This is a genomic window from Streptomyces cyaneofuscatus (assembly GCF_033109485.1).
Classification (GTDB): Bacteria; Actinomycetota; Actinomycetes; order Streptomycetales; family Streptomycetaceae; genus Streptomyces; species Streptomyces cyaneofuscatus.
Window position 1 is genome coordinate 4727465 of record NZ_CP137002.1, and the last position, 230686, is coordinate 4958150.

The 230686-nt window shown below is 70.6% G+C and carries 195 protein-coding genes, 2 tRNA genes and 5 pseudogenes; 117 read left to right on the forward strand and 85 right to left on the reverse strand.

Going from position 1 to position 230686, the window contains the following annotated elements:
• The first annotated feature begins 65 nt into the window (after positions 1-65).
• Positions 66-242: a hypothetical protein gene (locus R2B67_RS20920; protein WP_317820171.1), complete on the forward strand. Its 177-nt coding sequence runs from the start codon at positions 66-68 to the stop codon at positions 240-242.
• Between the two features lie 38 nt (positions 243-280).
• On the opposite strand, the gene R2B67_RS20925 is transcribed toward R2B67_RS20920, so the two are convergent.
• From R2B67_RS20925 to R2B67_RS20935, 3 genes are all read right to left on the reverse strand, one after another.
• Entirely contained in the window at positions 281-1381 is a 1101-nt protein-coding gene (locus tag R2B67_RS20925) for a glycoside hydrolase family 43 protein (RefSeq protein ID WP_317820173.1), read from the reverse strand.
• A 197-nt stretch (positions 1382-1578) separates the two neighbouring features.
• The gene (locus tag R2B67_RS20930) at positions 1579-2388 is read right to left on the reverse strand and encodes an NAD-dependent epimerase/dehydratase family protein (RefSeq protein WP_317820175.1); all 810 of its coding nucleotides are present in this window, start codon (positions 2386-2388) and stop codon (positions 1579-1581) included.
• A gap of 244 nt (positions 2389-2632) precedes the next feature.
• The gene (locus tag R2B67_RS20935) at positions 2633-3949 is read right to left on the reverse strand and encodes a COG1361 family protein (RefSeq protein WP_317820176.1); all 1317 of its coding nucleotides are present in this window, start codon (positions 3947-3949) and stop codon (positions 2633-2635) included.
• A gap of 403 nt (positions 3950-4352) precedes the next feature.
• Between R2B67_RS20935 and R2B67_RS20940 the strand changes: the two genes are divergently transcribed.
• The 7 genes from R2B67_RS20940 (at position 4353) to R2B67_RS20970 (ending at position 15036) form a co-directional block, all read left to right on the forward strand.
• Positions 4353-6617 (forward strand): hypothetical protein, encoded by a 2265-nt coding sequence (locus tag R2B67_RS20940; protein WP_317820177.1) that lies wholly within the window; start codon positions 4353-4355, stop codon positions 6615-6617.
• Between the two features lie 254 nt (positions 6618-6871).
• Positions 6872-7780: a TIGR03619 family F420-dependent LLM class oxidoreductase gene (locus tag R2B67_RS20945; RefSeq protein WP_317824925.1), complete on the forward strand. Its 909-nt coding sequence runs from the start codon at positions 6872-6874 to the stop codon at positions 7778-7780.
• Positions 7781-7790: 10 nt separating this feature from the next.
• Positions 7791-8576, forward strand: coding sequence for an SDR family NAD(P)-dependent oxidoreductase (locus tag R2B67_RS20950; RefSeq protein ID WP_317820178.1), 786 nt, complete (start codon positions 7791-7793; stop codon positions 8574-8576).
• A 111-nt stretch (positions 8577-8687) separates the two neighbouring features.
• Entirely contained in the window at positions 8688-9812 is a 1125-nt protein-coding gene (locus R2B67_RS20955) for an LLM class flavin-dependent oxidoreductase (RefSeq protein WP_317820179.1), read from the forward strand.
• 213 nt (positions 9813-10025) lie between these two features.
• Complete coding sequence (locus R2B67_RS20960) at positions 10026-11765, forward strand: N-acyl-D-amino-acid deacylase family protein (protein ID WP_317820180.1); 1740 nt, start codon at positions 10026-10028, stop codon at positions 11763-11765.
• Positions 11762-13228 carry an aldehyde dehydrogenase family protein gene (locus R2B67_RS20965; RefSeq protein ID WP_317820181.1) on the forward strand — a complete coding sequence of 489 codons (1467 nt, stop codon included), beginning with the start codon at positions 11762-11764 and terminating at the stop codon, positions 13226-13228. Before R2B67_RS20960 ends, R2B67_RS20965 begins: the two co-directional genes overlap by 4 nt.
• Positions 13229-13455: 227 nt before the next feature.
• A complete protein-coding gene (locus tag R2B67_RS20970) occupies positions 13456-15036 on the forward strand; it encodes an APC family permease (protein WP_317820182.1) in 1581 nt (526 codons plus the stop codon).
• A gap of 26 nt (positions 15037-15062) precedes the next feature.
• Here R2B67_RS20970 and R2B67_RS20975 read toward each other — a convergent pair whose 3' ends face one another.
• Positions 15063-15791 carry a siderophore-interacting protein gene (locus R2B67_RS20975; protein ID WP_317824926.1) on the reverse strand — a complete coding sequence of 243 codons (729 nt, stop codon included), beginning with the start codon at positions 15789-15791 and terminating at the stop codon, positions 15063-15065.
• A gap of 126 nt (positions 15792-15917) precedes the next feature.
• Between R2B67_RS20975 and R2B67_RS20980 the strand changes: the two genes are divergently transcribed.
• The gene (locus tag R2B67_RS20980) at positions 15918-18761 is read left to right on the forward strand and encodes a GNAT family N-acetyltransferase (protein ID WP_317820183.1); all 2844 of its coding nucleotides are present in this window, start codon (positions 15918-15920) and stop codon (positions 18759-18761) included.
• A 161-nt stretch (positions 18762-18922) separates the two neighbouring features.
• Here the strand turns inward: R2B67_RS20980 and R2B67_RS20985 are convergent, their stop codons facing one another.
• Complete coding sequence (locus tag R2B67_RS20985) at positions 18923-19378, reverse strand: SEL1-like repeat protein (protein WP_109978229.1); 456 nt, start codon at positions 19376-19378, stop codon at positions 18923-18925.
• A gap of 137 nt (positions 19379-19515) precedes the next feature.
• On the opposite strand from R2B67_RS20985, the gene R2B67_RS20990 reads away from it, so the two are divergent.
• The 4 genes from R2B67_RS20990 to R2B67_RS21005 all read left to right on the forward strand — a co-directional run bounded on the left by R2B67_RS20990 (position 19516) and on the right by R2B67_RS21005 (position 26890).
• A complete protein-coding gene (locus tag R2B67_RS20990; RefSeq protein ID WP_317820184.1) occupies positions 19516-20361 on the forward strand; it encodes an LLM class F420-dependent oxidoreductase in 846 nt (281 codons plus the stop codon).
• Positions 20362-20520: 159 nt separating this feature from the next.
• Positions 20521-22005, forward strand: a complete 1485-nt coding sequence (locus R2B67_RS20995) for a peptidoglycan D,D-transpeptidase FtsI family protein (protein ID WP_317820185.1) — start codon at positions 20521-20523, stop codon at positions 22003-22005.
• 186 nt (positions 22006-22191) lie between these two features.
• Positions 22192-23343, forward strand: coding sequence for a PQQ-dependent sugar dehydrogenase (locus tag R2B67_RS21000; RefSeq protein WP_317820186.1), 1152 nt, complete (start codon positions 22192-22194; stop codon positions 23341-23343).
• A gap of 343 nt (positions 23344-23686) precedes the next feature.
• On the forward strand, positions 23687-26890 hold the full coding sequence (locus R2B67_RS21005) for a hypothetical protein (protein ID WP_317820188.1): 3204 nt from the start codon (positions 23687-23689) through the stop codon (positions 26888-26890).
• Positions 26891-26969: 79 nt separating this feature from the next.
• On the opposite strand, the gene R2B67_RS21010 is transcribed toward R2B67_RS21005, so the two are convergent.
• On the reverse strand, positions 26970-27692 hold the full coding sequence (locus tag R2B67_RS21010) for an HAD family hydrolase (protein WP_317824927.1): 723 nt from the start codon (positions 27690-27692) through the stop codon (positions 26970-26972).
• A 149-nt stretch (positions 27693-27841) separates the two neighbouring features.
• Between R2B67_RS21010 and R2B67_RS21015 the strand changes: the two genes are divergently transcribed.
• Positions 27842-30430, forward strand: coding sequence for a bifunctional FO biosynthesis protein CofGH (locus R2B67_RS21015; protein WP_317820189.1), 2589 nt, complete (start codon positions 27842-27844; stop codon positions 30428-30430).
• A 480-nt stretch (positions 30431-30910) separates the two neighbouring features.
• On the opposite strand, the gene R2B67_RS21020 is transcribed toward R2B67_RS21015, so the two are convergent.
• Positions 30911-31177: a hypothetical protein gene (locus tag R2B67_RS21020; protein WP_381074724.1), complete on the reverse strand. Its 267-nt coding sequence runs from the start codon at positions 31175-31177 to the stop codon at positions 30911-30913.
• 270 nt (positions 31178-31447) lie between these two features.
• On the opposite strand from R2B67_RS21020, the gene R2B67_RS21025 reads away from it, so the two are divergent.
• The 3 genes from R2B67_RS21025 to R2B67_RS21035 are packed head-to-tail and all read left to right on the forward strand — an operon-like array spanning position 31448 to position 33071.
• Positions 31448-32305 (forward strand): NPP1 family protein, encoded by an 858-nt coding sequence (locus tag R2B67_RS21025; protein WP_317820190.1) that lies wholly within the window; start codon positions 31448-31450, stop codon positions 32303-32305.
• A gap of 59 nt (positions 32306-32364) precedes the next feature.
• A complete protein-coding gene (locus tag R2B67_RS21030; protein ID WP_317820191.1) occupies positions 32365-32862 on the forward strand; it encodes a DUF2975 domain-containing protein in 498 nt (165 codons plus the stop codon).
• Positions 32862-33071: a helix-turn-helix domain-containing protein gene (locus R2B67_RS21035; protein WP_109978219.1), complete on the forward strand. Its 210-nt coding sequence runs from the start codon at positions 32862-32864 to the stop codon at positions 33069-33071. Before R2B67_RS21030 ends, R2B67_RS21035 begins: the two co-directional genes overlap by 1 nt.
• Positions 33072-33092: 21 nt before the next feature.
• Here R2B67_RS21035 and R2B67_RS21040 read toward each other — a convergent pair whose 3' ends face one another.
• From R2B67_RS21040 to R2B67_RS21050, 3 genes are all read right to left on the reverse strand, one after another.
• Positions 33093-33686 carry a hypothetical protein gene (locus R2B67_RS21040; RefSeq protein WP_317820193.1) on the reverse strand — a complete coding sequence of 198 codons (594 nt, stop codon included), beginning with the start codon at positions 33684-33686 and terminating at the stop codon, positions 33093-33095.
• 107 nt (positions 33687-33793) lie between these two features.
• On the reverse strand, positions 33794-34384 hold the full coding sequence (locus R2B67_RS21045) for a hypothetical protein (RefSeq protein WP_317820194.1): 591 nt from the start codon (positions 34382-34384) through the stop codon (positions 33794-33796).
• A gap of 128 nt (positions 34385-34512) precedes the next feature.
• Positions 34513-34710: a DUF397 domain-containing protein gene (locus R2B67_RS21050; protein WP_317820196.1), complete on the reverse strand. Its 198-nt coding sequence runs from the start codon at positions 34708-34710 to the stop codon at positions 34513-34515.
• A gap of 2 nt (positions 34711-34712) precedes the next feature.
• Between R2B67_RS21050 and R2B67_RS21055 the strand changes: the two genes are divergently transcribed.
• Positions 34713-34964: a sulfatase gene (locus tag R2B67_RS21055; protein WP_317820198.1), complete on the forward strand. Its 252-nt coding sequence runs from the start codon at positions 34713-34715 to the stop codon at positions 34962-34964.
• Between the two features lie 13 nt (positions 34965-34977).
• Positions 34978-37362 (forward strand): tetratricopeptide repeat protein, encoded by a 2385-nt coding sequence (locus R2B67_RS21060; RefSeq protein ID WP_317820199.1) that lies wholly within the window; start codon positions 34978-34980, stop codon positions 37360-37362.
• Positions 37363-37833: 471 nt separating this feature from the next.
• Here R2B67_RS21060 and R2B67_RS21065 read toward each other — a convergent pair whose 3' ends face one another.
• Positions 37834-38964, reverse strand: a complete 1131-nt coding sequence (locus R2B67_RS21065; RefSeq protein ID WP_164238389.1) for a helix-turn-helix domain-containing protein — start codon at positions 38962-38964, stop codon at positions 37834-37836.
• Between the two features lie 141 nt (positions 38965-39105).
• On the opposite strand from R2B67_RS21065, the gene R2B67_RS21070 reads away from it, so the two are divergent.
• The 9 genes from R2B67_RS21070 (at position 39106) to R2B67_RS21110 (ending at position 49185) form a co-directional block, all read left to right on the forward strand.
• Positions 39106-39729, forward strand: coding sequence for an NADPH-dependent F420 reductase (locus R2B67_RS21070; protein ID WP_030568345.1), 624 nt, complete (start codon positions 39106-39108; stop codon positions 39727-39729).
• Positions 39730-39771: 42 nt separating this feature from the next.
• On the forward strand, positions 39772-40680 hold the full coding sequence (locus R2B67_RS21075) for a BTAD domain-containing putative transcriptional regulator (protein WP_317820200.1): 909 nt from the start codon (positions 39772-39774) through the stop codon (positions 40678-40680).
• Positions 40681-40819: 139 nt separating this feature from the next.
• A complete protein-coding gene (locus R2B67_RS21080; RefSeq protein ID WP_317820201.1) occupies positions 40820-42193 on the forward strand; it encodes an FAD-binding oxidoreductase in 1374 nt (457 codons plus the stop codon).
• Positions 42194-42268: 75 nt separating this feature from the next.
• Entirely contained in the window at positions 42269-43621 is a 1353-nt protein-coding gene (locus R2B67_RS21085; RefSeq protein WP_317820203.1) for an MFS transporter, read from the forward strand.
• A gap of 197 nt (positions 43622-43818) precedes the next feature.
• Positions 43819-44877: an AMP-binding protein gene (locus R2B67_RS21090; RefSeq protein WP_317820205.1), complete on the forward strand. Its 1059-nt coding sequence runs from the start codon at positions 43819-43821 to the stop codon at positions 44875-44877.
• Positions 44877-46247, forward strand: a complete 1371-nt coding sequence (locus tag R2B67_RS21095) for an aldehyde dehydrogenase family protein (RefSeq protein ID WP_317820207.1) — start codon at positions 44877-44879, stop codon at positions 46245-46247. Before R2B67_RS21090 ends, R2B67_RS21095 begins: the two co-directional genes overlap by 1 nt.
• 67 nt (positions 46248-46314) lie before the next feature.
• Positions 46315-46695: a tyrosinase family oxidase copper chaperone gene (locus R2B67_RS21100; protein ID WP_234017893.1), complete on the forward strand. Its 381-nt coding sequence runs from the start codon at positions 46315-46317 to the stop codon at positions 46693-46695.
• A gap of 65 nt (positions 46696-46760) precedes the next feature.
• Positions 46761-47681 (forward strand): grixazone synthase, encoded by a 921-nt coding sequence (gene griF, locus R2B67_RS21105; RefSeq protein WP_018515805.1) that lies wholly within the window; start codon positions 46761-46763, stop codon positions 47679-47681.
• A 91-nt stretch (positions 47682-47772) separates the two neighbouring features.
• Positions 47773-49185 (forward strand): MFS transporter, encoded by a 1413-nt coding sequence (locus tag R2B67_RS21110; protein WP_317820208.1) that lies wholly within the window; start codon positions 47773-47775, stop codon positions 49183-49185.
• Here R2B67_RS21110 and griH read toward each other — a convergent pair.
• From griH to R2B67_RS21125, 3 genes are all read right to left on the reverse strand, one after another.
• Complete coding sequence (gene griH, locus R2B67_RS21115) at positions 49160-50284, reverse strand: 3-amino-4-hydroxybenzoic acid synthase (RefSeq protein ID WP_317820209.1); 1125 nt, start codon at positions 50282-50284, stop codon at positions 49160-49162. The genes R2B67_RS21110 and griH overlap by 26 nt on opposite strands.
• Before the next feature lie 71 nt (positions 50285-50355).
• Positions 50356-51198: a 2-amino-4,5-dihydroxy-6-oxo-7-(phosphonooxy)heptanoate synthase gene (gene griI / locus R2B67_RS21120; RefSeq protein ID WP_018515802.1), complete on the reverse strand. Its 843-nt coding sequence runs from the start codon at positions 51196-51198 to the stop codon at positions 50356-50358.
• 63 nt (positions 51199-51261) lie between these two features.
• Entirely contained in the window at positions 51262-52554 is a 1293-nt protein-coding gene (locus tag R2B67_RS21125; RefSeq protein WP_317820211.1) for an aspartate kinase, read from the reverse strand.
• 316 nt (positions 52555-52870) lie between these two features.
• On the opposite strand from R2B67_RS21125, the gene R2B67_RS21130 reads away from it, so the two are divergent.
• From R2B67_RS21130 to R2B67_RS21155, 6 genes are all read left to right on the forward strand, one after another.
• Positions 52871-54133, forward strand: a complete 1263-nt coding sequence (locus tag R2B67_RS21130) for a hypothetical protein (protein WP_317820213.1) — start codon at positions 52871-52873, stop codon at positions 54131-54133.
• Between the two features lie 70 nt (positions 54134-54203).
• Positions 54204-55469 carry a DUF4145 domain-containing protein gene (locus tag R2B67_RS21135; protein ID WP_317820215.1) on the forward strand — a complete coding sequence of 422 codons (1266 nt, stop codon included), beginning with the start codon at positions 54204-54206 and terminating at the stop codon, positions 55467-55469.
• Complete coding sequence (locus tag R2B67_RS21140) at positions 55466-56323, forward strand: carbohydrate kinase family protein (protein WP_317820217.1); 858 nt, start codon at positions 55466-55468, stop codon at positions 56321-56323. Before R2B67_RS21135 ends, R2B67_RS21140 begins: the two co-directional genes overlap by 4 nt.
• Entirely contained in the window at positions 56320-56946 is a 627-nt protein-coding gene (locus R2B67_RS21145; RefSeq protein WP_317820218.1) for a 2'-5' RNA ligase family protein, read from the forward strand. Before R2B67_RS21140 ends, R2B67_RS21145 begins: the two co-directional genes overlap by 4 nt.
• Positions 56943-57740 carry an inositol monophosphatase family protein gene (locus R2B67_RS21150; protein ID WP_317820219.1) on the forward strand — a complete coding sequence of 266 codons (798 nt, stop codon included), beginning with the start codon at positions 56943-56945 and terminating at the stop codon, positions 57738-57740. Before R2B67_RS21145 ends, R2B67_RS21150 begins: the two co-directional genes overlap by 4 nt.
• Before the next feature lie 208 nt (positions 57741-57948).
• Positions 57949-59064 carry an ADP-ribosylglycohydrolase family protein gene (locus tag R2B67_RS21155; protein ID WP_317820221.1) on the forward strand — a complete coding sequence of 372 codons (1116 nt, stop codon included), beginning with the start codon at positions 57949-57951 and terminating at the stop codon, positions 59062-59064.
• A 25-nt stretch (positions 59065-59089) separates the two neighbouring features.
• On the opposite strand, the gene R2B67_RS21160 is transcribed toward R2B67_RS21155, so the two are convergent.
• Entirely contained in the window at positions 59090-59872 is a 783-nt protein-coding gene (locus R2B67_RS21160) for an SDR family oxidoreductase (RefSeq protein WP_317820222.1), read from the reverse strand.
• A gap of 89 nt (positions 59873-59961) precedes the next feature.
• Here R2B67_RS21160 and R2B67_RS21165 point away from each other — a divergent pair, with 89 nt between their 5' ends.
• The gene (locus R2B67_RS21165; RefSeq protein ID WP_317820223.1) at positions 59962-60816 is read left to right on the forward strand and encodes a hypothetical protein; all 855 of its coding nucleotides are present in this window, start codon (positions 59962-59964) and stop codon (positions 60814-60816) included.
• A 165-nt stretch (positions 60817-60981) separates the two neighbouring features.
• On the opposite strand, the gene R2B67_RS21170 is transcribed toward R2B67_RS21165, so the two are convergent.
• The 3 genes from R2B67_RS21170 to R2B67_RS21180 form a co-directional block, all read right to left on the reverse strand.
• Positions 60982-61188 (reverse strand): DUF397 domain-containing protein, encoded by a 207-nt coding sequence (locus R2B67_RS21170; protein ID WP_026242170.1) that lies wholly within the window; start codon positions 61186-61188, stop codon positions 60982-60984.
• A gap of 210 nt (positions 61189-61398) precedes the next feature.
• Positions 61399-62256: a type II toxin-antitoxin system RelB family anti-toxin gene (locus R2B67_RS21175; protein ID WP_026242169.1), complete on the reverse strand. Its 858-nt coding sequence runs from the start codon at positions 62254-62256 to the stop codon at positions 61399-61401.
• Between the two features lie 306 nt (positions 62257-62562).
• Complete coding sequence (locus R2B67_RS21180; RefSeq protein WP_018515795.1) at positions 62563-63282, reverse strand: GOLPH3/VPS74 family protein; 720 nt, start codon at positions 63280-63282, stop codon at positions 62563-62565.
• Positions 63283-63475: 193 nt separating this feature from the next.
• Between R2B67_RS21180 and R2B67_RS21185 the strand changes: the two genes are divergently transcribed.
• The 3 genes from R2B67_RS21185 to R2B67_RS21195 all read left to right on the forward strand — a co-directional run bounded on the left by R2B67_RS21185 (position 63476) and on the right by R2B67_RS21195 (position 69066).
• Positions 63476-65914: a serine hydrolase gene (locus tag R2B67_RS21185; protein ID WP_317820226.1), complete on the forward strand. Its 2439-nt coding sequence runs from the start codon at positions 63476-63478 to the stop codon at positions 65912-65914.
• A gap of 194 nt (positions 65915-66108) precedes the next feature.
• The gene (locus R2B67_RS21190; protein WP_317820228.1) at positions 66109-67983 is read left to right on the forward strand and encodes a DUF8823 domain-containing protein; all 1875 of its coding nucleotides are present in this window, start codon (positions 66109-66111) and stop codon (positions 67981-67983) included.
• A gap of 141 nt (positions 67984-68124) precedes the next feature.
• Positions 68125-69066, forward strand: a complete 942-nt coding sequence (locus tag R2B67_RS21195) for an adhesin (RefSeq protein WP_455679976.1) — start codon at positions 68125-68127, stop codon at positions 69064-69066.
• 70 nt (positions 69067-69136) lie between these two features.
• Here the strand turns inward: R2B67_RS21195 and R2B67_RS21200 are convergent, their stop codons facing one another.
• Positions 69137-69787: a hypothetical protein gene (locus R2B67_RS21200; protein ID WP_317820230.1), complete on the reverse strand. Its 651-nt coding sequence runs from the start codon at positions 69785-69787 to the stop codon at positions 69137-69139.
• Positions 69788-69929: 142 nt separating this feature from the next.
• On the opposite strand from R2B67_RS21200, the gene R2B67_RS21205 reads away from it, so the two are divergent.
• The 4 genes from R2B67_RS21205 (at position 69930) to R2B67_RS21220 (ending at position 75381) form a co-directional block, all read left to right on the forward strand.
• Entirely contained in the window at positions 69930-70808 is an 879-nt protein-coding gene (locus R2B67_RS21205) for an aminoglycoside phosphotransferase family protein (protein ID WP_317820231.1), read from the forward strand.
• A gap of 96 nt (positions 70809-70904) precedes the next feature.
• Positions 70905-72512: an alpha/beta hydrolase gene (locus tag R2B67_RS21210; protein ID WP_317820232.1), complete on the forward strand. Its 1608-nt coding sequence runs from the start codon at positions 70905-70907 to the stop codon at positions 72510-72512.
• Between the two features lie 149 nt (positions 72513-72661).
• Positions 72662-73561, forward strand: a complete 900-nt coding sequence (locus tag R2B67_RS21215; protein WP_317820233.1) for a hypothetical protein — start codon at positions 72662-72664, stop codon at positions 73559-73561.
• Positions 73558-75381 (forward strand): sacsin N-terminal ATP-binding-like domain-containing protein, encoded by a 1824-nt coding sequence (locus R2B67_RS21220; protein ID WP_317820234.1) that lies wholly within the window; start codon positions 73558-73560, stop codon positions 75379-75381. Before R2B67_RS21215 ends, R2B67_RS21220 begins: the two co-directional genes overlap by 4 nt.
• 845 nt (positions 75382-76226) lie before the next feature.
• On the opposite strand, the gene R2B67_RS21225 is transcribed toward R2B67_RS21220, so the two are convergent.
• Positions 76227-76628: a hypothetical protein gene (locus R2B67_RS21225; RefSeq protein WP_317820236.1), complete on the reverse strand. Its 402-nt coding sequence runs from the start codon at positions 76626-76628 to the stop codon at positions 76227-76229.
• Between the two features lie 576 nt (positions 76629-77204).
• On the opposite strand from R2B67_RS21225, the gene R2B67_RS21230 reads away from it, so the two are divergent.
• Together R2B67_RS21230 and R2B67_RS21235 are read left to right on the forward strand one after the other, a co-directional pair.
• Entirely contained in the window at positions 77205-77576 is a 372-nt protein-coding gene (locus R2B67_RS21230; RefSeq protein WP_317820238.1) for a hypothetical protein, read from the forward strand.
• Positions 77577-78068: 492 nt separating this feature from the next.
• Positions 78069-78682, forward strand: a pseudogene (locus R2B67_RS21235) (tyrosine-type recombinase/integrase); the annotation flags it as partial.
• A gap of 71 nt (positions 78683-78753) precedes the next feature.
• On the opposite strand, the gene R2B67_RS21240 reads toward R2B67_RS21235, so the two are convergent.
• Positions 78754-78826 (reverse strand) — tRNA-Arg (locus tag R2B67_RS21240).
• 433 nt (positions 78827-79259) lie between these two features.
• Here R2B67_RS21240 and R2B67_RS21245 point away from each other — a divergent pair.
• Together R2B67_RS21245 and R2B67_RS21250 are read left to right on the forward strand one after the other, a co-directional pair.
• On the forward strand, positions 79260-79925 hold the full coding sequence (locus tag R2B67_RS21245; RefSeq protein ID WP_317820239.1) for a hypothetical protein: 666 nt from the start codon (positions 79260-79262) through the stop codon (positions 79923-79925).
• A gap of 71 nt (positions 79926-79996) precedes the next feature.
• Positions 79997-81085: a helix-turn-helix domain-containing protein gene (locus R2B67_RS21250; RefSeq protein ID WP_317820241.1), complete on the forward strand. Its 1089-nt coding sequence runs from the start codon at positions 79997-79999 to the stop codon at positions 81083-81085.
• Positions 81086-81106: 21 nt separating this feature from the next.
• Here the strand turns inward: R2B67_RS21250 and R2B67_RS21255 are convergent, their stop codons facing one another.
• The 4 genes from R2B67_RS21255 to R2B67_RS21270 all read right to left on the reverse strand — a co-directional run bounded on the left by R2B67_RS21255 (position 81107) and on the right by R2B67_RS21270 (position 85227).
• Positions 81107-81790 (reverse strand): hypothetical protein, encoded by a 684-nt coding sequence (locus R2B67_RS21255; protein ID WP_317820243.1) that lies wholly within the window; start codon positions 81788-81790, stop codon positions 81107-81109.
• A gap of 779 nt (positions 81791-82569) precedes the next feature.
• Complete coding sequence (locus R2B67_RS21260; protein ID WP_317820245.1) at positions 82570-83508, reverse strand: site-specific integrase; 939 nt, start codon at positions 83506-83508, stop codon at positions 82570-82572.
• Between the two features lie 206 nt (positions 83509-83714).
• A complete protein-coding gene (locus R2B67_RS21265) occupies positions 83715-84257 on the reverse strand; it encodes a hypothetical protein (protein ID WP_317820247.1) in 543 nt (180 codons plus the stop codon).
• 403 nt (positions 84258-84660) lie between these two features.
• The gene (locus R2B67_RS21270) at positions 84661-85227 is read right to left on the reverse strand and encodes a hypothetical protein (protein ID WP_317820249.1); all 567 of its coding nucleotides are present in this window, start codon (positions 85225-85227) and stop codon (positions 84661-84663) included.
• 476 nt (positions 85228-85703) lie between these two features.
• On the opposite strand from R2B67_RS21270, the gene R2B67_RS36055 reads away from it, so the two are divergent.
• Together R2B67_RS36055 and R2B67_RS21275 are read left to right on the forward strand one after the other, a co-directional pair.
• The gene (locus R2B67_RS36055) at positions 85704-86027 is read left to right on the forward strand and encodes a helix-turn-helix domain-containing protein (RefSeq protein ID WP_398869633.1); all 324 of its coding nucleotides are present in this window, start codon (positions 85704-85706) and stop codon (positions 86025-86027) included.
• Positions 86028-86096: 69 nt separating this feature from the next.
• Positions 86097-86600: a hypothetical protein gene (locus tag R2B67_RS21275; protein ID WP_317820251.1), complete on the forward strand. Its 504-nt coding sequence runs from the start codon at positions 86097-86099 to the stop codon at positions 86598-86600.
• Between the two features lie 407 nt (positions 86601-87007).
• Here the strand turns inward: R2B67_RS21275 and R2B67_RS21280 are convergent, their stop codons facing one another.
• A complete protein-coding gene (locus tag R2B67_RS21280) occupies positions 87008-88234 on the reverse strand; it encodes a DNA sulfur modification protein DndB (RefSeq protein ID WP_317820253.1) in 1227 nt (408 codons plus the stop codon).
• Positions 88235-88502: 268 nt separating this feature from the next.
• On the opposite strand from R2B67_RS21280, the gene R2B67_RS21285 reads away from it, so the two are divergent.
• Genes R2B67_RS21285 through R2B67_RS21300 form a run of 4 tightly spaced genes read left to right on the forward strand, consistent with a single transcriptional unit; the run spans position 88503 to position 96760 of the window.
• Positions 88503-90656, forward strand: a complete 2154-nt coding sequence (locus R2B67_RS21285) for a DNA methyltransferase family protein (RefSeq protein ID WP_317820255.1) — start codon at positions 88503-88505, stop codon at positions 90654-90656.
• 53 nt (positions 90657-90709) lie between these two features.
• Entirely contained in the window at positions 90710-92344 is a 1635-nt protein-coding gene (locus R2B67_RS21290) for a class I SAM-dependent DNA methyltransferase (RefSeq protein ID WP_317820257.1), read from the forward strand.
• Positions 92337-93542 (forward strand): restriction endonuclease subunit S domain-containing protein, encoded by a 1206-nt coding sequence (locus tag R2B67_RS21295; protein ID WP_317820259.1) that lies wholly within the window; start codon positions 92337-92339, stop codon positions 93540-93542. Before R2B67_RS21290 ends, R2B67_RS21295 begins: the two co-directional genes overlap by 8 nt.
• Positions 93539-96760: a type I restriction endonuclease subunit R gene (locus R2B67_RS21300; RefSeq protein ID WP_317820260.1), complete on the forward strand. Its 3222-nt coding sequence runs from the start codon at positions 93539-93541 to the stop codon at positions 96758-96760. Before R2B67_RS21295 ends, R2B67_RS21300 begins: the two co-directional genes overlap by 4 nt.
• A gap of 71 nt (positions 96761-96831) precedes the next feature.
• Here R2B67_RS21300 and R2B67_RS21305 read toward each other — a convergent pair whose 3' ends face one another.
• Entirely contained in the window at positions 96832-98232 is a 1401-nt protein-coding gene (locus R2B67_RS21305) for a hypothetical protein (RefSeq protein WP_317820261.1), read from the reverse strand.
• An 850-nt stretch (positions 98233-99082) separates the two neighbouring features.
• On the opposite strand from R2B67_RS21305, the gene R2B67_RS21310 reads away from it, so the two are divergent.
• A complete protein-coding gene (locus tag R2B67_RS21310; RefSeq protein ID WP_317820262.1) occupies positions 99083-100870 on the forward strand; it encodes a class I adenylate-forming enzyme family protein in 1788 nt (595 codons plus the stop codon).
• Between the two features lie 32 nt (positions 100871-100902).
• Here R2B67_RS21310 and R2B67_RS21315 read toward each other — a convergent pair whose 3' ends face one another.
• Positions 100903-102180: a M6 family metalloprotease domain-containing protein gene (locus R2B67_RS21315; protein ID WP_317820264.1), complete on the reverse strand. Its 1278-nt coding sequence runs from the start codon at positions 102178-102180 to the stop codon at positions 100903-100905.
• Positions 102181-102471: 291 nt separating this feature from the next.
• Between R2B67_RS21315 and R2B67_RS21320 the strand changes: the two genes are divergently transcribed.
• Entirely contained in the window at positions 102472-103140 is a 669-nt protein-coding gene (locus tag R2B67_RS21320) for a TetR/AcrR family transcriptional regulator (protein WP_237326399.1), read from the forward strand.
• Positions 103141-103290: 150 nt separating this feature from the next.
• Positions 103291-104850, forward strand: coding sequence for an MFS transporter (locus R2B67_RS21325; protein ID WP_018515783.1), 1560 nt, complete (start codon positions 103291-103293; stop codon positions 104848-104850).
• 62 nt (positions 104851-104912) lie between these two features.
• On the opposite strand, the gene R2B67_RS21330 is transcribed toward R2B67_RS21325, so the two are convergent.
• Complete coding sequence (locus R2B67_RS21330) at positions 104913-105425, reverse strand: MarR family winged helix-turn-helix transcriptional regulator (RefSeq protein WP_381074709.1); 513 nt, start codon at positions 105423-105425, stop codon at positions 104913-104915.
• Between the two features lie 251 nt (positions 105426-105676).
• Here R2B67_RS21330 and R2B67_RS21335 point away from each other — a divergent pair, with 251 nt between their 5' ends.
• On the forward strand, positions 105677-106459 hold the full coding sequence (locus R2B67_RS21335; RefSeq protein ID WP_317820269.1) for a dioxygenase family protein: 783 nt from the start codon (positions 105677-105679) through the stop codon (positions 106457-106459).
• A 20-nt stretch (positions 106460-106479) separates the two neighbouring features.
• Here the strand turns inward: R2B67_RS21335 and R2B67_RS21340 are convergent, their stop codons facing one another.
• On the reverse strand, positions 106480-107604 hold the full coding sequence (locus R2B67_RS21340; protein ID WP_317820271.1) for a questin oxidase family protein: 1125 nt from the start codon (positions 107602-107604) through the stop codon (positions 106480-106482).
• Positions 107605-108126: 522 nt separating this feature from the next.
• Between R2B67_RS21340 and R2B67_RS21345 the strand changes: the two genes are divergently transcribed.
• Positions 108127-109128, forward strand: a complete 1002-nt coding sequence (locus R2B67_RS21345) for a sigma-70 family RNA polymerase sigma factor (RefSeq protein ID WP_109978191.1) — start codon at positions 108127-108129, stop codon at positions 109126-109128.
• Between the two features lie 235 nt (positions 109129-109363).
• Here R2B67_RS21345 and R2B67_RS21350 read toward each other — a convergent pair whose 3' ends face one another.
• The gene (locus R2B67_RS21350) at positions 109364-110368 is read right to left on the reverse strand and encodes a helix-turn-helix transcriptional regulator (RefSeq protein ID WP_317820272.1); all 1005 of its coding nucleotides are present in this window, start codon (positions 110366-110368) and stop codon (positions 109364-109366) included.
• 62 nt (positions 110369-110430) lie between these two features.
• Between R2B67_RS21350 and R2B67_RS21355 the strand changes: the two genes are divergently transcribed.
• Complete coding sequence (locus R2B67_RS21355; protein WP_317820273.1) at positions 110431-111990, forward strand: MFS transporter; 1560 nt, start codon at positions 110431-110433, stop codon at positions 111988-111990.
• Between the two features lie 85 nt (positions 111991-112075).
• On the opposite strand, the gene R2B67_RS21360 is transcribed toward R2B67_RS21355, so the two are convergent.
• Together R2B67_RS21360 and R2B67_RS21365 are read right to left on the reverse strand one after the other, a co-directional pair.
• Positions 112076-112822, reverse strand: a complete 747-nt coding sequence (locus R2B67_RS21360) for a DUF6227 family protein (RefSeq protein ID WP_317820274.1) — start codon at positions 112820-112822, stop codon at positions 112076-112078.
• A gap of 220 nt (positions 112823-113042) precedes the next feature.
• Entirely contained in the window at positions 113043-114203 is a 1161-nt protein-coding gene (locus tag R2B67_RS21365; RefSeq protein ID WP_317820276.1) for a P1 family peptidase, read from the reverse strand.
• Between the two features lie 188 nt (positions 114204-114391).
• Here R2B67_RS21365 and R2B67_RS21370 point away from each other — a divergent pair, with 188 nt between their 5' ends.
• The 6 genes from R2B67_RS21370 (at position 114392) to R2B67_RS21395 (ending at position 119933) form a co-directional block, all read left to right on the forward strand.
• On the forward strand, positions 114392-115588 hold the full coding sequence (locus R2B67_RS21370) for an MFS transporter (RefSeq protein WP_317820278.1): 1197 nt from the start codon (positions 114392-114394) through the stop codon (positions 115586-115588).
• Positions 115585-117912: a molybdopterin oxidoreductase family protein gene (locus R2B67_RS21375; protein ID WP_317820280.1), complete on the forward strand. Its 2328-nt coding sequence runs from the start codon at positions 115585-115587 to the stop codon at positions 117910-117912. Before R2B67_RS21370 ends, R2B67_RS21375 begins: the two co-directional genes overlap by 4 nt.
• Positions 117913-117918: 6 nt before the next feature.
• Positions 117919-118521 carry a 4Fe-4S dicluster domain-containing protein gene (locus tag R2B67_RS21380; protein WP_015609150.1) on the forward strand — a complete coding sequence of 201 codons (603 nt, stop codon included), beginning with the start codon at positions 117919-117921 and terminating at the stop codon, positions 118519-118521.
• On the forward strand, positions 118518-119213 hold the full coding sequence (locus tag R2B67_RS21385; RefSeq protein WP_317820287.1) for a QcrA and Rieske domain-containing protein: 696 nt from the start codon (positions 118518-118520) through the stop codon (positions 119211-119213). The genes R2B67_RS21380 and R2B67_RS21385 overlap by 4 nt, the downstream gene beginning before the upstream one ends.
• The gene (locus R2B67_RS21390; RefSeq protein WP_317820289.1) at positions 119210-119605 is read left to right on the forward strand and encodes a hypothetical protein; all 396 of its coding nucleotides are present in this window, start codon (positions 119210-119212) and stop codon (positions 119603-119605) included. Before R2B67_RS21385 ends, R2B67_RS21390 begins: the two co-directional genes overlap by 4 nt.
• A 97-nt stretch (positions 119606-119702) precedes the next feature.
• Positions 119703-119933, forward strand: a complete 231-nt coding sequence (locus R2B67_RS21395; protein WP_317820291.1) for a hypothetical protein — start codon at positions 119703-119705, stop codon at positions 119931-119933.
• A 22-nt stretch (positions 119934-119955) separates the two neighbouring features.
• On the opposite strand, the gene R2B67_RS21400 is transcribed toward R2B67_RS21395, so the two are convergent.
• The 6 genes from R2B67_RS21400 to R2B67_RS21425 all read right to left on the reverse strand — a co-directional run bounded on the left by R2B67_RS21400 (position 119956) and on the right by R2B67_RS21425 (position 126061).
• Positions 119956-120495, reverse strand: coding sequence for an MscL family protein (locus R2B67_RS21400; RefSeq protein WP_317820292.1), 540 nt, complete (start codon positions 120493-120495; stop codon positions 119956-119958).
• A 113-nt stretch (positions 120496-120608) separates the two neighbouring features.
• Positions 120609-121244 carry a hypothetical protein gene (locus R2B67_RS21405; RefSeq protein WP_317820293.1) on the reverse strand — a complete coding sequence of 212 codons (636 nt, stop codon included), beginning with the start codon at positions 121242-121244 and terminating at the stop codon, positions 120609-120611.
• Positions 121245-121471: 227 nt separating this feature from the next.
• A complete protein-coding gene (locus R2B67_RS21410) occupies positions 121472-122356 on the reverse strand; it encodes an S-methyl-5'-thioadenosine phosphorylase (RefSeq protein ID WP_317820294.1) in 885 nt (294 codons plus the stop codon).
• A 106-nt stretch (positions 122357-122462) separates the two neighbouring features.
• Positions 122463-122825, reverse strand: a complete 363-nt coding sequence (locus R2B67_RS21415; protein ID WP_030568431.1) for an FmdB family zinc ribbon protein — start codon at positions 122823-122825, stop codon at positions 122463-122465.
• Between the two features lie 66 nt (positions 122826-122891).
• Positions 122892-124172: an MFS transporter gene (locus R2B67_RS21420; protein WP_317820297.1), complete on the reverse strand. Its 1281-nt coding sequence runs from the start codon at positions 124170-124172 to the stop codon at positions 122892-122894.
• A gap of 293 nt (positions 124173-124465) precedes the next feature.
• Positions 124466-126061 carry a potassium/proton antiporter gene (locus tag R2B67_RS21425; protein WP_317820298.1) on the reverse strand — a complete coding sequence of 532 codons (1596 nt, stop codon included), beginning with the start codon at positions 126059-126061 and terminating at the stop codon, positions 124466-124468.
• 297 nt (positions 126062-126358) lie between these two features.
• Between R2B67_RS21425 and R2B67_RS21430 the strand changes: the two genes are divergently transcribed.
• Positions 126359-129106 carry a penicillin acylase family protein gene (locus R2B67_RS21430; protein ID WP_317820299.1) on the forward strand — a complete coding sequence of 916 codons (2748 nt, stop codon included), beginning with the start codon at positions 126359-126361 and terminating at the stop codon, positions 129104-129106.
• A gap of 83 nt (positions 129107-129189) precedes the next feature.
• Here R2B67_RS21430 and R2B67_RS21435 read toward each other — a convergent pair whose 3' ends face one another.
• On the reverse strand, positions 129190-129807 hold the full coding sequence (locus R2B67_RS21435; protein WP_317820300.1) for a 5-formyltetrahydrofolate cyclo-ligase: 618 nt from the start codon (positions 129805-129807) through the stop codon (positions 129190-129192).
• A gap of 94 nt (positions 129808-129901) precedes the next feature.
• On the opposite strand from R2B67_RS21435, the gene galU reads away from it, so the two are divergent.
• From galU to R2B67_RS21470, 7 genes are all read left to right on the forward strand, one after another.
• Positions 129902-130807 (forward strand): UTP--glucose-1-phosphate uridylyltransferase GalU, encoded by a 906-nt coding sequence (galU, locus tag R2B67_RS21440; protein ID WP_026242161.1) that lies wholly within the window; start codon positions 129902-129904, stop codon positions 130805-130807.
• A gap of 4 nt (positions 130808-130811) precedes the next feature.
• Complete coding sequence (glp, locus tag R2B67_RS21445; RefSeq protein ID WP_317820302.1) at positions 130812-132125, forward strand: molybdotransferase-like divisome protein Glp; 1314 nt, start codon at positions 130812-130814, stop codon at positions 132123-132125.
• A 258-nt stretch (positions 132126-132383) separates the two neighbouring features.
• Positions 132384-132893 (forward strand): cyclic pyranopterin monophosphate synthase MoaC, encoded by a 510-nt coding sequence (gene moaC / locus R2B67_RS21450; RefSeq protein WP_317820303.1) that lies wholly within the window; start codon positions 132384-132386, stop codon positions 132891-132893.
• The gene (locus R2B67_RS21455) at positions 132890-133408 is read left to right on the forward strand and encodes a MogA/MoaB family molybdenum cofactor biosynthesis protein (protein ID WP_317820305.1); all 519 of its coding nucleotides are present in this window, start codon (positions 132890-132892) and stop codon (positions 133406-133408) included. Before moaC ends, R2B67_RS21455 begins: the two co-directional genes overlap by 4 nt.
• A gap of 17 nt (positions 133409-133425) precedes the next feature.
• A complete protein-coding gene (locus tag R2B67_RS21460; RefSeq protein ID WP_317820306.1) occupies positions 133426-134070 on the forward strand; it encodes a GNAT family N-acetyltransferase in 645 nt (214 codons plus the stop codon).
• Positions 134071-134232: 162 nt separating this feature from the next.
• Entirely contained in the window at positions 134233-135489 is a 1257-nt protein-coding gene (gene sepX, locus R2B67_RS21465) for a divisome protein SepX/GlpR (RefSeq protein WP_455679977.1), read from the forward strand.
• 87 nt (positions 135490-135576) lie between these two features.
• A tRNA-Ala gene (locus R2B67_RS21470) sits at positions 135577-135650 on the forward strand.
• A 235-nt stretch (positions 135651-135885) separates the two neighbouring features.
• On the opposite strand, the gene R2B67_RS21475 is transcribed toward R2B67_RS21470, so the two are convergent.
• The 3 genes from R2B67_RS21475 to R2B67_RS21485 form a co-directional block, all read right to left on the reverse strand.
• Positions 135886-136401 carry a hypothetical protein gene (locus tag R2B67_RS21475; protein ID WP_317820309.1) on the reverse strand — a complete coding sequence of 172 codons (516 nt, stop codon included), beginning with the start codon at positions 136399-136401 and terminating at the stop codon, positions 135886-135888.
• A 48-nt stretch (positions 136402-136449) separates the two neighbouring features.
• Positions 136450-137526, reverse strand: coding sequence for a hypothetical protein (locus R2B67_RS21480; protein ID WP_317820310.1), 1077 nt, complete (start codon positions 137524-137526; stop codon positions 136450-136452).
• A gap of 176 nt (positions 137527-137702) precedes the next feature.
• A complete protein-coding gene (locus R2B67_RS21485) occupies positions 137703-138686 on the reverse strand; it encodes a site-specific integrase (protein WP_317820311.1) in 984 nt (327 codons plus the stop codon).
• Positions 138687-138716: 30 nt separating this feature from the next.
• On the opposite strand from R2B67_RS21485, the gene R2B67_RS21490 reads away from it, so the two are divergent.
• Complete coding sequence (locus R2B67_RS21490; protein ID WP_317820312.1) at positions 138717-139064, forward strand: helix-turn-helix transcriptional regulator; 348 nt, start codon at positions 138717-138719, stop codon at positions 139062-139064.
• Positions 139065-139227: 163 nt separating this feature from the next.
• Here the strand turns inward: R2B67_RS21490 and R2B67_RS21495 are convergent, their stop codons facing one another.
• Together R2B67_RS21495 and R2B67_RS21500 are read right to left on the reverse strand one after the other, a co-directional pair.
• Positions 139228-139860, reverse strand: coding sequence for a hypothetical protein (locus tag R2B67_RS21495; RefSeq protein WP_317820313.1), 633 nt, complete (start codon positions 139858-139860; stop codon positions 139228-139230).
• A gap of 376 nt (positions 139861-140236) precedes the next feature.
• Positions 140237-140590, reverse strand: coding sequence for an NUDIX hydrolase (locus tag R2B67_RS21500; RefSeq protein ID WP_136975291.1), 354 nt, complete (start codon positions 140588-140590; stop codon positions 140237-140239).
• Positions 140591-140638: 48 nt separating this feature from the next.
• Here R2B67_RS21500 and R2B67_RS21505 point away from each other — a divergent pair, with 48 nt between their 5' ends.
• The gene (locus tag R2B67_RS21505; RefSeq protein WP_317820316.1) at positions 140639-141661 is read left to right on the forward strand and encodes a nucleotide kinase domain-containing protein; all 1023 of its coding nucleotides are present in this window, start codon (positions 140639-140641) and stop codon (positions 141659-141661) included.
• A 32-nt stretch (positions 141662-141693) separates the two neighbouring features.
• Here the strand turns inward: R2B67_RS21505 and R2B67_RS21510 are convergent, their stop codons facing one another.
• The 4 genes from R2B67_RS21510 to R2B67_RS21525 form a co-directional block, all read right to left on the reverse strand.
• The gene (locus tag R2B67_RS21510; RefSeq protein ID WP_317820317.1) at positions 141694-142527 is read right to left on the reverse strand and encodes a thymidylate synthase family protein; all 834 of its coding nucleotides are present in this window, start codon (positions 142525-142527) and stop codon (positions 141694-141696) included.
• A gap of 75 nt (positions 142528-142602) precedes the next feature.
• Positions 142603-143499, reverse strand: a complete 897-nt coding sequence (locus R2B67_RS21515) for an ImmA/IrrE family metallo-endopeptidase (RefSeq protein WP_317820318.1) — start codon at positions 143497-143499, stop codon at positions 142603-142605.
• Positions 143500-143507: 8 nt separating this feature from the next.
• Positions 143508-143897: a helix-turn-helix domain-containing protein gene (locus R2B67_RS21520; protein ID WP_030343922.1), complete on the reverse strand. Its 390-nt coding sequence runs from the start codon at positions 143895-143897 to the stop codon at positions 143508-143510.
• A complete protein-coding gene (locus R2B67_RS21525; RefSeq protein ID WP_234330759.1) occupies positions 143894-144136 on the reverse strand; it encodes an acyl carrier protein in 243 nt (80 codons plus the stop codon). Before R2B67_RS21525 ends, R2B67_RS21520 begins: the two co-directional genes overlap by 4 nt.
• A gap of 216 nt (positions 144137-144352) precedes the next feature.
• Between R2B67_RS21525 and R2B67_RS21530 the strand changes: the two genes are divergently transcribed.
• Positions 144353-145153, forward strand: a complete 801-nt coding sequence (locus R2B67_RS21530; protein WP_317820322.1) for a nucleoside triphosphate pyrophosphohydrolase family protein — start codon at positions 144353-144355, stop codon at positions 145151-145153.
• A 115-nt stretch (positions 145154-145268) separates the two neighbouring features.
• Here the strand turns inward: R2B67_RS21530 and R2B67_RS21535 are convergent, their stop codons facing one another.
• The 5 genes and pseudogenes from R2B67_RS21535 to R2B67_RS21555 all read right to left on the reverse strand — a co-directional run bounded on the left by R2B67_RS21535 (position 145269) and on the right by R2B67_RS21555 (position 152751).
• Positions 145269-145598 carry a hypothetical protein gene (locus R2B67_RS21535; RefSeq protein ID WP_317820323.1) on the reverse strand — a complete coding sequence of 110 codons (330 nt, stop codon included), beginning with the start codon at positions 145596-145598 and terminating at the stop codon, positions 145269-145271.
• A 37-nt stretch (positions 145599-145635) separates the two neighbouring features.
• Complete coding sequence (locus R2B67_RS21540) at positions 145636-149241, reverse strand: NACHT domain-containing protein (RefSeq protein ID WP_317820325.1); 3606 nt, start codon at positions 149239-149241, stop codon at positions 145636-145638.
• A 603-nt stretch (positions 149242-149844) separates the two neighbouring features.
• A pseudogene (locus tag R2B67_RS21545) lies at positions 149845-150293 on the reverse strand (IS5 family transposase); the annotation flags it as partial.
• 356 nt (positions 150294-150649) lie between these two features.
• On the reverse strand, positions 150650-151885 hold the full coding sequence (locus R2B67_RS21550) for a hypothetical protein (RefSeq protein ID WP_317820327.1): 1236 nt from the start codon (positions 151883-151885) through the stop codon (positions 150650-150652).
• Complete coding sequence (locus R2B67_RS21555; RefSeq protein WP_317820329.1) at positions 151885-152751, reverse strand: YwqG family protein; 867 nt, start codon at positions 152749-152751, stop codon at positions 151885-151887. Before R2B67_RS21555 ends, R2B67_RS21550 begins: the two co-directional genes overlap by 1 nt.
• A 344-nt stretch (positions 152752-153095) precedes the next feature.
• Here R2B67_RS21555 and R2B67_RS21560 point away from each other — a divergent pair, with 344 nt between their 5' ends.
• On the forward strand, positions 153096-154304 hold the full coding sequence (locus R2B67_RS21560) for a S1 family peptidase (RefSeq protein ID WP_237326368.1): 1209 nt from the start codon (positions 153096-153098) through the stop codon (positions 154302-154304).
• Positions 154305-154387: 83 nt separating this feature from the next.
• On the opposite strand, the gene R2B67_RS21565 is transcribed toward R2B67_RS21560, so the two are convergent.
• A complete protein-coding gene (locus R2B67_RS21565) occupies positions 154388-155434 on the reverse strand; it encodes a helix-turn-helix domain-containing protein (protein ID WP_452778831.1) in 1047 nt (348 codons plus the stop codon).
• A 178-nt stretch (positions 155435-155612) separates the two neighbouring features.
• Between R2B67_RS21565 and R2B67_RS21570 the strand changes: the two genes are divergently transcribed.
• Complete coding sequence (locus R2B67_RS21570) at positions 155613-157100, forward strand: sigma-70 family RNA polymerase sigma factor (RefSeq protein ID WP_317820331.1); 1488 nt, start codon at positions 155613-155615, stop codon at positions 157098-157100.
• A gap of 4 nt (positions 157101-157104) precedes the next feature.
• On the opposite strand, the gene R2B67_RS21575 is transcribed toward R2B67_RS21570, so the two are convergent.
• Positions 157105-157593: a GNAT family N-acetyltransferase gene (locus R2B67_RS21575; RefSeq protein ID WP_317820332.1), complete on the reverse strand. Its 489-nt coding sequence runs from the start codon at positions 157591-157593 to the stop codon at positions 157105-157107.
• A 50-nt stretch (positions 157594-157643) separates the two neighbouring features.
• On the opposite strand from R2B67_RS21575, the gene R2B67_RS21580 reads away from it, so the two are divergent.
• A complete protein-coding gene (locus R2B67_RS21580) occupies positions 157644-158459 on the forward strand; it encodes an exodeoxyribonuclease III (RefSeq protein WP_317820333.1) in 816 nt (271 codons plus the stop codon).
• A gap of 79 nt (positions 158460-158538) precedes the next feature.
• On the opposite strand, the gene R2B67_RS21585 is transcribed toward R2B67_RS21580, so the two are convergent.
• On the reverse strand, positions 158539-159180 hold the full coding sequence (locus R2B67_RS21585; RefSeq protein ID WP_317824929.1) for a MerR family transcriptional regulator: 642 nt from the start codon (positions 159178-159180) through the stop codon (positions 158539-158541).
• Positions 159181-159349: 169 nt separating this feature from the next.
• Here R2B67_RS21585 and R2B67_RS21590 point away from each other — a divergent pair, with 169 nt between their 5' ends.
• The 5 genes from R2B67_RS21590 (at position 159350) to R2B67_RS21610 (ending at position 164838) form a co-directional block, all read left to right on the forward strand.
• Positions 159350-160942, forward strand: coding sequence for a flavin-containing monooxygenase (locus R2B67_RS21590; RefSeq protein WP_317820335.1), 1593 nt, complete (start codon positions 159350-159352; stop codon positions 160940-160942).
• On the forward strand, positions 160939-161886 hold the full coding sequence (locus R2B67_RS21595; RefSeq protein ID WP_317820337.1) for an alpha/beta fold hydrolase: 948 nt from the start codon (positions 160939-160941) through the stop codon (positions 161884-161886). The genes R2B67_RS21590 and R2B67_RS21595 overlap by 4 nt, the downstream gene beginning before the upstream one ends.
• Positions 161883-162776 carry an SDR family oxidoreductase gene (locus tag R2B67_RS21600; protein ID WP_018515745.1) on the forward strand — a complete coding sequence of 298 codons (894 nt, stop codon included), beginning with the start codon at positions 161883-161885 and terminating at the stop codon, positions 162774-162776. The genes R2B67_RS21595 and R2B67_RS21600 overlap by 4 nt, the downstream gene beginning before the upstream one ends.
• 133 nt (positions 162777-162909) lie before the next feature.
• The gene (locus R2B67_RS21605; protein WP_018515744.1) at positions 162910-163125 is read left to right on the forward strand and encodes a hypothetical protein; all 216 of its coding nucleotides are present in this window, start codon (positions 162910-162912) and stop codon (positions 163123-163125) included.
• Between the two features lie 252 nt (positions 163126-163377).
• Positions 163378-164838 carry a glycosyltransferase family 39 protein gene (locus tag R2B67_RS21610; protein ID WP_317820338.1) on the forward strand — a complete coding sequence of 487 codons (1461 nt, stop codon included), beginning with the start codon at positions 163378-163380 and terminating at the stop codon, positions 164836-164838.
• 28 nt (positions 164839-164866) lie between these two features.
• On the opposite strand, the gene R2B67_RS21615 is transcribed toward R2B67_RS21610, so the two are convergent.
• Positions 164867-168256 carry a S41 family peptidase gene (locus R2B67_RS21615; RefSeq protein ID WP_317820339.1) on the reverse strand — a complete coding sequence of 1130 codons (3390 nt, stop codon included), beginning with the start codon at positions 168254-168256 and terminating at the stop codon, positions 164867-164869.
• Positions 168257-168427: 171 nt separating this feature from the next.
• Here R2B67_RS21615 and R2B67_RS21620 point away from each other — a divergent pair, with 171 nt between their 5' ends.
• Both R2B67_RS21620 and R2B67_RS21625 read left to right on the forward strand, forming a co-directional pair.
• Positions 168428-169000, forward strand: coding sequence for a TetR/AcrR family transcriptional regulator (locus tag R2B67_RS21620; RefSeq protein ID WP_109165220.1), 573 nt, complete (start codon positions 168428-168430; stop codon positions 168998-169000).
• Positions 169001-169120: 120 nt separating this feature from the next.
• Entirely contained in the window at positions 169121-171346 is a 2226-nt protein-coding gene (locus R2B67_RS21625) for an MMPL family transporter (protein ID WP_317820342.1), read from the forward strand.
• Between the two features lie 225 nt (positions 171347-171571).
• On the opposite strand, the gene R2B67_RS21630 is transcribed toward R2B67_RS21625, so the two are convergent.
• Genes R2B67_RS21630 through R2B67_RS21640 form a run of 3 tightly spaced genes read right to left on the reverse strand, consistent with a single transcriptional unit; the run spans position 171572 to position 174011 of the window.
• Positions 171572-172363, reverse strand: a complete 792-nt coding sequence (locus tag R2B67_RS21630) for an ABC transporter permease (RefSeq protein WP_317820344.1) — start codon at positions 172361-172363, stop codon at positions 171572-171574.
• Positions 172360-173319: an ATP-binding cassette domain-containing protein gene (locus tag R2B67_RS21635; RefSeq protein ID WP_317820345.1), complete on the reverse strand. Its 960-nt coding sequence runs from the start codon at positions 173317-173319 to the stop codon at positions 172360-172362. Before R2B67_RS21635 ends, R2B67_RS21630 begins: the two co-directional genes overlap by 4 nt.
• Before the next feature lie 26 nt (positions 173320-173345).
• Positions 173346-174011 carry a DUF4097 family beta strand repeat-containing protein gene (locus R2B67_RS21640; RefSeq protein ID WP_164240386.1) on the reverse strand — a complete coding sequence of 222 codons (666 nt, stop codon included), beginning with the start codon at positions 174009-174011 and terminating at the stop codon, positions 173346-173348.
• 238 nt (positions 174012-174249) lie between these two features.
• Here R2B67_RS21640 and R2B67_RS21645 point away from each other — a divergent pair, with 238 nt between their 5' ends.
• A complete protein-coding gene (locus tag R2B67_RS21645; protein WP_109978160.1) occupies positions 174250-175035 on the forward strand; it encodes a GbsR/MarR family transcriptional regulator in 786 nt (261 codons plus the stop codon).
• 43 nt (positions 175036-175078) lie between these two features.
• On the opposite strand, the gene R2B67_RS21650 is transcribed toward R2B67_RS21645, so the two are convergent.
• Positions 175079-175525 (reverse strand): SsgA family sporulation/cell division regulator, encoded by a 447-nt coding sequence (locus R2B67_RS21650; protein WP_109978159.1) that lies wholly within the window; start codon positions 175523-175525, stop codon positions 175079-175081.
• Positions 175526-175787: 262 nt separating this feature from the next.
• On the opposite strand from R2B67_RS21650, the gene R2B67_RS21655 reads away from it, so the two are divergent.
• From R2B67_RS21655 to hemC, 7 genes are all read left to right on the forward strand, one after another.
• On the forward strand, positions 175788-176849 hold the full coding sequence (locus tag R2B67_RS21655; protein ID WP_317820347.1) for an energy-coupling factor ABC transporter permease: 1062 nt from the start codon (positions 175788-175790) through the stop codon (positions 176847-176849).
• Between the two features lie 87 nt (positions 176850-176936).
• Positions 176937-177698, forward strand: coding sequence for a cobalt ECF transporter T component CbiQ (gene cbiQ, locus R2B67_RS21660; protein WP_317820349.1), 762 nt, complete (start codon positions 176937-176939; stop codon positions 177696-177698).
• Complete coding sequence (locus R2B67_RS21665) at positions 177686-178477, forward strand: energy-coupling factor ABC transporter ATP-binding protein (protein WP_317820351.1); 792 nt, start codon at positions 177686-177688, stop codon at positions 178475-178477. Before cbiQ ends, R2B67_RS21665 begins: the two co-directional genes overlap by 13 nt.
• 190 nt (positions 178478-178667) lie before the next feature.
• Positions 178668-179834, forward strand: coding sequence for a serine hydrolase domain-containing protein (locus tag R2B67_RS21670; RefSeq protein ID WP_317824930.1), 1167 nt, complete (start codon positions 178668-178670; stop codon positions 179832-179834).
• On the forward strand, positions 179831-180616 hold the full coding sequence (locus tag R2B67_RS21675; RefSeq protein WP_317820353.1) for an SDR family NAD(P)-dependent oxidoreductase: 786 nt from the start codon (positions 179831-179833) through the stop codon (positions 180614-180616). The genes R2B67_RS21670 and R2B67_RS21675 overlap by 4 nt, the downstream gene beginning before the upstream one ends.
• A gap of 67 nt (positions 180617-180683) precedes the next feature.
• The gene (locus tag R2B67_RS21680; protein WP_317820355.1) at positions 180684-181172 is read left to right on the forward strand and encodes a GNAT family N-acetyltransferase; all 489 of its coding nucleotides are present in this window, start codon (positions 180684-180686) and stop codon (positions 181170-181172) included.
• Between the two features lie 81 nt (positions 181173-181253).
• On the forward strand, positions 181254-182186 hold the full coding sequence (gene hemC / locus R2B67_RS21685) for a hydroxymethylbilane synthase (RefSeq protein WP_317820357.1): 933 nt from the start codon (positions 181254-181256) through the stop codon (positions 182184-182186).
• 15 nt (positions 182187-182201) lie between these two features.
• On the opposite strand, the gene R2B67_RS21690 is transcribed toward hemC, so the two are convergent.
• The 3 genes from R2B67_RS21690 to R2B67_RS21700 form a co-directional block, all read right to left on the reverse strand.
• Complete coding sequence (locus tag R2B67_RS21690; protein WP_317820358.1) at positions 182202-182684, reverse strand: GNAT family N-acetyltransferase; 483 nt, start codon at positions 182682-182684, stop codon at positions 182202-182204.
• Positions 182685-182940: 256 nt separating this feature from the next.
• Positions 182941-183987, reverse strand: a complete 1047-nt coding sequence (locus tag R2B67_RS21695) for a hypothetical protein (protein ID WP_317820359.1) — start codon at positions 183985-183987, stop codon at positions 182941-182943.
• A gap of 337 nt (positions 183988-184324) precedes the next feature.
• Positions 184325-184762: an ATP-binding protein gene (locus R2B67_RS21700; RefSeq protein WP_317820363.1), complete on the reverse strand. Its 438-nt coding sequence runs from the start codon at positions 184760-184762 to the stop codon at positions 184325-184327.
• Positions 184763-184926: 164 nt separating this feature from the next.
• On the opposite strand from R2B67_RS21700, the gene R2B67_RS21705 reads away from it, so the two are divergent.
• From R2B67_RS21705 to R2B67_RS21715, 3 genes are read left to right on the forward strand one after another with little or no spacing between them, the layout of a single operon-like run.
• Positions 184927-185805 (forward strand): helix-turn-helix domain-containing protein, encoded by an 879-nt coding sequence (locus R2B67_RS21705; RefSeq protein ID WP_317820365.1) that lies wholly within the window; start codon positions 184927-184929, stop codon positions 185803-185805.
• Entirely contained in the window at positions 185802-186011 is a 210-nt protein-coding gene (locus R2B67_RS21710) for a DUF397 domain-containing protein (protein WP_317820367.1), read from the forward strand. Before R2B67_RS21705 ends, R2B67_RS21710 begins: the two co-directional genes overlap by 4 nt.
• Before the next feature lie 16 nt (positions 186012-186027).
• Entirely contained in the window at positions 186028-186234 is a 207-nt protein-coding gene (locus R2B67_RS21715; RefSeq protein ID WP_317820368.1) for a DUF397 domain-containing protein, read from the forward strand.
• Between the two features lie 45 nt (positions 186235-186279).
• Here the strand turns inward: R2B67_RS21715 and R2B67_RS21720 are convergent, their stop codons facing one another.
• The 4 genes from R2B67_RS21720 to R2B67_RS21735 all read right to left on the reverse strand — a co-directional run bounded on the left by R2B67_RS21720 (position 186280) and on the right by R2B67_RS21735 (position 189635).
• A complete protein-coding gene (locus R2B67_RS21720) occupies positions 186280-187044 on the reverse strand; it encodes a hypothetical protein (protein ID WP_317820369.1) in 765 nt (254 codons plus the stop codon).
• A gap of 160 nt (positions 187045-187204) precedes the next feature.
• Positions 187205-188056, reverse strand: coding sequence for an EamA family transporter (locus R2B67_RS21725; protein WP_317820370.1), 852 nt, complete (start codon positions 188054-188056; stop codon positions 187205-187207).
• Positions 188053-188586, reverse strand: coding sequence for a YbaK/EbsC family protein (locus R2B67_RS21730; RefSeq protein WP_317820372.1), 534 nt, complete (start codon positions 188584-188586; stop codon positions 188053-188055). Before R2B67_RS21730 ends, R2B67_RS21725 begins: the two co-directional genes overlap by 4 nt.
• A gap of 203 nt (positions 188587-188789) precedes the next feature.
• Positions 188790-189635: an esterase/lipase family protein gene (locus tag R2B67_RS21735; RefSeq protein ID WP_317820374.1), complete on the reverse strand. Its 846-nt coding sequence runs from the start codon at positions 189633-189635 to the stop codon at positions 188790-188792.
• A gap of 1071 nt (positions 189636-190706) precedes the next feature.
• Here R2B67_RS21735 and R2B67_RS36060 point away from each other — a divergent pair.
• From R2B67_RS36060 to R2B67_RS21745, 3 genes and pseudogenes are all read left to right on the forward strand, one after another.
• Positions 190707-190931, forward strand: a pseudogene (locus R2B67_RS36060) (histidine kinase); the annotation flags it as partial.
• A 1197-nt stretch (positions 190932-192128) separates the two neighbouring features.
• The gene (locus R2B67_RS21740) at positions 192129-192785 is read left to right on the forward strand and encodes a response regulator (protein WP_204164136.1); all 657 of its coding nucleotides are present in this window, start codon (positions 192129-192131) and stop codon (positions 192783-192785) included.
• Between the two features lie 54 nt (positions 192786-192839).
• Positions 192840-193433, forward strand: coding sequence for a 3'-5' exonuclease (locus tag R2B67_RS21745; RefSeq protein WP_317820376.1), 594 nt, complete (start codon positions 192840-192842; stop codon positions 193431-193433).
• Positions 193434-193478: 45 nt separating this feature from the next.
• On the opposite strand, the gene R2B67_RS21750 is transcribed toward R2B67_RS21745, so the two are convergent.
• Together R2B67_RS21750 and R2B67_RS21755 are read right to left on the reverse strand one after the other, a co-directional pair.
• Positions 193479-193910 carry a VOC family protein gene (locus R2B67_RS21750; protein WP_317820377.1) on the reverse strand — a complete coding sequence of 144 codons (432 nt, stop codon included), beginning with the start codon at positions 193908-193910 and terminating at the stop codon, positions 193479-193481.
• 134 nt (positions 193911-194044) lie between these two features.
• Positions 194045-195691 carry a penicillin-binding transpeptidase domain-containing protein gene (locus R2B67_RS21755; protein ID WP_317820378.1) on the reverse strand — a complete coding sequence of 549 codons (1647 nt, stop codon included), beginning with the start codon at positions 195689-195691 and terminating at the stop codon, positions 194045-194047.
• A 390-nt stretch (positions 195692-196081) separates the two neighbouring features.
• Between R2B67_RS21755 and R2B67_RS21760 the strand changes: the two genes are divergently transcribed.
• From R2B67_RS21760 to R2B67_RS21770, 3 genes are all read left to right on the forward strand, one after another.
• Positions 196082-196510 carry a hypothetical protein gene (locus R2B67_RS21760; RefSeq protein WP_317820379.1) on the forward strand — a complete coding sequence of 143 codons (429 nt, stop codon included), beginning with the start codon at positions 196082-196084 and terminating at the stop codon, positions 196508-196510.
• Between the two features lie 196 nt (positions 196511-196706).
• On the forward strand, positions 196707-196862 hold the full coding sequence (locus R2B67_RS21765; RefSeq protein WP_018515713.1) for a hypothetical protein: 156 nt from the start codon (positions 196707-196709) through the stop codon (positions 196860-196862).
• Between the two features lie 192 nt (positions 196863-197054).
• Positions 197055-197651, forward strand: a complete 597-nt coding sequence (locus R2B67_RS21770) for a hypothetical protein (RefSeq protein WP_317820382.1) — start codon at positions 197055-197057, stop codon at positions 197649-197651.
• A 285-nt stretch (positions 197652-197936) separates the two neighbouring features.
• Here R2B67_RS21770 and R2B67_RS21775 read toward each other — a convergent pair.
• Positions 197937-198849: pseudogene (locus tag R2B67_RS21775) on the reverse strand (IS5 family transposase).
• A gap of 36 nt (positions 198850-198885) precedes the next feature.
• Here R2B67_RS21775 and R2B67_RS21780 point away from each other — a divergent pair.
• Positions 198886-199515 carry a class I SAM-dependent methyltransferase gene (locus tag R2B67_RS21780; RefSeq protein ID WP_317820384.1) on the forward strand — a complete coding sequence of 210 codons (630 nt, stop codon included), beginning with the start codon at positions 198886-198888 and terminating at the stop codon, positions 199513-199515.
• Positions 199516-200374: 859 nt separating this feature from the next.
• Here the strand turns inward: R2B67_RS21780 and R2B67_RS21785 are convergent.
• Positions 200375-201757, reverse strand: a complete 1383-nt coding sequence (locus R2B67_RS21785; RefSeq protein WP_317820386.1) for a TIR domain-containing protein — start codon at positions 201755-201757, stop codon at positions 200375-200377.
• A 369-nt stretch (positions 201758-202126) separates the two neighbouring features.
• Entirely contained in the window at positions 202127-203893 is a 1767-nt protein-coding gene (locus tag R2B67_RS21790; RefSeq protein ID WP_317820390.1) for a dolichyl-phosphate-mannose--protein mannosyltransferase, read from the reverse strand.
• Positions 203894-203946: 53 nt separating this feature from the next.
• Here R2B67_RS21790 and rsmI point away from each other — a divergent pair, with 53 nt between their 5' ends.
• Positions 203947-204840 carry a 16S rRNA (cytidine(1402)-2'-O)-methyltransferase gene (gene rsmI / locus R2B67_RS21795; protein WP_317820392.1) on the forward strand — a complete coding sequence of 298 codons (894 nt, stop codon included), beginning with the start codon at positions 203947-203949 and terminating at the stop codon, positions 204838-204840.
• Positions 204841-204855: 15 nt separating this feature from the next.
• On the opposite strand, the gene R2B67_RS21800 is transcribed toward rsmI, so the two are convergent.
• The 5 genes from R2B67_RS21800 to R2B67_RS21820 are packed head-to-tail and all read right to left on the reverse strand — an operon-like array spanning position 204856 to position 208792.
• The gene (locus R2B67_RS21800) at positions 204856-205911 is read right to left on the reverse strand and encodes a serine hydrolase domain-containing protein (RefSeq protein WP_317820394.1); all 1056 of its coding nucleotides are present in this window, start codon (positions 205909-205911) and stop codon (positions 204856-204858) included.
• Entirely contained in the window at positions 205908-206846 is a 939-nt protein-coding gene (locus R2B67_RS21805) for a DUF6895 family protein (protein ID WP_317820396.1), read from the reverse strand. The genes R2B67_RS21800 and R2B67_RS21805 overlap by 4 nt, the downstream gene beginning before the upstream one ends.
• A complete protein-coding gene (locus tag R2B67_RS21810) occupies positions 206843-207892 on the reverse strand; it encodes a DUF6895 family protein (RefSeq protein ID WP_317820398.1) in 1050 nt (349 codons plus the stop codon). Before R2B67_RS21810 ends, R2B67_RS21805 begins: the two co-directional genes overlap by 4 nt.
• Positions 207889-208605 (reverse strand): hypothetical protein, encoded by a 717-nt coding sequence (locus R2B67_RS21815; RefSeq protein ID WP_237326328.1) that lies wholly within the window; start codon positions 208603-208605, stop codon positions 207889-207891. The genes R2B67_RS21810 and R2B67_RS21815 overlap by 4 nt, the downstream gene beginning before the upstream one ends.
• A 10-nt stretch (positions 208606-208615) precedes the next feature.
• Positions 208616-208792 (reverse strand): hypothetical protein, encoded by a 177-nt coding sequence (locus tag R2B67_RS21820; RefSeq protein WP_015609087.1) that lies wholly within the window; start codon positions 208790-208792, stop codon positions 208616-208618.
• Positions 208793-209282: 490 nt separating this feature from the next.
• Here R2B67_RS21820 and R2B67_RS21825 point away from each other — a divergent pair, with 490 nt between their 5' ends.
• From R2B67_RS21825 to R2B67_RS21845, 5 genes are all read left to right on the forward strand, one after another.
• Positions 209283-209639, forward strand: a complete 357-nt coding sequence (locus R2B67_RS21825) for a hypothetical protein (protein WP_317820401.1) — start codon at positions 209283-209285, stop codon at positions 209637-209639.
• Between the two features lie 97 nt (positions 209640-209736).
• Positions 209737-210603, forward strand: coding sequence for a TatD family hydrolase (locus R2B67_RS21830; RefSeq protein WP_018515702.1), 867 nt, complete (start codon positions 209737-209739; stop codon positions 210601-210603).
• A 141-nt stretch (positions 210604-210744) separates the two neighbouring features.
• The gene (locus R2B67_RS21835) at positions 210745-212079 is read left to right on the forward strand and encodes a resuscitation-promoting factor (protein WP_317820403.1); all 1335 of its coding nucleotides are present in this window, start codon (positions 210745-210747) and stop codon (positions 212077-212079) included.
• Positions 212076-212948 (forward strand): 16S rRNA (adenine(1518)-N(6)/adenine(1519)-N(6))-dimethyltransferase RsmA, encoded by an 873-nt coding sequence (gene rsmA / locus R2B67_RS21840; RefSeq protein WP_317820405.1) that lies wholly within the window; start codon positions 212076-212078, stop codon positions 212946-212948. Before R2B67_RS21835 ends, rsmA begins: the two co-directional genes overlap by 4 nt.
• Positions 212945-213856: a 4-(cytidine 5'-diphospho)-2-C-methyl-D-erythritol kinase gene (locus tag R2B67_RS21845; protein WP_317820407.1), complete on the forward strand. Its 912-nt coding sequence runs from the start codon at positions 212945-212947 to the stop codon at positions 213854-213856. Before rsmA ends, R2B67_RS21845 begins: the two co-directional genes overlap by 4 nt.
• A gap of 23 nt (positions 213857-213879) precedes the next feature.
• On the opposite strand, the gene R2B67_RS21850 is transcribed toward R2B67_RS21845, so the two are convergent.
• The 3 genes and pseudogenes from R2B67_RS21850 to R2B67_RS21860 form a co-directional block, all read right to left on the reverse strand.
• On the reverse strand, positions 213880-214395 hold the full coding sequence (locus R2B67_RS21850) for a DinB family protein (protein WP_317820409.1): 516 nt from the start codon (positions 214393-214395) through the stop codon (positions 213880-213882).
• A 25-nt stretch (positions 214396-214420) separates the two neighbouring features.
• Positions 214421-214985, reverse strand: a pseudogene (locus tag R2B67_RS21855) (class I SAM-dependent methyltransferase).
• A 113-nt stretch (positions 214986-215098) separates the two neighbouring features.
• Positions 215099-215608 (reverse strand): hypothetical protein, encoded by a 510-nt coding sequence (locus R2B67_RS21860; protein WP_317820412.1) that lies wholly within the window; start codon positions 215606-215608, stop codon positions 215099-215101.
• Positions 215609-215810: 202 nt separating this feature from the next.
• On the opposite strand from R2B67_RS21860, the gene R2B67_RS21865 reads away from it, so the two are divergent.
• The 5 genes from R2B67_RS21865 to R2B67_RS21885 all read left to right on the forward strand — a co-directional run bounded on the left by R2B67_RS21865 (position 215811) and on the right by R2B67_RS21885 (position 224480).
• A complete protein-coding gene (locus tag R2B67_RS21865) occupies positions 215811-217157 on the forward strand; it encodes an acyltransferase family protein (RefSeq protein ID WP_317820415.1) in 1347 nt (448 codons plus the stop codon).
• Between the two features lie 149 nt (positions 217158-217306).
• Positions 217307-219127 carry an ABC-F family ATP-binding cassette domain-containing protein gene (locus R2B67_RS21870; RefSeq protein ID WP_109978120.1) on the forward strand — a complete coding sequence of 607 codons (1821 nt, stop codon included), beginning with the start codon at positions 217307-217309 and terminating at the stop codon, positions 219125-219127.
• Between the two features lie 287 nt (positions 219128-219414).
• Positions 219415-221436, forward strand: coding sequence for a BamB-related PQQ repeat family beta-propellar protein (locus R2B67_RS21875; protein WP_317820418.1), 2022 nt, complete (start codon positions 219415-219417; stop codon positions 221434-221436).
• Between the two features lie 85 nt (positions 221437-221521).
• On the forward strand, positions 221522-223540 hold the full coding sequence (locus R2B67_RS21880) for a BamB-related PQQ repeat family beta-propellar protein (RefSeq protein WP_317820421.1): 2019 nt from the start codon (positions 221522-221524) through the stop codon (positions 223538-223540).
• Positions 223541-223769: 229 nt separating this feature from the next.
• The gene (locus R2B67_RS21885) at positions 223770-224480 is read left to right on the forward strand and encodes a helix-turn-helix transcriptional regulator (protein ID WP_109978117.1); all 711 of its coding nucleotides are present in this window, start codon (positions 223770-223772) and stop codon (positions 224478-224480) included.
• A gap of 36 nt (positions 224481-224516) precedes the next feature.
• Here R2B67_RS21885 and R2B67_RS21890 read toward each other — a convergent pair whose 3' ends face one another.
• Positions 224517-224807, reverse strand: a complete 291-nt coding sequence (locus R2B67_RS21890; RefSeq protein WP_317820424.1) for a hypothetical protein — start codon at positions 224805-224807, stop codon at positions 224517-224519.
• 15 nt (positions 224808-224822) lie between these two features.
• Positions 224823-226493 (reverse strand): sodium:solute symporter family protein, encoded by a 1671-nt coding sequence (locus R2B67_RS21895; RefSeq protein ID WP_317820426.1) that lies wholly within the window; start codon positions 226491-226493, stop codon positions 224823-224825.
• 251 nt (positions 226494-226744) lie between these two features.
• Here R2B67_RS21895 and galT point away from each other — a divergent pair, with 251 nt between their 5' ends.
• The 3 genes from galT to galK are packed head-to-tail and all read left to right on the forward strand — an operon-like array spanning position 226745 to position 229976.
• The gene (gene galT / locus R2B67_RS21900; RefSeq protein WP_317820428.1) at positions 226745-227788 is read left to right on the forward strand and encodes a galactose-1-phosphate uridylyltransferase; all 1044 of its coding nucleotides are present in this window, start codon (positions 226745-226747) and stop codon (positions 227786-227788) included.
• Positions 227785-228762: a UDP-glucose 4-epimerase GalE gene (gene galE, locus R2B67_RS21905; protein ID WP_317820429.1), complete on the forward strand. Its 978-nt coding sequence runs from the start codon at positions 227785-227787 to the stop codon at positions 228760-228762. Before galT ends, galE begins: the two co-directional genes overlap by 4 nt.
• Positions 228759-229976, forward strand: coding sequence for a galactokinase (galK, locus tag R2B67_RS21910; RefSeq protein ID WP_317820430.1), 1218 nt, complete (start codon positions 228759-228761; stop codon positions 229974-229976). The genes galE and galK overlap by 4 nt, the downstream gene beginning before the upstream one ends.
• A gap of 23 nt (positions 229977-229999) precedes the next feature.
• On the opposite strand, the gene R2B67_RS21915 is transcribed toward galK, so the two are convergent.
• Positions 230000-230440, reverse strand: a complete 441-nt coding sequence (locus R2B67_RS21915; protein WP_026242147.1) for a GNAT family N-acetyltransferase — start codon at positions 230438-230440, stop codon at positions 230000-230002.
• Positions 230441-230686 lie beyond the last annotated feature (246 nt).

Here is a 230686-nt window from a genome sequence, read left to right on the forward strand (position 1 = left end):
TGCGCATGTCCCGACGGCTGGCTGACCGACCGCAGCTGGTCGGTGCTTTGTCGTCGGTCGTTGACATGGTGGAGAACGATGAGACCGAGTTGGCCATGGACGACATCGGGTTGCTGATCCAGTTCTTCCAGTTCCCCGTCCTGCGGTCGGAGTACCAGGATCTCGTCCGCGCCGCGCAGCAGCTCGACTCCCTCGACTCGCTCACCGACACAGGGGTGGAGCGGTTGGTCGTCGACGGGTAGGCGAGCGATGAGAGAGGGCAACTCCGGTTCGGATTACCTCACTCGAAGAACTTCAGGCTCCACCCCGTGTCCGTGTTCGGGCCCGGCACGTTGGCCCGCGAATACATCGTGTTGCCCCACCACGCGAACGTGCCGGTGTACCAGTGGCGGTTCGCCCACTCGTACGGGGTGCCCTTCGGCACCGCGTGGAACATCGACGGGAACCTCGGGCCCGCCGGCGGGCTCGTGTTGATGTCTCCGTGCAGCAGTACGAAGGTGTGGTGGCCGGGGCCGTTCACGTACAGCGTCGGGTCCCAACCCGCCATCATCGTCGCCCGGTTGGAGCCGAACAGGCAGCCGTTCGACTTGTACCAGTCCCATACGTTGGTGGGATCGCCGCCCGACCTCAGGCGCAGGTCCGCCAGGCAGTACTGCTCGCTCCAGCTGCCGTTGGCGGAGTACACGATGTGCAGCTGGCCGTTCGGGTCCTTGATGGCTTCCGGGCTCTCGTTGATGAACGGGTTGCCCACCACCCGCTCCCAGCTCTCGCGCGGCTGGGAGATGATGTGGCGCGCGCCTGTGGGCTGCGTCGGGCTGCTCATGCGGGCGATGTAGAGGTTCTGCTCCACGTTCGTGTCGCCCGCCCAGCCCGACCAGACAAACCAACGCTGGCCGTTGAAGGTGAACAGCGTTCCGTCGATCGCCCATTTGTCGTCCGGCAGGGCGAGTTGCGTCTCGGTGCCGTAGCCGCTGTCGGAGGTGGCGGAGCTGATCACGAACATCCGGTGTGCCGCGCCGACGCCGGCCGTGAAGTAGATGTAGTACCGGCCGCCGTCCATCACGATCTCCGGCGCCCAGACCTCGCCCCGGCCACGGGTGTCCGACCAGACCTGGCGGGCGGGGGCCGTGGCGAGGCCGTCCGTCGATGAGGCCTGGCGTACGGCGATGCCTCCGCCGGTCGACTGGACGGCGACGTACGTGCTGCCCACCCGCAGCACGCTGGGGTCGGCCGCCCGCAGGCTCGTCTGGCCCGCCGGTGCCGCCTCCGGAGCGGGAGGCGCGCCTCGCGCGGTGTCGGGGGAGGACAGGAACAGCGTGGCGGTGAGGGCGCCGGCCAGTGCCAGGGCACCGAGGCCGGACGAGCGGCGGAACAGTCTCATGGGCGGCTCGCTCCCGGGTGTGCCTCCGGTGGGTGATGCCCGGGTCGGGTGAGCGGGGAGGCTGTGGGGGTGGGTGACCCTGCCCGGTGCGCCCGTCCCGGTGGGGATTTATATCGATGGAAGAGCGCTCTCGCAGCATTCCGTCGTGGTGCGGGAGTGTCAACGGGCCGCGCAGGAGGGAGTTGTGCGCCGCTGCCTCAGTGCGGCCAGATGGGCGGGTCCGTGAGGAAGTGGCCGCCCACGCCCGCGTGCGCCGGGTTCGCCGGGTCCAGTTCGCCCTGCTCGGCCACCAGCTTCGCCGCGTACGGCTCCGAGTCGTCCTGCGGGTCGTAACCGAGCGCGCGTGCCGTCGTCAGGTCCCACCACAGGCGGGTGTTGGCGGAGGAGCCGTAGACCACCGTGTGGCCGACCGCCTCGGCGGTCAGGGCCGCGTGGAAGAGGCGTGCCCCGTCGGCCGGGCTCATCCACACCGACAGCATCCGTACGGAGGTCGGCTCGGGGAAGCAGGAGCCGATGCGGACCGAGACCGTTTCGAGGCCGTGCTTGTCCCAGTAGAGCTGCGCCAGGTCCTCGCCGAAGGACTTCGACAGGCCGTAGAAGGTGTCCGGGCGGCGCGGGGTGTCGACCGGGATCAGCGGGTCGCCGGGGTGCGGGCGCGGGGTGTAGCCGATCGCGTGGTTCGAGGATGCGGACACGATCCGGGCGACGCCTTCCTCGCGTGCGGCCTCGTAGAGGTGGTACGTGCCCTCGATGTTCGCGCGCAGGATCCTGTCGAAGGTCGATTCCAGGGAGATGCCCGCCAGGTGGATCACCGCGTCCACCCCGCGCACCGCCTCGCGCAGGGCCTTTCGGTCTGCCAAGTCGGCCGTGATCGCGTCCGGTTCGCCCTCGATCGGTACGAGATCGAGGAAGCGGAGCTCGTAACCGTACGCGGGCAGCAGGCCCCGCATCAGGGTGCCCACGCCGCCGGCGGCTCCGGTCAGCAGGATGGTGCGGGGAGCGGGCAACAGGGGATCTCCTCGGTGAGGCTCCGGCCGTCTCTGCTTCGTCGACATGCGTCATTGACATGGATGGAGTTCACATCCATGGACAAGATGGAGAGCCTCTGTGTCCGCGTCAACTCTCGCGGTGGGCGACCGCTGTGGTCGGCTCGTGGGGGCATCCGGCCCGCAGTCATGGGCCGGACCACACACGCTGAAGGGCCCCACCGCAGCGCGCGGTGGGGCCCCTCCGGTGTCACGTCCGTACGTCTCAGGCGTCGGCGCCCGTCTTGCGGCGGCGTACCAGGAACATCGCGCCGGCGCCGAGCGCCACGGCCGCGCCGCTCGCGAGGGCGAGCTGCGTGGTGGCGTCGGACGAGCCGGTCGCGGCGAGGGTGCTGCTGCTCGTGGTGGTCGCCGGGACGCTCGTGCCCGAGCCCTGCGGGGTGACGCCGTTGCCCGCGGCCGGGGCGGTGGTGCTGGTGCTGGGCTTGGGGGTCGGCTTGGCGACGGGCTTGCCGGGCGCCGCCTTGATGTCGAACGTGTCGACGGCGGGGTCAGGTGTCAGGCCGCAGGTGCCGTCCTCGTTCAGGTAGTCACCCGCGACGAAGGTGAGGCCCTGCCCGGCCGGCGTCTTGGCGTCGACGTCCAGGCGCAGCCTGACGTCCGCCTTCTCGCCGGGCTTCAGCGCGCCGACGGCGTCGTCGATGTAGTGGTCGTCGTCGACGGCTTGCCACTTCGGGGACGCGGCCGTCGACCACGTCAGCTTCAGGTACTTGGCGATGTCCTTGGCGCCGCTCTTGTCGGTCGCGTGGACGCCCGCGTACGTGATGACCTGGTCCAGGTGCTTGTCGGTGCCGTTGGTCACCCGGACCGAGAAGGTGGTGGCGGTACCGGCGGTGACCGAGGACGGGAGCCCCTTCACGACCGTGGTCAGGCCGGGCTCGTCGACGCAACCGTCGCCGCCCGGGTTCTCCTCTTCCTCCTGCTTGGCGCGCTCCAGGGCCGCGTCGGCGGCTGTCTTGGCGGTGAGCGCCTCTTCCAGGGCGGTCTTCACGGTCTGGTAGGTACGGGCGGCCTCGACCCGTGCGTCATCGGCGAGTTCGCCCGCGGTCCTGGCGTCGGCGTCCGCGGTGGTCTTCGCCGTCGCCGCCGCCGTGGCGGCCGTCTCGGCCTTGGTGACGGTCTCCTGCGCGGCGGCCCGCTGCTCCGCAGTGGCATCTGCGGGCAGGGTCGCGAGCGCGGTCTTGGCGTCCGTGACCGCCTTGTCGGCGGTGGCCTTCGCCGTCGCGGCGTCGTCCGCGGTCTTCTGGGCGGCCTTGGCGGCCACCGTGAGAGGCGCGTCGTCGGAGAGTGCGACCTGCAGCACCTGGTACGCGGTCTCCTTGGCCGCGAGGGCGGCGTCGTACGCCTTCTGCGCCTCGGCCGCCGCCTTCTCCAGCTCCTTGACGGTCGGCTTGGCCGGCTTCTGTGCGGCGCTCTTGCTGTCGGGCTTGGTGTCGGCGAACGCGGGGGTGACGGAGAGCATGACGGCAGGCGTCGTCACGGCGACGGCGACGGCCGTGGCGAGAATGCGGCGAATCTTCACTTGAACCCTTTGTGGTCCGGCGACGCGGAATGGGGAGCGGCCGCCCGACGGCAGGGATCACGCGGGTGGCCTCGGGTGATGGTAGGGCGGACGCACGAATGTACGAGGGGAATTTCCCGGCCGTGGAGAGCCGGAAGGCCCTCTCGCCGACGGACAGAGAGCGCGAAAAGGGGCAGTTGCTCTCCAGTGCTGTGCTTTTCCTGTGATCAACGCCATGGGCTGACTGTGCCGGTGCCCAAGGCGGCGCCCCGGCCGGTGACGTGGCCGCAACTACGCGCCCCGTGGAAGTGGTTGGCGTGCTTCCGCCCGAACTCCCTATCGCGAGCGATATCCCGAATGGCACGATCTGCTCGGCGTACCTGCCGTACGCCCACCTCCCGATCGAAAGAGTGACGTTCAGCAGATGCGAAGATCCCTCGGTGCGGTGCGCCGAACCGCCGGTGCGGCCGTGCTCTCCCTGGCCACCGCCCTCACCGGATTCGCCTTTCCCACCACCGCGCAGGCGGCCGTGAAGTGCTCGGCCGGCGTATGGAAGGCCCAGTTCTACGCCAACACCACCTTGACCGGCACCCCGAAGGCCACCGTCTGCGACACCGCCATCGCCGAGAACTACGGCACGGGCGACCCCGCGGGCGTCAAGCTGCCGCGCGACAACTTCGGCGTCCGCTGGAGCATGACCCGCGACTTCGGCTCCGGCGGCCCCTTCGACCTCACCGTCGCCGCCCAGGACGGCGTCCGCGTCCACCTGGACGGCTCGCGCAAGATCAATCTGTGGCGCAACGTCTCCAAGGACCAGAAGAAGACCGTCCGGGTCACCGTCCCGCGCGGTATCCACACCCTGCGCGTGGACTTCGCCGCCTTCACCGGCCGCGCCAACATCGCCTTCTCCCACAAGCCCGTCACCGGCAAGGCCGACAAGACGGCCCCGCTGGCCCCGGCCGGACTGAAGGCCGGCTACGCGGAGGCCACCCTGAAGACCACCCTGGCCTGGTCCCGCAACCAGGAGCTGGACCTGGCCGGCTACCACGTCTACCGCCGCACCGGCAGCGGCGGCGACTGGAGCCGGCGCACCCCCAAGCCGGTCACCGGCGCCTCCTTCACCGAGGCGCCTCCGGCCACCGGTGACACGTACGAGTACGCCCTGCGGGCCCTCGACCGCTCCGGAAACCTCTCCTCGCTGACCGGCGTGAAGCGCGTCGTCAGCGCCGACCGGACTGCCCCCGCCGCCGTGACCGGCCTCACCGCCACGCGCGACGGCTCCGTCGCCCGGATCTCCTGGTCGCCGGTGAACGGGGCGACCGACTACGAGGTGCAGCGGTCCTCCGCGCCCGGAGGGCCCTTCTCCCTCCTCTCGTTCACTCCGGGCACCGTTCTGTCGGACTACGGCGCCGCCGCGGACGCGACCTACTCCTACCGGGTGCGGGCCCTGGACAGCGCGGGCAACGCCTCCGCGTACTCCGCGCCCGTCCAGCTCGTCGCGGTCGAGGGCGAGCCCGAGGCGCCGGCGAACGTCTCCGCCTACGGCTGGACCGACCGGAACACCGTCGGCTGGAAGTACCACGGGGACGCGGCCAACCGCTTCCACGTCTACGCCGCCGATTCGGCCACCGGCCCGTGGACCCGGCTGACCGGGACCCCCGTCACCGGCCTCGCCTACGAGGACTTCGCGGCGCCCGTCGGGCAGGTGCGCCACTACCAGGTCAGGGCGGTCGCGCCGCAGGGCACCGAGTCGGGCCCGTCGGCGACGGCCTCGGCCACCCGCACCGGCGACGTCACTCCGCCGCGTATGCCGTACGGCCTGGACGCGTGGAACGGCACCGACGGGGTGCACATCTCCTGGCACGCCAACACCGACGACACGGACCATTACCTCGTCCTGCGCAAGGCGATGTTCGGCGCGTGGGAGCAGATCGCCGTGGTGCACGACGTCACGTACCTGGACACCAGCACCCCGGCGGACGTGCAGTTCGGTTACACCGTCCGCGCCGTCGACGCGGCCGGCAACGTCTCCTCGATGCCCGAACCCGGCTACGGCACCGTCTACGGCAAGCGCCTCCCGGTCAACGAGAAGCCTGCCGCGCCCGCCTCGCTGACCGCGACCGCGGGGAGCGGCAATGTCACGGTGGAGTGGACCGCGAGCGCGTCGACCGATGTGGCCGGCTACTACGTCTACCGCACCGCCTCCGCGAACCCCGAGTCGGCCACCGCGATCTCCTCGTTCATCACCGGGACCACGTTCACGGACGTGGACGTGCCCGCCGGCACCACGTGGCGCTACGCGGTGCGCGCTGTCAGCAAGCGCAGCATGTGGTCCGACTTCTCGCCGATCGCCGAGGCCACCATCGCCTGCCCCGTCATGACCACTCCGGCCACGCCCCGGATCACCGGGGCCGGCAGGGACGGTGCGAGCTCCGCCCGCCTCACCTGGGCGGCGGCGGGACCGTGCGACCGGGGCGCCACCGTCTCGTACAACGTCTACCGGTCCACGTCCGAGTCGGACGTTTTCCATCCTGAGCACCGCATCGCTTCGGACGTGACGGCGCCGACCTACACGGACACCGGTCTGGCGCGGGCCACTTACTACTACCTGGTCACCGCCGTGGCCGCCGACGGCACCGAATCGGCGCCGCAGGCCGCGCCGGTCAGGATCTCGCTCCAGGCACCCTGACGCCTGACGCCCCCTTCGGTCCCTCGGGCCCCCGTGGCCCGGACGCCTCCACGCGTCCGGGCCACGGGGGCCTTCGCCGTCGCCCGGCGGCCCGCACCCCTTGTCTGATGGACCGTCAGGTACGACGATGGCGGCCGTCACCCGGAGCGGGCAACGCCCCGGGCCGGAAGGGGAAGGAGGCCGCCGTGCCGATACCGCCGTCATCGCCGTCACCGCCGTCGCTGCCGTCAGCCGACGGGCCGCTGACGTACGGGATGCAGCTCCCGGTCCAGTCGCAGAGCGCCATCTACGCCGAGCCCTGGGAGGCGGCGGCGACCCCCGCCGACCTCGTCCGCATCGCCCGGGCCGCCGACCGCGGCGGCTTCGCCTACATCGCGAGCTGCGACCACATCGCCATCCCGCGCCGGCTCGCGGAGGGGATGAGCACGGTCTGGTACGACCCCGTCGCCACGCTCGCGTTCCTCGCCGGGGTCACCGAGCGCGTGCTCCTGATGAGCCATGTCGCCGTCGTCGGGCTGCGCCACCCGCTCATCACCGCCAAGCAGTACGCCACCCTCGACCACCTCAGCGGCGGCCGGCTGATCCTCGGCGTCGGCGCCGGGCACGTACGGGAGGAGTTCGAGGCGGTCGGGGCGGACTTCGACGGGCGTGGCGGTGTCCTCGGCGAGAGCATCGACGCGCTGCGGGCCGCGCTCGGGCCCGATGAGTACCCGGAGTTCGCGGGGGAGCGGTACTCCTTCGGCGGCCTCGGCCAACTGCCGCGCCCCGCACGGGAGAAGGTGCCGATCTGGGTGGGCGGCTCCTCGCCCGCCGCCGTGCGCCGGGCGGCCGTACGCGGGGACGGCTGGCTCCCGCAGGGCGATGCCCGCGACCGGCTGCCCGCGCAGATCGCCCGGGTGCACGCCCTGCGGGAGGAGGCGGGGGTGGGGGAGCCGATCGTGATCGGCGCGATCACCGAACCGCTGTACGTGGGTGAGCCCGGGTGGTCCGTCGGGCGGCGGACGCTCACAGGGAAGCCCGAAGCGCTCGCGGAGTCGCTGCGGGAGTACGCGGCGATCGGCGTGCACCAGATCCAGGTGCGGTTCCGGAGCCGGAGCGTGGACGAACTGACCGATCAGATGGCGGCGTTCGGTGCGGACGTGGCCCCGTACCTCAACCAGTAGGGAGCGCGGAATGGGCAGGCTGGACGGGCGGGTCGTCCTCGTCACCGGGGCGGCGCGCGGGCAGGGCGAGCAGGAGGCGCGGCTCTTCGCGGCGGAGGGGGCGCGCGTCGTCATCGCCGATGTGCTGGTCGAGCAAGGGGAGGCGCTGGCGAAGGAGTTGGGGGAGGGGGCCGCCCGGTTCGTGCGGCTGGACGTGGGGAGCGAGGAGGGGTGGGCCGAGGCGGTGGCCGTGGCCCGGGACGCCTTCGGGAAGATCGACGGGCTCGTCAACAACGCGGGCATCCTGCGCTTCAACGAGCTGGTCAACACCCCGCTGGCCGAGTTCGAGCAGGTGGTGCGGGTCAATATGACGGGTGCGTTCCTCGGCATCCGGGCCGTGGCGCCGGAGATCGAGGCGGCGGGCGGCGGGACGATCGTCAACACGTCCTCGTACACCGGTCTGACGGGCATGGCGCTGGTGGGCGCGTACGCCGCGACCAAGCACGCCGTCCTCGGGCTGACCAAGGTCGCCGCCGTGGAGCTGGCGGGCAAGGGGATTCGGGTCAACGCCATCTGCCCGGGGGCGATCGATACGGCGATGAGCAATCCGGCGCTGCTCGATCCGGATGCCGATCTGAGCAGGTCCGACGCGGCGCTGGACGCGTACTACCGCAAGCTCGTGCCGATGGGGCGGATCGGCCGGCCGGAGGAGGTGGCCGCGCTGGCCCTCTTCCTGACCGCCGAGGACTCCTCGTACATCACCGGGCAGCCGTTCGTCGTCGACGGGGGGTGGCTGGCGGGGGTGAGTCTGTTCTGATCGCGTTGCCTGACGGGTCGTCAGCTATTGACGGGTCGCGGTGGCGGTGGAACAGTCGGTCGCATCACAATCTGACGGTGCGTCAGAAAAACTCGAGGACGGTGAACCTCCGTGGAATTCGGGCTCTTTGTTCAGGGGTACGTGCCCGCCGCGCGCGCCAAGGTGGACCCCGAGGCAGAGCACAAGGCACTGATCGAGGAGACCGAGTACGTCATCCAGGCGGACAAGTCCGGCTTCAAGTACGCCTGGGCCTCCGAGCACCACTTCCTGGAGGAGTACTCGCACATCTCCGCCAACGACGTGTACCTCGGCTATCTCGCGCACGCCACCGACCGCATCCACCTCGGCTCGGGCATCTTCAACCCGCTGGCCCCCGTCAACCACCCGGTGAAGGTCGCCGAGAAGGTCGCCATGCTCGACCATCTCTCCGAGGGACGCTTCGAGTTCGGCACCGGGCGGGGGGCGGGCAGCCACGAGATCCTCGGGTTCATGCCGGGCATCACCGACATGAACCACACGAAGGAGCTCTGGGAGGAGACGATCGCCGAGTTCCCCAAGATGTGGCTCCAGGACGAGTACGTGGGCTTCCAGGGCAAGCACTGGTCGCTCCCGCCGCGCAAGATCCTGCCGAAGCCTTACGGGGGTGCGCACCCGGCCATGTGGTACGCGGCCGGGTCGCCGTCCTCGTACGCCATGGCGGGGAAGAAGGGGCTCGGGGTGCTGGGCTTCAGCGTGCAGAAGGTCTCCGACATGGAGTGGGTCGTCGAGTCCTACAAGAACGCGGTCAAGGACGCGGAGCCGGTGGGGGCGTTCGTCAACGACAACGTGATGGTCACCTCGACCGCCATCTGCGCCGAGACGCATGCGGAGGCGGTGCGGATCGCGGTGGGGGGCGGGTTGAACTACCTCCAGTCGCTGCTGTTCCGCTACCACGACACGTTTCCCCGGCCGGAGGGGATTCCGGAGTGGCCGGAGCTGCTGCCGGAGTACACGGAGGAGATCGTGGAGCTGCTCATCGCGGAGGAGCTGATGATCTGCGGGGATCCCGATGAGGTGCTGAAGCAGTGCCGGCGCTGGGATCAGGCGGGGGCGGATCAGCTGAGCTTCGGGCTGCCGATCGGGATCAGTCCGCAGGACACGATGACGACGATCCGGCTGATCGGGGAACACGTGATTCCGAAGATCGATACGGATCCGGTGCATCGGACCTCGCGGTTCCGGGCCGCCGCCGACTGATTCGGGGCGCTGCCCCGGACCCCGCTCCTCAATCGTCGGAGGGGCTGAGAAGACTCGCCTGAGGAGCGGGGGTGTGGGGGCGGAGCCCCCACCCGGAGCTGGGCGGCGTCTTCCCGGACCGTCGCCCTGTGAGCCGGGGTGCGTACCGCGGCCAAGGCGTACGTACCCCGGCTGTCCCACCCGGAGAAGAAGCCCACGAGAAGGGACTCCGTCATGCTCGACCACCTCATCCGCCGCGCGACCGTCGTGGACGGCACCGGCGGTCCCGCCTACACCGCCGACGTCGGCCTCCGCGGCGGCCGGATCGCCGTCATCGCCGAGCCGGGGGCCGTCACCGAGGAGGCTGTCACCAGCGAGGACGCCGACGGGCTCGTCCTCGCCCCCGGCTTCGTCGACCCGCACACGCACTACGACGCCCAGCTCTTCTGGGACCCCTACGCCACCCCCTCCATGAACCACGGCGTCACCACCGTCGCGGGCGGCAACTGCGGGTTCACCCTCGCGCCCCTGAACCCCGACCGGCCCGAGGACGCCGACTACACCCGCCGGATGATGTCCCGGGTGGAGGGGATGGCCCTCGCCGCCCTGGAGGAAGGCGTCGACTGGACCTGGTCCACCTTCCGCGAGTACCTCGACGCCCTCGAAGGCCGCATCGCCGTCAACGCCGGGTTCATGGTCGGGCACTGCGCCCTGCGGCGGCATGTCATGGGTGCCGATGCCGTGGGCGGGCAGCCCACCCCGGCCCAGATGGACGCCATGCTCGCCCTCTTCCACGACGCCATGGACGCCGGGGCCTGGGGGCTCTCCACCACCCAGTCCTCCACCCACGCCGACGGTGACGGCGAACCCGTCGCCTCCCGGCACGCGCGACCCGAAGAGCTCCTCGCGCTCTCCCGCGCGGTCGGTGAGCACGAGGGGACCCAGCTCGAAGCCATCGTCGCCGGGTGCCTGGACCAGTTCTCCGACGAGGAGATCGACCTCTTCGTCGACATGACCGCCGCCGCCGGGCGCCCGCTCAACTGGAACGTCCTCACCATCGACGCCGCCGTCCCCGAACGCGTACCGCGCCAGTTGATACCGAGTGAGCGAGCCCGCCGCGCCGGCGGCCGGATCGTCGCGCTCACCATGCCGATCCTCACGCCCATGAACATGTCCCTCGGCACCTTCTGCGCCCTCAACCTCATCCCCGGCTGGGGCGAGATCCTCGCGCTCCCCGTCCCCGAGCGCATCGAACGCCTCCGGGACGCCGACACCCGCGCCGAGATGCTCCGCCGCGCCGACAGCAAGGAGGCCGGGGTCTTCCGCCGCCTCGCCGACTTCGGCCGGTACGTCATCGGGGACACGTACAGCGCCGCCAACGAAGGGCTCAGCGGGCGCGTCGTCAACGACATCGCGGCCGAACGCGGCCAGGACCCCTTCACTTGCCTGGTCGAGATCTGCGCCGCCGACGACCTGCGTACGGTCCTGTGGCCGATGCCCACCGACAACGACCCGGACTCCTGGGCGCTGCGCCGGCGCACCTGGGAGCACGAGGACGTCATGCTCGGCGGCTCCGACGCGGGCGCGCACCTCGACCGGATGTGCGGGGCCCCGTACACCACCCGCTTCCTCGGCGACTGTCTGCGCGGTCGCAAGCTCCTCCCGCTCACCACCGCCGTCCGCATGCTCACCGACGACCCCGCCCGCCTCTTCGGGCTGCGCGAACGCGGCCGGATCGAGGAGGGCTTCCACGCCGACCTCGTCCTCTTCGACCCCGAGCGGATCGACGCCGGGCCCGCCACCCTCGTCCACGACCTGCCCGGGGACAGCCCGCGCCTGGACTCCAAGGCCATCGGCATCGTCTCCGTACGCGTCAACGGGGTCGAGACCCTGCGCGACGACAAGGTGACGGGGGCGGTGCCGGGGACGGTGCTGCGCTCGGGCCGCGACACCCGGACGGTGAGTACGGCGTGAGCGCTGACAGCACCGGGAAGCTCTTCATCGGCGGGGAGTGGGTCGAACCCGATCACGGACACTACGAAGTCATCGACCCGGCCACCGAGGAGGTCGTCGGCCTCGCCCCCGAGGCCAGCCGTGGCCAGGTGTACGAGGCGGCCGCAGCGGCTCGCGACGCCTTCGGCCCGTGGTCGCGCACCCGGCCCGAGGAACGCGCCGCCATCCTCGACCGGGCCGCCGACCTCATCCAGCGCGACTTCCGCGCCCACGCCGACCTCGCCCGCGCCGAGAGCGGAGCCACCGCCTCCACCGCCCGGGGGATGCAGGTCGCCGTCGGTGCCGCCCGCTTCCGGCGGTACGCGCGCGGCGCCCTGGAGCCCGTCGAGGAGGCCATCGCGCCGCAGGTCAACGAGGCCGGGCCGATGGGGCGGGCCGGGGTCTTCGGGGCGCTGGCCGTCCGCCAGCCGGTCGGCGTGGTCACCTGCATCACCTCGTACAACAACCCCTGGGCCAACCCGGCGGGCAAGGTCGCGCCCGCCCTCGCGATGGGCAACACGGTCCTCGTGAAGCCCGCCCCGCAGGACCCGCTCTCCGTCTACCGGATGGCCGCCGCCCTCGCGGAGGCGGGCGTTCCGCCGGGGGTCGTCAACGTCGTCACCGGGTCGGGCGCGGCGGCGGGCGAGGCCGCCGTGGACTCCCCGGACGTCGACATGGTCAGCTTCACCGGCTCCACCGCCGTCGGGCAGCGCATCGCGGAGGTGTGCGGGCGCGGGATGAAGCGGCAGCTGATGGAGCTGGGCGGGAAAGGCGCCGCGCTGGTCCTGGAGGACGCGGACCTCAGCTCCGCCGTCGCCGGGATCGGGACCACCTTCTCCTTCTACAGCGGACAGATCTGTACGGCTCCGACCCGCGTCCTGGTCCACCGGTCCCGGCACGACGAGCTGGTCGCCGCGCTCGCCGCGTACGCGAACGCGCTCACCGTCGGCGACCCCGCCGACCGGACCACCGTCGTCGGCCCGGTCATCTCCGCCGCCCACCGCGACCGCGTCGAGGCGTACGTGGAGCTGGGCCGGAAGGAGGGCGCGCGGGTCGTCACCGGCGGCACCCGCCCCGCCCACCTGGACCGGGGCTTCTACGTCGCCCCCACCCTCCTCGCCGACTGCACCCCCGACCTGCGGGTCGTCCGCGAGGAGATCTTCGGGCCGGTCGTCGTGGTCGTCCCCTTCGACGACGAGGAGGAGGGCGTCGCGCTCGCCAACGACAGCGACTACGGCCTCATCGACTACGTCTGGTCCGGCGATGTGGCCCGCGCCTTCCGCATCGCCCGGCGGCTGCGGGCGGGCGGGGTCGGCGTCAACACGGTCGGGCGGAACATGGAGGCCCCGTTCGGCGGGTTCAAGAAGAGCGGCGTGGGACGGGACGTGGGCTCGTACGCGCTGCACGCCTACAGCGAGACGCAGGCGATCGTCTGGCCCGGCTGAGGGCCTTCCCCGGCGGCGCGGGAAAATTTTGAAACGGTATAAAACGGACAGTGCTGCGATTACCGTACGTGGCCACCGTCATGCGACCGGCATGCATTGCAAGGCGCTGTGTGCAAGTGACCTTGAATTCATCAAGTATTCATCGAGGATCGGCCGGTGTAACCAAGGGTGAGACATGGGAGTCTCACCCTCCGGATGTGGATATCGCAGCGCATAACGTCCCTCTCATGACTCAGCTGGACGCGCGGCCACAGGCCGGAGACACGGTACGGGGAAGCGCCCCGGCCGACGGCCGTGACGGGGGCGTACGCGGCAAGGGGCTCGGCGGGAACTCCGTCGGACTGATGGGCAGCGCCGTCATCGGTGTCTCCACCGTCGCCCCCGTCTACTGCCTCACCTCGACCCTCGGCTCCACCGCCGGTGAGGTCGGCGTGCAGATGCCCGCCGTCTTCCTGGCCGGGTTCCTGCCGATGCTGCTCGTCGCCTTCGCCTACCGCGAGCTCAACCGGGTCATGCCGGACTGCGGCACCTCCTTCACCTGGACGGTGAAGGCATTCGGCCCGCGCGTCGGCTGGATGTGCGGCTGGGGCCTGGTCATCGCGACGATCATCGTCCTGTCCAACCTGGCGGGCGTCGCCACCTCGTACTTCTGGCTGCTGGCCGGCGAGGTCACCAACAGCGCGTCGGTCGCCGCGCTGGACGACAACAAACTCGTCCACATCGGCACCTGCCTCGCGCTCATCGCCGCCGCCACCGCGATCAGCTACCGGGGGATGACGGCCACCAAGGGCGTCCAGTACGCGTTGGTCGGACTCCAGCTCGCCGTGCTCGCGCTCTTCGTGACGATGGCCCTGTCCAAGGCGGGCAGCGGCGGCGCGGACTTCGCCGGTTCGCTCGACTTCTCCTGGTCGTGGATGAACCCGTTCGCCGTCCAGTCCTTCGCGGCCTTCACCGCCGGTCTCTCCCTCTCGATCTTCATGTTCTGGGGCTGGGACGCCTGTCTGACCGCCAACGAGGAGACCACCGGCAGCGAGAAGACCCCCGGCCGCGCCGCGCTCATCGCGATGGTCGTCCTGGTCGGCTCCTACCTGGCCACCGGCATCGCCGCCCAGATGGCCGTCGGCTCCGGCACCTCCGGGCTCGGCCTCGCCAACCCGGAGACCTCCGACAACGTCTTCGCCGCCCTCGCCGGACCGGTGATGGGCCCCGGCCTCGGCGTCCTGCTCTTCGTCGCCGTCCTCGCCTCGGCCGCCGCCAGCCTCCAGACCACGTTCATCCCGGTCGCCCGGACGGTCCTGGCGATGTCGGCGTACGAGGCGATGCCGGCCTCGTACGCCAAGGTCCACCCCCGCTTCAAGACGCCCGGCCGGGCGACGGTCACGGCGGGCATCGGGACCGGCGTCTTCTACACCGTGATGACGCTGATCAGCGAGCACGTCCTGATCGACACCATCTACGCGCTCGGCCTGATGATCTGCTTCTACTACGCGCTGACGGCCTTCGCCTGCGTCTGGTACTTCCGCGCCGAACTCACCCGCTCCGGACGGGACCTGGTTTTCAAGGGCCTCTTCCCGGCCGTCGGCGGTCTGCTGCTCGCCGCCGTCTTCGCCAAGACCCTCTACGACATGTGGGACCCTGCGTACGGCTCCGGCTCCTCGGTCTTCGGCGTCGGCTCGGTCTTCGTGATCGGGGTGGGGCTGCTGCTCCTCGGTGTGGTGCTGATGGTCGCGATGGAGCGCCGCAGCCCGGCGTTCTTCCGGGGTGAGGTACTGACGAAGGAGACCCCGGCCCTCGTGGTCGAGGACTGAGGTCTCCGGTACCGGCTTCTTCAGGGTTACGGGCGCCAGTAACCCAGCGCGTTCACCCGGTCCTTGGGCAGGCCCAGCTCCTTGCGGAGGTAGGCCGCCAGGGTCCGGGTGGTCGACGTGTCGCAGGCGACCCAGACGTACGCGTCCGAGCGGTCGTCGCCCAGCAGCGCGGGAAGGGCCGCCTTCACCTCGGCGACCAGGTGCGCACCGCCCTCGCGACGCTCGACGTGGTGCAGGGTGTGGTGGGCCTCGTCGAGGCGGAACGGCAGTTTCCGGTCGTCCTCGTCGGAGGACTCGAACCAGATCGTCGCCGGGGTCTGCGGGATAGCGTCCAGCAGCGAGTTGATCGCCGGGAGCGCGGCCGGGTCACCGATCACGAAGAGCCGCTTCGGCGCCGGGTCGGGCAGCGTGAAGCCCGTGCCCTGGAGCGTCGCGTCGATCGTGTCGCCGGCTTTGGTCTCTTTCGCCCAGTCGCAGGCGGGGCCCTCGTGGAGGGCGAATTCCAGACTGAAGGTGCCGGCCTCGGGGTCCGGGTCGACCAGCGTGTAGGCGCGCTGGTGCGGTTTGCCGTCCTTCTCGAACCAGAGCCGCACCCACATCGTGGGGTGCGCCCCGCCGGTCGCGGCGAGCAGCCCTCCATCGGTCACGTGCACCCGGCGGAACCGGTCGGTGACTTGCTCGGCGCCGGTCACGGTGAACGTGAAATCCCGCCCCCGGAACAGTTTGAGAACGACGCCTTCCCAGCCATGACCCACGGTGTCTCCCACCCTCCCTTGGTGCCCCGGCCCACTGCCCAAAGGGCCACTTTGGTTAGGCTAACCTAAATTCCGGGGGCTGGGGAGTGGCTGAAAACCACCGGGAGCATGGGGAAGGGCAGAGCGATGACGACCGCTGACGTCGACAGTGAGAGACCGGACACGGGGGCCGCCGGTGGCTTCGAGGTCTTCCGGGACGACTGGGGGATACCCCATCTGAAGGCCGGCGGCGCGCTCGCGCTCGCCCGCGCCCAGGGCCACAACGCCGCCCTGGACCGCGCCTGGCAGCTGGAGACCGAGCGCCACCGGGTGCTCGGCACGACCGCCGCGTACCTCGGTGCCGAGGCGCTCGACTGGGACCGGTTCGCCCGGCGCGCCCGGCTCGCCGACACCGCCCGCCGCTGCTACGACCGGCTCGCGCCCGAGACCGCCGCCTGGGTGGGCGCGTACGTCGACGGGGTCAACGCGGGCCTGGCCGAAGGGGCCGCCCGCGCACCGGAGTTCGCCGCCGCCGGGCTCGCCCCGGGCCGCTGGGAGCCCTGGACCCCGCTCGGCGTCTGGCTCTCCACCCACATCCTCTTCGCCGGGTTCCCCACCAAACTCTGGCGTGAAGAGGTCGCCCGCAGGCTCGGCGACGGCCGCGCGACCCTCTTCGCCACCGACGGCCCCGGCACCTCCGGCTCCAACGGCTGGCTGCTCACCGGCGCCCGCACCACCACCGGCGCCCCGGTCATCGCGGGCGACCCGCACCGCTTCATCGAGGACCCGGGCGTCTACCAGCAGATCCGGCTCGCCTGCCCCGAGTTCGACGTGGTGGGCCTCGCCGTCCCCGGTGTCCCGGGCATCGCCCACTTCGGGCACGCGGGCGGCGTCGCCTGGGCGATCACCAACGCGATGGCCGACTACCAGGACCTCTACCGGGAGCAGCTGCGCCGCACGGCGGACGGCGGGGTGGAGGCGCTCGGCCCGGACGGCTGGTACGCGGTCCACGCCCACACGGAGACCGTCGAGGTCGCCGGGGGAGAGCCGGAGACGGTCGAGATCGTGGAGACGGACCGGGGGCCGGTGATCATCGGGGACGTACGCGACGATGCGCCCGGCGCCGAGGTGCCCGACGCTGCGAGCCCGGACCTGCACGACGATCCGAGCCCCGACGCGCCCGTCATCAGCCTCCGCTACCCGCCCCGCGTCACCGGCGACCTCGGCTTCGACGTCCTGCCGACCCTCCTCCGGGCCCGTACGGTCGCCGACCTCGACACCGCCCTCGACGGCTGGGTCGAACCCGTCAACGTGGTCCTGGCCGCCGACACCACCGGGGCCACCCTGCACCGGGTCGCCGGACACGTCCCCGTGCGCCCGCACGAGAACCGGCTCCGGGTCGTCCCCGCGCACGACCCCGCGTACGCCTGGCGCGAAGGCGCCGAGCCCACCCCCCGTACCGAGGTCGACCCGGCCACCGGCACCGCCGTGATGGCCAACGAGCGCGGGCTCGCCGCCCCCCTCGGCATCGAGTTCGCGCCCCCGCACCGGGCCCGCCGCATACGGGAGCTGCTCGGCACGCCCCCCGGCTCGGGCGCGCGGGGGCTCACCGGCCCGCCCTGGTCGTCCGCCGACATGGCCGCCGTCCACACCGACACCCGCCTCGCCTCCTCCCGGCAGCTCCTCTCCCTGCTCGCCTGGGCCCCGGAGCTCGGCCCCGACGCCGAACGCCTCCGGGACCGGCTGCTGCTCTGGGACCGCCACATGGACGCGGACAGCGCCGACGCCACCCTCTACTCCCGGCTCCGCGCGGACGTCGTCCACCGGCTGGCCGCCCACCTCGCCCTGCGGCCCGTCACGGGCGACGCCGACCCCTGGCGCTCCGCCGCGTACCCCCCGCTCTTCCGCCCCTGGCTCGCCGCCGTCCCCCGGATCGGCTACGCCCTGGAGACCCTGCTCACCGTCGGACTCCTCCCGTACGAGGACCGGCTGGCGATCGTCGCCGCCTCGGCCGAAGCGGTGGCCGCCACGGAGGCGGAGAGCCCCTGGGGCCAGGTCCACCGGGTCTCGCCGTGGCAGGCGCTGCCGGGCGCGACCCCCGAGGAGGTGTGGCCGGGGCTCGCGGGCGACCACGACTGCGTGCTCTCCACCTCCAGCGTCCCCGGCATCACCGACCTGTTCGCGCGCGGCCCCGCCGCCCGGTACGTCTGGGACCTGGCCCGCCGCGAGGACAGCCTGTGGGTGGTGCCGTTCGGCGCGTCCGGCGTACCGGGCTCCGCCCACCACCGCGACCAGAGCGAACTGTGGGCGAGCGGCCGGCTGGCCCCCGTCACCACGGACTGGAACCTGCTGCACCGCACCGAGGAGAGCACCACCACCATGACCACCACCCCCGAGCCCGCCGCGTCCGCCGCGTCCACCGTCCCGGCCCTGCGCCCCGCCGTCCACGAGCAGAAGGTCGAGGGCTTCGGCGTCGTCCGGCTCGTCCCGGTCGACCCGGCGGCCGACGCCGAGCTGCTGCACCGCTGGGTCACCGAGGAGCGCGCCCGGTTCTGGGGCATGGCCGACCACACCCGCGAACAGGTCCGGGAGATCTACGAGTTCGTCCACTCGCTCCCCACCCACCACGCCTACCTGGCGCTGCGCGACGGCGTCCCGGCCGCGCTCTTCCAGACGTACCAGCCGGACGCCGACCCGGTGGGCGAGTGCTACGACGTCCAGCCCGGGGACTTCGGCATCCACCTGCTGATCGCGCCCGCCGAGGGCGAGGGCGCGGTGAAGGGGTACACCGACGCCCTGCTCACCGCGTTCATCGGCTACGTCTTCAGCGACCCGGCCCACCTGCGGGTCGTCGTCGAGCCGGACGCCCGCAACGAGAAGGCGCTCGCGCGGATGGTCCGGGTCGGCTTCGAGCTGGGCCCGGAGATCCGGAAGCCGGAGAAGACGGCGAGGCTGGCGTTCCTGACCCGGGCGGCGCTGGGCCTGGTCTGAGGGTCGTGGTCCTGCCGCGCGGCGCTCAGGGGCCGTTCCGGACGGGCCGTCGGCGAATGCCACATCGGCCTCGCCGCCGGTGCCGTCGGTGTGCTCCTCCCGCTCTTCTTCCTCTTCGCCTACACCGGCGGCCTCTGAGCCCTCTGTGGTCGCACACGCGGCTACAGAGGGCTCGTCCCGTCCCGGTTCAGCTCGCCGCCCTCCCGGAACAGCCGCCGGGCGACGACGTGACCGCGCCCGGCGGCCATCCGGAACCACGGCTCCGCCGCCGCCAGACCCTCGCGCTCCTGGACCAGCCGGCCCAGCTCCCACATCGACTCCACGTCCCCGGCCTTCACCGCCTGCCGCAGCATCCGCTCGGCGGCGTCCGGCCGCCCCTGGCTCCGCGCGTCCAGGGCGAGCGTGCGCAGCCCCCGTACGGCACGGGCGTCCCCGGCGGCAGCGGCGACGGCCAGCTGCCGGGGGTCCGGCGGACGGCGGTAGCGCTGGGCGATCAGCAGCAGGATCCCGGCCGCCCACATGATCCAGCTCAGGCTGATCAGCGTGTCGCTGCCCAGCCACACACCGGTCAGGCTCAGCACTCCGCCTGCGGGCAGCAGGAAGAACCCCAGTCCCATTCCCATCGCACGTCCTCTCCGGCGGTCCTCTCCCGCGATCCTGCCTGCTCCCAGGCTATGGCCAGGGCTGACATGGTCTCGGAATTCTCGGGTGTACGGCATACCTTGGCCCCCCGTACAGACGACGGAGGTGTTCGATGCGGATCGCCACAACCATCTTCCTCACCGACGAGACGGTGACACCCGTGCGGCTGGCGCGCGAGCTGGAGCAGCGCGGGTTCGCCGGTCTCTATCTGCCCGAGCACACCCACATCCCGGTGAGCCGCCGCACCCCGTACCCGGCGGGCGGTGACCTGCCCCGCGAGTACGGCCGCACCCTGGACCCCTTCGTGGCGCTCGGCCAGGCGGCGGCCGTCACCGAACGGATCACGCTCGGCACCGGGATCACGCTGGTCGCCCAGCACGACCCGGTCGACCTGGCCAAGCAGGTCGCGACCCTGGACCACCTCTCCGGCGGCCGGTTCACCCTCGGTGTCGGCTACGGCTGGAACGTGGAGGAGGCCGCCGACCACGGGGTCGAGTGGTCCACGCGCCGGGAGCTGGCGCGCGACCGGATGGCGCTGATGCGGGCGCTGTGGTCGGCCGAACCGACGGCGTACGAAGGGGAGTTCGAGTCGGTCCAGGCGAGCTTCGCGTTCCCGAAGCCGGCTCAGGCGCCGCGCGGTCCGGTGGTCGGCCCGCGCACGCTGATCGGCGGCGGGGCGGGCCCGAAGCTGTTCGCGGCGATCGCGGAGCACGCGGACGGCTGGCTGCCCATCGGCGGCCGGGGCCTGACGGAGTCCGTCCCGAAGCTGCGGGCGGCCTGGGAGGAGGCGGGGCGCGACCCGAAGGAGCTCCAGGTGGTGCCGTACGCCGTCCTCCCCGACGCCGGGAAGCTCGCGCACTACGCGGAGCTGGGCATCGAGGAGGTCGTACTCCAGCTGCCCCCGGCCGGTGAGCGGGAGGTGCTGCGGGTCCTGGACGGGTACGCGGCGTTCCTCTGAGGCACCGGGCGGGGAACCCTCTGAGGTGTCCCTGGCACCGCCCCGTGCAACCGGGGGCGCCGACAGGGCATCCTTACCCTCGGGGGATCGCAAACGTGGGCACCGCCCGTACGCGCTTTCGGGCGTGCGGGCGGGCGGCCCGGCTGGGTGGGGAGTGGAATGAACAGGCCGTTGCGGCACATAGCCATCTTCTGCGGGCTCCTGATGCTGGGGCTGCTGCTGCGGGCGAACTGGCTGCAGCAGGTCGACCGCGTGGAGCTGTCCCAGCACGAGAAGAACCACCGGGTCCGGTTCGAGCGGTTCGCCACCCCGCGCGGCGACATCATCGTCGGCGGCAAGGCGATCACCGGCTCGAAGGAGACGGAGAGCAGGGACTACACCTTCCGGCGCACCTGGAAGGAAGGCCCGATGTACGCGCCCGTCACCGGGTACGCCTCCCAGGCCCAGGGCACCTCGCTGCTGGAGCGGACGTACGACAGCGTCCTCAGCGGCCAGGACGACCGCTTCGCCTTCCGGCACGCCAAGGACGTCCTCACCGGGCAGCCGAGGCGCGGCGGCAGCGTGATCACCACGATCGACCCGAAGGCGCAGAAGGCGGGCTACAAGGGGCTGACCGACCTGGGCGCCCGGGGCGCGGTCGTCGCCCTGGAGCCGGGCACCGGCAAGGTGCTCGCGCTCGTCTCGACGCCTTCGTACGACCCCGGGGTCTTCGCCGGGATCTCGTTCAAGGAGAGCGACCGCTTCAAGAAGCTCCTCGACGACAAGGCCAAGCCGCTGGCCAACCGCCCGCTGCGCGAGACCTTCCCGCCCGGCTCGACCTTCAAGATCCTCACGGCCGCGGCGGCGCTGGAGCACGGCGTCGTCTCGGACGTGGACGCCCCGACGAAGGCGGTCTCGCCGTATCCGCTGCCGCTCTCCCGCAACAAGATCGGCAGCGAGGCGGGGGACGGCATCTGCAACAAGGCGTCCATGAAGACGGCCATGCAGTACTCCTGCAACAACGTCTTCCTCGACGCGGCCGCCGAGCTGGGCGAGGACCGGATGCGGGAGACGGCGGAGAAGTTCGGCTTCAACGAGGACGTGTACGCGGAGGAGTTCGGCGACATGCTCGCCACGAAGAGCCTCTACCCGGCCGAGCTCGACAAGCCCGGCACGGCCCTCACCGGCATGGGCCAGGGCAGCCTGACGAGCACCCCGATGCAGATGGCGATGGTGACCGCGGCCCTCGCCAACGACGGCAAGCTGATGCAGCCGTACATCGTGGAGGAGCTGAAGGGCCCGGACCTGTCCACGCTGGAGACGAACAACCCGGCGGAGATGAGCCAGGCCGTCTCACCGGAGACGGCGAAGAAGGTCCAGGAGATGATGGAGCACACCGCGAAGGAGGGCAGCGCGCAGCGCGCCCTGATCGACGGGGTGACGGTCGGCGGCAAGACGGGCACCGCCCAGCGCGGGGTGAACGTGCGCGACGAGGTCCCGTACGGCTGGTTCGTCAGCTACGCCAAGACGGACGACGGCCGGTCGGTCGCCGTCGCCGTCTTCATCGACCCGACGGACATGGACATCTCCCGCTCCGACATCTCCGGTGGCCGCCTCGGCGCCCCGATCGCGAAGAAGGTGATGGAGGCGGCGCTGGGCAAGTAGCCTGCCGGGCGCCGGAATTGGCCGGTGCATTGGCCTAGGCCAATGCACATCCGTCCCCGTACCCTCATCCGTAGCCAGTGGCACACGCCCCCCACCCCGGTTGCATGCTGGCGCGGGCACCCCCACCGAACTCTGCCCCGAGCAGCCAGGGTGAACTCCCCCACTCGCCGCCTCCAGGAGGCCACGGTGAAAGTTCGCACCAGAAGCTCGGCGATCATCGGCGCACTTCTCCTCGCAGTGACCCTGCCCCTGACGCTGACCACGGCATCGGCATCGGCATCGGCATCGGCATCGGCCGACGGTTCTTCGGCGCAGGTCGTGCTGACGGAAGTTGCCCGCGCACAGGGCCCGTCGGCCGGTGCCGCCGGACCGGACGGCAAGGTTTGGATAGCCGAACGGGCCGGAACGGTAAGGATCTTGGGCGACTACGGCCTGGGTGACCCGGTCCTCGACATCTCCGACGAGACCACGACCGACGGTGAACGCGGCCTGCTGGGCGTGGCGTTCGACCCGGAGTTCGCGCACTTCTACATCTCGTACACGGACCTCGAAGGCACCAGCACCATCGACGAGTTCGCGGTGGCGGACGGCCAACTCCAGCCGGACACGCGGCGCACGGTCCTCACCCAGGAGCAGCCGTACCCGAACCACAACGGCGGCGACATCAAGTTCGGCCCCGACGGCTACCTCTACATCGCGTTCGGCGACGGCGGCTCGGGCGGCGACCCGCACGGCAACGGCCAGAACCTGGACACGCTGCTCGGCAAGATCCTCCGCATCGACCCGACCGGCGGGGAGCCGTACGCCATCCCGTCCGACAACCCGTTCGTGGCGCAGGACGGCGCGAAGGACGAGATCTGGGCGTACGGGCTCCGCAACCCGTGGCGGTTCTCCTTCGACGCGGGCACGGGCGACCTGCTCATCGGCGACGTCGGCCAGAGCGAGTGGGAGGAGATCGACTGGGCCCCCGCGAGCAGCAAGGGCGGCGAGAACTACGGCTGGTCCTCGATGGAGGGCAACCACCCGTTCCGCGGCGGCACGGAGCCGGCGAACCATGTGCCGCCGGTCCACGAGTACGACCGCAGCGGCCTGGGCTGCTCGGTCACGGGCGGCTTCGTCTACCGGGGCGAGGCGATCGCGGACCTGGCGGGCAGCTACGTCTACAGCGACTACTGCGACGGCACGCTCCGCACGCTGCGCATCGAGGACGGCGCGGTGACGGAGGAGGGCGACCTCGGGGTCCAGGGCGGCGAGGTGATCTCGTTCGTGGAAGCGGGTGACGGGGAGCTCTACGTGCTGGCGATAGGCGGCACGGTCTCGCGCCTGGACCCGGCGTAGGGAGCGGCCCCCCCCTTCCGGCACCCCCTTCAAGTCCGTCCGGCCCACCCCAGCCCGTCCGGCGTTTGAGGACGGAACCTTTGCTGGGGTGGGCCCGGCGCTGTTCTCAGGCTCCTCGTGCGCGAGTCCCTCGCAGGTGCCAGGCCCCCCCACGGCCACGGTTCCGTCCTCAAACGCCGGACGGGCTGGGTGGCGGCCCGCTTCCGTCCTCAAACGCCGGACGGGCTGGGAGGGTCGGTCCCGGCCCAAAATTGACATGCCCCCGGCCGCACACCTTGTGCGATCATCATGTGCGCTCCTTCACGCGGCGCTCACAACTCACCGCTCCGGGGGGAACGGACCCATGCCACGCCACCTCTGTACGACCGCGAGATCCGCGGCGTACACCGCGCTCCTGCTCGCCCTCACCGTCCTGCTCTCCCTCCTGGCCCCCATGGGAACGGCCCAGGCGAACCCGTCGGCCCCGACGGCCCCGCCGGCCGCCACCGAGGACTGCCCGGCCTTCCCGCTCTCCGCGTTCGGCGAGGCCGCCCCGGAGGGGAACACGCTCACCCTCCCCGCCGAGGGCACGGCCTGCTACACCTTCACGGTCGAGAAGCCGGGCCTGCACCGGCTCGTGAAGTCCGGAGGGAACGAGGTGGCGATCACCGTCCACGACGGTGAGGAGCAGGTCGACTGCTACGACACGGACTGGGGCGCTGGCTGGTGCCGCATGGAGCGCACCGGCGCGTTCACACTGCGACTGGCGAACCGCTGGGACCCCAGCACCGTCACCTTCGCCCTCACCCCGCTCGCCACGGACGAGGGATGCACGGCACAGGTCCCCACCGACGGGAACAGCGCACCCTTCGTCGCCCGGGCCACCGCCCCCACGGCCGTGCAGTGCGCGCGGCTGGACGCGAAGCCGGGCGAGCGGCTCACCAACACCGTCACGACCACCGCGTACGGCCAGGGCACCTCCTGGATCACCGACGGGACCGGCGCCCGGATCTGCCCGAGCCGCGGCGAGGACGACAACGACGGCTGTGTGCTCCCCGGCAACGGCCCCTACCGTGTCCTGACCCAGGTCACCAGCGCGGAGAGCGGCTTCCCCGCCGAGTACACGCTGGAGGTCCGCCGGATCTCCGACCCGGTCGGCTGCACCCACGTTCCCCTCAACACCTACAACTCCGCACCCACCAAAGCGACTCCGACGTCCGGCTGCAAGACCTTCACCGCCCCCCGCGCGGGCCGGTACGACGTGTACGGCGTCGACACCTCCCGTACGAAGCTCAAGGTGTACGACAGGGCGGGCAAGACCGTCTGCGTCACCTGGAACGGCTGCGAACTCCCCGCCGCCGGCGACTACACCGTCCACACCGACGACGCCACGCTGATCCTCGACCGCGCCTCGGCCGCCGGCTGCGAGAGCGCCGAACTGGGTCTGCACCGGTCCACCTTCGCCTCGGCCGGCGAGATCGACTGCGTCCTGCTGCCGCTCCCCGCCGGAGCCCGGCTGGCCGCGCTGACACCGCTCTCCGGGCCCGCGCCGCGCCCCGACCTGACGCTGTTCGACGCCACCGGCGCGTACGGGTGCGCCAAGGGCGACCTGTCGGCCGGTTCGTGCGAGCTGACCGGCACGTCCCCGTTCCGGCTCGAGATCTCCACCGACGACGTGGACCCGGCCACCGGCCCCTACGCCGTCGCGCTGCACCGCACCGACGCCGCGAGCGGCTGCCCGGTGCTCCCGGCCGGTGACTTCACCGCGCAGAGCGCATCGGCCCGGGCGACCATGGGCGGCGGTGCCTTCTCGCAGTGCTTCAGCATCCCCGCCGACGCGCACAGCGCGCAGGAGAACATCCAGATCCAGGCGGCGCCCGGGACGCGGTACGGCGCCGACTTCACCGTGCTGGACCAGGACGGGCAGCAGGTCTGCTCGACCTACTCCGCGCTCTCCACCTGGACGACCTGCGCCATGGCTCCGGGCGCCGAGCACACCGTGCTCGTCAACGGCCGCGACGCCGACGCCTCGTACACCCTGACCCGCCGCGACGTCACCGCGACGGCGAAGGGCTGCGCACCGAATCCGGTGGTCAAGGTCGGCGGCGCCTCCTCGGCCGGCGCGATGGGCGCGCCGGGCGAGCTGCGCTGCCGCCAGGTGACCACGGCCGACGCCGAGGACGTCCTCCACCTCGATGTCCGTGACGCCCTGGGCACGGCCAACGTCGTGGCCTACGGCGCGGACGGCACCGCGCTGTGCAACAGGAACCAGGCGTGCGCGGTCACCGGCTCCACCAGCTACCAGGTCCTGGTCACCGTACGCAGCGGCCTGAAGGCGGCCCCCGACTACCGCTTCGACGCCGTACGCATCGCCACCGCCACCGGCCCCGCCGAGGGCTGCGTACGGGTCCCGAACGTGAGTTACGGATACGGCCCCGTCACCGGCGTGCTCGACGAGACGCGCAGCACGTTCTGCGCGGTGCTGCCCACCGCCTACCGCGACCGCTTCGACATGGAGATCAGCGACACGACGGGCGCCGAGGAGACCGCCGTGCCCTCGCTGTACGACGCGAGCCTCGGCAACGGCTGCATGAGGTTCATCCCCAGCGGCTACCAGTGCTACGTGGACGAGCCCTCCACGAAGGAAGTCACGCCGAGCACCCTGGTCCTCTCGCTGCCGGAGACCGCGCCGAAGACCTCGTACCAGGCCAAGGCCGTCTGCACCTTCTTCCGCTGCGGCACCGAGCAGGTCACCGTCGGCACGGTGAGCCCGGCGACGGGCGCGGCCGGCAGCAAGGTCACGATGACCGTGACGGGCACGGCGCTGCACGAGGAGGACGTCGTGCAGCTCTACGTCAACGGCAAGGAGATCGAGGCGAAGACCACCGCCGTCTCCGCCGACCGCAGGACGCTCACGGCGGTCCTCGACCTGACCGGCGTCCCGACGGGCACCTGGTCCCTCAGCGTCGTCACCCACAACGGAGTGCAGTACCCGCGGAATTCGTTCACGGTCACCGCCGCCCGGCTGGCGAGCACCAAGCCCCCGGTGATCAGCGGTTCGGCGAAGGTCGGCGCGAAGCTGACGGCGGGCACCGGTTCCTGGTCGGCGGCGCCGTCCTCGTACGCGTACCAGTGGAAGGCGGACGGTACGGCGATCGCGGCCGCGACCGGCGCCACGTACACCGTCCCGGCGAAGCTGCTCGCCAAGAAGATCACGGTCACCGTCACCGCCCGCCGCAGCGGCCACCCGGACGGCCAGAGCACGTCGGCGGCGGTCACGGTCGCCAAGGGTGACGCACCGAAGGCGACCGCGAAGCCGGTGATCTCGGGCAAGGTGAAGGTGGGCGCCAAGCTGACGGCCGGCAAGGGCAAGTGGACGCCGGCGCCCACGTCTTACAGCTACCAGTGGTACGCGAACGGCAAGGCGATCGCGAAGGCGACGGGGTCGAAGCTGACGCTGAAGGCGGCGCACCGGGGGAAGAAGATCACGGTGAAGGTCACGGCGCACCGCACGGGCCACGCGAGCGGCGCGTCGACGAGCACGGCGACCAAGGCGGTCGCCCGCTGACAGGAAGCGCCCCCGGGCCCACCCCTTCCAGCCCGTCCGGCGTTTGAGGACGGAACCCTTGCTGGGGTGGGCCCGGCGCTCAGAGGCCCCTCAGGTACGAGACCCTCGCAGGTCGGCCGCTCCCCACAGCCCCGCTTCCGTCCTCAAACGCCGGAGGGGCTGAGTGGGCGCCCACCAGCCCCACCAGCTCCGTCAACGCGTTGACCCGGAAGTCCGCCGCCCCCACCACATCCGGATGCTCCGCCCACCAGTGCCCGTACGCCCCCCGCCGCAGATGCGCCGTCCGCAGCCCCGCCGCGGCGGCGGGGAACAGGTCGTCCGCCGGGTGATCGCCCACGTACAGCGTCGCCGACCGCTCCGCCTCCGCCACCTCCACCACCCGCGCGAAGAACGCCGGATCCGGCTTCCGTACGCCCCACTCGTCCGAGGTCACCACCAGATCCGCCGGCAGGTCCAGCGCCCGCAGCAACTCCCCAGCCCGCACCGTCCCGTTCCCCGCCACGACCACCCGCACCCCCGCCGCCCGCAGCTCCGCCAGCGCCGGCCGCACGTCCGGGTAGAGGTCCGACTCGTCGAGGTGCTCCCCGCGCCCGGCGGCGGCCCGGGCGAGGTACGCCTCGTCGACGTCCATGTCCGGCCGCAGCACCCGCAGCGCGTCCGTCGCGTCGCGGCCCTGGGCGACGGCCGCGCCCACCAGCGCGCTGAGCGTGTGCGCGGGCACGCCGAGCCAGTTGGCCCAGGAGGCCCAGTGGCGGTCGTCGCGTACGAGGGTTTCGCCGATACCGAGCACGATCGTTTCCATCATCGTGCCGACACTAGGCGTGAGGACGCCGTGGCAGAGCGCTCATTCGGTGAGTCGGCCCGCACGAGTGACCAGGAGCACCCCGTGGCCTGCGCAGGGAGGCCCCGGGCCCTGGTCACGTGCGGGCGCCTCGCTCGTATGCTCGGTTCATGACCGATCCTGATCCTCAGAGCGGACGTCCCACCTCCAACGCCATGCGGCGCGCGCTCAAACGCGCCCGTGACGGTGTCGCCCTCGACGTCACCGAGGCCGCCGTCCTGCTCCAGGCGCGCGGCGACGATCTGACGGACCTCGCGGCGTCCGCCGCCCGGGTCCGGGACGCGGGCCTGGCGGCGGCGGGCCGGCCGGGCGTGATCACGTACTCGCGCAAGGTCTTCATCCCGCTCACCCGCCTCTGCCGTGACAAGTGCCACTACTGCACCTTCGTCACCGTCCCCGGCAAGCTCCGCCGCGCGGGCCACGGGATGTTCCTCTCGCCCGACGAGGTGCTGAAGATCGCCCGGGACGGCGCGGCGATGGGCTGCAAGGAAGCACTGTTCACCCTCGGCGACCGCCCGGAGGACCGCTGGCCCGAGGCGCGGGAGTGGCTGGAGGCGGAGGGGTACGACGACACCCTCGCGTACGTACGGGCGATGGCGATCCGGGTCCTGGAGGAGACGGGCCTGCTGCCCCACCTCAACCCGGGCGTGATGACCTGGACCGATCTCCAGCGCCTCAAGCCCGTGGCGCCCTCCATGGGGATGATGCTGGAGACGACGGCGACCCGCCTGTGGTCCGAGCCGGGCGGCCCGCACCACGGCTCCCCGGACAAGGAACCGGCGGTGCGGCTGCGCGTCCTGGAGGACGCGGGCCGCTCCAACGTCCCCTTCACCACCGGCATCCTGATCGGCATCGGCGAGTCGTACGAGGAGCGCGCCGACTCCCTCTTCGAGCTGCGCAAGACGGCCCGCGCCTACCACGGCATCCAGGAAGTCATCGTGCAGAACTTCCGCGCCAAGCCGGACACGGCGATGCGCGGGATGCCCGACGCGGAGCTGGAGGAGCTGGCCGCCGCCATCGCGGTGGCCCGGCACATCCTCGGCCCGTCGGCCCGCATCCAGGCCCCGCCGAACCTGGTGGACGCGGAGTACGCGCTGCTCATCGGCGCGGGCATCGACGACTGGGGCGGGGTCTCGCCGCTGACCCCCGACCACGTGAACCCGGAACGCCCCTGGCCGCACATCGACGAACTGGCTTCGCGCACCGCCGAGTCGGGCTTCCAGCTCCGCGAACGCCTCACCATCTACCCGGAGTTCATCCAGCGCGGGGAGCCCTGGCTCGACCCCCGCCTCCTCCCGCACGTCCGCGCCCTGGCCGACCTGGAGACGGGCCTGGCCCGCGAGGACGCCCTCCCCGTCGGCCTGCCCTGGCAGGAACCGGACGAGGGCTTCACCTCCTCCGGCCGCACCGACCTCCACACCACCATCGACACCGAGGGCCGGACGGGCGACCGGCGTAACGACTTCGACGAGGTGTACGGGGACTGGGAGGCGCTCCGGGAGGCGGCGGCGCCCGGCATGGTCCCGTCCCGGATCGACGCCGACGTACGCCAGGCGCTCAGCCAGGCGGCCGACGACCCGACGAAGCTCACCGACGACCAGGCCCTCGCCCTGCTCCACGCGGACGGCCCGGCGCTGGACGAGCTGTGCCGGATCGCGGACGCGCTGCGCCGGGACGTGGTCGGTGACGAGGTCACGTACATCGTCACGCGGAACATCAACTTCACCAACGTCTGCTACACCGGCTGCCGTTTCTGCGCGTTCGCCCAGCGCCGCACGGACGCCGACGCGTACACGCTCTCCCTGGACCAGGTCGCGGACCGGGCGGCGCAGGCGTGGGACGTGGGCGCGGTCGAGGTCTGCATGCAGGGCGGCATCCACCCGGACCTGCCCGGCACGGCGTACTTCGACATCGCGAGGGCGGTGAAGGAGCGAGTGCCCGGCATGCACGTCCACGCCTTCTCCCCGATGGAGGTCGTCAACGGCGCGACCCGCACCGGGATGTCGATCCGCGACTGGCTGACGGCGGCCAAGGAGGCGGGGCTCGACTCGATCCCCGGTACGGCGGCGGAGATCCTGGACGACGAGGTCCGCTGGGTCCTCACGAAGGGCAAGCTGCCCACGGCCACCTGGCTGGAGGTCATCAGAACGGCGCACGAGGTGGGCCTGCGCTCGTCCTCGACGATGATGTACGGGCACGTGGACCAGCCCCGCCACTGGCTGGGCCACTTCCGTACGCTGGCTCAACTCCAGCAGGAGACCGGCGGCTTGACGGAGTTCGTGACCCTCCCCTTCATCCACACCAACGCCCCGGTCTACCTGGCCGGCATCGCCCGCCCGGGCCCGACGGACCGCGACAACCGGGCGGTCACGGCGATGGCGCGCCTCCTGCTCCACCCCCACATCACCAACATCCAGACCAGCTGGGTGAAGCTGGGCACGGAGGGTGCGGCCGAGATGCTCCGCTCGGGCGCGAACGACCTGGGCGGCACGCTGATGGAGGAGACCATCTCCCGTATGGCGGGGTCGAGTTACGGCTCGTACCGCTCCATCCAGGGCTTGCAGGAAATCGCCGACCTGGCCGGCCGCCCGTCCCGCCCCCGCACGACGCTGTACGGCGAGGTCCCGGCCGAACGCATCGCAGCGGCCACGGCCTCGGACGGCCACCTGCCGGAGTTGCTGCCGGTGGTGCCGGGCTGAGGGGGTGGCCGGGGGAGCGGGGGCAGGGACGGCGCCCCTGCCCCTGTTCCCCCGGCGCGGGGGCTAGGGGCGGCAGCCCTCGGCTTCCATGGCGACGGGCAGTTGGGAGCGCAGGAACTTCTCCAGCAGGCGACTGCGTTCCGCGGTGCCCTCGGGGTCCTTCACGCCGTCCATGGCCAGTTCGCCGCCGCCGATGTCGGCCGGTGCCGGATTCCGCGGGCGGAGCCAGGGGCTTGACGAACGGTTCGACGACGTCGCCTCTCAGCCCTACCTGCTTTCCATCCACCTCGAACTCGCAGCGGGGCTGGTTGGGTTCGGAGAACCTGTCCTTGGTCTTCAGCTCTTCGCCCCTGGGCAGCAGCGCGCCGATGAGGTCGGGGTCGACCTTGGTGCCGCAGGCCTCGGAGATCCTGAAGGCGTCGGGGCCCCCGCAGCCCGCGGCCCCGACGAGCATCGCGGCCGCTGGCGCGGTCGTTGCCGTCAAAGGCAGCAGCGCCGATCTCCCTCGTGAGCGTGTAGCGGGAGTTGGAATTCGGTCAGGGCGGAGCCCATGCCCAGTCCGTCGTTGAAGAGCTGGATGTACGCGTCGAAGGTGTTCTGCCGGGCGTGGTCGGACGCGGTCGAGAACTGCTGCCGCAGACCGTACGCCAGGTTTCCCAGCGCCCCCAGGCCGTCGTTGTGGACGATCAGGTCCCCGTTGTCGCCGCTACCGCCGCCGCGTTCGGGTGCGACCTGGTTCAGCTGCATGGACGCGCCCTGCTGCGCCCTGGTCTTCGCCTGCTCCCACTCGTCCCACGCTATAGGTCCTCCGTGAAGCCGTAAGCCAATTGTTCTTCCGCCATGAGGCTGCCTCTCCCCCCACGTTAGCTTTGCTCCTTGATCGTTTGCTGAACGGGTTCCAGGCCCGTGCGCGGGCGGTGGCCTGAGGGGCGGTCCTCCGTTTCTTTCTGTCATGACCCGGGCAACTCTTGCGGGAGTCGCCCCCGCCGTTACGTGCTGCTGAGTCAGGAGCGAGAAATGCGAACCCCGCTGATACCAGCATTCGCCCGCAAAGTCCGCCGTGAGGCGCCCTCGAACGCGAACGCCTCTCTTCCTCTACGCAACCGCCATGCTCCCCGCATCGCCACCGTCCTCGCCGCCGCCGGCCTCCTTGTGCTCGGCACCGCGACGGCCGCGCACGCCGATCCGCCGCAGCACCTTCCCCAGAACGCCGGGGGCTACGAGCAGACCTTCTCGCCCGCCTACGACTACGACGGTGACGGCTGCTACGCCACCCCCGCCATCGGCCCGGACGGCACCCTCGCCCCCGGCCTCAAGACGTCCGGCGCGATCAACGGGAGCTGCCGGGACAAGTGGGACCTGGACAACTCCCAGACGTACGCCCGCTCCAAGTGCAACAACGGGTGGTGCGGCATCGTCTACGCGAGCTACTTCGAGAAGGACCAGGCCGTCCACGGCAGCGGGCTCGGCGGGCACCGCCACGACTTCGAGCACGTCATCTCCTGGGTCAACCAGGCCTCGAACCAAGTGGATTACGTCTCCACCACCCAGCACAGCACCGTCAAGACCTACCCCCGCTCCCAGGTGCGGTTCGACGGCTCCCACCCCAAGGCCGTCTACCACAAGGACGGCCCGAGCACCCACTTCTTCCGCCTCGCCAACAACAACGACGAGCCGCCCGAGAACCACTACGGGAACTGGCGCTACCCCCCGATCGTCGACTGGAACGGCTTCCCCAGCACCGCCCTGCGCGACAAGCTCATGAACGCCGACTTCGGGTCCGCGACCATCAAGGTCACCGACAAGGACGACCGCTTCCGCAACCTCCTCAACAACTCCAAGCCCGCCGGCATCCCCTTCGACCCCTGGGCGTGACAGTGCAGTGCCGCCGGGCAACTATTGACTTTCGATAGCTATCGATCGAAACTCGATAGATGCACAGTCTTCTGGTGGGCATCCTCCGTATCGGCATCGCGGCAGCGGTCCTGTTCGGCCTCTTCGCCCAGGCCGTCATCATCCCGACGGCAGCGGCCGACGAGGTGGACCTCTTCCCGCCGTACGAGCCCTACGCCCTGCCGTACGTCACCGCGTCGATCCTCGGGATGGCGTGCGTGCAGGTCGCCCTCGGTGCGATCTGGATGCTGCTCGCGAAGGTCGAGCGCGACGCCATCTTCACGCGCGCCGCCTTCCGTTGGGTCGACCTGATCATCGGCGCGGCCGTCGTGGCGACCCTGATCGCGCTGGGGGCGGCGGTGCACCTGACCCTCGGCACCATCCCGTCCCCCGACGACGGCATGGCCGTCGAGGGCGCGCTGCTCGCCGCGCTGGCGTGTGTGGCGGCGGGGGCGGCGTTCTCCATGCTCATGGTGATCATGCGGACGCTGCTCGGCAAGGCGATGGACATGCGGACCGAACTCGCCGAGGTCATCTGATGCCGATCGCGGTCGAGATCGACGTCCTGCTCGCCGAACGGAACCTTTCCGTAGGGGAGTTCGCGGCCGCCGTCGGCATCACGCCCGCCAACATCGCCGTCCTGAAGAACGGCCGGGCGAAGGCGGTGCGGTTCGCGACGCTGGAGGCGATCTGCCGCGTACTGGAATGCCAGCCGGGCGATGTGCTGCGGTACGTCCCCGACGAGTGACGGCCGCACCGGCCCCGGCGGTCAGCCCAGGGTGAGCTGGAAGTGGGCCGTGTCCCGGGAGCCGGGGGTCGGAGTGCTGACCTCCACCGTGACCGGAATGCCCTTGCGGGACGGCTTGAGGCGGAGGGGGACGGTGCGTTCGCCGTCCTCGGGGAGGGGCTGTGCGAGGGCGGCGGCGGACTTGGCGCCGTCCAGTTGCCGGACGGTGTAGCCGGTGGCGTACTCGTCGTGGGCCTCACCGGCTCGGACGGCGAGGGACGCGGAGTACGAGTCCCCGTCGAGGGCCAGGTCCTCGTCGGTGCCGTTCTTGTAGGTCACGGTGAGGCTGTAGGTGCCGTCGTCGTGGGCCTCGGGGGCGCTGACGGTGACCCGTAGCCCGTCCTCGTACCGGGCCGTCGCGCCGGGCCCGAGCGGTTGGTACGCGCTGCCCGACCGGCCGGGCTGCTCCATCTGCCCGTCGCCGTCGAGGCTCTTCTCGAACTCCGTCACCGCGTGCGCCGCGAGGGCGAACAGCGCGAGGAGGGCGATCGCCGCGATCCAGCAGCCGTGGAACCACCGCGAGCCGTCGGCGGCGGGTGGCGTCTCTGCTGCGGTGGTCGCCTCTTCCGTGTCCATGACGCCCACGGTAGGAAGCGGACGCCGCGCGATCATGAGCGTCGGTACTCAGGGGCGGTTGAGTAGCGGTGAGCGGGCCGGCGGGATGACGAGATGGGGCCGCCGCCTCACCAGCCGCGCTGCGCCGCTCCCAGCACCGTACTGCCGATGGACGCGGCGAGGCGTTCGGCGCGGGAAAGGTCGCCGTACTTGTCCACATGCACGAACACCGTGTGGTGGTCCGCCCATCCGCCCCACGCGGCCGTGTCCCCGTTGAACGCGATGTTCACACCGTCGTACGTCGCCATGCCGTACGAGTCGAACTCCGGCTCGTCCGGCCACCGGCCCTGCCAGTCGATGCCCGCCACGCCTCGGCCGAGCGCCCGCACGAAGCGTTCCTCCACCGTCCCGAGCGGCGCTTCAGCCATCAGCGACAACGGCAGCTCTGCCTCCAGCGCGGCATCGCCCGCCGTGCTCACGTCGAGGTCGAAATCCGCGAAGTCCCCCGTAGCCGGGTCGCGGCGGCTCTCCAGATAGTCGAACGGCCCCTCCGGCAGCACGGCGGCCATCCTGCGCAGGTCCGCGACGGTGAACAGCTCGGCATGGAGCAGGACTTCGTCGTCGCGCTCCTCCAGCAGCCCGCAGAGGCGCACAGCCTGCGCGTACGCCTCGGCCGCGTCGGTGGTACGGAGGACGGGGTACGCCACGGAGTTGCCCATGCCCGCACTCTCACACCGCCTCATACCCGCCCGCCACCCGAAATCCGCGCAGCTGTGCGCGCGTGAGGGCCCGCGTCCCCGCCCGGTGAGGACGGGTACGCGGGCCCTGGGGGCGTACGCCGGCGGGTTCAGGCCCCTGCCGCGAACTCCACGAAGGCCGCCCAGGCGGGCGCGGTGATGAGGAGGGCGGGGCCTGCGGGGGCCTTGCTGTCGCGTACGGGGTCGAGGCCGGGGTAGCCGTCCGCGACCTCGATGCAGTTGTTGTCGCCCCCGTCGCTGTAGCTGGACTTACGCCAAGTCGCGGTGGAGAGGTCGGGTGCGGTCACAGGTGCTACCCCTTCCGTACGTCGTCGATGAAGGCGGTCCAGGCGGGCGCGGCGATCTCGCCGACAAGGTGGAGGAGGAGCAGATCGAGTGCGGCAACGTCGTGCTGGAGGGGGCGCAGGAGGTGCTGGCGGACGAGGCGGCCGGGGAGGTCGCCGTACGGTTCGCGCTGACGCAGGCCGTGCTGTCCCTGCGGGACGTGCTGCTCATCGCGCACAGCCGGGGGGAGCGGCTGCCGGATTCCGGGGTCCGCTGACAGACTGGCCCCCATGCCCGCGATTCCGCCCCGCCGCCTCTCCCTCCAGCAGATCGTCGAAGGGCAGCGGCGTGCCGCGTTCGTCGGGCGGGAGAGTGAACTCGACCTGTTCCGGACGAACTTCGCCACCCCGCCCGAGGACCCGTGTCACCGGTTCGTCTTTCATGTCCGGGGCAACGCCGGGGTCGGCAAGACCTCGCTCGTGCACGAATGGCAGCAGGTGGCAGGGGAGTTCGGGGCGCTCTCCGCGTCCGTCGACGAGGCCGCCGACTCCGTGCCGGAGCTTCTGGCTTCCGTGGCCGGGCAGTTCGCCGAGCAGGGGCATCCGCTGCGGGCGCTGGACCGGATGCTGGTCACGTACCGGCGTGCCCTCCACGACGTGGCCGGGCGGCTCGCGGCCGACGGGGACGAGCCCTCGCCCGCCGCCCTCGCCGCCGCGCAGGCCGGGCTGATCGCGGCCGGGGCGATACCGGTGGTCGGGGCGCTCGCCGGGGGCATCGATCCGGCGGTCGTGGCGCGGGGCGCGGGCGGGCTGCGGGCGGTGTTCGGCGGGCGGGCCCGGCAGCAGGAGGAGGCGCGGCTGCTGGCGGAGCCGGTACGGGCGTTGACGCCGGTGTTCGTCGCCGAGCTCGGGCGGGTCGCGGACGCCGTGCCGTGGGTCGTGCTGTTCCTGGACACGTACGAGCGCACCGCGCCCCTGCTGGACCGGTGGCTGGCGGACCTGTTGCTGCGCGGCCGGTACGGGGAGCTGCCCGCCAACCTTGTCCTGACCCTGGCCGGGCAGCGCCGCCTGGATCCCGCGCACTGGGGCGATCGGGGCCGCCTGGTGGCCGACGTACCGCTGGGGCCGTTCACGGAGGCCGAGTCGCGCCAACTCCTGCACGGGCGCGGGGTGGTGGAGGAGCCGGTGGTACGGGAGGTGCTGCGGCTCTCCGGCGGGCTGCCGGTCCTGGTGTCGACGCTCGCCGCCAACCCGGGCGCCGCCGGCGAGGCGAACGCGACCGCCGTCGAGCGCTTCCTGGCCGGAGAGAGCGACCCGGCCCGCCGGGCGGCCGCGCTCGCCTGCGCGCTGCCCCGCCGGTTCGACGAGGACCTGGTCGCCGTGGCCGTCGGCGTACCGGAGGGCGGGTCGTACGCCGTGCCCGGGCTCTACGACTGGCTGCACGAGTTGCCGTTCGTCGCCGAGCGGCACTCCGGCCACTCCCGCTACCACGCCGTCGTCCGGGCCCCGATGCTCCGCCTCCAGCGCACCGGGTCGCCGCGCCGCTGGAAGGCGGCGCACGACCGGCTGGCCGAGGCCTTCGCCGCCCGCCGGGACGCGGCGGCCGAGGGGCTCGACCCGGAACGGCTCTGGGCCGAGCAGCCCTGGCGCCGGGCGGCCCTGGAAGTGCTCTACCACCGGCTGTGCGCCCGCCCCCGCACCGCGCTGCCCGAGGCTCTGCGCGCCGGGATCGCGCTCTGCTCCCAGCGGCCGTCCCGCGCCCGCTACTGGGCACGGACCCTCGCGGAGGCGGGCGAGGACGCCGACAACGCCGTACTGCGGGAGTGGGGCCGGGACCTGCTCGCCGCCATAACGGACCACGGCCCGCGCCCCACCGCCGCCCTCGGGCTCCTGCTGACCCGGGCCGAGCTGACCGACACCGACAGGGCGGCCGCGCTCGTGGCGCGGGCCTGGGACCGGTTCCGGGCCGGGGAGCTGGACGCCGCCCTGTCCGACCACGGGCGGGCGATCGCCGTGGACCCGCGCAGCGAACGCGCCCACCAGGGGCGGGCGGTGATCCTGCGCGCGCTCGGGCGGTACGAGGAGTCGCTCGCCGACCTGGACCGGGCCGAGGAGATCGCGCCCGCCTGGGCCTGGGCGGTGCGCGAGCGGGGCGAGACGTACCGGCGGATGGGCCGCCTGGAGGAGGCCCTGACCGTGCTGGACCGGGCGCACGCCCTGGACCCGTCCGACGCGGTGCCGCTGGGCAGCCGGGGCCTGGTCCGCCATGGGCTGGGCCGGCACGAGGAGGCGCTCGACGACTTCGACCGGGCGGTCGCGCTGTGGCCGGAGTACGCCTGGGCGCTGGTCCGGCGGGCCCGGGTCCGCACCGTCCTGGGCGACCGGGTGGGGGCCCTCGCCGATCTGGACCGGGCCGAGGAGCTGACCCCCGGGCTCGCGGGGACGGAGGGGGAGCGGGGCGAGGTGTACCGGGCGACGGGGCGGTACGAGGAGGCCGTGGCCTGCTACGACCGGGCCATCGCGATGGACCCCGGGTACGCCTGGGCGCACGGCAGCAGGGCGCTGGCGCTGGAGGCCCTGGGGCGGCTCGCGGAGGCGCGCGCGGACCTGGACCGGGCGCTGGAGCTGGACCCGGAGTACGGCTGGGCGCGGGAGCAGCGGGAGCGGCTGGGGTGACCGGAGCGTAGGGGGGGAGCGCAGGGGGGCAGGGCGGGGCGTCGCGCGGGCGGTCGGCGCTTCTCGTACCTCACCGACATTCGGACGAGTTGCTTGAAAGGCCGTCGCGGGCATTCGGCCGAAAAATGCTTCGCCGGGGTGCGGGCGTCGGCCGGGACGGCAATGGCGGGGGCCTTTTACGGTCATTCCGGCGAGTTGTGGTGCGTGGAATTGTCCTGACGGCTTGTTCGGTGCGGTCGAACCGGGGAGATGCGTCGACTACTCGCCTATTCGCGTTGGTCCGATTCCCGGCCGTCACGGCCGAAGAGCAGGCCGAAAGCGTGCACCGTTCTCAGGAGTGCCCCGCACGCGCGACCGGGGGCGAATGGGGGAGTGGGAGTCGTGTCGCTGCTTCGGTGTGTTGTCCGCCGGCCGGCCCGTGGGTCGGCCGACGGGTCAGCTGGTGGGTCAGCGGGTGAGCCGGTCGACCGGTCAGCCGGTGTGGACCCGCGTCATGTTCTTCTCCGCGAGCGGCGCGTAGTACTCGGTGAACAGCTTGCCGACCAGCTCGCCCCGGCTGGAGACGCCGACCTTCTCGAAGACCGCCTTGATGTGGTCGCGGACCGTGTGCGGCGACAGGTGCAGCTGCGCGGCGATCTCGCCGGTCGGCAGGCCACGCGCGATGTACTGGGTGACCTCGGTCTCGCGGTCGGTGAGCTCGTACGCGTCCACGATCAGCGGCACGATCTCGGAGGTCTTCGCCGGCTCGATCACCACCGCCGCCGCGCCGAGTCCGCCGTTCGCCTCGCGCAGGCAGGAGGCGTGGCAGACCAGCCAGCGGCCCGCACGGTTCCGTACGCGGGCGCGCGCCTGCCCGCGGTCCCGCTCCTGCGCGACGGCGCGCGCCTTCATCGCCGTCGCCTGGACCCAGGCCGGTACGCGGATGCCCTGCGGCGACGGCACGGCGGGGCCTTCGGGGAGAGTGTCGAGGTAGGCCAGGGCGTCGTCGTTGACCGACATCAGCGCACCGCTCGCGTCGAACAGGAGGAGCCCGGGGCCGTACGGAGCGTCCGGCAGCGGTTGCGGCGAGGGCTCGGCGAACGAGCGCAGCTGCTTGGCGAGCGGGGTGAGGACGGAGGCGATCAGCTGGGTCTCCGCGTCGTCGAAGGCCGGGCGGCCCTCCGCCCGGAACAGGCTGATGTGGCCCTGGGGGTGGCCTCCGACGCGCAGGACCGCGCGCAGCTCGTCCTGGAGTCCGCGCGGCCGCATGAAGGTCTGGTACAGCGTGCTGCGCGCGGGCAGGTCGTTGGTGGTCTGGCGGAGTCCGGCGACCGGCACCGAGGCCTGTGCCAGATCGCGGAAGAGATTGACGTTCTCGGTGAACAGCTCGGATTCCCAGTAGACGGCGCAGCCGCCCTCGTCCAGGTTCTCCGCACGGATCGGCGCGGTCATCATGCCGGTCACGGGGTCGGTGACGCGCCATACCGCCGCGTCGTACGGCATGAGCCGGCGCAGCTGCGTCGAGGCCTCGGCGAACATGCTGAGGGCGTCGGTGGCCTTCGCGGACCGGGAGAGCAGTTCCGCCCGGCCGACCGAGATACGCGAGATCGTCGAACTCGTCATCCCTCGAATGTGCCAGTTCCTACGGTTCCGTCCAACCCCTCACCTGAGGGAGGCGGTCCTTTCACGCCGTTTCTCCGCCGCACCCCGCCCCCCTTGATTGCGGGATGGGAACCGCGCCCGTATCCCGCAAGTGTGCTGTTCATGCGGATTGGGATTATCGGAGCGGGAATGTTGGGGCGCGCGGTCGCCAGACGGGCCGCGCTGGCCGGTGCGGCGGTCCTGCTGGCGGACCGGAGCATCGGCCAGGCCCGGGTGGCGGCGGCCGAGGCGACGACCGCTGAGTCGGCCGGCACGGTGGTGGCCACGACGCTGGCCGCGGCGCTCCGGCCGGAGATCGTGATCTTCGCGATCCGGTGGCCCCAGGCTCTGGAGCTGACCCGGCTGCACGCCGGTCTGCTGACCGGCAAGGCCGTGGTGGACCTGAGCGTTCCGTCGCGGACCGATCCGGAGTCGAGCGCGGTCCGCCAGCTCGTCTGCCTCGCCCCGCAGGTGCGCTGGGTCAAGGCTCTGACCACCGCCGACGCCGGTGCGCTGCACAGCGGATACAGCGAGGGCCTTCCGGTGGACGTGTTCGTCGCCGCCGACGACGAAGGCGCCAAGGTGGCCGTCGTGGAGCTGTTCGACCGGTCCGGTCTGCGGGCCTTCGACGCCGGAGGCCTGGACAACGCCTGGGTGCTGGAAGGCATGGGGCGGCTGGGGCAGGAGGTGGGAGAGCGGCTTCAGCTCAGCGAGAGCTGGAGCTTCAAGTTCATGCCCAGTTGGTGATCTCCCGGACACTGCGGTTGAGTTTCAGGAAGGCGTTCACACATGTCTACGCACCATCAATTCTCCGTCCTCGGTCCACTCGTCGTCCAGGGGGCGCACGGGCCCGTGCGCCTCGGCGGTAATCGGCAGAGAATCCTGCTGACCTTGCTGTTGTTGGAGGCCAACCGGGTGGTCGGCGTGGGCCGGCTGATCGAGGCGATCTGGCGGGAGGCGCCGCCGGCGACGGTCCGCAGCCAGTTACGGATATGCGTGTCCGGTCTGCGAAGACTTCTCTCGGCCGCCGGCGTCGCGGCCCAGATAGAGACGCACCCTTCCGGATATCTGATCCGTGTGCCGCGCGCGCATCTCGATCTGTCCCACTTCGAGGACCTGCTCAGCCGGGCCCGGGCCGAGGCGCGGTCGGCGTCGCCGGAACACGCGGTCGTCCTGTTCCAGCAGGCGCTCCAGCTCTGGCAGGGGCCGGTCGGTGCCGGGCTCGACAGCGAGCTCCTGGAGACCGTGGCCCTGAAGGTGAACGAGGACCGGCTGTCCGCGATCGAGGACCACATCGAGCTCGAACTGGCCCTGGGCCGGCACCGCCAGGTACTCGGCGAGCTCACCCGCCATGTGACGGAGAACCCCTTCCAGGAGTCGCTCTGCCTTCAGCTGATGCTGGCGCTCTACCGGTCGGGCCGGACGGCGGAGGCGCTGTCCGTCTACCGGGACACGCGCCGGAGGCTGGCGCGTGAGCTGGGGCTGGAGCCGAGCGAGAAGCTGCGCGTGATGGAGCGGATGATCCTGGACGGCCGCTCGGCGGGGGAGCTGTCACCGGCATTCGTAGCCACGACATCGATGTCCGGCCTGGCCGGGGCGGCCGCCGGGCCGCAGGACCGGATCGGGCCGCAGGACCGGATCGCTCTGCTGGAGCGCGAGATCGCGGATCTGCGCGACGCGAGCGTACGTCCCGGCTGACCGGCCGCTATGCGGCACCAGCTCCTCCCCATACCCCCTAAGCAGGGGATGGGAGAGGGCCTGGCGGACGAGAACACTGCTCCTCATCGCCGCCGCGCCTGGTGAGACCGCCGCGTGGCCCGGGAGGAAGGACGTGATCGTGGCAGGACGACCTGGACACGCGGACATCGCCGAGAGCGCCATGGACGGGCTCGTCGCGCGGCTCAAGGGTGAGGTCTTCACCCCGGAGGACGCGGGGTACGCGAGGGAGCTGCCGGGCTTCAACCGGATCGGGCAGCACCGGCCGGACGTGATCGTCGCGGCGCAGTCGGCCGAGGACGTGTCCGCCGCGGTCTCCTTCGCCGCCCGCCAGGGGCTCCCCATCGCCGTCCAGGCGACCGGCCACGGCATCGCCGCTCCGGCGGACGGCGGCGTCCTCGTCTCCACGCGCCGGATGAACGCGGTCGCCGTCGACCCGATGACGCGCACGGCGCACGTCGAGGCAGGGGCGCAGTGGCACCAGGTGATCGCCGCGGCGGCGCCGCACGGCCTCGCCCCGCTCAACGGCTCGTCGCCGCTGGTGGGCGTCGTCGGCTACACGCTGGGCGGCGGGCTCGGGCCGCTCGGCCGGCAGTACGGCTTCGCGGCGGACCATGTGACCTGCATCGAGCTGGTCACCGCCGACGGCGGCGTCCGGCAGGTCACGCGCGACCGGCACCCGGACCTGTTCTGGGCGCTGCGCGGCGGCAAGGGCAACTTCGGCATCGTCACCGGTCTCTGGTTCGGCCTGATGCCGGTGCGCCGGCTCTACGGCGGCGGCCTCTACTTCCCGGGTGAGCAGGCGGCGCAGGTGCTCCACACCTGGCGGCAGTGGTCCGCGACCGTGCCGGAGGAGATGACCTCCTCCGTCTCGCTGCTGCGGCTGCCGGACGTGCCGGACGTGCCGGAGTTCCTGCGCGGAACGTTCGCCGCGCATGTGCGGATCTCCTTCACCGGCCGCGCCGAGGAGGGCGAGCGGCTCGTCCGCCCGCTGCGCGAGTGCGGGACACCGCTGGCGGACTCCGTCGCGGAGATGCCGTACACCGAGGTGGGCGAGATCCACCAGGACCCGGCGCACCCGCTCCCGTACCACGAACGCAACATCGTGCTGCGGGAGTTGGGCTCGCAGGCCATGGAGGCGCTGCTGCGGGTGGCCGGGGCCGGTTCGTCCTGCGGTGACCTGATGGTCGAGGTGCGCCAGCTCGGCGGCGCGCTCGCCCGGCCCGCCGAGGTGCCGAACGCGGTCGGCGTCCGCGAAGGCGCGTACACGCTCTCCACGCTCTCGGCGCCCGGTTCGCCGGACGTGGTCCTCGGGGCGATGGAGGAGTGGGGCACGGGCCGCCGCTATCTGAACTTCCTCGCGGGCGCGGATACGGCCGGATCGGCGGCGGAGTGCTTCGCCCCGGAGACCTTGAGCCGGCTGGCGCGGGTGAAGGCCGCGGTCGATCCGGACAACCTCTTCCGGCTCAACCACAACATCGCGCCGCTTCCTTAAGGCGGCCGCCACCGCTCGTCCGGCCGCGCGAGCCGCTCGTTCTTGGCAGGTTCTCGTCACTATTTGGAGTGCATCATGACCACGCACGAGGCCGCGTCCACCGCGGCCGTCAGCACCGCTTCCTCCCCCGGAGCCCGCTCGGACGGGCTGCGCTACGGCGCCCTGTTCGGCCCGGTCGTCTTCGGCGTCACCGCCGCCGGGGTCGCCCTCCCGGACGTGGCGTCCTCGCTCGACGCCTCGGCCACCGCCACGGCCTGGGTCCTGACCGCGCACGCGCTGGCGCTCGGCGTCGGCACGGCGCTCTTCGGCCGCCTCGCCGACACCCGGGGCGTCCGCGCCGCGCTGCTGCTGGGCTCGCTGGCGCTCGCCGTCGGCGCGGTGATCTGCCTCGTCGCGCCCAACCTCGGCGTCCTGGTGGCCGGACGCTTCGTGCAGGCCGCCGGTTCCGGCGCCATGGCCGCCTGCGCGATGGCGCTCACCGCCTCCGTACCGCCGGAGAGGCGGGCGCAGGTCTTCGCCGGATTCGGTGCCACGATGGCGATCTTCTCCGCCAGCGCCACCCTGGCCGGCGGCGTCTTCACCGAGTGGGTGACCTGGCGCATCGCCCTGGTCCTGCCGGCGCTCTCCCTCCTCGTCGTGCCGCTGTGCCTGGCCGGAGCGCCGGCGCGGAAGAACTCCGGCCGGTCCATGGACCTGCCGGGAGCGGCCCTGCTGACGCTCACCGCCATGTCGTTCCTCGTACTGATCCAGTCCTCCGCGCTCGCGCTGTCCACCCCGCTGGTGACCGCGACCGCCGTCGTGCTGCTCCTGTCGGGCGCCGGACTGATCTGGCGTACGCGCAGCAGCGAGACCTCCTTCGTGCCGCGCGCGCTCGTCACCGACGGCGTCTTCCTGAAGGCCGCCGTCATCGGCATCGGTGTGTACGGCGGTCTGTTCGCCGCGATGTACGCCGTACCGCAGCTCCTCGTCCGCGACCACGGCTGGAGCGTCCTCGCCGTCGGCGTCTGGCTCCTGCCCGGAGCGGTCGTCGGCGCGATCCTCTCCCGGCTGGCCGGCCGGCTCACCGCGGGCGACCACGGCAACCTGCTGCTCGGCGCGGTCTCCCTCGCCTTCGCGGCGGCGCTCGCCGGCGCGCTGGCCGGCTCCGGCGTCGTGCTGCTGATCCTCGGTGCCTCGCTCGGCTTCTCCGCCTTCTCCGTCACCCAGGTGTTCACCACCGCCCTGATGTCCGGACACATCGAACCGGCCCGGCGCGGCGGTGCGATGGGGCTGCTCAACCTCACGTTCTTCGTGGGCGGCGGTGTCGGCAGCGCCACCGCCGGGGCGCTGGCGAAGTCGATGTCGCTCTCCACGGCGCTCGGCGTCGTCGCGCTCTTCCCGCTGATCGCGGCAGTGGTCGCCTTCACGCTGTCCCGGCGCACGGCATAGCGCCGCCCGCCGCGAAGCCCGTACAGAACCGCACGCGCACAACCGCCCGTACAGCACCGCCCGTACAGCCCGCCCGAACGGTGCTGTGCGGGCGGCCGCGTTCCACGACACGCAGGTGATACGTCACCGATAGGCCTCGCCAGCACGATGGACCCCGTACCGCCCTTGCCCCGTGATCAGGAGAGCGGAAGACCGTCATGAGCCACATCATTGATCCTGAATTCGACAGTCACATACGTAAGTTGATGGCCTGGCACTTCGGTGCCGAGACCGGCTCGCCGTTCTGGCTCGGAAAGCTGGACGGGCTCGGCTTCGACCCGGTCGCCGAGGTGCAGGGCCTGGCCGACCTGACGCGCTTCCCGGACGTCAGCGCCGAACTCCGCTCCGTACCGGCGCAGGACCTGATCCCGCGCGGCCTCGCCGACCGCCCGTTCCGCGTCTACGACTCCGGCGGCACCACCGGATCGCCCAAGCGCATCGTGGACAGCGCCTACCGGTCGCAGGTGACCGAGTGGGCGCGGGAACGCCTCATCGCGAACGGCGTTCCCGCGGAAGGGAATTGGCTGCACCTGGGACCGAGCGGCCCGCACGTCATCGGCTTCGACACCGGCCGTTACGCCGCGCTCGGCGGCGGCATCTTCTACACCGTCGACCTCGATCCGCGCTGGGTGAAGAAGCTCCTGTCGGACGGCCGCGGCGAGGAGGCCGACGCCTACATCCAGCACCTTCTGGACCAGGCGGAGACCATCCTGGAGAGCCAGGACGTCGCGGTGCTCAACACCACGCCGCCGCTCCTGGAGGCGATCTGCGCCCGGCCGCGCCTGTACGAACTGGTGCGCACCAAGGTCCGCGCGATCATCTGGGCCGGAACGTCGATCAGCCGGGAGAGCCTCAAGCAGCTGGATGAGGTCTTCTTCCCGGCGGCGAGCGTGGTCGGCGTCTACGGCAACAGCCTGATGGGCGTGGCGCCGCAGCGGCCCGCCCGGCCCGGCGACGCCTACCCGAGCGTCTTCGAGCCGTTCCCGGAGACCACGCGCCTCCACCTCGTCGACGAGGCCGGTGAGCCGGTGGCGTACGGCGAACGCGGCCGGGTCCTGCTCCACCTGGTCTCGGAGGAGATGTTCCTGCCGAACGTCCTGGAGCGGGACACCGCGATCCGGATCGAGCCGCGGGACGGGTCCACCGTGGACGGCCTCGCCGATGTGCAGACCTACCGCACCCTCGACGACGTGGCCATCATCGAAGGGGTCTACTGATGAGCACCGCCGCACCGGCCACCGTCGTCCTCGACCCGAGCGTCTGCGGCCGCCGCGTCGCCAGCTCCGACCGCTCCCGGCTGCCGAGCGTGCTCGGCGGGGACCTCGCCGACATCGGGACCGCGCCCCGGCTCCTCGCGGTCGCCGCGCTCAACGAGATCCGCGCGCACGCGGACGGCAGACCGCCCGCCTTCGAGGTGTTCACCGGGGCGGCCGAGCTCTTCGCCACCGCGACGCTGGACGGCGAGAGCCCGCAGGAGTACGCCCGGCGCGTCTGCCACGCCACCGGCCTCACCGCCACCGCCGTCGAACAGGCCGTCGCCGACCTGACCGCCGAACTGCGCGCGCTCCCGGCGACCACCGCCGCCGAACTGCCCGCCACCGGCTTCGGCGACGGCTTCGACACCCGCTGGGTACCGCGCGGCCGGGTCTTCGCCGCCGTGATGGCGAGCAACCACCCGGTGCCGAACATCTCCTGGGCCCAAGCGCTGTTCCACGGCTACAGCGTGCTCGTCAAGCCGGGCAGCCGCGACCCGTTCACCCCGGCCAGGCTGCTGGCCGCGCTGACGGCGGCGGGCCTGGAGCCGAGCAGGGCCGCGTTCCTGCCGTGCTCGCGCGAGGTCGGCGAGTATCTGCTGCGGGAGGCCGACCGCGGCATCATCTACGGCGGTGAGAGCGCCGTCTCCACCTGGCACCAGCGCGAATCGGTGGCCGTACGCGGCCCCGGCCGTACCAAGGCGCTCCTGGACACGGCCCCGGACGACGCCGTCATCGAGCACCTGGCGCTCTCCGCCTCCTTCGACGGCGGCACCCGGTGCACCAACCTCTCGGCGGTCCTGACCACCGGGGAGGTCGAGGACGTCGCCGACCGGCTCGCGGAGCGGCTCGCGAAGCTGCCGTCCCTCCCGGCGACCGACGGAGCGGCGACGCTCCTGGTGGTGAACCGGGCCCGCGCCGAGGCGCTGCGCGAACAGGTCGCCGCGCTCCGCTCCTCGCTCACCGACCACAGCGCACGCGCGGGTGAGTACGAGACCGTCGTGGAGCTGGTCGACGGCTCGTTCCTGCTGCGGCCGGTCGTGCTCTCCGCCGACCGGGCCGGCCATCCGGCGGTCGGTACGGAACTCCCGTTCCCGTTCGTCGTGGTGGCCCCGTGGACGGAGGCCGACGGCGTGGAGCCGCTCCGCGACTCGCTCGTCCTCAACCTGCTCACCGACCGCGAGGAGCTGGTGGAGGCCGCGGTACGGGAGCCGAGCGTACGGAAGGTGACGCGCGGCCGGGTCCTGCCGTGGACCGCGACACCGGGCATCCCGCACGACGACAACTACACGCAGTTCCTCCTGGAGCCGAAGGGCCTCGTGGCCCAGCGCTGACGTCCCCGAGCCCCCGGCCCATCCACCGAAGACACACCAGACCGCGAGAGAGGGATTTCGCATGCCCATGAACAGGCGAGAAATGGTCATGGCCACCACCGGAGCGGCGCTCGTCGCCGCCGCGGCCGCCGTACCGCTGCTGAACGGCGGCGACGACACCGGAGCCGCCGCCGAGGCCGCCGCACCCGCGAAGGCCGCGGGCCAGGAACACACCGAGCGCTACCTCGGCCGCACCATACGCGTCGCCACCGCGGCGGACGGCGGCGGCGTCTACATCGACGGCCGCCCGCTCCACCTCATGAAGTTCGCCGACGACGCCTACCTCAGCTCCATGTGCCACTACGAGATGGCCCCCACCCCGCTGGACGCCGCCCGCCGCGCCGTCGAGGAGTTGCGCGGCGCCGCCCTCCAGCCCTCCACGCACGGCACCCACGTCACGCACCTCTGACGCCTCCGGCACCTCTGTCCCCTGCGGCACCTCTGAAGCGGCCCCGGAACGAAGGAATCCCAGCGATGGTCCACGTACGCAAGAACCACCTGAACATGACGGCCGAGGAGAAGCGGCGCTTCATCAACGCGGTCCTGGAGATCAAGAGACGCGGCATCTACGACCGTTTCGTCAAGCTCCATATACAGGTCAACTCCACCGACTACCTCGACAAGGAGACCGGCAAGCGCCTCGGCCATGTCAACCCGGGCTTCCTGCCGTGGCACCGGCAGTACCTCCTGAAGTTCGAACAGGCCCTCCAGAAGGTCGACCCGCGCGTCACGCTGCCGTACTGGGACTGGACCACCGACCACGGCGAGAACTCGCCGCTGTGGTCCAAGGACTTCATGGGCGGCAACGGCCGGCCCGGCGACCGCCGCGTCATGACCGGACCGTTCGCCCGCCGCAACGGCTGGAAGCTGAACATCAGCGTCATCCCGGAAGGCCCGGAGGATCCTGCGCTGAACGGCAACTACACGCATGACGACCGCGACTACCTCGTACGGGACTTCGGCACGCTCACCCCGGACCTGCCGACGCCGCAGGAGCTGGAGCAGACGCTCGACCTCACGGTCTACGACTGCCCGCCGTGGAACCACACCTCCGGCGGCACACCCCCGTACGAGAGCTTCCGCAACCACCTGGAGGGCTACACCAAGTTCGCCTGGGAGCCCCGGCTCGGCAAGCTGCACGGCGCCGCGCACGTGTGGACCGGCGGCCACATGATGTACATCGGCTCGCCGAACGACCCGGTGTTCTTCCTCAACCACTGCATGATCGACCGCTGCTGGGCCCTGTGGCAGGCGCGCCACCCGAACGTGCCGCACTACCTGCCGACCGTGCCGACCCAGGACGTGCCGGACATCAACACCCCGCTCGGGCCGTGGCACACCAAGACCCCGGCGGACCTGCTCGACCACACGCAGTTCTACACCTACGACCAGTAGACCGACGCGGCGGCGCCGGACAGCGGATCCCCGTTGTCCGGCGCCGCCGCGTTGTGCGGACCCCAATGCCCCTCGAACCAGGAGAGACACCGTGTACGTGGTACTCGCTCTGTGCTGGCTCGTCGTCTTCTTCGACGGCCTGGACGTCACGATCTACGGCGCCGTCATGCCGTACATGCTCGACGACACCGCTTTCGGCCTCGACGCCTCCGCAGCCGGGAGGATCGGCAGCTGGACCACCTTCGGCATGCTCATCGGCGCGCTGACGGCGGGCAACATCACCGACTGGATCGGCAGACGCGCCGTGCTGGTCTGGTGCGTGCTGCTGTTCTCCGCCGGATCCGGGGTCTGCGCGCTGGCCGGAGACCCGCTCCAGTTCGGCGCCGGCCGCTTCCTGGCCGGTCTCGGCCTCGGCGGCCTGATGCCGATCTGCCTGACCGTCGTGGCGGAGTTCTCGCCGCCGCGCCGGATGGCGCTGGCCACCGGCATCCTCATGACCGCCTACCACGCGGGCGGCATCGCGGCGACGGGCCTCGGCCTGGCGCTCGCCCCGGACCACGGCTGGCGGTGGCCGTTCGCCGCGGGCGTGCTGCCGGCGCTCATCGCCGTACCGCTGCTCCTGCGCTTCATGCCGGAGTCGCCCGGCGTGCTGTACGCGCGCGGCCGGTTCGACCAGGCGCGGACGACCGCCGAACGGTACGGACTTCCTGCGCCGACCGCCGCCGACGCACCGGCCGCCGGAGCTGCCGGACGACTCCGTGCCGTACGCGAACTCGTGGCGCCCGGCAGGGCGTTGGCGACACTGCTGCTGTGGGCGGCCTCCTTCTGCGGACTGCTGCTCGTGTACGGCATCTCCACCTGGCTGCCGCAGCTGATGCGCTCCGCCGGGTACGGCCTGTCCACCTCGGTCAGCCTGCTCATGGTCATCAACGGCGGCGGCATCGTCGGCATGCTGGTCGCCGGCCGCGTCGCCGACCGGTTCGGCGCGGTCCGCGTCGCCACCTGCTGGTTCCTCCTGACGGCGGCCGGACTGGCGCTGCTCGCCACCGGGCCCTCGCTCGGCCTCACGTACGCGGTCGTCGCCTTCACCGGCATCTGGCTGTTCAGCGCCAGCACCATGGTCTACGCGGTCGCCGGCCGCTTCTACCCGGCGGCCGACCGCGCCGCGGGCCTGGGCTGGGTCACCGGCGTCGGCCGACTCGGCGCGGTCGTCAGCCCGTGGCTCGGCGGTGCGCTGGTCAGCCGGGGGCTGGAGAGCAGCGGCTTCCTGGTCTTCGCGGTCGGCGGAGTCCTCGGAGCCGTGGCCGTGGTCCTGGTTCCGGCCGTCGCGGCGGCCCGCACACGCACCGGCCCCGGACGCGCCGCCGATGAGAAGGAGCTGGGCGGCGCGGCCGGGGCCGAGGCGGAGGGGGGTTCGCAGGACTCGCAGGACTCGCGGGGTTCGCGGGACTCGCGGGACTCCCGCGACTCGGCGGAGCCTACTTCTCCAGGCAGAACTCGTTGATCGGGTAGCCGACGTGACGGTCCTCGACGGGCAGGTAGCCGAGGACCGTGTCGCCCGGCTTCAGCTCGGTGCTGTTGAGGACCGTGCCACCGGGGCCGAGGACCCGGACGTGCCAGTCGTCCTGGAGGATCAGGTTGACGCGTCGGCCGTCCGGGGCCTCGGCGTCGATGGAGATCAGCGGACGCGTCTCGATCTTCACGCGGCCCACCGTCACCAGCCGCGTGTTGCCCTTGATGTCCACGGCGGTGAGCTTGCTGCCGGTCTTCAGCTCGCTGAGGTAGTTGGTGCGCTCGTCCTTGCCGAGCGTGTACGAGTGGATGGCACCGGCGTTGACGCGGAACGGCCGGGTCGGCATGTACGGCAGCGGGTGGGTCTCGCTGACGCACAGGATCATGCCCTTGGAGTGCGAGCCGACCAGGATGCCCTCGTCCTCGCCGAAGTGCGTGGTGGTGTCCACGCAGGCCCGCTCACCCATGCCGATGTGGCTGGTCTCCACGACGCGCAGCTCGGTGAGGTTGAGGTTGGGGATGCCGGCCTGGGCGATCCGCTTGAGCTCGGCGGCGTCGCCGACGGTCCGCGGCGCCATCATCACGCCGTCCGAACCGTGCTCCAGCACGCCGAAGAGGATCTCCGCCTCCTCCAGGTCCTGCGCGATGGTCACCATCGAGCCGGTGGCGCGCGCGGCGGCGGCGATCACGATCTCCAGCGGGATCTTGGTCGGGTCGCGGAACAGCAGGACGGACCACTTCTCGGTACGCGAGGACTCGCAGGCGTCCTCCAGCGTCGGCGCGTCGATGATCTCCACGAACCGGCCGAACTCGATCTCCGGGTGCTTGATGGCCAGTTCGGCCGGGGTCACCCCGTGCTTGGCCGGGTCGACGATGACGACGGTGGCCTCGCCGAACTCCTCCGGGAGCTGCTTGCCGGACACCAGCAGGACCTTGGTCACGGTCGGCGGCAGGTCCGCGAGGTGGGCGGGATCGTCGGCGACCAGGGCCTCGACCTTGTGGTGCAGGGCCTCCTGGACGATGGCGGCGCGGGCCTCACCGACGGAACGGATGTCGAGCCAGGTCAGTTTCGAAGACGAAGACGAAGACATGCGAAGAACTCCTCAGAAGCGATGGACTGACGTGATGGAACAGGGGAGTTGAGATCGTTCGGCGGGACGGATCAGGCGGCGCCGGCCGTCGCGCCGGCGCGCGCCGGTGAAGCGGACCTGTTGCCGCTGTTGCGGCTGTGACCGCTGTTGTGGATGAGGTCGGAGAGCTTGTCCGCCATCGCCCCGGGATCGTTGGCCTGGAAGACGTTGCGGCCCATGGCGACACCGGCCGCGCCGCCGCGCAGCGCCTCGTCGACATAGGCGAGGATCCGGCCCTCGTCGCTGTCGCGCGGTCCGCCGACCACGACGACCGGAACCGGCGAGGACGCGGTGATCTCGGCCATCGCCTCGACCGATCCGACGTACAGCGTCTTGACCAGGTCGGCGCCGAGGTCGACGGCCACCTGGACGGCGTGGGCGACGAGCGCCGGATCGCGCGGATTGTCGATCTTGGGGCCGCGCGGGTACATCATCGCCAGCAGCGGTACGTTCCAGCGGTCGCAGGCCTCCGCGACCGCCGCCATGTCCGCGATCTGGTGACGTTCCTGGTCGGAGCCGAGATTGACGTGGACGCTCACCGCGTCCGCGCCCATCCGCAGGCTCTCCTCGACGCTCGACACCAGGTACTTGGCGTTGGGGTCGGGGGCGTGGACCGTGCTGGCGCTCAGGTGCACGATCAGCGAGGTCCGGGTGAACCACTCCGGGTCCACGTGCCGCAGCGATCCCTTGTGCAGGACGATGCCGTCGACGTGGTGCGAGGCCAGCTGGCCGACGAGCGCGTCCAGGTGGTGCGCGCGGGTCAGCGGGCCGTCGGTGATCGAGTGGTCGAGCGGGACGATGAACAGGCGCTCGGGGTCGTGGTGGTGGAGCCGTTGGAGTCGCAGACTCCTGGCGAAGGGGGCGTTCGGGGCCATCGGTGCTCCTTGTCTGGTGTCGGCGGGGCGGGCCTCGGGTTGGGATCAGGACCGGGGCCGGGGTCAGGGCCGAGGGGAGAGGCTTGCGGGCAGCGCGCCGGCCTCGGCGCCGAGGCCGAACTCGCTGTGCAGCAGGCCGACCGCGCGGACCGCGTCGGAGCTCGGCACGGTCACCGAGACGCGCAGCTGGGACGCGGACAGCGACCGGGCGCTGATGCCGGAGCCGACGAGCGAGGCCAGCATCCGGGAGGCGTACTCGGGCCGGCTGAGCAGGCCCTGGCCGACGATCGAGACCTTGGCGACCTGGTCCTCGACCTCCACCCCGTGCCGGCGCGGCGCCATGAGGTCGCTGAAGGACCTGCTGACGTCCGCCGCGTGCGAACGGTGGACCGTGAGTCCGAGCGAGAAGCCGCCGCCGGGCGCGGAGGCGACCGTGGTCATGTCGGCCGGGATCGACTCCTCGGCCAGGAACCGGAAGACGTCGGGTGAGGGATCCGGTGTGTCGTGGGTGCGGAGCGTGATGCGGGCGATGTCGGTGTCGTGGACGACGGCCATCACCGCGGTCCTGTCCTCGAGCATGTCGTTTCCGTCTCGTCGGTGGAGTCGATGGATACGGGTGCCGGTCCGCGTGGCCGTGGAGCGGCCCACGAGGATGTCGACGTCGTAGAGGGCGGCGAGCTCGACGGCCCGCGAGTGCATGACCCGCGCTCCGGCGAAGGCCATCTCGGTCATCACGTCGATGTCGATGTCGGGCATGAGCCGTGCGTCGGGGACGACGCGCGGGTCGGCGGTGTAGACGCCGCGCACGTCGCTGTAGATCTCGCAGTGGCCGGCGCGGAGTTCGGCCGCCACCGCGACGGCCGTGGTGTCCGAGCCGCCGCGGCCGAGCGTGATGATGTCGCCGTCGGCGGTGACGCCCTGGAACCCGGCGATCACCACGACCTGGCCCGCGTCCAGGAGCGTGCGCAACTGCTCCGTGTCGATCGCGACGATGACTCCGGCGCCGTGCGGCCCGGTGGCGAGAATGCCGCTCCGCGAGCCGGACAGCGCGGTCGCGGCCAGGCCGCTGTGCTGGAGCGCCATCGCCATCAGCGCCGCGGAGGCGGTCTCCCCGGTGGCGAGCAACTGGTCGAGTTCGTGGCCCGCCGGGTGCGGATTGACCGCGCCGGCCCGGCCGATCAGTTCGTCGGTGGTGTCGCCCTGTGCCGAGACCACGACGACCACACGCCGGCCGGAGCGTGCGAGTGCGCCGACCCGGTCGGCGACCTGACGTACCTGGGACACGGTGGCGAGCGAACTTCCGCCGTACTTCTGGACCACCACGTCGCTCGTGGGACCGCTGCCTTGCGTACTCACGCGCTGCTTCCCCCCGCCTCGTCGAGCCCGGCTTCCCGAGCACTGCGACGAGCTTCCAGGAGCGGGATATCGACGCCGTGTCTCCGTCGCACCGCCGGGCTATTGCGCGTGTATCGGGACAGTGCGGGCGGGCGGAGGCCGGGGCGGGGGCTGCTCGGCGGCCAGGCGGCGGCGAGGTGGCGGCCGTAAAACCGTTGTCACGGGGGGAGCGGAGGCGGGTAACCTTTCCCTGCTTCGTACGGCGGGCGCTGAAGACGGGGGTGTCGGTGCGCGAACACCGTGGGCACGGAAATCGTTCCGGCCGGGGAGGGCGCGGATGACCGCCGGCATCGGATCCGCCGCCGGCTTACGGCAGTCGGTCAGCCTCATCCTTCCGGTCCGGCTGCACGCCGACCCCGTCGCGTGGGCCGAGGGCCCCATCCCCTTCGAGGCCGGTGGCCACCGGACGGATGTGGTTTCGCGTCAGACGTACTTCACCCAGGCCGCGGGGCGCGCGCTGTACGGGTCGCCCCAACGGCCGCGCCGCTGGCACCTGTTCGCCGACACCGTGCACGGGACCCTCCACCTGCACGGCCTGGAGATCCTGCGCATCCCGACGGCGGTGCAGCCCCAACACGCCCTGGCCGTCTTGCACTTCAGCGTCCACTCGGCGGGGTTGCTCGGTGTGCTCCGGGCGCTGGCCGGCCGTGCGGGCGCGGGACCCGATCCGCTGGGCGGCCCGCTCGCCCCCGACGTCCTTCTCGCGGGGGTCGCCTCGCCGGTGGACCTGGGCGCCGCCACCCACCCGTACACCGTCGCCTTCCTGACCCCCGGCCCCTCCGGGACCGCCGCACTCCGCTCCGACGGTGCGCTCCCGGCGACGGCCGACCGCTGGCTCTGGGCGCTGGCCTCCCGGTCCGACGAGACGGACTTTCCCACCGCTCCGGAGCAGTTGCCCGGCCAGACCGAGCGGGCCGTGCGGATCTCCGCCGACTGGAGCGCCCTCGTCCTGCGCCACGGCGCCGCGTTCCTCGGGCATCGACCCGATGCGGGCGAGGGGGACTTCTACGATTTCGCCGCCCTGCACGTCCGTTCCGTCTACCTGGACGCCCTCCTCCTCGGCATCGCGCAGCGGGACCACATCGACGAGCTGACCGACGGGCTCTCCGGGGTCTTCGACGGCCCCGGGCTCGCCCGCCGCGTCACCGGCCTCGAACGGGACATCGCGGCGTTCCGGAGCACCTACTGGCGTCAGCACCTCACCGCCCACGGCCCGGCCAACGAGCTGCTGCTCGCCTACCACGAGCAGTACCGGCTGCCGGCCCGGTTCGAGGAGATCCTCGCGGAGGCCGCCGACTACGCCCGGCTCGTCCAGACGCAGGACGGGCAGCAGATCGCCGGCGCCCTCGGTGTGCTGACGATCCTCGGCCTGCCGCTCGGCACCGCACTGAGCATCCTCCAGGTGCTCGGCGACGACGACCCCCGCCACCTCCTGCTCGCCCTGGCCGTCGCCTTCCTTGCCACGGCGGCCGCCTTCGCCACCCGGTACGGACGCCTGGTCCTCGCTTCGCTGCGGGGCAGCCGCATCTCCGACGAGTGACCACAACCAGCCTGCTCATAGACCTCGTTGTTAGCATCAGGTTCAAACTGCCGAACAGGACACGGTCGACGTGACGGTCAACGAGGGCGAGTCCCTCCGGCTCTACAAGAAGGCCCTGCGCTATGCCGAATCGGACCCGGAGGTCTTCCTCAGTACGGCACGGCGGGCGGCGGAGGCCATCCTCTTGGACCTTGCCATGAGGGAGGCCGTCGGGTCCAAGCCGACGCTCGAATCCCTGCTCACGGTGCTCACGGCCAAAGGGCTCGTACCGCCGAAGATGGTGCTCGCCATCCGCACGATCCAGAACTACGGCAACTTCGGCAGCCACGCCCTCGACGGCTCGGGCGACGAGATCTCCGCGGAGGACGTACAGCCCTGTCTCAACGCCCTGACGCAGCTGGCCGCCTGGTACGGCCGGACCAGTTCGTCGTTCGCGGAGAGCGAGGGGCGGGAGGCGCTGGCCGCCGTGCAGCACACGGCCGGGACGACCCGCCTGGCCGATTCGACCCTGATCGTGGTGAAGGCCCTGCTGCTGGGCTGCGGCTTCGACGAGGTGCTCGCCCGGCGCAACCACCGGGTGGTGTGCGTCCAGCTTCCCTGGTCGGACCAGCTGGTCCGGGAGGTCGCGGAGGGGCGGCTGGACCTGGCGATCTACAACGAGCAACGGCTCCTGAGCATGATCGCGGAGGATGCGGAGCTCGGGGCCCGGGTGGCCTCCGTGGGCCGCCTCGGGCACTCGATGGGAGGCCGCAACTTCTACCTCCTCGCGGCGCGCGGTGGGCGCTGGGGCGGTGCGACCACCGAGGAGTTCCTGGCCGACCCGGCGGGTGCGGAGATCGCCGTGCCGAGGTACAGCGACATGTTCGCCAACGTCCTCACCGCTTTCGCCACCGACGAGGCCGGGCTGCGGGAGAGGGGGGTCCGCATTCTCGACGTGCCCCACCACCTCGGTCTTGAGCTCTTCCATCTGAACCGGGACGTCCTGGCCGTCGGCGGGCAGAACCTCCGGATGCACGCCCGGGACGAGGACGACTACTTCGAGCTGCTCAACTCCGACATGCTTCCGCCCCTGGCCCAGGCGCGGTTACGGTCGGCAGCCGCCAACGTGCTCATCGCGAACCGCACCTGGCTGTCCTCGGTCGGTGTCCGGCCCAACGACCTCTTCCGTGAACTGATGCGGCGGTTCCACGACTTGGGGGCCGACGCCGAGCGCTTCGAGGCCACCGTCGACGACCTGATCGCGCATGCCTCGTTCCCCCTCCAGAGCACCCGGAGCAGCCGGGAGCGGCTGGTGCGCCACGTCCTTTTCGAGAGCTACCGCCTGGGGGACCCGTGACCGACGGCAGACGCGTGCTGGTGCTGGGCGGGACCAACTTCGACATCATCGTGCGGGCGGAGGACTTCCCCCGGGAGCACGAGAAGGTCCGGGGCGACGCCTGCGAGGCGCGGCCCGGTGGGTCGGCGGCCAACACGGCCCTGGGCCTCGCCCGGCAGGGCTGCCAGGTCAGGCTCGTGTCGGCGGTGGGGGACGACGCGCTGGGCCGCCTGTGCCTGGACGACCTCCGGGAGGGAGGGGTGGACACGGCGCTGGTGCGCGTGGACCCCTCGCTGCGGACGAGCATGGCCATCGTGATCTCGTCCGGGACCGGGAAACGGATGATGACGTTCGCCGGAGCCGACCGCGACGAGGCGTTCCGGGCGGTGACGGAGCTGGACGTGGCGGCCGTGGACCATGTCCATGTCGTCGGGGAGCCCACCCCCGAGCTCGGCCGCGTCGTGGCCCTGGCACGCCGGGCCGGCCGTACCGTCTCGGTCGAATGGAACGGCCGGGACATGAGCCGGCTGGCCGAGGGACCGGGACTGAACCTGATGAACGCGGACGAGGCGGGCCGGCTGCCCGGCGCCCTGCCCGACGACGCGGCCGGCACCGCCCTGCGGTACGCCGGACGGCTGTCGGGTGAGGTGATCCTGACGCAGGGGGCCGAGGGCGCCCTGTGGGCCTCACCGTCCGGTGCGGTGGTGCGCGAACCGACGACGGCCGTGGAACCGGTGGACCGTACGGGAGGCGGTGACGCCTTCAACGCCGGCGTCGTCGCCGGCTGGCTGTCCGGCGAACCGCCGTCCGCGTGCATGCGCAGAGGGCTCGATGCCGCGTTGCACGTCATCACGAAGATAGGAGCTCATCCATGACCAGGTGGCTTGGCGTCGCCCTGCTCCCGCGCGCGGACCACACACGCGCCGCGATCCGGCTGCAGCAGAGTCTGGGCGGTGACCAGCCCTTGCAGCCGCCGCTGAGCGAGGAAGGAAATCTGCCCCATCTGACCGTCTTCCAGGGGCCGTTCGAGGACAGCCTGGATCCCGCACGGGAACTGGCGAGGACCAAAGCGGCGCTGAGCCTGCCCGACCAGCTGTCCCTCGCGTCCGTCGGCATCGTCCACCAGCCGACCGGCTGGCTGTTCATGTCCGTCGAACGGCCCGCGCTGCTGGAAAAGCTCCAGGAAGTCGTCCTCGACGGCCTCGCACCCCGCCTCGACCGGCAGGCGTTCGACACCTCGAAGGACACCTCCCGGTTCACGGACGCCGAACGCGCCAGCTTCGCCCGGTACGGCTACCGCTACACCGGCGAGGCCTACGCACCCCACATCACCCTGGGCCGCACCGACGAGGCCACCGCCCTCGAACTCGTACGGACCGCACCCGAGCGCACCCGCGTACCCGCCGAGTGGATCTTCGACCGGTTCAGCTTCTACGTGATGGGGGAGCACGGCGCCCACGCGGAGAAGCTGGCCGAGCTGCCGGTCGGCGCCGTATGAGTCTCCGGCACCCGCCGTACGACGGCCCGGCCCTGCACCGCTTCGCCCAGGAGGCCGTGGGCGCCGGAGTGGAGTGGCTCGCCGGGGAGGGGGCGGGCCGGGCCTGGTCGCACAGGCGGTTCAAGCCCTCGGGGGAAGAGGTCACCGCTGCCGACATCGAGGTCGAGCGGCGGGTCACCCGGATCCTCACGGAGCGCACACCGGAGATCCCCGTCGTCGGCGAGGAGTCGGCGGGCGCGGGCCCCGTACCCGGTACGTGCTGGCTGCTGGACCCCATCGACGGCACGATGAACTTCAGCCGCGGAGCCCCCGGGTACGCCGTCTCGCTCGCCTGCGTGGTGGACGGGGAGCCGGTGGTCGGCGTGGTGGACGCGCCCGCACTCGGCCGGCGCTGGAGCACGGGGGCCGAGGGCGCGGTGGCTGCGGGCGCGCCCGGCCTGCCGGGCAGCCGGACTCTGTCCGGGGCTGTGGTCGGCCTGACGGGTACGGGCTCCGGCCGCTCGCGTCCGGCCCGGCTCATCGGCCTCCTGTACGACAGGGCCCACCGGATCAGGCTGCAAGGTGCGATGAGCCTGGACCTGGTGGGGGTGGCGGAGGGCTGGCTGGACGCCTGCGTATGCCTGGGCCCCAGCCCGTGGGACGTGGCGGCGGGCGTCGCCCTGGTGCGGGAGCGCGGCGGGGCGGTGCTGGGAGCGGGCGGCGGCGCCTTCACCCTGCGGTCTCCCGTTCTGGCCGCGGGCGCCGAGCCGGTCGCCCGGGAGCTGATCGCGCTCTGGGAGTCGCTCGACAGCTGACGGCCCCTCCCCGGACCGTGGGGGGGAGAGAGACGAGGTGGTGCCGCGTGCCCGACCGGCCCAAAAGCGACCTGCGGGACGTCCGTCGACATACCCGTACGTACCCAGGTCGCCCCCTCTACCGCCCGTTCCCGTTCGATTACAGTGCTTGCGCGGTCGCCCGCAGAGGGCCGCGCCGGCGAGGACGTGGTGACGGGGAGGGGGCGGGGTGAGCACAGGGACCACGGCGGTCTGGGGACGGGCCGAGCAGCAGGACTTCCGCAGCCGGGTGCGCGGGGCGCTGCTCGGCGGGGCCGTCGGGGACGCGCTCGGGGCCGGGGTCAGCGGGCTCGCGCTGGAGGAGATCCGGGAGGCGTACGGGGCCGAGGGGGTCACCGACTACGTTGCCGCGCACGGCAGACGCGGGGCCGTCACCGCCCTCACCCAGCTCACCCTCTTCACCGTGGACGGGCTGATCCGCGCCCAGGTCCGCCGGGACACCGGAGCCTGGCACCCGCCCACCGATGTGCACCGGGCCCACCTGCGCTGGGCCGCGACCCAGCACGACTGGGGGCCCGACGAGCGGCGCAAGGACAACGGGTGGCTGGCCGCCGAGGAGTGGCTCTACGCCCGCCGCGGGCCCACCCGGGAGTGCCTGGGCGGCTTCGGCGACACCGTCATGGGGACCCTGGAGCGGCCCAAGAACCCCACCGCCCGGGACGCGGGCGCGCTGACCCGGTCCGCGCCGTTCGGGCTGCTCGTGGGGTGGGAGCCGCAGCTGGTGCTCCAGCTGGCCGTCGAGTGCGCGGCCCAGACCCACGGGCATCCCGCCGCCCAGCTGGCCGCCGGGGCCTTCGCCGTACTCGTGCACGCTCTGGCGCGCGGCGAGAGTCTGGACGGCTCCGTACAGCATGCGATGGTGCTGCTCGGCGAACGCCCTGGACACGAGCCGGTGACCGAGGCCCTTCAGCAGGCCCTCGGGTCGGTGCGGCAGGGCATCCCCGGTCCCGCCCTCATCGAGGCGCTGGGCGCGAGCGACGCCGCCGAGGAGGTGCTCGCCGTCGCCGTGTACTGCGCCCTGGTCAGTGAGGACGTACGGCACGGGCTGCGGCTGGCCGTCAACCACGGCGGGCCGTCCCGCGCCACCGGGTCCGTCTGCGGGGCGCTGCTCGGCGTGCTGCACGGCGAGACCGCGCTGCCGCCGGCCTGGCTCGCCGAGCTGGAGGGACGCCCCACGCTCCTCGAACTGGCCGACGACTTCGCGATGGAGATGACCCAGGGCCCGGCCCTGCACAGCCCGACCGCCGCCGCCCCGGGGTGGCTGGCCCGCTACCCGCGCGGCTGAGATCCGCCGCCGTCCGCTCAGCGCATCAGCGCATCAGTTCGCCCGCGTTGACCAGGAGGGACTGGCCGGTGATCGCCCGCGCCCGGTCGGAGGCCAGGAAGGCGACGGCCTCCGCCACATCCCCGTCCGTGGCCAGCTCCGGCAGCGCCATCCGCTCGGTGAGCCGGGCCAGCACCTCGGACTCCGGTACGCCTTCGGTGTGCGCGGTGAACTGGACGTACGCCTGCACCGGCGGGCCCCACATCCACCCCGGCAGCACGGTGTTGACCCGGATCCGGTGCGGCCCCAACTCCCGCGCCAGGGAGTACATCGCCGAGGTGAGCGCCCCTTTGGACGCCGCGTACGCCGCCTGCCACACCTGGGAGGGTGCGGCCACCGCGGACTGCGTACCGATCACCACCACCGAGCCGCCGCGCTCCTTGAGGGCGGGCAGGCAGGCCCGGGTCATCCGCAGCGTACCGAGCAGGTTGACGTCGAGGACCGACTGCCAGGTGGCGAAGTCCGCGTCCTGGAGGCCGCCGAAGTAGCTGTCCCAGGCGGCCACATGGACCACCGCGTCGATCCCGCCGAACCGCTCGACCGCCAGGGCGGCCAAGGCCTCGCACTGCGCCTCGTCGGTGATGTCGGTCGGCAGGTGGGCGGTGTGCCGGCCGTCCGGGTCGATCTCCGCCGCGACCTTGGCCAGCTGCGCCGCCGTACGCGCCCCGAGCACCGCGTGCCCTCCGTCGCGTACGACGGTCTCGGCGACCCGGTGGCCGAGCCCCGCGCCGACGCCCGACACGATGACGGTCTTTCCCGTGAGCAGCATCCCGGCGCCTCCCGGCCCTGGAAGTTTTTCTGACGGAGCGTCAGAGTAGGTGCCCTCGGGGGCCGATGGAAGGGGAAGGGGTGCGGGACATGGCGGACGAGGGCGAGGGCGAGGGGACGCGGGGCGCGGGCTATGCCGGGCTGGCGGCGGTGGGACCGTACGGGGTGCGCCCGGGGCACGCCCTGATCACGATGGTCGAACCGCATCCGGGCCATGAGTACGCGTACAACCGCTGGTACGAGGACGACCACTACTACGCCGGGGCGACGGCCATGCCGTGGATGTTCGCCGGGCGCCGCTGGGTGGCGACCAAGGACCTCCAGGAGCTGCGCTATCCGGAGGAGTCGGCGGTCGCCCGGCCGGTGGGAACGGGGTGCTACCTGTCGACGTACTGGGTGACCGAGGGCCGCTACGACGAGCACATGCAGTGGACCGTCGCCATCAACAAGCGGCTCAACCGGGACGGCCGGGTCTACCAGGACCGGACCCACGTCTTCACGGCCTTCCAGGACCACGAGGCCACGGTCTACCGCGACGGTGCCGCCGGACCCCGGGACTTCCACGCGCTCGACCACCCGTACGCGGGACTCGTGCTCCAGGTCGTCGACGCCGAAGGACCCGAGCAGCGGGCCGAGTTGCTGGAGTGGCTGAGGTCGCGCCATCTGCCGAAGCGGCTGAGCGGTTCGCCGGCGGCCATGGTGACCGTCTTCCGGCCGACGCCCCTGCCGGGCGACCGGATGACGTACGTGAAGCAGGTCGAGGGGGTGGACACCCGGCTGACGCTGCTGTGGTTCCTCCAGGAGGACCCCCGTACCTGCTGGGGGGCGCACTTCACGGGGCTGGACGCGGCGGTCGCGGAAGCGGGGCTGGGGCGGGTCGAGCTGGTCGCGCCGTTCATCCCGACCGTGCCGGGGACCGATCGGTACGTCGACCGGTTGAGGTGACGGCCGTCGGGTGGGGTGGGGGCGTGGGGTGGGGGCGCGTGCCGAGCCCCCTCGGCCAGGACGGCGAACCGGTCGAGAGGGCTCCATCAGGTGATGCAAGGTGGTGCAGGTGGTGCAGGTGGTGCAGGTGATGCAGTGGTGCAGGTGGTGCGGCCTGCTCTGCGGTCAGGCGTCGACCGGGCCCGTGGCGACATCGCGCACGAACGCGTTCCACGCACCGGGGACGAAGGTGAGCGAGGGGCCCTCGGGGGCCTTCGAGTCACGCACGGCGATGGACAGAGCGACCGGGGACTTGACCTCGACGCACGCGCCGTTGCCCCCGGAGTACGACGACTTCGTCCACATGTCCGTAGCACCCTGAAGAATTGCCATGTTCACTCCGGTTCAGAGAGTTGGGTGAGTCGCACCAACCTGATTCCGGTTGGCGTGATCGACGCTACTCGCCAAGCCCCGTCCATGAGATGGCCGTTCACTCGACCGGGTGTCATTTAGCCAAGAACTCTTACGCCGTGAGTCGGCGGCGGTGTAAGGTACCGCCGCCGCTCCCCCGGCGCTCTGGAGAGTGTCCTGATTCAGCTGGTGTCAGCTGGTGTAGGACTTGGCGATCTTGCTGATGAACTCCCGCGTCTGCTCCACGTTCAGCGCCTGCGCCCGCAGGTGCTCGTACATCACGCTGTAGCGCTGGACGTCGTTCGCCTTCTCCAGGTAGAGATCGCTCGTGACGCCCTCGATGTAGACGACGCTGGAGTCCGCCGCGTCCGGGAACTCCAGGATCGCGTACTGCCCGTTGATCCCGGGGTGCGCCCCCATGTCGAACGGCAGCACCTGCACGGTCACATGGGGCAGGTGCGACTGCTCGACGAGGTGCTCCAGCTGGTCGATCATCACCTGGTTGTCACCGACCCGCCGGCGCAGCGCCGACTCGTCGATCACGGCCCACAGCCGCAGCGGGTTCTCCGGCGCGTTGACCCGGTCCTGGCGCCGGGACCGTACGTTGACGCGCTTCTCGATGTCCGACGGCGGTGCCTCGGGGAGCGCGCCGCTGATCAGCGCCTCGGCGTACGCCCGGGTCTGGAGCAGGCCCGGAACCATCTGGGGCTCGTACACCCGCAGGGACTCCGCGTCCGTCTCCAGACCGATGTAGACGCTGTACGGGATGTCGCCGAAGGCGTGCCACCAGCCCTGCTGGCGCGAGTCCTTGGCCATCTGCATGAGCGAGTCGACGATGCGGACGTCCTCGACCTCGTACACCCCGCAGAGGTCGCGCACATCGCGCTGGCTGATGGAGCGGCGGCCGTTCTCCAGGCGGCTGATCTTCGACTGCGAGACCAGCAGCCGCTCCGCCACCTCCTCTGCCGTCATGCCTTTGAGTTCGCGCAGGCGGCGCAGTTCCTGGCCCAACCTGCGTCGCCTGACTGTGGGATTGACGTTGGACGGCACGGAAAGTGCACCTCCGGCTATGTAGCTGTGCGTATCTACTGCTCAGCAGATTGCCACCCCTTGCCCCGGCCGCGCTGGGAAACGGCCACACGCAGGTGCGTGCGGTATAAGCCCCCGACCGCGCACCGGAGCACGCACCGGCGCGTGAGAGGGCGTGCGCTACGGCGCGCAAGCGCACGGGGCAGCCGGTCGAAACCGGCTGCCCCGTGCGTGGTGCGGCTCCCGAACCGGGTCCTGTGACGACGGCACGGCGGTGTGCGATTGTCCGCGCGGTCCTCTGCGCGGGTCCTGCTCAGGCGCTCCGGATCAGCTCGCGGCGGTGTGCGCCATGCTGTCCCGGCGTGCCTGTGCTTGCGGCTGCAACGGAACGCCCGCTGCCTGCTGCGTACGGCGCGGCTGGACGGCCACTCCGTTCTGGACGTCCATCACGGCATGCGCCACGAGGCCGCCCATGGGGTCGTGCCTGATCAGGTCCCGGAGCCGGGAGCGCGATGAACGCCCCTCGTTCCCGGGGTACAGGTGCTTGCCGAGTCCGACCGCGTGGGCCAGTGCGGCGAGCGCCGCGGTCCGCGGGTCCGGCGGTACGCCGGTGCGGATCGCACTGTCCAGCCGGGCCCTGATGTCCCGGCTGATCGCCGTGTCCGTCGCCTGGTAGCGAGTCGTCGGCAGCACTCCGCACATCTGGCCCGCCACGGCATGAACCATGCCGCACCGCTCCAGATGAGCGAGATAGATCTGGCGCAGCCCCAGCCGGGGTCCGCCGATCCAGTGGACCGCCCGGACCGGGCTGCCACGACGGCGCAGCAGCTCCAGTGCGGAGTCCAGTGTCGGATCTCCTGTCGGCCGTGGCATCACCACGGCGATACGATCCCCGTCAGGGGCTATCCGTCCTGCCAGAGCCAGCTCCACTAGCTGTGCCCCGGCCAGGCCGAGGTCGAGCGACTGCGGCTGCGCTGTGGTACCCGTGGTCGGGTCCAGAGCGAGCAACAGAAGCTCCTCCGGGATTGTTCTGCGGCTCCTGCCCATCCATGCCTCCCCGCGTGGATGTCTGACAGGGTGACCCCTCTCACATTCATCTGTCGAGAGCGCCTGACTGCTTTGTGTGGGAACCAGTAGGTATGTCGTTCTCGTCTAGCAGCTCGGCCAGGGGTTCACACAGGACACTGGTAGATGGTTCGGACAGCGCGGGGATTGCCCCGCGGCGCATGAGGAGGCATCGGTGGCGGGCGAGTCCCCCGACAAAACGGAGCAGCGGAAGTCGTCGGGGACGGCTGCGGAAGAACGTGATCCGCGCTTCGCGGTGTTCCGCGAACCCGGTGCGGACGTGGCTGAGGATGCGGCTGCCGACGAGGCGACGACGGACGGGGTGACGACGGACACGGCTACGGCTGTCTTCCGTCCCCGTCTCCCGGAGGACGAGGCCGGGCGCGCGCCGCAGGGGTCCGCTTCCGGCCCCGAGGAGCCCGCTTCCGGCGAGGAGGAGCCCGCGAAGGCCCCTGAGGGCGCTGTAACGCCCCAGAAGCCCGCAGAGGGCGCCGAGGCCCCCGAGGGCGCTGACGCGGCCGCGGAGGCCCCTGAGGGCGACGCGGGCGACACGTCCGATGCCGGTGTGGGTGAGCCGGAGCCCGGTGACGTACGGCTGCGCGCGGCGGTGGCCGCGTGGGTCGATGCGGAGGCCGAAGGCGAGGCCAAGGCGGACGACGAGACGGACGGCAAGGCGGACGACTCCGCAGACTCCGCGAAGGGCGGGGTGGAGGCGAAGGGCGAGCCGGCCGCGGATGCCGACGCCGAGCCTGCTGCTGACTCCGACTCCGACTCCGACTCCGCCCCCGAGGCCGAGGCGGAGACCGTGACCGCGGCTGAAGCCGAGAAGGCGGAACCTGCGGCCGACGCCGACGCCGACGCCGAGTCCAAGTCTGACGCCGAGTCCAAGTCCGACCCCACGTCCGACGACGACGGCGAGGGCCCCGCTTCCGACGCCGGCGCCGACGCTGCCACCGGCTCCGACCTGCGAGGAATCGATCAGCCCACGGCCGTCTTCAAGGCGGTCGCACCCCCGAAGCGGGTCGACCAGCCGACGACCGCGCTGAAGCTCTCGCCGCAGGAGCGCGAAGAGCTGAAGGCCGCAGGCGGCAAGGCTCGTGAGCCCGAGAGCGCCGTCGAGCGCACGAGCACCTTCGTGCCCCTGCGCTCCGACGACGTACGGCCCACCCCCGCGCCCCGCGCGCCGGAGACCGAGGCCCCGACGGGCAAGCCGGACGCCGGCCCGGCGACTCCCACCCCGGCTTCGACCCCCAGCCCCACCCCCACCCCCGCCCCGGCCGCCCCCTCATGGGCCGCGGCCGAGCGGACCCGGCAGCAGCCGCTCCCGCCCAAGCCGCCGCTCGACCTGCTCGCCGAGCTGACGAACACCCCGCCGCCGGCCGAGACCCCGGTCCGTACGGCGGTGCGGCGGGTCAAGATCTGGACCCCGCTGGTCCTCCTCCTGCTGATCGTCTTTGCGATCGTGCAGGTGATGCGCCCGCTGCCGGAGCCGGCCCTGGAGCTCACGGCGAAGCCGACGTACACCTTCGAAGGCGGTGAGACCAAGCTGTCCTGGCCCGGCCAGGGGCAGTCCGCCGTGATGGTGGACGGCGTCGGGTCGCTCGGTTCGGAGGGGGCGCAGAAGCCGGCGCCCATCGCCAGCGTCGCCAAGGCCATGACCGCGTACGTGATCCTCCAGGAGCACCCGCTCAAGGGTGACGAGGTGGGTGAGACGATCACCGTCGACCAGCAGGCGGAGGACGAGTCCAAGAACGAGGACGAGTCCGTGGCCCAGCTGACCAACGGCCAGAAGCTCAGCCAGCTCCAGCTGCTCCAGTTGCTGATGATCCCCTCGGGGAACAACGCGGCGCGGCTGCTCGCCCGCTGGGACTCCGGGAGCGAGGACAAGTTCGTCGAGAAGATGAACGAGGCGGCCAAGGACCTCGGGATGGCCGACTCGACGTACACGGACCCGAGCGGCCTGAAGAAGACCACGGTGTCCACCGCGACCGACCAGCTGAAGCTGGCCCAGGCGGTCATGCGGAGCGAGGTGTTCCGGAAGATCGTGGACATGCCCGATATCGAGATCGATGGCATGCCCGGCAAGATCTACAACAACAACACGCTGCTGCTTCAGCCCGGCGTGAGCGGTATCAAGACCGGTTCTTCCACCCCTGCGGGCGGCAACCTCCTCTGGTCCGCGAACACCGTGGTCGACGGCAAGACGCTGTGGATCTACGGGGCGGTCATGGGTCAGCAGTCCGGTACCGGGGTCCACCACAGCCTGGAGCTGTCCCTGGCCAACAGCCTGAAGCTGATCAAGGACGCGCAGAAGGCCCCCACCTCCGCCACGGTGGTGAAGAAGGGTGACGTGGTCGGATATGTGGACAACGGTTTCGGCGCACAGACCCCGGTCATAGCGACGAAGAACCTCAAGGCGGTCGGCTGGCCCGGACTGAAGGTCGAGCTGAAGGTCACCGACAACGGCAAGGGCATCGCGCACGCCGCGAAGGCCGGCAGCGAGGTCGGCATGGTCACCGTGGGCACGGGCACCGGAAAGGTCACGGCTCCGGTGGCGCTCCAGGGCGACCTCACCGAGCCCGCATTCGGCGACAAGCTCACCAGGATCGGCTGAGCACACAGCGGTACGGGGCAGGTACGGGGGCAGATACGGGGGCAGGCGCGGGACGGGGTGAGCGGCGTCGCTCACCCCGTCCCGATGTCAGGAGAATGTGTCGGAGGTACGTGTTAGCGTCCCCGGACAACTGAAGGGCGCCGGGACGCGTCCTGAAAGGCGTACGGGGCCGCCGGAGGACGGGGAGAACCGTAGTGACCACCGCGGAGCCGAGACCCGGCCGCGAGGCGGACAGCAGCACCGGAAAGATCGCGGACGGCGACAGCGCCGCCCCGCGCGTCCTGCTGCCCTCCCCCCGTACACCGGAGCCTTCCGCTCCCGAGCCCACCACCACCCCTGAGCCGCCGCCCACCACCCCCACCCGCCGGCTGCTGCGCCACCCCGTCACCATCGCCACGGCGGCCGCGGCCGTCACCCACGTCCTGTGGTTCCTCTTCTTCGCCAACAGCGGCGGCGACATCGCGGCGCAGGACGCCTGGGCCGAGTTCGTGGGCCGGCACCCGGGCACCGCGTACAACCTCGCCTGGTACGGGGGCATGCACCCCGTCTCGTACAGCGTGGTCTCGCCGTATCTGATGTCGGTGCTCGGCGTCCGCTCCACGATGATGATCGTGGGGACGGTCTCGGCGGCGCTGACCGCGCTGATCCTGGTCCGGGTCCGGGCCGTGCGCAATCCGCTGGCCTGTTCGCTCGCCGGGGTCTTCGCCTACCTGTGCAACGCGCTGTCGGGGCGGGTGACGTTCGGGCTCGGCATGATGTTCGCCGTCGGTGCCGTCGCCGCCGTCTTCTGCTGGCCCCACCGCTGGCGGTACAAGCGGTGGGCCAAGGCGGCCGTCGCCGCCCCGCTCGCCGGTCTCGCCACCGCCTCCAGCCCGGTCGCCGGGCTCTTCCTCGGGGTCGTCGCGGCCGCGCTCTTCCTCCACAAGCGGCGCCCCGGTGCGTACGCGATCGGGCTCGCCCCCGTCGCCGTGGTGGCGCTGTCCTCCCTCCTCTTCCCGTTCTCCGGTACGCAGCCGATGTCGCTGGGGACGGTGTCGCTGCCGTTCCTCTTCGCGGTCCTCGTCTTCGTCCTCGTACCGCGCGACTGGTCCACGGTCCGTACGGCCGCCGCCGTCTACGGCTTCGGCACCGTGCTCACCTACTTCGTCGACTCGCAGATCGGGTCGAACGTGACCCGTATGGCGATGCTGTTCGCCGGGATCGTGCTGCTCGCGGCCCTGCCGTACACGGTGCCGCGCAGCCGCCGCTGGTACGCGCTGGTCCTGGCGTTCGCCGGGCTCAACTTCTGGATCGGCTTCAAGGGCGTCGACGACATCGTCCGCACCACCCCCGACGCCTCCTGGGCCCGTTCGCTGGCCCCCCTGGTCAACCAGCTCCAGCAGGTCGGGGCCGAGAGGGGCCGGGTCGAGGTGGTCCCCGCGAGCAGCCACCGGGAGGCCTCGGCGCTGGCCACGTACAACCTGGCCCGCGGCTGGAACCGGCAGGCCGACATGAAGCGCAACCCGCTCTTCTACGACGACACCCTGGACGCGGTCAACTACCGGCAGTGGCTCGACCGCTGGGCGGTCCACTACGTGGTGCTGCCCACCGGCAGGCCGGACGGCGGGGCGGAGCGGGAGACGGAGCTCGTGGGGAAGGGGCTGTCCTACCTCCGCGAGATCTGGAGCGACGAGAACTGGAAGCTCTACCGGGTCCTGGAGCCGACCCCGCTCGCCGATCCGCCCGCGACGGTGGAGAAGGCGGGGGCGAACGAGCTGACGATCAGGGTCGAGTCGGCGGGCCGGGTGCTCATCCGGATCCCGCACTCGCGCTGGCTCGCGGTCGTCGACGAGCAGGGCAAGGCGGTGGAGCGGCCGCAGGAGACCGAGGAGTCCAAGCTGCGGACGCAGGAGGACGAGACGGCCCCCAAGACCTTCGACAACCTCCACGGCTGCCTGAACAAGATCGTGGACGAGGGTCCGTACGGCGACGAGTGGACCGAGCTGCTCGCGCCGAAGCCGGGGGTGTACCGGCTGGCGGCCCCGTACCAGTTGCAGCCGGGGACGCCGTGCCCGGAGGAGCTCAGCTGAGCCGAACCGGGCTCTTCTGCAAGGACGTTGCGGAAAAGACGGCTGTACGGACCCGTTGAGCCGGTTTCAAACCGATCGCTGTACGGGCCATCGTTCATGGGCCCTCCCTCTGGGGCCGCCGCCCTGGCAAGGTGTCCTGTCATGAGGTGCCAACACTGCGGTGGTCAACGCGGCGCGCTGCCGGGGATGGTCTGCCCCGGCTGCGGATCGGCCCGTTCCCGGATGGCGGCCGGCGAGAGCTCCTGGGTCGCGCAGGAGACCCTGACGGGCCGCGTCTCGACCCTGCCCCGACGACGTAAAGCCCTGCTGGCGGCGGGAGTCGTGGTGGCCGCCGGGGGGCTGGCGACGGTGGCCGCGCTGCTCCTGTCGGGCGGCGGGAGCGTGGGCGGCGGCACGAGCCGTACGGACGCGGCGGGCCGGGCGGGCGCCCTGCCGGGCCCGCCGGACCGGATCGGGGGCGGGGCTCCGACCCGTATCGGCCCGGGGGAGGACGCCCCCGCCGCGCCCGCGCCCGAGGAGCCGTCCGCGGAGGCGCCGGAGGCTCCGGACTCTCCCGGCTCCACGGACGAGGGCGGCCGCCGGTTCACCCAGTGGGCGGGCCCGGGCTGCACGGCGGGGGAGTACCGGGAGTACGGGCGCTTCGAGCGGGGCGAGGCGGGCTGGTACGCGGTCGCCTCGGGCGGCTTCACCGGCGGCGGCTGCGACGGCCGGTTCAGCGCCGTCCCGATGTCGGGCAGCCCCACCGAGGACCGCGGCTCCACCGCCACCTGGTCCTGGCACCTGGGCGAGGGCTTCCGCAGTTGCGCGCTGACGGTGTTCGTGCCGGAGGGGCGCGCCCGCGACGTGGCGGGCGACCCGACCGTCTACCGGGTGCTCTCCGACCCGGCCGACGCGCACTCCGCGTACACCGGGTTCGCGGTGCGCCAGACGCAGCACCGGGGGAGCGCGGTCGAGGTGGGCACCTACCCGGTCAAGGGCGACGCCTTCGCGGTGCTGCTCATCGACCGGGGCCGGGACTGGGGCGCGTCGGACCGGGTGGGCGCGCATCACGCGGCGGCGCAGATGCGGGTGGTCTGCCGCTGAGGGGCGCGGGCTGACCGTACCGGGCGCGGGTCGCCTGTTCCCGGGGCAGGTCGCCCGTACCGGGCGCAGGTCAGGGGGCGTCCTCGTACGGTCCGCCCCGGAAGTACAGCGCTCCGGAGGACCGTGCACGGTCACCGCGCTCGTGCGCGGCGTCGGAGCGGTCGGCGGGCGCGGACCGCCCGGCAAGCCCGCGCAGTCTCTCCAGGCCGGTCAGGACCTCCGACCGGTTGCGGGACGCCTTCATCCACCGGGGCAGCCGGGGGAGCATCGCCAAGGTGGAGCCGCTGCCTCCTCGTTCGCGCAGCGTGGCGCGGATGTAGGCCGACAGGTGGTCGACGTGCTCCTCGTTGTAGGCCCACAGAACGCGGCCGGTGCATCGGGTCTGCAACCACAGGGGCCGTTGGAAGAACGGATCCTCCGTACCGCCCAGCCTGGCGCCGACGAGCCCGGTCCCCTTCATCCCCGCCTGCCACTTCGCGACGGCGCCGCACCGTCCGCAGGCCAGCCGGCGCGGCTGGAACAACAGCTCGCTGAAGTAACGGATTTCGGGGAGCCCGGGGCGGGGAACGACCTGCGCGCTTCCCCCGCACCGGGGACAGACCACCAGCACGAGCCCGGAGAACTGGGCCAGCCAGCGCCCCGCGTCGACGTGCCGGACCGGGGAGGCGGCCGGAGCCTGGCCCGGTACGGGTGGCGGGTCTGCGGTCACGTCGGCGTTCATGCACGACACTCTCGCAGGCCGGGAGTGGTGGACCGCCGACGGGGCACAGGAGCGGAATGACCTTGTGCAGCAGCGGAACCGCCCGGTCCACTCACCCGATGCCCCAGGCCCCGCGCCCGTCGACTCCGCGCCCCTCCACTCCGTGCCTCTCGACCCCGCGACGCCTCTCGACTCCGCGACCCTCGTACGCACGTTGATCGCCGCCCAGTTCCCGCACTGGGCGGACCTGCCGGTGGAGGCGGTCGAGGCGAGCGGGACGGCGAACGCGGTCCACCGCCTGGGCGACGACAAGGTGGTACGGCTGCCGCGTACGGAGAGCAGCGCGGCGGACGTGGCGACGGAGCACCTCTGGCTGCCCCGGCTGGCCGCGCAACTGCCCGTACCGGTCCCGGCGCCGCTGGCCCAGGGAGCACCGGCCGAGGGCTTCCCCTGGGCCTGGTCGGTGTGCACCTGGCTTGAGGGGACGAACCCGCTGCCCGGTGAAGGCACTTGGGCCCCGGAGCTCTTCGCCGCGGACCTGGCGGAGTTCGTCCTCGCGCTGCGCCGCATCGACCCCACGGACGGCCCGCAGGCCTACCGCGGCGAACCTCTGGCGTCCCGGGACGAGAAGACGCGCAAGGTGATCGCCGGGCTGGACGGTGTCCTCGACGCCGGGGCGGCCACCGCCGCCTGGGAGAAGGCGCTGACCGCCCCGGCCTTCACGGGCGCGCCCGTGTGGGTGCACGGGGACCTCCAGCCGGGCAATGTCCTGGTCGCGGACGGCCGTCTCACGGGAGTGATCGACTTCGCCTGCATGGGTCTGGCCGACCCCGCCGTCGATCTGATCGCCGCCTGGTACCTGCTGCCGGCGGGGGCCAGGGAGGCGTTCCGTACTGCGGTCGGGGCCGACGACGCGGACTGGGAGCGGGGGCGGGGCTGGGCGCTGTCCATCGCGGTGATGGAGCTCGCCGCCTACCGGGAGTCGAACCCGGTGATGGCACGGAACGCGTGGTGGGTGATCGGGGAGCTCCTGGCCGGGTGACCGGCCAGGGGGTGGGCCGAGGAGGAGCTGGCCCCCCTGCGAAGTGGGGTGCCAGCCGTAGTGAGTGCGAACGCCCGTGCTTCTAGCGTCTGTTGCATGAGATACGCAGAGAAGATCAGGATCCCCCACAGCCCGGCGGCGGCCCGCAGCGCCGCGGCCGCAGGCCTCGCCCTCGCCGTAGGCCTCACCGCGACACCGGCCCTGGCGACACCGGCTCCGGCAACCCCCGCGACGAGAACGGCGGCCGGTACGGAGGCACACAGCGGCCTCGACCGCTACTACGACCAACGCCTGTCCTGGGGCACGTGCGTGCAGTCCCCCGACGACACGACGGGCAGGGACCTGGACGCGGCGGGCGTGCAGTGTGCGAACGTCTCGGTCCCGCTGGACTACACGGCCCCCCGGGGCCGCACGATCACCGTCGCGGTGTCCCGCCTCAAGGCCACCGACACCCGCCACCGCATAGGAGCGATCCTCCTCAACAACGGTGGCCCCGGCGGCACGGCGGTGGAGTCCCCGCCGACCGTCCGCAAGGCGATGAAGGAGGTCGGCGCCCGCTACGACATCGTCGGCTTCGACCCGCGCTTCGTCGGTCGCAGCACCCCGCTGGACTGCGGCTGGCCCGTCAGCTTCCCCTGGTTCTCGGCCGGGGCGGGCCGGGCGGGCTTCGACCGCCATGTGGCCCTGAGCAAGAGCCTGGCCGCCAAGTGCCGCGCCACCAACGCCTCGGTCCTCCCGCACGTCACCACACGCAACACCGCCCGCGACATGGACGTGATCCGGGGCGCGCTGGGCGAGCGGAAGATCTCCTACCTGGGCTACTCGTACGGTACGTATCTGGGCACGGTCTACACGCAGATGTTCCCCGGACGCTACGACCGGGTGGTTCTGGACGGCGGGATCGACCCGCGCGCGTACGGGCCCCGGCTGCTGCGCGACACGGCACGGGAGAACGAGCAGGCACTCTCCGCCTGGGCCGCCTGGGCGGCCGGCCGCCACACGACGTACGGCCTGGGCCGCACCCGTACCGCTGTGCTGGCCACCATCGACCGCGTGATGGCGAAGGCGGCGCGCGGCCCCCTGACGGTCGGCACCGCGCCGGACACCTTCCGGCTCGACGACACCCACATACCGACGCTCCTCTTCATGGGCGTGGCCGACGACACGGACGCATCGCGGGCGTTCCTGGCCGAACAGGTCTCCGTACTGTCCAAGGCGGCGAAGAACCAACAGTCCTCACTCTCCCCGGAGTTCACGGAGCAACTCCGCTTCGCGCTGACCGGCGAGGGCTCGGCTTCCGGCAGCGTCCAGACGGCGATCATCTGCGGCGACGTACCGGCCCCACGCAACCCCGAGCTCTACTGGCGCGACATCGAACGCGCCCGCGCCGCCCACCCCCTGTTCGGCCCGCTCACCGAGAACATAGGCCCGTGCGCGTTCTGGAACACCCCGAGGGAGGACCCCACCCGGATACGCCACGACGCCCCGGCCCTGATAGTCGCCGCCACCGGCGACCCCCGCACCACGTACCGGGGCAGCGTCGCCCTCCACGACCAGCTCCCCAGCTCCCGGCTCCTCACCCTCAAGGGTGCCAACCGGCACGCGCTGTACGGGGAGTACGGGAACGCGTGCGTGGATGGGAAGGTCAACCGGTACCTGGAGACGGGCAGGCTGCCCGGGAAGGACGAGGTCTGCGTGAAGTAGTCAACCGTCAGCAGGGGCGGCTGCAGGCCGCTTCCTCGCTGGGGCCGAAGTCGGGGCCGTGCGTCACTAGGTGAAGAAGAGCAGCTATCGTCTGCACACCACTCACATATGTGGGTGGATCTGTGAAGGCGTATGGGGGCGAGTCGTCGATGGCCAAGAGAATCGAAGAACTCGAAGTCGAGGTCGACGAGCTGGCTCTGTCTCTTGTGGGATGGCAGGTCGAGGGCGTGCGGGCGCGACTGGTCACGGACAGTTTCGACGGTGCGCACTTCCAGGAGGTCGTCGTATCGGGTACGGCGCGGTTCCTGCGGGAGGACTGGTCCGACCGCTTCTCGGGGGGCGAGGACGACGACTACCCGCCCACCCTTCTGCTGGGGCTGAGTCCGGTGGATCGGCCTGAGTTGGTCAGCTATGAGCATGCCTTGCTGGAGAGGATCAAGAAGGTCGCCAAGCGACCGGTGCGGTTCTCCAAGACCAGCCGCTCCTGGGAGTGTTCCAAACGCGTCAAGCCCGAGACGATCAGGTTGCAGGTGACCTCGTTCGACCTCAGCGAGACCGACCTCGGCCTGGTCTGGCCCGAGTCGAAGGTAAGACCGCTGCCCGTCGAGTTGATCGATGAGACTGCTCGCGAGGGCGTGCGGCTGAAGCCCACCGCCTGCGACGCCGCGATCGTCGGCAAGAAGCATGAAGGGGCGTTGCAGGTGCGCCTCGGCGGGTTCGCCGAGTTCGGATCGGCCACGGAGCTGTTGGCCGACCTCGTGGCCGTGGAGCCATGGCGGAGCGAGGGCGCCGACAGCGAGGGCGACGTCGAGGCGGAGGCCCCGTTCGAGGCCCCCGTGCCCGGGATCACGGTCGAGGTGCTGGACGGAACCGACTTCCTGCTTGATCAGCGGGAGGTGTCGTTGTACGGGAGGGTTCCGGTGGGGGAGGGGGCCACGCTGCCGTCGCGTCAGCCGCGCTGGGTGGCCCAGTGCTCGTTCGACCTTGATGACCTGGCTGGCGACCCGACCCGTGTCGTGGTACGAGTGCTGGACGCGGAGGACCTGTGACCGACCTGATCGCGTCCGTGGCCGCCCTGCAAGGCACACTCGTCCGTGAGCATGTGCAGGCGCCGGGGCTCTTCCGGGAGATCTCGCGGATGGAGGAGCTGCTCGCGGACACCTACCGAGACCGGGTGCCGTACGAACTGCTCCAGAATTCCGACGATGCGGGCTCAACCTCCGTGGTTGTCGAGAAGCTGGGGGAGGGCCGGTTCCGTTGGACCAACGACGGTCGGCCCTTGGAGGCGGCAGACGTGGAGGCGCTGTGTCGCAGTGCCAGCTCCACCAAGACGCGTGGGGGTGACTCGATCGGATACCGGGGCATCGGTTTCAAATCGATCGCAGCGATCGCCTCCCGGATCGAAGTCCGCTCGGCCGGCGTGCGCTTCGCGTTCGACAGGACGGCCGCCGCGGCGCTGCTCGGGGAGTCGACGGAGAAGGCGGTGCCGTTGATCCGTATACCGGCCGACGTGCACGCCGATACGCTCGCCGACGGCGTGTCCTTCACCGTCACGTGCCGGCCGGACGCCACCGGAGCACCCGGATCAGTCGACCCGCTCAGCGCGCTGTTCCTACGGAACGTGACGCGGATTCGTACGGCAGCCGGGCCCGCCAGTCAGGACATCGTCGTCGAACGAGCCACCTCGATGGTCGTGCTGCGCTTCGGCGAGGACGAGGCGGCCTTTTCAATTCTGCGGAACGGGGCGGCGACCGTGGCCGTGCCGCTCGACGCACGGGCTCTCGCAATGACCGGCGTACGCGGTCGCCTCGCGTGCTTCCTGCCACTCCAGGATGAAGTTGGGCTGCCCGTCATCATCTCGGGCGACTTCCTCACCGACCCTTCCCGCACTCATGCGGTGACGGCGCACGAGTCGACCCGTGAGGTTCTCGCTGACGCGGCCCGGGCGATTGCGGAGCGGCTGCGCTCGCCCGGTGATCCGGCGTTCGAGCGGTTGTGGCAGCTGGTCCTGGACGGCGAGGACCTGCGGAGCGTGATGGTCTCGGCCACTGCCTCCGCGGGCAAGCTGCTCGTGTCGTCGCTGAGGGAGGAGATGACGGCCCGACGACCGTCGTTCGCTCACTCCCCGCTTCCGCTGGAGCCGCAGGACGTGGCTGTCGTCTTCCCCGACGGTGCCCCTGCGGCTCTGTACGAGCCGCGCCACCAGACCGCCGCACGGGCGCTGAAAGCCGTATTGGGACTGCGCAGCATCGACTTGGCGACAGCCTTGGCGGACGTGAGCCCCGAGGCGCTGTCCGACGCGTTGCGCGCGCGACTTGGCGAGCATTTCATGGGCGTCGCGCGTACACAGGGTCGGAAGCTCACCAGCACGGAGAGTCGGCTCGTGCCCGAGACCGCTCCGCAGGACGAGGCACCCGCAGTCCCGGATCCGGCCGAGGGAATCCGTATGAGGAAGGCGGATCCCCGGTCCGACAGCTCTCTGGCGTCGGTCCTGAAGCGGTGGAGAGTGGCAGAGCTCGCGGCGAAGGAGTACCTCAATCAGCTCGGCTGGACGCTGCGGGATGTCAGCGGGCAGAACGTCGGGTACGACCTGGAGGGAACGGATCCCCTGGGCAAGCCCGTAAGGATCGAGGTCAAGAAGGTGGACCGGCCTGACGCGCGGTTCGCCATGACGAACAACGAGATGTCTCTCATGTTGATGGAGCCAGGCGGTTATCTGCTTGCCATCGTGGTCGGAGACGGCCGCCATGCCCAGCTGATGCTGTTGGATCCTTCGAGGGACGACCTTCCCAAAGAGCGTGTCTGCCGCCGCTGGGACTGGGAGTTTACCGACTGGTCACGGTTTGCCGACAGGGTCGCCGATGCGTGATGTCTTCGAGGGGGGAAGTGTGCCATTCCGCCTCATGCCCCCTGAACACTGAGCGGTATCGCGCAGCTGAGCCCCTATGGCGACCCTGTCGTCTTGTTCCTCCGATGAGGCAACCCGCGATAGACCACCCACAGGCTGATGAGCACCAGGAGGGCTCCGCCTATGGGCCAGGCTATGGATGTGCCGCCGCGGTAGTCCCTGATGCTGATCGAAAAGAGCAGGGAGGACGGGATCAGCCCCGCCCAGTCGAGTGCTCTGCTCAACTTCTGAGGGAACAAGGGCTCGTTCACAGCCAGATCCTGTCAGGCGCCGGCGCCTACCACCACCCACGAGCCCACCCGGCTGCGTATAGCGCGGGGAACCGGCGATCTCAGGGGTGACCGAGTCGGGGGCAGCAGCCCGGGGACATATACCAAGCAGAAGTTCGTCAGTTTCGGGCGGCCTCGGCGCAGGGGTTCTCCCGGACGAGCTGCGGCCGCTCTGCGCGCCAGTGACACCGTGATCCGGTAAAGACCCACACATTCCTCCGATCCTGGACGAAAGCAACCCCTTCGGGGCTGACGGTGCCTATCGGCGTTGGCTCACGCAAACGGCCCCGGACGAGAAGTCCGAGGCCGAGCAGGAGCCCTCCCTGGGGGACAAACCCCAGGTCGGAGGGGTGACGCGTTGCACCCCGACAGGATTCGAACCTGCGACACCCGCTTTAGGAGCTCGATCGAGCAGTCTCTGTGGATCCTCTCTGTCGGCACGGATGCGCCATGCAGGGCTGCTCAAGGGCGCTTGTGTACGCTGCCGTTGATGTCAGCTGGTGATGTCACTTGGGTGGCCCAATGGAGAGCGTTAAGCTAAGCAGTGCCGTCATCGTCCAGCGAGATGCGCGCCTTATCGATGAAGTCATCTAAGGCATCGTCCAACTTCATCCAGCGTTCGCGGCCCTCCTCGAACCTCACGGAGATGGAATCTCCGCCGATAAGTCCGTGGCTGACGGTCATGGTTGATTCCGTGACGTCGTGAGAGCAATCGCACACAGCACTTGCCGCTTCGCTCATCATTCGAGGTCCGGCCAGTTTTACCCGTGTTGAAAGTTTTAATAGCTCTATCCAGAGCCGGTGGGATTCATTCCATAGGGCTTCGGTACTTGCGTTTCCCGAGCCTCTGAGTGCAAGGTCCAACCCTTCCTCGTCCATGGGGACCGGGGCGAGGAAGAAGCGGGCTGCGTGCGCCTCCTGGGCTGATGCTGTGGTCATGAACTCCTCGTAGACCACTTGTCGTGAGTCACGACGCTGTCGACGGTGCTCACCTCGCGCCGTGATCTTCGCTTGTTCCCGCGCGGACCATCCCGTAGCGAGTGCCGCTCCCGTCGTGGCTACCGCCCCCGCCAACGCGCCCAATACTGCTGCCACCCCTGCATCCATGCGGAAGAGTCTGGCAGGTCACCCTAGGGTGTCACTGCCCCTGACGCTGCAAGTTTTCGTCTGTGCTGTGCACGGCAACCGGGGCATGGCCGGCGAACGCCTCCAGATCATGCTGACCTCGGCTTGCCGACTTGTCGGACAAGGGCCGAACTTGAGCGTGACGACCCCTTCAGGGGCGAGGCAGAGCGAGTTGGGGCTTGACCTGCGGGATGCCGACTTCGGTGTTTGCTGGCTGCAGCTTCCGCCAGCAGCCTCACTTCCCCGTGAGTCCCCGGCCGATCTGGCGCGGTTGCGGCACGAGGCTTCTCACCACCAGGCTTTCGAGAGCTAGCCGCTAAGATGACTATGTACGACAGGGGCGTTCGTGCTCGGGGGGACCGTTTGCAGGCGACACTACTCACGTTCGGCTTGGCTGCGTTGGTCGCGGCGATGCAAACGTGGATCAAATACGCATCGCGGAAGGCTCCAGCGGGACAAAGCCACGCCCTCAGGCGTGATGACGCACTCTTCTGGATCGACTGGATCGTCACCGCTGCCGTGGCCTTGGGCACCTCGCTAGTAAGCGCAAGCATGCAAGGAAAGCCAGTTGGGACGATCCATGTGGGCGTTGCTCTTGCGGTCCTGGTACTCGGGTTTGCCGTAATGCCGAAGGTTGTCCAGGAACTCTGTTACGACACTTCTGGTGATCTGAAGGGGTGGAGTCACATCATCTGTGCCAACGCTGTGGGTCTCATCATTTTGCTTTCCTCTGTGGTGGCTGGAGTGAAGATCTATGCGTAGGCGGCATGGGCCTAGGCGTACCCAGCTCTACATCTCGGTGTCCTTGGCGGTCATCGTCGTGATGGTTGCGGTGGCGTCAGTGCTGATTTCCTCTGGCCTGGAGAGCGCGGATGCCATCGCATCAATTGTCTCCCTGTTCGCTGCGGCGACTTCAGGTGCAGCGGCGTGGTATAGCGGGCGGAGAAGCAATAGTGACGACCAAGACGCACAGTGACGAGTGATCAGTTCGGCGGGATGACCGAGACAAGGGCCACAGCCTAGGCTTTGCCACCAACTCACCCCCGGCTTCCATCCGGTCGCCAGGATCTGGTCGGCACTCGCGAACGGTGCCCCGTCCATCCCGAGTCTGAGCGCCCCCGCCGGAGGCATCCTCTTGAAGCCGCGGGCTTGGTTCTCGACTCATGCCCACAGGCCTATCCTCCGCGGGCGCGCGTCGGCGACGGCAGCGCCGAGCGGACCGAAGGCAGGAGCGCGGGCGGAGTCAGAGCCGGGTCCCTTGAAGAGCCCCTGATCTTCCTTGCTGCGGCCCGCAGGACCCTTTCTACGCCGCGTTCGTCCTCGCCATCACCATGGGCCTCAGACGGGGGAGCTGGTCTGGCTGAAGTGGACCGATCTGGACCTGGACCGCAGAGTCCTCTACGCCCGCCAGCAGACTCAGAGGCGGCGAGGCATGCTCTACGACGATGATCTCAAGGGATGCCGTTGCCGGTCCGTGCCTCTTCCTGCTAGGTGCATCGCGCCCCTTCGGTGGCACCGCATGCCACAGGCTGAGGCCAGGGCACGCGCTGGAGAAGCGGGGCAGGAAGGCGGGCAATGTCTTTGTCACTCGGACCGGTCGCCCAGTGGAGCCGTGGAACGTCTACTGCTCGTTCATCCGCGTTGCCGAACCCTCCGGCCTCCGGGTGATCCGCCTGCCCGATGCCCGGCAAGACTGTGCAACGATCCTGACCGCGGCCGGGGTGGCTCCTCGCGTCGTGATGGAGTTCCTCGGTCACAGTCAGATCAGCATCACGATGGACATCTATACGCACGTCGTCCAGGACACGCAGCGCGAGGCGATCAGCCACATGGACCGGCTACTCAAGAGGCGTCCCGGCCGTGAGTGACCGCCGCCGTTGATGTCAGGAGTGGATGTCAAAGGCCACCTAGAAACGTTCCTAGGTGGCCTTTTCGCTTGTGCCCCCGGCAGGATTCGAACCTGCGACACCCGCTTTAGGAGAGCGGTGCTCTATCCCCTGAGCTACGAAGGCGGGGGCTTGCTGAAAACCCTGCAGAAAACCCCAGTTGGGGATCATCGGCCGGAACGGCAAACCTCCAGGTCAACTGACGCCCCGGCGCAGTCGGGGCGGAGTCCGAGTGGACACTTTCCCGAGCAGCGGCCTGGTAGCCGACTGACCGCAGACAGCCTAGCGGATCGAGGTCCGCGGGTGCGCCCCCATAACGCTTCCCAGCCAGGAGGTTGTCTTGCAGGCCTCCTGATCTGCGGAAACGCGGATGCCGCCTGTGTTGGCGCTGCTGACTGACGGGGCGGCGCGGTGGCCGCGATGTCCGTTCCGTCCCGAGGGCGCCTGGGCCGCGGGCGGTGGCGGGGGCTTGAGGTCGAGCCTTCGGATGTTTCTTATAATTTCTGCGCCACGTTCGCGGTATGATCCTTATAAGATTGCTGTCGGCAGCGGAGGTTCCATGGCACTGTCCCTCGTTACGCCCGCACCTGAACCGGGCGATGTCCACGCGCGGTTAGCCGAGCTCGGCACAAAGGTCGACTACCTCCAGCCCGCGCTGTACGCCGGCGAGGCGGCGAGGCGGACGGCCACCCCCAACCACCCGGCGAACACGGCCGGCACCCGCGCCTACCAGGAGCACGTACGGGCGATACGTGAGGAGCACATCCGCAACGCGAGGTGGAAGCGGCTGCTGCACGACCACCTCGAGCTGGTCTACAACCCCGAGAAGTCGCTTGCGATAGGCGTGATGATCGGTGACGCGGCCACGGGGAACGCCCGCCTGCACCCGAAGAACCTGCGCAAGCGGGGAGCCGCGACCGCGCGCGCCGCAGCAAGCAACGACATGCAACTCGCCCTCTTCTCCCCCCGGACGGACTCTGACGAGGTGCGCCTCGCGCCTGTCGAAGCGTCCGATCTCAAGACCTGGTTCCTGGTCTCCTACCGGGTTCGGGTGGGCGACGTGGTCCGGATCCACAGCGAGCTCTCGCTTCCGCGCAAGTTCAAGCGCGGGTTCGTCGCGAAGTGGGATCAGCGCATCCCGCTGCCCGTCCTCGAGATGGACGGAATCGAACGCATGGACGATGATGGACCTGGTGAGATCGACATCCCGGTCGACTTCCGCTGAGGCCCGTAGGGTGGGGTGACGGGCGACCGCCGCCCCACTACGCACCACCGATCACTGAGGCAGCTCCCACCATGGTGACCCCGTCCCGCATCACGCTGGCCCGCAAGCGCCGGGGCATGACGCTCGCCGAGCTCTCCGACCTGGCGGGGGTCTCGCTGCAGAGCCTGTCCAACTACGAGACGGGCCGCACCGCCCCCCGCCGCACCACTACCGCCCGGATCGCCGAGGCGCTGGACTTCCCGGAGTCCTTCTTCGAGGGGCCCGAGCTCGATGAGCTCCCGGCGGACGGCATCTCCTGGCGGGCACGGAGCAAGACCTCGGCTCGGACGTTGGACGCCGCACGCTCGGCCGGTACGCTCGCCGCGCTGCTGTACGACTGGATCGACGAGCGCTTCCGCCTTCCCGCCCCGGACGTCCCTTCGCTGGGCAAGCCGGACCCCGAGACCGCGGCCGGGATGGTCCGTGCACGCTGGGACCTGGGCGTGGCGCCGGCGCCGAACATGGTGCACCTGCTGGAGGCCCACGGAGTGCGGGTCTTCTCGCTTGCGCCCGAGTACGCGGACGTGGACGCCTTCGCCGTGTGGCGGAACGGTACGCCGTTCGTGTTCCTGAACACCATGAAGTCCGCGGAGCGCGGCCGCTTCGACGCGGCACACGAGCTCGGCCACCTGGTGATGCACGGCAGCGACCGGGAATGCTCGGGTCCCGGGGCGGAGCGCCAGGCCAACGACTTCGCGAGCGCGTTCTTGATGCCGGCGTCGAGCGTCTTGGGACACATGCCGTCCGGTGCCCATGTCGACCAGATCATCCAGGCGAAGAGCATCTGGAAGGTCTCCGCCATGGCCCTGACCTACCGCATGCACGACCTGGGACTCCTGACGGACTGGCAGTACCGGTCGGCCTGCATGGAGCTGAGCAAGCGCGGCTACCGTAAGGACGAGCCGCACGGCATCAAGAAGCGGGAAGCCTCGCAGGTGCTGACCAAGGTCTTCCAGGGACTCCGGGCCAAGGGAGTACGCCCCGCCGCGGTGGCCGCGGAGATCGGGGTGACCGGGGACGAGCTGAACAAGATGCTCTTCGGCCTGACCCTCACCACCGTCGAAGGTGGCGGTGAGCAGGCCGAGAGCGCACCGCGACGGGCACTGTCCCTGGTGCACTGACAGCGCCCGCCCAAGACGGGTTCAAGCGGTACGGGTCGCCGACAGGATCGCGCTCTGCCGCTCCTTGTGCAGCTGGTGACTGGTGGCGTTCTGGGCCAGCGAGAAACCGAGCACGAAGATCTTCTGGCGCTCGACGCCGTAGGCGATCATGCGTCGGTTCCACAGACTCTGGTCGAACTGTGAGTGGACGGACTCGGAGTCGGCTCGGTAGGGGTAGACGAGCTGGTGGGCCAGCGTCGACTGCGGGATCTGCTGGAGCAGCTCCGCGCGATGAAATCCGCGTTCGCTGTCGCTCCTGAGCGGCTTGCCGGTGTCTACATTGCGAAGGGACCGGTCCTCAGGGGTGGTGGTGATACCCACGGGGACGCGGTGCGTGTGGTCCCCGTGGCGGCACGGAATGCGCAGGACGTGGTACCAGCGGCTCTTGGTGGTACCGAAGCGCCGTTCCAACTTGGCGATGGGGACGGGCGCGAGAATGCGTGTGCCGTCATCCAGGGGCACGCTCTCCGTGATCCGCCCATCACTGCACCACAGTTCGTGCCCGCTCCGGCAGGCCTTGAGGTGCTCGTAGAACACCGGCTTGGTGGAACCGTGCTGCTTGTTGATCGCCAGCATGCCGCGGCGGGCGATGGCATCACGGTGCACCCCGCGAAGGGCGCCGTCGTAGACGATGCCCATGCAGTCGGGCAGGACGTCCTTGAGCATGAGGAACTGGCGTACCGCGACGGCCGCCTCGTCCTCGTACTGGCCGCCGGCGACGTGGGCGAAGGACAGGATGACGCGGGTCCAGTACCCGTCGGACCGCCCTGATGCGAAGAACCACTTGCTGCCGCGGACCTGTCGCTTCTTCGTCTCGCCGTTCTCGTAGTAGCCGCGCGGCAGGATCGACGCGGTGAATACGGCGCCTGCCGCTCTCGTCCACGGTCACCGCATTGCGCGCCTTCGAGATCGCTTTGGGGACGGTGGCGTCGCCGACCACGAGTTGCCGGCGCTCGGGACGGCTCCAGATCTTGGGAGCGTCTGAGGGAAACAGGCCCTGTTCGAGTGCCTGACGTGCTGCGTAGGTGCGAAACGCTTCTTCCAGCGCGTCACTGCTCGGGACCAGCAGCTTGTCGACGGCGTCCTGGTACTGATTGCGGGAGGGCCCGTTCAGGGGCAGTGCTGCGGCCGCCCGACGCCCCAGGTGGCGCCGCACGTGCGCACGCACGCTACGCCAGTCCTGTGGGGCGATGAGGAGGCCGACCGCTCCGCGCTTCGACCCGGCGACGGGTGTCAGAGCGGCGAGGAGCAGGTACACGATCGCCGGGTACTCGCGAGGGCATCCGACGTTCGAAGGGGCGGGAAGCAGCTCGGCCATCTCGTACAGCAACGGGTAGTCCAGGCAGTCCCGAAGACGCCGGTCGAGCTTGCGCTGGTCCGCGTCGGTGAGCTGCCGCTTACGGCTGGAGCGGCTCCCCTCGGGCAAGGGAGCGCCGAAGATGTCGTCAGGCACGGGGCGCCACCCCATCGGTGTAGGCGGGGTCGCAGCGCCAGTCGTAGCCGACGACGGCGGCTGCCCGGTCCAGTGAGCGGAGGCCGATGCTGCGAGCGGCGTCCTCGATCCTGCCGGTCGTCTCGAAGGCAGCGACTGCGGCGGTGGCGGTGATCGAGGCCGGCTTGACGTCAGGCTCGCCGCCGAGTCCGATCCGGCGCAGAAGGTCCCGGAGCGCGACGCAGGCGCGGGCCTGTAGCGCGGCATCCGAGGTCGGACGGCTCGACACGGCCAGGCGGGCGGTTGCGGGATCCGGATTCTCTGTGGTGACGTGACGGGCTCGCTCGGCCAGTACGTGTCGGCCCCAGGCATCCAGTCGGCACCAGCGAGGCTCGTACTTGATGGAACCGTGCATCCACACCCTCCTGTGGGGCAGGTCGAGGTCTGCGATGACAATGTGGCCGACCTCGCCGCTGTGTCCGCCTGCGAGAGCCAGCGCAGCGGCCGCAGCGTGCCGAGTGGGACGGCTCGTGAAGGAGGCGTGGTGGCGCAGATCCACGATCTCGTCCTCGGTCAGGGCCCGGATGCCTTCGTGGGTCCGGGCCGGCAGGACGATGTCCCTGGCCGGATCCTGATGGCTCAGTCCGAGCTCGCGCAGGACGCGGAAGGCCGAGCGTACGACGCTGCGCCTCAGGAGGCGGGTGGCAACCGCGGCGTCAGATACGTAGCCGTGTCGGCTGTGGCCCTTGGCGTTGACGAAGTCATCGACGAGACCCGGCTCGACATCGGCGATCAGGAGCGCCCCTCGAACGCCGGCGTACAGGTCGAACCGCCGCAGCAGGAGGCCGAACTTGTCATAGGTCTGATGCGACATCTCGTTTTGTGCGGTCATTTGCTGCCAGACCTGGAGAACACGGTCGATGCCGTGTGTGAGTGAGAGGTCTGTTCCCACGATGGGCGTCCTCCGATGGGCGGGGCAGGGTGGGGATGCCGCTCCACGCCACATGGGCAAGGGGCGGGCCGAAAGATTTGCAATGTTCCGTACATGCAACACCTTGGGCATGCGTGACCTCCGCGGCAACATGACGAGGGCGAAAGGGGTGAAGGCGTGGTGCATCTCGGCGCCGGGGACGTCTCCGGCGCTGGAATGTCCGGCCGCTATGCGTGCTGCTGGTCCCGAGGGGAGGTTTCGGCGGGCTGTGGCGACGGGCTCAGCGCTCGGGTGATCGTGCGGTAGGCGTCCATCACCTCGAGGAATCGCTCTCGCGGCAGCGCAGTCACGGCTTCGCTGGTGACCATGAATGAGAGAGACGGCGGCGGTGTGAGCGTCTCGCGGACCAGCGTCATCCGACCGTCGTCGCCCTTGCGGACGACCAGTGCGTACTCGAGCCAGTGCACCAGGTGCAGCCCGCGCTCGATCCGGCGGCTCACGCCACGGATCAGATGTTCGGCCAGGGCGGTGGCGTCGTGGGGGCAGGGCCGCAGCAATCCCACGGCGGCCGTGGTGAACCAGGCGGACGCCCACAGTTCCCGCAGGTAGAGACGGGCATGGGCGGAGTCCAAAGCGCGGAGCTCCGCCAGCCGTCGACCGGCGGGGGTGAGGGTGAAGGTCTGGCAGCCGGCCTCGAAGAGGCCGTTCTGCCGCAGGAACCCATGCGCGTCGGCGATCGTCCTCTCAGCAATGCCGAGGGCGTTGCTCACAGCTCCGATGGGCACCCCGTCCGCTGCGGGCCCGAGTCGCGCGCTGACGTCTACGAGCTCGAGCTGGCGTCGAGGGGCCACGGCCTCAGCGGGCAGGATGCGGGTGGCTTCGGAATGACGAGCCGCCCTGCGGCTCATCGACCGCCCCCGCCGAGGGGGTGGGGTGTACGCCAGGCGGGTACCCTCAGATGGGCGTAATGGTGCATTGATGCACGAAAACTCATGGTGGGCCCTCAGCTTGATCAAGGTGGTTCTGCTGTCATTTCCGCGGAGAGCCCGTGCGTGATGGAGCGATGCCCTAGCCTGAGGGCGACGCGTGGGCCCTCAGCTGACGTGTCATCGGCGCCGCCTCGGGTCTAGCCACCCGGGCGGCGCCTCTTCGTCTGTGCGAGGGGTGAGACCTCTACGTATGCGCCTCCGGCTGTAGGAGTTGGTACAGCCCGCGTCCCACGGCTGCGACTCCGTCGCTCGGGCCCATGTTGGCGAGGGTCGAGCGGACAGAGTTCGCCTTCGTGTCTGGCCGTGATTGGCGGACGCGGTCGATGATCAGTGCGAGCGGCGTGGCATCGCCGTCGGCCAGTGCCTGAAGGACGAGCACCTTCAAAGTGGGCGCGGCCGAGTCGGCTGGCTGCGCTGGGCGACTCCGACTGCTTGCCGGAGGCTCTTGGCGGACCGGGTCTTCGCTTTCAGGCTCGGTCGCCGCAGCATCTCCCGGCTGCGCAAGGAACTGCTCTGCGCTGGAGATCGTGTCGCGTACGGCGGAGAGTCGCTCCGTGGCCACCGTCCGGTTGTGCTCTGCGGCGACGAGCTCCTGCTCTGCGCCGGCGAGGCGCTGACGCAGCTCGCTCACGTTGTACTCAGCCTTGCTGCACGCTTCGCCGGCCGCGACCCACCGGTCCTGCTCGATGGCCTCCACCTGACGCAGGTGCTCGACAAGGGGGTTCACTGCATCGCCCGGATTCGTACGCACGCTTCGCCTCCCCCTTGAGTGATCCGTACACAAGCTAGCGATCAGAAGCTTGCACCGCAGGGGAACGGCAACACTCGAAGCACTTCGTCTTGTGCGTGCCGTGCAGGCTCAAACTTTTATGTGTCCAGTCGCAGTTGATGCGAGCGCACGAGCGCGCTCGGCGCTGCGGCTCCTGGTGTGACCGCAGCGCACGGATGGAGGTGCCTCGATGCCGAGCGTGCGACCACCCATCCGTGCGTTACGCACGTCGCGAGCTCGTCGCCGCCGGCTTCGGACGCGCCCTGGAGCGAGGCCGCGGTCCGGATGTGATCGCCTTGCGGGTTCCCCAAGGGCGCCTCGCGCGGTTGCCTGAAATCACGGTATGACGCCTCCCCTGACCCTATGATGTTCCGTACTTGCAACATCTGCTGAGTGTCCCTGACGGGATCCCGGATGAGGGAAGGGTCGGTCCCATGGGTACGTGGGATGATTTCGGCATGCCCCGGAGCAGCAACGACAAGCAGCCGCGCGACTACGTCGTGGATGGCGCTTGGCCTCACGCTGCCCTCGCTCCGGATGCTCCGGTGAGCGCCTACTATGGTCAGTCGCTCTCGCGGAACCTTCAGAGGGCTATGACCTCTACGGGATACACACTTCGCGGCCTTGCGGAAGTCACAGGTATCAACCACTCGACGGTCAGCCGCGTTCTCAACGGCAAGGTCATGCCGGACCTGGGCACCCTCGCCCGCCTAGAGGCTGCGTTCGGGTTTCAGCTCTGGCCCGGGCCGGCGGCTCTGCCGCCGCCGTCGCCGAAGTCCTGAACCGGTCGGCCGTCCACCGTTCGGCCTGTCCGGAATGCGCACTGAGGCTGGCCGGTCATTCTTTTTCTTGTGACCATGTATGCACCAACGACGCCTCGTGAGGTCTACCTGCTGTGCTTCGACGAGGGTCATCGGGTGGGGCTCGTGCGAAGGCGCTCTCCGCAGCGCGTCAGCCTGCCGACGACGCGGTGTGCGCCGGGAGAGTCTTACAAGGCGGCGATCCGTCGCCTCGGTGTTGGATCAGGCATACGGTTCGGCGGGCTCGTAGCTCGGTTGGACGCCGCATCTCACGGTGACGGCCGCCGCAGGAAGGCGCGCTTGTTCACGGCGTACGCCGAGGGGCAGGTCCGTTCGATGGCCTTGTGGGTGCCTTGGCGTCAAGCCATCGGGGATGTGGCGCACCTTGATCTGCCGGAACTCGAACAGTTCGTCGAGGGCTACCTCGCAGGCTGGATCCCGGACGGCTGGATCACACTGACCCCGGATCTGGGTGCCTGGGAGGCCAGGGCGAGGAGCGCCGCGGGTAGGGATGCTGCAGCCAGGACGCCGAACCCAGCAGCGACATTGCTCTGAACGGTGGATGCAGCAGGCAGCATGCCTCGACACTCGCGGGCTGAGGTGAGGAAACCTCGACGGTGCCGCTTGGGTACAGGCTCGGCCTCGGTCGTCGGGGTTGTCGTCTCGACCGTCTGGGGGTTTTCGGAGGCGGTGGGCGGGTTCCCCGTAGCGTCCTTGCCGTTCACCCCGATCGCGGTGCCGATCAGTAGCGCGACGATGCCTGTTGCGCTGCGGGTCAGCCACGCCTTGCGGCGGGCCGGTTTCGTGGCGGAGAGCGGCTGAGCGGGCCCAGGCCCCCCAGCTGCCGGGGGAGGGCTGCGGCGGATGCTGAGTGCTCATGGTCAGGTTCTCCGGAGGCGAAGTGCTGGGCGGGCCGGGGCCCGGTAGCCACACCGGGCCCCGTAGGAAGAGGGAGGGGCGGGCTACCAGCCGCGGATCTTGCGCCCGAAGTCGGTGTCGGGCCCGAGCAGCGCGTCGGCGACCCGGCCGCCAGAGTCCTTGGCGCCGCCGCCGAAGTTCAGGACACCGGTCGCGTTGGCGCTGGCGGCCACGCCGTCCCAGTAGCGGGCCTCACGCTCGAAGCGCACCGGCTCCAGCAGCCGCAGCAGTTCCTCGACGCTGAGCCGGCTGCCACCGTTCGCCCAGCTGGTCGCCTGGTGGGCGGCGATCCCGAGGCCGGCAAGCACAGCGGGGGCCGAGACCGCACCGCGCGCCGCGAAATGCGGGAAGAGCGCCGAGATCACCTGGGACAGCATCGGGACGAGCTCGCGCTCGGCCTGCTCGGTGCTCACGCCCTCCGGCAGGCCGCCCTCGTGGACCGTCGCCGAGGTCAGGCCGAGTCCGCTCCGCCCGTGCAGCGCCGTGATCACCAGGACCCGCAGCGCGGAGAGCGTCACGAGCTCCGGGTCGGTCTTGGTCAGCTGGCGCTTGCGGCCCTGCACCAGTTTGCTGAACGGGATGATCTTCCCGTCGTGCTCGACCTTCACCGTCTCAGAGATCCGGTGCGTGATCTGGGTACCGATGTCCCGCTGGTCCATCGACATCGCCAGGTTCTTGGCCACCGGCACGCCTTCGACGTTGCGGTCGTAGAAGATCTGCCGGGCGTCCTCGACAGTGAGCCCGAAGTACAGCTCGAACGGCACCCGGATCTGGCCGAGCTTCTCGTACGTCGTTCCGAACCGCTCCGGGTTGTCGTACAGCTCGTGCCATGCCGTGACCTGCGTCTCCCCGTCGATGGCGACGACGGGCGAGCCGGGCAGCACCGTGATCGTGCGGATGCCTGTGCCCGCGATCAGCTCCTCGCCGACCGCGGCCGGGTGGCCGTCGAGCCACAGCGTGATCGGCGGCGTGGACCAGGCGGCGCCGTGGCCGCCGCTGATGCCGGTGGCGATGTAGGAGGCGTACGAGGTGACGTTCCGCCCCTTCTGCGTCGCCTTCAGCATCCGCTGGACCAGCCCGCGCACCTCTGCGTGCCGGCGCAGAGTGCCCGAGGCGTACTTCAGGGCGCGCTTGTCCTCCTCCGCCTTCGGCGAGGGGACGAGCTGCAGCAGGGTCGGCAGCCCCATGGTCCCGATCACGGCGTCCGGACGGAACGGGGTCACGGTCAGCTGGATGCCCTCGACGGCGGCGGTCGGCATGGTGATGGTCATCGGTGGATCCCTCTCGGCATGGAGTCGATCAGCCACACGGGGTGGTGGCCGCTTGCCGCCTGTCTGACGACTGAGGCGATGTGCTCCGAGAGTGGCGGGGCGGCGAGGGAACTGAACAGCGAAGTTCTGATAACCGGGGTTATCGAAGGACGGAAGGTATCGAGTTCAGGCTGTGCTCTAGGGTGTGGGACATCCCCGAATCCACCGCACCATCTGGTGTCAGGGGTCAGGCAACACCGATGCCTGTCGACTGAGAGGAGGGAACGCCGTGACGGATGCGCTCTTTCGCGGGCCTGCCGCCGGTGCCGCGGCTAGCGCCTTGCTCTCGATGCCCGAGATCGCTGCGTTGGCACAGGTCAAACGGCCGGTCGTATCGACGTGGCGCCGACGCTACACGGACTTTCCGGCGCCCGTGGCCGAGATGGCCGGCCGCGTTCAATTCGATGGCGAGGAGATCGCGCAGTGGCTCCTCGCCACGGGGCTCGGCAATGCGGATCCGGCTCAGCTGCGCGCTGAACTCGTGCTTTACAGCCTGGCCGCACATGCGGACCGCTCTGATGCGCTGCGTACGGTCGACACCATTGGCGCACTGCTCTCTCTGCGGTACCTCGATGAGCAGCCCCTGGCCGGGGAGAACGGCGAGAAGGTGACGGCGCCCCAGCGACTGTGGGACGCGATCATGCACCGCGCTGAGCGCATCGACCCGGACGACGAATTTCTCCTGCGGGAGCTTCAGGCTGCAGGCAAGGACGCCGTTCCGCTCGTCCACCTCGCCGAGGACATGATCGAGGCCGCCTATGGCGAGCAAGGAGCCTACGAGTGGCTGCTTGCCTCGCGCTCACGGCTCGGCGCCACCACGCTTGCTGCCGATGCTCTGGCACCGGAGCTCCTGAACCTCCTGGTACAGCTCGCAGACCTGCGCCCCCGCCTCGGGCGAGGTGAGCGAGTCACGCTGGCCGACCCGTACGCCAGGGCAGGAGACGTCCTGGCGGCTCTCATCCGCGAGGCGGAGGAACCGGAGAGCATCACTGCCTTGGCAGCAGACCCCGACGAGCGTCTGGCCCGGATCGTTCGCCGTCGCCTCCTGCTGGCTGGCATCGACGAGTTCGCACTCGACGTGCAGACCGGTACGGATCTGGAGGAAAGGCTCGCCGACCCACAGATCGTCGTCACGCAACTTCCGTATCGCCCCGGCGAGGACCGATCTGTGCTGAGCGCGCTGGCAGACGTGGAGCGGATTGCAGACCTGCTCGGACCTGGGTGCACCGCCATCGTGCTCGGCCCCGCCGATGCCCTTGTTGACGCACTGATGGGCACCGAGGAGTCCAAACTGCGTTCGGCCCTGTTGCGGCGCAACCTCGTCGAGGCTGTCATCTCTCTGCCTGCCGGCACTCTGCCCTATCGGCCCGCGTATCGGCCGGCCCTCTGGATCTTCACGCGTGAGCCGGTTTCGGAAGCGGAGGGGTACGTCCTTCTCGTCGACATCAGCGCGGAGGCGCTCACTGAGCGCGTGAGTGCTCGACTTGCTGAGGACGTCCTGCTGTGGAGGGCGGAGGGCTTTCAGGGGCTCGGAGGTCATGACCCCCGCTACGGGCGAGTTGCACGCATCGCCGAATTGGACCGGGCGTTCGGAGGCCCGCTCACGCCTCCGGGCCCGCCGGCCTCCCAGATCCTGGCGCGCACGGTCATGGAGCGTCCCGCGTTGATCGCCGAGGCCGAGACCCGACTGGAGCGCGTCGCTGAGGAAGCCCGGGCCTATGGCGAACAGCACGGCCCGTTCCGGGGGCGCGTCCAGCGACGCATGGGTCGCCTGCCGGAGCGAACGACTCTGGGAGCCCTGATCAAGCAGCGGCGGGTGACGAAGCTCAAGGGCCACCGTGTCGATGAGACGGACATCAGTGGTGCAGGCCACCACTCCGTGATCGGCCCGGAGGAGATCACCGGGTTCAGTCCGATCGGTGCCCGCCGGATCGACCGGCTCGTGCTGGCCGCGAAGTACGACCGCGTGGCACTGACCGAGCCCGGCGACCTCGTCTACACCGTGGCCCCCGAACTCGGGCTCTACGTTGACCACGAGGGCTTCAAGGTCGTCACCTTCCCGGCGCGTGTACTGCGTGTCCGCGACGACGATGAACGGCCTTTGACGCCAAGCGTGCTGGCCGCGCTGCTCCGTGCCGCTCGTGCGACCAGGCGAAGCCCGAGTGCGGTGCGCCCCCGCCGTATCGAGGACTACCAGCTACCGGACCTCGAACCGGACGACATCGAGCGCTTCGACGCGCTCCTGGCAGAGATGGAACGGCGTGGACAGCTGCTGCAGGCCCAGGCCGACGCACTCGACGAGGCGAAACGGCTGACAATCGCCGGCCTGGCCGACGGCACCCTCACAATCGACGAAGCCGCACCGAATCGCTCCAAGCTGTAACCCTGTTGAACTTCTGAAAACCGACGCCACCAAGGAACCAGGAAGAAGGAACGATGCCTCCGCGCAAGCGAGCCACCGCCGGTCAGGGCGAACTGCCCGGAGTCTCCAGCACCAAGGAGATCCAGGACATCCTGTGGAAGGCCGCCGACAAGCTCCGCGGCTCCATGGACGCCGCCCAGTACAAGGAGTTCGTCCTCGGACTGGTTTTCCTGAAGTACGTCTCCGACGCCTTCGCGGAGCGGCGCGCCGAGCTGGCCGCCGACCCCGAGCTCGCGGAGATCCCGGAGCACCGCCGCGGTGCCTTCCTGGAGGAGCGCGACGAGTACACCAAGAAGGACGTCTTCTGGGTACCGCAGACCGCCCGCTGGGACTACATCGCCGAGAACGCGGCCAGCGCGGAGGGCGGCGTCGGTAAGCTCCTCGACGACGCGATGGACGAGGTGATGAAGGCTAACAAGACCCTCACTGGCGTCCTCCCGAAGATCTTCAACCGCGACAACGTCGACCAGAGCCGGCTGAAGCAGCTCGTTGATCTGATCAGCGACGCCCGCTTCACCGGGCACGGAGACCGCCCGGCACAGGACGTGCTCGGCGAGGTCTACGAGTATTTTTTGGAGAAGTTCGCGAGGGCCGAGGGCAAGCGCGCGGGCGAGTTCTACACCCCGGCGAGCGTGGTGCGCCTCATCGTGGAGGTCCTGGAGCCGTACGAGGGCCGTGTTTATGACCCGGCCTGCGGCTCGGGCGGCATGTTCGTCCAATCCGGCAAATTCGTCACCAAGCGGCGCGGCCGCGACCACAGCCACGACATCGCGGTATACGGCCAGGAGGCCAACGAGCGCACCTGGCGTCTGGCGAAGATGAACCTTGCCATCCATGGCATGGATCCCAAGGGTGTCGGTGACCGCTGGGGCGACACCTTCGATGACGACAAGCTGCCTGACCTCAAGGCCGACTTCGTCATGGCCAACCCTCCGTTCAACATGTCTGACTGGGCGAGGAAGACGGACGATCCGCGCTGGAAGTTCGGCGTGCCGCCTCAGTCCAACGCCAACTACGCCTGGTTGCAGCACATCGTGTCGAAGCTGGGTGACCGCGGCTCGGCTGGCGTAGTCCTGGCGAATGGCTCCATGTCTTCCAAGCAGTCCGGGGAGGGGGAGATCCGTGCAGCGTTGGTTGAGGCCGACCTGGTCGCCTGCATGATCGCGCTTCCGGGCAACCTGTTTCGGACGACGGCGATCCCGGCTTGCCTGTGGTTCCTGACGAAGGACAAGACTCCGCAGGGCATCAAAGCGATGGAGGATCGCCGTAGCCAGGTCCTGTTCGTCGACGCCCGCGCGATGGGCACGATGATCGACCGCACGGAGCGCATCCTCCCGGACGAGGACCTCGAGAAAATCTCCGATACCTATCACGCATGGCGCGGCACCAAGTCCGCAAAGGAGAAGGGGCTCTCGTACGCGGACGTACCCGGCTACTGCTACAGCGCCTCGCTGGAGGAGATTGCTAAGCACGATCACGTGCTCACGCCGGGGCGTTACGTCGGCGCGGCAGAGGCTGAGGAAGATCCGAATGCGGAGCCGGTGGAGGAACGTATCGGACGCCTGACCAAGGAACTCTTCGCGCACCTCAATGAGTCGGCCCGGCTGGACGCGGTGGTTCGGAAGCAATTGGAGAGGGTCGATGGCTGAGCGAATGGTGTCGCTTGCAGAGCTGGTCGATGAGAAGCAGATTGAAGTCGGTGCTGGACGGCCTCGATCGGTCGACCAGGAACTCCCCATTTTGAGGGTTGCCGATGTCTTGGATGGCAAGATTGGGTCGCCCGATTTCAGTCCGCCCCTAGAGGGTTATTCTCGGGATCATGGCCCAAAGGTTTCACGCCCTGGAGACATTGTCCTCACCGTCAAGGGAACTGTGGGTAGGGTTGCCTTGATTCCGAGAGAAGGTCCACTTTATGCCTACAGTCCGCAGCTGTGTTATTTTCGGCCGCGCGTGGATGGCCCGCTGGTGGCACGATATCTGTACTACTGGTTCAGGGGTGCCGATTTTTGGATTCAGGCGAATGCCCTAAAGGGTCAAACCGACATGGCGGACTTCATTAGTCTGGGTGACATCTTGTCACTCAAGCTGCGGGTACCCTCTCGGACGCAACAAGAGGTTGTGGCTGATGTCCTTGGAGCGCTGGACGACAAGATCGCGGTCAACGGGCGCATCGCCAGTACCTATGAGCAGCTACTCCAAGGGAAATTCGCGAAGCTCGGCCTAGCGGATGAGCCGTGCGAGGGCACCTCGATTCTGGTGACAGATCTCGTTGCGTTCAACCCGAAGACGGACAAGCCGGCGGCGGTGGAGCCGGTCTACGTAGACATGGCGGCCCTTCAGGTGGACCGAGCCGGAATCCCGTCGTGGAGCCGACGAGAGCCGAAGTCCGGCTCACGTTTCACGAACGGCGACACCCTCCTCGCTCGAATTACTCCCTGCCTCGAAAATGGCAAGACTGGCCATGTTGACTTCATGGCTGACGGTGAAATCGGGATCGGTTCAACTGAATTTATTGTCATTCGTTCCCTTCCCGGAGTTCCCAGCCAGCTCAGCTATTTCCTGGCTCGTGACCAGCGATTTCGTGAACATGCCATTCGAAATATGGTGGGTTCGTCCGGCCGGCAACGAGTGAGCGCAGCTGCAGTTGCGACTTATTTCGTGAATGAGCCGGATGCTGATGCGCTCGCATCATTCGGCGCGGACGCCGCTGCCGCCTTTGCGCACATGAAGTCGCTGGAGAGTGAATCCCGCACCCTTGCCGCCCTCCGTGACACCCTGCTCCCCCAACTCATGTCCGGAAAACTCCGCGTCCGTGACGCGGAGCGGATCGTGGAGGACGCCGTATGACGAGTGCCCGCGCGAAGCGTGACGGCAAGATGACCGAGGCCACCTGGGAGGGCCTGGCCATGGATCACCTTGCCGAATTGGCCTGGGAAGTGAAGAAGAGCGAGGACATCGCTCCCGGAACCGGGCAGCGGGCGGACTGGGACGACCTCGTTCTGCACGACGAGCTCAAGGCAGCCATCGAGCGGCTGAACCCCGACCTGCCACCCAAGGCCGTCCGTGATGCTCTTCGCATCGCGACCGACGTGCGTTCCGCGGAGGCGTACCCGGAGAACAAGCAGGCGCATTCCTACATGGTCTCCGGGATCCGACTCACGTACACCGACGACTTCGGCGCTGAGCAGACCCCGACCATCCGCCTCGTCGACTTCAACAACGCTGATGGGAACACGTACTTCGTCGTCAACCAGGTCACCTTGCGGGACAGCAACGGCGAGCAACGCCGCTTCGACGTCGTCCTCTACGTCAACGGTCTTCCGCTTGCCGTCGTCGAACTGAAGAGCGCCGCCGCCGAGGACGCGACACTCAAGGACGCGCACGCGCAGATCCAGACGTACGTCGCCGAGTTTCCGATCGCGTTCCGCTACAACGTGCTGTGCCTCATCTCGGACGGCATCACCGCGAAGTACGGCACGGTCTTCACGCCGTACGAGCACTTCGCCCCGTGGAACGTTGACGAGGATGGCAAGCGCGTCGACACCAACGCGCCCGACTACGACGGCCTGGAGGCGTTGAACCTCGCCCTCTACGGGCTGTTCACCCAGTCCCGCTTCCTCTCCCTCGCGGCCAACTTCGTCAACTTCACGCCGACCGGCAAGCGGATCGCGAAGCCGCACCAGTACTACGCCGTCACCAAGGCCGTGAACGCGATCATCGAGGCGTCCCGCAGCAATGGCCAAGCCGGCGTCGTCTGGCACACGCAGGGCGCCGGCAAGTCCGAGGAGATGGTGGAGACCTCCGCGCTGGTGTCCCGACACCCGGCGCTGAACAACCCCACCATCGTCGTGGTCACCGACCGCAACGACCTCGACGACCAGCTTTACGAGACGTTCCGGGACAGCACGACCCTCCTCCGCCAGGCACCCCTCCAGGTGACCACCCGCGAGGAACTGCGCACCGAGCTGTCGAGTCGACGCACCGGCGGGATCATCTTCACGACGCTGCAGAAGTTCGGGCTCACTCCTGAGGAGAAGGCCACCGGCGTCAGCCATCCGCGGCTCTCCGAGCGCCGCAACATCCTGGTCGTCGTCGATGAGGCGCACCGTTCCCACTACGACAGTCTTGATGGATACGCCCGCCACCTGCGCGACGCGCTCCCGTATGCCACGTTCATCGCCTTTACTGGCACCCCGATCTCCAAGGCCGAAGCCGACACCTGGGCAGTGTTCGGGACGGAGATCGACCGCTACGACCTCAAGCGGGCCGTGGACGACGACGCCACCGTGCGCGTCTACCACGAGCCGCGGGTCATCGACGTCTCCCTCCCGCCTGGCATCGACCCCGACGTGCTCGACGAGCAGGCAAACGCCTTGACCGAGGGCATGGACGACGCCGAGCGCCGCCGTGCCATGCAGAGCGCCGCCACCATGAACACGGTGTACGGTGCAGACGACCGCATAGCGACGCTCGCCGACGACCTGATCGAACACTGGGAGCAGCGCCGCGAGCTCATGAAGCCGCAGATCGGCGGCCCGGGCAAGGCGATGGTCGTATGCGCCACCCGCGAGATCTGCGTGCGGCTGTACGACGCGCTCGCGGAGCGGCGCCCCGGCTGGGCGAGCGACAAGGTCGACGAGGGCATCATGAAGATCGTCTTCCACAGCGACCCTACCGATCCGGAACTCCTCCGCAAGCACGGTCTGCGCAAGTCTCAGCAGAAGACGGTGCAGAAGCGCGCCAAGAACCCCGATGACGCACTCGAACTACTTATCGTCCACTCGATGCTGCTCACCGGGTACGACGCCCCGCCCATCCACACCCTCTACATGGACCGCCCGATGCAGGGCGCGAGCCTGATGCAGGCCCTCGCCCGCGTCAACCGTCGCTTCCGTGGCAAGCAGGACGGCCTCCTCGTCGGCTACGCCCCGCTGACCGACCATCTCACGAAGGCGCTCGGCGAATACTCGTCCGGCGATCAGCGGGACAAGACGCTCGGCGCGGACATCGAGCGAGCGATCACTCACGTCAAGAACGAACTCAAAGAGATCAAGGGGCTTCTGGCCGGCAGCCGCTGGAAGGAGTTCCTCGCTGACACCACGTACCCGGAGCCCCGCAAGCGTGCCCTGCGGCTGGTCTCCAACTACCTCCGCGACCCGAAGACCCCCGGCAACCAGGTGGAGGGCGACGCCAAGCCGTTGTCCACGAAGTTCAAGGAAAGTGCCTACCGCCTGGAGCGCTACTACCGGATCTGCTCCATGAGCCGGGAGATCGTCGAGCGCTGTGAGGACCTGGAGGACTGGCGGCGCGACATTGCCTTCTTCACCGAGGTCCGTGCCTGGATGGTCAAGCTCGACGCTGCCGACCGGGAGGCGAAGGGGGAGCCGCTCTCCGCGGAGGTCCAGCTCTACCTTAAGCAGCTCGCGGCCTCCGTCGTTGACGCCGACGACATCACCGACCTGTACGAACAGGCCGGCATAGGCAGACTCGACATCACCCACCTCAACGAGGCGCAGCTGCGTAAGCTGGAGAACTCCGAGACGCCGCACCTCGTCGCCGAGGCTCTGCGGCGCCTGATCCAGCAGAAGATGCGCGAGGTCACCAAGCACAACATCGTCCGCCACGAGAGCTTCGCTAAGCGCCTGGACGATCTGATGAGGCGCTACATGCTCCAGCAGCTGACCAGTGCCCAGGTGATCGCCGAACTTGCTGCCATGGCGGCTGAGATCTCGGCGGAGGCCCGCCGCGGCGAACGTTTTGACCCGCCGTTGAGCCATGCCGAGCTCGCCTTCTACGATGCCGTCGCGCACCGCAACATGGCTGAGCTCATCGCGGGCGGAGGTGACACCCTCGCCCGGATCGCCCGCGCGCTCGTGACGGACATTCGGGAGAACCTGTCCGTCGACTGGCTTTCCCGGGAACCCGTCCGAGCGAAGCTCCGCTCCCGTATCCGCCGCGTGCTCGCGAAGTTCGACTACCCCCCGAAGGGGGAGCACGACGCCGTCGACCTGGTCCTCAAGCAGATGGAGACCTTCGCGCAGGAGTGGGCGCCCAAGGCGAAGTAGGTATGGCCCCCGGCATGGTTGGCGGGGTGCTGAGGAGAGATCCGGTCGCATGGTACGTGCCAGCGGCCGGATCAGTCCCGAGCGTCAGGGTCAGGAGCGCCTCGCCGCCATTGCTCCAGCACCAGCCAGAAGTCACGGGGCCAGGACATGGTTCGAGGGTCGAAGGAGTAGTTCTCGAGCGTTGTCGATCTCCACAGGACCTCGGCGTGCTCTGCTTCGTCCCCAAGGAGTCGGGCGGTCGCCAGGTGGCCGCGCGCTGCGCCGTAGTTTCGGTGCTCCGCGGCGTTCACGAGAGCGGGCCAGAGCTCCCACACCAGGAACTGTTGTAGGGCTCGCAGGTGATCGCCGGCCTTCTGACAGAGCGAGTCGGCAACGTTCCGGTCCACCTCGTCTGCCTGACGGTCGAGTTCATAGAGCTTGTCGTCATCCCAACCGTGCTTTTCGACGAGCTCCTTCCAGAAGGTCCAGGAGCGCTCTGCCTTGGCACGCGCGTAATCTTCCAGCTCCTCCCGAGTGAGTCGGGGAAATTCCAGATCACCTCGCGTCTCTAGGTCGGAAGTGCTCGACGTCGGACTGGCCTCGTCGCCGTACCTGATCTGCGTGAGGACTTCCAGCAGGGGAAGCGAGGACTCGACCTCCTCGTCACGGACCAGACCGCAGATGTCGGCGATGTCCTGGGCAACCTGGTTCCAGTCGCTCTCTGCGATGTGGTTGTCGAGATCATCGGCCAGCCAGTCCGCCGAGCCGCGGCCACGGAGATCGTCCAGAAGCTTCTCCACCTTGGAATCGAGGCGCTCTTTGACCGCCGCAGGGGTCTCCCGCTCGCGCCGCGCTGCCGCCTCCTGCTCCGCGCGCGCGGCGGCGTCTCGCTGTTGGTCGCGAGACGTCCGGGCGGAGGGAAGGCGGGTCTGCAGGGCCCGCATCTCCTCAGCCTTCACCGGGTCGATCTCATCCAACAGCTCAATGGCCTGCATCCGGTGGCCGGCTTGAACGATCGAGTCGGACGCGACGCAGCACAGCAGACCCGTCGCGTCCTTGGGGGCGCGCTGCCCCACGGCGACGGCCAGGGCGAGACGATCTTTGCTTGCCGCACCCGGGTGTGCCGCAAGCCGCTCCAGAGCTGTCGGTACGTAGCCAGCAGGATGCTCGTGCTCGGCGAGGGCCAGACCGACTCGCATACGTGTGGTGAGCGGGGCCGTCTCGTCCTGGGCGAAGAGGTGAGCGGTCCACACGGCCCATCCCTCACGCACCGCGTCCGCCAACCAGCTCCAGCCATTCTTGGGCAGCAGGTGTCGGGCTTCCGCGTAGCCGACGTCGTTCGCGCGGTGCACCAGGGCGTCAGCTGCGCGGTGCCGCAGACCTGCCGGGAGGCCCTTGGTGCCTGCGACGTAGCAGAGGCCGACGGTGTAGTCGGCGCTGGAGTACGCCGGCCGATCGACATTGACCCCGGACAACCGCAGGATGCGTCGCAATCCCTCGTACCAGGGTCCTGGAGCCTGAACCATGAACGTTGCCGCAGCGAGTGCAGAACCTCCACGAACCATGCACGCTGTCAGAGCGGATGTCCGCCAGGCGTCACCGAGTGACTCGTCGGCCAGACGGACAAGGCAGGTTGTGACGAAGTCATCTGGCTGTCTGAGCTGGGGTGGTACGTCGCAGTCCGGCAGTAGCTCGGGCCTCTCCGCGCCCACCATGTCGTACCCCCTTGATCGACAGCCGTGGGCATCCTAGCTCTGTAGCGCTCGGGCCTTGTCGCGACGATGTTCGTGGGGCGCGTGACGGATACAGCGACCGAGCGATCCCTTGGTCCGGATGGTTGGGGTGGATACCAGCTTCCCGGAGCCGTGCTCGTGTCGCGCGGCAGCGCGCAGGTGAGTGAAGAGGTGCCTCCCGCTCACTTGATCGACGGGACTCCGGAGTCGAGAGGCAGTCTTTGCGGTGCACGAACGGATGCCCTCGCTGACCTGCAGCGTTTTACTGAGCGTTCTCAGGTTGGGAGGCATGCGTTCTGAGTGAGGCTGATGATTACCCGCTGACCTGCAGCGATGGGGTTTTCTCCAAGCCCCACGAAGGCACGAAGGCGTGACCGGACGTGCTGATGTCCGGCCATGGACAGCGTAGCGGATCTGTGCCGGTGCCGAGCCGGTGCAGGGGCGGGCCGCGGTCGTCCTGCCCGCGGACACGGTCCGAGCTGCGGTTTCTCGCCGGACGCGGGCAGGAGGGCAGGCCGGTGGCCTCCCTGCGGCCCCCGCCGCCTTGGCGCCCCCGGGCCGTCCGCATAACGTCACCCCTACCGAGCCAGCGCGAGAAAGGCCGCAGTCCGTGCCGCACACCGACCCGCCCCCGACCGGGCCCCAGGACTCCGAGCGCGCCGAGCGCATCCACGCCCTCCTCACCGGCCCCGGTGCCCCCTTCGCCGTGGTCCGGGGGGAGCGGGGGGTGCTGGAGTACGCCGACGGGCCGCGTACGCTTCGGGAGTTCGTCGAGACGGCCTGGGCCTATGGTGACGCGCCGTTCCTCATCGCCGGTGAACGCCGTTATTCGTACGGGGAGTTCTTCGCCGCCGCGTCCGCCCTGGCCGTCCGGCTGAGCGAGCGGTACGGGCTGCGCCCCGGTGACCGGGCCGTTGTCGCGATGCGGAATCAGCCCGAGTGGCAGATCGCCTTCTGGGCCGTCCAGCTGGCCGGGCTCGTCGCCGTACCGCTCAACTCCTGGTGGACCGAGGGTGAGTTCACCTACGCCCTCGACGACTGTGAGCCCGGGGTGCTGCTCGTCGACGGTGAGCGGCTGGAGCGGGTCGCGGGGTGGGCGCGGCGGGCCGGGGCGCGCGTGGTTGTTTTCCAGGGCCCGCACGGGGAAGGGCCGCACGGGCGGGAGCCGCTGCCGGACGGCGTACGCGTCGAGCGGTACGAGGACCTTCCCGCGCCCGACCCCCTGGCCGCGCCCCCCGACGTGGAGCCCCGGCCCGAGGACGACGCCACGATCCTCTACACCTCGGGCACCACCGGCCGGCCCAAGGGGGCGGTGGCCACCCATCTCGCCCAGGCCGGGGCCGCGCTCAACCCCCGGTACCAGGCGGCCGCCTCCGCGCTGGGGAGGGGGGCCGTCCCGGGGATGGGGGCGGCGCCGGTCTCCCTGATGACGTTCCCCTTCTTCCACGTCGCCGCGTTCACCAGCTTCTACGGGGTGATCGCGGCGGGCGGCACGCTTGTTTTGATGGACAAGTGGGATGCGGACGAGGCCCTCCGCATCATCCGCGCCCACGGCGTCACGCACTTCGCGGGGGTGCCGACGACCGCCCTCCACCTGCTGGACGCCGCCGAGCGTACGGGGGACGAACTGGCGAGCCTCGCCCTCTTCAGCACCGGTGGCGCCGCGGCCCCGCCCCGCCTGGTCGCCCGCCTCACCGCCCGGTACGGGGAGCGCGTCGAGCCCCGTAACGGTTACGGCCTCACCGAGACCAGCGGCGGCGTCCTCGCGAACATCGGCGCCGAGTACCGGGCCCACCCCGGTGCCGTCGGCCGCCCGACCCCCGTGACCGAGACACGGATCGCGGGCCCGGCGGGCGAGGAGCTGCCCGAGGGGGAGGCGGGGGAGCTGTGGCTGCGCGGGCAGTCGCTGTTCCGCGGCTACTGGCGCGACCCGGCCGCGACCGAGGCGGCGTTCCGGGACGGCTGGTTCCGTACGGGGGACCTCGCCGTGGCGCGTGAGGGGCGCATCGCGGTCGTCGACCGGCTCACGGACATGGTGGTCCGGGGCGGCGAGAACGTGTACTGCGTCGAGGTCGAGGGCGTCCTGCACGACCACCCCGACGTGCGCGACGCCGCCGTCCTCGGGGTCCCGCACCCGGTGCTGGGGGAGGAGGTCGTCGCCGTCGTCCGGCCGCGTACGGGTGCCGGGGTCACCGCCGACGTCCTGCGCGAGCACGTCGGCCGGTCCCTCGCCCGGTTCAAGGTGCCGGCCCGGGTACTGCTCACCGACGAGCCGCTCCCGCGCAACGCCACCGGGAAGGTCCTCAAGCACGAGCTCCGGGACCGGTTCCCCGCCCGTGAGTCAGAGCCCCGTGAGTCATCAGGACATCGCGAGCCATCAGAGCCCCGCCCGCGATGACGGCCCCGCCCGCGATCAGGGTCCCGCGCCGCTCACGGCCGGGTGATCCGTACCCGGTAGTTGCCGTCCCCGTCCTCGTCCAGCACGGATATCCGTACGCCGTTGGCGCGGTCCGTGTACGTCTGGCCGGGGCGGAACGGCGCGTCCGAGAGTTCCGCGTGCACGTTGGGGCGCCGGGTGCAGCCGCCGCTGTCCTGGGTGGCGTCGGCGACCGAGACCGGGCCCTGGCCGGTGTCCACGTCGGAGCTGACCTTGTAGATCAGCACCCCGGGCCGGCACACCGCCTCGTCGTTGCCCGCCGCCGTACGGACCTCCACCGCGTAGCCGGACTGGGCGCTGAGCGGGACGAAGGCGAGCTTGGTGCCGCCCGCCGTGGCCAGCGGGCCGAGCGTGTGGTCGCTGACGCCGGGCTGGGAGGCGCAGCTGATCTGCTCGTTGTCGAGCCAGCCGAGCTTCCACTTGTGCCAGCCCAGGAAGTCGTTGTTGGCGCCCCAGTCCTCGGACATGATGTCCCAGTGCCCCACCGAGCCGCCGCCCTCCATCGTGTAGAGGTCGGGCAGGCCGAAGACGTGGCCGTTCTCGTGCGGCAGGACGCGGTAGCCCGTCTGTGCGTACGACCCCGAGCCGTCGTCCTGGCGGCTGTAGACGAACGACGTGTTGGCGAGCGGTACGCCGTCGGCGGTCGGGGCGTCGTCGTTGCCGGAGAAGGTCACGGAGAGCACGGTGTCGAGGGCGGAGGGGCCCGCGTTCGGGGTGACGAGGACGTTGACCAGGTCGTACGCCGAGAAGTCCACCAGCGGGTCCGCCGCCGCGACGAGGTCCTCGACCAGCTGGCGGTAGCCCGGTTCGAACGGTGAGCCGCGCTCTATCCCGTACTCCGCGAACGGCATCGGCATCCGCAGCCACTCCTTGACGGGGGCCTCGGGGCGGTAGTCGAGGCGGCCGTAGGAGCTGGTCGTGAACCAGTCGGAGGTCTGCGGGAAGAACTCCGCGAACCGGTCCGCCGCCGGATCCGTGCCCTCCGCGTCCGGGAAGTCGATCATCAGGTTGAGCGCCCTGACCTCGCCGGTGGAGCGGGCGTAGCCGGGCGGGGTGGGCATGCCCAGCGACATCTGGACGCCCATGGTCGTGGCGATCCGGCAGGGGGCGACCGCGGAGTCCTCGGCGGTGGCCGCCGGGCCCGCCGTGGCCTTCCCGGCCCCCGGAAGCGTGGTGCTCGCCGTCGCCATGGCGGCTATGACCAGGGCGGTCGCTCCGGCCAGGGCGGCGGGGCGGCGGTGATTGCGTATCCGGTGGCGGGGCTGCTGCATAGAGGCGCCTTCGGGTCCGCGGCAGCCGGCCGACCCTGACTGCGCTCTGGCGATCAGCCTGTGCCGGGCGGTCGGGGGGCGCTCGCTGGGGTGCGCCGATCGGAGGGTTTTCGCCGTCAGAGGGTGTGACTCAGGTCACAAGGGAACGCGGAAATAAGCGGGGAGGGTCTCCCCGTTTGCATCGGTGTCCCCCTGAAACGGGGATCTGGTCCCCGGTTACGGGTGGGGGTCACTCAGCTACACATCGTCCAGCTATCCATCGCCGATCAGAGAACGGGAAGGGCCGCAGCCGTGGAGACCGTCGCCGACACCGACACCACCGCACCGGCAGCTCAGCGCCGTACGCCCCGGCCGAGGGCCGACGCGCTGCGCAACCGTGAGCGGATCGTCACGGCCGCCCGTGAGCTGTTCGTCGAGTTCGGGCCGGATGTGCCGCTCGACGACGTCGCACGGCGGGCGGGCGTCGGGAACGCCACGCTCTACCGGAACTTCCCCGACCGCGCGGCGCTGACCCATGAGGTCGTGCTCGCGGTCACCTCCCGCACCACCGCGAGGGCCGAAGAGGCCACCGCGGCGGAGGCCGACCCGTTCGCCGCGCTCAGCCGGTTCGTGCACGCGGCCGCCGACGAACGGATCGGGGCCCTGTGCCCGATGCTCTCCGGCGTCTTCGACAAGGACCACCCCGACCTGCTGGCCGAGCGCGACCGCCTCGAAGCGGCTGTCGAGGGGCTCGTGTCGCGCGCCATGTCCGCGGGGCGGCTGCGTACCGACATCGCCGTCGGTGACGTACTCGTCGCCCTCTCCCAGCTCACCCGGCCGCTGCCCGGCATCGCCTGCCTGGACATCGACCGCTTCACCCACCGCCATCTGCAGCTGTTCCTGGACGGACTGGAAGCCCCGGCCCGCTCCGTGCTGCCCGGATCGGCGGCCACCCTGGAGAACCTGAGGCGCCGCGACTGACGCCTGCGCTGTCCCGGGCTCCAGCCCCGTAAATCAACGTCCTTTTACGTTCACGCACTTACGTACTCCATCACGCGTACGCCAGCACGTACCCGCGACTGACCTCGCGACGTCCTCGGCGCCCTCACATGTCCCTAGGTGGCTACTCCCATGGCAAAAACCGCTGACACCCCGCTGTCGAGAATCGCCGGCACCGGGCTTCCCGATCCCAGCCGCTGGAAGGCCCTGGCCTTCATCGCGCTCGCCCAGCTGATGGTCGTGCTCGACGCGACCATCGTGAACATCGCCCTGCCCTCCGCCCAGACCGACCTCGGCATCTCCGAGGGCAACAAGCAGTGGGTCATCACCGCCTACGCGCTCGCCTTCGGTGGTCTGCTCCTGTTCGGCGGCCGGATCGCCGACCTCTGGGGGCGCAAGCGCACCTTCGTCGTCGGGCTGATCGGCTTCGCGCTGGCCTCCGCGCTCGGCGGAGCGGCCCAGAACGAGGCGATGATGTTCGGCTCCCGGGCCCTGCAAGGTGTCTTCGGCGCCCTGCTCGCCCCGGCGGCCCTCTCCCTGCTCGCCGTGATGTTCACCGACGCCAAGGAGCGCGCCAAGGCCTTCGGCATCTACGGGGCCATCGCCGGTGGCGGTGGTGCGGTCGGGCTGATCCTCGGCGGCTTCCTCACCGAGTACCTGAACTGGCGCTGGACGTTCTTCGTCAACATCCCGTTCGCCGTCGTCGCCGCCGTGGGCGCGTACTTCGTGATCCGTGAGCCCTCCGGCACCCGCAACCGCTCGCCGCTGGACATCCCCGGCGTCGTGCTCTCCACGCTCGGCCTGGTCGCCCTGGTCTACGGCTTCACCCGCGCCGAGTCGGCCGGCTGGTCGGACGGTCTGACGATCACCATGTTCATCGCGGCCGCCGGGCTGCTGCTGGCCTTCGTCGTGGTCGAGTCGCGGGTGAAGTCGCCGCTGCTGCCGCTGCGCGTCCTGACCGAGCGCAACCGCGGCGGGGTCTACCTCTCGCTGGGGCTCGCCATCATCGCGATGTTCGGGCTGTTCCTCTTCCTGACCTACTACCTGCAGATCGTGAAGGGGTACTCCCCGGTCAGGACCGGCTTCGCGTTCCTCCCGATGATCGCGGGCATGATCACCGGCTCCACCCAGATCGGTACCCGGCTGATGACCCGGGTCCCGCCGCGGCTGCTCATGGGCCCCGGCTTCCTGGTCGCCGCGATCGGCATGCTGCTCCTCACCCAGCTGGACCTGAACACCAGCTACGCGGCCGTCATCCTGCCCGGCATGCTGCTGCTCGGCCTCGGTATGGGTACGGCGTTCATGCCGGCCATGTCCCTGGCCACGCACGGCATCGAGCCGCGTGACGCGGGGGTCGCCTCCGCGATGGTCAACACCTCGCAGCAGGTCGGCGGCGCCATCGGCACCGCTCTGCTGAACACCATCGCGGCCGGTGCCACCACCGCCTACATCGCCGACAACGCGGCCCGCGCCACGGACCCGAAGCTCCTGGAGCTCCAGGCCATGGTCAGCGGCTTCGCCAGCGCGATCTGGTGGGCGGTCGGCATCCTGGTCCTCGCCTCCGCGATCGCGGTCGTCCTCATCAACACCGGCCGCCCGGGAACGGGTGCGGCCGGCGGTACGGGTGGCGCGTCCGGCGGGAACGCCGAGGGCGCCGAGGACGAGTTCCGGATTCCGGTCGTCGCCCACTGACGCCGTCGTCCCCGACGTACGACCCTCTGCCCTGGTTTCGCGGTCTGCCCTGGTTCCGCCGCTCAGCGGAGCCAGGGCAGATCCGCGTCCGCACCCTCCGGTTCGAGCCCGGAGGCGAGGACGCGCATGATGTCGCCGAGGCTGCGCACCTGCTCCGGCGTGAGCCGGTCGAACAGCGCCTGCCGTACGGCGTCGACATGGCCCGGCGCCGAACGCCCGAGCATCGCGTAGCCGTCGTCGGTGAGCACCGCGTTCTGGCCGCGCTTGTCGGAGGGGCACTCCTCACGCCGCACCCAGCCGTTCTTCTCCAGCCGGGCGATGGCGTGCGAGAGCCGGGAACGGGTGATCTTCACGTTCCTGGCGAGCTCGGTCATCCGCATCCGGCGACGGGGCGCCTGGGAGAGCTGGACGAGCAGCCCGTAATAGATGTGGGGCATGCCCGCGTCCCGCTGCAACTGGCGGTCGAGGTGGTCCTCCAGCAGCGTGGTGGCATGCAGATAGGCGCGCCAGACCCGCTGCTCCTCGTCGGTGAGCCAGCGCGTCGCGCCGGTGGATGCCGTGGATGCCGTGGTCATGTGCTCCACTGTACGACCTTTTCTTGAAAGTTTAACTAGATAGGGCTAAGGTCTCTGGAAGTAGGAACTTGAAGGTTCAAGAACCTGGCCGGATGGGATTCCGCAGGAGCCCTGATCAGGAGCCTGATTTCGCCCTGATGGCGCCCTGATTTCGCCCTGATATCGCAGGGCCCCTGTAGAACCATCCCCCGGGATCCGGAATCCATGATCGATGCCGAAGGCAATGTCAGGTCCAGTGGATGGGGAGTGCCATGACTGTCACCGCGGAGCGCATGCCCGCCCTCTACCTCTCGCACGGCGCCCCACCGCTCGCCGACGACCCGGTCTGGCCCGGCCAGCTCGCCGCCTGGTCGGCCACGCTGCCGCGCCCCCGCGCCATCCTGATGGTCTCCGCCCACTGGGAGGAGGCCCCGCTCGCGCTCGGTGCGGTGGAGCCGGTTCCGCTGGTCTACGACTTCTGGGGGTTCCCCGAGCACTACTACCGGGTACGGTACGGCGCCCCCGGGGCCCCGCAGCTCGCCGACAGCGTCCGCAAGCTGCTGCGCGGCGCCGGTACGCCCGTCCAGGACATCCCGGACCGGGGGCTCGACCACGGGGCTTACGTACCGCTGGTGGAGATGTTCCCGGACGCCGACATCCCCGTACTCCAGATCTCCATGCCGACGCTCGACCCGCAGAAGCTGATGGCCATCGGGCGCAAGCTCGCCCCGCTGCGCGACGAGGGCGTGCTGATCGTCGGCAGCGGCTTCTTCACGCACAACCTGGCCGCCCTGCGGCACACGGGCGGCGGGGTGCCGGGCTGGTCGGCGGAGTTCGACGACTGGGGCGACCGCGCGCTGCGGGCCCAGGACGTCGACGCCCTGCTCGACTTCGAGCACACGTCCCCCGCCGGACAGCTGGCCCACCCGCGCACCGAGCACTTCGCCCCGCTCTTCGTGACGCTGGGCGCCGCCGAGGATGAGCTGGACCGGGGGCGGAGCGTCATCGACGGCTTCTGGATGGGGCTGGCCAAGCGCTCGGTGCAGTTCGGCTGAGGCCGCTCGGCACGTGCGCCTCACCAGGCTGGCGTGTTCAGCTCGATCGCGCGGCCGGCGGCGACGAGGGCTGCCGCGTCACCTACGTCCAGTGCCGTGTCGGCGAACTTGATCGTGTGGTCGTCACCGTGCGCCGCGGCCCGCTCGAACACCTCCTGCGGGTGCTGCGCGGCCGATGCGGCCTGCGCGACCGGTGCGGCGTGTGCGGCTGGCGTGGCCTGTGCGGCCTGTGCGGCCTGTGTGGTCGGCAGGTGTTCCGTGACCGGCTGCGCCTCGCGGGGCCCGTAGGCGGAGGTCACCGCGGCGCTCGCCGCCCAGGCCGCGCGCAGGCTCGGCGTCCACAGAGTGCCGGGGAGCGCGGGCAGGGTGCGCAGGACCGCGTTGGGCGCGGTCGCCGCGTGGACCAGCATGATCGGATCGGCGTGGCCATGGGTCGCGTAACGGTGGGTGGCGGCCCGGACGAGCTCCTCGATCGCGGCGCGTGCCGCCTCCGGCCCCGCAGGGGCCCGGCCGGGCCAATCGGGGAAGCCGGTGAGCCCGGTGAGCTGCTCGAACCGGCTCCTGATGCCGCCGTCCTGGTCGGCGATGAGGGGCACCCGGTCCAGGGCGGCCGCAGCGTCGGGGGCCGGGGCGAGGCGCGCCAGGGCGGGCAGCGGCTGGTGCCGGGCGGCCCAGTAGCCGAGGGCGTGAGCCAGTTCCCGTACGCGCGGGGCGGTCTCCTCGCCTTCCAGCAGTGTGCGTACGGCGTGACCGACCCGGATCACCCCGTGCGTGGCGCCGGCCGCGATGCCGGGCAGCAGCCGGGGCCACCACTCGGCGAGGACGGTGCGCCAGGGGCGATCGGCGGTCTCCCGCTCGAAGAACGCCGTCCAGTCTGCGACGCGGCTGATGTCACCGAGGGCCTCCTGCCAGTTGAGGGCGGTCACCGGCGCGACGGACCCGGGCATGTCCTCCAGCTTGGGCCGGTAGGTGTCCAGCCAGCGGTGTGCGACCCGCGCGTGCCCGTGCCGTACGAGGGCCTCGATCGCCATCGGCGCGTGGTTGCTGAGCCAGCCGTCGCGCTCCGGCCCCGAGAGGTGGATGCGCTCCAGGGCCTCGTCGAGGGTGCCGGAGGTGTCCGTGGGGTTGCGCTGCGTGTCCGTCATGGGCCTCACGGTAGGGGCGGGGGCGGCCCGGCGGATCGGGCTGAGGTCCCGGCCGGCCACGGCCGAGGCCTCCTCCTGCGGACCTAGGGCCCGGGGCGGTGCACCGCACTCCGCACCACGTTCCGCGGAGACAGTGCGGACATCGCGAGCAACCCCGAGGCGATACGGATCGTCTTCCGGGGTAGACGCGAGGTCGGGGACGTCCGGAACGTTCGGAGGGCCCGGGGCGTACGGAGGTCCGGGCGGCCTGGTCCAGGGGTGTGGCCTCCTGTGAGCGCCGCCTCACCGAAACGGAGTCGCGAGCTCCCCGCCACGGCTCGCCGGTACCCCTCGGTTCGGTGTCTGACCTGCGCTTACGGGGGTATCCGCGCCGGGTTTCCGCCGGTCGGCGCCGGACAGGGTACTGGATGATCGCGAAAATGAATGGGCGGCATGGGAATTCTGTCCGGATTCCAGTCGTTGTTTCCATCGGATGCAGGGCACCCGAAAAGGTGTCGCGACCTACTCAGCAAGGGAGCACGCATGGCAACCCGTGCCGTCGCCCGTCGTTCGTCCACCACCTCCGGTGGGACCGACCGGGCAAGCAGTGTTCGCGCCGTGGGCGGGGAAGTCGCCGATCGCGACCTGGTCGGCATGTACCTGGACGAGATCGCTCGTACACCGCTGCTCGACGCCGCCAAGGAAGTCGACCTCTCCCAGTCCATCGAGGCGGGCGTCTACGCCCAGCAGATCCTCGACGGCGAGGTGGAGAGCGAGGCCGGTGGCGCGACGCGTGAAGAGCTGGAGGCGCTGGTCGCCGAGGGCGAGCGCGCCAAGGACATATTCATCCGTTCCAACCTCCGCCTCGTCGTTGCCGTGGCCCGCCGCTACCCGCGCGCGGGGCTGCCCCTGCTCGACCTGATCCAGGAGGGCAACGCGGGCCTGGTGCGCGCGGTCGAGAAGTTCGACTACGCGAAGGGCTTCAAGTTCTCCACGTACGCGACGTGGTGGATCCGACAGGCCATCACCCGGTCCATAGCCGACCAGTCCCGCACGATCCGGCTCCCCGTCCACCTGGTGGAGGAGCTCGGCCGGATCCGCCGGGTCCAGCGCGAGTTCAACCGGGAGAACGGGCGCGATCCCGAGCACGCGGAGATCGCCGCCGAGCTCGACTCCAACGCCGAGCGCGTGGGCAACGTCCTGGACTGGGCCCGCGACCCGGTCAGCCTCAACATGTCGGTCGACGACAACGGCGACACCCAGTTCGGTGACCTGCTGGAGGACACCTCCGCCGTCTCGCCCGAGCAGTCGGTGATGACCCTCCTGCGCAGCGAGGAGCTGGAGGACCTGATCGGCAAGCTCGACAACAGGACCGCCTCCATCATCAAGATGAGGTACGGCATCGAGGACGGGCGCGAGCGGACGCTGACCGAAGTGGGCAAGCAGCACGGCCTGACACGGGAGCGCATCCGCCAGATAGAGAAGCACGCACTACTCGAATTGAAGCGAATGGCTCACGACACGGGCTTTGACGCTGCGGCGTGAGCCAATAACCCGTAACCTCCCCATCAAGCCGGTTCGCACCGGCCGACCGACCGGATCATGCCGGTCACCGACCGGTTTTCCCGACCGGTCCCCGGAACTGAGTCCCGGCGCCCACCCCCCCCGGCGTCGGGGCTCATCCATGTCCGGCCCCATGTCCGGCCCCGCTTCCGAGTCCGCCTCCGCATCCGAGTCCGCCTCCTGGTCCGCTTCCGGGCCCGTCTCCTGGTCCGTTTCCTCATCCCTTCCCGTGTGAGGCCGCGCGGGTCAGGCGGGCGCCGAGGCTCTCCAGGTACGCCACCAGCTGCGGCGGCCCCTGCACCGCGAACTCGCAGTCCACCAGCGCCAGCCGCAGCGCCGCCCACTCCAACGAGTCCGTGGACGAGGACCGCAGCCGGCAGCCGTCCTCCCCGTCCGGCCCCGACTCGGGCTCCGGCACCCCGAGCGTCGGAGGCAGCCGGGCCGCCACGAACTCCGCCGGCGCCCGGAACCGCACATCGAGCCGCAGCTCCGGCTGCCTGCCCGCCATCGACCGGGCGAAATACCGCGCCGCGTCCCCGGCCCCGCCCTCGCCGCCCTCCATGGGAAGCGGCCGAGCCGCGAACCGGGCGCCCGTCGCGAACGGCTCGGAGACCCGGTCCACCCGGAACGTCCGCCAGTCCGCCCGCAGCAGGTCGTACGCGACCAGGTACCACCGCCGCCCCGTGCTCACCAGCCGGTACGGCTCGACCTGCCGCTTCGTCTGCGTACCGTCGCCGCTGCGGTACGAGAACCTCAGCGCCTCCTGCCCGGTGGCCGCCGAGGCCAGCGTCGTCAGGGTCTGCGGGTCGATGGTGGCCCCGTCGCCCCGGGTCAGCGGCACCGTGGCGTTCTGCAGCGCCGAGACCCGGTGCCGCAACCGTGACGGCAGCACCTGCTCCAGCTTCGCCAGCGCCCGTACGGAGGCCTCGTCGACGCCCTCGATGGCATGCCCGGCGCCGGCCCGCAGCCCCACCGCGATGGCGACCGCCTCCTCGTCGTCCAGCACGAGGGGCGGCATGGCGGCGCCCGCAACCAGGCGGTAGCCGCCCAGCGATCCGCGCGAGGCCTCCACGGGGTAGCCCAGTTCGCGCAGCCGGTCGATGTCGCGGCGGACCGTGCGCGGGCTGACGTCGAGCCGTTCGGCCAGCTCCCCGCCGGGCCATTCGCGCGGGGTCTGGAGGAGCGACAGCAGTTTCAGCAGGCGTGCCGGGGTGTCGGTCATGGAATCCAGGATGCGCGCCCATCAGGTCATGATCAGTCCTAATGAAGGCTTAGCTTCTTCTCATGTCTTCTTCCGCAGCGCTGCCGGACCCGGCACCGAACACCGCACCGAGCACCGCACCGAGCACCGCTCCGCCCCAGCCCGGCCCTGCCGACCGGCGCCGCTGGTTCGCCCTCGCCATCGTGATGACTGCGGCCTTCATGGACCTGGTCGACGTCACGATCGTCAACATCGCCATCCCGAGCATCACCGGAGACATGAAAGCCTCCGTCTCCGCGATCCAGTGGATCACCGCTGGGTACGCGCTCGCGTTCGCGGCCGGGCTGATCACGGGCGGTCGGCTCGGCGACATCTACGGGCGCAAGCGGCTCTTCCTCATCGGCATCGCCGGGTTCACCGTGGCCTCGGCCCTCTGCGGCCTCGCCCCCAACCCCGACATACTCGTCGCCGCCCGCATCCTCCAGGGTGCGACGGCGGCCCTGATGGTGCCCCAGGTGCTCTCGATCGTGCACGCCACCTTCCCGGCGCACGAACGCGGTAAGGTCTTCGGCCTCTTCGGCGCGGTCGTCGGCCTCGGTGCGGTCTCCGGCCCGCTGCTGGGCGCGCTGCTCACCGAGTGGGACCTCTTCGGCCTCGGATGGCGGCCGATCTTCCTGATCAACCTGCCCGTCGGCATTGCGGGTCTGATCCTCGGCGCCAAGTTCATCACCGAGTCCAAGGCGCCGCGGGCCATGCGGCTGGACCTGGTGGGCGTCGGCCTGGTCACCCTCGCCATGCTGATGCTCATCTACCCGCTCACCCGCGGACACGAGCTGGACTGGCCGCTCTGGGGCCACCTCTCGATGGTGGGCAGCCTGTTCGTTTTCGGGCTCCTGGTCCGGCACCAGCGGCAGAAGGCGATCATCGACGGCTCACCGCTGATCGAGCTGTCCCTGTTCCGGATCAAGAGCTTCGCCGCGGGCATCGCCGTGCAGCTCACCTTCGGCATCGGGCTGGGCATCTTCTTCCTGGTCTGGACCCTGTACATGCAGATGGGCCTGGGCTGGAGCGTCCTGCGGGCCGGTACGACGGGCATCCCGTTCTCCGTCGCCGTCTCGGTGGCCGCCGGGATCTCCGTACAGAAGCTGGTGCCCCGCTTCGGTCGCAAGGTCCTCCAGGCGGGCGCGCTCCTGATGGCCGCCGGGCTGCTGACGTACATCTGGGAGGCCGAGCACTACGGCCTCGCCATCACCTCCTGGCAGATGGCGGTGCCGCTGGTCGTCATGGGCGTCGGGATGGGCCTGATCGTGGCGCCGCTGACCGACGCGATCCTCTCCGAGGTCCCCAAGGAGCACGCGGGTTCGGCGTCCGGGCTGATCAACACCGTCCAGCAGATGGGCACCGCGCTCGGCCTGGGGCTGGTGTCGGTGGTCTTCTTCGGCGCGATCGGTGACCGGCTCCTTCCCCAGGAGCTCGGCCCGGCCTTCGTGAACGCCTTCCAGCAGTCGCTGTGGTGGGTGACCGGAGTGCTCGCGGTGATCTTCCTGCTGATGTTCGCGCTGCCGGCCCGGCCGAAGGCGCACGTGGAGGGCGAAGCGGCCGGCGACGGCCCGCTCGCCAAGGAGCCGGCGCTGAAGGGCTGAGCGGCGGGGCGGCGGGTCGGGACTCCCGGGCGGCGGGGCCCGGGAGCCCGGGCGGGCCCTCGGCCGCCGTGATCCCCGCCCGGGTTCAGCAGATCCTCGTACGGCTCTCCATCGCCGCCCGGGCGGTGTGCTCGTCCTCGTAGACCTCGCACATGTGGCGGCCGTCGGGGGTCGCCGTGTGCTCGACCTCCCACAGGCTCGTCTCGCTGCCGTCCAGCAGCAGGAAGGCGTGCTCGTAGAGCGTGAACCCGGCCTCCTGCCCGTCCACCTGGCACTGGCGCCCGAAGATCTGGGTGATGTGGTGGGCGAAGGCGGACCGGAGCAGCCGCGCCTTCTCCTCGTCCGGGCGGTCGCCGTTCTCCGCGCGGCGCAGGACCCGGCGGGCGTGGTCGGCCGAATTGTCGGGCGCGTACGTCCGGGGGACCGGGACCGGGGGAGCGGACATCAGGACCGTCAGGATCTCCAGGTCCCCCCGGCTGCCCTCGTCACCGAAGGCGGGGGTGTCCGAGAAGCTCCCGGCCAGCCGGGCCGCGGCGATATGGGCGTCGCCCTCGTCGGCGTACAGCTCGTGGCGGCGGGGGACCTGCTCGTCCCGGCCGCCGCCGTGCACCAGCTCCCAGAGGGTCACGTCGGAACCGTCGGTGAGGAGGTAGGTGTGGCGGTAGGTCTCCCGGTGGAGGACGGGGCTGTGGTGCGACGAGTGCAGTGAACTGCTGTGGGCCAGCGCCGAACCGAGCAGGTCGACCGTGCTGTCGGGAAGGTCGAAAGAGTTGAGGGCGCGTCGCAGGAGTCGGTCGAGGTGCTGCTCGGTTGTCTCGTACGGATCGCTCAAGGTGTTGTCTCCAGGCCGTCGCCGCGTGTTACTTGGTGCGTGCTTAACGTAGTCCCTGGGTCTGACATCGTGACCGGGGTTCGTAAAAACGTAAGGCGCCTGAGATAAGTTCCCCGTCTGTTCCCGGCGCATTTCGGGCGGTTGGGGGTGAACTCCCTTGCCCAGGTTGCGAGTCGGGCGCCCGCGCGCCCCTTCACCCGTGCCGCGCGCCCCCGGCGGTCTACGCTTCGGACCGGCCGTCCGACCCCTCCCCGTACAGGTCGGCGTGGGCGAGGAATGTGCCGCCAGGCCCCTGGACGCTCCGGGCCGCGCGCACGGCCTTCACGATCGCGCGGGCCAGTACGTCGGCGCCCGCCGCGAGGATCTCGTTGACCACGAACGGGTTCTCCGGCTCCACTCGCACCCGTCCCGTGGCCAGCGCGAACACCGTGTCCCCGTCGGTCAGCAGATGGACCGGGCGCACCGCGCGGGCCATGCCGTCGTGTGCGGTGCCCGCCAGCTTCTGCGCCTGGGCCCGCACGAGGGCCGCGTCCGTCGCGACGACCGCGATCGTGGTGTTGAACGGCGGGGCCCCGCCCCCGGCCGCCTCCGCCGCCTCCCGCTCCCGTGCCAGCCGTCGTACCGCCGCCGCATGCGTGGCGGGCGCCGGGTACGCGGGCGGCTCACCGGCCCCGTACTCCCCGAACAGCACCCCGGTACGGGGGTCGAGCACCGAACCCGCCGCGTTCACCGCGACCAGGGCGGCGACGGTGACCCCGGAGGCGAGCCGCACGCTCGCCGTGCCGATGCCGCCCTTGAGCTGCCCGGCCACCGCGCCCGTACCCGCGCCCACGTTCCCCTCGGCGACCGGCGTCCCCGGTTCGGAAGCGGCCGCCGCCTCCACCGCGGCCCGCCCGGTCGACGCGTCGGGGCGGGCCCGCCAGTCGCCGCCCCGGCCCAGGTCGAAGAGGGCCGCCGCCGGAACGACCGGCACCACCTGTCCGGGCTCCGCGCCGACCCGGACGCCCCGGCCCTGCTCCTCCAGCCAGGCCACCACCCCCGACGCGGCGTCGAGCCCGTACGCGCTGCCGCCCGTGAGGACGATCGCGTCGACCCGCTGCACCAGGTTGCGCGGGTCCAGCGCGTCCGTCTCCCGGGTCCCCGGCCCGCCACCCCGCACGTCCACGGCGGCCACCGCCCCGCCCTCCGGCGCCAGCACCACGGTCGTCCCGCTCAACGCCCCCGCCCCGCCCACCTGCGCATGCCCCACCCGCACGCCGGCCACATCGGTCAGCGCGTCCAGCAACGGGGCGCCCTCCGGCAACGGCCCACCCTCCGGTGACGGGCCATCCTCCTGTGACGGGGCGTCCGGCAGCGGCGGGTGTGGGTCCTCGGCGGTCATCGGGCACTCCTCGGCTCGGCGGTCGGCGCCCACGGCCGGGCGCAGGCTCGTCCACGTACGCTCCGAACGTACCGGCGGCTGCCGGCCCTGTCCCCTGCCCCGGTCCCCTGCGCCTGTCCGGGCGACCCGCTCACCCCCTTAACGCCCAAAACGGGTCCAATTGCCGTAAACGGTCCTACGGTGGCCGAGTGACCGAGCCGCCAGAAGACCCCGCAGCCCCCGCCGCAGCCGAGCCCCGTCCCCCCACTGGTCCCGCGCGCGCTCTCGCCGGCGGTTCCGGTTCCGCGGGCGAGGTCCCCGGCGGTTCCACGGACGCGACCTCCGGCGACTCCGCCGCCCCGACCCCCACCACCACCGGCCCCCGCTCCGTCACCGCCCGGGCGACCCTGGCCGGAGTGGTGGTCTCCGCCCTGCTGATCGTCGCGATCGTGCTCGGCAGCCGCATGCTGCGCAACTTCGACTCGGCGCTCCTCCCGTACGCCGTCGCCACGGTCTTCCTCGCCTTCGGTGTCGCCTACCGCTACACGGTCTGGATCTCCGCCCCGGGCGCCCGACGCCTCTTCAGACAGGGCTGGCGCAGCCTCTTCTCGTACGAGAACTTCCGTCAGGCCCCCACCGCCCTGCCCAAGATGATCGCCACCTACCTCGGCTTCCAGAAGTTCCTCGGCGCCCGGTCCCACGCCCGCTGGGCCGCCCACCAGCTGATCTTCTGGGGCTGCATCCTCGCCGCGCTGATCACCTTCCCGCTGACCTGGGGCTGGTTCACCTTCACCTCCGGCAGCGGCTCGGGGCCCGGCTACGAGATGCGGATCTGGGGCATCAAGATCCTCGGCTTCGACTCGCTCTCCGTCCTCGGCTGGCTGATGTTCCACGGCCTCGACATCGCCGCCGTCCTCGTCATCCCCGGCGCCTCCTACTTCCTGTGGCGCCGGATGAAGGACCGCGGCGCCTCCACCGGCCAGCGCTTCGCCTACGACCTGGTGCCGCTGATCGCGCTGATCGTCATCTCCGTGACCGGGCTGCTGCTCACCTTCTCCTCGATCTTCCTGCACGGCGGCGGCTACCAGTTCCTGGCGATCCTCCACATGGTCTCGGTGGTCTTCACCCTCATCTACATCCCGTTCGGCAAGTTCTTCCACATCGTCCAGCGCCCGGCCGCGGTCGGCATGCAGCTGTTCAAGTACACCGGCCGCCAGGACGACCAGGTCTTCGCCTGCCGCCGCTGCGAGGAACCCGTCGACACCGGCCCGTACGTCGAGAACCTGCGCGGCACCATGCGCGACCTCCGGCTCGACTTCGACGCCTGGGCCGAGTACTGCCCGCGCTGCAAGCGGGTGCTGCGCGGCAGCGCCTACCTCTCCCATGTGAAGAAGGGCTTCAAGTGACCGCGGAACCGCGAGCCACCGCCGACCGCCGCACCTTCATCCCGCTCGACCCCTCCCTCGCCCCGCCCGGCACCCGCGCCTTCCGGGACGCGGGCGGTATCCCGGCCGATCAGTGGCACGCCGACCAGAACGGCGAGACGCTCGTGCCCACCCACTGCTGCTTCTGCGGTGTCCAGTGCGGGATGTATCTCCGCGTGGACCGGGGGGGCAAGGTCTTCGGCGTCGAACCCCGCAACCATGACATCAACCGGATGCGGCTCTGCCCCAAGGGCATCAACGCCTACCAGCAGGTCAACCACCCCGACCGGCTCACGGCCCCGCTGATGCGCCGCTCCCGCGACGAGGAGTTCCGGGAGGTCTCCTGGGAGGAGGCGCTCGACTTCACCGTCGCCGAGGTCCAGCGCATCCAGCAGACCTACGGCAACGACGCCTTCGGGCTGCTCGGCGGGGCCAGCCTCTTCTCCGAGAAGACCTATCTGGTCGGCAAGTTCGCACGGGTCGCCCTCAAGTCCCGGCACGTCGACTACAACGGGCGCCTCTGCATGGTCAGCGCGGCCGGCGCCAACAAGCTCGCCTTCGGCATCGACCGGGCCGGCAACCCCTTCTCCGACATCCTCCTCACCGACTGCCTCCTCATCGCGGGATCCAACGTCGGCGAGTGCTTCCCCGTGATGACCCAGTACGTCTGGGGAGCCCGGGACCGCGGGGCGAGCCTCATCGTCATCGACCCGCGCGAGACGGCCATCGCCCGGACCGCCGACATCCACGTCGCCCTCAAACCCGGCACCGACTCGGCCTTCTTCACCTCCGTACTGAACGTCGTCATCGAGGAAGGGCTCACCGACGAGAACTTCCTCGCCGCCCACGCCACCGGCTGGGAGGAGGTCAAGGCCAAGGCGGCCGAGTACCCGCCGTCCCGCGCCGCCAAGATCTGCGGCATCCCCGCCGAACAGATCGTCCAGGTCGCCCGCACCTTCGCCCGCGCCCCCAAGGCCATGGCCTGGCACGCCCGGGGCATCGAACACCACTCCCAGGGCGTCGAGAACTGCCTCTCCGTGATCAGCCTCTGCGCCGCCACCGGCCACATCGGCAAGCCCGGCGCCGGCTACGGCACCATCACCGGCCAGGGCAACGGGCAGGGCGGTCGCGAGCACGGCCAGAAGTCCGACCTCCTGCCCGGCGGCCGCTCCATCATGAACGAGGAGCACCGCCGTCAGATCTGCGAGATCTGGGGCATCGAGGAGTCCGAACTCCCGCCCGCCGGGACCTCCATGATGGAGATGGTCTGGCAGATGCAGCGCCGCGAGATCCGCGGACTGATCGGCATCTGCAACAACCCCTTCGTCTCCCTCCCCAACTACCAAGTGGTCAAGGAGGGGTACGACGCCACCGAGTTCCACGCCCAGTTCGACTTCTTCCTCTCCGAGACTGCCGCCAACGCGCATGTCGTCTTCCCCGTCACCACCTGGGCCGAGGACGAAGGGGTGATGGCCAACGCCGAGGCCCGCGTGGTCAAGCACAACAAGGCTCAGGACCCACCCACCGGCGTCCGCACCGACACCTGGGTGATGTGCGAGCTCGCCCGCCGCCTCGGCGCCGGGGACAAGTTCGACTTCCCCGACTCCCGGTCCGTCTTCGAGGAACTGCGCACCGCCTCCGCCGGGACCGTCAACGACTACTACGGCATCACCTACGAACGGCTGGAGGAGACCGGCGGCATCGCCTGGCCCTGCCCCACCACCGACCACCCCGGGACCCCGCGCCTCTTCGAGGACGGGAAGACCTATCACTCCGACGGCAAGATCCACCTCCAGGTCGTCGAGTGGCACCCGCCGATGGACCCGTACGACGACGAGCACCCCATGTCGCTCACCACCGGCCGGACCGTGGCCCACTTCCTCTCCGGCAACCAGACCCGCAGGCTCGGCGCCCTCGTCGAACAGACCCCGCGCCCCTGGGCCGAGATCCACCCCTCCCACGGCTTCCGCAACGGCGAGCCCGTACGGATCGTGACCCGGCGCGGCAGCGAGGTCTTCCCCGCCCTGGTCACCGAGGCCATTCGGCCCGACACCGTCTTCGTCCCCTACCACTGGCCCGTCCCCACCGCGGCCAACGCCCTCACCATCGACGCGCTCGACCCGCGCTCCAAGATCCCCGAGTACAAGGTGTGCGCCTGCCGCATCGAGCACGCCGACCGGATCGACGAGGTCCCCGCACCCCCGGTCGCCCCCGGCCATGTCGCCTACCCGGAGACCCAGGTCTCCCGTACCGACCCGCTGCCTCCCACGTCCCCGCAGGGCCGTGGCACCTCGGAGAGGAGCTGAGTCCCCATGATGGGCCGCACGATCTTCATCGACCCGGGGCGCTGCATCGGCTGCCAGGCCTGTGTCTCCGCCTGCCGCGAATGCGACTCGCACCGCGGCAAATCGATGATCCATCTCGACTACACCGACGAGGGCCACTCCGTCGCCTCCCTTCCGACCGTCTGTATGCACTGCGAGGACCCGGTGGCGCCCTGCGCCGAGGTCTGTCCCGCCGACGCGATCCTGGTGACCGCCGACGGGGTGGTGCAGCAGGCCGACACCACCCGCTGTATCGGCTGCGCCAACTGCGTCAACGCCTGCCCCTTCGGCGTACCGAAGATCGACCTCGGGGCGAAGCTCCAGCTGAAGTGCAACCTCTGCTACGACCGCACCGCCTACGGCCTCGCCCCCATGTGCGCCACCGTCTGCCCGACCGGGGCGCTCTTCTACGGGACCGTCGAGGAGCTCCAGGCCGAGCGCCCCGGCGTCCAGGTCGCCGACACCTTCGTCTTCGGCGAGACCGAGGTCCGCACCGGCGTGGCCATGGTCGTCCCCGCCGAGAAGGTGCAGTGGCCGGTCCCCGGCGGTCTGCCCGTCGTCGAGATCAACGGGAAGGACGTCCGCCGATGAGCGTCACCGAACAGCAGCAGGGCGGCGACCACCCGGCCGGAGGGGACCCGCGCGAGGCGCTCCAGGACCGGATCGCCGCCGACTCCCTCACCACCCGGCGCGACTACCTCCGGATCGTCACCACCGTCTCCGGCGGCCTCGCCGTCGGCGGCATCGGCGTGGCCGCGGGCATCCTGCACCGCCACGGCGACGACGAGGACGGCAAGGCCCCCGAGGCGAAACGCATCGCCCAGCGGCTCCCGCCCGGCGAGTCCATCGCCTTCCGCTACCCGGGCGAGGAGGACCGAGCCGTCGCCGTCCGCCTCGACGACGGCACCCTCGTCGGCTACTCCGCCGTCTGCACCCACCTCGCCTGCGCCGTCCTCTGGCGCAAGGACCGGGGCCGGGAGGGCGAGCTGTACTGCCCCTGCCACGAGGGCGTCTTTGACGCCCGCTCCGGCGAGGTGACCGCCGGACCACCGCCGCGCGGACTGCCGAAGGTCGTGGTCATCGAGGAGACCGACGGCAGTATCTGGGCCGTCGGGACCACCCGGTCCGGTGAGAGCGTCGAGGCGGGGCTCTGCCGCCAGCTCGGCGGCGAACGCCCCGACCTCGCGGCCCGTATCGGCTGCCCCGACATCGGCGGCGGCGCCGAATCCCCGCCCCGGGCACCGGGCCCCGCCGTCTCCGAGACCCCCGGTGGGCGGACATGACCGACGCCCCGCACCCCGAGCAGCCGCTGCCGCCCCCGGGCAGCCACTACCCGACGTACCACCCGGGCAGCGCCGACCCCGCGCTGAACCGGCCCGTCCATGAGCGGTATCCGCAGATCCGCCCCACCAGCGGCTACGGAGACCCGCGCGTCCGCCACACCGGGCCCGGCCCCGGCGCGGGCACCGACCAGGAACCCGAGCGCTCCTCGAAGCTGACCGCCCGCCTCGCCCTGGCGATGACCGTGGTCGTGGGCCAGCTCTGGGGCCTGACCGTGCTGATCGACGAGTGGATGGAGGGCAACACCGGCACGGCCTGGTGGGGAGCCGGTTTTCTCTGTCTCTCGTTCCTCGCGGTGCTCGGCCTGTGGCTGATGGACCCGAAGGACCGCTGACGGCCGACAGGCCCGGAAGCCGGACGCGCCCCGTCGCCGAAGTCGCCCCGCCCGGCGGCGGCACGCACCCCGCCGCCGGCCGCCGTACCCTGGAGGCATGAGTGCCGCCCCCGCCCCCGGTCCGCGAGATGCGAAGCAGCAGCAGCCGCAGGCACAGCCGTCGCAGGAACCGAAGCCGAAGCCCAAGCCGGGTCTGATCTTCGACGATCCGCTGGACCAGCAGTCCGCGGACGACACGGACCGGGGCTGGGGCGAGCGGCCCTCCGGCGGCTCCGGCGCCGCCGACCTCGCGCGCTTCCTCGACGAGAAGCCGCCCCACCACATCTGAAGCGTCGGTCCCGACCGGCGGGCTACCGCTCCCCGTCCCGGCCCGGCAGCGTCCCCCCGCCCCCGCCCGGCCCACCGGCTCCGAACCCACCGGCACCCGCCGCGCCACCACCGCGCTGCGCGACCAGGGCGTCGCGGATCTCCTTGAGCACCTCCAGCTCGCTGACCTCCAGCGTCTCCTGCACGCCCTCCTTGGCGGCCTGCATCGCCGCCCGCCGGGCGAGGTACTTGGCCATCGGCAGCACCAGCAGGAAGTACACGACAGCGGCGGTGATCAGGAAGCTGAGGGCGGCGCTGAGCACCGATCCCCACAGGATCTCGATCCCGTCCATCTCGCCGGTTGCCGGGTCCGTCGTGCACGGGCCGCGCAGGCAGGAGCTGTAGCTGTCCAGATCCTGCGTGCCGAACGCGCCGACCAGCGGATTGATGATGCCCTTGACGAACGCGTTCACGATGTTCGTGAACGCGGCGCCGATGACGACGGCCACCGCCAGGTCGATCACATTGCCGCGTGTCAGGAAGGCCTTGAAGCCTTCCAGCAGACTGACCTTCTTCTCGGTCACAGGTGAGCCTTCTTTCGCATGTGCGGTGAGGGGAGCGGACTGCTCCGCCACCTAAGGCGGGAGAAGGCAACAGTGTCCAATCCGGTAATGCGCACGGGTGACTTGAGGGCGCGTCAGTTCGCATCGGACACCGCCAGCGCCAGCCGTCCCGAGGCGCCCGCGCCCAGCAGGGCCGTGGCGGTGGACCGCTCCACCGCCAGCACCACCAGGGCCCCTTCCGGCGCCCCGCCCGTGCCGATCACCCCGCCACCGCCGCCCCGGTGGCCGCCGTCATCTGCGATCCGCCCGGGAACCCGTGACACCCGCACCCCGCGGGCCACCAGTCGGGCGTCGTCCCCCGCCTCGCCGACCGCGATCACATCGACGTGGTCACCCGGGCGCAACAGCCGTACGGTCGCCGCGTCCGCGATCCGCACCGGCGCCGAGACGAGCCGCGCCGACGGACGCCCGGACCCCGTCGCCGTACCGGATACGGCCGTGCCGGATGCGGGTGTACCGGACACGGCGGCGCTGTCCGAGGCGGCGTTGCCGGACGCGGCGGTCCCGGAGGCGGCGCCGCCCAGGCCCGTCGTGGCCAGTGCCGCACCCGCCAGCGCGATCCCCGCGGCGATCGCACGCCGCTGTCTGCGCAGCATCCGCCGCAGCCGGTACGCCCCGCCGCCCCGCACCCGCAGCGGTGCGAACGGCCCCACCCCGCAGGGGGCGGGCGGCGGCGCCGGGGGCCGGGTGTGAAAAGGGGACGGGGGCATGGCGTCACCTGCAATCGGACGAGGGGAGCCCGGCCGGAGATCCCGGCCGAACTCCCCTCACGATCCACGGTCCGCACGCATCCCGCTGAGGCCTGTGGACAACCCCGGGATTGTGGACAACTCCGTCACCCGATCCGGTGGCCCGACCGCCGTGACCTGCCGCTACGGCCGCCGTGACCCGCCGCTACGGCCGTCATGACCCCACACCTACGGCAGCGCGCCCCGCCCTACGGCAACGCGACCCCCGTGTCGATCCCGTCCAGCGCGTGCGCGCAGGTGCAGTTGCGGGCGCCCGTGTCCGGCAGTCCGCTCACCGCGTCGAACAGCACCGACCGCAGCCGGTCCACGTTGGCCGCGAACACCTGGAGCACCTCCTCGTGGGAGACGCCCTCACCCGCCTCGGCGCCCGCGTCCAGGTCGGTCACCAGGGTCATCGTCGTGTAGCAGAGCCCCAGTTCGCGGGCGAGCACCGCTTCCGGATGCCCGGTCATCCCCACCACCGACCAGCCCATCGCCGCGTGCCAGCGAGACTCCGCGCGGGTGGAGAAGCGCGGTCCCTCAACCACCACCAGGGTCCCGCCGTCCACCGGCTCCCAGCCGCGTCCGCGCGCAGCGGCGAGCGCGGCTTTGCGGCCCTCGGGGCAGTACGGGTCGGCGAAGCCCAGGTGCACGACGTTGGGTACGGTCCCGTCGGCCCGGGTCTCACCGTCGTAATAGGTCTGCACACGGGCCTTGGTGCGGTCCACCAGCTGGTCCGGGACGAGCAGGGTGCCCGGGCCGAACTCCGGTCGCAGCCCGCCGACCGCACAGGGGCCCAGCACCTGGCGGACCCCGACGGAGCGCAGCGCCCAGAGGTTGGCCCGGTAGTTGATGCGGTGGGGCGGCAGGTGGTGGCCGCGGCCGTGGCGGGGCAGGAAGGCCACCCGGCGGCCGCCGATCTCGCCGAGGAAGACCGAGTCGCTGGGCTTCCCGTAAGGGGTGCCCACGGAGACCTCGGTGACGTCCTCCAGGAAGGAGTAGAAGCCCGAGCCGCCGATGACCCCGATCTCCGCCCCCGGCGCCGTACCCGCGATGTCTGTGCCGGAGCTCGTGTCCGTATGTGCGTTCACCATGCGGTCACCGTATCCGGGGGAGTGTGCGGAGCCGCGCCCGGGAAACGCACGGACCCCGCCGAGTGGATCGGCGGGGTCCGGTGAAGCGTGTGGGGCGTACGCCGGCTCAGGCGGCCGACGAACCGCTCGACGACGAGGCCGGCGCGGGCGCCGACGACGAGGAGGAAGCGGAGGACGAGGACGACGACGAAGCGCTCGACTTCGTGTCCGAACCCGTCGACGTCGACGAGGACGACGAACCGGAGTCGGACGACTTCGAGGCCGACGTCGCCGGCGTGCTGCTCGACGAGGAGCCGCGGCTGTCGTTCCGGTAGAAACCGGAACCCTTGAAGACGATGCCGACCGCAGAGAACACCTTCTTCAGGCGTCCGTCGCAGCTCGGGCACACGGTCAGGGCATCATCGGTGAACTTCTGCACCGCCTCGAGGCCCTCGCCGCACTCGGTGCACTGGTACTGATAGGTCGGCACTTGCTCCTCCTGGCACTCTCACTCAATGAGTGCTAACGACGGTCCATACTGACGTATTCCGCGGGATCAGTCCACCATGACCGGCTCGCGGTGACCGATCCCACGTGCGACGGTCCGGCCCGCGGACCTCGGCGCCAGTCGCGAGCGCAGGGCCAGCAGGGTCGCCAGCGCCAGTACGGTACCGGCCAGCGGGACGAGGAACCCGGTGCTGGCACCGTGGGCGTCGGCGAGCTGTCCCGCCACGGTCACGGCGGCCGCCTGGCCCAGTGCCACGGCGCCTGTCAGCCAGGTGAAGGCCTCGGTGCGGGCGCCGGCGGGCACCAGCGACTCGACCAGCGTGTAGCCGCTGATCAGCGCCGGCGCGATGCACAGGCCGACCAGCAGGCCGAGCCCGGCCAGCAGCGGGACCGAGTGCACGGCCCAGAGGCCGGACGCCATGAGGGTCAGGGCCATGTAGCCGACGACGAGGCGGCGCTGCGGGCTGCTCTTCCAGGCGATGGCGCCGCAGACGATGCCGGCCAGCATGTTGCCCGCCGCGAAGATCCCGTACAGCAGACCGTTGACGCCGGGGTGGCCGATCTCCTGGGAGAACGCCGTCAGCGAGACCTGCATGCCGCCGAAGACCGCGCCGATGCCCAGGAAGGCGACGACGAGGACCCGGACGCCAGGGACGGAGAGGGCCGAGGTGTGCGGCCGGTCCGCGGTGGCGGCGGGGCGGGGAGCGGGCTGGGTGGCGCGCTGCGCGGCGAAGAGCAGGCCGCCGACGAGGGTGAGGGCGGCCTCGGTGAGCAGCCCGGCCGCCGGGTGCACGCCGGTGCACAGCGCGGTCGCGATGACCGGTCCGAGGACGAAGGTGAACTCGTCCGTCACCGACTCGAAGGCGGCGGCGGTGGACATCAGCGGGGAGGCGGGCCGGTCGGGGGTGGCCCCCAGCATCGCGGCCCAGCGGGCGCGCACCATCGGGCCGATCTGCGGGACCGAGGCCCCGGTGGGCACGGCGGCGGCGAACAGCGCCCACAGCGGCGCGTCCGCGAGCGCCAGCGCGGTCAGGGCGCCGACGGAGACGGTGTGCAGCAGGACGCCGGGCAGCAGGACGGCCCGCTGGCCGAACCGGTCGGCGAGTTTGCCGCCCTGCGGGGCCACCAGCGCCATGGAGACGCCCGCGACGGCCGCGACGGCGCCCGCGGTGCCGTAGGAGCCGGTGGTGTGCTGCACGAGCAGCACGATGCCGATGGTCAGCATCGCGAAGGGCTGCCGTGCGGCGAAGCCCGGAAGGAGGAAGGTCCATGCACCGGGGGTGCGGAGCAGCTGCCCGTATCCGGGGCGGTCGGTGACCGTGTTTGCCACGGTCCTTGCCTTTCTGCTGCCTGGTAGCAGTGCTTCCCGGCGCCCTTGTGGGGCGGGCCGGACGGAAGCGGCCGAGAGCTGTCCTCTTCGCGCGGAACTGCGGTAGATGCCGGGTGACTCGCTGCCATCGGCGAAGAAACGCCGGGCTATGAGGCACCACGACCGCCATACGGTCGCGCCAGCTCTGCATCAGACAGAGTTGGTCGATCAATGTGCCTTTCATCGTACAGGCAGGAAGCCCCGTGTGCCTGTGAATGCGCACAGGGCTTCCTGGTGAGCCTGTGATCCGCGTCCTATGAGCGACGCGCGGTCGTACCACCTGTGGTGGAGGCGTCGTCGGCCGGTCCGAGCTTCTTGACGGGCCGGACCGGTTTGACGGCCTGCCGGACGGCGGATCCGCCCGCCGGCGAGGGCTTCGCGAGCCTGGCAGGCGCGGGACGGTCCGGCGTACCGGATACCGTGCCCGTCCCCAGCCAGCCGGCCAGCTTGCCGCCCTCGCCGACCGCCCGGAGCCGGGCTTCGGCCTTGTCGCGCACCGGGTCGGTGGCCACCACGAGCAGCTCGTCGCCGCGCCGCAGGACCGTGGTGGGGGAGGGTACGAAGCTCTCCTCCTGGCGGACCACCAGGGTGACCGCGGCCCCGGCCGGGAGCCGGAGCTCGCCGACCTCGACGCCGTGCATCTTGGACTTCTCGGGGATGTCGACCGACAGCAGGTGGCCGCGCAGCCGCTCCAGCGGGGCGGACTCGACGCCCAGGTCGTCGGCCTCGGCCTCGTCGTCGGCGATCTTCAGCCTGGCCGCGACCCAGGGCAGGGTCGGGCCCTGGATCAGTGTGTAGACGATGACGAGGACGAACACGATGTTGAAGATCCGGGTGCTGCCCTCGACCCCGGAAACCATCGGAATGGTCGCCAGGATGATGGGCACGGCCCCGCGCAGCCCGGCCCACGACATCAGGACCTTCTCGCGGGCCGGCAGCCGGAACGGCGCCAGGCTGAGGAAGACCGACAGCGGCCGGGCCACCATCGTCAGCACCAGACCCACCACGACGGCGGGCCAGAAGTCGTCGACCAGGTCGTGCGGGGTGACCAGCAGGCCGAGCAGCACGAACATGCCGATCTGGGCCAGCCAGCCCAGCCCGTCGGCGAACCCGCGGGTGGCGGGCCAGTGCGGCAGCTTGGAGTTGCCGAGGATCATGGCCGCCAGGTAGACCGCGAGGAACCCGCTGCCGTGGGCCATGGCGCCCGCCGCGTACGCCGTCACGGCGATGGCCATGACGGCGATCGGGTAGAGGCCGGAGGCGGGCAGGGCGACGTGGCGCAGCCCGAGCGAGCCCAGCCAGCCCACGGTGATGCCGATGGCGGCGCCGATGGCCAGCTCCAGGGCGATCTCGCCGATCAGGAGATACCAGTGCTCGACCGGGCCGACGGCGGAGAACGCGACGACGAGGATGACCACAGGGGCGTCGTTGAAGCCGGACTCGGCCTCCAGGACACCGGTGATCCGGGACGGCAGCGGCACGCGGCGCAGCACGGAGAAGACGGCCGCGGCGTCGGTCGAGGAGACGACCGCGCCGATGATGAGGGCCTGGCGCCAGTCCAGGCCGACGAGATAGTGCGCGGCCGAGGCCGTGATGCCCACGCTGATGCCGACGCCGACGGTGGAGACCACCGCGGCCGCGGGCAGGACGGGGCGGACCTCTTTCCACTTCGCCCCGAGTCCGCCCTCGGCCAGGATGACGACCAGGGCGGCGTAACCGATCACCTGGGTCAGCTCGGCGTTGTCGAACTTGACGTCGAAGATGCCGTCCTGCCCCAGGGCGATCCCGATACCGAGATACAGCAGCAGGCTGGGGAGCCCGCTGCGCGAGGAGATCCGTACCGCCGCCACGGCGACGAGCAGGACGAGCGAGCAGACGAGCAGGAGTTCGTTGAGCGCGTGGACAGTCAGGGTCCGTTCCTTCCCTGCGTGCGCCTGCCGGATCGACCTCCGGCAGCCAGTTACTTCGTTACCTTACCTAATCTTTAACGTTTTCTTGACGGCTTCCGCGTTCACTTCGAAGCTTCGCGCGTTCGTACGAGGAACACGCAAATGGATGCATCCCTATACCGCGTCCGAGTGGCTTCCCGGCTGCGCCTATGGTTGCTCCTGCACTCCCAGGACCACCCTGCCCCTCGAAGGACAGCGATGCCCGCCAATACAACCGACTCTTCCGGCCCTTCCGACGACGCGAAGAAGCCCGGCAAGAAGAAGGGGCGCCGCGTCCGCCTCCTTCTGCTCGTCCTGGTGCTGGCGCTCGTCGCGGGTGTCGGGTTCGGCGCCTACTGGTCCGTCTCCACCGTGCGGGCCTCGTACCCCCAGACCACCGGAACGATCACCCTGGACGGCCTGTCCGGCGACGTCGAGGTCAAACGGGACTCCTACGGGATCCCGCAGATCTACGCGGACTCCGACGCCGACCTCTTCCGCGCCCAGGGCTTCGTCCAGGCCCAGGACCGCTTCTGGGAGATGGACGTCCGGCGCCATCTGACGGCGGGCCGGCTCTCCGAGATGTTCGGCTCGGGCCAGGTCGAGACCGACTCCTTCCTGCGCACGCTCGGCTGGCGGAAGGTCGCTCAGGAGGAGTACGACAAGGTCCTGGACGAGGACACCAAGAAGAACCTCCAGTCGTACGCGGACGGCGTCAACGCCTACCTGAAGGGCAAGGAAGGCCGGGACATCTCCGTCGAGTACGCCGCGCTGGGGCTGACCAACGACTACAAGCCCGGCGAGTGGACCCCGGTCGACTCGGTCGCCTGGCTCAAGGCCATGGCCTGGGACCTGCGCGGCAACATGCAGGACGAGATCGACCGTTCGCTGCTGACCAGCCGGCTCGACGGCGGCCAGATCAAGGACCTCTACCCGGACTACCCGTACGGCACCCACAAGCCGATCGTCGACCGGGGAGGGATCTCCCCGGTCACCGGGAAGTACGACCTCGACGCCGCCCCGTCGAGCGACACCGGCTCCCAGACCGCGCAGGGCGCCACCGAGGGCCTGAACACCCAGCTCTCCGCGCTCTCCGACACCCTGGACAAGATCCCCGCGCTGCTCGGCCCGAACGGCAACGGCATCGGATCGAACTCCTGGGTCGTCGGCGGCGCCCACACGACCACCGGCAAGGCGCTGCTCGCCAACGACCCGCACCTGGCGCCGATGCTGCCCTCCCTCTGGTACCAGATGGGCCTGCACTGCCGGCAGCTCTCGAAGACCTGCCAGTACGACACCGCGGGCTACACCTTCTCCGGCATGCCCGGTGTGATCATCGGTCACAACCAGGACATCGCCTGGGGCCTCACCAACCTCGGCGCCGACGTCACCGACCTCTTCCTGGAGAAGGTCTCCGGCGACGGCTACCTCTACGACAACGCGGTGAAGCCGTTCACCACCCGTGAGGAGACCATCAAGGTCGCCGGCGGCCGGGACCGGACGATCACCGTCCGCGAGACGAACAACGGGCCCCTGGTCTCCGACCGCAGCAAGGAACTGGACAAGGTCGGCCAGAAGGCGCCCGTCCCCAACGCCGCCCCCGACCGCGCCGACGGGTACGCGGTCGCGCTGAAGTGGACCGCGCTGAAGCCGGGCAAGTCCATGGACGCGGTCTTCGCGATCAACCGGGCCAAGGACTTCACCACCTTCCGGGCGGCCGCCCGCAACTTCGAGGTCCCCTCGCAGAACCTCATCTACGCCGACACCCAGGGCAACATCGGCTACCAGGCGCCGGGCACGATCCCGGTCCGCCTCAAGGGCGACGGCACGCTGCCCAGCCCCGGCTGGGACCCGGCGTACGGCTGGGCGAAGGACCCGATCCCCTTCGACGAGCTGCCCTACGAGTACAACCCGAAGCGCGGCTACATCGTCACCGCCAACCAGGCCGTGATCGACGAGAGCAAGTACCCCCACCTGCTGACCAAGGACTGGGGCTACGGCGCCCGCAGCCAGCGGATCAACGACCTCCTCGCCAGCAAGATCAAGGGCGGCGAGAAGGTCTCGACCGACGACATGCAGAAGCTGCAGATGGACAACACCAGCGAGATCGCCGCGCTGCTGGTGCCCGAGCTGCTGAAGATCAACATCTCCGACCCGAGCGTGCGTGAGGCGCAGAAGCTGCTGGAGGGCTGGGACTACACCCAGGAGTCCGACTCGGCCGCCGCCGCCTACTTCAACGGCGTCTGGCGCAACATCCTCAAGCTCGCCTTCGGCAACAAGCTGCCCAAGGAGCTGCGGGTCAAGGGCGACTGCATCAACGTGCCGCCGGCCAAGAACAGCGGCCCGGCCGACCAGCAGAAGAAGCTCGTGCGCGAGTGCGGCCAGCGCGACGGCGACACCGCGCAGCCGGACGGCGGCGACCGCTGGTTCCAGGTGGTCCGCGACATCGTCGAGGACCAGGACAACGAGTGGTGGAAGGCGCCCGCCAGGGGCCGCGAGGACGCGCTGGAGGGCCGGGACGACGTCTTCGCCCAGGCGATGCACGACGCGCGCTGGGAGCTGACCTCCAAGCTCGGCAAGGACATCTCCACCTGGAGCTGGGGCCGGCTGCACCGGCTGATGCTGAAGAACCAGACCCTCGGTACCGAAGGGCCCGATCTGCTCCAGCGGGCGCTCAACCGCGGCCCCTGGAACCTCGGCGGCGGCGAGGCGACGGTCAACGCCACCGGCTGGAACGCGGCGAGCGGCTACGAGGTGATCTGGGTGCCGTCGATGCGGATGGTCGTCAACGTGGGGGACTGGGACAAGTCCCGCTGGATCAACCTCACCGGCGCCTCCGGGCACGCGTTCAGCGCGCACTACACCGACCAGACCGACAAGTGGTCCAACGGTGAACTGCTCGACTGGTCCTTCGGTACGGACGCGGTCGACGCGTCCACCCTCGACACGCTGACGCTGAAGCCCTAGGGGCTTCCGAGGCGCTTGACCCGCCGGAGCGCGGCGCTTGACCGGTCGTCAGGCGGTGAAGCGCCGCGCCGGGCCGGGGTGCGTCAGACGGTGAAGCGCCGCGCCCCGGCCGGGGTGACCACGGCGTCCACGGGGTGGTCGTGCGGTTCCACAGGGACCCGCGCGACCACCTCGTTGTCGTACAGGAGCACGATGAGCGCCGGGTCGGCCCCGGCCGCCGAGAGCCGGGCCAGCACCCGGTCGTAGCTGCCGCCGCCGCGCCCCAGCCGCATGCCCGCCCCGTCCACGGCCAGCCCGGGCAGCAGGACCGCCTGGGCCTCCACGACGGCGGCGGGGCCGAGCCGGGGCCCGTCCGGCTCCAGGAGCCCGCGCCCGGCGGGCAGCAGGTGCTCCGCACCCTCGTACGCGGCCCAGTCCAGGTCGTTGTCCGGCAGGAGCACCGGGAGCAGCACCCGTACGCCGCGCTCGCGCAGTGCGTCCAGCAGGGCCCGGGTCCCCGGTTCGCGCCCCACCGAGACATAGGCGGCGACCGTTCGGGCGTCAGCCAGTTCGGGGAGCGCCGATGCGCCGGCCGCGAGAACCGCGGCGGCCTCCGTGACGTCCTCCTTGGTCAGGAGGGCGCGTGCGGCGAGGAGTTCACGCCTCAGAGAGGCTTTCGCGGGCACCTTCACAGATCGCTTTCCGGACTTGTCGGGGTTCAATAGAGACTCGCACGGTTCTCGTATGGGCATATTTAAGGGCAAAGTTAACCGGAACATCATCTTCCGGTCGTGTGCACCCGTTAAGGTTCTGCGCATGACTCAGTCGTCGCCTTCCAGGATCAGCAAGGCTGTCATCCCGGCAGCAGGTCTCGGCACCCGCTTCCTGCCCGCCACGAAGGCCACTCCCAAAGAGATGCTGCCTGTCGTCGACAAGCCGGCCATCCAGTATGTCGTCGAAGAAGCCGTCGCGGCGGGCCTCTCCGACGTACTGATGATCACCGGTCGGAACAAGCGTCCTCTGGAGGACCATTTCGACCGCAACTACGAACTGGAGTCCGCGCTCACCCGTAAGGGAGACGCCGAACGCCTCTCCAAGGTCCAGGAGTCCAGCGACCTGGCCACCATGCACTACGTGCGCCAGGGCGACCCGCGCGGCCTCGGCCACGCCGTGCTGTGCGCCGCCCCGCACGTGGGGGACCAGCCCTTCGCGGTGCTCCTCGGCGACGACTTGATCGACCCGCGCGACCCCCTGCTGGCCCGCATGGTGGAGATCCAGGAGCGCGAGGGTGGCAGTGTCGTCGCGCTGATGGAGGTCGACCCCTCCCAGGTCCACCTCTACGGCTGCGCGGCCGCGGACACCACCGTCGACAGCGACGTCGTCCGGGTCACCGGCCTGGTCGAGAAGCCCGAGCCGGCCGACGCGCCCAGCAATCTCGCCGTCATCGGCCGGTACGTCCTGGACCCCGCGATCTTCGACATACTGCGACACACCGAGCCGGGCCGAGGCGGCGAGATCCAGCTCACCGACGCCCTCCAGCTGCTCGCCGCGGACGAGAAGATCGGCGGCCCCGTGCACGGCGTCGTCTTCAAGGGCCGCCGCTATGACACCGGTGACCGGAGCGACTACCTGCGTGCCATTGTCAGACTGGCGTGCGAACGTGAAGATCTGGGACCGGAATTCCGGACCTGGCTCCGTCAGTACGTCACCGAGGAGATGTAACCCCGTGAGCAGCACGATCTGGTCGGTGGACGAGCACCTGGACGACATCCTCGCCACGGTGAGGCCGCTCGAACCCATCGAACTGCAGCTGCCCGACGCCCAGGGCTGCGTCCTGGTGAAGGACGTCGTCGTGGAGGTGGCCCTGCCGCCCTTCGACAACAGCTCCATGGACGGGTACGCGGTGCGGATCACCGATGTCGAGGGGGCCAGTGAGGAGTTCCCCGCCGTCCTCACGGTCATCGGTGACGTCGCCGCGGGCAGCGCCGGGCTCGACGGTGACCAGGTCGTGGGGCCGGGACAGGCCGCCCGCATCATGACGGGCGCCCCGCTGCCCGCCGGTGCGGAGGCCGTGGTCCCGGTCGAATGGACGGACGGCGGTACGGGCGAGGGCCCGGCCGCCGCCATGCGCGCCCACTCCGACGCCCCGGAGGGAGCCACCGGCGAGGTCCGCGTCCACCGGTCCGTCGAGGCCGGCGCCCATGTCCGCGAGCGCGGGAGCGACGTCAAGCCGGGCGATCTGGCCCTGCGCGCCGGGTCGATCGTCGGCCCGCCGCAGATCGGGCTGCTCGCCGCGATCGGCTGCTCCACCGTCGTCGTACGCCCCCGCCCGCGCGTCGTCGTCCTCTCCACCGGCAGCGAACTGGTCCAGCCCGGCGAGGAGCTGACGGGCGGCCAGATCTACGACTCCAACAGCTTCGCGCTGACGGCCGCCGCCCGGGACGCCGGAGCCATCGCCTACCGGGTCGGCGCGGTCACCGACGACGCCGAGACCCTGCGCGCCACGATCGAGGACCAGCTGATCCGCGCGGACGTCATCGTCACCACGGGCGGCGTCAGCGTCGGCGCGTACGACGTGGTCAAGGAGGCGCTCTCCTCCGTCGGCGACGAGGACGAGCCGGGCAGCGGGATCGACTTCCGCAAGCTCGCCATGCAGCCGGGCAAGCCGCAGGGCTTCGGCTCGATCGGCCCCGACCACACCCCGCTGCTGGCCCTGCCGGGCAACCCGGTCTCCAGCTACGTCTCCTTCGAGCTGTTCGTCCGCCCCGCCATCCGGGCCCTGATGGGCCGCACGGACGACCTCCACCGCCCCACCGTCCGGGCCGTCCTGAAGGTCGACAAGGCACTCACCTCGCCCGCCGGCCGCCGTCAGTTCCTGCGCGGTACGTACGACGAGGAGGCGGGCACCGTCACCCCCGTCGGCGGCTCCGGATCGCATCTGATCGCCGCTCTCGCCCAGGCGGACGCGCTGATCGTGCTGCCCGAGGACACCACCTCCGCCGAGCCCGGCACGGAGACGGACGTGATCCTGCTCCGCTGACCGCCGCCCGGTGGCGGTACGGTATCTGCCGCCGTGCCTTCCGGAGGACCCCCTCCGGGACCGGGCCGATCGGCGCCCTACCGTCGGGTCTTTCGTGTGGATCAGGCCGGACCAGGGAGCGGGGTCCGGTGCGTGCAGCTGCAAGGCGGAGGATTGAGGCAACGCGGAGCGTTGGTGATTGACGACGCCGCGGCAGATGTGCGTGCCGGGGAACGCGAGCCCGGCATGATCCACACGAGAGGCCCTAGGTGGAGTGAGTTGAGTACGCAGAACAGGCTGACGCACATCGACGAGGCGGGTGCGGCCCGCATGGTCGACGTGTCCGAGAAGGACGTCACCACGCGCGTCGCCCGCGCCAGCGGCCGGGTCCTCGTCTCGCCGCGCGTCATCGAGCTGCTCCGGGGCGAGGGAGTTCCCAAGGGCGACGCCCTCGCCACCGCGCGGATCGCCGGGATCATGGGGGCCAAGCGCACCCCCGACCTCATCCCCCTCTGCCATCCGCTGGCCGTCTCCGGGGTGAACGTCGACCTGAGCGTGGCCGACGACGCGGTGGAGATCAGGGCCACCGTGAAGACGACCGACCGCACGGGCGTCGAGATGGAGGCCCTGACGGCGGTGTCGGTGGCGGCCCTCACGGTGATCGACATGGTGAAGGCCGTCGACAAGAGCGCGGTCATCACCGACGTACGGGTCGAGGCGAAGTCGGGCGGCAAGTCCGGCGACTACCGGCGCACCGCGCCGGAGGGACCGGCGGGACCGGACGCGTGACGCCGCCCGAGCCCGGAGCCCCCGCCTACGCCGCCCTCGTCGTCACCGCCTCCAACCGGGCCTCCGCCGGGGTGTACGCGGACAAGGGCGGCCCTCTGATCGCCGAAGGGCTCACCGCCCTCGGCTTCGCGGTCGACGGCCCGCAGGTCGTCCCCGACGGCGACCCGGTCGAGGCGGCCCTGCGCGCCGGAGTGGCCGCCGGGTACGACGTGATCGTCACCACCGGCGGTACGGGCATCTCGCCCACCGACGCCACCCCCGAGGCGACCCGCCGCGTCCTGGACCACGAGATCCCCGGCATCCCCGAGGCGATCCGGGCCGAGGGGCTCGCCAAGGTGCCGACCGCCGCGCTCTCCCGGGGCCTCGCGGGCGTCGCCTCCCGCACTCTGATCGTCAACCTGCCCGGCTCCACCGGCGGGGTCCGCGACGGTCTCGCGGTCCTGTCCCGGCTCCTGGTGCACGCCGTCGACCAGCTCCGCGGCGGCGACCACCCCCGACCGGGGAGCCCGAGCTGAACATTGCGACCTGGCCGGTGACGCTGACCGACGGCGAGATCGTCCTGCGCCCGATAAAGATGCGCGACCAGCGGGTCTGGCGTGAGGTCAACCGGCGCAACCGCGACTGGCTGCGCCCATGGGAGGCCACCGTCCCGCCGCCCGCGCCCGGCGGCCCGGTCGCACAGCGGCCCACGTACCGGCAGATGGTCCGCCACCTGCGCGCCGAGGCGCACGCCGGGCGGATGCTGCCGTTCGCCATCGAGTACGAGGGTCGGCTCGTCGGCCAGCTCACCGTCGCGGGGATCACCTGGGGCTCGATGTGCTCGGGTCACATCGGTTACTGGGTCGACCGGGGCGTCGCCGGGCGCGGCGTGATGCCGACGGCCGTGGCGCTCGCCGTCGACCACTGCTTCCGCTCGGTGGGGCTGCACCGCATCGAGGTCTGCATCCGCCCGGAGAACGCGCCGAGCCGCCGGGTGGTGGAGAAGCTCGGGTTCCGCTCCGAGGGCGTGCGCCCGCGCTATCTGCACATCGACGGCGCCTGGCGGGACCACCTGATCTTCGCGCTCACGGCGGAGGAGGTGCCGGAGGGGATGCTCCGGCGCTGGCGCCGCACGCGGCCGGTGACGCCGCGGGGTCCGGGGGAGTCCGGCCAGTGGCCCGGGGAGTCCGGCAAATAAAATAAGTGTTCGAATTTGATCGAGGGATGACAGCAATAGGTCGCACTATCGGTGACTGTTGATCCGATCAATCACAAAAAAAGTCCGTGATATCAGCCGGATCGTGCGACACACCGGGCCAATTGGCGGATGCCTCCGCGTAAACCCCTCTACGGTGTGAGCGTGAGCAGCAGCGGCCTCATCTACGCAGTCATCGTCGGGGCCTGGGCCGCCTACTTGGTGCCGATGTGGCTCCGCAGGCAGGACGAGCTCAACGAAGCCCGTCCTACGGAACGCTTCAGCACCGCCATCCGGCTGCTGTCCGGACGGGCGGCGATGGAGCGCCGGTACGCCAGGGAGCTGCGGGAGCGCACCGCCGAGGAGGCGGGGCCCGACGTGGACCCGGACGCCGAGACGGACCGTATGGATTCCGTCGACGTCCGGGCCTTTGCCGCGCCTCCGGCGCATACGGAAGCCAGGGTGCACGACCCGGCGCACGCTCCCGAGCGCGCCTCGGACCCCCCGGCCCCCGACCGCCAGGCGCACGACAGGCGACCGGCGCATCAGCCACCGGACCGTCAGCCGGCGGACCGCCAGGCCCCCGACCGTCAGCCCCCTGACCGCCAGGCGCACGACCGCCGGCCCGGCGAGCGCCCCGCGCCCCCCGGCCCTCCGGCCCAGCGCCGCCCGCGCACCGGAGCAGCCGACGCCGAGCGGGCCCGGCGCGCCCAGCGCTCGCAGGTCCTGGCCCGGCGCAGACGGACGACGGTCGTGCTCTTCCTGGCCTTCACCCTCGGCGCGGTCGTGGCCGCGGTCGGCGGACTCGGCTTCCTCTGGGCGCCGGCCGTCCCCGCCGTCCTGCTGAGCACGTACATCGTGCATCTGCGCGCCCAGGAGCGGCGTCGGTTCGCGTTCACCATGGACCGCCGCCGGGCCGAGGTCGCGGCACAGCGCCTGCGCGAGAACCGCCCCCGCAGGCACCAGCCCGCCGCCTCCGCCCCCGCCGACCAGGACGACGACTCCGAAGCCCACCACCCGGAGCCGGAACCCACCCCCACGGTCTCCCCCCAGGAGGCCGGCCGCCGCGCCCTCGTCGAGCAGACGGACCACGCGGAGTGGGTGGACCAGCAGCGCGAACGCGGCCGGGTCCAGGGCGACAGCTGGGAGCCCGTCCCCGTACCGCTCCCCACCTATGTCACCGCCCCCGTCGCCCCCCGGGCCACCGGCGGCGTCGAGGTCGGCGACCCGGAGACCTGGAGCGCGGCCCGCTCCAGCACCGCCGAGCCCAGCCAGACCGGCACGTCGCACCCGACCACCCCCGCGGTGGACCCGGCGCCACGCCAGCGCACCAACCAGTCCCGCCGCACCCGCGACCGGGGCCGCACCCCCCTCTTCGACCAGTACGACGACGAGGACCGGCCGCGCGCGGCCAACGAGTGAGACCGGCGGAATCCCGGCACCGCTGACCAGCGGAGGAACGGATTTCCAAGCACCCCGGTGAGGGTGCTAGAGTTTCACTCGTTGCAAGGGCCTGTGGCGCAGTCTGGTAGCGCACCTCGTTCGCATCGAGGGGGTCTGGGGTTCAAATCCCCACAGGTCCACAACACGACTGTTCTTGAGTTATCTCAGGAGCATTGACGAGATCCCGTCCGATCGCAAGATCGGGCGGGATCTCCGTCGTTTCGGGGGTCGTTCGATGCCTGTTCGGGGTGGTGGATGGCGGCGTATCGGGTCTGGCCGGTTGCTGGGCAGACGCTTGGGCCTTGCCAGGGCATGCGAACCGGCCCCGGTCGCCCGGGGCTGGTGATGGTGCTGTGTGGTTGTGACGTTGCCCGATCAGAGGTTGGCCGGCGGATGCCGCCCCATGTCGATTGGCGTGGGGGCGGAAGACAGGTCGCAACCTGGGGCAGCCGGAATGGACTCGAAGTCGGTGTCGCAGAGCCGGTTGCCGGTGCGCTCGTAGAGCCAGGTTTCCAGGATGTCCAGGTTCCCGATGGTCACCATGATCGCGATGAGGATCGTCTGGGCCACCTGGCCGGGAACTCGACGGTACATCGGGTTGCCGATGTCCATGTCGGAGCCCTTGAGGCGGCCGTTGAGGCCCTCGTTGTGAGAGCGGATCGGCTTGTAGATCCGCTCCCAGGTGGGGCTGAGGTAGTGGCTGTCCTGCCGGAACTTGGCGTTCTTCAGGTCTCCGGCCGCGTCGGCGGGGACGCTGATCGCGGAGGCCCCGCAGACAGCGGGCAGCGCCTCCTTGCCGGGAGGGTCCGCCCACTCTCTGTCAGGGAGCTGGATGGTCGGGCGAGCCGAGGCGTGGCTGGCGCGGGAGCGGAGATCCGCCAGTTTGATCACGGTCTGAGGCGGGCCCGAGGCGGTCGGTCGAGCAGGGCGGAGGCGTTCTCAGCGCGGACAGTTCACCGAAGGGGACGGCCCGGCCGCCGGGCATTGCAGGCGCACGGTTCCACGGGCATCGGCGTTCTGCTTGAGCTTGAGGAAGTAGGGCAGCCGCTCGGCGACCACCGGCTTCAGGTCATCGAGCCGTCGGCGGAAGGTCTTGTCGTCCATGCCGTGAGTGGCCTGAGCCAGGGCGTTGGGGATGTGCGGGCAGGCGAGGGAGCCGTCGATCAGTACGGCTCCTTGCCAGCTGCCCTGGATGCCACGGTCGGCCGCCTTGTAGTCCAGGGCGAGGCGGTAGCCGAGTCGGCGTACGGGGATCTGGAAGTTCTCCGGCGAGCAGCCGGTGTAGGCGCGATCTGCGGCACAGGTGCCTGTCGGCAGCCGAAGCTCGGCGAGGTGCTTCAGCATGGTGACCGCGTTCTCGCCCGTACGGACGGTCGGAGTGTCCAGGCTGAGGCCGAGGCAGAGCTGCGGGTAGGAGGGCGCTCGGCGTCCCTTCGCGGCTCCTTCGCCCGTACGGGAGTGGGCGGCGACGAGCAGGTTCGCGCTGTAGCCGAAGGTGCCCGTCTCGGAGCCGCCGCTGAAGTGCCAGCCGGCGGTGATCTCGACGGAGGCCGTGCCCGAGCGGTCGCTGTCCGGTTTGGCCAGTACCGGGACCGAGGTGGCGTCAACTCCCACGTCACCGTCCCAGTGCCGCAGGTATCCGCGTTGCTGTGCCAGCCGGACCGGGACCAGTACGAGATCGTTCGCCAGCCGCTGGAGCCGGTTCGCAGCTGCACGACCGGCAGTCTCGTCCCAGACAGCGGAGTGGATGTCAGCCTCCGCTTGGTCCAGGCGCCGACGCCGGTCACAGCGTGCCGGATCGAGCATGGTCGTGATCCGATCCAGCCCTCGGTAGAGGCGACGGCTGGCAGCTATGCACGCGCGTGCCGTGGACGGCGGCATTTCGGGGATGCCGAGCCAGGCGCGAGCTGCGGGCCGGAGACGGAAGTGCAGGATCCGCCATGCGTCGGAGACCGTGGCTCGGCCCGTGTAGTACGCGGCGAGCATCAGGCCGGCCAGCACGGTCCTGGGCCGCACACCTGGTGGTCCAGGACGTCCTCGCAGCATGTCTTCCAACTGCTGGGGCAGGCCGGAGCTGTCGAGGACGGTCAGCAGTTGGCCGACCTTCGAGTCTGGGATCTCGGTGAGCCGTCCAGGCCGCAGTCGTGGTCGCGCATGGCGGGCGGCCAGCTGATCGGCTTCAGGTCGCGCCCTCACGAGCGGTGGCCACGCAGCAAGCGGATCACCTCCTCCCTGGGTAGTGGGGGCACCCAGTGGTGGTAGCCCGCCAAACCGGCAGGGGAGGCCATGCCCGCGGCGGAAGCGACCGCCTCCGGACTGATGCCCTCGGAAAGCCGGCCGACGATCCATGTCGACCGCAATCGCCGAGCGGAGAGCGGCGGCAGACCCGCGTGGGGCCGATGGCGGGCAGGCCAGGACGAGACGAGGTTCTTGGCTGCCGCGACCTTCCGTCCCGGCCGGAAGAGGAATCCGGATCCGGAGGTCTCTGCCAGCTCGGCCAGCATGCCTTCCCAGTCGGAGTGGCACGCCACGAGTCGGCCGAGCAACTTCTCCTCCAGCACCGCGACCCCGCCGGAGGTCACGCGAACATGGCTGCCTCGCAGGGGCGGGACCTCGCCCGGCATCAGGCCACACCCGGCTCCGAGCGTCATGAGGGCGAGGCCGTCGAGTCGAGCCTGGTCCGGCAGATGGTTCGCCCAATCCCGCAGGCGAGCCAAATCTCCTGCGCCATAAGGCGGCTGAGGCGTGCGAGGCGAGGAAAGTCGAGCTGGAGGGGCCTCTCCGCGCTGGACCCACACCAGAGCTTCCCGTGCCCGCCGCAGCCAGGTCCGGTAGGTCAGCACTGTCGAGTCCTTCGCCGCAACGCAGCCCGACAGGATGAAGGCGTCGATCGTCTCGGTCCGCAGCCAGGTTCCCGGGTCGCGCGGCAGCCCGCTCCGGTCCGCCCAGACCGCGATCCGGCCGATCACGTGCAGCAGATGCTCCGCTGCGTAGCAGGTGGCCGGAACTGTCGCCGCCACGGTGGCTCGCACCAGCTCGGCGACCGGCGCCCACTGCCGCTGCGGCAGCCGGGGCCGGTAGTCACGGATCTTGCTGGAGACCTCTGAGCTCAGTGTCACAGACCAACAGAACCGGCTGGACAAGCAGCCAGTGAAGACGTCGAAGGCGATCTTCACGGAAAGGAGTGCATCGACATGGTCGGAGGTTTGGCCCGCAAGACCGCGCCGAGAGACCTTGCCCGCGATCCGGAATCCTGGCCCGACTCCGCCGTCGACGACGTCGCCGCCAGAGTCGTCCAGGCCATCGCCCGCGAGCTCGCGGGCGCCCTGGAGCGCGAGAAGCGAAGTCTGCGGCAGGTCTCCACCGGATCCGGCGTCAACCGGCAGGCCATCTCCGACCTGCTCGCCGGCCGGTGCTGGCCGGACGTCGTCACTGTTGCCCGCCTGGAAGATTTCCTCGCCGTCCCGCTGTACCCGCGGGACGGAATGCGCAGTACGCATCAAAATCGGCCTTCCCGTCCCCAGGGAAACCCGCCCCAGGGAACGACGAAATAGGCCACGCGCCCCCGAGGCGAGGCGGATTGCTCTAGCCTCGGGGATGCGTGAGCCACTACGAGGGTCCACGTCACTGGCTCCGAAGAGGGTCCAAGCTCAACGGAGCCCGTCCCCTTCTCCCCGCAATGGGAGGAGGGGACGTTTCATGTTCGGGTTGGCGGCGTCAGGCGTCCCCTCCCTGCGTTTTAGTGACCCGGCGGGCGGCGAAGACGCCGATCGGGTGTTCCACGGCACGGCCGTTCTTCACCAGCCGCTTGCACGTCGCGCGGGTCGTCTCGATGGGCGCCCGCCCTTCGTCGCCCTTGGTTGGGCGCCCAAGGGCCTCTGTGATGTCCCTGGCCTTCATCGGCCGTCCGGCGCTCACGAGGATCTGCTCGACTGCCTGCATCAACTGCCCGGACGGCGACCGCGAAGGCCCGCTCTGCCCGGCACGCGTCTCCTCGGACGGCTCGCTCGCGTTCGACTCGTCACTGGGGGACGCATCGCTGTCCTCGTATTCCGCGCCAGCTTTCCGTTGAGGGCTTTGATCGTCCGCGGACGGCGCCGAGCGGTCTGCGAGGAGTTCGGCGAGAGCTTCGCTCAGCTGATCGCGAGTGCCCGCGTACTTCGCCGCCTCGACTCGGAGGTCCGCGAGTTCTGCTTCGAGCTCCGAGATCCGCGCCAGCGCCCGATCGGTCTTGCCGGAGTAGATCCCAACAGCCGTCCGCAACCCGGGAGCCGCATCCGGCTCGCCCGCCCCTGTGAAGCCCATCCGCCCCTCCTCGGCCCTCCCGTACGACAGGACAACGGCAGTCATCGTAGGGAATGCCAGTCGTGCCTGGCAGCCAAATGGCCAACGAAGTCTGGCAGTTGAGGCATGACGGAGCTTCAGTCTGACGTCTGGCGCCCCTGACCTGCGTGTCTGCGAGGTCAGTCGTAACTCTTAACGTTGTTTAGAGTTATGGCAGATCAGCTCTGCTGCGACTCCTGATGTCACGTCCTTGAGGACGAGATGCCGAAGGGCGGCCAGTGCCGGAGTCTGAGGATCCACGCTCGGGATGGCTGCCTTCTCTGCACCGCGGCGTTCCCAGGAGGCCAGCGGCCCAGTGTAGGTGCCAAGCATTCTCGGTCGTCGTTGCGCGGTACCCCGCTGTGGCGCCTGGGTAGGGGCTTAGCTGTCGCCGTGCCCAAAGCTAACGCGCCTCGTTGATGGCGGAGGGATCGCTGTCTGGTCGTGCCCCGCCGGTTTTGCTGCGACGGGAGTCACGACGAGGTCCGGGTCGCCGAACTGTCGGCCATTGCTCGGCCGCGGAGCGGTTGGCCTCGTCCAGGGCGTTGCTGTTTAGTGCGCGGTAGTCCCGCATGATGCCAGCAACGAACTCGGGGGACAGGTCCGCATGAGCCACGAGGGCCGCGAGCAAATGGGATCGGTTGATGTTCTCACCAGCAGCGATTCCAGCGGCGACCAGCTGGTCGAGGCGCTCGTTCACGGCATCGGGCCATGTGATGAGAGTGTTGCGGCGTTCTGCTCGCCACAGCAGCTCCATTCTGCGCCCCCTCTGGCTTCAGGCCTATACTCGATATATATTGACCCTATGGTGACCACGCTGCAAGCCCGACCGCGGGTTCGCCGGACGGAAGACTCCGAGCCCCCTAAACCCCTGCGAATTGCGGGCCGCGTACTGATGCCCACGCCGGTGTTCGATACCTACTGGCGGTTTGCGGCCACGCGGCAGCAGGTGTACCTGTCGCGGTTGGGGGAGGCCTCGGCGCCGGCGGTTTCGGACCCCGTGCTCGCCCAGCATCGGTTTACCAACTGCTTTCGGGCGGCTGATCGGGTCAGTCAGTATTTGATCGGCCACGTGTCTTACCGCGGTGACCAGGCGTGGCAGGAGGTGTTCTTCCGTACATTGCTGTTCAAGTTCTTCAACAGGATCCAGACCTGGCAACTGCTGGAGGAGCACCTGGGTGAGGTCACTTGGCGGGGCCATGACCACCGTGCCGTGGACCAGGTGCTGTCACGGGCATTCGCGTCTGGGGAACGGCTGTACTCCGCTGCGTACATCACTCCGCCCCCGAAGCTGGGAGAGCAGCGGAAGCACCGTAACCACCTCCGTCTGCTCGAGTTGTTGATGAGCCAAGGGGCGCCTGGGCGGGTGGGGCGGGCCGCCTCAATGCAGGAGGCTTATCAGGTGCTGTTGGGCTTCCCCGCACTCGGGCCGTTCCTGGCCTACCAATACCTGATCGACCTCAACTATGCGGCAGAGTTGCCGTTCTCTGAGATGGACTTCGTCGTTCCTGGCCCCGGGGCTCGCGACGGCATCCGCAAGTGCTTCGGCGCTGACGCGAGCGGCATCGAGGCCGAGGTGATTCGGTACATGGCGGACACCCAGGAGGAGCACTTTGCCCGACTCGGGCTCATCTTCGCTGGTCTGCGCGGGCGCCCCTTGCAATTGATCGACTGCCAGAACTTGTTCTGCGAAGTCGACAAGTACGCGCGCGTGGCTCACCCGGACATCGCAGGCATCAGCGGCCGCAGCCGCATTAAGCAGTTGTATCGTGCCGACAGTGCCCCCCTGACTGCCTGGTTCCCACCTAAGTGGGGCATCAACTCGTAGTGCCCAGGATGCTCGACGGTTGTTCGTTGTGGTCAGGTCACCAGCCGGGTCTGGCCTCGGAGAATCGGACGCAGGGCTGAAATGTTCTCTTCGATCTGGGCGTGACCGGCGATCACTGTCAGTGTGCCCGGGGACACCTCGGCATGTTCTGCCAGGTAAGCCAGCAGCCTTCCCAAGCCCAGGTAGTTGCCATAAGCGCGGGCCACCATGTAGTGGCTTCGGTAGTGGGCGACAGCGTGCAGGACCCGGTTGCGGTCCAGCTGGAACGAACAGAGGCTCAGGCACGGGAAGCCACGCAACCCGTTGTCCTTGCCGGCGGCATGTACCGGCGCAGACCATGTGCCGGTGTCTGTGTCGGCAGCATGGTCGTCCTCGGCGAGATCGGAAGCCAGCCCGTCGCTGGGATGAGCAACGCCCATCTCGTAGGCCGCAGTCATTGGCCCCCTGCCCGCCGCCTGGCGACGAATCCGGTCGATGAGCGCAGTCAGCTGGTCTACCGGGCCGTTCTCGCCCGGGTAGGCCACAATGCGCCCGAAGTACGTGCCGGCGGCGTTTCCGCGGTCGATGCGGCACAGTCGCGGATACATGACGCGGTACCGGCGCACCAGTTCTTCCGGTGTACTGGAGACGGCCGCGAGTTCGGCAGGGAAGATCGTGTTGGCCACCGTCTCGATCAGCGGATAGCCCCGCTCCCTGCGCATCTGATCGAAGTCGGCGCGCACATGGGGATCCTCAACCGCGGCGTTGTGGATGTGCACCGTGGTGTGCAGGGCATCCCGTTTCGGATTGCCGGGTGCGTCGAGCTTCCGGCAGGCATCCTGCCAGGCCAGAGACGTGTTCGCCTTGTCAACGACAAAAAGGGACATCACCGTACTCCTGACGTCAGGGGTGTACCAGCTGGGAACGGTGCGAGGAAGAACAACCAGTACAGGCGATACAGATCAGGCAGGCCACAGGCTCTGGACCCCGACGCGTGGGGCCTGGCGCTCCACGGTGAACTCCAGCAACTCGGCGGCCCCGGAGACGTGCACGGTCACGGAGGCAGTTCCGGTGAACACGTCGGCTACCTCGGCTACTGCGGCGACCGGGGTCTCGCCCAAGAGAAGCTGAACCCCCGCACTGTCGGAGAGCTGCAGCGCGGGCGGCAGGGACTCGAACCTCGCCCCAGTGTTGCCCAGGATCACCAGGTCGCCGGCATCGACCCGCACGATCGTGCCGTGCGTGCCGGCGGTGATCAGATGAACGTGGGCCTTCCCGGGCACGGAGCCGCCTGCGAGCTCCGCCTTGACGGCGGAGGGCTTGATCCGCAGCCACGCCGTCTTCTGGGCTCGCGACAGCATCCGTAGCCGGTACAGGTGGTTTACCGTCCCGGCATAGGAGGTGCCCAGAATGCGGGCGATCCGATAGGCGTGTCCAGGGGCGAGCGGACGACGCACTCCGATCTGGGCCAGCGCGGTCTGGACAGCGGGCAGGGGCATCAAGAACCAGGCCGCGAATGCCTCCGCCACCTTCTCCTCGTCTGGCCAGGCCCCGTCCCCCCACGTGCGAGAGCGATCCAGCTCCTCATCCAGCGCTGTGCCGTGCCCAGCCCGGTGGTGACCCAACTCATGTGCAGCGGTGTGTCGTTGGGCAACCATGTCCAAGCTTGCGTTCAGCAGAACTGCGGGCCCGTTGTCCCGAGGCGCGAAGTACACCCCGAACAACCGAGGCATGGGCCGAGCGATCCCGGTCACGTCGGCACGCAGCAGCGCGCCGTACACATCCACGTATACATTGCGGTCGACATCTAGATCACGGTGTGCCTTCACGGCCTCCATGGCAGCGACCTGGTGGGCCACGTCCCAGTTCACTCCTCACCCCCCTGCTCCTGCTCGCTGGCCCGCTTGAACTTCAGGAACTCGGCGAAGCTCAGCACCTCGTCCCAGTCGCCGTCGGTCAAACCGACCAGAGCGCGCGGCAGTCCGGCCAGCGCGTGCTCCCCGAGGTCCGCCTCTTCCTCCTTGGCGAGGAAGTAGGACACCGGGCGCATGTACAAGCGGGCGAGCTTCTTCAGCTCCAGGCTGTCCACCCGGCGGGCGCCGCGCTCGATGTCGCTGACGGCCGAGCGGGGGATGCCGGTCATGTCGGAGACGTGCTGCTGCGACATGCCCAGGTAGTCACGGGTATTGCGCAGGCGCTCCCCGAGCAGTTCGAGCTCGGGGTCGCGGCCGCGGAGTGCGGCAGGTTCAGGGGTCATGACTTCCGCCTCTCGTTAATCACGTTCAGGATGGTGCTGGCGAAGGTGCGCACCGACCGGGTGGAGCGAGCCGCCTCCTCGTCCGCGGGGACACTGATGCCGTAGCGCTCCTCGATGCGCGTCAGGATCTCGACGACAAGGATGGAGTCGACGGGCAGTTCCTCACCGGCCTCCTCCAGTTCCATCCACAGTTCATCGGGATCTCGGTTCTGCAGTTCGGCCAAGAACTCCACGACCACGATGACGATGTCCTCCAGTGAAGGCTCGATGGTGTTCAGCTGACTCTCCCGTCCGTCTGATTTTCCAGCACCTCTGCTCTACTATACGACAGAGGTCGGGATTCCCGACTGGTGTGCTGAGTTTTCCGACAGGAGGAAGCTGTGGACATCAACCGCTACCAGCTAGCTGCGATCAAGACCCTCCAAGAACCTGCGCCCGGGACTGACCCTGCCGTGGTGCCCCTGCTCGGCCTCGTCGGCGAGGTCGGCTCCCTCGCCACCGCCTACAAGAAGCGTCTACGCGACGGGCCCGGCCTCGTCTCGGGCAAGCAACTCGTACGCGAAGAACTGGGTGACGTCCTGTGGTACGTCGCCGCTCTCGCACATCGCTTCGGCCTCGACCTCGAAGATGTTGCCGCCGCCAACCTGGTCAAGATCAGCGACCGGTGGCGCACCACTCCGACTGCCGACCGCATCATCTTCGACGCCGATTTCCCTGAGTCCGAGCGGCTCCCGCGACAGGCCACCCTCACCTTCACCCTCCAGCAGCGAGAAGGCGATGGGCGTACCGTCTCTGTCCTGACCCACGACGGCACCCCCTGCGGAGACCCGCTGACCGACGCGTCCCACATCGACGACGACTACCGCTTCCACGACATCTTCCATCTCGCCCATGCCGCCGTTTTGGGCTGGTCGCCCGTCTCCCGCTTCCTGTTGGGCCGCAAGCGCAAGAGCGACCCCAAGACCGACGAGGCCGAGGACGGCGGACGCGCCATCGCCATCGAGGAGGGCATCTCGGCCCTCGTCTTCTCCTACGCGGCCCGTCACAGCTACTTCGAGAACGTCCGCCACATCGACCATGAGTTCATCAAGACCATCACCTCCATGACCGCCCATCTCGAAGTCAGCATCTTGCGCTCTGCCGACTGGGAGCAGGCGATCATGACGGGATACGACGCATGGCGGAAGCTTCGTACTCAGGGTGGCGGGACCATCCACCTAGATCTCGACGAGCAGACCCTGACGGTCGAGCCATAGGTCAGGGCACTCTCGGGTCTGGGGTGGATACGTCCGCGGTGGTCTACCCCGACCCAACGAGAAATGATCACTCGCCTTGCGGGGAATGATCTCCAAGGGGCTACGTCGTGCCTGATCAGGCCGACTCGTGAACGCCCCCCGTGTCCCGCTCCCGCCTCTTGCGCTGCAGCCACCTGCACAGGCTGACGTCCGGCGGGCAGTCGGCCGCCCAACGGACCTCGTCCGCGGCCCGGCCCGCCTGCACTTTCGCGTGCTCGGTCGCCGAGCGGGCGAACAGGAGGCTCTTCGCCGCGGTCGCGAGGACGGCGCTCGCGAACCGCGAGTCGCGCATGTCGGCGGCCGCGACGGTGGGCGCGGCGGGGAAGACGATCTCGGGACCGACCTCGTTCTGCTCCCGCCCGACGTGCCCGAAGCCGTCCAGCACTCTGTGGGAGGGGCCGACCACGGGCGACGGTAGCCAAGTGCCTGCGCGGCGGAAAATGTCAGCTCGCGTCGTGGGCCTTTGCCTGGAGGAACTCGGCCGCGAGCTTGGTGGGATCCGCCCCGATCGTGGAGCACTGGTCGCCGGTGCATGAGATAGATCCCGGCGGGGGGTTCACGGTGCGGCAGTCCAAGCACATCCATCCTGGTCTGGGTCGGGCGAGAACGGCCTGCGCGATCGCGGCGAGCTCCGGTGGGCGGGCCTTGATGAGGTGTTTAAGCGCTGCTTCCTGGACATGGCCATCGGGGTCGTCGAGAAGCTGTCGAAACTGGGCGCCGACAGTGCTCCCAACGATGGGCTCGATCATCAAAGCTGCCACGGTCCGCAGGATCGGGTCCTCGCTGCCCACCCAGCAATCGGGTTCCGGGCCTGGTTTGAGCGATGCCAGCGTCACGGCTGCAATGCGTTGATGTCGCGTGCTTGGGCGAAGCCTGGGCAGGAGTTTGCGTAGTTGCGGGGCTGCCTGCTCGGCGACGGGCGTGTTGTACAAGGACCTCGCGGCGAATGCTGCCTGCCCGAGGCCCAAGGTGAACAGCCGCATCAGCGATCCCACGGCCTTGTCGCGATCGCGCACCGCAGTCCAGTCGGGGCGCGATCGCTGGGCTGCGGCGTCAAAGAGCGCGAAGTAGGGGGCGTTGTCGTCCCAGTGTTGCAGGCGAAACCACGCGACCTTGGCTTGGGCCGCGAGGACCGAACGGTCAAATCCGTACAGGGAGGTGGTCAGCGCGATGAGTTCTCGAAGCACGTCGTCCGGTTGCTTGTACAGGTGCGTCACGCCGCCATCGTTCATCTCCATCGTCTCGACGAAGTCGGCCAGCTCATCGAGAAGTACTGCCTGCACGGACGTGAGGTCTGTCGTTGCGTGTTCGGATACCAGCTCAAGGAAATGTGCACATGCGGTACCGTCGCGCCCCGTGACCCATGAGGGCAGCCTAAAGTCCTTGAACCTCTGAGCGTTGGCATGCCGGATGGCTTGAACATCCTCATCAAAACCCCGCTCGGTGAGAAGCCGCGTGAGGGATTCCTGCAGCCCGTAGGGAGCGTCGATGGCAAGAGCGACGACGAGAGAAGAAGCCTCCGGGTCATGCGCTAGCAGGGCCTCAGCAGCTTTCTGCTGTGTAGCGCCCAGTGTCCTGTCCATCATCCATGCGTCGAAAGCGACCACCGCGCTTTTGCTCGCTGACGGGCGGCGCGGCAGGGACCGCAGGCCGAGCAGATCCTTGAGTATCTGCGGGTCTTCTGGGGTGGAGGGGCAAGATTGGAGCGCCAGCGACGCACGCGCCACCAGGGCATAGTCCGTGCCGTGGTGCGCCGCGGCAGCCTCCGCGGAGACATGCAGGTCAACGGGGATCGAAAGCCGAAGCAGGTCAGTCCAGCTCAGCCACGCATCCTGACTTCCCTCAGCAACATGAGCAATCAAGATCTCGCAGACTTGCCGGACGGTGGCGTCGTCGAGGTCTGCCCCTTCCCGGCCGGCCTGGGCAAGCGCCTTCGCCAGCGCGATATTCCCGGGGCTGCTTTTGATGGCAGCGGAGGCAGCGCTCGCTACGCTCGGGCCAAGGGCACACGCTAGCACCAGTGGTTCGAATTGCTGGGCCGCGATCCGTGCAGCGACCCACGCCGGGGCTTCCTGCGGACGCGAGACGATCCGCATGGCGTCTCCGATCTCCGCAAAGAGAGTGACGCGCGGGGCAATGGTTCCGTCGGCGCCTGACATGACGAAGATTCCGGTCTCGTCGAAGAGCCGTACCGCGTCCTGAGCCGCAGCAGTCGCCTGCGCCGACGCTAGTGCCCAGGGCTCGCGGAGGTCGGCTGCGATAGCAGCGGTGACTGATTCTGCATCTGCCAGTCCCTGGCTATTCAGGATTTCCGCAGCCTCAGTGGTGAATGCCTGCATAGTCGCCATGTTCAGCGCAGTTCCTGTCAAGGGTCCCAGAGTGCGTCCGGCGCGGCGCTGTACCTCGTGATCGGCGATGACGTGTTTCACGACGGCTTCGAGGATTCTCGCGCGCTGGGTCGGGAGCGACTGGGTTGATCTCCGTACGGCGAGAAGTGCCAGCAGCACGGGGAGGAGTGGCGTTTCGCGGAGTTGCTCGTCTTGCTCCAATGTTGACCGCACCCATTCTGCGCGCTGGTTTACCCAGTCCGGGCGGTCGGTTGGATCCACACGCGCCTGGCCTGCGGCCGCCTCCAAGACAGCGGTCACTGTGCTCTCAATCCCGGAGGGGGATTTCAATCGCAAGCTCGGCCAGCCGAGGGTGGAAGCCTGTCCATAGGCGACATCGCGGGTGGACAGCAGGATGCAGACTCCTGCTGGCAAGTCAGCGACCAGGTCGGCTATCTCGCTGACCACCTTCGAACGCTGGTCGTAGGTCTCATCCAGCGAATCGAGGAGCAGAGCGATGCCGCCGTCTCGATCCAGGCGCTCGTTGATCTCGCGGATAAGCTCAGGCTGGTCTACTGATCTGCATTCACGCACCGCAACAGCGATGAGACGGTCTCGGAAACCGTCTTCCGCCCCAGCTCTGTTGACCTCGGGAAGCGACACCCTCACGGGCAGAGGAAGCGACGGGTCCGAAGCTAGTTGCGCCGCCAGCTGCCTCAGCGCAGTGGTCTTGCCACCGCCGGGCAAGCCCGTCAGGACAATGCGACCGCGCCGAAGAAAGGCCCAGATCAGCTCACTTGCATTGCGAGGATCTCCAGCGTCGGTGCTCACTTTGATATTGGCATCGGCTTCAGCGAGCGGGAGTTCGGGAAGCTCGGCGCCCAGGGAACGCAGGTCGAGCTGCGTTCCTTGGCGCTCAAGGCGCGAGATATACCGTTGCATTGCCCGTCGCCGGATTTCAAGCACGGCCGCCGGAGCACTGCCGGTACTGCGGATCTCGATTCTCTCGCCGCGCAGCGCATCCAGCCAGCCAGCGATCTTGAACCCGCCCCGGAGCCGCGCGGTCCGGCCTGATGCCGTGAGCAGGGCTTTCCACGCGTCGCTCGCCGTTTCGTGGGTTCCGTCAGCAACCACAAAACGCAGGTGGTTCACAGCCAGCTGGGCACCTAGGTCACCCGGTTCTTCCACCTGTAGTTCCCAGATCACGGCGCATTTAAGGACTAGATCCTGTTTCTGCTTGTCCAAAGCGCCTAGTAGTTTACGGACACCCTTCAGCTCCCCATCCTCGGGACCTGTGGGCGCACCGGCATGATCCGTCCGCTCGCGGTCCAGGACCCGCTGGAGGTGTTTCATGGAACCGTTCAGCTCTCCGGCGACGATCACCAGGCGGTCCTTCTCGGGATTGAGGCCAGCTTCTGCGGCCTTTACCCACTGTTCTGCGGCCTTCTTCAGGGGTCTCCCACCGCTCAGGCTTCTCTTGGCCTGTACGAGCGCTCGCCACCCGGAGTCGAAATCGATCCGGATGTCGTCGACCGGGTCGTCGGTCTCCAGCGACACAGATGCCACTCGGGCATAATCGGATGGAACCCCGATATTCGGCAGGGGTACTCCTGCCAGACCATATGCTACGGCGTAGGCAGCAACACCGCGCCGGTACTCGGTGCCCGCATCACCGGAGGCGCCGGCAACACTTCCTCGCCTCGCCTCTGAGCTGTCGACCATGTACACAGCGTAAAGGCTGCCGACGATGGCCCGCAGGTTCACGGAGAGGCTACAGAACTTTCGCGGTCCGCTCGTCTCGGCCTGAGGTCGTTCCTCTGGCTCACGCTTTGGCAAGGACGCCACGTGCAGCTTTCGGCGGTCGGCTGCCCCAGCGAGCGCCCGTGGTTCAGGAGCTGCCCCCACGACCACGGCAACCGTCTGCAGCGGCGGAGACGGAACTGAGGCTGAAGTCGTAGGCCACGGCTTAGTGTCCTAGGCCGCTTCTTCCGGATCTTGGTCTGGGCGGACTTCGCACGTCGCTGTCCGCGCATATATTGGCGGCGTGGACGAAGCCGAGGTGAGTGGCCAGGCATGGAGGGACGAGGTCAGAGCACGTCCGACAGCTGAGCAGGATCGGGACGCCTTGGCCCGGCTCGTCGAAACGGACGCTGACTCCTCCGAGGTTGAGCTGTACGAGCGCGCGGCAGATCCACAGGTGCTTTCGATTGATCGTGCCCGAAGGTCGCAGGCCGGGCAATACAGCAGGCGTGTGCGACGGCTTCGAGAACATCAGCGGCACCAGGGCAGCTGAACAGTAGCCTTCGGATCATCTGATCGTTGGTTCACCCGCAGGCGGGCCATGACCTCGGGGAACGCGGGCGCGTCACCCGCCTGGCCAGGCGTAAGGACGAACGCCAGGGGTCGACATCGGCCGTCAGCCGCGAGATGGATCTTCGTCGTCAGCCTGCCACGGGATCGTCCGAGAGCATGATCGTCCGGCTCGCCGGCCGGGGCCCCTCTTGACGGGCCCGGCGGCGTGCTGAGTGCCCGGACGATGGTGGAGTCGACCGAGACCATCCAGTCGGGGTCGTCCTCGGCGTCTGCTTGAGCCATCAGAGAGGCGAAGACCTGTCCCAGGTGTTGTCGGCGGCCCAGTTCCGCAGCCGATTGTGGGCGCCCTTCCACGAGCCGAAGCGCTCAGGCAAGTCCGTCCACGGGGTCCCGGTGCGGTACTTGAACGCGATCGCGTCGATCACCTGCCGGTGATCACGCCACTGTCCACCCCGACGAGGCGTCCGGTCCGGCCCGCGCCAGGCACCGAATCTCCCCAAGTTCTTCGAGCGCGCGCCCGTGCCCGCAGGCGGGCGGCACGCCGTCGTGCACGCGCGGCCTGGAAAACATGAGGATGCGGAGGCTTTCCCCAGCAGGGGCCGGGCTTTTGCTGCTGCTCCCCGTAGTGATCCTGGGAAACGATCACCTCGAAGCTGGGAAAAGATCACTCGTAGCGTCCGCTCTGCCTGGTCAACACCACTCGTGAACACCCCACAACAAGGACTGTTCCTGAGTCAGCTCAGGAACAGTTCACAAGATCCCGTCCGATCTGGTTGATCGGGCGGGATCTTGGCGTTTGCCAACGCCGATGAGGGAATCACGGCAGATCATGCTCCGGTGTGAGCCCCGGCCACACCTCTTCGCGTACGAGGTCCGGCAGGACGGCCAGTGCCAGCTGCTCGCGGTCCACGTTCGGGCCGGCGGCCTTCTCGGCGACGCCGGGCAGCCAGGAGGCCAGCCGGTCCAGCGCGGGTGCCAAGCCTTTCCGGTCGTCGCTGAGCAGTGCTGTCATGAGCGACGCGGCGTCGGCGCGGGAGCTGTGAGCCGGGGTCGGGAGCGCGGCCGGCCACGCGCGCACGTGCCGGTCGTGCGTGCCGCAGAGCGCCGCGAGCGCGGCGAGGGCGAACCGGACGGCGTCGCTCTCGTCGTCCCAGCGTGACAGCAGCGTCGGCAGCCCCCTGCCGATGGCCTGCCGTGTCAGGTGGTCGGCAGCGGACTCGTCCTGGACGTCCCCGAGCGCGGTGATGCGGTCGGCCAGGGCGACGGCTGCCGCCGGTCCCGAGGCGCCGAGCCGCACCAGGTCGCAGAGCAGGATCAGGCGACTGCCGGGAGCGAGGCCGCCGTCGCGGACCAGCTCCAGGAGGAAGGGGATGGCCTCCACCGTGGTGTCGGTGCAGGTGCCTTGGTGGGCCACGGCATCCGCGAGGTCGCCGAGGGACTCGTCAGCCGTCCCGTAGGGCTCACCGAACGCGAACTCCTCGTCGAGCAGCCACCCCACGGCATCCGGGGCATCCTCGGCGCTGCCGTACAGACGCTCCGCGACCGCCACCGCGGCCTGAACCACCGCTGCGGGCTCACCGGCTCCGCCGGCGTTCCACGGCGGACCGGCCGGCGGCCGCGCGGGATCTTCGGGCAGCGGGCTGGGAAGGGCCACCTGGGCGCCGGGCTGCTCATGGACCAGGCCGTCCCTGGTGAAGATGGATTCGAGAGTCGCGGCATGCCCCTCGCCGCACCCTTGCTGGAAACCACCGTGGTCACGGGCCACTTGGGCCACCCGTATCCGTTCACCGCGGAGGAACGGCTCAAGAGCCCCGCGCTCGTACCCGCTGTGGACGGCCAGCGAGAAGACCTGCCACCACCCCTCCAGCTCCGGATCCATCGAGGGTCTGCCGTACCAGAAGCTCGACGGGACGAACCGGAAGTGACCGTGGACGCGCACCGCCGTCAGACGGTGCCCCATCCCGGACAACTCGGCCGCGGCGGCGAGGGCGGTGTCCTCGCTCGGCAGGCTCAGCGTGTACTGGACTCCCCAGGCGGGAGGTCCTGCGGCCATCAGCTGCACTGCCAGGTGAACATCGCGCGCTCGAAGCGCCGCTCGGCCAGGTCCTCCGGGCGGATCAGCCAGTACAGGACTCCGGCGTCGCCCCACATCATGTCCGCGGCGTCCTCGCTGCCGAACTGGGCCAGCAGCACCCAGTTGCCCGCCTCCTCGGCCAGCCGGGGGCCCTCCCAGGACACCTCGCCGTCCAGGACCGCCTCCGCGATCTCGATCTCCACCGGGTTCTGTACGGAGTGGGCGTGGCCGCCGATCTGGTGCCCCGCCTCGTCGTCGAGCTCCCACAGCGCGTCGAGGAACTCCTGCGAGCAGACGGGGTGGCCGTACCGGTTCCCCAGCGGGGCGTGAGGGGCGAAGGCGGCCCGTACGGACGGATGCCAGGGCTCGGTTGCCGTCGCCTCCACCCGGGCGGTCAGCGGCACCATCGGGTACGGCTTGAGGCCCGCAGGAGCCTCTCGCTCCGCCGCCTCCTGGGTGGGCGCCACGTAGAGCACGCGGGCGCCCGCCCAGCTCTCCCGGTCCTCGGCCAGGACGAGAGCCTCGCCGTCGTCCAGCTGCCCGTCGAAGTAGAAGAACAGCAGCGTTCCCGACTCGGGCAGACTGATGTCCAGCGCGGCGGTCGGCAGTCGGGCGCAGTCGACCGAGGCGATGAAGGAGAGCGGACCGTGCCCCTCCCACACCGGCCACGGAGAGACGGCCGGCAGAGCGGGCAGGCCGCCGAGCCGGACCGCCGGGACGTCGGCGCCGGTCGCCACCTCAAGACGCGCACCGGGACGGAGCAGGCCGAGCCACTTCTCGGCGTCGGCGGGCGGCAGATGGCGCAGAGCGAGGGAGCGAAAGGCGTCCCGGGAACCGTGGGTCATACGCCCGATCATCCACCGCACCACTGACAGAGCCCCGGGCAGCCCTTCTGCGGCAGGCGCAGCGACTCTGGCCTGGGTGCCCGCCGGTGCACGCCGGTGCCCGCCGGTCCCGGCCGTTTTGTTTCCGCCGTGTTTCTCTACAGTTCTCGGCCAGTTCTGTAGATAAGAGCCCCATCTCCGGTCCTTGTCGCGGCAGTTCCGTTTACGCGAGAGTTCGATGCGCGGCGACAGGAACATGTCATCGCCGCCGGGCAGTGTCCATGGAACACATCGCGCGTCCCCAAGCGTGGTGTGGCCACCCCCCCATTGTCTGGACGCTTCGCCCGTGTAGCGGAAGGAATCGCGTGAAGCACGGAAAGAAGAAGAACGCGCGCAGATACATCGTGGCGGCCTCCATCGGCGCCCTCCTGTCGGCCGGAGTCGCCACAGGGGCTTACGCCGGTGCGGCGGATTCCGCGCCGCTGAAGTATCAGCCGGAGATGGTCCAGGCTCTCGCCACCACCCTGGGCGTGAGTGAGCAGGAGGCCGTCGAGCGGCTCGACAAGGAAGCACAGCAGCAGGGCCGGTTCGCGAAGTTGCGGGCCGAGAAGGTCTCCACCCTCGGGGCCTTCTTCGCCAAGGACGGGACGCTCGTCGTCAACGCCGCCGATGCCGAGGCGGCGAAGGAGGTCAAGGCGGCGGGGCTCGCAGCACGGGTCCCGGAGCGTGGCGAGGGAGAGCTGAACCGCATCAAGGCGCAGCTCGACGCCAAGGCCCTCAAGAGCGCCCCGGCCGGGGTGTCGGCGTGGTCCGTGGACCTCGCCTCCGACACCGTGACCGTCGAGGTCAACGGAGAGACCGACGCCGCCACCCGTACCTTCCTCAAGGCCGCGAAGAGCAACGGCGAGGCCGTACGGGTCGTCCAGGGCCAGGAGAAGCTGGAGACGCAGGCCGTCGTGCCGCCGGGCAGCCGGATGACGTTCAACGGCTACCTCTGCTCCGTCGGGTACGGGGCGAAGGACCGCAACGGCAAGCAGGTGCTGGTCACCGCCGGGCACTGCATCGAGGACCTGCCCGCACTGGCCTACAACGGGACCCGGTTCGCCAAGGGCACCCACACCCGCTTCGCGCTCGGCACGCGCAGCGTGGACATGGGCATCGCCACCGTGGACGCCGGCCACTCCATCGGCCTGGACATCACCACCTACGGCAAGGCGGGCACCGTAGCCGTCCGGGGCAGCCAGCGGGCCCCGCAGGGTTCGGCGCTCTGCAAGGCCGGCCAGACCACCGGCTGGACCTGCGGCAAGGTCGGCTCGTACAACGTCAGCGTCACCTACACCGACCAGAACGGCGGCCCCGACACCGTCGTGACCGGTCTCGCCAGCTCCTCCGTCTGCACCCAGGGCGGGGACAGCGGAGGTGCCTACGTCTCCGGCAACCAGGCCCAGGGGATGACCTCCGGCGGGCCGATCAGCCAGCGGTGCAACGGCCAGGTGAACTCGCCCGGTTCGTCGTACTTCCAGCCGCTCGACGACGCCCTGAAGTACTACGGGCTGACGCTCAACACCAAGTAGCCCCGACCGGGTGAAGGTGCCGTAAACGCGGGAGACCGTCCACTGACCCTGGGCGGTCTCCCGTTTCCACGATTCGGTTCCCCCTATTCTCCGGTGTCGAAATCCCAGGCCACTCCGTGCACTCCGGGTTTGCAGCGGGAGGCGAGCACATGGGTGCTGTGGGAATCGTTCATCGAAATGCGCCGCTGCGCACGGGGCGGCGAGCCCACCTGGTCCCGGAAGTACCGCCGGCAGCCCGAGGGGAGCGCGTCCGGATGGAAGAAGACCTGCTGAAGATATTCGTGCAGATTCGCCCGCGACCAGCGTTCGTAGTGGGTGGCCGGTTCCCGGGACGGGCTCACATCGACCGCGTAACTCACCACGGTCGTATCCAGTTTGGCGAGTTCCCGGCCGAAGTGGATTTCCAGCACCAGGGATTTGAGCCCCTTGAGGTACGTCGCCTCGCCGAGCCGGCCGCTGGTGACGCGGATGTCGAGCGGCTCGGCCTGTTCGTCGTCGAAGCTCAGCACGAACAGCGCGCGGTCCGCTCCGGCGCGATTGGCCCGCAGCACATTGGTCGTGGTGAGGTTGCTCAGCGTTCCGCTCGCGCCCAGCGTCACCACGTCGTGGATCAGCAGCGAGCCGGTCTCCTGGTTGAAGTGGCGGAACCGCTCGCCGAGCGCCTTCTCCACCACCGAGTCCTCGCCCAGCACCTGGAGGGCCGCCCCTTCGCCCCGGGCCGGTGCGACCCGGCCGCGCGGGCGGCGCGGGCCGAGCAGCGAGCGCAGCGCCCCGCCCGGCAGGTCCAGGATCTCCTCCAGCACCTCCACGGCCCGCAGCGACCGGGCCCGCTCCGGCTGGCTGCGGCCGCGCTGCCAACTGCTCAGCGTGGCCTGGCTGACGCCGATGCCGCGCGCCCTGAGCCGTTCGCTCACCCGCTCCAGGGAGAGGCCGCGGCGGCCCAGCGCCTCCCGCAGGGCGGCGGGGAAGGCGTCGGAGGCCGGGGGAGGGGTTTCGGCGGCCGACGACTCGTCGTGAGGCGGTGTTCCGGCCGCCCCGGCCTTCAGCGCCTTCCGCAAGTCACGCGCGTTCGTGGCACCCGAGGCGCTCCGCGCGCCCTCCGCGTCCGGCAGACCGACGCCGGCTTCCATTCTGCTCGACATGTCCCTCCCCCATCCCGGCACTCCCGCCGCGGGGCACCCGTAAGGTCCCCGCATACTGGTTGACCACCGGAAAGGGACCGGATAACAAAACCCCCAGGAGTGACCTGCCCCACACTCCGGGGATGCGCTGCCCGGCGTCCTCCGCACGGCCCGAGGAAGTGAGCACGTGGTGAACAGCGTGAACGGCGTGGACGTCACCGCACTGGTCGTCGCGGCCAGGGACGGGGACCAGGCGGCCGGGGAGCGGCTCGCCGCCCTCTACCTGCCGCTCGTCTACAACGTCGTGGGCCGCGCCCTCAACGGCCACCCGGACGTGGACGACGTGGTGCAGGAGACCATGCTCCGCGCGCTCTCCGGCCTCTCCTCGCTGCGCGATCCCACCCGGTTCCGGTCCTGGCTGGTGGCCATCGCCATGAACCAGGTCCGCACCCGCTGGTCCGTCCTCGGGCACCGCCCCGCCGCGCTGGAGGAGACCGACGAGCCGGCCGACCCGGCCGCCGACTTCGTCGACCTCACCATCCTGCGCCTGGAGCTCTCCGGCCAGCGGCGCGAGACCGCCGAGGCGACCCGCTGGCTCGACGAGGCGGAGCGCGATGTGCTCTCGCTGTGGTGGCTGGAGACGACGGGGGAGCTCACCCGGGCCGAGCTGGCGGACGCCCTCGGGCTCCCGCCCCAGCACGCCGCCGTACGCGTCCAGCGGGTCAAGAACCAGCTCGACATCGGGCGCGCGGTCGTCCGGGCCCTGGCCGCCGAACCCCGCTGCCCTTACCTGGACGCGCTGGTGGAGGACTGGGACGAGGTGCCCACGCCCCTGTGGCGCAAGCGCATAGCCCGCCACATACGCGGCTGCGCCTCCTGCGCGGCGACCAGCTCGGGGCTCGTACCGCCGGAGGGGCTGCTCTCCGGGCTCGCTCTGGTGGTGCCGTTGTACGAAGGCGGCCAGCACGCCGCCGCTGTCGCCCCGGCCGTGGCTCCGGCCGCGTTCTCGGCCGGGAAAGCGGCGGGGCTCGCCGCCGCCGCGGCCGCCGTGACCTCGATCGCCGTACTCCTGTGGCCCTCGGCGCCCGCCCCGCCCGCGCCCCGCGCCGAGGGGGGTACGACGCAGTCCCCGGCGCCCGCGCCGCCCGCGGTCACCGTGCCGGCCACCCCGTCCGCGTCCCCGACGCCCACCTCCACGCCGTCGCCCACGCCGAGCCCGTCCGCCCGCAGCGCCTCGCCGTCCGCCACGGTGGCCCCGCCGCCGTCACCGCGCCCGGCGCCCCGGGCGCAGCCCCGTCCCGAGACGCGCCTCGTCGCCGAGGTCAACACCCTGCGCGCCCACAACGACTGCCCGCAGCTGACCACCGACCCCCGGCTCACCGAGGTCGCCCAGCGCCACTCGGCGGACATGGCGGCGCACGGCTATTTCGGCCACACCGACTCCACGGGCCGGGGCATGGGCGACCGGGTGACCGGCTCGGGCTACCTGTGGACCGCCGTGGGCGAGACCATCGCCACGGGGAACGCCGACCCGGCCGAGGTCGTCGAGGAGTGGCGCCGCAGCTCCGGCCGCGACGACGACATCCTCAACTGCAACTTCACGCATGTGGGCGTGGGCATCGCGGACTCGCCGCGGGGGCCCTACTGGACGCAGGTGCTGGCCACACCTCAATGAGGTGTTACGGCTGTCGCAGCGGCTTGGCCATGCAGATGCTGCTCTCGTACTCCCGGTAGTGGCCGAACTTCTGCTCGCAGACCGTGTAGCCGCACGAGGTGTACAGCGCGACGGCCTCCGGCTGCTGGTCGCCGGTCTCCAGGACCATCCGGATCCGGCCCGCGGCCCGGGCGTCCTCCTCCAGAGCGGCGAGCATCCGGCGGGCGAGGCCCCGGCCACGGCCCTCGGGGATCACGAACATCCGCTTGATCTCGGCGTCGCCGTCCCCGTACCCCTCGTCGCTACGGTCCTGCGTCCGCCAGCCACCGGTCGCCACCGGGCGCTCCAGCTCGTCGTAGGCGAGCAGATACAGACCGTGCGGCGGTACGAACATGGCGGGGTCGAGGTGTGTGACATCGCCCTCGTCGCCGTAGCGCTCGGCGTATTCGAGCTGGACCTGGTCGTTGAGTTTGACGGCGTCGGGGTGGTCGAAGCGGGACGGGCGGATGTTCATGCTGATTATCGTAAATCTATGAGTGGGGGTGGGGTAGGTACTGTTTTCCGATGCTGACTATTACAAGCGTGAATGTTAACGGTCTCCGCGCCGCCGCGAAGAAGGGCTTCGTGGAATGGCTGGCGGGCACCGACGCCGATGTGGTCTGCCTCCAGGAGGTCCGTGCCGAGCCCGGCCAGCTGGCCGAGGCGGTCCGTACCCCCGAGGGCTGGCACACCGTGCACGCCCCCGCCGCCGCCAAGGGGCGCGCCGGGGTGTCGCTCTACTCCCGGCAGGCGCCGGAGCGGGTCCAGATCGGCTTCGGCGGGTTGGACGTGCCCGGGGCGGAGGAGTTCGACGCGAGCGGCCGGTACGTCGAGATCGACCTGCCCGGCGTGACCGTCGCGAGCCTGTACCTGCCCTCCGGTGAGGTCGGCACGGAGCGGCAGGAGGAGAAGGAGCGCTTCATGGCGGCCTTCCTGCCCTACCTCCAGGGGCTGAAGACGCGGGCGGCGGCGGACGGGCGCGAGGTCGTGGTCTGCGGCGACTGGAACATCGCCCACCAGGAGGCCGACCTGAAGAACTGGAAGGCCAACCAGAAGAGTTCCGGCTTCCTCCCCGGGGAGCGGGCCTGGCTGACGCGGGTGCTCGACGAGGCCGCGTACGTGGATGTGGTGCGGCAGCTGCACCCGGATGTGGCGGGGCCGTACAGCTGGTGGTCCTACCGGGGGCGCGCTTTCGACAACGACGCGGGCTGGCGTATCGACTACCAGATCGCCACGCCGGGTCTTGCCGCGCGTGCGGTGAAGGCGTGGGTCGAGCGGGCCGCCACGCACGGCGAGCGGTGGAGCGACCACGCGCCGGTGACGGTCGTCTACGAGCGGTAGCGCGGTAGCGCAGGGGCTGCTATGCCTTCGGAGGTTGTGTCGGGAGCCGTTACGCCTTCGGAGGCCGTGTCAGGGGCCGTTACTCTTTCGGAGGCTGTGTGCCGTCCTCGCGGCGCAGCCTCCGGTCCAGCGCCATCGACAGCTCCGCGTCCACCACCGCGCGCGCCAGTGGCCGGAGTTGGGCCGGTTCGGTCTCGGCGGCGTGGGCATGCAGTACGCGTACGAAGATTTCGGCGAGAGCGTCCGCGTGCTCACGGACGCGGCGGCCCGAGGAGAGCACCGTGGCGAGCGGCACCCCTTCCCGTACGAGCTCCGCCGAGACCTCCAGCAGGCGGCGGCTGATGTGGACGATCTCGTCGCCGTCGGTGGCGAGATAGCCCAGGTCCAGGGCGGTGGCCAGGTTCTCCGGGGTGACCTCGCCCTCGAAGTAGTCGGCGAGCTGTTCCGGGGTGAGGCGGACCGGGGTCTCCTCGGTCGGCTCGCCGAGCCCCAGCACCTCGGCGACATCGCGCCCGCTCTCGAAGGTGGCGGCCAGATCCGCGATGCCGTTGAGGGTGTGGCCGCGCTCCAGCAGGCCCGTGATGGTGCGCAGGCGGGCCAGGTGGTGGTCGTCGTACCAGGCGATCCGGCCCTCGCGGCGGGGTGGCGGGATCAGGCCGCGCTCCCGGTAGAAGCGCAGGGTCCGCACGGTGATGCCGGCCTCCTTGGCCAGCTCCTCCATGCGGTATTCGCGGTGCTCGCGTCCTTCAGCCACAGGGGCACCCTATGTTGTACCGCCAGTAACTTTCCTCGGTCCGCCCCCTACCCATCGGTACGAGCCTGCTCTACTCTCCGAACCATGCCAGTGATTGCTGGCGGAGTCGCGTGACGTACCGCGGGGAGGCGGCAGCATGGCCCAGCAGGAACACGTACGTGTGGCGGTGATCGGTACCGGATTCGGGGGCCTCGGGGCCGCCGTCCGGCTGCGCCGCGAAGGCATCACCGATTTCGTCGTCCTGGAGCGGGCCGGATCGGTGGGCGGCACCTGGCGGGACAACAGTTACCCGGGCTGCGCCTGCGACGTACCGTCCCACCTCTACTCCTTCTCCTTCGCGCCCAACCCCGACTGGCCGCGCACCTTCTCCGGCCAGGAGCACATCCGGGCCTACCTGGAGCGCGTCGCCGACACCTTCGGGCTGCGCCCGCACATCCGGCTGAACCACGAGGTGAAGCTGATGAGCTGGGACAAGGAGAACCTGTACTGGGTGATCGAGTCCGCCAACGGCACGACCCTCCGCGCGGATGTCGTCATCTCCGCCACCGGGCCGCTCTCCGACCCCAAGATGCCCGACATACCCGGGCTGGACTCCTTCCCCGGCAAGGTCTTCCACTCCGCGCGCTGGGACCACGACTACGACCTGGCGGGCAAGCGGGTCGCGATGGTCGGAACGGGCGCCTCCGCCATCCAGATCGTGCCGGCGATCCAGCCGAAGACCGCGAAGCTCACGCTCTTCCAGCGCACGCCCCCGTGGGTGATGCCGCGCGTCGACCGCACCATCAGCAAGGCCGAGCGCGCACTGCACCGGGCGATACCCGCGACCGGCACCGCACGGCGTGGACTGCTGTGGGGCATACGGGAGTTGCAGGTCAGCGCCTTCACCAAGCACCCCGACCAGCTGGGCCTCGTGGAGAAGCTGGCCAAGTCCAACATGGCGCGGGCCATCAAGGACCCGGCGCTGCGGGCCAAGTTGACCCCGGACTACCGCATCGGCTGCAAGCGGATCCTGCTCTCCAGCACCTATTACCCGGCCCTGGCCCAGCCCAATGTGGACGTCGTGGCCTCCGGGCTGAGTGAGATACGCGGCTCCACCGTCGTCGCCGCCGACGGCAGCGAGGCCGAGGTCGACGCGATCATCTTCGGCACCGGCTTCCACGTGACGGACATGCCGATCGCGGAGCGGGTCGTCGGCGAGGAGGGCATCACGCTGGCCGAGTCCTGGAAGGACGGGATGAACTCGCTGCGCGGCGCGACCGCCGCCGGGTTCCCCAACTGGATGACGATCATCGGCCCCAACACGGGCCTCGGGAACTCCTCGATGATCCTGATGATCGAGTCCCAGCTCAACTACATGGCCGACTACCTGCGCCAGTTGAACGTGCTCGGCGGCCGCGCGGCGCTCGGCGCCCGCTCCACCGCCGTGACCGCGTGGAACCACAAGGTCCAGGAGCGGATGAAGCGCACGGTGTGGAACACCGGCGGCTGCACCAGCTGGTACCTGGACGAGGCCGGCCGCAACACCACCGTCTGGCCGGGCACGACGGGCGAGTTCCGACGGCAGACGCGGTCGGTCGACCTGGCGGAGTACGACGTCATCCGGGCGGCCGTGCAGCCGGGCGGCGGCGTCCACGTACCCGCACAGCCGGGCCGTACCGACCGGGAGACGGTGACCGCAGGAGAGTCCGCGGCCGCCGGGGAGTCCGTCGTCGAGGAGGCCGCCCGATGAGCCGGCTCCTGCACCGCGACGACGCCCCGCCCGTCCCCGCGAGCGAACTCTTCGTACGGTCCGCCGACGGCTCCCGCATCCACGTCGAGCTGCACGGCCCCGAGGACGCGCCGGCCGTCGTCCTCGCCCACGGCTGGACCTGCAACACCCACTTCTGGGCCGCGCAGATCCGGGACCTCGCCGCCGACCACCGCGTCATCGCCTACGACCAGCGCGGCCACGGCCTCACCCCCGAGCCCGGCCCCGGCGGCTACAGCGTCAACGCGCTCGCCGACGACCTGGAGGCGGTGCTCGCCGCCACCCTCGCCCCCGGGCGGAAGGCGGTGCTGGCCGGGCACTCCATGGGCGGGATGACGCTGATGTCCGCGGCCCGCCGCCCCGGCCTTCGCGAACACGCGGCGGCGGTGCTGCTCTGCTCCACCGGCAGCGGTCGGCTGACCGCCGAGGCCCTCGTGCTCCCGCTGCGGGCGAGCGCGTTCCGGACCCGGCTCACGGCCGCGGTCCTGGGGGCGAAGGCGCCGCTCGGGCCGGTCACCCCGGTCTCGAAGAAGCTCCTCAAGTACGCCACCATGGGCGTCGGTTCGGCCCCGGAGCGGGTCGACGTCTGCGCCCGGATCGTGCACGCCTGCCCGCGCCGTGCCCGGGTGGGATGGGGCCACGTACTCGCCGAGCTGGACGTGACGGCGGACGTGCGCGAACTGCGGGTGCCGACGGCGGTCATCGCCGGTACGGACGACCGGCTCACCCCGCCGGTCCACGCGCGGGCCATCGCGGCGGCGCTGCCGGTCGGCCTCGGGCTGACCGAGCTGGCCGGCATGGGGCACATGACGCCGGTGGAGGCCCCGGAGGCCGTCACGGCGAAGCTCAGGGAACTGACCACCCGGTACGTCGCGAACCGGACGGCTTCGTCGGCCGCCACGTCCGAGAAGGAGGATGTCGCATGAGCAGCAGGCGGAGTCTGGAGGGCCAGGTCGTCGTCGTCACCGGCGCGGCCCGGGGCGTGGGCGAGCTGCTGGCCCGCAAGCTGTCGGCGCGCGGGGCGACGCTGGCGCTCGTCGGCCTGGAGCCGGACGAGCTGAAGAAGGTCTCCGAGCGGCTGCACGGCGAGAGCGACCACTGGTTCGCCGATGTCACCGACCACACGGCGATGGCCCAGGTGGCGCGCGAGGTCAAGGAGCGGTTCGGCAAGGTCGACGTGGTCGTCGCCAACGCGGGGGTCGCCTCGGGCGGCCCGTTCGCCGACTCGGACCCGGACGCCTGGCGGCGGGTCATCGAGGTGAACCTGATCGGCGGGGCGGTCACCGGGCGGGCGTTCCTGCCGGTGCTGATGGAGAGCCGCGGCTACTTCCTCCAGATAGCGTCGCTGGCCGCGATCACCCCGGCGCCGATGATGACGGCGTACTGCGCCTCCAAGTCGGGCGTCGAGGCGTTCGCGCACAGCCTGCGCGCGGAGGTCGGCTACAAGGGCGTCAAGGTCGGCGTCGGCTACCTCTCCTGGACCGACACCGACATGGTGCGCGGCGCCGACCAGGACGACGTGATGCGGGAGTTGCGCCAGCGGCTGCCGTGGCCGATGAACCGTACGTACCCGCTCGGCCCGGCCGTCGACCGCATCGTGGACGGGATCGCACGGCGCTCCCCGCATGTGTACGCCCAGTGGTGGCTGCGCGGGATGCAGTCGGTCCGGGGCTACCTGCCGTCCGTCATCGCGGTCGGCGGACAGCGCGAGATGCGGCGCTTCGAGCCGCGGCTGCACACGGTGTCCAAGGGGCTGGTGGGGGCCGGGGGAGCGGCGGACCAGGACGCGCGGGCGGAGCGTGCCGACCGTACGTAAGGGGGCCTACGGGCCCTACGTGACGGTCGGTAGCGGTCCGAAATGCGTGGGATGTCGGGGCGTGCAACGCTGAGCACGGCCCCGCCGGGGGCCATTCCCCACGTACCCCAGGCATCCCACAGGAGTGAACAGCATGGGTATCGCAGACCAGTTCAAGGACAAGGCGCAGGACCTCGCCGACCAGGCCAAGCAGAAGGCCGGCCAGGGCAGGGACGAGGCCCAGGAGCGGGGCTCGAAGGGTCGCGACCGCAACCGCGACCAGCAGCAGCACGGCTCCGACGCGTCGACCGGCCTGCGGGACCGGGCTCAGGACGCGACGGACCAGGCGCGCGAGCGCTTCGACCGTTGACGGTCGCTGAGGTGTGACGCGTGCGCGCTGCGCTGTGCGCGTGCGTGCGCGTCGCGTCAGGAGGCGCATCCGGGTGACCGGATGCGCCTCCTTCTTGCTGTCCGGAGCCGGGTGGTGTCGATTATTCGATCGATTCCGGAACTGCTGTGCGTACGATGCAGGGTCGGTGCGGGGGCCTGAGGGTCTCTGTCACCCTGCCCTGCGCCACAGCCGCTCCGGAAAGCCCGCTTCTTCGTGTCCACAGCTCGTACGGTGCGTCCTTCGTCGCCGCGTCCTCTTCTTGTCCGCTCGATACCGGCGCTCTGGACCTTCGCCTTCGGCCTGTGGGGCCTGTCGCGGCAGGACAGTGTGTGGCGGGACGAGGCCGCGACCTGGCAGGTGGCCCGGCGCTCCACGGCCGAGACCGTGCACATGCTCGGCAACGTCGATGTGGTGCACGGGCTCTACTACCTGCTGATGCACGGGCTGTTCGACCTGTTCGGGCCCGGCACCGCCGTGCTGCGGCTGCCGTCGGTGGTGGCCATGGCGGTGGCCGCGTCCTGTGTGGCGGCCCTCGGCCACCGGCTGGCCGGTCCGTGGGCGGGCCTCGGCGGCGGGCTGGCCCTCGGGCTGCTGCCGGCCGTGCAGTTCTACCTCCAGGAGGGGCGGCCGTACGCCCTGGTCGCGGCCGGGGCCGGGATCTCCACCCTGCTGCTGGTCACCCTGCTGGAGGGGCGGGGCCGGGCGGTGCACTGGGTGGCCTACGGCTCCACGGTCGCGCTCGGCGGCCTGCTGAACTGGCTCTCGCTGATGATCCTCCCGGCGCACCTGGCGACCCTGCTCTGGACCCGGGCGGACCGCGCCACCGCCAAGCGCTGGACGGCCGCCGCCCTGGCCGCCGCGACCTGTGTGCTGCCGCTGGTCCTGTTCAGCCGGAGCCAGTCCGCGCAGGTGTCCTGGATACCGCCGCTGACCTGGCACATGCTGATCGGCCCCACGATCCTGCTGGCCATCGGGTGCGCCGGCGCCCTCCTCGACCGCCCCCGTGCGCGGCGGCTCTCGGCGGCGGCCGTCGGGCTGCCGCTGCTGGCGGTGCCGCAGATCGGCCTCGCCGGACTCTCCCTGATCCAGCCGCTGTTCCTGGACCGGTACGTCCTCTTCAGCCTGCTGGGCCTCGCCCTGCTGATCGGCGTGGCCATCGGCGCGGCGGTCGAGGCCGTGGCGCGTCGCCGCCCGCGGGCCGCGCCCTGGGTCCTCCCCGTGGTGATGGCCATGGCGGTGGCGGCCCTGCTGCCCCAGGCGCTCGCCAAACGGTCCCCGGCGAGCCGGGTGGACGACGTCCTCGCCGCCGCCGGGGACATCCGGCGGATGAAGAAGCCCGGCGACGCGGTGCTGTTCATCCCGGCGGCACGGCGGGACACCCGGCTGGTCTCCCCGGACGCCTTCGCGGGCCTCCGGGACATAGCGCTGGCGCGGGGCCCGGAGGAGTCCGGCACCCTGAAGGGCATGGAGGCACGGCCGGACCGGATACGGGCGGCGATGCTGGCCCAGCGCCGCATCCTGCTGGTCACGGACGCCCCCGGAGTGGCACGCCCGCCCGCCACCGAACGCGAGAGGGCGAAGACCTCCGTGCTGCGCACCCACTTCAGGCCCGTCGCCGACGAACAGGCCCGGGGGCGCCGGGTGACGGTGTACGAGCGGCGTACGGGAGCACCCCGCCCCTCCGGCGGCTAAGAAGGAGCGGGGCCCGTGGCCCCCGGCCTCACCCGCTCCTGGGCGGCAGCGGCGGCCTTCGCAGATCCGGGGCCGTGTCGTACGAGGGTGGGGTCGAGGCCGGGTGGGCGGCCAGGAGGTCCAGGGCGAGGCGGACCGCGTCGTCGAGGACCGCGTACCGGCCCTCCGCCCAGTCCAGCGGGGTGCGCAGCGCCTTCACGTCCGGTTCCACGCCGTGGTTCTCCACCGACCAGCCGTACGCGTCGAACCAGGCCGCGTTCATCGGCACCGTGATCGACGTGCCGTCGCCGAGCCGGTGGCGGCCGGTCATGCCGACCACCCCGCCCCAGGTCCGCTGGCCCACCACCGGGCCGAGCTTCAGCAGCCGGAACGCGGCGGTGATCATGTCGCCGTCGGAGGAGGTCGCCTCGTCGGCGAGGGCCACGACCGGGCCGCGTGGGGCGTTGGAGGCGTAGCTCACCGCCTGGGCGTTGCGGGTCAGGTCCCAGCCGAGGATCTTGCGGGTGAGCTTCTCCACCACCAGCTCGCTGATGTGGCCGCCCGCGTTGCCCCGTACGTCCACGATCAGCGCGGGGCGGGAGACCTCCAGGCGCAGGTCCCGGTTGAACTGGGCCCAGCCGGAGCCGCCCAGGTCCGGGATGTGCAGATAGCCGCACTTGCCGCCGCTCAACTCCCGTACGACCTCACGCCGTTTGGCCACCCAGTCCTGGTAGCGCAGCGGGCGCTCGTCCACCAGGGGCAGGATCGCCACCCGGCGCGACGGGCCGCCGCCCGCCGGGGTGAACGTCAGCTCCACCGTCGTCCCGCCCGCCGCCGTCAGCAGCGGGAACGGGCCCGTCACCGGGTCCACCGGGCGGCCGTCCACGTGGGTGAGGACCGCGCCCTCGCGGATGCCCGTACCGGCCAGCGGGGAGCGGGCCTTGGAGTCGGAGGAGTCGCCGGGCAGGATGCGCTGGACCACCCAAGCCCCTTCGCGGCAGACCAGGTTGGCGCCGAGCAGGCCGATCGCGCGCTGGTAGTGCGGCGGGCCCTCGTTGCGGCGGGCGGGGGAGACGTACGCGTGCGAGGTGCCCAGCTCGCCCAGCACCTCGCGCAGCAGATCCGCGAACTCGTCGGGGGAGGCGACCCGTTCGATCAGTGGGCGGTACTGGTCCAGGACGCCGTCCCAGTCGATGCCGCACATGTCCGGCTCCCAGAAGTAGGAGCGGATGATCCGGCCCGCCTCCTCGTACGCCTGCCGCCACTCCGCCCCCGGGTCCACCTCGTGCAGGATACGGCGCAGGTCCAGGTAGACCGTCGAGTCGCTGTCGCCCGGTTCCGTGGCCGGTACGGCGCGCAGCTCGCCGTCGTCCATCACGACCAGGCGCGAGCAGTCGCCGCTGACCGCGAACCAGTCGAGGTGGTCGACCAGTTCGGTCTTGCGCGCCTTCGCGATGTTGAAGTGCTCCAGGGTGGGGCGGCCCGACATGTCGGCCGGGTTCGCGAACGTCTCGCCCAGCGCCCCCGAGATCGGCCAGCGCAGCCAGACCAGGCCGCCGCCGCTCACCGGGTGCAGCGCCGAGTACTTGGAGGCGGAGACCGGGAACGGCGTCACCCGGCTCTCCAGGCCCTCGAACTCGACCATGACCGTGGAGCCTTCACCCGTGCTCCCCGCTTCCGGAACGTCTATCGGGTCCAGGCCGCCCGCCGCCGGGCGGCCGTCCGGGGAGAGCGCGAAGGGGGACGGGGTCGCGGAGGAGAGCGGGACCAGGTAGGGGCGGCAGCCGAGCGGGAAGGAGAGGTCGCCGGTGTGGACGTCGTACACCGGGTCGAAGCCCCGCCAGGACAGGAACGCGAGGTAGCGGCCGTCCTCCGTGAAGACCGGGTTCTCGTCCTCGAAGCGGCCGTTGGTGACGTCCACGATCACCGGGGCGCCCGGGCCGGAGATCCGGGCCAGCTTGATCTGCCGCAGCGAGCGGCCGATGCCCGGGTGCGACCAGGTCAGCCAGTCGCCGTCGGGCGAGAAGGCCAGGTCGCGGACGGGCCCGTTGACCGAGCGGATCAGCTCGGTGAGGCCGGGGTGCTCGTCGACCGGGGCCGCGCTGTCCAGGCGGGCCGCGCCCGTCGCCGCGTAGAGGTCGGCGCGGGTGGAGCCGCTGGGCGCCCGCTCCGGTACGTCGGCGGCCTCCGGCTCTCCCGTGTCCAGGAGCAGCAGCCGGCCGTCGTTCGAGGCGATGGCGAGGCGTTCGCCGTCCGGGTCGGAGATCATCTCCTGTACCCGGCCCAGCTGCCCCGAGGCCAGCCGGCGCGGGGCCCGGTCGCCGCTGGCGCGCGGCAGGTAGGCGATCTCCACTGCGTCCTCGCCGTCCGCGTCGGTGACGTACGCGACCTGCCCCCCGCTGCCCAGCATCTCCGGCAGTCGCACCCGCACCCCCGGGGTGTCGCTGATGGTGCGGGCGGGGCCGTCGCGGTGGGTGAGCCAGTAGAGGCTGCCGCGTACGGTGACGGCACTGGCCCGGCCCGTCTCGTCGACCGAGAGCGAGTCGACGTTGCTGGCGGCGGGCACCTGGTGGCGGCGCCGCCCGGTGCGCGGCCCGCCGAGCCGTACCTCCAGCTTGCGCGGGGTGGCGTCCGGCGACTCCAGGTCCTCCACCAGCCAGAGGTCACCGGCGCACTGGTAGATCACCCGGTGGCCGTCGCTCGCGGCGTTGCGGGCGTAGAAGGCGTCGTGGTCGGTGTGGCGGCGCAGATCGGTGCCGTCGGTCCGGCAGGAGTAGAGGTTGCCGACGCCCTCGTGGTCGGAGAGGAAGGCGATGCGCCGGCCGACGAACATCGGCGAGGCGAGGTGGCCGTCGATGTCCGGCAGCAGCCGCTCCCCGTGCAGCCAGAGGCGGCCCATGGCCCCGCCCCGGTAGCGCTTCCAGGCGGCCGGTTCGTGCGGGGGCGTGCCGGTGAGGAGCAGCGTGCGGCGCTCGCCGTCGAGGTCGGCGACCGCGATGTCGGAGACCGGGCCCCAGGGGAGCCGGCCGCCGGGGCTGCCGTCGGTGGGGACGCTGTAGGCCCAGGAGAAGTACGAGAACGGCTGGTTGTGCGAGGAGACGGCGAGGATGTGGGTGGAGTCGGCCGGGTCGGGCGTCCAGCCGCAGACCCGGGCGTCGGTCGAGCCCCAGTAGGTGAGCCGGCGGGCCGGGCCGCCGTCGACCGGGGCGAGGTGGATCTCGGGATCGAGCGTGCGCCAGGTCGTGTAGGCGATGGAGGTGCCGTCGGGCGAGAAGCGGGGATGGCTGACCCGGGTCCGGTCGACGGTCACCCGCCAGGCCCGTCCCGGCCGGTGCCCGGCATCGGCGAGGGGCGCGACCCAGAGGTCGTCCTCGGCCGCGAAGCAGAGCATGTCCTGGTGGAGGTGCGGGAACCGGAGATACGCGACGTCGTCACTCACCCCCCAATGCTTTCCGCGCGGGAGGCCCGAGGCAACTTGTGGTGCAGCCCACAAGCGAAACGATTTCGTTTCGCTGGGTGGGCGGGGTACGGTTCAGGTGTACGAAACGGTTTCGTTCGATGGTGAACGGGACAAGGGACCGGTGGACAGGCATACCGAGGAGGTCGGCACATGGCACGCACCAGGCTGACCCCCGAGCGTGAGGGCGAGCTCTACGAGGCCGTTCTCGACCTGCTCCGTGAGGTCGGCTACGACGCCCTGACCATGGATGCCGTCGCCGCCCGTACCCGGTCGAGCAAGGCCACTCTCTACCGCCAGTGGGGCTCCAAGCCCGAGCTGGTCGCGAAGGCGCTCCGGCACAACAAGCCGGGCGACCTCGCGGACATCGACACCGGCTCGCTGCGCGGGGACTTCCACGCCGTGCTGAGCCGGACCGACGACTGCCAGATGGAGAAGGACGCCGCACTGATGCGGGGTCTGAGCCATGCCGTCCACGAGTACCCCGAGCTGCTCGAAGCCCTGCGCGAGCTCTTGATCGAACCCGAGATGAACGGATTCGACGAGATGCTCCAGCGGGCGGTGGCACGGGGCGAGCTGCGCGCGGACAACCCCGCGCTGAAGTACATCCCGCACATGCTGGTCGGCGCGCTCGCCGCCCGGCAGCTGATCGAGGACCGACCGGTCGACCGGGCGTTCCTCGTGGATTACGTGGACTCCGTGGTTCTCCCCGCCCTCGGTGTCTGACGTCCCCGACCCGCCCGCACGGCCCTCTCCCCGACGCTCCACCTGACACGCCGCTCTCGTCGTCGGGCTGGTTCCTCACGCCCATATCCACTCACACGACCTGACCGGGAGTACGCCCCCGTGGCCACTTTCCTCTACAAGCTCGGACGGCTCACCTTCCGCCGCCGCCGCTATGTCGCCCTGATCTGGGTGGCACTGCTGGCGCTCGCCGGATTCGGTGCCGCCTCCGCGTCCACCGCCGCCTCCAGTTCCTTCTCCATCCCCGGTACGGAGGCGCAGCGCGCCTTCGACCTGCTGGAACAGCGCTTCCCCGGCTCCAACGCCGACGGGGCCACCGCCCGGGTCGTCTTCAAGGCGCCCGAGGGCGAGAAGGTGAACGACGCCGAGAACAAGGGCGAGATCACCGGCATCGTCAAGGAACTCCAGTCCGGCTCCGACCAGGTGGCGGGTGTCGCCGACCCGTTCGAGGCGCAGGCCGTGAGCGAGGACGGTTCGACGGCGTACATCTCGGTCTCCTACAAGGTCAACTCCATGGAGCTGACCGATGAGACCCGGGACTCACTGGAAGGCGCGGGCAAGGACGCGCAGAGCAGCGGCATGAAGGTGGAGATCGGCGGTGACGCCCTCCAGGTCATGCCGCACACCGGGACCGCCGAGATCATCGGTGTGGCCATCGCCGCCGTCGTCCTGGTCATCACCTTCGGTTCGCTGATCGCCGCCGGGCTGCCGCTGGTGACCGCGCTGGTCGGGGTCGGTATCGGCGTCTCCACGATCACCGCGCTGGCCAGTGTGATGGACCTGGGCTCCACCACCTCGATCCTCGCCATGATGATCGGCCTCGCGGTCGGCATCGACTACGCCCTCTTCATCGTCTCCCGCTACCGCGCCGAGCTGGCCGAGGGCCGGGAGCGCGAGGAAGCCGCCGGGCGGGCGGTCGGCACGGCCGGATCCGCCGTCGTCTTCGCGGGCCTGACCGTGGTCATCGCGCTGGCCGGCCTGGCCGTCGTCAACATCCCGATGCTGACCAAGATGGGTCTCGCCGCCGCAGGCACGGTCTCCATCGCCGTCCTCATCGCGCTCACCCTCGTCCCGGCGGCCCTCGGCTTCGCGGGCAAGCGGATCATGGGCCGCAAGGCGCGCAAGGCCGCCGAGGCGGAGAACCGCCCCGAGGCCAAGCCGAACATGGGCACCCGCTGGGCGCGGTTCGTGCTGCGCAAGCCGGTCTGGGTGATGCTCGTCGGCGTCCTCGGCCTCGGTATCGTCGCCGTCCCGGCCGCCTCGTTGGAGATGGGTCTGCCCGACGACGGCGCCCAGCCGAAGTCGACCACGCAGCGCCAGGCGTACGACACGCTCTCCGACGGCTTCGGCCCCGGGTTCAACGGCCCGTTGCTGGTCGTGGTGGACGCCACGAACAGCTCCGACCCCAAGGCCGCGGCCGACCAGGTCGCCAAGAAGGTCGAGTCCCTCGGCGTCGCGGCCGTCGTCCCGCCCGCCTTCAACAAGGCCGGTGACGCCGCGACGATCACGGTCATCCCGAAGGACCGGCCGTCCTCGCACGCCACGGAGGAGGTCGTCCACGACATCCGTGACGCGGGCAAGGACATCAAGGCGGACACCGGGGCCGAGGTCCTGGTCACCGGCGCCACCGCGATGAACATCGACTTCTCGCAGAAGATGAACGACGCGCTGCTGCCCTACCTGGCGCTCGTCGTCGGCCTCGCGTTCCTGCTGCTGATGCTCGTCTTCCGCTCGATCCTCGTCCCCCTGAAGGCGGCCCTCGGCTTCCTGCTCTCGGTGGTCGCGGCTCTCGGCGCGGTCGTCGCGGTCTTCCAGTGGGGCTGGCTCGGCTCGCTCTTCGGCGTCGAGCAGACCGGTCCGATCATGAGCATGATGCCGATCTTCATGGTCGGTGTGGTCTTCGGTCTCGCGATGGACTACGAGGTCTTCCTCGTCACCCGGATGCGCGAGGCGTACGTCCACGGCGAGAGCCCCGGCCAGGCCATCGTGACCGGCTTCAAGCACGGAGCCCGGGTGGTCACGGCAGCGGCCGTGATCATGATGGCGGTCTTCGCCGGCTTCATCGGCTCCAGCGAGCAGATGATCAAGATGATCGGCTTCTCGCTCGCCATAGCCGTTCTGTTCGACGCGTTCGTGGTGCGGATGGCGATCGTGCCGGCGGTCCTGGCCCTGCTGGGCCGGAAGGCCTGGTGGCTGCCGCGCTGGCTGGACCGGGCGCTGCCCAACGTGGACGTGGAGGGCGAGAAGCTGCAGAAGCAGCTGACGGACGAGCCCGCCGACGCCGAGGGCGGCGGTGACGGCGGCGAGCGCGAGCTCGTACGCGTCTGAGCCGCGCCGGCTGTCTGTACGGGGACTCCGCGGAGCCGTTCGAGTCCCCCCTGAACCCCGGGGCCGCGTCTGAGCGGAGCGCGGCCCCGGAAGCGCCGGTTACCTGTGGGGACGGGGGACCGGGGCACACAGAAGGCCCCCGTGCGATGAGCGCGGGGGCCTTCTTGCTGCGGGCGATCAGGTGGGGGCTGTGTCGGCGCCGCCCGGCGATCAGCCCCCCCGCGATCAGCGCGCCGCCGGGTCGCGGCGGAAGAGCGAGCGCGACCACAGGTAGCCGAGCACGGCCAGCGCCAGGCTCCAGCCGACGGCGAGCCAGCCGTTGTGGCCGATCCCGGTGCCGAGCAGCAGGCCGCGTACGGTCTCGATGACCGGGGTGAAGGGTTGGTACTCGGCGATCGGCCGGAACCAGCCCGGCATGGTGTCCGCCGGGATGAAGGCGCTGGAGATGAGCGGCAGCAGGATCAGCGGCTGGGCGCTGTTGGCGGCGGCCTCCGCGTTCGGGCTGGCCATGCCCATCCCGACCGCGATCCAGGTGAGCGCCAGGGCGAACAGGGTGATCAGTCCGAAGGCGGCCAGCCACTCCAGGGCGGTGGCGTCCACGGACCGGAAGCCGATGGCCACGGCCACGCCGCCGACGACGACGAGGCTGGTCAGGATCTGTAGCACGCTGCCGACGACATGCCCGATGACCACGGAGCCGCGGTGGATCGCCATGGTGCGGAAGCGGGCGATGATGCCCTCGGTCATATCGGTGGAGACGGACACCGCCGCCCCGATCACTGTGGAGCCGATGGTCACCATCAAGATGCCCGGGACGATGTAGGCGATGTAGTCGGAGCGGTCCCCGCCCCCTATGCCCGCGCTCATCACGTCGCCGAAGATGTAGACGAAGAGCAGCAGGAGCATGACCGGCGTGAGGAGCAGGTTGAGGGTGAGGGACGGATAGCGCCGGGCGTGGAGGAGGTTGCGCCGCAGCATGGTGGTGGTGTCGCGGACGGCGAGGGGGAGGGCGCTCATCGGACGTTCTCCTTGGGCTGGTTCGGGATGTCGGGGCTGGTCAGGGCGAAGAACACGTCGTCCAGGTCCGGGGTGTGCACGGTGAGTTCGTCCGCCTGGACGCCGGCGGAGTCCAGCCGGTCCAGGACGGCGCGGAGTTCGCGCTGGCTGCCGTCGCTGGGGATCCGCAGAGTGAGGGCCCCGTCGTCCGGGGCGGTTCCGCGCAGCGCGACGGCAGCGCTCCGGTAGGTGTCCGGATCGGTGAAGCGGAGCCGGACGTGACCGCCGGGGACGAGCCGCTTGAGCTCCTCGGCGCTCCCCTCGGCGGCGATCCTCCCGCCGTTCAGTACCGCGATGCGGTCGGCGAGCTGGTCGGCTTCCTCCAGGTACTGGGTGGTGAGGAAGACGGTGGTGCCGCCGGAGACCAGCCCGCGGATGATCTGCCACATCGTGTGGCGGCTGCGGGGGTCGAGGCCGGTGGTGGGTTCGTCGAGGAAGATGATCCGCGGCCTGCCGACGAGAGTCATGGCGATGTCCAGGCGGCGCTTCATGCCGCCGGAGTAGGTGGAGGCGGGCTTCTTCGCGGCGTCCACCAGGTCGAAGCGCTCCAGCAGTTCGGCGGCGACCCGCCGCCCCTCGGGCCGGGGCAGGTGGTGCAGGTCGGCCATGAGGAGCATGTTCTCCTCGCCGGTGATCAGCCCGTCGACGGCGGAGAACTGGCCGGTGACACCGATCGCGGCGCGGACGTCCTGCGGGTCGGTGGCCAGGTCGTGGCCCCCGACCCGGATCGCGCCGGAGCCCGGGTCGGGGGAGACGAGGGTGGAGAGGATCTGCACGGCGGTGGTCTTGCCCGCGCCGTTCGGGCCGAGCAGGGCGAACACCGTACCTGCCGGGACGGTCAGGTCGATGCCGTCCAGGACGGTCTTCTCGCCGTAGGACTTCCGCAGCCCGGTCGCCGCGATGGCCGGATGAGTCATGGTCGCTTCTCCTTGGTGGGTACGGGTCAGAGGCTGCGTGCGGTGATGTCGCCGTGGGAGGTGGTGGCGCGGATGTCGAGTCCGGCGATGCCGTCGTTTCGGAGGGCGTTGCTGACGCGGCCGGCACCGGTCCCGGCGTCCAGGGCGGCCGAGACGCCGGCCGCGGCGGCGATCGAGATGTCGCCGGACTGCGTGCGGAGCGCGACCGTGCCGCGCACGGCCTCGGCGATCCGGATGTCCCCCCGCGTGGTGGTGATCTCCGAGGGGCCCTCCAGACGGCCGATCTCGACGTCGCCGTCGACCGCGGTGAGGCGGACGCCGGCCGCCTCGTCGATCTTGATCCGGCGGTAGGCACCGTCGAAGGCCACCGCGCCGAGGCGCCCGACGCCGCGGAGTTCGGCGGCTTCCGCATGTGCCTCCACGTGGGAGCCGACGGGCAGTTGGACGGTCACCTCGACCGAGCCGGAGTGCCCGAGGAGCCGCTTCTCGGGGGCCTTCGCGGTGACGCGCAGGACGCCCTCGCCGAAGGCGACCTCGACCCGCTCCGCCGCCTTCACGTCCCGGCTCCTGGACGCGTCGGTGGGGCGGACCTCGACCGTGGCGTCGGACCGGTCGGCGGCGATGAGCTGGATGCGCCCGACGGGGATGTCGAGGACGGTGGTGATCGGGGCGGTGGTGGGGAACTTTCGCATCGCGCTCTCCTGGGGCTCGTCGTTTCCGATGGGAGAAAAGCTACGTTGCGTTTATTGATTGCTCAACACGATAGTTGCGATGTAGATGCATTCTTGCAGCTCAAAGCGTCAATTTCGTTGCAATGTCGCTCTCGATTAATGCAACGAACCCGCGCGCTTCGTTGCAATGATGTGAAGGTGAACGCTATAGTCGGGGTTTCGCGACCATGAGGGACGCGACCACGAAGGAGGAGGTCCGATGCCGGGAGGCAGGCTCACTCAGCAGGAACGGCAGCAGATCGCGCTGGGGTTGGCCGACGGTCTCGCCTACGCGGAGATCGCCAGGCGGCTGGATCGTCCCACCTCGACCGTCACGCGTGAGGTGATGCGCAACGGCGGCCCCACCGCCTACCGCGCCGAGCTGGCCCACCGCGCCACCGAGCGCCGCGCGCACCGGCGGAAGCGGGCCGCGCCCCGGGAGTCGCAGGTGCCGGTCCAGCCGTACGGGCGCGATGCCGATGCCGTACGCGAGTTCGAGGAGGTGTTCGCCACGGCCATGATGGAGTCGGGCATGCCGTTGATGATGGCGCGGGTGCTGGCCTGCCTCACCCTCACCGACTCCGGCAGCCTCACCGCTCAGGAGCTCGCGAGGCGCCTCCAGGTCAGCCCGGCGTCCGTCTCCAAGGCGGTCGCGTTCCTCGACAGCCAGGGCATGGTCCGCCGGGAGCGCGACGAACGCCGCCGCGAGCGCTACACCGTCGACGACGAGATCTGGTACCGGTCGATGATGGTCGGCATCCAGACCACGGCCCAGGTCGTCGAGACCGCGCGGCAGGGTGTCGGCGTGCTCGGCGTCGGCACTCCGGCCGCCGCCCGCCTGGAGGGTGTCGCCCGCTTCCTCGACTTCGTCTCCGAGGCGATGGCCCGCGCCGCGGAGCAGGCGCGCGAGGTCCTCCACACATCCGCGCTGTCGGGGCGTCAGGCGTCATCGGCATCGCGGGAGGAGGCGGAGGGCTCCGCCGGACCGGGACCGGAACGCGGATAGGCGGCCCCGTTCGGGCCGCCCAACCGTACTCCGGGGTCGCCGTTCAGCCGTGGGCCGGCTGGGTGCCCCGCTCCGGGCGGGCGCCCTTCTCCTGGGTGACGCCGTGGTCGGGGCGGGTCGTGCGGGACGGCGGCTGCGGTTCGCGGCTGCCGTTCGGTGGTGCCGCCGCTGTCTGCGTGCGGGCGAGGAAGCGGATCAACGTCCTGATCTCGAACTGGAACACCTCGACCCCGTCCGTCGAGTGCAGCTCCACGATCAGCTGCGTACGGCCGCAGGGCCAGACGCGGACGGCGCCGCGCTCGATCGGGGTGCGCAGACCACGCTCCAGGAGGTCGCGGCCGAACGCCCAGTCGGTGCCGCCGGGCAGGGTGATGTGGACGGTGCGCGGGTCCTCGGTGGCGTCGTAGCGCAGGTCGACGGGGACCGGGCGGGTCAGAGGGCCATCGGTGATGAGCCGGGCGCGTGCATGTTCTTCGATCACAGGGGACATGGGCCGGCTCCTCCTACATGTGTCGTTCTGCCCTCTAATGTCCCATATTTTACGGAAGTGGCACGGTGGGCGTCCGCTCACCGTGACAGGAGGTGAAGCTCAGGGCCTCGCCGACGGTGGGTGCGACGCAGCTGCCGGGCGCCAGCTCTTGCATATGGTTCGCAGGAGAGCACTATTATTGATGGGTTCATGACCCCGCCCGCAGAGCCGCGTCCACGCGGACGCGGACACCGTGCGGAACCGCAGGAAGCGGAGCCTCCCCATGCATGTACCCGATGGATTCATCGATGCACCTGTCTCCGTCGCCGCCGGGGTGTTCGCCGCCGGTGCGGTCGCCGTCAGCCTGCGCGGCGCGCGCCGCGAACTGGACGAGCGCACCGCGCCGCTCGCCGGTCTGGTGGCCGCGTTCATCTTCGCCGTACAGATGCTGAACTTCCCGGTGGCCGCCGGTACCAGCGGCCATCTGATGGGAGGGGCGCTGGCCGCGATCCTTGTCGGCCCCTATACGGCGGTGCTCTGCCTGGCGGTGGTGCTGCTGATGCAGGGCATCTTCTTCGCGGACGGCGGCCTCACCGCGCTCGGCGTGAACATCACCGTCATGGGCGTGGTCACCGTCGTCGTCGCGTACGGCCTGTTCCGGCTGCTCACCGGCCTCCTGCCGCGTACGCGCCGGTCCGCGACCGCCTCGGCGTTCGTCGCGGCCCTGGTCTCCGTACCCGCGTCGGCCGCCGCGTTCACGCTGCTGTACTGGATCGGCGGCACCACCGACATCCCGATCGGCAAGGTGTTCACGGCCATGGTCGGCGTGCACGTCCTGATCGGGATCGGTGAGGCGGTGATCACCGCGCTGACCGTCGGCGCCGTCCTCGCCGTCCGCCCCGACCTCGTCCACGGCGTCCAGGGCCTGGCCGCACCGCTCAAGCTCCGGGTCGACGGCGAACTGGTCGACGCCCCGGCCGCCACCCGCGAGCCCGAGCCCGCCGCCGCGCACCGGTCCACCCGCGGGTTCTGGATCACCGGCCTGGTCTCGGCCTTCCTCCTCGCCGGGTTCGTCTCCTTCTACGCCTCCGCCAGCCCGGACGGCCTGGAGCGGGTCGCCGCCGACCAGGGCATCGACGAGAAGGTGGAGGAGCACGGCGCGGCCGACTCCCCGCTCGCCGACTACGGGGTCGGCGACATCGCCAACGCCCGGCTCTCCGGCGGCCTCGCCGGGGTGATCGGCGTCAGCGCCACGGTGGTCGTGGGCACGGGCGTCTTCTGGGTGGTGCGCCGGCGCAAGGAGGAGTCCGCCGAGAAGACCTCCCGCGACCACGAGAGCGTCTGACCGGGCGATGGTCCTCCAGGCCGAGCGGTCGGACAGAGGAAAGGTCGGACCACAAACTCCCCGGTCCGACAGGGAAGAGGTCTGACCATGGGAGCGGGCCACGCCCACAAGCTCTACCGGCACGGCCACAGCCCGGTCCACCGGCTGCCGCCGCACTGCAAACTGGCCGCCGTCTTCGGCTTCGTGCTCGTGGTCGTCTCCACCCCGCGCGAGGCGATGTGGGCCTTCGGCCTGTACGCGGCGCTCCTCGCCGCCGTCGCGGCGGTCGCGAAAATCCCGCCCGGCTTCCTGTTGAGGCGCCTGGTCATCGAGGTGCCGTTCGTCGCGTTCGCGCTGCTCATGCCGTTCGTGGGCGCCGGCGAACAGACCACCGTCCTCGGCGTCTCCGTCAGCGTTCCCGGCCTCTGGGGCGCCTGGAACGTGCTGGCCAAGGCCACCCTCGGCGTCGCCGCCTCGGTGCTCCTGGCCTCCACCACCGAGCTGCGCGCCGTCCTGCTGGGCCTCCAACGGCTCAAGCTGCCCCCGCTGCTGGTCCAGATCGCGTCGTTCATGATCCGGTACGGGGACGTCATCACCGACGAGATGCGGCGCATGTCGATCGCCCGCCGCTCCCGGGGGTTCGAGGCGCGCGGCGTACGGCACTGGGGCGTCCTGGCGACCTCGATGGGCGCCCTGTTCATCCGTTCGTACGAGCGTGGCGAGCGCGTCCACCTCGCCATGGTCAGCCGGGGCTACGCGGGCACGATGCCGGTGATCGACGAGGTGACGGCGGACCGGACCCAATGGGCGTACGCGGCGGCCCTCCCCGTACTCGCGCTCGCGGTCTGTCTGCTGGGATGGGCCCTGTGACCCTCTCCCCGAAGGATGCCCGGACCGCCGCCCCGTCGCTCGACGTGAGCGGCCTCGCCTACGCCTACCCCGACGGCCACCAGGCCCTCTTCGGGGTGGACCTCACCGTGGGGCGCGGCGAGCGCGTCGCGGTCCTCGGCCCCAACGGCGCGGGCAAGACCACGCTCGTCCTGCACCTCAACGGCATCCTGGAGGCGGGCTCCGGCACGGTCCACGTCGCCGGGCTCCCGGTGGCCAGGCGGAACCTCGCGGAGATCCGCCGCCGGGTCGGCATCGTCTTCCAGGACCCGGACGACCAGCTGTTCATGCCCACGGTCCGCGAGGACGTCGCGTTCGGCCCGGCCGCGGCGGGGCTGCGCGGCCCCGAGCTGGAGGAGCGGGTCCTGCGGGCGCTGAAGCAGGTGGGGATGGAGGAGTACGTGGGCCGCCCGCCGCACCACCTCTCCTTCGGCCAGCGCCGCCGCGTCGCCGTGGCGACCGTCCTCGCGATGGAGCCGGAGATCCTGGTCCTGGACGAGCCCTCGTCCAACCTGGACCCGGCCTCGCGCCGCGAACTGGCGGACATCCTGCGCTCGTTGGACGTCACGGTGCTGATGGTCACGCACGACCTGCCGTACGCGCTGGAGCTCTGCCCGCGCGCGGTGATCCTCAGCGAGGGCGTGATCGCGGCCGACGGCCGTACGCAGGAGCTCCTCTGCGACGAGGAGTTGATGCGGGCGCACCGCCTGGAGCTGCCGTTCGGCTTCGACCCGAGGTCGGTGACGGTTCCGTCGCCGTGACCGGTCACGTCTCCATTCCCGTGACCGGTGACCGGTGACCGGTGACCGGTGACGGTTCCGTCGCCGTAAACAGCTCGTGACAGTGCGGTGGTGGCGGTGACCCGCTCCCCGGGGACCTTGCCGGGCCGTGCACCATGGGGGGATGAGCGAGGGCGTGGGAACGGCGGCGGGTACAGAGGCAGGCGGGGACGTGGACGTACGGGGCACGGTGGCCCCGGGGTTCGAACCGGTCCGGGACGCCTTCGTCCGCAACTTCGAGCAGCGGGGCGAGCGCGGCGCGGCCGTCGCCGTCTACCGGGACGGGCGCAAGGTCGTCGACCTGTGGGCCGGTACGAGAGACGTGGACGGCACCGAACCGTGGGCCGTCGACACCGTCCAGATCGTGCGCTCGGCGGGCAAGGGCATCGCCGCCGCCGTCCCCCTTCTCCTCCACCAGCGCGGGCAGGTCGACCTGGACGCCCCGGTCTCCACGTACTGGCCGGAGTTCAAGGCGAACGGCAAGGAACGCGTCCTGGTCCGCGACCTGCTGGCCCACCGCGCCGGGGTCCCGGCCCTGGACCGCGCCCTCACGCCCGCCGAGGCCGCCGACGGGGTCACCGGCCCCGCGGCCGTCGCCGCGCAGCGCCCGGAGTGGGAGCCGGGCACGGACCACGGCTACCACGCCCAGACGTACAGCTGGCTCATCGGCGAACTGGTCCGCCGCGCCACCGGCCGCACCATCGGCCGCTGGATCGCGGAGGAGATCGCGCGCCCGCTCGGCCTGGACTTCTGGTTCGGCCTCCCGCCCGACGAGGCCCACCGCATCGGCCGTATCGGCCCGGTGGAGCCCCCGGCTTCCGCTACGGCCTCCGGCGCCCTGCGCGTACGCCCCAAACGCTCGGTGGTCGAGGCCTACCGCGACCCGGACTCGCTCACCCGCCGGGCCTTCGGCGCGATCGACCCGCTGCCCGACGAGAACGACGCCGCCTACCGTACGGCGGAACTCCCCGCCTCCAACGGCATCGCGACGGCCCGGGGCCTGGCCCACTGCTACGCCGCGATGATCGGCCCGGTCGACGGCCACCGCCGCCTCTTCGCCCCCGCGACCCTCACCCTGGCCCGTACGGAGGAGTCGGCGGGCCCGGACCGGGTCCTGGTCGTCAGCACCCGTTTCGGCCTGGGCTACATGCTGCACGGCCCGGCGGCGCCGCTGCTGGGCCCGGGCTCGTTCGGCCACCCGGGCCGGGGCGGCTCCCTCGGCTTCGCGGACCCCGAATCCGGGATCGCGCTGGGCTACGTCACCAACGGCCTCCAGAAGGGAGTCACCGCGGACCCCCGTGCCCAGGCGCTGGTCAGAGCAGTACGGTCGGCGCTATGACACGACCTCGTTTCGACGGCTACAGCATCCTGATCACCGCCGCCGGCCAGGGCATCGGCGCGGCAACGGCCCACCGCCTGGCGGCGGAAGGCGCCAAGGTCCTCGTCACCGACCTGGACGCCGGGCGCGCCTCCGACACGGCGGCGGCGATACGCGAGGCGGGAGGCACGGCCGACTCCCTGGCCTGCGACGTGGCGGACCGGACGGCGGTGGAGGCGGCGGTTGCGTACGCGGTCGAGACCTTCGGCGGCCTGGACGTCCTGGTCAACAACGCCTACGCGGCGGGCCAGGACGAGCCTCTCTTCGAGGACGAGACGGACGCGACCTGGGAACGCGACCTGGACATCACCCTCTCCGGCCCCTTCCGCTGTGCCCGCGCCGCGCTGCCGCACCTGGTGGCCTCGGGCCGGGGCGCGATCGTCACCATCGGTTCGGTCAACGGCGAGCAGGACTTCGGCGGCCACGCGTACAGCGCCGCGAAGGCGGGCCTGGCGAGCCTGACCCGTACGCTGGCGGGCCACGCGGGCCCGCGCGGCGTACGGGTCAACCTGGTGGCCCCGGGCACGATCCGCACGGCCGCCTGGTCGGGCCGCGACGCCGAGCTGGAACGAGCCGCCGCGCTCTACCCGCTCGGCCGGGTCGGCACCCCGGAGGACATCGCGTCGGCCGTCGCCTTCCTCGCCTCCTCCGACGCGTCGTGGATCACGGGGACGACGCTGCGGGTGGACGGCGGGATCCTCGCGGTGAACACGGGCTTCCGCCAGGCGATGGCGCAGCCGTAAATACCTCGTGGCCAGGGGGACGGAAATCCCCTGGCCCGGCGCGTCACGGGGGACCTACCCTCCCCGCATGATCATCACGTACGACCACACCGACAAGGCGGGCCGCCCCGTCACCCTCCACGCGGTGGACGCGGACAACTGGCGGGCGGTCGCCGACTGCGCCCCGCGCGACGACCAGCGCGACTGGGTCCCGGCCCTGGCCGCCCGCTACCTCGTCCTGACGGCCCGCGAGGACACCTGGAACTCCCTGGCGGTCCTGGCCGGCGACGAGGTGGCCGGCCACATCATGTGGGCGCGGGACGAGGACGCCTCGCACTGGATAGGCGGCATGCTGATCGACGCCGCCCACCAGGGCCGGGGCATCGGCGCAGCCGCCGTACGCACCCTGGCGACGTGGCTGTCGGCCCAGGAGGGCTGCACGGCGGTCCGCCTCTCCTACGCCCCCTCCAACGAGGCCGCCGCCCACCTCTACGCCGCACTCGGCTTCCGCCCGACGGGGGTGGAGGAGGACGGGGAGGTGGTGGCGGAGTGGGGTGGCGCCATGGTAAAAGCCTGATCCAACTTGCCTGGAAGCGCAGCGACATGGGCGCCAGAGGTTCCCGTCGGAACCCGTATCTGACGGGCTATCGTGAACGCCATGTCCGTCGATCTGATCCGCATCGTCTCCCGTGACTCGCCCATGGCGCTCGCCCAGGTGGAGCGCGTCCGCGCCGAACTGGCAGTCCTCCATCCCCGCACCCGTACGGAGGTCGTCCCGGTCAAGACGACGGGCGACAAGTGGATGGGCGACCTCAGCGCGGTGGAGGGCAAGGGCGCGTTCACCAAGGAGGTGGACGCCGCCCTCCTGGCCGGGGAGGCGGACCTGGCGGTGCACTGCGTCAAGGACATCCCGGCGGACAGGCCCCTGCCCGCCGGCACGGCCTTCGCCGCCTTCCTCCGGCGCGACGACATCCGCGACGCACTGATCCACCCCGGCGGCCTGCCCCTCGACGAACTTCCCGCCGGGACCCGTATCGGTACGTCGTCCGTCCGCCGCGCCGCCCAGCTCGCCGCATCGCACCCGCACCTCTTCTGCGTACCGATGCGTGGCAACGCCAACCGCCGCCTTGAGAAGCTCGCCGCAGGTGAGGCCGATGCGCTGCTCCTGGCCGCCTCCGGCCTCGAGCGCATCGGCCGCCCCGACGTGATCACCGAGATCCTGTCGCCCGAGGTGATGTGCCCGCCGATCGGTGCGGGGGTGCTCGCCCTGCAGTGCCGCGAGGGCGACAGCGACCTCATCGACGCCGTGAGCGGGCTCGGCGACCCGGCGGCCCACCGTGAGACGACCGCCGAGCGGATGTTCCTGCATGTGTTGCAGGGGCACTGCAACAGTCCCATCGCCGGGTACGCCCAGGTGGAGCGGAACGGCGACATGTCGCTCCGGGCCAAGGTCTTCACGCCCGACGGCAAGACCGTCCTCAACGCCCATGAATGGGCGGGACCGCTCGACCCGGCCACCCTGGGCACGTCCGTCGCGGTCGCCCTGCTGCGTCAGGGGGCCAGGGAGCTGATCGACGGCATCGCCCACTGACGGTTCGCCCGGCGCCTACCGCTCGCTGCTCAGGATCATCAGCAGCTCGGGATCGGGCACGGGGACGAACCCGACCTTCGCGTACAGCTCATGGGCGTCGACCGTGGCGAGCATCGTCCGCTTGAGCTCGTACGGTGCGAGGTGGTCGCGGACGGCGGTGGCCAGCCGGGCGCCGAGCCCCCGGCCGCGATGCGCGGGTGCCACGTAGACGTCGCAGAGCCAGGCGAAGGTCGCCCGGTCCGTGACGACGCGGGCGTAGGCGACCTGGCCTCCGTCGGGGCCGTAGACGCCGAAGTTGAGCGACCCGCCTATGGACCGCTCGACGGTGTCCCGGCTGCGGCCGAGCGCCCAGAAGGCGTCGGTGGAGAGCCAGTGGTGCACGAGGCCGATGTCGAGGCGGCCGGGGTCGGTGTCGATCTCGTACCCGTCGTCGCTGTTCTCCTGCCCGTTGTCGCCCTCGTCCCGGTTCCTGTCTTCGCTGCGCGTGGTGGTGGTCATGGGCCGGGAGCCTAGGGCTTGTCCGGCGCGACATACGGAGTACCACTCCGCCGAGCTTCATATAACGGCGCCCGGGGAGGCAGTAGCGGCGGTACAGGGCCTGTATCTCGGTGTCGTAGCGGATCACCACCCCATCCTCTGACAAGGCCGAGGACATAGCCCTGGCCGCCGGACGGGAGCGCACCCTCTACCAAGCGGTCAAGGACTTCCGCCTCGCGGCCCGCAGCACGCTCGGCAAGGCCGAGTGACGTCATGCTCAGGCGGCGGCGGCCTGCGCGGGGCTGTGAGCGTTTCGGCAGTCGCGGCAGTGGCCGGGGGTGGGGGCGCGGAAGGCGCGTTCGCAGCCGTCGCAGGTCTGGAACGGGGTCACGGCGATGCGTGGGCGGGCGGGCGCGGCGAGGTCGTCGGCGCCGGGGAGGGGTGGGGGGAGGAGCACGGTGAGGCGGTGTTTGAGGAGTTTGGCGGGGTGGCGGAGGGGCTGGGGCAGGTCGTTGGTGAGGGTGTGGCGGATGGTGTCGGGGTGGGTGTCGCGTTCCAGCCAGGCGGCGACGGCGGGGGCGAGGTGGCGGATGTCGTTCTCGGAGAGGACGAGTTGGTGCGCGTGGCGGCGGAGGTCGCTGAGGAGCGCGGTGGCCGCGCGGTCCAGTTCGGCGGTGAGCTCGCGGGGCTGGGGGAGGGGCGGGGACGGCTGCCTGGGTGCGGTGGGCGGCGGGACGCGCGCGACGATGGGGGCGTGATCCTGCGGGGCGGGCGCTTCGGGGGCATGATCCTGCGGGGCAGGCGCTTCGGGTGCCTGCTCCTGCTGTACGTCGGGGAGTGCGGGTGCCTGCGGTGCCGCCGCCGCCTCCGGTGCGGGGGGCTCGGGGGCGGGCTCCTGGACCGGTGGCGGGGTCTGCGGTGGGGCGGGACGCTGGGCCACAACCCGGGCGCGTAGCAGAGCCGTTGGCTGGTTGCAGAAGACCGTGCGGGTGACGATGCGGCCGTTCGGCAGGTTGGTCACGGCTCGTCGCAGGTAGCCGTGGGCTTCCAGTTCGCGCAGGGCGGCGGCGATGAGCTTCTCGCCCTCCGGGAAGCGGGCGGCGAGCGCCTTGATGCCGATCTCGGTGCCTTGGGGGAGCGACTGGATGCGGACGGCGAGGCCCACGGCGACCGTGCTCAGGCCGGCGTGCTGGGCGAGGTGGTTGCCGACGACGGTGAACCGGTCGGTGTGCGGGATCACGATGTGGATCACGCCTCGGACCGGGAGAGGGCCGGGAAGCTCTGTCAGGGCGCGTGTGAGCGCAGTATTCTGCGAGGTATCCATCGGGAAGGTTGCTTCTTCCTTGGTGGTCAGGCCCTCGATCGGGATGTGGAGTCCCGGCCGGGGGCCGACGTATTTCTGATGTCTGAACGTCTGCTGGTGGCGTGAGCATATGCCTGCCAACCGGTGCGAAATCCAGCTCAGTTGGCAAACCTCACCCGTGTGGGTGACGCGCCCCCGGGATGCGTCAGGTGCAGGACGGGGTGGGTTGGGTGGGGTTATTTCTCTTAGTTCTTTAAGTAGTTGATGTCGCACCTCAGCGCGTCGCGTCCGGGCGCGATCCGGTGGGCGGTTTGTGCGGGGTACCGGATCGCGCCCGCGCACGACCCGGTCGGGATCGTCACGGTACGAGGTCGATCTCGGCCCATACGGTCTTACGCGGTACGGGCCCGGGAGCGACGCCCCAGTGGTCCGCCAGGGCCTCCACGATGAGCAGGCCGCGCCCGTGTTCCGCGTAGTCGTCCTCGGGTGCTTTCACGGCACCTGGACCCGGCGGGACGCTGTCGCCCCGCGTGTCGGTGACCTCGATCCGAAGTGTCTGTCCGCTGACAGCGAGGGCGAGTTGGAAGTCCCGGCCCTGTACGCGGCCGTGGACCGAGGCGTTCGCCGCCAGCTCGGCGACGATGTGTGCAGCCGACTCCGAGGGGAGCCCCCAGGCGCCGAGATGGGCCACGGTGAGCAGCCGGGCGAGCCGGGCGCCTCGACGGGTGGGGGAGAGCAGGACGGTGAACGCCTGTTCGGTGGAGGGGTGTTGGGTGTGGAGGATTTCTTGCTTCATGTCACTCAGCGTGGCCGTCTCTGCGTACCGTGAACAGTGACGAAGCCCTTGCGTACCGTGAGTGTCTGGGGCTTGTCCCGTGTTGTCTTGGCTGTCTGGAGTGACGTGCCGGGAACGGTCGCTGTTGAGGGAAGAACGGCACGCACGTCGGAAGTGGGGCTCGCATGAGCGTGGTTGGCGACGGTACGGAGCGCGGGGACGCCGGGGTGGACGAGCCCGGCTGGGAGGTCGACCCGGACGACGAGCCGGGCGCTGCGGTGGTCGCCGCCGTGGGCCGCCAGATCAAGGCGTGGCGCGAGGCGGCGGGGATGCGGGCGGCGGAGTTCGGGACGGCGATGGGGTACAGCGAGGACCTCATCTACAAGGTGGAGGGCGGCCGGCGCATCCCTCGCCCGGAGTTCATGGACGGCGCGGACGGGGTGCTGGGGGCGGCCGGGAAGCTCGCGGCGATGAAGGCCGACATCGCGGAGGTGCGGTATCCGAAGAAGATCCGGGAGCTGGCCAAAATGGAGGCCGCGGCGGTGGAGCTCTCGGCCTACGGCAGTCACAACATCCACGGGCTCTTGCAGACCGAAGAGTATGCACGGGCGTTGTTCGGGATGCGGAGGCCCGCGTACTCCCAGGATGAGGTGGAGAGGCTGGTGGCCGCTCGTGTGGCTCGGCAGTCCATCTTCAGCCGCTCGCCAGCTCCGGAGCTCAGTTTTGTCCAGGAAGAGGTGAGCCTGCGGCGCCACCTCGGGGGCAGAATGGTGTGGCGCCGGCAGCTCGAACGTCTCCTGGAGGTAAGCGAGTTGCGCCATGTCGAGATTCAGGTGATGCCGACCAGCCGTGACGAGCATGCCGGAATGGGCGGCGAGATGCAGGTGCTGAAGTTCAAGGACGGCTCGGCGGTGGGACGCTCTCAGGGGGACTTCGGCAGCCGGCCGGTCTCCGACCCGAAGCAACTCCGGATCATCGAGCTACAGTGTGGCCTCATCCGGGCGCAGGCTCTCAATCCTAGGGAGTCGCGGGCCTTCATCGAGCAAGTGCTGGGAGAGACATGATCAGCGAGACCTCCGCCGGAGACGTTCTTGAGCTGGCGTGGTTCAAGAGCAGCTACAGCGACAGCAGCAACAGCAACGAATGCGTCGAGGTCGCGACCGCCTCGGACACCGTGCACGTCCGCGATTCCAAGAACGTCCAGGGCCCACGTCTCGCTGTCGCGCCTGCCGCGTGGGCGGGTTTCGTCTCGTACGCCGCAGCGCACTGACCTCTTCTGGAGAGACATGATCGGCGAGACCTCTCGCGAGCTGCGGTGGTTCAAGAGCAGCTACAGCGACAGCAGCAATCCCAATGACTGCGTCGAGGTGGCGACGGCCCCGGACGCCGTCCACGTACGCGACTCCAAGAACCCCCACGGCCCCCGTCTCGCCCTCGCCCCCACCGCCTGGGCGGCCTTCGTCCCGTACGTGGGCGGGGACGAAGGCCGCTGATTCCGGCCTCAACTCCGGTGCTGCGTCAGGCCGGCACGGCGGGCGTCACTTCACCACGACGTGGTCCCCCGGCGACATCGATGCTCCGGTGGTCGTATTGCCGTAGTACGCCCAACGCCACGTGCCCGTCTTCGACGCCTTGACGGTCGTATTGAGGGCGCCCGAGCCGTTCGCGTACACCTTCTTCACCGTGGTGTAGGACCCGGTGCCGGAGGGCTTGAACTGAAGGCTCACATGGCGGCCTCCGTACACGGCGTACTTCCTGGTCTCCCAGTTGGCCCGCGTGACCTTTCCGGTCACGGTGATGGTCTTGCCCTTGGCAACCGGTTCGGGCGCGGCGTTGACGGTCAGACGGGAGTTGCGCTTGACGTGGACGGTCAGCCCCGTGGCGTCGACGTCTTTGCTTCCGTCCTTGAAGTACACCTGGCCCGCGACCTTCCAGACCCCGGCCTCACTGTTGCGCATCATCCACAAGCTCGGGTCGAAGTACAGCGTCTCCTCGATGTCGCAGGAGCCGACCCGGTGGGGGCAGTTGTTGGTCACGATGTTGTGCCACAACGTGTCTTCCGCACCGTTCCGGTAGAGGTACACCAGGGGCGCCCACTTCCAGGTGCGCGTGGTCTTCACCCTGAAGGAGGCCGGTATCGCGACCTCCTTCGATGTCCCGATCACGATCGGTTTACCGCCGTTCACCTGGACACGGCTGAACGAGGCCCCACCCTCGGCCGCCCCGGCCGGCACCGCCGCCACGGCCGTGGACACCACGGCCGTGCCACCGGCCACGACGGCTCTCCAGACCTGCTTCCCCACCTGATCCCCGATCTCGCTGCCGAAAGGCGCCGGAGGCTCATCCCTCCAGCGCCTAGCAGACAGCCGGGAGCCATCCGAGGTTGTGGACCGGCACATCACGATGAAGCATCGGGCCACCCCCGCGTCCCGCGAGGCGGGCACGCCGTTGCGCCGCTCCGGGTCAAGTCGTGTGCAGCATCAGCCCGATGCCCACCACCATCAGCCCCGCCGCCGCGATCCTCGGTGCCCCGAATCGCTCCTTGAAGAACAGCGTGCCGATCGCCGCGCCCACGATGATCGACGACTCCCGCAGCGCCGCGATCGGGGCGAGCGGGGCCCTGGTCTGGGCCCAGAGGACCAGCCCGTACGCGACGACCGAGAGGGCCGCGCCGAGCAGGCCCCGTACCGCGAACGGCCGGAGCTGGGTGACCAGTTCGGAGCGGCGGCGGTAGAAGGCGTACGCCGGGATCGCCAGGCCCTCCAGGATCATCAGCCACGCCACGTAACCGAGCGGCGTGCCCGAGGCGCGGACCCCGACGCCGTCGACCGTCGTGTACCCGGCGATGGCCAGGCCCGTGCCGAGGGCCGCCACGATCGCGGGCCAGTGCGGGCGGGTGCCGGAGCCCCGGATGCCCCAGAGGGCCAGGCCGACCAGGCCGGCCGAGGCGACCGCGACGCCCGTCGTCGCCCACGCGTCCGGGCGCTCGCCGACGAAGACCGCCGCGAGGACCGTCACCACGAGCGGGGCCGTACCCCGGGCGATCGGGTACATCTGGCCGAAGTCGCCGAGGGTGAACGAGCGCATCAGCAGCAGCATGTACGCCACGTGCAGCAGGGCCGAAACGCCGAGGTACGGCCACGCCTCCGCCGCCGGGAGCGGGGCGAAGAGGGCCATCGCCGCGCCGATCAGCAGGCCGCCGCCGGAGATCAGCGTGAAGGAGAGGAGCTGGTCCTTGATGGCGTGGGCGATGGCGTTCCAGCTGGCGTGCGTTATCGCGGCGACGAGGACCGCGAGGGCGACCAGCGGGGTCACTTGGCGGGCTCGCGCACATCCGCAACCGTGGCGCCCGCGTGGGCGATCAGCGTCTTGGGGTCGAGCGGGAAGACCGTGTGCGGGGTGCCCGCCGCCGCCCAGACGACGGCGTGGTCCAGGAGCCGCCGGTCGGCCAGGACGCGGGTGCGGGTCGCGTGGCCGAAGGGCGGTACGCCTCCGATGGCGTACCCGGTCGTCTGCCGGACCAGGTCCGCGTCCGCCCGCTTGACCTTCTGGGCGCCGAGTTCGCGGCGTACGAGTTCCACGTCCACCCGCGAGGAGCCGTCCATCAGGACCAGGACGGGGACGCCGTCGGCCGTGAAGACCAGGGACTTGACGATCTCGCTCAGCGCGCAGCCGACCGCCGCCGCGGCCTCCGCCGCCGTACGGGTCGCGTCGGGGAAGCGGCGCACCTCGACCTGGAGGCCCAGCTCGGCCAGCGCCTCGGCGAACCGGGGGTGGGCGGGGGAGACCGGTGCGGTGGGGGCGGGCTCGGGGGGCGCGGGCTCAGGGGTCGCGGGAGTGCTCATGGCTGCACGCTAGCGGTCCGTGCATGGTGCACGCGAGGGGGTTCCGGGTGGTGGGCCCACCCTGCCGGATGCTTGTTCGCGCCCCCTATGACCCCGCGCGTCCCCTACGACCCCGGGCGTCGAATATGACCCCGTGCGTCGAAGGTGCGGTCGCCCTTGCCGGGGCGACCGCACCTTTCGTTGCTCCGCTTTCCCAGCGGATATCAGGTCTTGGAGTAGTAGTACACGGCCAGGCGTGCCTGTTCCACGGGCGAGACGCGCTTGCTGAACTTGCTCCACTTTCCGGAGTGCTTGATCCTGGCGGTGTGCTTTCCGGAGGTCTTGGTGATCAGTTGGCCGTGGTTGATTCCGGCCTTGTACTGGACTTCGTGCCTCGCGGTGCCGACGACACCGGAATCCTCGGAAACGGTGTGGTCGTCGTACGAGGAGATCGTGGTCCAGTCGGTGCTCATGTTGCCGTTCTTGGTGGTGCTCGGCATCTTGCTCGGGAGAGCCTTGAGGAAGGCGCTACCCGGCTTCATGTCCTTGCACTGCCGGGCACTTCCGCAGAGCGCCACCCTGCTCTTGGTGATTCCGGCGTGCGGGGTGCCCAGCGTGACGACGTCCTCGATGTAGAGCTTTTTCGGGAAGCCCGGGGCGCGCTTGTGGGTGTAATGCAGTGCGGCGCGGACGACGAGACCGCCCATGGAGTGGGCTACGACGTCGACCTTGATGCCCTTCTTCGTGTAGTTCGTGGAGATGTGGTTCGCGAACTTCTTGGCCACGTCCTTGATGGCCGTGTCACGGGTACCGGAGACGTTCTTCGAGCACTTCTTGTTGTTCGTGTAGTAGCCGAAGGTGAGCAGGTTCCCCTTCCACTTCTTGTTCGCGAAGTGCTTGCGGGCGTCGCTGAACTCCTTGGTGCAGTCGTGCTTGCCGAGGGGCGCGTGCCCGTGGACGAAGATGACCCGGCTGCTGGAGCCGTCCGACCGGGACGGCTTGCCCGCCGCACCGGCCGGTGCGACGGTGAGCATGGTCAGGACGGCTGACAGCGCTGCGGCGAGAAGCAACGTGAACTGCCGCCGGGTTCGCTGAGTTCTCTGAGCTCGCTGAGTTCTCTGAGTTTGCTGAGTCCTCTTGGTTCTCTGCATGAAAGACTCCCCGTTTCCGTCGTCGCGTGTGGTTCTCGCCGGGGACGTTAGCCCGGCCCGGGCGCGGGGTGTGCCGGTCGTTCGCCCCACATCCGGCCCCCGCCCGTACGCCGGTCAACTAACCTCGCTGCCATGCGGCGTGGGGGGCACGAGGGAACCAGCGAGCGCCTGGTGAACCGGACCGTCGAGCGGTACGGGGTATGGCTCAGGTCCACCGTGGTCCTGCTGTGCGGTGCGCTGGGCCTCGTCTGGGCGGACGCGGCGGATGTGCCCCTGGCGCTGGCGCTGCTGGCACCGGCTGTCCTCGCCTGCGGTGTGCGCCTCTGGGCGCTGCGCCGTCCGCTCCCCCTCCCGATCCCGCTTGCCCTGCTCTGGACGCTGGACGCGGCGGTGGTGCTGCTGATGGGGCTCTCTCAGCCGGTCCTCGACGGTGAGGGCGGGAACGCGATGGTGGAGGTGGCCGTCGGCATCAGCGTCATCGCGTTCCAGTTCGAGTGGGCGACGCGTCCGGTGGCCGGGGCCGCCCTGGCCGGGGCGGGAGTCGTCGCCTGCGTGCTGGGTGACGTCCTCTCCTCGTCCGAGCACGATCTCGACGTGGTGCCTCTGGTGCGCATGCTGATCCAGGTGGGCCTGTCGAGAGCGGGCTACCTCATCGTCCGGGCGCGGGCCAGGGCGGCCGACCGGTCGGCCGCGGTGCGAGCGGCCCTGCGCCGGGAGGCCGATGTCGCCGCGGCACGGCGGGCGACCGAGCGCGAGTATCTGGCGACCTTGCACGACACGGCCAGCGCGACCCTGCTGATGGTCTCGCAGGGCGACAGCCGGGACTGGTCGTGGCTTCCGCCCCGTGCCAGGAAGGACCTGGAGGCGCTGTCCGCCATGCCCGGATTCGAGACGGGGAGCGTCGACCTCGCGGTTCTTCTGGGCTGTGTGCCCGAGGGGGAGGGGCAGGCCAGGGTGCGGCTCACGACGCACATCGAGGGCCCGCTCACGATGCCGTCCGGCCCGGGGCTCGCGATATTCAACGGCGTCCGGGAGGCCGTGACCAATGTGTCCCGCCATGCCGGGGTGCGGGAAGCGGAACTCCGGGCGTGGAGAGAGGAGGGGAACGGTGTCGTCGTCGAACTCTCGGACGCGGGAAGGGGCTTCGACCCGGACTCCGTACCGGTGCGGCGCCGGGGCATCTCCGGCTCCATCATCGGCAGGATGCGGGCGGTCGAAGGCACCGCGTCCATCACCTCGCGTCCGGGCGCCGGAACCCGCGTGCGGTGGCGGTGGCACGACCGGGACGGGGTGCCTCAGGGGCACGACCAGGACCGGGTGCCCCAGGCGCACGACCGGGGCGGGGTGCCTCAGGCGCACGACCATGGCCGGGTGCCACCGGCAGGGGACGGAGCAGGGCAGGCGACGGAAGTGCGGGGCCCGGCAGGCGGGCAGGCGACGGAAGTGCGGGGCCCGGCTGTCGGGCAGGCGACGGAGGTGCCGGGCCCGGCCGCCCGCACCCGGGCCGAGCACACGGCGGCGGTCCGCTTCATCCGCGGACAGCTCCTCATCGGGGCCCAGCTGGTCGCGCTGCTGATCTGCCTGGTGTGGCAGTTCACCATCTCGCTGCGCCGGCTCGTGGCCCACCAGGACGTCTACCACCCCGCGTGGCCACAGACGGCCGCCTTCGTCTGCCTCGTCGCCGTCGCGGCGGCCGGAGGCGCCTCTCTGCTGCGGGGCCGGCGGATCCCGCCGGGGGTGCGCGGCTGGTGCCTGGGCTCGGTGCTGGCCGTCTCGGCGGTGAGCGCGTACACGCTTCCGCCGCATCACGCGACGGGCCCGGCCGACTGGGCGTTCGGGGTGGTCGGCTGGCATGCGTTGTTCCTGCTGGCAGATCTGCGGGTCAGGTGGTACGCGGCATTCCTCGGGGCGCACATAGGGATCAACGCGGCAGCCGTGGTCGGGCACGGGGCGCCGGCCGCGGCCGAGGCGGCCGTCCTGGGCATCGCCACGGTGGGCAGCTGTGGCCTCCAGTTCGCCATCGGCGCCCTGATGACGCATCTGCTCCGCGACACGGCCCCGGCAGCGGGGTCGGCGGCCGCGCGCGAGGAGGAACTGCGCACCCGGGAACGTATCCACGAGCACCTCCAGAGTGATCACAAGGAGCGCTACCGCGCGCTGACGGCCACGACGGTGCCGCTGCTGGTGGGCCTCGGCCACGGTGTGCTGAGCCCGCACGACGAGGAGGTCAGGCTGCGGTGCGGGGTGGAGGGCGCCCGTATGCGCCGGCTGTCCCTGCGCAGCGCCGGGCTGCGGACCCGCAGGTGTCCGTGGTCAGAACGAGACGCGGTGAAAGTATGTGGGCGGAAGCGAGTTGGAGCAGACCGACGTCACCGGAAGTTGCCCTGCCATGAGTTCGGGAGTTGCCCTGCCATGAGTAACGATGCACCGGTCAGCGTGGTCGTCATCGACGATCATCCGGCCATCCTCTCGGGCGTGGAGATGTGGTACAGCGCTTCACCACGGCCGATCACCGTGGTTGCGGCGGGTGCCTCCGTCCGCGAAGCCTGGACCGCTCCGGGCAGTACGGCCGATGTAGTCGTCCTGGATCTCCAACTGGGCGAGGCCGTACCCGCGTTCAGCGGCCTCCGGAGACTTGTCGACGCCGGGCGGCAGGTGGTCGTCTACTCGATGCGGGACGACGAGAAGACCGCGCTCACCTGCCTGGACCTCGGAGCCGCGACCTTCCTGACCAAGAGCGAGGGCCAGGAGCACCTGGTCGAGGCGACGCTGGCAGCCGCCGACGAACGGCCCTACATGCCACCCGCGTTGGCCGGAGCGCTAGGCACCAATGCGCGCGCGGACCGCCCGCAGCTCTCCTCGCGCGAGGAGAACGTGCTCATCGAGTGGTTCCAGTCGGAGTCGAAGGAGCTGGTCGCGCAGCGCCTCGGCATCTCCGTACGGACGGTCAACTCGTACCTGGACCGCGTGCGGATCAAGTACGCGAACGTCGGCCGCCCCGCACGGACCAAGGCGAGCCTGGTGGCCCGGGCCGTCCAGGACGGACTGGTCGACGTCGACGACCTCTGAGAGGCCGTGAAATCAGGATGCCCCAGGGCGGCGGCCGCTCCTACGCTCGCCCTCATGAACAGGCGCGAGCAGGGCGAGCAGGGCGATCAGGACGAACATCTGCTGAACGTCGTCGATGTCGAGGCAACCTGCTGGGAGGGGCAGCCGCCGCCCGGCCAGGTGAGCGAGATCATCGAGATCGGCCTCACGGTCGTCGACCTGCGGGCGGGTGAACGGCTGTCCAAACACCGGCTGTTGGTGCGGCCCGCGCGCTCGAAGGTGAGCCCGTTCTGCACGGAGCTGACCGGGCTGACGCAGGCGGAGGTGGACGGCGGCCTGCCGTTCGCCGAGGCCTGCCGGGTGTTGGCCACCGAGCACCGTACGGGGCAGCTGCCCTGGGCCAGTTGGGGCGACTACGACCGTAACCAGTTCACCCGCCAATGCCGGGCGACGGGCGCCGCGTACCCCTTCGGACAGCGGCATACGAACGCCAAGGTCGCCTTCACCACCGCGTACGGGCTGCGCCGCCGCCCCGGCATGGCCCAGGCGCTGACGGTGGCCGGCCTCCCGCTGGAGGGCCGCCACCACCGGGGCGACGACGACGCGTGGAACATCGCCGCCCTGGTGCTGGATGTGGCGGGGCGGGGCGACTGGCCGGCGGCCGGGTAGGCCGGAAGGCCGGTCATCAGCTGGTGACCGGTGGCGGACCGGACGTCAGCCGGTGACCGGTGGCGGCAGCGGCGTCGTGGTGCGAGGGCGGTGGGCCCGGACATCCACCGGGCGCCCATCAGGATCGCGGGCCGTCATCGTCCACTGGGCGGGCAGCGTCTCGATCTCCCCGACCGGCCACCCGGCACCGAGGATCCGTTCGCGGGCCTCACACAACTGCGCGTACGTGCCCACGCGGAGCCCCCACCCCGCCTGGCCCAGGGGGGCGAGGCCGGTGGTGGGAGGGTCAGCGGTCTCGACGACCATCAGGTGGTCGTTCCCACCGACATCGATGACGGCGAACCGAGGATCGGAAGGGGTCGCGGCGCGCTCGAAGGCGAGTGTCGCGCCGAGCAGCTCCGTGTAGTACGCCAGGAGCCGGTCGAGGTCGGTGGTGGACAGCGTCAGGTGGTTGATTCCGAGGAGGAGTTGGGTCATGGTCCGCCCACGGTAGTGCAGGCACGCGATGAGGGAAGAGCCCACAACCCTGGTATTGCGAGGGCTCTTTGGGGCACGGCGACTCTTCAGAACTGCCCTGCCCTGCCCCGCCCCGTACGCCGTCGGTTCGGCCCTCAGCGGCCCGCGCGCAGCACCTCCGCCACCAGGGGTCCCGCCGCGTCGCCGCCGTGCCCGCCGGACTGGACGACCGCCGCTGCGGCGAGGTCGTTGCTGAAGCCGGTGAACCAGCTGTTCGACGTCTGTCCGTCGACCTCCGCCGAACCGGTCTTGGCGCCCTTGTCGCCGCCGACGGTCGCCATGGATCTGGTGCCGGTGCCGGTGGGGCTGGTCGCGGTGTAGCGCATCATCTGCCGCAGTTGCTCGGCCACGCCGGCCGGCAGCGGACGGGCACTGGCGAACGGCCGGTTGTCCAGCGCGCGGGCGATCAGATACGGCTGCTTGAAGCCGCCGTTCTTCACCGTGGCGGTCACCGAAGCCATGTTCAGCGGGCTCATCAGCACTTTGCCCTGCCCGATGTACGAGGCCGCGGTTTCGGTCCCCGAGGACTCCGGGATCCTGCCGTCGAAGGAGGGCACACCGGTCTGCCAGTTGTCCTGGCCGAGGCCGAAGTAGTCACGGGCCTCCTGGCCCAGAGCCGTTCCGGCCCGGCCGCCGAGCGGTTTGATCGGCTTGATGAAGGTGCTGTTGCAGGACTGCGCGAAGGCTTCTCGCAATGTGGCGTTGCGGATGGAGAAGTCCTTGAGGTTGTGGAAGGTCACCCCTTCCCACTGGACGGTGGCCGGGCACTCCACCGCGGAGTTGATGCTCCCGAGACCGTTCTGGATGATCATCGCCGCGGTCACGATCTTCATCGTGGAGCCGGGGGCCAACTGGCCCGTCATCGCAGCGTTGTAACCGTCCTTGCGGTTGTTGGCGATGGCCAGGATCGCGCCTGTGGACGGCTGCACCGCCGCCACCGAGGACTCGTCGAACCGCTTGACCGCCTGCTCGGCCGCGGCCTGGACACCGGCGTCGAGCGACGTCCGCACCTTGCCGGGCTTGCCCTTGGCGAGGGTCAGCAGGTTGATGTCGGCCTGCCCGTCCTCGGCGGGGTCGATCCAGGTCTCGACGCCGGGCGAACCGCCCGCGGAGTCACCGTACTTCTGGCGCAGGGTGTCCAGGATCGTGCTCAGGGAGGGGTACTTCTCCTTGGTGAGCACGGTGCCGTTGCGGTCGACGGCTTCGATGGCCGCCGTCGACGACTCGCCCGTCATCAGCGTCGCACCGTCGGTCAACTTCGGGTGTACGACGGTGGGTTCCCAGTCGACCAGGGCTTTGCCGGTCGTCAGCCCGCGGACGACGGTGAGCTCGGAGGCGTACGACAGGGGCTTGGCCTTCCCGCCGTAGGAGACGGTGGCCTTGACGGTGTAGGGGACCGTCGTGCCGACGGCCGGCCCCGGGGTTATCTTCACCTTGCCGATGTGGGCGTCCTCGCCGTACGAGGCGAGTACGGGCTCCGCGTCGGCCTCGTTGTTGGTGAGCAGGGCGGCGGTCGAGGCGTCCCCCGCGGCCCAGGCGTCGAAGAAGCTCTTCGACGTCTCGGCTATCTCCTCCGCGCTCGGCGGCCCTGTCTTCACCTCGGGCGTCGCGTTCCGGGAGGCGACCTTGCCGCCGTCCCCGCCCCCGTCGCTCCCGAGCATGCTGTAGGCCCCGTAGCCGATGCCGCCGGCCGCCAGGACGAACACTCCGCCGACCACGGCGACCTTCGCTCCACTGCGCATCTGTGCAGTCCCCCTCCCCAGGAGTGCCCCTGAACACGTTCAAGGGGCAACTGTGAGGAACCCTAAGGGGTTGGTGCGGTGGGTGAGGGTGTTGTTATCGGACCGGAACGCTTGGCCGGGAAGCGCTCTCTGGATGTGCTCTCCGGATGCGTCTGCGGATGTGTGTGCGGAACCAGGCCCTCCGTTGCTGGGAGCGGGCAGGGAGGCCGTCCCGGGCGTGCCGACATCGGCACATGAGGGCGGCCGCCCCCGTCACCTACCCTGCTCACCTGCGGGGCGCGCGGGGCGCGGTGCAGGTCCAGGCGGGGGATGCGGATGCCGAGAGACGTGGACGGTACGACGAACGCGGGAGCGCCCGGTGCGGACGGGCAGAAGCCAGCAGCGACCACCATGGGACCGCGTGCGTCCCTGGTGATGTCCCTGGCGCTCGGCCTGCTGCTGGGCGCCCTGTCGCTCCTGGTCATGCTTCCGGCGGCCCAGCACCTGCGCTCCCTCCAGGACGGCGAGCGGACTCAGGCGACGCTGCACACGGCCGGTTCGTGCATGGCGGGCCACTGCCAGGTGAAGTTCGAGGCCGGCGGCCGGACGGTGATCGCGGACCTCCCGGTGGGCAGCGGCGGCGGCAAGCAGTCGGCGGGCGCCTCACTGGCGGTCCGGTACCAGGCGGACGACCCCCGGGTGGTGGCCCGCGAGGAGGATGCCGGGGGCGGCGGGGCGGCGGTGCTGACGGCACTGTCGGGCGGGGCGGCCCTGCTCTTCCTCACGGTGGCGGCCGTAGCGGCAATCTTCCTGGCCCGTCGGCCGAGGTCCGAGGCTTGATCAATAAGGGTCGGCGGGCGCCCTGGGAACAAATTTTCGCCGTGATGAGTGAACCCGGAATCGCCGGGCACTAGGACCAACGCAACGAGGTCCTGGCGACCATTCGGAGCCGGGACATACCGGTGGGGCGAACTGAGACCGTTGTGAAGTCAGGTGCACACGCGCCTGAATCCGTACTTGACGATGGGAACTGAAAATGATCCTCCTTGGGCTTCTTCTGCTTATTATCGGCCTGCTTGTTGGCATGGGCCTGCTGACCACGATCGGCAGTATTCTCATCGTCGTGGGCGTGGTCCTGTGGATCCTGGGTGCGACCGGCCGCGCGGTCGGTGGACGAAAGCACTTCTTCTAACCGTCGGAGTTGCCAGACGGAACCAGGAAGTCTGTTGATTGACGCAACAGAATCCTGAAACTGCGGGCGGGCCGCGACGATTTTCGTCGCGGCCCGCCCGCAGTTCGTGCGACCTTTCTTTCCGCTTCACGGCCGGCAGCTCGCCGCCCCCCTCACGGCCACGCCACCCCACCTGGGCCATAGGTTCTACGGATGCAGACCGAAGAGCGCGCCCGGGGCCGAGCTGCCGCCCCCTCCACGTACCGATGGGCGGCCGTGGGCTGCGCGGTGCTGGCCGGAGCCATCGGCTGGACCGATGCGCTGGCGGTGGCCGGCGGTCAGGTGATCGCCGCCTGGAAGGTGGGCGGGGCACTGCTCCTGGCCTGCCTGGCGCTGGTGCTGGCCGCCTCTGCGCTGAGCCGCCGCTCGCAGGCGGCCGGCGAAGAGGTGGGCCCCCGCCGATGGATGCTGGTCGCCCCGGCCGCCGCAGCGGGTTTGGGGGTGGCGTGGGGTGGGGTCGGCGACCTGGGCGCCGAGTACCACGTCCTCGAACCGACCGGCCCCGGCGGCTGCCGAGCCGTGGTCAGGGAGGCGTCGTTCCTTCTCGCGGGCAGGGGCGAGGTGTTCGCGGTGGGGGCCGGCGGCGTGGGCTGGAAGCCGATGGGCTCATGGACGGCCGACGACGGCATCCGCCCCATCGCGGACGGGGCGTACGAGCTGAAGTGGGGCCCCAAGGAAGGCACTTTGCTGATCCACGGCTCCAACGCCAACCCCGTGTGGCCCGCTCTGCACGGCGTCAGCTGCGGTTGAGCATCCTCGACCTCAGGCCCCGGCGCCGCCTGCACTTCCCTGCGCCCAGCGGGAACTAGCCGTTGCCTGCCCGCGTCGTGGTGTCCATGGAGGAAAGCGGCAGGACGATGGTCGAGGAGCCGACGTGGGCAGAGCTGTTGGTCACGTTCCTTCTCATGGGGGCCATCCCCGTGGTCATCGGAGGAGCGGCGATCCTGACTCTTGTGGGCCTGACGCTATGGGCGAGAGCACTACTACGCCGACGCAAGCACCCCAGCACCGGCGGCGGCTGAAGCCTGAACCCGGCTAGGGCCTGTCAGACAAATGATCACCTGGCCGCTTCACGGAGCCAGTGGATCAGGGAGGCTAGGACGACTCCCGCGCGGTACCGGTTCGCGAGCTTGTCGAACCTGGTTGCGATCGCACGGAACTGTTTGAGGCGAGCGAAGCATCGTTCGACCACGTCGCGGTCGCGATAGATCTCCGTGTCGAAGACGGGTGGCCGACCACCGCGGCGCCCCCGGCGCCGACGGTTGGCCATCTGGTCGCGGCGCTCGGGGATCGTGGCAGCGATGCCCCGACGCCTCAGGAAATGACGGATGGCCTTGCTGGAATACGCCTTGTCACCCAGCACACGGTCTGGTGTCGTGCGCGGACGGCCCGTGCCGGCCCGAGGAGTGCGTACTCCATCGAGGACATCGGCGAACGCTGTGGCGTCGTTGACGTTTCCGGGTGTGAGCACAATCGACAGCGGCACCCCCCGGCCGTCGGCGACGAGATGGACCTTGGTGGTCAACCCGCCACGAGACCGACCGAGTGCCTGGCACGCCTGCGAGCGGCCCGGATCTTCCAGTTAGTCCCCGTCCACGTCCCCCCTTTTACGGGCGCCCGCGGCATGCTGATGGGCCCGGTTGACCGTGGAGTCGACGGCGACGGTCCACTCCACCCGGCCCGTCGCATCGTCACGGACCTGGACGTGCTCCAGCAGCTTCGCCCATGTGCCATCGGCCTCCCAGCGGGCGAACCGCTCGTAGACGGTCTGCCACGGCCCATACCGCTCGGGTAGGTCGCGCCACGGAGCCCCGGTCCGCAGCCTCCACAGCACCCCGTTGACCACCTGCCGGTGATCACGCCACGGACGGCCGCGTCCGTCCACCTGCGGCAACAGGGGCTCTATTCGCCCCCATGCCGCATCCGTCAACTCACCTCGACCCGCCACAAGATCAATTATCAGACCGGCTATAGAGTCCTGCCCGTGGCGAATCATCAGGACGAGACCAGAACGGCCTACGACGGTGTCGTCGAACTGTACGCATCGCTGTTCGCAGACCGGCTGGAGACACAGCCCTTCTCCCGGGCCATGATCGGCACCTTCGCCGAACTGGTGCGCGCGACGGGCAACCTGCGGACAGCGGATGTCGGGTGCGGGCCCGGACATCTGACAGCCATGCTGCACGAACTCGGCCTGGAGCCATTCGGACTCGACCTTGCCCCCGGCATGATCGACCACGCCCAGCGGGCCCATCCAGCGCTGCGCTTCCAAGAGGCGCGGATGGAATCCCTGCCGATCGAGAACGGCGCGCTCGGCGGTGTACTGGCCCACTACTCGATGATTCACACCCCTCCGGGGGAACTGCCGGAGCTGCTCGCCGAACAGGTACGCGTCCTGGCGCCGGATGGCCTGCTCCTGGTCTCCTTCTTCGGGACCGACGGACAAGAACCGGTCCGGTTCGACCACAAGGTGGCGCCCGCCTACAGCTGGCCGGCAGATAGCTTCGCCGAACTGCTGGCCGATGCCGGGCTCGATCCCTTCGCCCGGCTGCTCCACGATCCGGCCTCTGAACGCGGTTTCCTCGACGCCCACCTGCTGGCCCGCCGCTCGTAGGTTCTGCCCGGCAATGCCCGCCAGATGTCGGCGCATATCCGGGCTGCCAGCTCGACGAACTCTCGCTGATCCGACGGGAATGCCAGACAGGCCCTAGTGCGACCGACAGCTACCGTCGAGGGTGGGCGGCCTCAGCACCACCTGGTGCCGGGCCGAGGTCCCCAATTACACCCAGGTGTGCAGCCACATCCTGTCCCGCTAAAAATCTTGCGGGATCGAAGTGCCGCTGACGGGCGTGCGACCATTCCTACTCTCAGTAGCGGCGCCTGGTTCTGGCTGTATGTCCAGCTGGAAAATGGCGCTGCTCTGTGACCTGCTGATGTTAGCTCTTCGTATTCGGTGGGTAATCATGCCGACCCGCCGGTAAGTAGAGTTGCCCAGAGTGGCGGACCCGGCGGGGGAGATTATTTCGCGCCTCTGGTCTGTTTTCTATCATTCGTTGAATTTTATTCAGCGAAAAAGGAGAACTGCAATGGTCAAATCGACTATCGCGATCGGTAGGTGAATCAGTATTACCGAACTGGCGAAAAATGAATCTCTGCGTTTTGTGGTCAGTTGATAAGCTTGGACATTCATGCTGAAAAGTGGAATGGTCGTCGGGTTATGTAATGCCGTGTCTTCGTACAGTCTTCTGTACATACGCTCGCGCCGCAGGAATGAGCTGTCCAGGGCCCAAAACCCAAACCCTATGAGCAGCGCGAGTGCGGCGATGCGCCACTCATCGGCTTGCACCGAAACTACTAGGAGAGCGCCGGTTGCTGTAACACTCCAACCTCGAACTAAGAATGAGTTGGTGCTAAGTCTGGAAATGATCGCCTGTATGAATTCCAGGTGCTTGATTCTCTCGCTCTCTGAACCTCTACGTGTCGTCACTCTCTGCCTCGCCTCCATTCTCGGGTTCGGTAAAGAGTCGACCGAATTGCAGCATCGGGGCAGGGATCTCCTCTGAAGTGGGCGGCCAGCCAGGGATCGGATATGCGGCGCCGAAATTTGCAACCATCCAGTCCATGCCAACCTTTCTCATCAAAATGGTGTACACAGACAGGAGTTCGTTTTCCCCTGTGATCAGGATTCCGTCGTCGGCCTGCGTCATAACGACGAACTCGTACTCCAGGCCGACCCTGCGTGGATTTCTGGCTGCTCCCCAGCTGTCGATGTTCCACCTGCGGTAGTGGTCTTGGAGGACCTGAAGCTTGCTTCGCAGTAGATGTTTGCCCAGAGGATGTCGAGGGTTTTTGACTGCCAATGCGTCGGCGAGCTCGCTGCGATCGTATTTTTCCAAATCGGGATGCCCCTCATTGGCGATGATCCAGTCTTGGGCCAGGGTGAGTCTCAATTCGCGCGTAAGGTTTTTCCATACGTCGCGCTTCTTTCCCTGCTGCACGCTCGTTAGCCATTTTGTCGCTGCGGCTACGGGGCCGCTATCTCCATAATGTGCCTCGAATTCGGCATGAAGGATTGCGAGTCTCTGTGTGGAAGATTCTCGCAGGGCTGCATGGCCCGACGTGTCGAGGACTCGACTGAAGCACGCCGTCGCCTGTGACGCCTCGCCAATCTTATGATGCAGAACCCCTTGGAGGAAGATGGCGAAAGCCCGCTCGTCTCCATGGAGACTTTCAAGCAAATTCTCAAGGCGTCGGATGGCCTCTTGGGTGTCGCCCCCAGCGGCGATTCCGAAGGCCGCATCGATTTCTGCGCTTGATTGGATCCCGTCGAAATGGAAAGCTGTGTCCGGGGAGGAGTTAGGAATCCCCAACTCGCTGGGGAGTTGGCTGGGACTCCTGAGTAGTACCTGTGTTAGGCGTGTGATGTCAGCTTCTGCAGCTTGGCCGATTGCGAACCAACTGGTCAGATTGAGGGGTGGAGGGATGAGGGCTGCATCCTCATTGCGAAGCACCACGGGGATGAATTTAGCGCGCTCTCTTCTGCTGTGATAGAGGTCTGCGGTGATGAGCGCGCCCTCCCACCGGACACCGGACCCGATTCCTGGCCCGGTCTCTCGCCTGAAGCGCTCGACGTAGCCCTCTGTCACAACAACGACCACAGAGTCGGCTCGCTCGATTTCACTTCGCATCCAGTCTGGCCATGACTCGGGGGGGTCGTGCTCGTCAAATTGGTCGATCCAAGCGTCAACGCCGGCATGGCGTAGGCGATCCGCGAATTTTCGAATCGTTCTTCTGTGCTCATCGCTGTCATGCGAGTAGGAGATGAGCGCTCGCGGCTGGGCTGGTGCGTGTGCCATTTGAGTCTCCGTATCTGCCCCACGACGAGTGGTTGGCGCACACGTTACCGAGGGAGACGTACCGCCGTCCTGAGTTCTGGCCGGTACGGCGTTGGTGCTATTCCTGACCGCACCGTCAACGGCATGGCGAACCCGTCCCCCGGTGATCGATCGGGGTCTCGCCTTGCGGGGCAGTCGCGAGGGTGTGAGGGCGCAGGACTGACGAATTTGCTGGTCAGCGGCCGTAGACTCTTCAGACTGTAAATATTCCGATGCACATTGCCGGGCCGTATGTGGGCCGTCAGGGGACGGCCCATGACGACCAACGGCCACCTCGAACGACTGCGGTGGGCCCGACACCACATGGTGCCGGGCCCACCGTTTTCCCTGCTACACCCACGTATCCAGCCACATCCGGTCCCGCCACAAGTCCTCCGGGATCGACGTGCCCGTGTAGAGCGGCCAGAAGTAGATGAAGTTCCAGATGATCAGGAGCACCAGCACGCCCGCCGCGATCGCGCCCAGGGTGCGGCGGCGTTCGCCTGTCGGGTCCTTGGAGGTGAGGCCCAGGTCGGCGCGGGCGCCCGTGCCTGCTGCTGGGCCCACGATCGCGCCCAGGAGCATCGTGACCGCCAGGCAGAGGAACGGGACGAACACCACCGCGTAGAAGAGGAAGATCGTGCGCTCCTGGTAGAAGAACCAGGGCACCCAGCCCGCCGCCACGCCGCAGGCGATCGCGCCGGCCCGCCAGTCGCGGCGGAAGAGCCAGCGCCACACCACGTACGCGAGGGCGAAGCACGCCAGCCACCAGAGCAGCGGGGTGCCGATGGCCAGGACCTCGGCGGCGCACTTGCCCGTGGAGGACTCCTTGCAGCCCGCCTGCTCCTCGTAGAAGTAGGAGACGGGGCGGCCCAGGACCAGCCAGCTCCAGGGGTTCGACTCGTACGTGTGGCCCGAGGTCAGGCCGACGTGGAAGTCGTACACCTGGTTCTCGTAGTGCCACAGGCTCCGCAGCCAGTCCGGGAGCCAGCTCCAGGACGAGCCCTTGCCTTCCGTGGCCGCCCAGTTGCGGTAGTAGCCCTTGTCCGTGACGATCCAGCCGGTCCAGGAGACGATGTACGTGACGATCGCCACCGGGACCGTGGAGAGGAAGGCCGGGGTCAGGTCCCGGCGCAGCACCGCCATGTACGGCCTCGCCGCGCCCGCCGTACGGCGCGCTCCCACGTCCCACAACACCGTCATCAGGCCGAACGCCGCCAGCACGTACAGGCCGTTCCACTTCGTCGCGAACGCCAGGCCCAGCATCACGCCCGCGCCCAGCCGCCACGGCCGCCAGCCCAGCCGCAGCGTCTCCGCGATCCGGGCGTCCGGGCGCAGCACCCCCTCCTCGTCCACCGGCAGCGCGTCGGCCAGCCGGCGGCGGGAGCGGTCCCGGTCCACCACCAGGCAGCCGAACGCCGCCAGCACGAAGAACATCACGATCAGGTCCAGCAGCGCGGTCCGGCTCATCACGAAGTGCAGCCCGTCCACCGCGAGCAGCAGCCCCGCCAGGCAGCCCAGGAACGTCGAGCGGAACAGCCGCCGGCCGATCCGGCAGAGCAGGAGGACGGAGATCGTGCCCAGCACCGCCACCATGAACCGCCAGCCGAACGGCGTGAAGCCGAACAGCTGCTCACCGAACCCGATGATCCACTTGCCCACCGGCGGGTGCACCACATAGCCCGGGTCGGTCGGGATCGGGACGGAGGACGGGTCCTTCAGGATCAGCTTGTCTACGTCCTTGGGCCACGAACCCTCGTACCCCTGGTTGACCAGCGCCCACGCGTCCTTCGCGTAATACGTCTCGTCGAATATCACCGCGTTCGGCTGGTCCAGCCGCCAGAAGCGCAGCAGGCCCGCGACCAGGGTGACCAGGAGCGGGCCGCCCCAGGCTGACCAGCGCACCAGCCGGTCCGCGACGTGCGGCGGGATCGCGAGCACCGACCACACCTGTCGGCCCGGCCGGGTCCATGGCGGGTCCAGCCGGTCGCGGAGCGAGGTCTCCGGGCGCGGGACATGGCCGAAGCGGCGCAGCCGCCGTTGCCAGGAGGTCGGCTGTTCGCCGAGCGGGTCCCCGGCGTCTTGGCCCCGCTGGGTCTCGGGTGCGGTACTGGTCACCGCGCCATCGTAGGGAACGCATCTGTGCGAAGGGTGCTGCGCGTGCTGCGAGGATGGCTGATGTGACTGGAACGACTGGAACGCTCGTGCTCGCAGGGACCCCCATCGGTGACGTGGCGGACGCCCCGCCACGCCTGGCCGCCGAACTGGAGCGGGCCGACGTCGTCGCCGCCGAGGACACCCGGCGGCTCCGCCGGCTCACCCAGGCGCTCGGCATCCACACCTCGGGGCGTGTCGTCTCCTACTTCGAGGGGAACGAGTCCGCCCGTACGCCGGAGCTCGTGGAAGCCCTGGTGGGGGGCGCCCGGGTGCTCCTCGTTACGGATGCCGGGATGCCGTCCGTCTCCGACCCCGGATATCGGCTCGTCGCCGCCGCTGTGGAGCGGGACATTCGTGTCACCGCCGTGCCGGGGCCCTCCGCCGTGCTCACCGCCCTGGCCCTCTCCGGCCTGCCCGTCGACCGCTTCTGCTTCGAGGGCTTCCTCCCGCGCAAGGCCGGTGAGCGGCTCTCCAAGCTCCGCGAGAACGCCGACGAGCGGCGCACCATGGTCTTCTTCGAGGCCCCCCACCGGCTCGACGACACCCTCGCCGCCATGGCCGAGGTCTTCGGCGCCGAGCGGCGCGCCGCCGTGTGCCGGGAGCTGACCAAGACGTACGAGGAGGTCAAGCGCGGTCCGCTCGGTGAGCTGGCCGTGTGGGCCGAGGACGGCGTACGAGGGGAGATCACCGTCGTCGTCGAAGGCGCCACCGACTCCGGCGACGAGGGCCTGGACGCCGAGGAGCTCGTACGGCGTGTGCACGTGCGGGAGGAGGCGGGGGAGCGGCGCAAGGAGGCCATCGCCGCTGTCGCCGCCGCCGCCGGGGTGCCCAAGCGGGAGGTGTTCGACGCGGTGGTGGCCGCCAAGAACGCCGAGAAGAGTGCCGACAAGGCCCCGCAGAAGCCTTAGTACGTACGGCAGTGCCTACGGCGTTTCCGTCAGCAGTCCGTACGCCGTCGCCACGAACGTGTCCGCCCGGTGCACCCGCCGCGTCGCCGTCGCCACCACCGCCAGGCCCGTCCCGGGGCGGAAGCCGAGGAACGCCTGCTGGCCCAGGGTCGCTCCCGCGTGGAACAGGACCGGGCCGTACGGGGTCGGGTGCTGGAACCACGTCAGCGTATGGGTGTGCGCGTGCCGCCAGCCGCGCCGCAGCACCGGGCGGGTCACCTCGGTGAGCGCGGCGGCCAGGGCGGGGTCCCGGAGTTCGGAGCCCCCCACATGCGCCTCCAGGAACGTCAGCAGGTCCAGCGGCGTGGAGCGGAGCGCCCCCGCCGCCGTGAAGCCCCCCGTGTCCAGCGCCGGCAGCGGGGTTCCGTCGCGGCGGTGGCCCGTCGCGTCGGTGGAGTCCGGGCCCGGGCGCAGCAGCGTGGCCTCCAGACCCAGCGGGGCCAGCACCTGTTGGTGCAGCAGCACCTCCCACGGGGTTCCGGTGGCGGCGGCCAAGGTGTGGCCGAGGACGGAGACCGCGAAGTTCGAGTAGTGCCAGCGCGTGCCGGGGCGGTGGCGCGGGCGGGCGCGGAGGAAGGCCCCGACCACCCGGTCCGCCGGATAGTTCCCGTACGGGTCCGTCGACCACCGCGGCACCGCCTGCGGGTAGAAGTCGGCGGGCAGGCCCGGCAGCCCCGAGGTGTGGGTCAGCAGATGGCGCAGCGTGATCCGCCGCACCGCCGGGTGCACCGGGAAGCCCGGGGCCAGCAGGTCCGCCGCCCGGTCCTCGTACCGCACCCTCCCCTGCGCCACCAGCCGGGCCAGCAGCAGCCCCGCGAACGGCTTGGACGCCGAGCCCAGTTCGTAGTGGAGGCGCTCCCGGGCGACCGGGCCCGGCTCCGCGCTGCCGCCCGTGTGGACCGTACGGACTCCGCCCCGGCTCATCGCGAGCACCACGTCCGGGGCGTCGATCCGCCCTGCCGCCTCGGCCAGGAGGCGTGCGGTGGCCGGTGAGCCCGGGGCGTCCACAGGCGGGACGGAAAGGTCCGTCATGCCGGGGCCGGTTCCGCGCTCAGGTCGGACAGGGCCCGGCTCATCGCCAGCGCCGAGGCGAACGCGGCGACCAGCGTCGGGTGGTAGACCAGGTCGAACACCGACTCCTCGTCGCCCTCCGGCATGTCGCCCACCACCGGCATCGCCCCGTCCGGCTGCTGCGCCTGCGCGAACCCCTGCCAGGCCGCCGCGTCCAGCGTGGGGGAGGGCAGGCACGCGTCCACCACCAGCAGTTCGCCCAGCAGATCCCACCGCTTCAGGTCGAGCCAGTCGTCCAGCCAGGCCGGAAGCCACAGTTCCAGGTACTCGGCGATGTCGACGGGGAGGTCCGCGGGCTTCTCGCCCCAGTCCGTCAGGTGGAAGACCGTGTGGGTGATGTCGTAGCCGATGTGGCCCTCCACCGTCCACGGCTCGGGCCGCCGCGCCAGCCAGGTGTGCGCGAGCGCCGCCGTCTCCGGAACGCTCGGCTCCACCCCGAACCGCCGCTCGATCGCGCTCAGCCCCAGCCGCCGCACCGGCAGCACCTCCAGCGCCGCCCAGCTGGCCAGGCGGTGGTTGAGGCGGATCGCGGACTCCAGGTCCGGCTGCCGGTAGCCCAGCTCCCGGAACGGTACGTAGACCTCCAGCGGCACCGGCGAGAGCGGTTCGCGCCGCTGGCCCTCCAGCAGCCGTGCGCCCGAATCCAGCAGCTCGTGCCAGGCATGGTCCAGCAGCTTGTGCGCGAGCGCCGATTGCTGCGAGCCCGCCACGCCCTCGCGGAAGATGACCTTCCCGATCAGCGCCAGCTCGCCCAGCGGCTTGAACCGGTCCAGCATCCCCGCCTCCGGGGACGGGTCGGCCTCCAGCCGGAACCCTTCGCGGTGCTCGTACAGCCAGCCCAGGGCCTTCGCCCCGACGTCGTGGATCTGCTGGATGCCGGTGTTTCCGCTGCTCATGGGGTGTGCCTTTCCCGGGAGGGCCCGGACCCGTCCGTCAGCGACCTGAGCGACAGGGCCGCCGCGAACGCCGTGACGAGGGTGGAGTGGTAGCAGTCGATGAAGGGGTACGGGTCCGGCGCGTCGTCGTGCCCCCGTACGCCGGTCGGCGCGTCCTCGTGCACCGGTACGCCGGTCTCCGGGACGCAGCCCGTCGTGTGCTGGACGTCCGCCAGCACCGGCCACACCGCGTCCAGCAGCTCCAGCGGCGGCGGGCCCGGCAGTGAGGCGCCGACCGCCAGCAGCTCGCCCGTGAGGTCCCACTGGCCGCTCTCCAGACACCCGTCGGCCCACGCGGGCAGCCAGGTCCGCAGGTACGCGTCCGTCTTCTCCGGCACCCGGTCGGGCATCCGGCCCCAGTCGGTGAGGTGGAAGACGGTGTGGGTCAGCGCGTAGCCGGACGGGCCCTCGAACGTCCACGGCTCCGCGAGCCCGCCCAGCCAGGTGCGGGACAGGACCGCACCCGCGTCCGTGTGGGTCAGGACCCCCACCCGCCGCTCGGAGTTGATCAGCCCGAGCTGCCGGTTGGCGTGCTGCTCGGTGTGCGCCCAGGCGCGGGTCGCGGTGAGCGGGCGGGCCAGAGCCTCGAACCCCTCGTGGCGCAGCCCGTACCCGGCGAAGGCGGCGTAGATCTCGTACGGGTAGGCCGCGAAGGGCTCCGCCCGGAGCAGCTCCAGGAGCAGGGCGCCTTGGGCCACCTCATCCCAGGCGTACGTGACGAGGTCCCCTGCCACCTCGTGTTCCGGGGTGCCGGGGGCGGTGGCGGCGCGGACCGTGGAGCAGAGCTGGGCCAGTTCGCCGAGGGGTTTGAGGGTGGCGTTGACCTGGGTGCGGGGGTCCAGGACGTCGTCGGGGAGCGCGAACTCGCCCCGGTGCGCGTCGGTCCAGGCGAGGGCGGTGCGCAGGACGTGCGGGAGGACGGCGAGCGCGGCGCCGGGGGAGGCGTGGCCCCGGGGGGCCTGGCTCTCCGGGCCGCCCCGCGACCCCTGCGTCGCGGTCGTCGTCATCGCGCCCTCGCCTCGGCCATCAGCCGGGCCGCCCGGACGTGCAGGGTGACGCGGGGGTCGTGGCCGCCCATCAGCTCGACGAAGTCGAGGCCGCGCTCCAGGCCCAGGGTGGCCGGTTCGCCGCCGATCGCCGTGAGCCAGCGGCCCGCGCCCGCCGCCTGGAGCCAGTCGCGCCGCCGCACCGCGCGGACGAAGCCGCGCGCGAGGTCGACCGCCCGGGCCGCCGCGGCCCGCTGCACGGCCGAGGGGGCGGCCGGTACGGCGAGGGGGGCGAGGACCGAGAGCTGGTGGGTGAAGGACTGCCAGGGCGCCTGCTCCAGCCAGGCGGCGTCGGGCTCCTCGAAGGAGCCGGTCGTGCCGGTCGTCCCGGTCGTGCCCGGGGGCTGTGCCATGCGCTGGAGCGTGGAGATCATGTGCCAGTGGCTCCAGGCCGTCGCGGCCGGAGCGTCGGGCTTGGGCGGGAATTCCCGTACCGCCCGGTCGAGCACGGCGACGTCTCCCGGATGCGGATGACGCCCGTACAGAACACTCGGCAGCAGCAGATCGGCACCGATGACCCGTGCGGCCGCGATTCCGGTCCGGTTCTCCTCGTCGATTCCTGCCGCGCCGCATACCGTGGCGAGGTGGTCCCCGCTCCGAAGAGCGAGGACCACCTCTGTTGCCAGGTCATGCACGGCACCCGCGAGCGGGGACGAAGCATGTGTCTGGTCCATGTTCCGACGTTCAGCCCTTCTTCGGGCGCGGGGTCGGAGGCGAAAGCAGCAGGGCCCCGCCGCCGGCGAGAAGCGCGAGGTAGGCGCACTCGCGGGAGTCGCGGTAGACGCCGTCGATCTCGCCCGGGTTGAGCGCCGTGTCGAGGTCGAGCTCGATGTCGGTGGCAGTGGTGTCCGTGGTGTACATGGGTGCTCCCCATCCTGTGGGAAATCGGGTTGGTGTACGTACCGAGTCACGCTTGACGTACGTTCCGAGTGAAAGGGAGGAATGGGGGCGCCGCAAATCGGGACCGGACATCCGTGGTAATAGGGGATTCAATTGAATGATGAATTCATGCGGCGAATGGGTGATAAGGCGTTGAGAATTCGGGGAATTATGGGGGGTCGCGTGGGGGTGGTGCGCGGGCGCATTCGCCCCGGGTGGCGGGCGTGCTCGGGGGCGCTCAGTGGTCCGCCGCTCGCCCGCTGTCCCGTCCGCCGGTCACGGGCCGGCCTGTCGCGGGCCATGCGGCGGCAAAGGGCGGCAAAAGGAGGCCAAGAACGCACCAATATCGGCTCTGAGCTGGTGCGTCCGCCCCGGCGCGGGTGTCCACTGGAAGGAACGGGCCACCTGCTCGAAACCCTCGGGCGGGCCGGCCTTCCCCGGAGTGCCTGACCGGCGGACAAGAGGAGCGGGTATGAGCGAGATCGCAGCGACCACCGTCCATGAGGCGTACGCCTTCGCCTGCATGCGGTGCGGGTACGGCTGGGAGCAGTCCTACGAGATAGAGCACCACGTGGACGTCCACGGTCACGAGTTCGTCGTCTACAAGGCCGACGGTGAGCGTGTGCCGTCCCCGCTCTCCACGCCCACCTGCGCCAACTGCGACGGGCACGTGGTGCGCATCATGCGGGCGGGCCGGGTGGCCGGTGCCCAGCAGTTCCTGCACACGCCGAAGAGCGCCAAGCAGGCCCCGGAGAAGGTCCCGGCCGCCCGCTCCGCCGACCGCCACTGGCGGCTGTCGGACCTGCTCCACCCCTTCCACCGCAGGTGAGCCCCTGAGTCGGGCCCGGCGTCACCGGCGGCGCCTCCCCGCGTGAGGGCTCCGGCCCTCGTACGCCGGTGTACCGGGCCCTCGTAGAGTCGTCCGCATGAGCCGTACCGAAGCCCCGCCGCTGCCCGAACCCCTCCGGGTCCCGGTCGCCGACTCCCACACCCACCTGGACATGCAGGACGCCACCGTCGAGGAGGCCCTCGCCCGGGCCGCCGCGGTGAACGTCACGACGGTGGTCCAGGTGGGCTGCGACGTGGCCGGCTCCCGCTGGGCCGCCGAGACCGCCGCCGCCCACCCCGCCGTCCACGCCTCGGTCGCCCTGCACCCGAACGAGGCCCCACGCATCGTCCACGGCGACCCGGACGGCACCGCGCGGCAGGGGGCCCGGGAGCCCGGCGGCAAGGCGGCGCTGGACGACGCGCTGGCGGAGATCGACGCGCTGGCCGCCCTCGACCATGTGCGCGGGGTCGGCGAGACGGGCCTGGACTTCTTCCGTACGGGCCCCGAGGGCGTCGCCGCCCAGGAGGAGTCGTTCCGGGCCCACATCGAGATCGCCAAGCGGCACGGCAAGGCCCTGGTCATCCACGACCGGGACGCGCACGCGGACGTCCTGCGGGTCCTGGCGGACGCGGGCGCGCCCGAGCGGACCGTCTTCCACTGCTACTCCGGCGACGCCGAGATGGCCGAGATCTGCGCACGGGCCGGGTACTTCATGTCCTTCGCCGGCAACATGACCTTCAAGAACGCCCAGCCGCTGCGCGACGCGCTCGCCGTCGCCCCCACCGAGCTGGTCCTCGTCGAGACGGACGCGCCCTTCCTCACCCCCGCCCCGTACCGCGGGCGGCCCAACGCCCCGTACCTCATCCCGGTCACGCTCCGCGCCATGGCCGCGGTGAAGGGGCTGGACGAGGACACGCTGGCCGCCGCGATCTACGACAACACGGCACGCGCGTTCGACTTCTGAGCCGGTGATGAGCCGGGGCTGAGCCGGAGCCGAGCCGGGGTGGGCACGCTGCGTAGCCGTGTCGCTTTGGAGAGTCACCGGAGCTCCGCTATCGTCCCCGCGCACGACGGGGGCGGCAGCAGGCGGATCTTCGGGAGCGGCGTGAACGGCGTGAACACTTCGCAGGACAGGCGTCTCGACGCGTTCCACGAGCAGCTGACCGTGGCCGACCGGGCGTGGGTGGCGGGCCCCGCCGCCCACGCCCCGACCGTCGTCGACATCCCGCTCACCGAACCGCCGCCGCCCGCGATGCCCGCGCCGCCCGCGCCGCCCCGGCAGGGCCCCACCCGCGCCGAGGCCCGGCGGGCCGCCAAGCGCCGCCGCCCCCGCGTCGCCGACCCGGAGAACCTCAAGCTGAGACGGCTTGTGCCGCAGGCCCTCGTCGTCGCCTTCCTGGCCGGCGGCACCACCGCGTTCGTCGCCCATGACAAGGCGGTCCGGCTCGACGTCGACGGCAGCCCCCGCACCCTGCACACCTTCGCCGACGACGTCACCGAACTCCTCGCGGACGAGGGCGTCACCGTCGGCTCCCACGACCACATCTCCCCGGCCCCCGGCACCGAACTCGACCACGGCGACCAGGTCACCGTCCGCTACGGCCGCCCCGTCGACCTCACCCTCGACGGCCACCACCGCCGGGTCTGGACGACCGCCGACACCGTGGCCGGGGCCCTGCGCGCGTTCGGGGTCCGCGCCGAGGGGGCGTACCTCTCCGCCTCCCCCTCCGCCCGGATCGCCCGCACCGGCCTCACCCTCACCGTCCGCACCGAACGCACCGTGACCTTCATGGCCGACGGCCAGGAGCGCACCCTGCGCACCAACGCCGCCACCGTCCGCGAGGCCCTCGCCCAGGCGGGCATCACCCTGCACGGCCTGGACGCCACCTCCGTGGGCCCTGGAAGCTTCCCGCGCGACGGCCAGACGGTCTCCGTCCTGCGGATCACCGACACCCGCGAGGTGCACGAGGAGAGCGTCCCGTACGCCGTCGAACGGAGCGAGGACCCCGAGCTGTTCCGGGGCGTCGAGCGGGTGGAGCGGGCCGGGCGCAACGGCGTACGCCGGGTCACGTACGCCGTCCGGACCGTCAACGGCGTACGGCAGACGCCCCGCAGGACCGGCGAGGAGCTGGTCCACCGGCCGGTCAGCCGCGTCGTGCGCACCGGCACCCGGCAGCGGCCCGCCTCCGTCGCCGGGGCGGACGGGCTGAACTGGTCCGCGCTCGCCGCCTGCGAGTCCGGCGGGCGGGCGGGGGCGGTCGACCCGAGCGGGACGTACGGCGGGCTGTACCAGTTCGACACCCAGACCTGGCAGTCGCTCGGCGGCAGCGGGCGGCCCCAGGACGCGCCCGCCGCCGAGCAGACGTACCGGGCGAAGAAGCTCTACGTACAGCGGGGGGCGAGTCCGTGGCCGCACTGCGGCCGTAGGCTTACCGGGTGAGCAGCACAGAGCCCGACGCCCTCCTGGGCCCCGCAGACATCCGCGACCTGGCAGCGAAGCTGGGCGTACGCCCGACCAAGCAGCGCGGTCAGAACTTCGTCATCGACGCCAACACGGTCCGCCGCATCGTGCGCACCGCCGAGGTCCGCCCGGACGACGTGGTCGTCGAGGTCGGCCCAGGGCTCGGCTCGCTGACCCTGGCGCTGCTGGAGGCGGCGGACCGGGTGGTCGCGGTGGAGATCGACGACGTGCTCGCGGCCGCGCTGCCCGCCACGGTCCAGGCCCGGATGCCGGAGCGCGCCGACCGGTTCGCCCTCGTCCACTCCGACGCGATGCTGGTCACCGAGCTGCCGGGCCCCGCGCCCACCGCGCTCGTCGCGAACCTCCCGTACAACGTGGCGGTCCCCGTCCTGCTCACCATGCTGGAGCGGTTCCCGAGCATCGAGCGGACCCTCGTCATGGTCCAGTCCGAGGTCGCCGACCGGCTGGCCGCCCGCCCGGGCAACAAGGTCTACGGCGTGCCGTCGGTGAAGGCCAACTGGTACGCGGAGGTCAAGCGCGCCGGGTCCATCGGCCGTACGGTCTTCTGGCCCGCCCCGAACGTCGACTCCGGCCTCGTCTCGCTCGTCCGCCGCACGGAGCCCATCGCCACCACCGCCAGCCGCGCCGAGGTCTTCGCGGTCGTGGACGCGGCCTTCGCCCAGCGCCGCAAGACGCTGCGCGCCGCCCTCTCCGGCTGGGCGGGTTCCGCGCCCGCCGCCGAGGCCGCGCTGGTCGCCGCCGGGATCTCGCCGCAGGCGCGCGGGGAGGCGCTGACGGTGGAGGAGTTCGCGGCGATCGCGGAGAACAAGCCGGAGGTCTCCGCATGAGCGCCGCCGTCACCGTCCGCGTCCCCGCCAAGGTCAACGTCCAGCTCGCCGTAGGCGCCGCCCGCCCCGACGGCTTCCACGACCTGGCCAACGTCTTCCTCGCCGTCGGCCTGTACGACGAGGTCACCGCCACCCCCGCCGACGAGCTGCGCATCACCTGCTCGGGCCCGGACGCCGCCCAGGTGCCTCTGGACCGGACGAACCTCGCCGCCCGGGCCGCCCTGGCGCTGGCCGAGCGGTACGGCATCGAACCCGCCGTCCACCTGCACATCGCCAAGGACATCCCGGTCGCGGGCGGCATGGCGGGCGGCAGCGCCGACGGGGCGGCCGCGCTGGTCGCCTGCGACGCCCTGTGGGGGACGGGCGCGAGCCGCGACGAGCTGCTCGCCATCTGCGCGGAGCTGGGCAGCGATGTGCCGTTCAGCCTGGTCGGCGGGGCCGCGCTCGGTACGGGACGCGGCGAGAAGCTGACCCCGATCGAGGTGGGCGGGGCGTTCCACTGGGTCTTCGCGGTGGCGGACGGGGGGCTGTCGACGCCTGCGGTGTACGGGGAGTTCGACCGGCTCACGGCCGAGGCGGACGTCCCCGAGCCGACCGCCTCGCCCGCGCTGCTGGCCGCCCTGCGCTCCGGCGACTCCGGCGCACTCGCGGCGGCCCTGAGCAACGACCTCCAGCCCGCCGCGCTCTCCCTGCGCCCCTCCCTCGCCGACACGCTGGCGGCGGGCACGGAGGCAGGGGCGCTGGCCGCGCTGGTCTCCGGGTCGGGGCCGACGACGGCGTTCCTGGTGGTGGACGAGCCGGCGGCCCGGAAGGTGGCCGACGCGCTGCTGGCCTCCGGGACCTGCCGCAACGCCCGGGTGGCACCGGCGCCTGCGCGGGGCGCGCACGTGGTGACGGCGTCTTCGTGAGCCGCTGAGGGGGCGGGGGCGGGTCAGCGGCCCGTCGAACCGTCGATCAGTTCGCGCAGGATGTCCGCGTGACCGGCATGCCGGCCGGTCTCCTCGATCATGTGGGCGAGCGCCCACCGGACGCTGGGCGCGGGCTTCCCCGGCCGTGACCCCGGCCCCGGCTCTGACCCCGGCCGGGGGACCGGTGCCGCCAGTTCGGTGCACCCGTCGAGGACGGCGTTCGCGCTCCCGACCGCCGTACGGTAGCGGGCGACGACCTCGGCCACGCTGTCCTCCGGCGCGGCCCGGAACGTCGCCTGCCAGTCGGCGACGTGCTCCCCGAGGAAGATCGCGCGCTCGACGTACGTCAGGTGGTTGAGCAGGCCGAGCAGGTTCGTCCCCGAGCGCACGGCGGCCGTCCGGACCTCCGGCTCGGGAGCGCCGTCGACCTTCGCGGCGACCGAGGTCCGCAGGTAGTCGAGGAACCCGCGCAGGGTCTCGGCCTCGCTGCTGCCGGTCCGGGGCGGCGGGGTGTCACGGCGGCGGTCACGGGTGGCCATGGCGGGTCTCCAGGGTGCGGGCGGGTCAGGCGGTGCGGCGGACGACGACCAGGACGTGGTCGGTGACCTCGGCGGTGGTGCCGTCCGGGCCGGTCGCGGTGCGGCGAGGCGCGTCGGCGCGCTCGATCGTCCAGGTGGCCGGGTCGAGCGCGAGGCCTTCGGCGACCTCCTGCGGGCTCGGGAAGTACGCGTCGGGGTCCTGGTTCCAGGACCACGGCGCGGTCGAGCCGTGGTCGACGACCAGCAGCCGCCCGCCCGGCCGCAGTGCGTGCGCGGCCCGGCGCAGGACGGTCGCGCGGTCCAGTTCGTACGGCGTGTGCAGGTAATGGGCGGTGACCAGGGCGAACCCGCCCTCGGGGAAGGTCGCGCCCAGGTCGTGCCGCTCGGCGGTGACGCGGTCGCCCAGGCCGAGCGAGCGGGCCAGGGTGGTGAGCCTGTCGACCGCCACGGCCGAGACGTCGACGGCGGTGACCCGCCACCCCTGGCGCGCGAGCCACAACGTGTCGCCGCCCTCACCGCAGCCGAGCTCCAGCGCATCGCCGGGCGGCGTAGATGCCGTCCCAGGAGGTGCGGGCGTCGTCGGTGGTCAACGGAGGGCTCCTTCGGCCGGGACGCGCGCGGCAGGGCGCGCTGTCGGGTGTTCGCCCAGTGTGGTCACCGGCTGCCGCGATCCGCACGAGAACTTGCCGTACCGGCAAACCACTCAGGGGGTGGAGGCCGGGTCGTTCTCGTCGTACAGGTAGCCGTTGAAGCTCGTCGTGCAGTCGCTGAAGTCCTGCGCGAGCCTGACGGTGACCGTGGTGGTGGCAGCAGGGAGCGGGTCGCCGGGCCGGGGACTGGTGTCGCAGATGTACCAGTCGTCGTGGTCCCGGGGGAGGGTGACGTCCTTGTGCTGGGCGGCGGCCGTCAGGCGTGCGGGGGACAGGTCCTGGCGGCTGAACTCCGTCCGCGCCTGCTCGTAGGTCCTGCTGTGCAGGGCGGGCATGACCGCATCGGGTGGGGGCGCGGGAGCGGTCGAAGCGGTGGCCGGGGCCGAAGCGGTGGCCGGTGCCGTGGCTGTAGCCGTAGCCGGGGCCGTGGTTGTCGCGGCGGTGGCGGCCGAGGTGACCGGCGCGGCGTCGCCGGTCTGCGTGCCACCACCCGAGCATCCGGCCAGGGCGAGTACGCCGACGACGAGGACCGACGGGGCGAGGCGGCGAGGATTTGGCACCATGGTGGTACTCCGATCCGGGAAAGCGGTGAAAGGCGTCCGCACGCACCGGCGTTGACCGATTTACGGCGTCCCTGCCCTTATCTCCTACCCCGTACCGGGACGGCCAACGGGACGCACCGCCGGCGCCATTCCGCGTACTCAGGCGCCGAATTGAGTACCCGTACCCTCCCGCCGCACCCCCGCCCGCCGCGAACGTATGCGCATGGGATCACCAGTTCGCGTACTCGCCGAGGCCACCCCCGACACCCGGGACCGCTACGTCGATCTGCTGCGCGTCGCCTCGCTCGGCGCGGTCGTGCTCGGGCACTGGATGATGGCGGCGGTCACCCCGGACGGGGTCGGCAACCTGCTGGCCGTCGTCCCGGCGCTCCAGCCGCTGACCTGGCTGCTCCAGGTGATGCCGGTGTTCTTCTTCGTCGGCGGATTCGCGCACGCCCTGTCGTACCGCTCCCTGCTCCGCAAGCGCCCCGAGGGCTCCACGGACTCCGTCTACGCGGCGTTTCTGCGGGCCCGGCTCCAGCGGCTGCTGCGCCCCACCATGGTCTTCGTCCTCGTCTGGGGCGCTGCCGCTCTCCTCATCCAGCTGCTCGGCGGGGGCGGCGGGCTCACCGGTGTCACCCTGCGGCTGGTGACCCAGCCGCTCTGGTTCATCGGGATCTACCTGGCGATGGTGGCGTTCACCCCGCCGCTGCTGAGGCTGCACGAGCGGTACGGCTGGGGCGCGTTCGCCGGTCTTGCGGGTGCGGCGGCGGCCGTGGACGTCCTGCGGTTCGCGGCCGGAGTCCCGTACGTCGAGTTCCTCAACTTCGCCTTCGTCTGGCTCGCGGTCCACCAGCTCGGCTTCCTGCGCGCCGACGGCCGCCTCGGCGCCGGCCCCGCCCTCTCCGCCCTCCGCCGCCCGGCCCTGCTCGCCGGGGGCGGCCTGATCACCGCAGTGGCCCTGGTGGCTGCTGGTCCCTACCCGCTCTCCATGGTCGGGATGCCCGGCGAGAAGGTCAGCAACATGGCCCCGCCGACGCTCGCCCTCCTCTGCCACGGCCTCTGGCTGGTCGGCGCGGTCGAGCTGCTCCGCGCCCCCGCCGCCCGCCTGCTGGCCCGCCCCCGCGCCTGGCGCACGGTGGTGGCGGCCAACGGGGTGGCGATGACCGCGTTCCTCTGGCACCTCACGGCGATGCTCGGCGTGTACGGGGCGATGCTCGCCCTGGACGTCCCGCTCCCCGAACCCGCCACCGCCGCCTGGTGGGCCCAGACCCCGCTGCGCCTGGCGGTCGCGGCCGCGCTCACCGCCGTACTCGTCGCCGCCTTCCGCACCTTCGAACGCCCGGCCCCCACCGCAGCCGTCCAGGGCCACGGCCCCCTCGCCGCCCTCGGCGCGACGCTCACCCTGCTCGGCGTCCTCGGCCTCTCCATGGTCGGCTTCGCCGGCCTGCTGGAGGGCCGCACGGCCCTGCTGATCGCCATCCCGGTCTCGGCCCCGGCCGCCGTCGCGATGACCCTGTGCGGCTGGCTGCTGGTGGAGCGGGCGGGGCGGGGGAGGGGCGTGCGGTAGGCCGCGCGGGTGCCTACCTGCTCGCCGCCCGCCGGTCGGCACCACCTTGTACGGTGCCGGAGCCCCGGTGCCGTCGAGGCCGCAGGACCGGCCCCCCTCCGCCGCGCCGTACCCTGGGAAGGTCGATCAACCCCCTGGGCAGGAGTGAAATGGCCGTCAATCTGGTCAATGTCGAGCAGGTCAGCAAGGTGTACGGCACCCGTGCCCTGCTCGACGGTGTATCCCTCGGAGTGTCCGAGGGCGACCGGATCGGTGTCGTCGGCCGCAACGGTGACGGCAAGACGACCCTCATCCGGATGCTCGCCAAGCTGGAGGACGCGGACACCGGCCGCGTCACCCACAACGGCGGGCTGCGGCTCGGCGTGCTCACGCAGCACGACTCGCTGGACCCGGCGAAGACCATCCGCCAGGAGGTCATCGGCGATCTCGCCGACCACGAGTGGGCGGGCAGTGCCAAGATCCGCGACGTGCTCACCGGGCTCTTCGGAGGGCTCGCCCTCCCCGGCTTCGAGCACGGGCTCGACACCGTGATCGCCCCGCTCTCCGGCGGTGAGCGCCGCCGTATCGCGCTGGCGAAGCTCCTCATCGACGAGCAGGACCTGATCGTCCTCGACGAGCCCACCAACCACCTCGACGTCGAGGGCATCTCCTGGCTCGCCGGGCATCTGCGGGCCCGGCGCTCGGCGCTCGTCTGCGTCACCCACGACCGGTGGTTCCTGGACCAGGTCTGCACCCGCATGTGGGACGTCCAGCGGGGCACCGTCCACGAGTACGAGGGCGGCTACAGCGACTACGTCTTCGCCCGCGCCGAGCGTGAGCGGATCGCCGCGACCGAGGAGTCCAAGCGGCAGAACCTCATGCGCAAGGAGCTGGCCTGGCTGCGCCGCGGCGCCCCGGCCCGTACCTCCAAGCCGCGCTACCGCATCGAGGCCGCCAACGAGCTGATCGCCGACGTGCCGCCCCCGCGCGACACCAGCGAGCTGATGAAGTTCGCCAACGCCCGCCTCGGCAAGACCGTCTTCGACCTGGAGGACGTGACCGTCCAGGCCGGGCCCAAGACCCTCCTCACCCACCTCACCTGGCAGCTCGGCCCCGGCGACCGCGTCGGCCTGGTCGGCGTCAACGGCGCGGGCAAGACCTCGCTGCTGCGCGCCCTGGCCGAGGCCGCCCGTACGCAGGGCGACGAGCAGCCCGCCGCCGGGAAGATCGTCGTCGGCAAGACCGTCAAGCTCGCCTACCTCTCCCAGGAGGTCCACGAGCTCAACCCGAACCTCCGGGTCCTGGAGGCCGTCCAGCAGGTCCGCGACCGGGTCGACCTCGGCAAGGGCCGCGAGATGACGGCGGGCCAGCTCTGCGAGCAGTTCGGGTTCACCAAGGAGAAGCAGTGGACGCCCGTCGGCGACCTCTCCGGCGGTGAGCGCCGCCGGCTCCAGATCCTGCGGCTGCTGATGGACGAGCCCAACGTCCTGTTCCTCGACGAGCCCACCAACGACCTGGACATCGAGACCCTCACCCAGCTGGAGGACCTCCTCGACGGCTGGCCCGGGTCGATGATCGTGATCTCCCACGACCGGTTCTTCATCGAGCGCACCACCGACAAGGTCATGGCCCTCCTCGGCGACCGCGCCCTGCGCATGCTGCCGCGCGGCATCGACGAGTACCTGGAGCGCAGGCAGCGGATGGAGGAGCAGGCCACCCCCTCCGCCGCCCCCGCGCCCCGTACGTCGGGAGCCCCTGCCGCCGCACCCGCCGTCTCCGCGCAGGAGGCCCGCGCCGCGAAGAAGGAGCTCCAGAAGGTGGAGCGGCAGCTCGACAAGCTCTCGACCCGGGAGACCGCGCTGCACAAGCAGATCGCGGACAACGCCACCGACTTCGAGAAGGTCGCGAAGCTCGACGCGGAGCTCCGCGAACTCGTCACCGAGCGCGACGAGCTGGAGATGCGCTGGCTGGAGCTGGCCGAGGACGCCTGAGAACAACCCGGCGTGCGCGGGCAGCCCGCGCGACGTCCGCCTCGGTGACTGACCGTCACTTTCCGCCGGTCGTAACGGGCGCATCACAACGCGGTTCTCCCTTGGGAACAGGGGGCGGACCGATCCGGTGTTCGACAGCGGGTGGGTGGTACAAAGAAGCCCCGCCCGACTGTCGTAACACCGCGGAAGCCATGCCCGATTCGCTCCTTTCCGAGGGGAATTGAACCCTCCCGGAATCGCGGGGGAGACCGGATCCGGCACCGGCCCGCACGAAGGGGGACGTGCTGATGAGCCAGCCGCCCAGCCAGCAACCGCCGCAGGGGGGCTTCGGAGCTCCGCAGGAGCCGCCGCAGGGGACTCCTCAGCCGCCGCAGGACCAGCAGCCGCAGGACCAGCCGCAGCCGTCCCTGGCCAAGCAGCCGGAGCAGCCGCCGCAGCCCCCGACGGGTCCGCCCGCCCAGCCGCCGCAGGCCCCGGCCGCCGGTCAGCCCCAGCCCCCGGCAGGACCGCCGCAGACGCCGCCTCCGGGCGGCCCGGCGTACGGCTACCCGCAGACGCCCCCGGCCCCGCAGCCCGGCTACGGCTACCCCCAGGCACCGGGACAGGCCCCCGGCCCGTACGGCCAGCAGCCCCCCGGCCAGGCACCCGGCCCCTACGGTCAGCAGGCCCCCGGCCCGTACGGTCAGCAGCCCGGCCCCTACGGACAGCCCGGCCCCGGCGGCTACGGCCAGCCGGCTCCCGGCCCCTACGGCCAGCCCACGCAGCCCGGCTACGGCTACCCGCAGCAGCAGTACCCCGGCGCCCCCGCCCCGGGCGGAACCGGCGGATCCGGCGGCAGCGGCGGACCCTTCAAGGGGAAGACCGGCATCCTCGCCGCGGCGGCCGTCGCCGTCGTCCTGCTCGTCGGCGCGGGCACCGCCTGGTACGTGGTGAGCGACAGCGGCGACGACCCCAAGAAGCCCGTCGCGGGCCCCAGCGAGGACGCCAAGGGGTCCGAGGAGCCCACCGCCTCCCCCTCCGTCGACCAGGGCGACGGCACCGGCGACGGCCGGGAGACGGACGACGATCTCAACGCCGGGCGCAAGCCGGGCGAGGCCAAGGTCGCCTGGCTCCAGAAGAACGAGGTCGACCTCCCGCGCGACGGTGACGAGATCCGTGGCCCCTGGTTCGTCGGCGACACCGTGGTCACGGCCCTGTACCGGGGCATCTCCGGCTACTCGGTCGCCGACGGCAAGAAGAAGTGGGCCGTCGCGCTCCCCGCCGACATCTGCGCCGCCCCCAACACGACCTCCCCCGACGGCAAGCTCGTCATCGGCATCCAGAACGGCACCACGGAGCGGTCCAAGTGCTCCGTGATGCAGATGATCGACCTCAACACCGGCAAGGCCGGCTGGAAGTCCGAGGTCAAGAAGAACGGCGCCTTCGACCTGATCTCCGACATCGGCCTCGCGATCAGCGGGAACACGGTCACCGCCGGGCGGACCAGCTACTCCAGCGCCTACCGGGTCAGCGACGGCAAGCAGCTGTTCGGCACCCCCGACAGCAACTGCCGGACCTTCGCCTTCGCCGGCGGTCCGAAGCTGATCGCCGCCGCCAACTGCCGTAACAACGACGCCGACAACCCGCAGCACCAGCTGCAGGAGCTGGACCCGGTCACCGGCAAGGCGAAGTGGACCTACCAGCCGCCGCGCGGCTGGGAGATCAAGAAGACCTACTCGGTGAGCCCGCTCGTGGTCTCGCTGGAGAACCGGAAGAAGAAGCAGTGGTCGGTGGCCGCGTTCACCGACAACGGCAAGCTCCGTTCCCAGCTGAGCCCGGCCAAGGGTGACCTGGTCACCGCCAACTGCGGTGGCCTGCTCGGCAGCATCTTCGGCCAGCAGCTCGAAGGGTGCTCCGGGGTCGCCGCCGACGCCAACACCTTCTACATGGCCACCAAGAGCGACACCACCGGCTCCGACCGGACCAACAAGGTCGTCGCCTTCGACCTGAACACCGGCAAGCCCAAGTGGACGGCGCCCGCCCCGGCCGGGCGCACCGTGAGCCCGATCGGGATGGACGGCGGCAAGGTGCTGCTCTACGCGGAGCCCCGCTACGACAAGGCCGGCGCCATCCTCACCATCCCGCCGGCGGGCGGCTCCACCAGCGTTCTGCTCCAGCACCCGGAGGGGACCAACCGGATCGAGAACAGCCTCTTCGGGGGTCTGAACACCGTCTACCGGGACGGCCGCTCCTTCCTCTTCCCCAAGCGCATCACCGGCCGCGACGACGGCGAGATGGAGCAGGCGACGGCGCTGGTGTTCTCCAAGTGACCGTTCCCCACGGCATCCGCAGGCAGCCGGCCCCTGACGGCCGGACGCGACCCCGCCCCCACACATCCCCCGAGGTACGTACGCGATGACCCAGCCGCCGCCGCAGCAGCCACCCAACGAGCCCCAGCCCCCCGGCCAGCCGCCGAACCAGCCGTCGGACCAGCCCCCGGCAGGACCCCCGGCAGGCCCGCCCGCCGGTCCCCCCGCCGGCCCGCCCTCCGGCGGATTCGGGGCCCCGCAGGACCCGCCGCCCGGTGGGTTCGGTGAACCGACCCCGCCGCCCGCGGACCCCTTCGCCAAGCAGCCCCCGCCCGCGGCCCCGCCCACCCCGCCCGCCGGCGGCTACGGCGCACCGCAGCCCGGCTACCCGACCCCGCCGGCCCCGCAGCCCAACGGGTACGGCTACCCGCAGGCCCAGCAGCCCGGCTACGGCTACCCCCAGGGAGCCCCCGGCCAGCCGGGTCAGCCGGGCTACCCGGGCCAGCCCGGCTACCAGGGGCAGCCCGGCCAGCCCGGCTATCAGGGCCAGCCCGGTCAGCCCGGGATGCCGCAGCAGGGCTACGGCTACCCCACCCAGCCGATGTACGGCGCCCCGCAGCCCGGCCCGGGCGGTGGCGGACCCGGCGGCCCCGGCGGCGGCAAGAAGTTCTCCACCCAGATGCAGATCATCGTCGCCGCGGCCGTCGCCGTGGTGCTGATCATCGGCGCGGCCGTCGTCTACACCTCCACCAAGGACGACGGCGACCAGGGCAACCAGGCCTCCACGTCCGGCTCCACCGGCGGCGAGGGCAAGGGCGGCGAGGGCAAGGACGGCGGCCTGGCCGGCGGCAGCGAGAAGGCCCCCGCCAACACCGGCTCCAAGGTCGCCTTCCAGCTCCCGCAGCCGGAGGTCTCCGACGTCACCTCGGTCAAGGGCTCCTGGCTCACCGACAAGGCGTACGTGAAGTCCGGCGTCAACGAGGTCGTCGCGTACGACCGGGACAAGGGCACCAAGCTCTGGTCCGTGCCGGTCCCCGGTGAGGTCTGCGGCGCCTCCCGCCACATGACGAAGGACTACAAGTCGGCGATCCTCTTCAAGGAGGGCAAGCCGACCAAGGAGAAGAAGTACCCCGCCTGCAACCAGATCGGCGCCGTCGACCTGGCCGCCGGCAAGCTCCTCTGGAGCAAGTCCGTCACCTCCGCCACCGGCGGCGACCGGCCGGTCCAGTTCGACGAGGTCACGCTCAGCGGGACCACCGTCGCCGTGGGCGGCACCTCCGGCGGCGCGGCCTTCAAGCTGGAGAACGGTGCCGAGCTCTGGAAGCCCAAGGTCTCCGCCGACCGCTGCTACGACACCGGGTACGCCGGTGGCGAAGCCCTCGCCGTGGTCCGCAAGTGCGGTTCGTACGACAGTCCGCAGCTCCAGATCCAGGCGCTGAACCCGGCGACCGGCGCACCGCTCTCCTCGTACCAGATGCCCGCGGGCGTCGACTACGCGTCCATCGTCTCCACCAAGCCGCTGGTGGTCGCGGCCAATGTCGGCGACACCGCCAACGACGGCAGCGGCATCTCCGACTTCTTCTCGATCGACGCGGCGACCGGCAAGCTGATCGTGCGGATCTCCGCCGACGCGGAGAAGTACGCGGCCCGCTGCGGCTCCACCGACGTCGAGAGCTGCCGCGCGGCGGTCGTCGGCAACAACCGGCTCTACCTGCCGACCGAGGACCACGACGGTACGAGCGAGTACGGCGACACCAACGAGGTCGTCGCCTTCGACCTGACCACCGGCAAGCTGCTCGGCGGCCGGGCCGACGCGGGGGAGCGGCACAGCCTGATCCCGCTCCGGATGGACGGCACCAACGTCATCGCCTACAAGCGGCCCCCGTACGACAAGGGCGGCCAGGTCGTCTCCATCGACGGGGAGACCTTCAAGCAGACGCTGCTGATGGAGAACCCGAGCGACGAGTCGGTACGGGACGCGGAGAACGCGTTCAGCGTCGACCGCTCCGCCGAGGTCCTGTACACCGAGGGCCGCCTCTTCCTCTCCAAGCAGCTGATCAGCGAACGCCGCGACAGCCAGGCGGACGAGAAGCTCTACCTCGCGGTGTCCTTCCGCACCGACTGACATCTCAACACGCCGACCAGCCCTGCCAGTTGATCACCGACTGGCAGGGCTGGTCGTTTTCTGACCCCGGTACCGCCCTCAAGTGACCTTGAATGACGCAGAATCCGGCACCCCGGGAAGCTTCTCCCCCGTAAGGGGCACACGGCGTCGAACAAGCGTGTACGTTGCCGGGTCAGGAGCCCGGGGGGCCGGTATCCAGGGCATACACGGGCACTTGGGAGCTTGATCGATGAGCGTGCGGCTCATGGTGGTCGATGACCACCGCCTGCTCGCCGAGGCACTCGCCTCGGCGCTGAAACTGCGCGGGCACCGGGTGCTCGCGGCGGCCGCCCCGACGTCCGGGTCGGCGGAGCTGGTGGTCAGCCGGGCCCCGGAGGTCTGCCTCTTCGGTACGGCGTCGCCCGCCGCGCCGGGGGTCTTCGACCCGATCACGCGCATCGTCCAGGAGCGCCCGCAGGTGGCCGTGGTGGTCCTCGGGCCGGTGCCGAGCCCGCGCGGGATCGCCGCGGCCTTCGCGGCCGGGGCGGCGGGGTACGTACGGCACGACGAGCGCATCGAGGGCGTCGAGCGGGCGATGCTGAAGGCGCGGGCGGGGGAGAGCGCCGTCGCCCCGCAGCTGCTTCAGGGCGCCTTCGCCGAGCTGCTCAACCCGGCGGCCCAGCCCGACGACGAGGGCCGCCGGCTGCTCCAGATGCTGACCCCGCGCGAGGCGGAGGTCCTGGTCCGGGTCGCCGAGGGCGAGGACACCCGGTTGATCGCGGCCGGGATGCGGATCGCGCCGAGCACCGCCCGTACGCACGTCCAGCGGGTCCTGATGAAGCTGGGCGTCGGCTCCCGGCTGGAGGCGGCCGCCCTCGCGGCCCGTACCGGGCTGCTGGACCGGGCGGCAGCGGACGGCGGGACGCGACAGGGGCCGTACGTTCCCGGACAGCGCGGGTGACGTACGGCCCCCGAGGGCGTCAGGGCAGGCGACGGGTCAGTCCGCGTCGGTCTCCTCGACCGGGGCGGCAGGCGCCTGGGCCGGGCGGAGCTTCATCCAGATGAGGAAGAACAGGCCGAGCGCCAGCATCGCGAGGCCGGTCCACAGGTTGATGTGGACGCCCTCGGCCTTCTTCAGGTCGGCGTCGGACGGGCTGATCCCGGCGATGGTGACGATCACTCCGTAGACCACGAACAGGCCGCCGATGATCCGCCGGATGTCGAAGAGACGAGCGGCGGTCGCGGACTTGCGCTCCAGCTCGGAGACTTCCTTGTGCAGGTCGGACATGGTGAGTGCCTCCGATCAGAACGAGTAGGGGATGTAGCACGCGGCGGCGAGCACGATCGCGCCCCAGCCGAGCAGCGCGGGCTTGCGGTACCAGGCCTTGTCGGCCTCCTCCAGCGCCTCGTCGGGGTCCGGGGACTCGGTCCCGTACACCAGACCGGCCAGCTCCGCTTCGGGCTTCGGCGCGGTGAAGAGCGTGACGACGACCATGACGACGGCACCGGCGACGAAGCCGACGATCGCGGAGACGAAGTTGGCGCCCTGGTCGGACGGGATGTCGATGACCCCGCCCTTGTAGATCCAGAAGTAGTTGACCATCGCGGCGCCGGTACCCGCGATCAGCCCCCAGACACCGGACTTCATGGAAGCGCGCTTCCAGAACATGCCGATGATGAAGACGACGAACATCGGGACGTTGAAGAACGAGAACAGCGTCTGCAGGTAGCTCATGATGTTCGAGAAGCTCGCCGCGATGAACGCCGTGCCGATCGAGGCCAGCACCCCGATCGCCGTGATCAGACGGCCGAACTTCAGGTAGTACGTGTCCGGCTTGCCCTTCACCACGTACCGCTGCCAGATGTCCGTCGTGAACACCGTGTTGAACGAGGACACGTTGGCCGCCATGCCCGCCATGAACGCGGCGAGCAGACCGGTCACCGCGATGCCGAGCACCCCGTTGGGCAGCAACTCCTGCATCAGCAGCGGGATCGCGTCGTTGTACGTGAGGTCCGAGTCCGGGGTGCCGATCTGCGGCACGATCACGGCCGCGACCAGGCCCGGGATCATCACCGCGAAGACGATGAAGATCTTCGGGAAGGCGGCGATCAGCGGGGTGCGCTTGGCGGCGGAGAGGTTCTTCGCGGACAGCGCGCGCTGCACCTCGGCGAAGTTCGTCGTCCAGTAGCCGAAGGAGAGCACGAAGCCGAGGCCGAGGATGATCGTCAGCCAGTTGGCGCCCAGCGGGTTGGCGTCACCGATGCCGGTGCCGCCCCAGGCCGTCATGAAGTCGCCGCCGTGCTGCTTGGTCAGCGAGTCGCTCATGGCGTCCCAGCCGCCGACCCGCTTGAGACCCAGCACGGTGATCGGGATCAGCGCGGCGAGGATCACGAAGAACTGGAGCACCTCGTTGTAGATCGCCGAGGAGAGGCCGCCGATGGTGATGTAGACCAGCACGAACAGGCCCGCGACGACGATCGCGACCCACTGCGGCCAGCCGAGGAGCGCCTCCACGACGATCGACAGGGCGTACAGGTTGACGCCCGCGATGAGGATCGCCGCGAAGGCGAAGAGTATGGAGCTCAGCAGGTGGGCGGACTTGTCGAACCGCTGGAGCAGGAACTCCGGTACGGAGCGCACCTTGGAGCGGTAGTAGAACGGCATCATCACCAGGCCGAGGAAGACCATGGCGGGGATGGCGCCGATCCAGTACCAGTGGACCACCGCGACGCCGTACTGCGCGCCGGTCGCCGCCATGCCGAGGATCTCGGTGGCACCGAGATTCGCCGCGACGAAGGCGAGACCGGTCACCCAGGCGGGCAGGGACCGTCCGGAGAGGAAGAAGTCGAGACTCGTCTTCACACTCGCACGGGCCGCGAAGCCGATGCCGAGGACGACGACGAAGTAGATCGCCAGGATGGCGTAGTCGAGCCCGTTCGTGGGGAGACGGAGCCCTTCGGCCAGTGTCTGCATGGGGGGTACCCGCTTCGTTGCGCGAACTGAACCCGACGGAACTTACGCCTCTGCGTTCGTTAAATGAACAGTTTCGTTGGTCTTCTTTGTTCGATCGTGATCGAGTGCGGTGGAATGTCCGGGTATGCCGCGCGGCAGTGTTACGGGTGGCCTGTGCGGGTGGCACGCGGGCGGCCGCCATTGACGAGGGTGTTCGCTTGTGATTTGTTATGTGCGTTTATGTTGATCGGGGGAACGGGTGGAGGACCCTGGTGAAGAAGACGGTTACGCGCCTGGCCGACGGCCGTGAGCTGATCTACTACGACTCCGCTGACGGCACCGTCCGCGACGCCGTCGACCGGCGCCCGCTGGACGCCGTGTCGACCTCCTCGGAGATCCGCCGCGACCCGCTGCTCGGCGACGCGGTCGCCGTCGCCTCGCACCGCCAGGCGCGCACCTACCACCCGCCGGCCGACTCCTGCCCGCTCTGCCCCACCCGGGACGGACGCCTCAGCGAGATCCCCGACAGCCACTACGACGTCGCCGTCTTCGAGAACCGTTTCCCCTCCCTCGCCGGTGACTCCGGCCGCTGCGAGGTCGTCTGCTTCACCTCCGACCACGACGCGTCCTTCGCCGACCTCACCGAGGAGCAGGCCGCGCTCGTCCTCGCCGCCTGGACCGACCGCACCGCCGCACTCTCCGCACTCGACCAGGTCACCCAGGTCTTCTGCTTCGAGAACCGGGGCGCCGAGATCGGCGTGACCCTCGGCCACCCGCACGGCCAGATCTACGGCTACCCCTTCGTCACCCCCCGCACCGAGCTGATGCTCCGCTCGGCCGCCCGCCACCACGAGGAGACCGGGGGCAACCTCTTCGACGACGTCGTCGCCCGCGAGGAGAAGGAGGGCACCCGGGTCGTCCTCGCCACCGACCACTGGATCGCCTACGTCCCGTACGCGGCGCACTGGCCCTACGAGGTCCACCTGCACCCCCGCCGCCGCGTCCCCGACCTGCCCGCACTCGACGAGGCGGCGCGTACAGAGTTCCCACAGGTCTATCTGGAACTCTTGAGGCGCTTCGACCGGATCTTCGGACCCGGCGAGCCGCCGACCCCGTACATCTCCGCCTGGCACCAGGCGCCGTTCGGGGTTCCCGGACGGGAGGACTTCGCCCTGCATCTGGAGCTTTTCACCATTCGCCGTACCTCCGGCAAGCTGAAGTTCCTCGCGGGTTCCGAATCCGGCATGAGTGTGTTCATCAACGACGTGCCGCCGGAAGCCGCGGCCCAGCGACTGCGAGAGGTAGCGAGCGAATGAGCGAGCCGAAGAAGTACCTGGTCACCGGCGGGGCCGGATACGTCGGCAGTGTGGTCGCCCAGCATCTGCTGGAGGCCGGGCACACGGTCACCGTGCTGGACGACCTCTCCACCGGCTTCCGGGCCGGCGTCCCGGCCGGCGCCACCTTCATCGAGGGCCGCATCCAGGACGCCGCCCGGCACCTCGACCCCTCCTACGACGGGGTCCTGCACTTCGCCGCGTACTCCCAGGTCGGCGAGTCCGTCGTGGACCCGGAGAAGTACTGGGTCAACAACGTCGGCGGCACCACCGCCCTCCTCGCCGCCATGCGCGAACACGGCATCCGCACCCTCGTCTTCTCCTCCACCGCCGCCACCTACGGCGAACCGGTCTCCAGCCCCATCACCGAGACCGACCCCACCGCCCCCACCAGCCCGTACGGGGCCTCCAAGCTCGCCGTCGACCACATGATCAGCGGCGAGGCCACCGCCCACGGACTGGCCGCCGTCTCGCTGCGCTACTTCAACGTGGCCGGGGCGTACGGCAGTTGCGGCGAGCGTCACACGCCCGAGTCGCACCTCATCCCGCTCGTCCTCCAAGTGGCCCTGGGCAAGCGGGAGTCGATCTCCGTCTACGGCGACGACTACCCCACGCCCGACGGCACCTGCGTCCGCGACTACATCCACGTCGCCGACCTCGCCGAGGCCCACCTCCTCGCCCTGGACGCGGCCGCCCCCGGCGAGCACCTCATCTGCAACCTCGGCAACGGCAACGGCTTCTCGGTCCGCGAGGTCATCGAGACCGTCCGCAAGGTCACCGGCCACCCCATCCCCGAGACCCCGGCCCCGCGCCGAGGCGGCGACCCGGCCGTCCTCGTCGCCTCCGCCGCCACCGCCGTCGAACGCCTCGGCTGGCAGCCGTCCCGTGCCGACCTGGCCGGAATCGTCGCCGACGCCTGGCAGTTCGCCCGCCGAGAGGAGATCACCACCCCATGAGCGAGAGCGCTGAGCAGACCGGCCCCGACCCCGCCGCCACCGAGCTGTACGGGACCTTCGCCGAGCTGTACGGGACCTTCGCCGAGCTGTACGGGGGTGAACCCCACGGCGTATGGGCGGCACCCGGACGGGTGAACCTCATCGGCGAGTACACCGACTTCAACGACGGCTTCGTCATGCCGCTCGCCCTCCCGCACACCGCCCGCGCCGCCGTCGCCCCGCGCACCGACGGCGTCCTGCGGCTGCACTCCTCCGACGTGCCCGGCGGGGTCGTCTCGCTCCGCGTCGAGGAGCTGGCCCCGCGCTCCGGTCACGGCTGGGCCGCCTACCCGGCGGGCGTCGTCTGGGCGCTGCGCGAGGCCGGCCACCCGGTCACCGGGGCCGACATCGCGCTCACCTCCACCGTCCCCACCGGCGCCGGGCTCTCCTCATCCGCCGCCCTGGAGACCGTCACGGCGCTCGCGCTCAACGACCTGTTCGGCCTCGGCCTGACCGGTCCCGAGCTGGCCGTGATCGGGCGCCGCGCCGAGAACGACTTCGTCGGCGTGCCCTGCGGGATCATGGACCAGATGGCGTCGGCCTGTTGCACCGAGGGCCACGCCCTGCACCTGGACACCCGCGACCTCACCCTGCGCCAGGTCCCCTTCGACCTGGCCGCCCAGGGCCTCACGCTCCTGGTCGTCGACACCCGGGTCAAGCACGCGCTCGGCGACGGGGCGTACGCGGAGCGCCGGGCCGGCTGCGAGGAGGGCGCCCGGCTGCTGGGGATACCCACCCTGCGCGACCTCCCGTACGACGGTCTCGACGCGGCCCTGACCACCCTCGCGGACGCCGGGGCGGACGAGGCCGTCATCCGTTACGTCACCCATGTCGTCGGCGACAACCGCCGGGTCGAGCAGGTCATCGCCCTGCTGGACGCGGGCGACGTACGGGCGGCGGGCCCGGTCCTGAACGAGGGCCACCGCTCGCTCCGCGACGATCTGCGGGTCTCCTGCCCGGAGTTGGACCTCGCGGTCGCGGCGGCGGGGGAGGCCGGGGCGCTCGGGGCGCGGATGACCGGCGGCGGCTTCGGCGGCTCGGCGATCGTGCTGGTGGAGGCGGCGGAGGCCGACGCGGTGGCCGAGGCCGTCACGAAGGCGTTCGCCGGGGCGGGGCACGCGGCGCCGGGGATCTTCGCGGCGATCCCCTCGGCGGGAGCACGCCGTCTGAGCTGAACCGGCTTACGCGTACGGCCCGTTCAGAGCCGCTTGGTGAGGATGAACTCGGTGACGCCCGGCGGGTAGTCCTCGACCCGGCCGATCTCCTCGTACCCCTGCTTCCGGTAGAAGTCCGGGGCCTGGAAGTCCCAGGTCTCCAGCCGGGAGCGGGTACAGGCCCGCTCCGTGCGGGCCACCCGCTCGGCCTCGGCGAGGAGTTGCGAGCCGAGGCCGGAGCCGCGGTGGCGGGCGTCCACCCAGAGCAGTTCGACATGGAGCCAGTACGCCCAGGTCCGCCCGGTCAGCCCGCCGGCGACCGCGCCGTGCTCGTCCAACGCCCACACCTCCAGCGGGGTTTCGTGCTCGGCGGAGGTGGAGAGCAGGGCGCGCAGGGCGGGCGACGCCGCGACATTGTCCTCGTGCAGGCGCTTGCTCAGCAGACGGTGACGTTCTTTGTCCACTTCTGTCTCAAGACGGAACATGAACCCCACCCTAAACACCACGGGATCCCCCTGGCTCATCAGTTCCGCGAATCGCCTTCCCCCTCCGGCCCCCGCCCGTACGCTGATCCCAGCACCGGTGGGGGCCGGTGCCGGATCAGGGGGCGAGAGAGTCGGGTACGGCGCCCGGAGCGGGGTGGCACGCGGTGCGGACGACGGCGGTCGGCCCACCACGGTCCACCCGAAGGCAGGCCACGGGCCCGCCGGATGTTCCGGACGCCGTACCCG

What these genes read in the sequence shown, in the direction of transcription:
- R2B67_RS20920 (WP_317820171.1), top strand. Translation starts at nt 66, where the DNA reads ATGGTGGAGAACGATGAGACCGAGTTGGCCATGGACGACATCGGGTTG.
- R2B67_RS20925 (WP_317820173.1), bottom strand. Translation starts at nt 1,381, where the DNA reads ATGAGACTGTTCCGCCGCTCGTCCGGCCTCGGTGCCCTGGCACTGGCC.
- R2B67_RS20940 (WP_317820177.1), top strand. Translation starts at nt 4,353, where the DNA reads ATGCGAAGATCCCTCGGTGCGGTGCGCCGAACCGCCGGTGCGGCCGTG.
- R2B67_RS20945 (WP_317824925.1), top strand. Translation starts at nt 6,872, where the DNA reads ATGCAGCTCCCGGTCCAGTCGCAGAGCGCCATCTACGCCGAGCCCTGG.
- R2B67_RS20950 (WP_317820178.1), top strand. Translation starts at nt 7,791, where the DNA reads ATGGGCAGGCTGGACGGGCGGGTCGTCCTCGTCACCGGGGCGGCGCGC.
- R2B67_RS20960 (WP_317820180.1), top strand. Translation starts at nt 10,026, where the DNA reads ATGCTCGACCACCTCATCCGCCGCGCGACCGTCGTGGACGGCACCGGC.
- R2B67_RS20970 (WP_317820182.1), top strand. Translation starts at nt 13,456, where the DNA reads ATGACTCAGCTGGACGCGCGGCCACAGGCCGGAGACACGGTACGGGGA.
- R2B67_RS20980 (WP_317820183.1), top strand. Translation starts at nt 15,918, where the DNA reads ATGACGACCGCTGACGTCGACAGTGAGAGACCGGACACGGGGGCCGCC.
- R2B67_RS20985 (WP_109978229.1), bottom strand. Translation starts at nt 19,378, where the DNA reads ATGGGACTGGGGTTCTTCCTGCTGCCCGCAGGCGGAGTGCTGAGCCTG.
- R2B67_RS20990 (WP_317820184.1), top strand. Translation starts at nt 19,516, where the DNA reads ATGCGGATCGCCACAACCATCTTCCTCACCGACGAGACGGTGACACCC.
- R2B67_RS20995 (WP_317820185.1), top strand. Translation starts at nt 20,521, where the DNA reads ATGAACAGGCCGTTGCGGCACATAGCCATCTTCTGCGGGCTCCTGATG.
- R2B67_RS21005 (WP_317820188.1), top strand. Translation starts at nt 23,687, where the DNA reads ATGCCACGCCACCTCTGTACGACCGCGAGATCCGCGGCGTACACCGCG.
- R2B67_RS21010 (WP_317824927.1), bottom strand. Translation starts at nt 27,692, where the DNA reads ATGGAAACGATCGTGCTCGGTATCGGCGAAACCCTCGTACGCGACGAC.
- R2B67_RS21015 (WP_317820189.1), top strand. Translation starts at nt 27,842, where the DNA reads ATGACCGATCCTGATCCTCAGAGCGGACGTCCCACCTCCAACGCCATG.
- R2B67_RS21020 (WP_381074724.1), bottom strand. Translation starts at nt 31,177, where the DNA reads ATGCAGCTGAACCAGGTCGCACCCGAACGCGGCGGCGGTAGCGGCGAC.
- R2B67_RS21025 (WP_317820190.1), top strand. Translation starts at nt 31,448, where the DNA reads ATGCGAACCCCGCTGATACCAGCATTCGCCCGCAAAGTCCGCCGTGAG.
- R2B67_RS21030 (WP_317820191.1), top strand. Translation starts at nt 32,365, where the DNA reads ATGCACAGTCTTCTGGTGGGCATCCTCCGTATCGGCATCGCGGCAGCG.
- R2B67_RS21035 (WP_109978219.1), top strand. Translation starts at nt 32,862, where the DNA reads ATGCCGATCGCGGTCGAGATCGACGTCCTGCTCGCCGAACGGAACCTT.
- R2B67_RS21040 (WP_317820193.1), bottom strand. Translation starts at nt 33,686, where the DNA reads ATGGACACGGAAGAGGCGACCACCGCAGCAGAGACGCCACCCGCCGCC.
- R2B67_RS21045 (WP_317820194.1), bottom strand. Translation starts at nt 34,384, where the DNA reads ATGGGCAACTCCGTGGCGTACCCCGTCCTCCGTACCACCGACGCGGCC.
- R2B67_RS21060 (WP_317820199.1), top strand. Translation starts at nt 34,978, where the DNA reads ATGCCCGCGATTCCGCCCCGCCGCCTCTCCCTCCAGCAGATCGTCGAA.
- R2B67_RS21065 (WP_164238389.1), bottom strand. Translation starts at nt 38,964, where the DNA reads ATGACGAGTTCGACGATCTCGCGTATCTCGGTCGGCCGGGCGGAACTG.
- R2B67_RS21070 (WP_030568345.1), top strand. Translation starts at nt 39,106, where the DNA reads ATGCGGATTGGGATTATCGGAGCGGGAATGTTGGGGCGCGCGGTCGCC.
- R2B67_RS21075 (WP_317820200.1), top strand. Translation starts at nt 39,772, where the DNA reads ATGTCTACGCACCATCAATTCTCCGTCCTCGGTCCACTCGTCGTCCAG.
- R2B67_RS21085 (WP_317820203.1), top strand. Translation starts at nt 42,269, where the DNA reads ATGACCACGCACGAGGCCGCGTCCACCGCGGCCGTCAGCACCGCTTCC.
- R2B67_RS21090 (WP_317820205.1), top strand. Translation starts at nt 43,819, where the DNA reads ATGAGCCACATCATTGATCCTGAATTCGACAGTCACATACGTAAGTTG.
- R2B67_RS21095 (WP_317820207.1), top strand. Translation starts at nt 44,877, where the DNA reads ATGAGCACCGCCGCACCGGCCACCGTCGTCCTCGACCCGAGCGTCTGC.
- R2B67_RS21100 (WP_234017893.1), top strand. Translation starts at nt 46,315, where the DNA reads ATGAACAGGCGAGAAATGGTCATGGCCACCACCGGAGCGGCGCTCGTC.
- griF (WP_018515805.1), top strand. Translation starts at nt 46,761, where the DNA reads ATGGTCCACGTACGCAAGAACCACCTGAACATGACGGCCGAGGAGAAG.
- griH (WP_317820209.1), bottom strand. Translation starts at nt 50,284, where the DNA reads ATGTCTTCGTCTTCGTCTTCGAAACTGACCTGGCTCGACATCCGTTCC.
- griI (WP_018515802.1), bottom strand. Translation starts at nt 51,198, where the DNA reads ATGGCCCCGAACGCCCCCTTCGCCAGGAGTCTGCGACTCCAACGGCTC.
- R2B67_RS21130 (WP_317820213.1), top strand. Translation starts at nt 52,871, where the DNA reads ATGACCGCCGGCATCGGATCCGCCGCCGGCTTACGGCAGTCGGTCAGC.
- R2B67_RS21145 (WP_317820218.1), top strand. Translation starts at nt 56,320, where the DNA reads ATGACCAGGTGGCTTGGCGTCGCCCTGCTCCCGCGCGCGGACCACACA.
- R2B67_RS21150 (WP_317820219.1), top strand. Translation starts at nt 56,943, where the DNA reads ATGAGTCTCCGGCACCCGCCGTACGACGGCCCGGCCCTGCACCGCTTC.
- R2B67_RS21160 (WP_317820222.1), bottom strand. Translation starts at nt 59,872, where the DNA reads ATGCTGCTCACGGGAAAGACCGTCATCGTGTCGGGCGTCGGCGCGGGG.
- R2B67_RS21165 (WP_317820223.1), top strand. Translation starts at nt 59,962, where the DNA reads ATGGCGGACGAGGGCGAGGGCGAGGGGACGCGGGGCGCGGGCTATGCC.
- R2B67_RS21170 (WP_026242170.1), bottom strand. Translation starts at nt 61,188, where the DNA reads ATGGCAATTCTTCAGGGTGCTACGGACATGTGGACGAAGTCGTCGTAC.
- R2B67_RS21180 (WP_018515795.1), bottom strand. Translation starts at nt 63,282, where the DNA reads ATGGGCAGGAGCCGCAGAACAATCCCGGAGGAGCTTCTGTTGCTCGCT.
- R2B67_RS21195 (WP_455679976.1), top strand. Translation starts at nt 68,125, where the DNA reads ATGAGGTGCCAACACTGCGGTGGTCAACGCGGCGCGCTGCCGGGGATG.
- R2B67_RS21200 (WP_317820230.1), bottom strand. Translation starts at nt 69,787, where the DNA reads ATGAACGCCGACGTGACCGCAGACCCGCCACCCGTACCGGGCCAGGCT.
- R2B67_RS21210 (WP_317820232.1), top strand. Translation starts at nt 70,905, where the DNA reads ATGAGATACGCAGAGAAGATCAGGATCCCCCACAGCCCGGCGGCGGCC.
- R2B67_RS21215 (WP_317820233.1), top strand. Translation starts at nt 72,662, where the DNA reads ATGGCCAAGAGAATCGAAGAACTCGAAGTCGAGGTCGACGAGCTGGCT.
- R2B67_RS21225 (WP_317820236.1), bottom strand. Translation starts at nt 76,628, where the DNA reads ATGACCACAGCATCAGCCCAGGAGGCGCACGCAGCCCGCTTCTTCCTC.
- R2B67_RS21245 (WP_317820239.1), top strand. Translation starts at nt 79,260, where the DNA reads ATGGCACTGTCCCTCGTTACGCCCGCACCTGAACCGGGCGATGTCCAC.
- R2B67_RS21250 (WP_317820241.1), top strand. Translation starts at nt 79,997, where the DNA reads ATGGTGACCCCGTCCCGCATCACGCTGGCCCGCAAGCGCCGGGGCATG.
- R2B67_RS21255 (WP_317820243.1), bottom strand. Translation starts at nt 81,790, where the DNA reads ATGCTCAAGGACGTCCTGCCCGACTGCATGGGCATCGTCTACGACGGC.
- R2B67_RS36055 (WP_398869633.1), top strand. Translation starts at nt 85,704, where the DNA reads ATGCCCCGGAGCAGCAACGACAAGCAGCCGCGCGACTACGTCGTGGAT.
- R2B67_RS21280 (WP_317820253.1), bottom strand. Translation starts at nt 88,234, where the DNA reads ATGACCATCACCATGCCGACCGCCGCCGTCGAGGGCATCCAGCTGACC.
- R2B67_RS21290 (WP_317820257.1), top strand. Translation starts at nt 90,710, where the DNA reads ATGCCTCCGCGCAAGCGAGCCACCGCCGGTCAGGGCGAACTGCCCGGA.
- R2B67_RS21295 (WP_317820259.1), top strand. Translation starts at nt 92,337, where the DNA reads ATGGCTGAGCGAATGGTGTCGCTTGCAGAGCTGGTCGATGAGAAGCAG.
- R2B67_RS21300 (WP_317820260.1), top strand. Translation starts at nt 93,539, where the DNA reads ATGACGAGTGCCCGCGCGAAGCGTGACGGCAAGATGACCGAGGCCACC.
- R2B67_RS21315 (WP_317820264.1), bottom strand. Translation starts at nt 102,180, where the DNA reads ATGCAGCAGCCCCGCCACCGGATACGCAATCACCGCCGCCCCGCCGCC.
- R2B67_RS21325 (WP_018515783.1), top strand. Translation starts at nt 103,291, where the DNA reads ATGGCAAAAACCGCTGACACCCCGCTGTCGAGAATCGCCGGCACCGGG.
- R2B67_RS21330 (WP_381074709.1), bottom strand. Translation starts at nt 105,425, where the DNA reads ATGACCACGGCATCCACGGCATCCACCGGCGCGACGCGCTGGCTCACC.
- R2B67_RS21335 (WP_317820269.1), top strand. Translation starts at nt 105,677, where the DNA reads ATGACTGTCACCGCGGAGCGCATGCCCGCCCTCTACCTCTCGCACGGC.
- R2B67_RS21340 (WP_317820271.1), bottom strand. Translation starts at nt 107,604, where the DNA reads ATGACGGACACGCAGCGCAACCCCACGGACACCTCCGGCACCCTCGAC.
- R2B67_RS21345 (WP_109978191.1), top strand. Translation starts at nt 108,127, where the DNA reads ATGGCAACCCGTGCCGTCGCCCGTCGTTCGTCCACCACCTCCGGTGGG.
- R2B67_RS21350 (WP_317820272.1), bottom strand. Translation starts at nt 110,368, where the DNA reads ATGACCGACACCCCGGCACGCCTGCTGAAACTGCTGTCGCTCCTCCAG.
- R2B67_RS21355 (WP_317820273.1), top strand. Translation starts at nt 110,431, where the DNA reads ATGTCTTCTTCCGCAGCGCTGCCGGACCCGGCACCGAACACCGCACCG.
- R2B67_RS21365 (WP_317820276.1), bottom strand. Translation starts at nt 114,203, where the DNA reads ATGACCGCCGAGGACCCACACCCGCCGCTGCCGGACGCCCCGTCACAG.
- R2B67_RS21380 (WP_015609150.1), top strand. Translation starts at nt 117,919, where the DNA reads ATGATGGGCCGCACGATCTTCATCGACCCGGGGCGCTGCATCGGCTGC.
- R2B67_RS21385 (WP_317820287.1), top strand. Translation starts at nt 118,518, where the DNA reads ATGAGCGTCACCGAACAGCAGCAGGGCGGCGACCACCCGGCCGGAGGG.
- R2B67_RS21390 (WP_317820289.1), top strand. Translation starts at nt 119,210, where the DNA reads ATGACCGACGCCCCGCACCCCGAGCAGCCGCTGCCGCCCCCGGGCAGC.
- R2B67_RS21395 (WP_317820291.1), top strand. Translation starts at nt 119,703, where the DNA reads ATGAGTGCCGCCCCCGCCCCCGGTCCGCGAGATGCGAAGCAGCAGCAG.
- R2B67_RS21405 (WP_317820293.1), bottom strand. Translation starts at nt 121,244, where the DNA reads ATGCCCCCGTCCCCTTTTCACACCCGGCCCCCGGCGCCGCCGCCCGCC.
- R2B67_RS21410 (WP_317820294.1), bottom strand. Translation starts at nt 122,356, where the DNA reads ATGGTGAACGCACATACGGACACGAGCTCCGGCACAGACATCGCGGGT.
- R2B67_RS21430 (WP_317820299.1), top strand. Translation starts at nt 126,359, where the DNA reads ATGCCCGCCAATACAACCGACTCTTCCGGCCCTTCCGACGACGCGAAG.
- galU (WP_026242161.1), top strand. Translation starts at nt 129,902, where the DNA reads ATGACTCAGTCGTCGCCTTCCAGGATCAGCAAGGCTGTCATCCCGGCA.
- R2B67_RS21495 (WP_317820313.1), bottom strand. Translation starts at nt 139,860, where the DNA reads ATGACTGCCGTTGTCCTGTCGTACGGGAGGGCCGAGGAGGGGCGGATG.
- R2B67_RS21500 (WP_136975291.1), bottom strand. Translation starts at nt 140,590, where the DNA reads ATGGAGCTGCTGTGGCGAGCAGAACGCCGCAACACTCTCATCACATGG.
- R2B67_RS21505 (WP_317820316.1), top strand. Translation starts at nt 140,639, where the DNA reads ATGGTGACCACGCTGCAAGCCCGACCGCGGGTTCGCCGGACGGAAGAC.
- R2B67_RS21510 (WP_317820317.1), bottom strand. Translation starts at nt 142,527, where the DNA reads ATGTCCCTTTTTGTCGTTGACAAGGCGAACACGTCTCTGGCCTGGCAG.
- R2B67_RS21520 (WP_030343922.1), bottom strand. Translation starts at nt 143,897, where the DNA reads ATGACCCCTGAACCTGCCGCACTCCGCGGCCGCGACCCCGAGCTCGAA.
- R2B67_RS21540 (WP_317820325.1), bottom strand. Translation starts at nt 149,241, where the DNA reads ATGGTCGACAGCTCAGAGGCGAGGCGAGGAAGTGTTGCCGGCGCCTCC.
- R2B67_RS21550 (WP_317820327.1), bottom strand. Translation starts at nt 151,885, where the DNA reads ATGGCCGCAGGACCTCCCGCCTGGGGAGTCCAGTACACGCTGAGCCTG.
- R2B67_RS21555 (WP_317820329.1), bottom strand. Translation starts at nt 152,751, where the DNA reads ATGACCCACGGTTCCCGGGACGCCTTTCGCTCCCTCGCTCTGCGCCAT.
- R2B67_RS21565 (WP_452778831.1), bottom strand. Translation starts at nt 155,434, where the DNA reads ATGGAAGCCGGCGTCGGTCTGCCGGACGCGGAGGGCGCGCGGAGCGCC.
- R2B67_RS21575 (WP_317820332.1), bottom strand. Translation starts at nt 157,593, where the DNA reads ATGAACATCCGCCCGTCCCGCTTCGACCACCCCGACGCCGTCAAACTC.
- R2B67_RS21580 (WP_317820333.1), top strand. Translation starts at nt 157,644, where the DNA reads ATGCTGACTATTACAAGCGTGAATGTTAACGGTCTCCGCGCCGCCGCG.
- R2B67_RS21585 (WP_317824929.1), bottom strand. Translation starts at nt 159,180, where the DNA reads ATGGAGGAGCTGGCCAAGGAGGCCGGCATCACCGTGCGGACCCTGCGC.
- R2B67_RS21590 (WP_317820335.1), top strand. Translation starts at nt 159,350, where the DNA reads ATGGCCCAGCAGGAACACGTACGTGTGGCGGTGATCGGTACCGGATTC.
- R2B67_RS21595 (WP_317820337.1), top strand. Translation starts at nt 160,939, where the DNA reads ATGAGCCGGCTCCTGCACCGCGACGACGCCCCGCCCGTCCCCGCGAGC.
- R2B67_RS21600 (WP_018515745.1), top strand. Translation starts at nt 161,883, where the DNA reads ATGAGCAGCAGGCGGAGTCTGGAGGGCCAGGTCGTCGTCGTCACCGGC.
- R2B67_RS21605 (WP_018515744.1), top strand. Translation starts at nt 162,910, where the DNA reads ATGGGTATCGCAGACCAGTTCAAGGACAAGGCGCAGGACCTCGCCGAC.
- R2B67_RS21620 (WP_109165220.1), top strand. Translation starts at nt 168,428, where the DNA reads ATGGCACGCACCAGGCTGACCCCCGAGCGTGAGGGCGAGCTCTACGAG.
- R2B67_RS21630 (WP_317820344.1), bottom strand. Translation starts at nt 172,363, where the DNA reads ATGAGCGCCCTCCCCCTCGCCGTCCGCGACACCACCACCATGCTGCGG.
- R2B67_RS21635 (WP_317820345.1), bottom strand. Translation starts at nt 173,319, where the DNA reads ATGACTCATCCGGCCATCGCGGCGACCGGGCTGCGGAAGTCCTACGGC.
- R2B67_RS21640 (WP_164240386.1), bottom strand. Translation starts at nt 174,011, where the DNA reads ATGCGAAAGTTCCCCACCACCGCCCCGATCACCACCGTCCTCGACATC.
- R2B67_RS21645 (WP_109978160.1), top strand. Translation starts at nt 174,250, where the DNA reads ATGCCGGGAGGCAGGCTCACTCAGCAGGAACGGCAGCAGATCGCGCTG.
- R2B67_RS21650 (WP_109978159.1), bottom strand. Translation starts at nt 175,525, where the DNA reads ATGTCCCCTGTGATCGAAGAACATGCACGCGCCCGGCTCATCACCGAT.
- R2B67_RS21655 (WP_317820347.1), top strand. Translation starts at nt 175,788, where the DNA reads ATGCATGTACCCGATGGATTCATCGATGCACCTGTCTCCGTCGCCGCC.
- cbiQ (WP_317820349.1), top strand. Translation starts at nt 176,937, where the DNA reads ATGGGAGCGGGCCACGCCCACAAGCTCTACCGGCACGGCCACAGCCCG.
- R2B67_RS21665 (WP_317820351.1), top strand. Translation starts at nt 177,686, where the DNA reads ATGGGCCCTGTGACCCTCTCCCCGAAGGATGCCCGGACCGCCGCCCCG.
- R2B67_RS21675 (WP_317820353.1), top strand. Translation starts at nt 179,831, where the DNA reads ATGACACGACCTCGTTTCGACGGCTACAGCATCCTGATCACCGCCGCC.
- R2B67_RS21680 (WP_317820355.1), top strand. Translation starts at nt 180,684, where the DNA reads ATGATCATCACGTACGACCACACCGACAAGGCGGGCCGCCCCGTCACC.
- hemC (WP_317820357.1), top strand. Translation starts at nt 181,254, where the DNA reads ATGTCCGTCGATCTGATCCGCATCGTCTCCCGTGACTCGCCCATGGCG.
- R2B67_RS21690 (WP_317820358.1), bottom strand. Translation starts at nt 182,684, where the DNA reads ATGACCACCACCACGCGCAGCGAAGACAGGAACCGGGACGAGGGCGAC.
- R2B67_RS21695 (WP_317820359.1), bottom strand. Translation starts at nt 183,987, where the DNA reads ATGGATACCTCGCAGAATACTGCGCTCACACGCGCCCTGACAGAGCTT.
- R2B67_RS21700 (WP_317820363.1), bottom strand. Translation starts at nt 184,762, where the DNA reads ATGAAGCAAGAAATCCTCCACACCCAACACCCCTCCACCGAACAGGCG.
- R2B67_RS21705 (WP_317820365.1), top strand. Translation starts at nt 184,927, where the DNA reads ATGAGCGTGGTTGGCGACGGTACGGAGCGCGGGGACGCCGGGGTGGAC.
- R2B67_RS21710 (WP_317820367.1), top strand. Translation starts at nt 185,802, where the DNA reads ATGATCAGCGAGACCTCCGCCGGAGACGTTCTTGAGCTGGCGTGGTTC.
- R2B67_RS21715 (WP_317820368.1), top strand. Translation starts at nt 186,028, where the DNA reads ATGATCGGCGAGACCTCTCGCGAGCTGCGGTGGTTCAAGAGCAGCTAC.
- R2B67_RS21730 (WP_317820372.1), bottom strand. Translation starts at nt 188,586, where the DNA reads ATGAGCACTCCCGCGACCCCTGAGCCCGCGCCCCCCGAGCCCGCCCCC.
- R2B67_RS21740 (WP_204164136.1), top strand. Translation starts at nt 192,129, where the DNA reads ATGAGTAACGATGCACCGGTCAGCGTGGTCGTCATCGACGATCATCCG.
- R2B67_RS21745 (WP_317820376.1), top strand. Translation starts at nt 192,840, where the DNA reads ATGAACAGGCGCGAGCAGGGCGAGCAGGGCGATCAGGACGAACATCTG.
- R2B67_RS21750 (WP_317820377.1), bottom strand. Translation starts at nt 193,910, where the DNA reads ATGACCCAACTCCTCCTCGGAATCAACCACCTGACGCTGTCCACCACC.
- R2B67_RS21755 (WP_317820378.1), bottom strand. Translation starts at nt 195,691, where the DNA reads ATGCGCAGTGGAGCGAAGGTCGCCGTGGTCGGCGGAGTGTTCGTCCTG.
- R2B67_RS21760 (WP_317820379.1), top strand. Translation starts at nt 196,082, where the DNA reads ATGGGACCGCGTGCGTCCCTGGTGATGTCCCTGGCGCTCGGCCTGCTG.
- R2B67_RS21765 (WP_018515713.1), top strand. Translation starts at nt 196,707, where the DNA reads ATGATCCTCCTTGGGCTTCTTCTGCTTATTATCGGCCTGCTTGTTGGC.
- R2B67_RS21770 (WP_317820382.1), top strand. Translation starts at nt 197,055, where the DNA reads ATGCAGACCGAAGAGCGCGCCCGGGGCCGAGCTGCCGCCCCCTCCACG.
- R2B67_RS21785 (WP_317820386.1), bottom strand. Translation starts at nt 201,757, where the DNA reads ATGGCACACGCACCAGCCCAGCCGCGAGCGCTCATCTCCTACTCGCAT.
- rsmI (WP_317820392.1), top strand. Translation starts at nt 203,947, where the DNA reads ATGGCTGATGTGACTGGAACGACTGGAACGCTCGTGCTCGCAGGGACC.
- R2B67_RS21800 (WP_317820394.1), bottom strand. Translation starts at nt 205,911, where the DNA reads ATGACGGACCTTTCCGTCCCGCCTGTGGACGCCCCGGGCTCACCGGCC.
- R2B67_RS21805 (WP_317820396.1), bottom strand. Translation starts at nt 206,846, where the DNA reads ATGAGCAGCGGAAACACCGGCATCCAGCAGATCCACGACGTCGGGGCG.
- R2B67_RS21810 (WP_317820398.1), bottom strand. Translation starts at nt 207,892, where the DNA reads ATGACGACGACCGCGACGCAGGGGTCGCGGGGCGGCCCGGAGAGCCAG.
- R2B67_RS21815 (WP_237326328.1), bottom strand. Translation starts at nt 208,605, where the DNA reads ATGGACCAGACACATGCTTCGTCCCCGCTCGCGGGTGCCGTGCATGAC.
- R2B67_RS21820 (WP_015609087.1), bottom strand. Translation starts at nt 208,792, where the DNA reads ATGTACACCACGGACACCACTGCCACCGACATCGAGCTCGACCTCGAC.
- R2B67_RS21825 (WP_317820401.1), top strand. Translation starts at nt 209,283, where the DNA reads ATGAGCGAGATCGCAGCGACCACCGTCCATGAGGCGTACGCCTTCGCC.
- R2B67_RS21830 (WP_018515702.1), top strand. Translation starts at nt 209,737, where the DNA reads ATGAGCCGTACCGAAGCCCCGCCGCTGCCCGAACCCCTCCGGGTCCCG.
- R2B67_RS21845 (WP_317820407.1), top strand. Translation starts at nt 212,945, where the DNA reads ATGAGCGCCGCCGTCACCGTCCGCGTCCCCGCCAAGGTCAACGTCCAG.
- R2B67_RS21850 (WP_317820409.1), bottom strand. Translation starts at nt 214,395, where the DNA reads ATGGCCACCCGTGACCGCCGCCGTGACACCCCGCCGCCCCGGACCGGC.
- R2B67_RS21860 (WP_317820412.1), bottom strand. Translation starts at nt 215,608, where the DNA reads ATGGTGCCAAATCCTCGCCGCCTCGCCCCGTCGGTCCTCGTCGTCGGC.
- R2B67_RS21865 (WP_317820415.1), top strand. Translation starts at nt 215,811, where the DNA reads ATGGGATCACCAGTTCGCGTACTCGCCGAGGCCACCCCCGACACCCGG.
- R2B67_RS21870 (WP_109978120.1), top strand. Translation starts at nt 217,307, where the DNA reads ATGGCCGTCAATCTGGTCAATGTCGAGCAGGTCAGCAAGGTGTACGGC.
- R2B67_RS21875 (WP_317820418.1), top strand. Translation starts at nt 219,415, where the DNA reads ATGAGCCAGCCGCCCAGCCAGCAACCGCCGCAGGGGGGCTTCGGAGCT.
- R2B67_RS21880 (WP_317820421.1), top strand. Translation starts at nt 221,522, where the DNA reads ATGACCCAGCCGCCGCCGCAGCAGCCACCCAACGAGCCCCAGCCCCCC.
- R2B67_RS21885 (WP_109978117.1), top strand. Translation starts at nt 223,770, where the DNA reads ATGAGCGTGCGGCTCATGGTGGTCGATGACCACCGCCTGCTCGCCGAG.
- R2B67_RS21890 (WP_317820424.1), bottom strand. Translation starts at nt 224,807, where the DNA reads ATGTCCGACCTGCACAAGGAAGTCTCCGAGCTGGAGCGCAAGTCCGCG.
- R2B67_RS21895 (WP_317820426.1), bottom strand. Translation starts at nt 226,493, where the DNA reads ATGCAGACACTGGCCGAAGGGCTCCGTCTCCCCACGAACGGGCTCGAC.
- galE (WP_317820429.1), top strand. Translation starts at nt 227,785, where the DNA reads ATGAGCGAGCCGAAGAAGTACCTGGTCACCGGCGGGGCCGGATACGTC.
- galK (WP_317820430.1), top strand. Translation starts at nt 228,759, where the DNA reads ATGAGCGAGAGCGCTGAGCAGACCGGCCCCGACCCCGCCGCCACCGAG.
- R2B67_RS21915 (WP_026242147.1), bottom strand. Translation starts at nt 230,440, where the DNA reads ATGTTCCGTCTTGAGACAGAAGTGGACAAAGAACGTCACCGTCTGCTG.